The sequence below is a fragment of the Pseudomonas rhizosphaerae genome, from assembly GCF_000761155.1.
GTDB lineage: Bacteria > Pseudomonadota > Gammaproteobacteria > Pseudomonadales > Pseudomonadaceae > Aquipseudomonas > Aquipseudomonas rhizosphaerae.
Map to the genome: position 1 here is coordinate 4,484,768 of NZ_CP009533.1, position 200,233 is coordinate 4,685,000.

Sequence of the window (200,233 nt, forward strand, 5' to 3'; positions counted from 1 at the left end):
TCGGCCATCTTCGTCTTGTCTTCGGTGTATTCCATGTCCGCGAAGGCGTGGTGGGCCTTGAGCAGTTCATAGCGCTTCTTGAGGAAGGCCACGCCCTTGTCACCTTCGACATAGCTCAGGTGCGGCACCGGGCTGATGAACGAGCGCGCCGAGCCGAAACTGCTCTTCTTGCTCAGGTAGGCCCAGAACTGTTTGGACACCTCGAACTGGGTGTTGATCTGCACGGCTTTCTTGATGTCGATGGAGCCATCGGCGGCTTGCGGCGTGTAATTGAGCTCACACAGGCCGGCATGGCCGGTCCCGGCGTTGTTCCACGGGTTGGAGCTTTCCGCGGCACCGGAGTCCATGAGCTCGACGACTTCCAGCTTCAATGCCGGGTCGAGTTCCTTGAGCAGTACGGCCAGGGTGGCACTCATGATGCCAGCCCCTACCAATACCACGTCGACTGCTTCGTTTTGCGCCATTTAACGCGTCTCCAAAATCTTCAGCACCCATTGACAGCATGTGACCCTGGTACATCTATGCAGGCCTGGGTCGCCATGTCCGAATCTTCGCAATTGCATCGCTGAAATGGCCTGTGCCGACAAGCTCGCGGGCAGTGCCCATGAACTCACGTTCGGCCCGCCAACGCCATAGGACCAAGGTTGATGGAAACCGGGTCGATACGGACGCTCAGCGACCGGAACCCTTCATGCGAAGCGTTCGATCCTTCCTCGTTGGGCTGTTCGGGACGCAGATAGTGCTGGTACAGATCCAAGACTTTTCATTTGCTCGCCACACTCTTGTGAAGTTGTGAAACCCGTTTATTTTACGCTCTTTTGGAGTCGTGAACCTCAAGAAGGCTGCTAGGACAATCGGCAGCGGCAGGGGGCGCGAGCAAATGGAAACGCCAGCGCGTGACCTGCGTGGGCGGCTCTCTGTGGGCGGTGCGGAGGCCAAGACGAGTGCGTTGGCGGTGCTGCGAGGCCCGATCAGGAGACGTCCTTATAATCGGGGGAAGATTATAGCGATGAAACGCGGCGAGTTGATCGTTATTTACAGGCTTTTGGTGACCGGGCAGTCAGGCATGCACGACCCGAATCCCGCCAGCCCCCGTGGTACGGGAGCTGACACGGGCATGGGCGGGCAATGGCTGGCCCAACCATTGTGGGCGAATATCGCCAACCTCGACCCAACCCTCACCCACGGGCGCCTGCTGGCATTGCTTGAAGGCACGGCACAGGCCTTGCCCGTCGAGCGCGACGTAGCAGCGGTAGGGCTGGCTAGCCCGGAACAGAGACTTGAGAAAACCCATGAGCGTTTCTCCGTGCGGTGGACTGTGAAGGCAATACTGCCCAGCGACGGTGACAAGCTGATGACACGGACCGCGCCGCCGTCACTCGCGGCTGTTTCATGGCTGGTCCATTGCCCGCAGGCCCCGCTATACTCCCGACTTATCCACTGCCCGTTGCCGGAGAGATGCGCATGTTGCACCGCCTGTTGTTCGCTATGATCGCTGTGACCAGTCTGACGTTGGTCGGTTGTGCCAACAGCCCGCAACAACTCAGCCCGCAGCCGCGCCTGACCTCGCAGTTCGCCGCCGTCGGCCAGGGCCAGGCAGTGGCCGTGCGCGTCGTCGATGGCCGGCCTTCGCCGACCCTGGGCACCCGCGGTGGCCTGTACCCGGAAACCAGTGCGGTCAGCGTCGCCGCCAACGACGTATTGCCCAAGCTGCAGGCCCAGGCCGAAGCAGCCGTGCGCCTGCTGGGCTTCACGCCCACCGGCAACAACGGCAGCGCACCCACGCTGACCATCACCCTGGCCGAACTCAAGTATCAGTCGCCCAAGGACAAGATGTACGTCACCGAGGCCAACATCGGCGCCACCTTCAAGGCCGACGTCACCAACGGTGGTCGTCACTACAGCGGCCGCTATGGCGCCTCGCTGAACCAGCGCTTCGGCATGGCTCCGAACCAGGAAACCAACACCAAGCTGGTCAGCGATGTGTTGAGCGATGCGCTGACCCGTGTGTTCAAGGACGCCACCATCGGCCAGACCCTGTCCCAGCGCAACTTCTGACAGCGTCGGCCAGGCATGAAAAAGCCCGCGTTCATCGCGGGCTTTTTCGTGGGACCAGGTTTCAGGAACTGAAGTCAAGCGGCGCGCATGTGGAAATCGAGCAGGCTGATGCCGGTGCCCAGGTCCAGCTCGGGCCAGTCGCCGTGCTGATGACCGCCCAGCGCGCAATACACCAGCCACTGTCGATCCTGGACATTGAACGCCAGGGCGTCGATCAGGGCTTCCTGCTCGTCGCTGGCGGCAATGTGGTAGAGGCGATCCTGATTCAGGGCGTGCAGCATGACGGCATCCAAAGCGTGTTGAGTAAGGGTGCAACACGATGCCTGGTTTGTGTGAAAGGGGCGTGACGGACGCATGACCGTCGCGTTACGCCCCTGGTGCGGGTTGGCCTAGAGCGACAGCCCCGCCTTGACTCGGTACTGGTTGCGCACCGGAGTGGCATATTGCAGGACCAGGAACGGCCGCTGCTCCACTGGGCATTCACGCAGCCGTCGCAGCCATTCGGCACGGGCTTTTTCCAGCTCGGCGGCAGGAAACACGTCGGCGGCCGCAGGCACCTGCAGCTCGGGATCGGCGTCTGCCCATTGCGCGTAGGCCAGGTAGTGCACCGGAAACAGGCGATAGCCGCCCAGGATCTGCCGGTCGATTTCGATGGCCAGCTGCTTGGTGTCTTCGAACAGCTCGGTGATGGGCGGGGCAAAGTTGATGTGCACGCGGCCCTTGTAGCCGGTGATGCCCTGGGCAATGCTCACGTCGTCTTCGCCGGGCGCCTTGTTGTAGGCACCCTTGGTGGCGCGGATGTACAACTCGCGTGCCTTGGCCTGGTCGCAGGGGTCGTATTCGTAGCTGATCGACACCGGTGTCAGGTTCAGCGCCTTGATCGTTTCACCGAAGGGCTCGTCCTTGCGGCTCATGTGGAACATCTTGAGGATCGCCGAATCGGTACGGTCATCCCCGTCCTTGGCGCGACCTTCGGCCTGGGCAATCCAGATCGAGGCGCAGTCGTGGCGGATCGAGTGGTTGATGTAGGCGGAAAGCAGCTGATAGGACGCCAGCTTTTCGCGGCGCCCAACCAGTGAGCGATGGACGATGAAGCTTTTGTTCAGGCGCATCAGGTCGCTGACGAAAGGTTTCTGCAGCAGGTTGTCGCCAATGGCGATGCGCGGCGTCGGCAGCCCGGCGTGATACACCGCGTAGTTGACGAACGCGGGGTCCATGACGATATCGCGATGGTTGGCCAGGAACAGATACGCGCTGCCGGACTTGAACTGCTCGACGCCGGTGTAGGTCACACCGTCCGTGGCGCGGTCGATGGTGTGGTCGACGTAGAACTCGACCTTGTCCTGCAAGGTCGCCACGTTGGTGACATCCTTGAACTCGCGACGCAGACGCCGCGCGATCAGTGGCTTGAGCAGCCAGCCAAAGGTCTTGGCCTGACGCGGGAAGCGGAAGTGGGTGAGGATATCCAGGAATGCCGGGTCGCTGAGCAACCGTGCCAGAACGGCAGGTACTTCGGCGTCGTCGTACGGTCGGATGGCATCGAATTCGCCCATCATGCTCTCTTGTTGGAAACGGCTAAGGTAAAGGTACAGGCGCAAGGTTGTGGGCAAAGGGTAGGGGCCCATGTAGCCAACGGCCTGCAAACAGAGTGGCGATTATACGCACAAGTGAGCCGTGGAGGCCGTGATGCTGGAAACCCATGAGTACGATTGCCCCTATTGCGGCGAGCCCGTCGAGGCGGTGCTCGACCTGTCCGCTGGCGATCAGGACTATATAGAAGACTGTCCGGTGTGCTGTCGGCCCATCGTGTTCGCCTTGCAAACCGATGGCGAAGACTGGTCGGTGGACGTGCGCAGCGAGAACGAGTGATGCAGCGCATCTACGAACCTGCCAGCCTGCTCGAGGCGCAGATGCTCCTGGGCATGTTGGAGAACGAAGGAGTGGGTGCCCACCTGACGGGCCGGGATCTGGTCGGCGGCATGGGCGACCTGCCCGCCATGGGCCTGCTGGGCCTGTTGGTGGCCGACGAGCAGGCCGATTACGCACGGCAGCTGATCGGTGAGTACAATGCCGCGCTGCCAGTGTCGGGCGACGAGCCCGACAGTTTTCCCGGGGTTCTGCTGTGCTAGGCCCCTCAAGAGTTTTTTCTGATGTGTGGACGTTTTGCCTTGTTTCGCTGGTCGCCCGGTTTCGCTGCGCAGGAGGGCTTTCCCCAGGGTCAGCAGGCGCAGTGGAACATATCGCCGGGTGATTCGGTGCTGATCCAGCGCCGCGAAGGTGAGCGCTCGACCCTGGCCAAGGCACGCTGGGGGCTGACCCCGCCGTGGTTGACCGACCTGTCGCGTACCCCGGCCCACGCGCGTGCCGAGACAGTGGCCGAGCAGCCGATGTTTCGTGAAGCCCTGCGCTTGCGCCGCTGCCTGATTCCGGCCAACGGTTTCTACGAGTGGCGGGGCAATGTGCGCAAGCGGCCGTTCTGGCTGACGCCGGGAGAGGGTTCGTCGCTGTTTTTCGCGGGTATCTGGGAGGCCTATCCGGTGCAGGAGCAGGTGTGGTTGAGCACGGCGGTGGTGACCCAGCCAGCCATGAGCCAGCGTCGGCCGTTGATCCTCGATGCCGCAGGCCAGGCGTCCTGGCTGGACCCGGAAACGCCTATGGCCATCCTGCAGTCGCTGCTGGCCGCGCCCCAGGCCGCGCTGCGCGAACGCCCCCTGGCGAACCTGGTCAACGACCCCAAACTCAATGCCCCGGAGTGCCTCACCCCGGCGTGATGGCCACCCAAAGACCGCGTCGCTCTTTTCGCGGCCACTGACCGCTCCCACGGGGGTGTGTCGTGGTGGATATGCACCGTGTAGGATACCGGCAAGTTTCCCAGGAGAGTCCCAATGGGCAAGTTCTTCATTCCGGCCACCTTGGCCGTCAGCGTCCTGCTGGCCGGTTGTCAGGCCGTCAACACCACTAGCTCCGGCGCCGTGGGTGTCGATCGCAAGCAATACATGTTCAGCATGTTGTCCACCGAAGAGGTGAACAAGATGTACGCACAGTCCTACCAGCAGACCTTGACCGAGGCCAGTGGCAAGGGCGTGCTCGACAAGACCAGCGCCGAGGCCAAGCGCGTGCAGGCGATCGCCGATCGACTGATCGCCCAGGCCCCCAAGCTGCGGCCGGATTCGGCGCAGTGGCAGTGGGAAGTGAACCTGATCAAGAGCGACGAACTCAACGCCAACTGCGGTCCCGGTGGCAAGATCATCGTCTACACCGGCCTGATCGACAAACTGAAGCTGAGCGACGACGAAATCGCCGCCGTGATGGGCCATGAAATTGCCCACGCCCTGCGCGAGCACGGTCGCGAAGCGATGTCCAAGGCCTATGGCATCCAGATGGCGCGCAACGGCGCAGGGGCCTTGCTGGGCCTTGGCGAAGACAGCCTGAAACTGGCCGACACCGTGGTCAATTACAGCCTGACCTTGCCCAACAGCCGCGGCAACGAGAACGAAGCCGACCTGTTCGGGCTGGAGCTGTCGGCGCGCGCGGGATTCGACCCCAACGCCGCCATTACCCTGTGGAACAAGATGACCGCGGCGGCAGGCAGTAACTCGCCACCGGAATTCATGAGCACCCACCCGGCGTCGGCGAGCCGGATATCGTCATTGCAGGCGGCGATCCCGAAAGTCATGCCGTTGTATGAGCAGGCGAAGAAGTCCTGATACACCGCGGCGCCTGATTCGCGGCCGCTGACCGCTCCCACATTGATTGGTCCGTGTGAGGACATCCCTCGTGGGAGCGGTCAGCGGCCGCGAAAGCCGTATCACCGATCTTGACGCCTAAACCCAGCCGCTCACCTTCATCGCCTGATAAACGGCGACGAACGCCAGGATGAAAAACGCCCCCGAGGCCAATCGGCGGATCAGCGTCAAGGGCAGCTTGTCGGCCGCGAAATTACCCGCCAGCACCACCGGCACGTTGGCAATCAGCATGCCCAGCGTGGTGCCGATGATGACCATCAGCAGATGCGGATACTGCGCTGCCAGCATCACCGTCGCGACCTGGGTCTTGTCGCCGATCTCGGCAATGAAGAACGCAATCAGCGTGGTCATGAACGGCCCGTAGCGGCGAGCGGTGTTGGCCTCGTCGTCGTCGATCTTGTCCGGTATCAAGGTCCACAGCGCGGTGGCGGCAAAGCTTGCGGCGAGAATCCAGTGCAATGCGGCGTCCGAGAAGAAGCTGCTGAACCAGGCACCCACTGCGCCGGCTGCCGCATGGTTGGCCAGGGTTGCAGCGACGATGCCTGCGATGATCGGCCAGGGCTTGCGAAAGCGCGCCGCAAGGATCAGCGCGAGCAACTGGGTCTTGTCGCCAATTTCGGCCAAGGCCACCAGCCCGGTAGGGACAAGCAGGGATTCCAACATCAGGAGCGTTCCTATGGGGGCGGGTCGACACGGCTATGACACGAACAGCCTCCCCGCCCCGGGTAAGGTGTGCGTGTCATAGGTCTTGTCAAACCTGGGCCGTCTGTGCGGCCGCTGGGTCGCACGCGCCATGGCCTGAGGGCCAAGTATGTTGACGCGTGCCTTGCGAGCTGGCGCTCGCGGGAGACTACTCCCCTAGGACGGAGCGGATTCTGCCTAGGCGATCACGATAGGGCAAGAAAATATTTCGCTATTTGACGGCTCGATAAATCTTGAAACCGCGGCCTTCGGACAGCGTCTGGCAACGCCCGAAAGCCCCTTCGATCAGCGGCTGGTAGCGTAGGAAGCTGTTGGCAACCAAGCGCAGTTCGCCACCTTTTTTCAGATGTTGGCTGGATTTTTCCAGCAAGTTTTCAGCGGCATGGTAGTTGGTGTGCACGCCTGCGTGGAACGGTGGATTGCTGATGATCGCGTCCAGATGCAGCGGCGCGGCGTCGATACCGTCGCCGGTGATGACGCACGCCTCCAGGCCGTTGGCCGCCAGGGTCAAGCGACTGCTGGCCGTAGCGAAAGCGTCGACATCGAGCATGGTCACCTGGTTGTCCGGGTAGCGGCGCTTGAGACTGGCGCCGACCACGCCGGCACCGCAGCCGAAATCCAGCAGATGGCCGCGGGGCAGGCCGTCGATGTGTTCGAGCAGCAGCTCGGTGCCGCGGTCCAGCCGGCCATGGCTGAACACACCCGGCAGGCTGACCACGGTCAACGGCTCGCCGGCGATCTCGAGCTGATAACGCTGGGCCAGGCTTTCCAGCTCCACGGCCTGTGGCGCCTGTTCGACCGTCACCTGCCACAGCTGACAATGGCGTGCGCTGTCCAGCTTGCGCGGCTTGCCGAAACCATGCAGCAGCTTCGCCGCACCCTCGATGCCGCCACGCTTCTCGCCCACCAGGTATAGCTCGCGGCCTTGCAAGCGAGCGGCCAGGGCATTGAGCAGATAGCTGGTCAGGTCACGGGACTTGGGCAGGAACAGAACCGCGCCCTCGAACAGAGTTTCAGGAACGTTCACCCCGAAATGGCTGCGGCCTTCGAAGCGTGCCTCCAACGCCGCCTGATCGCCTGCGTGCCAGCACCAGCCGGCGGCGTTCGGCAACTGGCCGAAGAGGTCGTCGGCCGGCAGCCCGGCCAGCAACAGCTGGCCTTGAAACAGATTGGCCTGACGAAGCAGCACTTCACTGCGCGGGTCCATGGGAGGGCTCCTGGCAAAAGCGCGGATTCTAACAGACCGCGGCCCTTGTCAGACGCTGCGGATGGGCTGGCCGGCGAAGAAGGCCGTGGCGTTTTCCGCCAGTTGGCCAATGATCCGCTGACGTGCCTCGACACTGCCCCAGGCGCTGTGCGGGGTGATGATCAGGCGCGGGATGTCGTCGGCCAGCAGCGGGTTGCCGTCCACCGGCGGTTCCACGCTGAGCACGTCGGTCGCTGCACCGCCCAGGTGGCCGCGGCGCAGGGCATCGGCCAGCGCTTGTTCGTTGATCATGCCGCCGCGTGCGGTGTTGACCACGAAGGCGCTGGGCTTGAGCAGGGCCAGTTCCGGCGCGCCGATCATGTCCCGCGTGTGCTCGTTGAGCGGGCAGTGCAAGGTCAGGGCATCGACCTGCGGCAGCAGTTCGTGCAGCGGCAAGCGATCGGCACGGTCGGGACGACCGGGAATCTGCCCCAGCAGCACGCGCATGCCGAAAGCTTCGGCAAGCTTGGCGACTGCGCCGCCCAGTTCGCCATGGCCCAGCAGGCCGAGGGTCTTGCCTTCCAGTTCGACGATGGGGAAATCCAGCAGGCAGAACTGCTTGGCCCGCTGCCATTTGCCGGCCGCAATGGCCTGCTGGTAGTCAGGCAGTCGCGTTGCCAGTGCCAGCAACAGCATCAGCGTGTGTTGCGCCACCGAGGGGGTGCCGTAGCCTTGGCAGTTGCACACGGTGATACCCAGCTTGCGCGCGGCCTCGAGGTCGACGTTGTTGGTGCCGGTGGCCGACACCATTACCAGCTTCAGGTCAGGGCAGGCCTGCAGGGTCGCGGCGTCCAGGGCGATCTTGTTGCTGATGACCACGTTCAGGCCGCGCAAACGCTCGGGTAGTTGCTCAGGTGTCGTGCTGGGGTAGAACTGCAGGTCTTCGAAGCACGCCTTGAGCGCGGAGGGGTCCAGGTCACCCAGGTCCAGGGAGCTGTAGTCGAGGAAGGCGGCACGGGTAGCGGGCATGGGTGAACCTCTTGAAGTGGTTATGGATGTTCTACCATAGCTGCTGGATGAAAATCTTGTGGCCCGGGCTGCCCGCGTGCGGTAGCGTCGATGGCCGTTTTGAGCAATCACCGCGTTTGCAACCACCGCGCCTGGAGCCTGCTGTCATGTACTGGACCGAATTTCTCACCGTCGCCTTCATCCATCTGCTGGCAGTGGCCAGCCCCGGTCCGGACTTCGCGGTGGTCGTGCGCGAGAGCGTCAGCCATGGTCGTCAGGCCGGCCTGTGGACCGCGCTGGGTGTGGGCACGGCGATCTTCGTGCACGTGGGCTATTCATTGCTGGGGATCGGCTTGATCGTGTCCCAGTCCATCGTGCTGTTCAACGCCTTGAAATGGGCCGCTGCCGCGTACCTGCTGTACATCGGCTTCAAGGCCCTGCGCGCCAAGCCCGCACCTGTCGGCGAGCCCACCAGCAGCACGGTGCCCGTCCAGCGCACGGCCAAGGGCGCCTACGTAGCCGGGTTCATGACCAATGGCCTGAACCCCAAGGCCACCTTGTTCTTTCTGTCCCTGTTCACCGTGGTGATCAGCCCGCACACGCCACTGCCGGTTCAGGCCGGTTACGGGGTGTACCTGGCGTTGGCCACGGCGCTGTGGTTCTGCCTGGTGGCCATGTTGTTCAGCCAGCGCCGGGTTCGCGAAGGCTTTGCCCGTATGGGGCATTGGTTCGACCGAGCCATGGGGGTGGTCCTGGTGGCGCTGGGGGTGAAGATCGCCCTGAGCGAAATACGCTGAAAGCGGCCGGCCACCCGCGCCGGCTATCGCTGTTGGCCGGTTATAATGACCGCGCAGCGCCTCTTGCCAGCACCCCAATGAACATGGAACAGCGTCGATGAATTCAGTACAGGTGCCCTGTCGCCGGGCCAGATTATCCCTGGCAGTTGGTTTGGCGACGCTTGCCGGCCCGGCGCTTGCCGTCAGTTTCAACATCGGCGAAATCGAAGGGCAGTTCGATTCCTCGTTGTCGGTCGACAGCCGTTGGTCCACCGCCGGCGCGAATCGCCACCTGATCGGCGTCAACAATGGTGGGTCGGGCCTGTCGCAGACCGGCGACGACGGTCGCCTGAATTTCAGCAAAGGTGAAACCTTTTCCAAGGTCTTCACGGGCCTGCACGGCCTGGAACTGAAGTACGGCGACAGTGGCGTGTTCATCCGCGGCAAGTACTGGTACGACTTCGAACTCAAGGACGAAGGCCGCCGCTTCAAGGACATCGATGACAGCCATCGCAAGCAGGCCGCGCAGTCTTCCGGCGGGCAGATTCTCGATGCGTTCGTCTACCACAACTACGCCATTGCCGAGCAGCCGGGCGCCGTTCGCCTGGGCAAGCAAGTGGTCAGTTGGGGCGAGGGCACCTTCATCCAGAACGGTATCAATGCGCTCAATCCGATCGACGTCTCGGCCTTCCGGCGACCTGGTGTGGAGATCAAGGAAGGGCTGGTCCCGGTCAATCTGTTCTACGTCTCCCAGAGCCTGACCGACAATCTTTCGGCCGAGGCCTTCTATCAACTGGAATGGGACCAGACGGTTTCCGACAACTGCGGGACGTTCTTTGCGCAGACCGACATCGCCGCCGACGGCTGCAGCGACAACCTGCGCGTGCTGGGCAAGCGCTCGGGCCTGCCGCCGGCTGCCCTGCCAGCGCTCACCGCGGCCGGTGTGGACGTGAATGAAGAAGGCGTGCTGGTGCGCCGCAGTGGGGACCGCGATGCGCGCGATGGTGGCCAGTTCGGCGTCGCGCTGCACTACAACTACGACCCGTTGGGCACCGAGTTCGGTGCCTACTTCATGAACTACCACAGTCGCTCGCCAGTGTTCAGCGCCAGTGGCGCATCCGCCGCGACCTATGCAGCGGCGGCACGCGCCGGGGCGCTGGGACCTTCGCTGGTGGCTGGCGATTCCAGCTACTTCTATGACTACCCCGAAGACATCCGCCTCTACGGGCTGAGCTTTTCCACCACGCTACCCACCGGCACCGCCTGGAGTGGCGAGGTCAGCTATCGCCCCAACGCACCGGTGCAGCTCAACACCACGGACGTTCTCCTGGCCGGTGTACGTCCGCTGGGTGGCGCCTACGGCAATGCATCGCTGCTCGACGGTACGCCCGGCGAGGACCTGAAAGGCTACCGCCGCAAGGAAATCACCCAGCTGCAGACCACCCTGACGCATTTCTTCGATCAGGTCATGGGCGCGGACCGATTGACGGTGGTGGGCGAGGTCGGGGTTACCCATGTCGGCGGCCTGGAGAGCTCGTCGCGCGCCCGCTACGGGCGCGACGCAGTCTTCGGCCCCGGCGCCTTGCCCGCCACCGGTGGCCTGGACACCTGCGCGGCCATTCTCAACAGCGGCACCCTCGCTGCGGCAGGGCCGGGCACCTCGACCAGCAACCGCTCGCGCAATTGCACCGATGGCGGTTTCACCACCAGCACGTCATGGGGCTATCGCGCTCGCGCCATCTGGGATTACAACAACGTCTTCGCCGGAGTCAACCTGCGGCCCAGTGTGGCCTGGTCGCACGATGTGTCCGGGTATTCGCCCGGCCCCGGCGGCAACTTCGAGGAAGGCCGCAAGGCGGTCAGCCTCGGGATCGATGCCGAGTACCAGAGCACCTACACGGCGAGCCTGTCGTACACCAACTTCTTCGACGGCAAGTACACCACGGTGGATGATCGCGACTTTCTTGCACTCGGCTTTGGCGTGAAGTTCTGAGCCGCTTTTCCCTGTCTGGAGGCTGATCAAACAACCGGACGTGTGCCGTCAACGTGCCTGGCTGGCAGGCTCGTGTCAGAATGGCACACGCGTGTGCAGCGCAAGCCGCCTGCGGCGCAACGGGGAATCTTTCCCGGTTTTGGCCCTCCAAGTGAGTCTGAGGTCCACGACCCGCCGCCGCATTTTCGTCACGCAGATGTCCGTCTCAAATTTCCGCCTTGTAGTAGGAGTTGCCATGTTTACCTCGCGTCGCTTGATCACTGCCGCCGCTGCCATCGCCCTGTTGTCCGGGTGTGCGTCGCAGAATCCGTATGAAAACCAGGGCCAGGCCCAGGGTTCGTCGGGCATCAGCAAAACGGCCAAGTATGGCGGGCTCGGTGCACTGGCCGGTGCCGTGGCCGGCGCTGCCATCGACCACAACAACCGTGGCAAAGGCGCGCTGATCGGCGCTGCCGTGGCCGGTGCCGCTTCGGCCGGCTATGGCTACTATGCCGACCGTCAGGAAGCTGCGCTGCGTGAAAGCATGGCCAACACCGGTGTGGAAGTGCAGCGCCAGGGCGACCAGATCAAGCTGATCATGCCGGGTAACATCACGTTCGCCACCGACTCGTCGAACATTTCCAGCAGCTTCTACAGCCCGCTGAACAACCTGGGCAATTCGTTCAAGCAGTTCAACGAGAACAACATCGAGATCGTCGGCTACACCGACAGCACCGGCAGCCGCCAGCACAACATGGACCTGTCGCTGCAGCGCGCCCAGGCGGTCAGCAATTACCTGACGTCCCAAGGCGTCGACGGCTCGCGCCTGTCGGTACGCGGCGCAGGCCCCGACCAGCCGATCGCCAGCAACGCCGACGCCAATGGCCGTGCCCAGAACCGCCGCGTCGAGGTCAACCTCAAGCCGATTCCAGGCCAGCAGTACTCGCAGCCAGCCCAGCAGTAGCAATCACTGCAAGGGTTGGAAAAATCCCGCTCTGGCAGCGGGATTTTTTGTGGGCGGTCAGTCGGCCTCGAGCCGCGCCAGCGTTGCGTCCTTCTGCGTCCACAAGGTATTCACCCACGTCTGGAACAGCGCACGATAGGCCTCGTCCTGGTCATAGCTGTGGCCGATGAACTGCGCAGGAATCGGCAGTTCCTCGAACAGCACATGAATCTCGCCGACCCGGCCGCACAGCAGGTCCCAGAAACCGGGCGCGCCCTGTGGGTAGAAAATCGTCACATTGACCATCGATTGCAATTGCTCGCCCATGGCGTCGAGGACGAAGGCAATGCCACCGGCCTTGGGCTTGAGCAGATGGCGAAACGGTGATGCCTGGGCGGCGTGCTTGGCTTGGGTGAAGCGAGTGCCTTCGGCGAAATTGAAGATGGCGGTCGGCTTGCCGCGAAACTTGGCGCAGGCACGGCGAGTGGTAAGCAGGTCTTCGCCTTTCTTTTCCGGATGCTTGGCCAGGTAGGCCTTGGAGTAGCGTTTCATGAACGGAAAGCCCAGCGCCCACCAGGCCAGGCCGATGATCGGCACCCAGATGAGCTCGCGCTTGAGGAAAAACTTCAGCGGCCGAATGCGTCGGTTGAGCACGTATTGCAGCACCAGGATATCGACCCAGCTCTGATGGTTGCTGGTCACCAGGTAGGAGTGTTGGTAGTCCAGCCCCTGCAGGCCTTCGACCTTCCAGTGGATGCCGCCGAGCAGGTTCATCCAGGCCTTGTTGTTGCTGATCCAGGCTTCGTGGATATGGCGCATCAGTTCGTCGGTCAGCCGTTGCGCCGCGGCGAACGGCAAGCACAGCTTGATCAGGCTGACGACGAACAGCGGCGTGCAGCAGACGACGGTGTTCAGGGCCAGCAGCAGCGCGGCGCACAGCCCGGTGAGAATTCGCACGATGGTTTTCCTAGAGGTCGATGGCGCGGTTGGCCTGGATGGCGGTCAGGGCAATGGTGTAGACGATGTCGTCGACCTGGGCACCCCGAGGCAGGTCGTTGACCGGTTTGCGCAGCCCTTGCAGCATCGGCCCCAGGCTGACGCAATCGGCGCTGCGCTGGACCGCCTTGTAGGTGGTGTTGCCGGTGTTCAGATCGGGGAACACGAACACCGTCGCACGGCCGGCGACGCGGCTGTCCGGGGCCAGTTGGCGCGCCACGTTTTCGTTGGCAGCCGCGTCGTACTGCAACGGACCGTCGATCAGCAGGTCGCGCTGGATCTCCTGTGCCAGCTGGGTAGCCTCGCGCACTTTCTCGACTTCTTCGCCACTGGCCGAGTTGCCGCTCGAATAACTGATCATCGCCACCCGCGCGGCAATCCCGAAGGCTTCGGCAGAGTCGGCGCTTTGCAGGGCGATTTCCGCCAGTTCGGCGGCACTCGGATGAGGGTTCATCACGCAGTCGCCATACACCAGCACCTGGTCGGGAAACAGCATGAAGAACACCGAGGACACCAGGCTGCAGCCCGGCGCGGTCTTGATCAACTGCAAGGCGGGGCGGATGGTGTTGGCGGTGGAGTGAATGATGCCCGAAACCAGGCCGTCCACTTCATCGAGCGCCAGCATCATGGTGCCGATCACCACGTTGTCTTCCAGCTGCTGTTCGGCCATGGGCGCGTTGAGGCTCTTGCTCTTGCGCAGCGCCACCATCGGCTCCACGTAGCGACCACGAATCAGGTCGGGATCGAGTATCTCCAGCCCCTCGGGCAGCTCGATGCCCTGGGCACTGGCCACCGCCTGCACCTCGGCCGGCTTGGCCAGCAACACGCAGCGGGCAATGCCACGGGTCTGGCAGATGGCCGCTGCCTGGATGGTCAGGGGGTCGTGGCCTTCGGGCAGGACGATGCGCTTGTCGGCCTGCTGGGCGCGCTGAATCAGTTGATAGCGGAACACGGCCGGCGACAGGCGCAACTCGCGCGGCGTGCCGCAGCGCTGGTGCAGCCACTGGGCATCCAGGTGACCGGCGACGAAATCGGTGATGATCTCCGCGCGCTCGCGGTCATCGATGGGGATTTCCTTGTTCAACTGGTTCAGACGCGTGGCGGTGTCGTAGGAACCGGTGCTCACCGACAGCACCGGCAGGCCGGCCTGCAGCGCTCCCCGGCACAGTTCGAGGATGCGCGGGTCGGGCAGGGTGTCGCTGGTCAGCAGCAACCCGGCCAGGGGCATGCCGTTCATGGCGGCCAGGCTCACCGCCAGGATGATGTCGTCACGGTCGCCCGGGGTCACGACCAGAACCCCCGGCTTGAGCAACTGCACGGTATTGAGCACGGTCCGCGCACAGATGATGATCTTGGTCATGCGCCGCTGCTCGTAGTCGCCGGCGTTGATCACTTGGGCACCGAGCAACTCGGCCACATCACGCGTGCGTGGCGCATTCAGGTCGGCCTGGTAGGGGATGCAGCCGAGCAGGCGAAAGTCACCACCGCGCAGCAGGGGCGAGTGCTCCTTGAGGCGCGCGGCGAACACGTCCATGCCTTCATCGGTGCGCACCTTGTTGAGGATCACGCCCAGCACCTTCGGATCGCGCGGGCCACCGAACAGCTGCGCCTGCAACTCGACGCGGCCGGAAAGCTCGGCGAGCACTTCGTTCTCGGCGCTGGAGACCAGTACCACGTCGGCATCCAGGCTTTTCGCCAGGTGCTGATTGACCCTGGCGGCATAACTGGCGTGGCGGGTCGGCACCATGCCTTCGACGATGACCACATCGTTGCCTACGCAGGCTTGCTGGTAGAGCGTGAGGATCTCTTCGAGCAGCTCGTCGAGCTGACCGTCGCCCAGCATGCGTTCCACATGGGCCAGGCCCAAAGGCTTGGGCGGCTGCAGGCCATGGGTGCGGGCAACCAGTTCGGTCGAGCGTTCCGGACCCAGGTCGCCAGGGTGTGGCTGGGCGATGGGCTTGAGAAAGCCGACCTTCAGGCCGGCGCGTTCCAGGGTACGTACCAGCCCCAGACTGATGGAGGTCAGGCCTACGCCGAAATCGGTCGGCGCGATGAAGAAAGTTTGCATGCGAGCTTCTCGGGTGAGCTTTGGGCTGCACGCTACAAGCATCACGCCACACGCCGCAAGTAGAAACGAATCGCGCCAGGGGCAGTCATATCTTTCATGGCACGTGCCACAGTCCCCTACGGGCTTGGACAGTGCAGCGAGTCATCCACTGGCCGAGTGGGTTCGCTTTCGAGCCAACCCTTGGTTACACTTGGTCGTTCTACATTCTTATGCAAAAGGTCTTACCTCATGCTGATCGCCGCCAACAAGGCTGTCTCCATCGAATACACCCTGACCAACGACGCCGGTGAGGTTATCGACAGTTCCGCCGGCGGCGCGCCGCTGGTTTATCTGCAGGGCGCCGGCAACATTATTCCCGGTCTGGAAAAAGCGCTGGACGGTAAGCAGGTCGGCGACGACCTGGACGTGGCCATCGAGCCTGAAGACGCCTACGGCGAATACGCAGCCGAATTGGTCAGCACCTTGTCGCGCAGCATGTTCGAAGGCGTCGACGAACTGGAAGTGGGCATGCAGTTCCACGCTTCCGCGCCCGATGGCCAGATGCAGATCGTGACCATCCGTGATCTGGACGGCGACGACGTCACCGTCGACGGCAACCACCCGCTGGCCGGCCAGCGCCTGCACTTCAAGGTCAAGGTCGTCGACATCCGCGACGCCAGCCAGGAAGAAATCGCGCACGGCCACGTGCACGGTGAAGGTGGTCACCACCATTGATCTGCGCGGCGTGCTTTTCAAAGCCGCCAAGTGGATTGAATGAAAAAAAGGGACTCGTCGCTGACGCGTCCCTTTTTTCATTATGGAGCCCGTATCTGCTGACTGGCTTGGCCTCTGAAGGGGCTGCTCTTGGCCCTTGCAGCATGGACAGCTCACTGCGGCACACTACCGATAGGTCAAGGTGAACGTCGCTGTAGCCTGTGCAGGGCCTCCAGTCACAGTGGCCGCGGTCTTGTAGTAGCGCGCCACCAGGGCCACCTCGTAGGGCCCCGCTGTCGATGACGAGCCGTCCAACAGACGAGAGCCCAATGCCACCGGCACACCTTTGTGCAGCACCTGTACGCCGATACCCGTTGCAGACCCGCTTATGCGATCCAGTGCCAGCACGCCCTGAGCACCGCTAGGCGTGCCATCGATTTGGACATTGACCCTGGCGTTGGCATCGCAGTCGAGCGGGATACTGAAGGGCACGTCGGGCGAGGTCGAGGCCGGGCCGGTGAACCGCTCGATCCTGACATGACCCAGGGACACGGGAATGTTGGGTTGAGTCACGGCACAGGCAATAACGGTGATCGGAAGGGGCGCTCGAATTGCGATCTGGTTCAGCGGAGCATTGACGGCGGTGCTTACCGGGGTCTTGTAGTTGTACAAGAAAGTCCATGCCGGAAACTGGCCTGAAGCGACAGGTCCGGTCTTGATCAGCTGAAACGTATCGTGCAGCTGTACGGTGCCGACTGACGGCACGCCTCGGCCACCGGGCCAGGCATTGAGCGGCTGCCGGGTCCATGTGGCAGTCGTGCCCGTATGGCTAGTGATGTTGACCCACCTGATGCCCAGCCCGGCAACGGGTGTTGCCCTTACTGCGGCTATGGACGTAGGCCCGTAATCGCGGTTCAGCGGTGAGGGAAACACCTGCCAGCTGTGGTCCCTGGGACTCAGCCCTGCCGCGTTGCACGTCACTGAGGTATTCACTATACCGGTGGCCACGACGGCGCCAATCGGCATGTCGCGCTGCATGACGATGGGGCTGGCAAACGTAAGCCGCTGGTCGGACGCGGTGCAATGGGCCAACGCTGCAGGCAGCCAGCCCATCGAGGCGATCAAGGCCGACAGGCAGGCTGCCCAATGGGGATTGGGCATTGGTTGTTCTGGCTTCATGACTGGCATCTCACGATTCTGCATATCAGTTTGCGCAGACGGCACTGAGGGTCTTCACCCAGGCCGCCGATGGGGCATCCACCAGCGATAATCCCGCGCTGCAGGACTGCTTCGCTTCGGTGCCCCACTTCACCTGCACCCGTGCCTTGCGCGGCACGCCGCTCAAGTACAGTTCCCCCCGTGCGCCGACGATGCCGGAGCCGATTGCCTGCCCGTTGTCCGTGCCGTCTTGCTCAGCGAACAACGTCGCCGTAGCGCCGAAGGGTACGAATTCGTTGCCCGTTCGTAACGTCACCAGCACCCGGCTGCCGATGCGCGTCTCGAATTCGGCGAGCACCACGGCGCCTTGAGTAGGCACCACGGTTTTTACCGTGTCGGTGAGGTCCACGTTTTCATCCAGGGTCTCAGGCCAGAGCGCTACCCGGTTTTCACGATAGGTGGTGGCATAGGGCACCACGGCATAACCACGGCGGTCGGTTTCGATACCCGGTTGATTTTGCACACGCACGCCGGCCGCACCGGGTGCCCTGACCAGGGTGACGGTGTGACCCAGAGGTTGGGACAGGGTCACGCCATACCGATGAGCGATCAATCCGCCTCGCAGGCCAGCGCTGTATTGCTGGCTGCTGCCGGTATAGCTGTAGGCGGCCTGCACTTCGCCGTTGGTCCCTTTGTAGGTCGCATGGGTACCGCCTCCGTGACCTTTGCCCTGATCGCCGTAGCTTTGCCGAACGGCGTAGTTCAGGTTGTTGTTTTCCAGGGCCTGACCGTTGACGGCGACGCTTTGCGACGTGCCGTGGCGGCTGCCGGTCTGGGTGCTGGAGGTCAGCCAGCTACTGCCGAGGGTGCTCAAGGGTATCTGGACGCCGAGGGCATATTGTCGATCCGACCCGTGGCCGCCGGGGGTGATGGAGTGGGTGGCGGTGAGTCCCAGGGTGACGCCGTTCTTCAGGCTGACGTTGTAGCTGGCACTGGCGTTGCGCTCGGTGCCTCGCATTCTCCAGTAATCCTGCTGGAAGGCATTGACGTGCAGGCTGCCGTATTCACCCAGCAACTGACTGAGCTGCACCTGCACCCTGCTGCGCTTGTGGTAGCCCCAGCGGCCGAGATCCGTTGCGCCGGGGGCAATCTCGTTGGCTTCGTTGAAGTCGTAGAAGCCAGCGGTGGAATACCGATAGCCGGCCAGGGTGAACGTGGTGCCACTCTGGAACAGGTCCTTGGCGTACTGCACGCGATACGACTGGCCCCGATGCGTGCGTTTGTCCTGCAGGCGCGCAGTGGCCTGGGTCGCGTCGAACGACACCGAGCCCAGGCTTCCCAGGCTTTTTCCCAACCCGGCCAGGCCTGAAGCGTAATCCGCACTGCCGGTGACGCCGCCGTAGACCGTAGTGGCGCTGCTCAAGCCATAGGCCGCACTGGCCTGGCCAAAGCTCGGCTCGTTGGCACCGGCATAGGGAGAGCGATACCGGCCGCCAGTGAATTCGTAGCGCAGGCGAGCCTCGCGTTGCATCAACGGTACCGAGGAGTAAGGCTGGGTATAGGTGCGTGTTTTTCCGTTGTCTTCGCGAACGGTCACTTGCAAGTCGCCCGAGCCGGCCGTCGCATACAAGTCGCGAATCACATAGGGGCCAGGCGCCACGTAGGTCTGGTAGATCATGTAGCCATTCTGGTGCACGGTGATCTGCGCACTGCCGTCGGCAACCCCTCGCACCACAGGGGCAAAGCCGCGCTGGCTGTCGGGCAGCATGCTGTCGTCGGAGGTCAACTGGGCGCCACGGAACTGGATCGCTTCGAATATCGTGCCCGAGGTGCTGCCTTCGCCCAGGCTGAGTCGGGCTCCCAGGCGCTGGATATCGCGTTGGGCGTACGTATTGATGCTTTGCCAACGGCGGTGGCTGCCCTGGCCGAGCGTATCCTCGAGGCGTTCCTCGCTTGCTTGAAAACCAGGCCTGCCTTTGTGCTGGGTATAGGTGTAGGTCGAGTTGTTACGCAAACGCCATGCACCCAGGTTGATTCCGGTACCCAGGTTCAGGAAAGCGTTGTCGGTGACGCCATGGCCGTCTTGGCGATGGCGCGCGCCGGTCAGGTTGTAGTTCAGCACGAAGGCGGACAGGCCAGGATCCCAGCGAGACGGATCGACGGCGTTGCGCGCATCGAAACGCAGTGAGGCCTGCGGCACCCCTATGTCCAGACGCTGTTTTGCGAAATCGAATTGCGTCGTCGCCTCAGGAATGTACTTGCCCGGATGGGTAACGATGGCCTGGGCATCGAGCGTCGTCAGCGATGCGAAGGCTTGCGTATGGATGCCCATGTCGTTCAGCTCTTGCACCGTCAATTGTGGGCGCAGTGTGTTGTCTTCCACGACAAAGGTGACGTTGCGGCTACCGACTCGCTTGTGGTTGAGGTAGATGTCCACCCAATACTCGCCTGGCAATTGTTCGCCCCGTGAAAAGGCATCCAAGTCGGCGGCCACACCGCCACCCCTGGCGTCCAGCGCGTGCGGGTTGAAGTACAGCGAGCCTTCCGCGCGAGCCGGCAGCGGTGAAAGCATCCAATACCCATCTATCAGGCAAGCCCACAGAGCAATCGCCTTCGGCCCTGGCGTCCAGCGGCTGCATAGCCGTGGCGCACTCGCTGCGGATGGCCGAAGGCGGCAGGGCCGGCTCATCATCGGCAGACCTCTTCGGTACGCCCGCCGTAGTCGTTGATTGCACGCCAGCTCACCCGGCCAGGCGAGTTGGGTGGCACCTTCAGCGAAAAGGTGCCGAAGGGAGCAACCATGGCGGGTTCCGCCTGTGCCTGGCCGTCCAGGTACACATCGAAAAAAGAGATGAAGTGCGGGGTCGGGTTGGTGAACGTCAACCGATCACCAGTGCGCGTCACGGTGAGCTGCCTATAGGCCTCTGCTGCACTGGCTCTAAGGGATATAGGGCGATAAATCATCTTGATGCGGGTGCGCACGGATATCTGTAGCTGATTGGGTTGATCATGGGTGGCAGCGATGGACTTGACGTTCAACCAATAAAGGCTTTCTCGGTCTTGCGGTACTTCTCCGGTATTGACGACACGCAGTAGGTTTTCTTGGCCAGGATCAAGTCGAAACAAGGGAGGGGTGACGATAAAAGGTATGGCAGAGCTCGTTTCATCTTCTCCCTGGTCGAGCCAGGACTGAATCAAATAGGCGACGTCTTTTTCCGGGTTCTTCAATGGCAGGCTGCTTTCACGCCGGCCTGCATCATAAATAAGCCGCGTGCCTCCCACTTCAACCCCAGCAAGCACCGGGTCCATGAAAGTGAAGGCAAGCAGCGTGGTGAACAAGGTGCGAATCTTCCACATCGGGGCAGGTCTTCTTCATCGCTATCGAAGGGAGCGGGGTACGCAGAGCGGCAAACCGCTCTGCGGCGCAGACGAGCGCGAACGGCAGGGTTCAGTTGTAGTCCAGGGTGAAGGTGGCCACGGCATTGGCCGGGCCGCCGGTGATAGCGCTCACGTCGGCGGTTGCTACGTATTTGGCCGTGAAGTCCAGGCGGGCGGACGCGCCGCTTGCCGGAGCAGCGATACCCAGCGACTTGGTGCCCAGCGGGACCAGCGTACTGCCGTCGCTCTCGAACAGGCCGATACCTACCCCGGCGGCTGCACCAGTGCTGGCCGTCAAGCCCAGCAGCTGATTGTTGCCTGCCGCAGGACGACCATCGAAACGCAGGGCAACGCGCGTCACCGCAGGATTGCAGGAATTGAAAACAACGGAAAAAGGCGCCGAGGACGCACGGTCGCCAGCATTGACGAAGGCCGCCTTGTTGACGGTACCGAGAGCAACGTTCTGTGTTGCAGAACCTGGCTCCACGGTACAAGCACCCTCAAGGATGGTGCCCGTGAAGTTGATCGTGCCATCAGCACTGTGGGCCATGGGTGCCAGGCATGCAGCGACCATGAAAGTGCTGGAAAACAGGATAGTACGCATTCTGGAAGTCTCCAGTCGTTCAACGATTAAACAGGGAGTAGGAAATATCCCAGGCAGAACGAAAGAGTAAATAAGTTCACGTTTTCATTTGGCCTGGACGTGTTTCATTCGCAGGAATATGCATTGCCGAGAACGAGGCAAATATAGAGGATGTCGTTCGATTATATTTCTTATTGCTGTGTAGGAATGTTCCTTAAAACATGTTGATTATGTATAAGTAACTGGATTGCGCAGTGCCCGTCGAGACAAGTAGCGGGGCCTGTCGAAAGGTTTTTCAGTGGCGAACGATCGCCCGCGGCCTGGCTCATGGTCGGGGTAACACTACCGTTGGCGGCAGTCAGCTGCGGGTGACGGGCGGGGTTGCCTGGGTATGAGCGACATCTGCCGAGGGCCAGGGCTCGCGGGCGCGCGCCAGGTGTTTCTCGAGCTGCTCGACGATCGCCTCCCAACCCTGCAATCGGGCATGCCGACGCGCATTGAGACGGACCCTGCGCAGGTTTTCTTCGTCTTCCAGCAGCCAGCCGGCGGCTTCCAGAAAGGCCGCCTCGTCGCCAGGCATGGCCAAGGCGCCGCTGTGGCCGTGGCGAATGTGCTGAGCCGCGGCGGCCTCATCATAGGCCACCACGGCCAACCCCGAGGCTTGCGCTTCCAGGACCACGTTGCCGAAGGTCTCGGTAAGGCTGGGAAACACGAAGATGTCACCGCTGGCGTAGTGTTCGGCAAGCCGTTCGCCACGCAACGCACCGCAGAACAAAGCCTCAGGAATTTGTCGTTGCAGATCGCTTCGTCGACCGCCATCGCCGATCACGATCAACCGGATCGCTCGCTGTGGGTAATGTGCCTGCAGATAGGCACAGGTACGCGCAAGCAGGTCCAGGTTTTTCTCGTGTGCCAGGCGTCCGACATGCAGAATGGCCAGGTCGCCTTCCGCCAGTCCCCAACTCTGACGCAATGCCGTGCTGCGCCGCGCAGGGTGGAACAGCTGACTGTCGACGCCGCGTGCCAACAGTTGCAAACGCTCGAAACCGCGTCGCTGCAACTCCAGGCGTTGGCTGATGCTGGGCACCAGGGTCAGGGCGGTGCGCCTGTGAAACCCGCGTAGATACTGCGTCAGCAGACGCGCCAGAAGGCCCAGCCCGCCTTGCGCGGCGTATTGCTGGAAGTTGGTGTCAAAGCTGCTGACCACCGGAATGCCCAAACGCCGAGCCGCGCGCACAGCGCTCAGGCCCAAGGGCCCCGGGGTCGCTACATACACCACCTCGGGCCGCGTCGAGCGCCAGCGCCGCAGCAGCCGGCGCATGCACGACGCGCCCCATTGCAACCCCGGATACCCCGGGATCGGCCAGCCCCGACACAGCATTGCATCATCATCGCTTGCCCCGTCCTGGGCTTGCCGCGGCCGCACCACCTCCACCCGATGACCACGACTGCGCAATCCGTCGTGCAAATAGCCAAGCGTGCTGGCAACCCCGTTGATCTCGGGTGGGAAGGTTTCGGTAACCAGGGCAATATGAAGAGGGGGTACTGTCATCAAGACAGTTTCCAAGCATCGCATGACGCTGGAGTGTCGCATTCATGAGGAATTCGTGACGCCGGTACCGGCGGTGCGAGCCGCAGTCGGCCGCACCGCCAGGGCTCATCCGCGCTCACGCACCCAGAACAACGTCGCGCCCGCCACCGCTGCCGGCATCATCAACACGTTCACGCCCGGGATCAGCAAAGCAAGGTAAACGATCCCGCCGAAGCTCAGGCTGCGCCAGCGCTTCTGGCGCAGCCAGGCGAGCATGTCCTGCCAGCTCATCTTGTGGTTGTCGGCAGGGTAGTCGATGTACTGGATCGCCATCATCCAGACGCCGAACAGCAACCACAGGGGGGCGGCAATGATGTTGAGTATCGGGATGAACGACAGGACGAACAGCGCCAGCGCGCGTGGCAGGAAATAGCCCAGCTTGCGCGCTTCACGGGCCAGCGTGCGCGGGATCATTTCCAGCAGTTCGGTCCAGCTAAACGCCGGGAAATCGTCCTTGCCCCGTGCGACGACCTCGACCTTTTCCGAGAGAAACCCATTGAACGGTGCCGCGATGATATTGGCCAGCATGGTGAAACTGAAAAACACCATGAAAGCCACGAGCACGGCGAACAGCGGCCAGAGTATGAAGCTGAGGAAACCCAGCCAGTGTGGCAGGCTCTGGATCAGGTGGTCGACCCACCCACTGAACAAGTGGCCGGCGAAGTAGATCAGACCAATGAACAGCGCCAGGTTGATACCCAATGGCAGCAGCACAAACGCGCGCAGTCCTGGGGACAAGACCATTTTCAGGCCTTCGCGCAGGTATTGCGGGCCGGACAGTGCAGGGACAGGCATGGACAACTCCGAGACAGGGAAAACCTGCTGACAGTACCGGCTTTGCCAACGCTCGGGAACCGCGGCAATGGCCGGTAACAACCTTGCTGGATGTATCCGCACCGGCGGCATTGGCATAGAGGAGCGCTATAGGTGGGATTGCCAAAGGGTATTTCCCTAATGAGGCACACCTCGTTAAGCTTGCTCCCATCAAATTTAAAACCTTCCCATCTTCGCTTCCAAGGAGTTCGCCATGAGCATTCTGGTCAACCGCCAAGCCCCCGACTTCGACGCCGCTGCGGTATTGGGCGATGGTTCGATCGTCGACAGCTTCACGTTGTCTTCCCTGCGGGGCAAGTACGTGGTGTTGTTCTTCTGGCCGCTCGATTTCACCTTCGTGTGCCCATCGGAAATCATTGCCCACAACAACCGCATCGCCAAGTTTCGTGAGCTGGGTGTCGAGGTGGTCGGCGTGTCCATCGATTCGCAGTTCACCCACCATGCCTGGCGCAGCACGCCAGTCGAGAAGGGCGGTATCGGCGAAGTCGAATTCACCATGGTCGCCGACGTCAAGCATGAGATCGTCCGCGCCTACGGCGTCGAGCACGAAGATGGCGTGGCCTTGCGTGCCTCGTTCCTGATCGACCAGCAAGGCGTGGTGCAGCACCAGGTGGTCAACAACCTGCCGCTGGGCCGTGATGTCGACGACATGGTGCGTCTGGTCGAAGCGCTGCAGTTCACCGAACAGCACGGCGAAGTCTGCCCGGCTGGCTGGCGTCCGGGCCAGAAAGGCATGAAGGCCGACGCCCAGGGCGTCGCCGACTACCTGGCGGGCAACGCCAAGAGCCTGTAAGCGGCTAAAGCGCTTTCAGCTCGAGATCAAGTTTACGGGCTGGCGGCATTCAACCTTCCCCAAGGTGTCTTGCCAGTCCTTTTTATTCCAGCCGCACCGGATCGGCGTCAATGTCCGGCAGTCAGGAGTTAGTCATGTCTCAAGTGCGTCATTCCCGCGTGATCATCCTGGGTTCCGGCCCTGCCGGTTACAGCGCGGCGGTCTACGCTGCCCGCGCCAACCTCAAGCCGCTGCTGATCACCGGCATGCAGGCTGGTGGTCAGTTGACCACTACCACCGAGGTCGACAACTGGCCCGGCGACCCCCATGGCCTGACCGGCCCGGCGCTGATGGAGCGCATGCGCGAGCATGCCGAGCGCTTTGAAACCGAGATCGTCTTCGACCACATCAATGCCGTGGACCTGGCCGCCAAGCCGTTGACCCTGACGGGCGACAGCGCGACCTACACCTGTGACGCCCTGATCATCGCCACTGGCGCCAGTGCACGCTACCTGGGTCTGCCCTCGGAAGAAGCCTTCATGGGCAAGGGCGTTTCGGCCTGCGCGACTTGCGATGGCTTCTTCTACCGCAACCGTGAAGTCGCGGTGGTCGGTGGCGGCAACACGGCAGTCGAAGAGGCGCTGTACCTGGCCAACATCGCCAGCAAAGTAACCTTGGTGCACCGTCGCGATACCTTCCGCGCCGAAAAGATTCTGATCGACAAGCTGCATGCGCGGGTAGCCGAAGGCAAGATCGAGCTCAAGCTCAACGCTACCCTGGAAGAAGTCTTGGGCGACAATATGGGCGTGACTGGTGCGCGTCTGCGCAACAATGACGGGATTGCAGAAGAGCTGAAGGTAGACGGTGTGTTCATCGCGATCGGCCACACGCCGAACACTTCGCTGTTCGACGGCCAACTGGCGCTCAAGGATGGCTACATGGTGGTCCAGGGCGGGCGTGAAGGCAACGCCACCGCCACCAGCGTCGACGGTGTGTTCGCGGCCGGTGACGTGGCCGACCATGTGTACCGCCAGGCGATTACCTCGGCCGGTGCTGGCTGCATGGCTGCACTGGATGTCGAGCGCTATCTGGACGGGCTGGCCAACGCTTCGTTCTGAGTCAGGACCGCGGCGCGGCCTTCGCGGGTAGAACCCGCTCCCACAGTCGGATTGTATCGCCTGTGGGAGCGGGTTCTACCCGCGAAGAGGCCCTCCGCCAGGCACAAAAAAACCGACCCCGCGAGGTCGGTTTTTTCATGCCTGTCGATCAGCCCAGGCGAGTCAGTGGCAGCTCGGAGAATTTCACTGCTGCCAGCCCATGTTCCATCAGATTACGGATATTGCCGTGATCACTGCCTTCGGGCGTCGCCACCACCGAGCGGTAGTGTTCGCCGAACGCCAGCAGCGCCTCTTCATCGCTCAGGCGTTCCAGCACTGCCAGACCCAGCGTCTTGCAGGACCCTTCGTTCTGACCGGCGGCGTTGTCCAGCGCACCATTGCGAAACGCCTGCGGCGTATAAGCATAGTGCTCGGCCACGAACGCCAATGTCGTTGCGAACAGGTGTTCGCCGCTGGCCAGGCTGGCGCGCAGCGCCGTCACATCATGCATTGGGCGTCCCCTTGGCAAAGGCCGCCTGCTGTTCGGCGCTGGCCTCCTGCTGATACTGAGCTTTCCACTGTGCGTATGGCATCCCGTAGACGACCTCGCGAGCCTCGTCGAGGCTGACGTCGACCTGCTGCTCGTCGGCTGCTGCCTTGTACCATTTGGACAGGCAATTACGGCAGAACCCGGCCAGGTTCATCAAGTCGATGTTCTGCACGTCCTTGCGCTCGTCCAGGTGCTTGACCAGACGACGGAAGGCGGCAGCTTCTAGTTCCAGGCGTTGTTGTTCGTTCATGTCGCTCTCCAGCGGGGCGGCAACCGGTCAGCGGCTGCCGGCGAGGGTGATCGAAACCGATTCGGCGAAGCGCAGCGCGTGGGGCTTGTCGACTTCCACTTCGGCGTAGCGCACGGCGGTGTTCTGCATGACCAGGTCGAGAATCTCCTGGGTCAGCCGTTCGAGCAGGGCAAAGCGATTGCCCTCCACGTGTTGGATCACGGCCTTGGTGATGGTGCGGTAGTTCAAGGCATGCTCGATATCGTTGTCGCGCACCGCCTCAAGCGCCGGATACAGCACGGTGAGGTTGATCAGCACGTCCTGTTTGTTGACGATTTCGTCTTCGTTGATACCGATGAAGGTGCGCAAGCGCAGGTCCTTGACCCGGATGCGTGCCATTCCTGGCTGCAGTTGTGCCATCGTTGTGTGCTCCGCAGAATGTTCGGGGTCGACGCCGTGCCCGAGCCGACGCAGGCAGACCCTATTTTACGTGTCTGCCGCCGTTGACGGTCAAGGTGGTGCCGGTGACGTAGGGGTTTTCCAGCAGGTAGCGCAGGCTTTGGTAGATGACCTCGGCGCCCGGCTCGATGCCCAATGCCGACTTGGCCAGCGACTTGTAGCGGTAGTCGGCGTCGTCGTCCGGATTGAACAGGATCAGCGCCGGAGCGATGCCATTGACCTTGATTGCCGGTGCGAAGCGTGCAGCGAACGACAGGGTCAGGTTGTCCAGCCCCGCCTTGCTGGCGCAATAGGCCATGTGCTTGGCACTGCCCTTGCGCGTCACGTCGTCGCTGATGTGCACGATATCGGCAGGGCTCGACGCACGCAACAGCTCGGCGCAGTGCAGGTTGATGAGGTAGGGCGCCAGCATGTGCACGTTGACCATCTGCTGGAACGCAGCCGCTTCGTCGCCCGCACTGTCGGCGATCCAGGCCGAGGCGTTGTGGACGATGGCACGCAGCTTCGTGGTCTGCGCTTTCAGCGCAGCGATGAACGCCAGGATGCCAGCTTCGCTGGCGAAGTCCGCCTGGATGGTCACTGCGCCCATCTCGCGCAGATGAGCGACGGTCTCACGCTCCTGGCGGTAGCTGATGATGACCGGCTGGCCTTCGCCCAGCAGGCGTTCGGCGCAGTGCAGCCCTATGCGCTGACTGGCGCCGGTGATGAGGATCGGATGAGGCATGTGGCGAGCTCTTGGTCGGCAGGTTGCTGCGCTGATTTATACCACAACGCGCAGCAGGGCCGGCCGATCAGGCCACCTTGACCTTGGGCAGTGGGGCGCGGGTCGGCGTGGCGTGCAACCAGCCCCGCAGCAGGCGCGTCGACAGGGGAATGAAGAAAAACACCATGATCGGGGTCAGGGCCAGGGTGCTGAGCAAGACTCTGGGCACCAGGCTGATCTCGTTCAGGACGTGACCGAACAGGAAGTTGAAGATCAACGACACCGGGAAAAAAGCCAGCCAGATGGCCACGGCCTGTTTCCACCGAGGTGGACGCTGCAGGCCGCTGTCGCCGAACCAGCCTTCGGTGCCGCTCACCCGGTGCACGTGGGGCTGGGCGAACAGGTCGCTGCCACGGCCCAGCCATGAGCGCCGGGAAGCCGAGTGCTCCCATGCGTGCAGGGTGGTTTCATCGGCGAAGCGGAAGATGATCTGGAATTCGTCATCGCCAGGCGCCGGTGCCAGGACGCCTGAGCCCAGGTAACCCGGAAAATCGGTGGCCAGTTGTTCGCCTTCATGCAACCAGGCGATCAGGTCCTGATATTTGCCATCGGCGACGCGGCGCGCAACCATCAAGGTAACGGGGGAGGTAGACATCGTGTATCTCCAGGCAATCTGGTGCTCCGGGTAGGAGCCTCCATCGAATGCAGCGCCGGGGTGGTGGGCTGCATCTGAAATCAAGCAAGTATTATTCCTGAAAACCACCAATTGCACATCTACCGTCCGTTGGATCATCCATGAACCTCGATGTGCCGGCAGCGGTTACACTGTGGTTTCCTGTTCCTGGCGGCGGTTGACGAGCAATGAGCGAATCCAGCACCCGATTGCCTGGCGTGCAAGACCCTGCGCTGGACGAGCTGTACCCCATTCGCGAGGTGGCCCGACTCACCGGGATCAATCCAGTCACGCTGCGTGCGTGGGAGCGTCGCTATGGCCTGGTACAGCCAACCCGCACCGAAAGTGGGCATCGCTTGTACTCTTTGGCCGATATCGAGGAGGTGCGCAGCATCCTGGGTTGGATCGAACGCGGTGTAGCGGTGAGCAAGGTCGGCAAGATCCTGGCGCGCACCCAGCAGGCCAGAACGGCAGCGCCCAGCCCTGGCGACGAGCACCATGAATGGCAGCGGTGGCAAGAGCGGATTCGCCAGTGTGTACATGAATTTGCCGAAGCTCGCCTTGATCAGGTCTACGGCCAAGTGTTCTCCAGCTACCCGCTGGCCGTGGCCTTCGAACAGGTATTGATGCCCGTCTGGCAGGAACTGCTCGTGCATCAGGGCCACTTTGGCCAGGCCAGCGAGTGGTTGTTTCTCGACACGTTCCTGCGTGCGCGCACTCTGCAAAGGCTGCGCCTGACCTGCGATCAGGGCCAGGACAGCCGGGTGCTGCTGGTCGCCATACCGGATCAGTGCCGCGAACTCGAGCTTCAGGTCAGCGGCCTGCTGTTGGGCGGGCCACAGGTGGACGTGCAGCTGCTGGGTCTCGGTCAGCCGCTGGAAGAGCTCAGCCTGGTCTGCGAGAAGATTGCGCCCCATGCCGTGGTGCTGTTTTCCAACCGCCCCCCGGTGCCGACCCTGCCCAAGCAGTTGGCCAGGTTGAGCAATGCCCTGAATTGTCCGCTGCTATTGGCCGGCGAGCTGTCCGAGATGGTCCATGAAAGCCTGCGCGCCACTGACATCGTGTGTCTGGGCAGTGACGGGCGCTTGATGCAGCGGCGTCTGCAACAGTACCTGGCGGGCCACCTGGACAGCTGACCGAGCGGGCTTCAGGTGTGCGGCTGCGGATGGACCAGGTGATGCTGCTGCAGGATGAACTGACGCAGCGACTCGATCGCCTTGGCGTTGTTCTGGCTGAGCCGGTACGCGAACAACCCCTGTTCGGCCTCGCGAATCATCGAACCGCGCAGAGGTATCGGCGAGCAGCCTTCGGGGGTGAACCACAGCTGGAACTGCGTGGGCGCCTGCGCGCCGTTGCGCGCTTCGAGCAGGGCGCCCTTGAAGGAAATGTCCCGCACCCAGAAGTCGCTGTCGCGCCCTTCGCTGTCGCGCAGGACGATCGGCTGCGCCAGGCTCAGGCGCCAGGGGCGCAGCATCGGCCCGTCTTCGTAGATGCTCGGCGCACCCAGTTCCAGATGGGCCGCCTGGAACTCGTCCTCCACCACCTGCAGGGGGAAACTGATCTGCTGATTTTCCAAGTGCGCCTCGATGGTGACCTGCTCGTGGGAGGCCAGGCGCATGAGCAGTTCGCGTACCTGTGGACCGCCCTTCACCGAAAGGCTGAGCAGGGTGTCCCGCACGTTGAGCTGCGGATTGGCCTGCATGGCCCGCAGGAAATCCAACTCGTCCTGGGTCAGCAACACATCAGGTGGCATGGCGCGCACTCATGGCGAAAGGGATTCAAAGCAACCCTGGGAAATGTCCATGCCCGTCACGCCGGACCCGGGCGCGCAGGGGTGTCCAGTTCAGCAAGTCGCCGTTGCAGGGCCGCGACCTGCTGCTCCAGATCGATGATGCGCTGCTGCGCCTCGACCTCGCGGCTGACATCCTTCTGGATCCCGATGTAGTACATCAATTGGTCGCTTTCGTTGTGTACCGGCGTGATCGACAGCTCATTCCAGAAAAAGCTGCCGTCCTTGCGGTGATTGCGCAGGACCTCGCGGCATGCCACGCCCTGGTCGATCGCCTCGCGTACGCGCCGGCGCGCCGGCTGGTCGCGGTCGTCACCCTGCAACAGGCGGCAATCCTGGTAGAGCATTTCCAGCGAGGTATAACCGGTCATGCGTTCGAACGCCGGATTGACGTAGATGAGGATATTGTCCTCACCTTCCTGTTCGGCGACGACGATGCCGTCGTTGGACGCATCGATCACCAATTGCAGCAGCTTCGCGTTGATCATGTCAGGGTTCCCTAGCGTGCAGGGTAGTCTAATTCATACCGGCCTCGGCAGGGATCCCGGCGCGTCAAATCCTGCCTTTCAATGCGCGAGCGGGCTGTTAAAATCAGGCCCTTCAATGGTTCGAGACAGTCATCATGAAAGTTGCCATCCTCAGCGGTTCGGTCTACGGCGCGGCCGAGGACGTCGCTCGACACGTCGAAAAGCTGCTCAAGCAACAGGATATCCAGGCCTGGCACAACCCGCGCGCCACCTTGCAGGACGTGCTGGCGTTCGCGCCCGAGGCGCTGCTGGGGGTCACCTCGACCACAGGCATGGGTGAACTGCCGGACAACATCATGCCGCTGTACGCTCAACTTCGCGATGAGCTGCCTGCCGCGTTGCGTGGCCTGCCCGGTGGCGTCATCGGCCTGGGCGACTCCAGCTACGACCTTTATTGTGGCGGGGGCGAGCAGTTGCGCGAGCTGTTCGCCGAACTGGGCGTACGCGAAGTGCAGGGCATGCTGCGCCTGGACGCCAGCGAAAGCGTCAACCCGGAAACCGATGCAGAGCCCTGGCTGGCGGAGTTCGTGCGAGCGCTGCGGACCTGACGGTCACGCCTGCTCGGCGGTGTCCGCCGTGGCGGTGAGCAGCTCGTTCAATGCGTCGGGCTGGCTCTTGAACGCCTTGGCGAAGATGTCGCGGTTTTTCGCCATGTAGATACCGGCGTCTTCGACCTGCTTGTCGTCGAGCGACGGCACGGCTTTCTTCAATACGTCTGCCAGCAACTCGGCCAGCTCGAGCATTTTGTCGTGACGATCGGCTTCAGCTTTGTCCATAAACAGGCGCTCCAGATCTCGGCTGCTGCGGTATACCACTTCGACGGCCATTGACCACCTCATATGCCTAGGGGAATTCGTTCAGTACAACTACTGTTCGTTTATACAGTGCCAAGCATAAGGCAAATCGCTCCCCTTGAACAGAGGCGCCGACGAGCTGCCCTGCGACAGTGTGGCTGCTTCTCATCTGTCACAGCTGGCCCTTATGCTGCATGCCTTGAACGAGCATAGGCGATCATTCGCCGCTCTCCATCGGTTTGCAAAAGGAACACAGACAATGAAATGGGCTGAAAAGCTTCGCGGGAGTCTGCATGCTCAGGCCGATTCGCTGGGCAATCTGTGCGTGGAGGCTTTCCACTACCTGGCGCTGTTCGGCATCGGTGCCATCACCGCCTGGGCGGCAGTCAGCGCTTTTCTGGGGATGGTGGAGAAGGGCAGCGTCAGCGTGGATGACATCCTGCTGCTGTTCATCTACCTGGAGCTGGGGGCCATGGTGGGGATCTACTTCAAGACCAACCACATGCCGATCCGCTTCCTGCTGTACGTGGCAATCACTGCCTTGACTCGCCTGCTGATCGGCGATGTATCGCACCACAATGCACCGGATCTGGGCATCATCTACCTGTGCGGCGGCATCCTGCTGCTGGCGTTTGCCATTCTGGTGGTGCGCTACGGTTCGTCGCGCTATCCGTCGGTGAAGGAGAAATCGGACAGCTAAGCCGCGTTGCGGCTCATCACAGGCTGGCGGACACCGGCGTGGTGCGCGCGGCGTTGGCGTGCAGGGCCGGCTTGCCGCCCAGCTTGTCGACGTTGCCGGCATCGGTCATTGCCGCCAGCATCTGCATGGTACTGCCACCTTGCTCGATGGCCATGCCGAACTTGATGCTTTCGATCAGCCGGCGCATGCGCTTGGGGTCGTTGCGCTGTTCGGCGGTGATCATGCGCTTGGCAGCAACGCCGCGCTCGTTCGACAGCGTCAGCATGATGCTGCCGTCCAGGCGCTGGATGCTCAGGTTGACGCGGTATTCAGGTTGGAACGCGTCGGTAAGCGCTTGGAATGGATTATCCATGATGTACTACCTGCAATAGTCGAACTTCGTTAATGGACTAGGCGATTAGTTACTGGTTCCAGACCGCTGGTCGGCGCCGCGTTTCATCTTTTGCTATATGTAACTGCTCCTTGCTTCGCCAGAATTGATTTAGCAATTGCCGTGCCCGGATTTAAAAACTAATTCGACGGCCATAAAAAAGACGAGCCGTAGGGCTCGCCTTTTTTAGGTTGCTAGGCTGTGTGACAGGGCTCAGGACTTGCTGTTGAGCACCTGTTCGTTCTCCAGAAACTCTTCCTCGAGCAGCGCCTCGTTCGGGCCGTCGGGGATGGTCTGTGTATTGGCTGCACGCTTATTGCGCAGTTTGCCGAACAGATGCTCCAACGCGTGGCTGAGCTTCTCGGCAGCGCCGTCGATCGCCAGCTCCAGCGTTTCTGCCTTGTGGGTCACGGAGATGGGCTGATGGCCCTTCGGCCGTGCTTCCATCTGGCAACGCATGTCGTCGGGGCCGGATTTCTGGCCATTCTCGTCGGCCAGATGGACCTCCACGCGGGTGAGGTCTTCCTGGTAGTGCTCGACTGCGCCTTCCACTACGGTGCGTACCCACTCCTGCAGGCGGGCGTCGCCTTGAATATGGTTATCGCTATTGACCTGGATCTGCATAGTTCATCCCTTATTCGGCTTTCTCGCTTGAGATTCGATGACTGATTATCATCGCCTCTTGAAGTACAAGGTCAGGGAGTTGAAGAAACAATTCAACCCCCCGAAGAAGATAAATATTCAGTAACTTTTTCGAACTTTTCCCGAAATAAGTGCGAAGCCTGATAGCCATGGCCATGCGAACACAGGCCGCATCCCGCTGCCATCGAGGGATGCACCTGCAACCGGGACCAGTCGCCAGCCTCAGAAGGCAACCGAGGTCTGCACGTAGATCGTGCGCGGCTCGCCTACGTACTTGCCTTTGTTGTTGTCGTCGAAGGAGCGGGTGTAGTACTGGCGATTGAAGATGTTTTTTACACCGACCGCGACGTTGAGGTCCGACAGCTGCGGTCCGAAATCGTAGCCAGCGCGGCTGCTGAACAGCATGTAGCCAGGGATGCGTCCGGTGCTGCCGTCGGCGCTTTCGGCCTGGGTGTTGGCGTTGTCGGCGAACTGGCTGCTCTGGTAGGTGCTGTCCAGGTCCAGCTTCCAGGGGCCTTGCGTGTAGCCCACGCCCAGGGTGCCTTTGTGTCGTGAGGAAAACGGCACACGGTTGCCTTTGTTCGGGCCGTCTTCGCGGATGGTGGCGTCGACGAATGCGTAGCTGGCATGAACGTCGAAACCGGCCAACGCCGGGCTCAGGCTGTCCAGAGCGTAATTGATGCTGGTTTCGATGCCCTGATGCCGGGTTTCACCGCGCGCGATCACCGTATCGTTGGTCTGGTTGCTGTCGTATTGATTGTCGAAGTTGATCAGGAACGCGCCGATTTCCGCCCGCAGGTTGCCGTTGTCGTAGCGCGTGCCCAGCTCCCAGGTCCGGGCTTTTTCCGGCTTCACTTCACCACCGGTTACGCGGTTGGGCATCTGGCTGTATTGCACACTGCCGAACGAGCCTTCGGTGTTGGCGTACAGGTTCCAGTTTTCATTGACGTGGTAGAGCACGTTCAGCGCCGGCAGGGCAGTGGTGTAGTCGCCCTGGTATTTGACGTTGGTGAGGTTGTTGGTCTGCTGCGAGTCGATCATCTCGTAGCGAATGCCCGGCGTGAACGTCCAGCGGCCGATATCGATGCGGTCGTCGATGTAAAAGGCGTGGGCCTGAGTGCCGCCTCGGGTGTCGCGGTCGTTGCGGCTGTCGGTGCTCGGCAGTTGCTGGTTGGCGCTGATCGGAGTGCGGTAGCGCAGCTCGTGGCCCGCCTCGCTGATGTAGCGGTAGCCCACGCTCATCTCGTGCTGGGTCTGGCCCAGATCGAAGCCCTGGGAGAAACGGGTTTCGACACCGCGTACCCAATATTCGCGCGGCGACAGCGAGAGGAAGTTGCCTTGGTCCAGGTAGCCACTGCGCAGGGTCTTGGTGAAGAAGGTGTTGGCCGTGAATTCGCGGCGATCTTCCTGATAGCGATAGCCGAAATTGACCATGGTGCGGCGGCCCCAGAACTTGTCGTAGCGGCGGGTCGACTGGTAAGGGTCGGCCTTGTAGGCGGCCGAGCTGAGGCCGCCGGGCATGTCGGCCTCACCTTCGTAGTACTGGGCCTGGGCGTTGAGGCTGTTGGCTTCGTCGATCTGGTATTTGCCCTTGAGAATCAGATCGTCGATCTGGGCATCGCTGTGCTCGCGCCAGTCGCTCCCGCGCACGCCGGAGTAGAGCACGGCGCCGCCCAGGCCGTTTTCAGCGGTGCCACCGGCCAGCAGGTTGCCGGTGGTCTTGAAGCCGTCCTGGCTCGAAGAGGGGCTGGCCTGGGTCTGGAAGCCACCTTTCACGGTCGGCTCGTCGGGAATGGCGCGGGTCACGAAGTTGACGATGCCGCCGACGTTCTGCGGGCCATAGCGCACCGCACCGCCACCACGGACCACGTCCACGGCATCCATGTTGCCCATGCTCACCGGAGCGAACGACAGCTGCGGCTGGCCATAGGGCGCGAACGGCACTGGGATGCCGTCCATCAGTACCGTGGAGCGGGTCGCCAGCCGTGGGTTGAGGCCACGGATGCCGAAATTCATCGCCATGTCATGGCTGCCCGTGCCGTTGTTCTGCGGCGCGTTGACCCCTGGAATGCGGTTGAGCACGTCGCGCGCGCTAGTGGCGCCTGTACGCTCGAAGTCTTCGCGGCGCACCACGTCCCGCGCGCCGGGGTGCTCGAATACGTTGATCTGCTCGGCGGCGCCGAGCCAGTCGCCCACTACGCTCGAAGCGCCCAGTTCGACAGTGGCGCCGGTACTGGGATCGGAGCTGGCGGGCTGCGCCAGCGAGGCCTGTTCCAGGCTGTAGGCACCATCGCCCAGGGAACGCGCCTGCAAACCCGTGCCTTCAAGCAACACTGCCAATGCCTGTTCGACGGTGTACGAGCCTTGCAAGCCAGGGCTAGGCTGGTCTGCCACGGTGGTCGATCCGAATGAAATCAGGACACCTGCCTCGCGGCCGAACTGGTTGACCGCACTTTCCACCGAGGCGGGCGCGATGTGGTACTCGCGAGTGGCGCTTTCGGCGGCCACGGCCTGCGGCAGTTGAGCCACGCTCACGGTAGTGCCGAGCAACAGGCAGCGCAGGGTGCGGGCGAGTGGAGTAGGCAGGTTGGGCATTCGGCGTTTCCAGGCAGGATATAGGGAGAGTTACCCTGTCTGTCACGCGAGCAAGGCAAAACGGCTCAACGAAGGTGCAAAAAGATTTCGGCGGCCCTTGGGCCGACTAGACGCGGGCCTGCACCGTGACCCAATAGCGAGTGAAACGCCGGACCTTGACCGGCAGTGCGGCCTCCAGTGAATCGAGGATGCTCTCGGTATTGCCCAGTGGGAAACTGCCCGAGAGCAACAGGTTGGCCACCGAGGCGTCGCAGTCCAGCTGGCCACGGCGATAGCGGCCCACTTCGGCGAGAAAATCGCCCAGACGCATGTGCGCCGCGATCAGCATGCCGTCGACCCAGGCCCCGCTGTTGGCGTCCAGTGGCCGCGCCGGATTGACGCGCTGGCGTTCGAACTCGACTTGCTGGCCGTCAGCCAGGCGCAGTGGAGTTCCCTGCACTGCGGCTGGCTGAATCGCGACGGCGCCGTGCAACGCCTGCACCCAGGTGCTGTTGAGCATCTGGCGAACATTGACCTGTCCGCGTTCGGTGGTAACCAGCCCCTGGTCGGTGCTGATGCGCAAGGGCCGCGCGTCGACCCCTGCAGTGAGCATGATTTCGCCTTCGAGCAGGTGGATCAGGCGCTGGCTCGCATCGAAGCGTACGTCTACGGCGCTGGTAGTATTGAGGTGGATGCGGCTGCCGTCGTCCAGTTGCAGTTGGCGGCGCTGGCCCAGCGGGCTGCGGTAATCGGCCACCAGTGGCGGCAGCCAATGCTGTTGACGCAAGGCCAGCGTCGTTGCGCCAGCCATGCCCAGCAACAGCAGCGCCTTGAGTGCGCGTCGGCGGCCGGGCGAGTGGGGCGCGCCAACGGTGGCCTGGGCCAGGGGACCGGGCAGGCCGGCGAACTGCTGATTGACCTTTTGCATGTGCTCCCAGGCTCGGCGGTGTTCGCCGTCGGCATGCAGCCAGCGCTGCCAGGCCTGTTGCTGGCGCGGGTCGAGCGCTCCGTCCTGAAGTTCGAGCCACCATTGCACGGCCTGTTCGGCCACCTGCGGGGAAAACGTGCGGGCCTCGTTCACAGCGCAAAGTAGCAGCGCATGGCTGCCTTGTGCAGGTAGCGCTTCACCGTGGCCAGGGAAATGCCGAGTTCGTCGGCGATTTCGCGGTAGCCCAGGCCGTCGACCTGAGCCATCAGGAAGGCGCGCTTGACCACGACTGGCAGGCCATTGAGCAGCGCGTCCAGTTCCAGCAGCGTCTGCAGAATGATCGCCCGGTGCTCTTCGCAGGGTGCGAGGGGCTCTGGCATCTGCGCCAGTGCCTCCAGGTAGGCACGTTCCAGGTCCTGGCGGCGGTAGTGGTTGAACAGCACGCGCTTGGCCACCGTGGTGAGAAAGGCGCGTGGCTCGCGGATGGGCTCGTGGATGGGAGTGACTTCACGCGCGGTCAGCAGACGCATGAAGGTGTCCTGGGCGAGGTCGGCGGCATTGTCCGGACAGCCCAGGCGGCTGCGCAGCCATTCGGTCAACCAGCGGCGATGAACGAGGTAGAGGCCCTCGATCGAATGCGAGGCAGGGGAAGTCACAGCGGTCACCGCGAACACTCCGGCGCCATGGTCGTGCGCAGCAGAATAAGAATTGTTCGTATCTTACGGATGTGGCTGGGTTTGGGCAAGCAGGGTTGGCCGCGAGCGCGGCTCGAAAAGCGTCGCATCGCAAGATAAAAGCCGACGGGCTTTGCGCATGAGAATATTTATCATTATTATCAGCGCGATCCAATGATGCATCTGTACGTGCGAAGGTCATCCATGAGAAGCAGAATTGGCGAGGTCTCTACCTCGTATCGTTGGGCGGTGGCCTCCCGCGTCGTGGCGGCCGTGTTTGGCGGCTATGTGCTGGCGGCACTGGCAAGCGTATGCATCGCCTGGCTGTTGCCCATGGCGCGCGGCGAAGCGGTGGTCAGCGCCATGATGCTGTCGTTCCTGGTGTACCTGGTGGCGGTGCTCTGGTGCTTCGCTTCCCACAGTGCAAGCCGGGCTTGGGTGGGCCTGGCCATACCCGGCCTGGTGCTGGCAGCAATAGCGGGCCTTCTGCACTGGCAGCACCTGCCGTGAGGGAGGGCTTTCGCCAGGCCATGGCGTGGTTGCACACCTGGGCGGGCCTGGTGTTCGGCTGGTTGCTGTTCGCCATTTTCCTGACCGGTACCCTGTCTTATTTCAAGGACGAGATCAGCCACTGGGCGCAACCCGAGATACCGGTCCGCGCGGTCAATGCCCAGGCCAGCCTGGCGCAGGCGCAGACGTATCTTGAGGCCAACGCCGGGCATTCACCGCGCTGGTTCATCAGCCTGCCGGATGTGCGCGAGCCGGCGCTGTCGGTGATGTGGCAGGACCCGAACAAGCGCGGGCGTGGTGCCTTCACCCGGCATACCCTGGACCCACAGACCGGTCAGCGGGTCGAGGCGCGCGACAGCCGTGGCGGTGATTTCTTCTACCGTTTCCACTACGAGTTGCAGATGGGCTACCCCTGGGGGCGCTGGCTGAGCAGCCTGGCGGCGTTGGTCATGCTGGTGACGCTGGTGACCGGCATCATCACCCACAAGAAGATCTTCAAGGAATTCTTCACCTTTCGTCCCGGCAAGGGCTCGCGCTCCTGGCTGGACGGGCACAACGCAATCGGTGTGCTGGTGCTGCCATTTCACCTGATGATCACCTACAGCAGCCTGGTGATCTTCATGACCATGCTCATGCCGGCGAGTATCAACAGCCGCTACGACGGCGATACCCAGGCTTTCTTCAGTGAAATCTACCCAGGCAACCAACGCCTGGCCGCCGCCGGGCAGCCTGCGCCGCTAGTGAATCTGGCCGTGCTGTACGAGCGTGCGCTGCAGCAATGGCCCGACGGCAGGATTGGCCGCGTCTCGGTGCAGTTGCCGGGCGATGCCAATGCCCAGGTGCAATTCAGCCGCCACAACGGCGATACCGTGAGCCGCGACCCAGGTGCGGCGATCACCTTCGCCGGCACCACGGGCGCAGTGCTTGAACTGCCACGCGACAGCGCCGCGCCGATGGTCGTGGCGGGCACCTTCTATGGCTTGCACATGGGCTTGTTCGCTGGGCCCGTGCTGCGCTGGCTGTATTTCTTCTGTGGTTTGGGCAGTACCTTGCTGATTGGTACGGGCCTGGTCATGTGGCTGGGCAAGCGCCAGCTCAAGCATGCCCGCAGCGGCGTGCGGCCCTTCGAACTGCGCCTGGTGGAAGTGTTGAACGTCGCCGGCATGGCCGGGCTGGTGCTGGCGATTGCAGGCTTCATGTGGGCCAATCGCCTGTTGCCGGCGACCTATCCGGAGCGCGCTGGCCTGGAAGTCGACAGCTTCTTCCTGGTCTGGCTGCTGAGCATCGTCCATGCCGCCGTGCGCAGCGGCAGCAAGGCCTGGGTCGAGCAATTGAGCCTGGCGGCGATCGCCTTGGCGGGTCTGCCTCTGCTGAGCCTGCTGACCACCGACCATGGCCTGCCGGTGTCCATCGCCGCAGGTGACTGGGTGCTTGCAGGCGTCGATCTCAGTGCCCTGGGGTGTGGCCTGGTGTTGGCCTGGGTGGTCGTGAAAATACGGCGCCGCGCGGCGCTTGCGGCCCTGCCGGCGATGCGCGCGGCGCGTACGGTCATGCCAGACGAGGTGCACTGATGTTGTCTGCAGGATTGCTCAGCTATGCCGGTTTCAGCGCCCTGTGCCTGGCCATGGATCGCCATCATCAGGAAATGCTCGGGCGCCGACCGAGCCCTTCACGCAAGGTGCAGTTGCGGGTCGCGGGCTGGGCATTGTTGGGCCTGTCGCTGTGGATCTCAGTGATCAGCGCCGGTTGGGCCATGGGCCTGGTGCGCTGGACGGCCGTGCTAATGAGCAGCGCGGTGTTTCTGGTGTGGTTGCTGCCGTACCGGCCACGCTGGGCGCTGGTGTTGGCGGCGGTGGGGGTACTGCTGGGGCTGCTGGCGGCCGTGGCGCGCTGGTAGCGTCGGCGGCTCGACACTGCGCGTTCGCGCCGTCGTCATTTAAAGGCCAGGCGGTATTCGCCTGGGGCGACCCCACCAGCCTGGCGGAAGCGATTGCTGAAATGGCTGGCGCTGGCGAAGCCGCAGGCCAGGCCGACCTCACCCAACGGCAGGTGCGTCTGACGCAGCAGCGAACGCGCCCGAGCGATGCGGCGAGCCAGCACATACTGATGCGGCGGCAAGCCGAAGCTGGTGCGAAACATCCGCGCGAAGTGGTACTCGGACAGGCTGCACAGGGCCGCCAGTTGGCCCAGGCTCAAGGGTTCGGCCAGTTGCGCTTCGATGAAGTCGCGCAGCAGGTGCCGCTGATGAGGTGCCAGTCCACCCTTGAGCCGCAGTTGCGGACGCGCGGACACCTGGCTGAGCAGCGCATGGGCAAGCATTTCGTGAGCCAGGCTGCTGGTCAGCACGCGCTCGCCCGGTTCGGTCCAGTTCAATGCGATCAACCGCGCAAAGCGTTGGGCCTGTGCCGGGTCTTCGAGAAAGGTATTTTCGCGTAGCTGCATTTCCCGAGGTTCGCGGTCCAGCAAGGTGACGCAGCCGAGCGCGAACTGCTCTGCACTGAAATACAGGTGAGCCAGGCGGATATCGCCGTTGATGACCCAGGCCGATTCATGCCCGGCGGGCAGGATGCATTGCTTGCCGGGCGCGCCTTTCTCCCACGGTCGATCGCGGCGAAAAGTGCCCGTGCCGCCGCCGATGTAGCAGGACAGCGTGTGATGGGTCGGCGCCTGATACTCCTGGGCGTCGTGATGGTTGCGCCACAACGCGGCCACCATCGAATCGCCCAGCTCGGCGCTGTGCTCGAGGCGCGCGTGGCGCGAGTTGTGCAGCGCTTGAAACACTTGCAGGTTGAGCAAAGCCGTCATGATCGATACCCCCGCGCCCATGTTACTGCGTCGCGCAGGGGGCGCCAGTGGGGTGGCGGAATAAGCGCAAGTTTGTGCAAGCCGTCAGTGGCCACCGCTTGGACAATGCGCCTCTGACCCAGGAGGGCATTGTCATGAATCTATCGCTGTATCTGCTGACCGTCTTGATCTGGGGAACGACCTGGATCGCGCTCAAGCTGCAACTGGGTGTGGTCGAGATCCCCGTGTCCATTGTCTACCGGTTCGGCCTGGCTGCGCTGATACTGTTCGCGATACTGCTGGCCACGCGGCGATTGCAGGCCATGGGGCGGCGTGGCCACTTCATTTGCCTGGCTCAGGGGCTCTGCCTGTTCTGCGTGAACTTCATGTGTTTCCTCACGGCCAGCCAATGGGTGCCGACTGGCTTGATCGCGGTGGTGTTCTCCACGGCCACCTTGTGGAATGCGCTTAACGCGCGGATCTTTTTCAGCCAGCGGATCACGGCCAATGTCATCGGCGCAGGTGCGTTGGGCTTGCTCGGTCTGGGCCTGTTGTTCTGGCCCGAGCTGTCGGCTCACGACGCCAGTCCGCAAACCTTGCTCGGCCTGGGCCTGGCGCTGTTGGGTACCTTGTGTTTCTCGGCGGGCAACATGCTTTCCAGCGTGCAGCAGAAGGCTGGGCTGCGACCCTTGACCACCAACGCCTGGGGCATGCTCTACGGCGCCTTGTTGCTCACCGGCTATTGTCTGCTGCGGGGCACGCCCTTCGGCATGGAGTGGAGCCTGCGCTACGTCGGCTCGCTGATGTACCTGGTGATACCCGGTTCGGTGATTGGTTTTACGGCCTACCTGACGCTGGTGGGACGCATGGGCGCCGATCGAGCGGCCTATTGCACGGTGCTGTTCCCCGTGGTGGCGTTGAATGTTTCGGCGTATGCAGAGGGGTATCAATGGACCGCGCCTGCGCTGGGCGGGCTGGTCTTGGTGATGCTGGGCAACGTGCTGATGTTCCGCAAGGGCAGCAAACCCGGGGTGCCCCCGTCGAATGCATCGCAGGGGGCACAGGTTCGCGGCGCCAAGGTGCCGGCTTGAACTAGCCCTTGAACGTCTGTGGATTGACCAGGTCCTGGGGGCGCTTGCCGAGCAAGGCGGCGGTCAGGTTGTCGATGGCACGATACGCCATGGCGTCGCGCGTCTGCGCCGTGGCCGAGCCGATGTGCGGCAGCGTCACGACGTTGCCGAGCTGGAACAGCGGCGATTCGGCCAGCGGTTCTTTCTCATACACATCCAGGCCGGCGCCGCGCAGGGTGCCTTCGCGCAGGGCCTGCACCAGCGCCGCTTCATCGACCACCGGTCCGCGGGAGATGTTGACCAGGATGGCGCTCTTCTTCATCTGCGCCAGCTCAGCCGCGCCGATCATGTGCCGGGTCTTGTCGCTGAGCGGCACCACCAGGCAAACGAAATCGGCCTCGGCCAGCAGTTGCTCGAGGCTGCGAAACTGCGCGCCCAGTGCTTGCTCGAGTTCAGGCTTGCGGCTGTTGCCGCTGTACAGGATGGGCATGTCGAAGCCGAGGTGGCCACGGCGCGCCACCGCGGCGCCGATATTACCCAGGCCGACGATGCCCAGGGTCTTGCCGTACACGTCGGTGCCGAACTGGTCGGCACCGACACTGGCTTTCCAGTTGCCGGCCTTGGTCCAGGCATCCAGTTCGGCCACGCGTCGAGCGCTGCTCATGATCAGCGCGAAGGCCAGGTCGGCGGTGCTCTGGGTCAGCACGTCGGGCGTATTGGTGAGCATGATGCCGCGTTCGGTGAGGTAGCCGACGTCGTAGTTGTCGTAGCCCACTGAAACGCTGGAGACCACTTCCAGATTGCTTGCATCGGCCAGTTGTTTGCGACCCAGTGGCCGACCCGCGCCAATCAGGCCATGGGCCTTGGGCAGGGCTTCGTTAAACTGCGCCGCGATGTCCCCGGCCTTGGGGTTGGGCACGATGACATCAAAATGCGCTTCGAGCCGCTCGACCATGGCGGGGGTGATACGGCTGAACGCGAGAACGGTTTTTTTCATTGGGGGTGTGCTCGTCGGGAGGGCAATGTGAGCACGCTAACATTGCCGAACGAGCAGAAACAATCCCGCCTCAGTTGGCGATTTGCAGGTCGAAGGTCTGCAGGTCGGCGTCGTGGGCCGCGAGGATGTCGGGCAGCGAACCGCGCAGGTATTCAACCCAGGTCTTGATCTTGGCATCCAGGTACTGTCGAGATGGGTAGATGGCGTACAGGTTGAGTTCCTGCAGGCGGTACTCGGGCAGCATGCGCACCAGGGTGCCGTTGCGCAGGCCGTCGATGGCCGCGTAGATGGGCAGCACGCCCACACCCATGCCACTGCTGATGGCGGTTTTCATGGCGTCGGCCGAATTGACTTGGAATGGCGCGTTGTTGATGTTGACCATTTCCTGGCCATCGGGACCTTGGAACAGCCACTTTTCCAGTTGCACCACCGGGCTGACCAGGCGCAGGCAGGCGTGTTCACGCAGATCGCCCGGCGTACGGGCCGAGCCGTGGGCCTTCACGTATTCGGGGGAGGCGCAGACGATGCTGTAGGTGATGCCCAGGCGTTGCGACACGAAGCCGGAATCAGGCAGCTCGCTGGCCAGGACGATGGACACGTCATAGCCTTCGTCGAGCAGGTCGGGTACGCGGTTGGCCAAGGTCAGGTCGAAGGTCACGTCCGGGTGGGTGCGACGGTAGCGCGCAATTGCGTCGATCACGAAGTGCTGGCCGATGCCGGTCATGGTGTGCACCTTCAACTGCCCCGAAGGCCGCGCGTGGGCGTCGCTGGCCTCGGCCTCGGCTTCGGCGACATAGGTCAGGATCTGCTCGCAGCGCACCAGATAGCGCTTGCCTGCTTCGGTCAACGCGATGCGGCGGGTCGTGCGGTTGAGCAAGCGTGTCTGCAGGTGCGCTTCGAGGTTGGACACCGCGCGCGATACGTTGGCGGTGGTGGTGTCCAGTTGTGCGGCGGCGGCGGTGAAACTGCCCGCTTCGGCCACGCAGGTGAACGCACGCATGTTTTGCAAGGTGTCCATGATTCGGTCTCTGGTTCGACGGACAAATTGTCGCATGAAGCCACAATTATACAGAAGGATTATCACCGGTTCGGTAATAAAGAATCACAGGAAATCCAGCTTATCGGCGTCCCCAAGCGGCCCTAGAATGCCGGTCCAGACCCCTCCGCAGTTCTACCTCCCCGGAAATCGCCGCTGTGCCGCGCCGCCTCATCGATGTGCTGAAAATATTCAGTGTCTGGACATTTACCCTGGCCTTGACCGGTTGCATCGGCACTGCTGGCATCGCCCCCCAAGGCGAGGCGTTATCAGCCGATGCGCTGGCCACCGATGCCGCCATTCAAACCGCCGCCCAGGACGCGCAATGGCCCCAGAGCCAATGGTGGCAGGCGTACGGCGACCGGCAACTCGATGCCTGGGTCAGCCTGGCTCTACTCGGCAGTCCAAGCATGGCCATGGCCGCTGCCCGGGTGCGCCAGGCCAAAGCCCTGGCAGGCGTGGCGGAGTCTGCCGAGTCGCTGCACATCGACGCCAGCGCCGCGCTGAAACGCCACAACTGGCCGGCTGATCCTTTCTACGGGCCAGGCGACCTCTCCGGGCAGACCACCTGGGACAACAATGCCGGCGTGGGCTTCACCTATGCACTGGACCTGTGGGGGCGCGAACGCAGCGCCAGCGAGCAGGCCCTCGACCTGGCTCACATGAGCGCCGCCCAGGCGCGCCAGGCCCAGTTGGAGTTGGTCAACAACGTGGTGCAGGTGTACATCCAGCTGTCGTTGCACTACGCCCAACGCGACATCGTGCAGCGCACGCTGGCGCAGCAGGAGCAGATCATGGAACTGGCGCAGCGGCGCTTGCGCGGTGGCATCGGCACTCACCTGGAAGTCAGCCAGGCCGAGGCCCTGTTGCCCGAGACGCACCGGCAGGTCGATGCCCTGGACGAGCAGATTGCCCTCGCGCAAAACCAACTGGCGGCCCTGGCTGGCAAAGGGCCGGGGCAGGGCAGCCAACTCCAGCGCCCGAGCTTGTCCCTGCAGGCCCCGCTCGGCCTGCCGTCTACGCTGCCGGCGCAATTGCTCGGCCAGCGGCCGGACGTGGTCGCCAGCCGCTGGGCGGTGGCCGCGAACGCTCGGGGCATCGAAGTCGCTCATGCCGGCTTCTATCCCAACGTGGACCTGGTGGGCAGCCTGAGCTACCTGGCCACCGGCGGCGGCATGCTCGAATTTCTCGCTGGGCGCAAGCTGGCCTACAACGTCGGGCCCGCCTTGAGCCTGCCGATCTTCGATGGCGGCCGATTGCGGGCGCAACTGAGCGACGCCTCGGCCGGCTACGACCTGGCCGTGGCGCAGTACAATCAGACCCTGGTGCAGGCGCTCAGGCAGATCTCCGATCAACTGATTCGTCGGGCCTCGATGGACAAGCAACAGGCGTTCGCCGACGAATCGGTGGCCGCAGCGCAGCACAGCTACGATATTGCCCTGGTCGCTTACCAGCGGGGTCTGACCGGCTATCTGGAGGTGCTCAACGCCCAGACCCTGCTGCTGCACCAGCAACAGGTCGAGCAGCAGGTGCAGGCTGCGCGGCTGGCGGTTCATGCGCAGTTGGTCACGGCGCTGGGCGGCGACCTCGGGGCAGGGGGCGACACCCCGGCCGCAGATCGTCTGCAAGTGCCCAAGCCACTGGCGGTGATCGATCGATGATCACCTGGCTGGGCCGCCTGCAATGGCGCCGCGGTTTCTTCGAGTGGGCACGCAGTGATGGCGTTACCTGGATTTACATCTTTAAGGTCTTGTTGGCTGCGTTCACCACGTTGTGGCTGGCCATGCGCCTGGAGCTGCCGCAGCCGCGCACGGCGATGATCACCGTGTTCATCGTCATGCAGCTGCAAAGCGGGCATGTCTTCGCAAAAAGCTTCTACCGCCTGCTGGGCACACTGGCGGGCTCGGCGGTCACGGTGGTGTTGATCGCGCTGTTCGCGCAGAACACCGAACTGTTCCTGCCCAGTCTGGCGCTGTGGGTGGGCCTGTGCTCGACCGGCGCCATGCGTTGCCGCAACTTCCGCGCCTACGGCTTCGTCCTCGCCGGTTACACGGCGGCCATGGTCGGTCTGCCGGCGCTGGCCCACCCGGACAATGCCTTCATGGCAGCCGTGTGGCGGGTGCTGGAGATTGCCCTGGGCATTCTCGTCTCGACGGCGGTCAGTGCGGCGATTCTTCCGCAGTCGGCCAGCGCCTCGATGCGCAATGCCTTGTACCAGCGCTTTGCCGTCTTCGCCCGATTCGTCACCGATGGCCTGCGCGGGCGCAGCGCTCGCGAGCAGTTCGAAGCCGGCAACGTACGCTTCATCGCCGAGGCGGTGGGCTTGGAGAGCCTGCGCAGCGTGACCGGCTTCGAGGACCCGCACATGCGTCGGCGCAACGGTCGGGTCAGCCGTCTGAACAGTGAATTCATGGCGGTGACCACCCGTTTCAATGCACTGCACCAGTTGCTCGAACGCATCCGCGCGCGCGGCCATGGCGACGTGGTGTCGGCCATCGAGCCTGCGCTGCGTACATTGGCGAAGATACTGGACGATTTTGCCGAACAAGCCCTGACCGACGCCGATGCCGCGCGCTTGGCCGAACGCATGGCGCTGTACCAGGACGCGCTGCCGGCCCAGGTGCGCAGCTTGCGCGAGGTGTTCGAACAAAAGGGCCCGGACGATGACGACCTGCTGGATTTCCATACCGCCTCCGAGTTGCTCTACCGCTTTGTCGAAGACCTGCACAGCTATGCCCAGACCCACGCCTCGCTGGCTGAGCATCGACATGCTCGCGAGCGCTGGGACGAGCCGTATCGTTCGCAGACCAACTGGCTGGCCAGTGCCGCCGCCGGCATTCGCGCTGCGGTGGTGTTGCTGCTGTTGGGCAGCTATTGGATCGCCACGGCCTGGCCCAGCGGGGCGACCATGACCCTGGTCGCTGCCGCCACCGTCGGCTTGTCGGCCGCCTCACCGAACCCGCGGCGGATGTCGTTTCAGATGGCTTGCGGCACCTTGCTCGGGGCACTGGTCGGCTTTTACACAACCTTCTTCGTGCTGCCCTGGATCGACGGTTTCGCACTGCTGTGCCTGACGCTTGCGCCGGTGCTGACGCTGGGCGCCTTTCTGGCTTCGCGACCGCGCTTCGTTGGCTACGGCCTGGGCCTGCTGATCTTCTTCTCCATGGGCTCGGTGCCCGGCAACCTCACCCAGTACGATCCGTATGGGTTCATCAACGACTACATCGGCATGGTCGTGGGCATGCTGTTTTGCGCGGCTGCCGGGGCGATCATCCTGCCGCCCAACAGTCGCTGGATGTGGCAGCGCCTGGAGCAGGACCTGCGTTCCCTGGTGGTGTTCGCCATCAGCGGCAAGCTGCGCGGCCTGGGTTCGGCCTTCGAGAGTCGCACCCGCGACCTGTTGCACCAGGCCTACGGCCTGGCAGCCGGACAGCCGAAGGTGCAGCGCAACCTGTTGCGCTGGATGTTCGTGGTGATGGAGGTGGGGCACGCGATCATCGAGCTGCGCCGCGAGCAGGAGCGCTTGCCGGTGCACCCTGCCTATGCCCCCTGGCAGCCCTGGCGCCAGTCGATCCGGGTCATGGGTCGCGCGCTGATGCGCCTGTTCATCCAGCCCCAGGAAGGCAACCTGCAACGGGCCATGGCGGCCGTCGAACAGGCCATTCACCTGGTCAGGAACACCGATGAACCCTTCGCCCGACATTTCGACACCTCGGCACTGCGCCGGGTCCAGAGCTACCTGCACTTCATCCGCAGTTCGCTGCTGGACCCGCAATCGCCACTCGCTGAATTGCCCGCGCAAGGAGCTGAGCATGCCCCGTGAAATCGCTTTCCATGGCCTGTACATGCCGACCATGACCCTGTTGTTCGTGGTTGCCGCCGGTATCGCCTGGGCCTTCGATCGGCTGTTCGCCAGCCTGGATCTGTACCGTTTCTTCTGGCACCCGGCGCTGCTGCGCCTGAGCCTGTTCGTCTGTCTGTTCGGCGCCATGGCGCTGAGCATCTACCGTTGAGAGCTGCGCAATGAAAAAGTTTTACAGCCTGTTGGCGACCCTGTTGGTGCTGGCGCTGGCGATTTTCATCGGTCGGCAGCTATGGGTGCACTACATGCAGACGCCCTGGACCCGTGACGGGCGCGTGCGCGCGGACATCATCAACGTCGCCGCCGATGTGTCGGGCTACGTCACGGCGGTGCCGGTGCGCGACAACCAGCGCGTGCGCAAGGGCGACGTGCTGCTGCAGATCGATCCGGCCCACTACCGCCTGGCAGTCAAGCAGGCCCAGGCGCTGGTGGCCTCGCGCAAGGCTGCCTGGGAAATGCGCAAGGTCAACGCCAGTCGCCGTGCCGACCTGGATGAACTGGTGATCTCCAAGGAGAGCCGTGAGGACGCCAGCAACGTTGCGGCCTCGGCCCTGGCCGACTATCAACAGGCCGAGGCGCGCCTGGAGGCGGCGCAGCTGAACCTGGACCGCACCCGCGTGCTCGCGACCGTGGATGGCTACGTCACCAACCTCAACGTCCATGTGGGCGACTATGCACGCGTGGGCGAGGCCAAGCTGGCCGTGGTCGACGAGCATTCGTTCTGGGTCTACGGCTTCTTCGAGGAAACCAAGCTGCCCCACGTGCACGTGGGCGACGCAGCGCAGTTGCAGATGATGAGCGGTGAAACCCTCAGCGGCCATGTGGAAAGCATCTCGCGCGGCATCTATGACCGCGATAACCCGCAGAGCCGCGAATTGATCGCCGACGTCAACCCGACCTTCAACTGGGTGCGCCTGGCTCAGCGAGTGCCGGTGCGCATCCAACTGGATGCGGTGCCCGACGGCATGCTGCTGGCGGCCGGTACGACATGCACGGTGATCGTCACGCCCGCCGTGCCCTGATTATTTAGAGAAGCTGCCCTGCAGGCGTTCGGCGCGGAATTCCAGGGTCTGCGGACGGTAGCCGGGACGCAGCGGTGGCAGCGGCAGGCAGTCCTGCCAATCGGCACCGGCCTGCAGCTCGCCGGGGCCACGGTAGCGCGGCGCGGTGTAGAGGTTCTCCGCCAGGTTGACGGTTTGCCCAGGCGCGTAGGCCGCGATCTGCCACTGCAGTTCGAGCATCGGCACGCTGTTGCCGTTATTGAGGTTCAGGCGCAGCGGACGGTCGCCCGGACAGCCTTGCGGATCGTAGGCAATGCGCATTTCCAGACGCGCCAGGCGATGGGCTTCGCGCGTGTCGCTCATGATGACCCACAGCGAAAGCAATGCCAGGGCGAACAGTGCGGCCCCGGAGATCGGCAGCGCCTTGGACGGGTAGCGCACCAGCAGGACGATCCAGGAAATGATCAGGAAGATGCCGATTAACATGACTGCCAGCCTTGGTGAGAGAGTGGGGCGTATCCTACAGAACGTTTGCATGTCGGTGAAAACTGCGCCCACACAGGGTCAGTCGTCCGGCTGATCGCGCAGGAACACCAAGTGGTCGGGCCGTGACTCGTCGGCACTGTAGCGATAGCCCTGGCGATCGAAACCCTTGAGCTGCGCCGGGTCGTGGATTTTTTCGTCGATCACGAAGCGAGCCATCATGCCGCGGGCTTTTTTGGCGTAGAAACTGATGATCTTGTACTGGCCATTCTTCAGGTCCTTGAAGTCGGCAGTGATCAGCCGCGCGTGCAAGGCCTTGCGTTTGACGGCGGAGAAGTACTCGTTCGACGCCAGGTTGAACAGCACGTCGTCGCCTTGTTCGGCCAAGGCCTGGTTGAGCCATTCGCTGATGCGCTCGCCCCAGAACGCGTAGAGGTCCTTGCCGCGGGCATTGGCCAGCTTGGTGCCCATTTCCAGGCGGTAGGGTTGCATCAGGTCCAGGGGGCGCAGCAGGCCGTAGAGGCCGGACAGCACGCGCAGGTGTTTCTGCGCGTAGTCGAAACCGGCTTTGTCCAGCGTCGTGGCCTCCAGTCCGGTGTAGACGTCGCCCTTGAAGGCGAGCAACGCCTGCTTGGCGTTGTCGGGCGTGAAGTCGGGAGTCCAGCTGCCGAAGCGGGCAGCGTTGAGTCCGGCCAGCTTGTCGGAAAGGTGCATGAGCTCGGCGATCTGCGCCGGGCTGAGCTCGCGCAGCTGTTCGATCAGCACCTGGGAGTGGTCGAGAAACTCAGGCTGGGTGTAATGCGGGATGACCGGGGGCGTATCGAAATCGAGGGTCTTGGCGGGGGATATCACCATCAGCATGCAAAGGTTCTCCTGTGAGCGTGGATAAATTCTGGAGCAGCGCCGGGAGCGCGTCCACCATTAAGCGCGGGGGGATCCAAATGGATCGCAGCGACCCCGGACGCGGCTCGCGCCGCTGCTACAGGGGGCGTGTCGTTCGCCGATGATGCCATTCGCGGGGTACCGCATCCGCGTCCGGCCACACCGCGCCTGTAGCAGCGGCGCAAGCCGCGTCCGGCCACACCGCCAACCCTCTGGCACATCACCCACCCACGCACCGTATTGACGCCACCGATCCCGCTCCTCCACAGTGCCCGGAAAAAGGAAACCCGCGCATGGACTACGCACTCATCGACTGGAGCATCATGCTTCTGGCCATCGCTGCCGCCTACATCGTCTTCGGCATTGCCGGCTTCGGCACGGCCCTGGTGGCAGGCCCAATACTTATCCACTTCATGCCGCTGGCCACGCTCATACCCTTGCTCGTCGTGCTCGATTTCATCGCCGCTTTCGGCAACCTGATACCCGCCCGACAATCGGTGGTGGGGGTGGAGCTCAAGCGGCTGCTACCGTTCATGGCATTGGGCTGCACCTTGGGCGTGGTGTTTCTGCTCAACCTGAAATCCGACCTGCTGTTGCTGTTGATGGGCCTGTTCATCACCGGCTACGCCCTGTACATGCTGCTCACCACGGCACGACCCGCGCGGTTGTCGCCCTGGTGGTCCGTGCCGATGGGCACCGTCGGTGGGCTGTTCGGTGCACTATTCGGCAGCGGAGGCTTTCTCTATGCGATCTACCTGAGCGCGCGGCTGGATGACAAACAGCAGGTGCGAGCCACGCAGAGCGCGCTGATCAGTTGCAGCACGATCGTGCGCCTGACGCTATTCATCATTGCCGGCGTATACGCCAATACCCAGCTGCTGCTGACCGCCGCCTGTCTGCTCCCGGCCATGGCGGCAGGCCTGTGGATCGGGCGTCGACTGACCCTGCGCATGTCCCGCGAGGCCTTCGTGCGGCTGGTGACTTGGCTGGTGCTGGCCAGCGGACTGGCGCTGCTGTACCGCTATTTCAATCCTTGACCTGCGCGGGCAGGGGACTATCCTGCCGGTTTTGCGCACCGTCGAGCCCCTGCATGAACACCCAGAACATACTCGTTCCGCGCCTTTCCACCTTGCCGGTACACGAACCCCGTGCGCGGGCGATCCTGCGCTGGCTGGTGCGCAAGGACATCGTCGAAGAACAGCTGAGCACCTGCGGTCGCAGCGGCAATCGCATGGCCTACGCCATCGGTGCGGGTGCCCGGCACGTCGTCGAACAGCCAGAGCTGCTGCCCTATGGACAGCCCGTCAACGGTTTGGAAGTGGTCACCGACCGCTGCATCTTCACCCCCGTCGACGGCTTCCTGCACGAGGCCGGCTGCCCGGAATGCCGCCAGGAAGTCGGCGAGGCCCTGTTCGACAGCCTTGAAGAGTGGATGCCCGGCCTCACCGACAACTTCACCTGCCCCCTGTGTGGCCATGAGGACGACATCAACGGCTTCCTGTTCCTGCAACCCTGCGCGTTCTCCAACCTGGGGTTCATCTTCAACAACTGGGGGCAGACGTCCTTCAAGCCGGCGTTCATCGCCGAATTCGCCGACTGGCTCGACCAGCCGATCGCCCAGGTGCTGGTGAAGTTCCAGGACAATTGACCGCCAGGCCATCTTTGCCTTTCTTGTGGGGGCATGTGTGGGTATAATGGCGCGCTTCCATTTTCCCGCTCGGGAGCCCCCGCATGCTGCGTATCAGCCAAGAAGCCCTGACCTTCGACGACATTCTTCTAGTGCCCGGTTATTCCGAAGTACTGCCCAATGAAGTCAGCCTCAAGACCCGTTTGACCCGCGGCATCGAGTTGAACATCCCGCTGATTTCCGCGGCGATGGACACCGTGACCGAAGCCCGCCTCGCCATTGCCATGGCTCAGGAAGGCGGCATCGGGATCATCCACAAGAACATGACCATCGAGCAGCAGGCTGCCGAAGTGCGCAAGGTCAAGAAGTTCGAGGCCGGCGTGGTCAAGGACCCGATCACCATCGAGGCTGATGCCACCGTTCGCGACCTGTTCGAACTGACCTCCCTGCACAACATCTCCGGCGTGCCGGTGCTGCACGACGGCGACCTGGTCGGCATCGTCACTTCGCGTGACGTGCGCTTCGAAAATCGCCTGGAAATCCCCGTTCGCGAAGTGATGACGCCCAAAGAACGCCTGGTCACCGTCCGCGAAGGGGCCGACAAGGACCTGGTCCGCGACCTGCTGCACAAGCACCGCATCGAGAAAGTGCTGATCGTCGACGGCGAGTTCCACCTCAAGGGCATGATGACCGTCAAGGACATCGAGAAGGCCAAGGCCTACCCACTGGCGAGCAAGGATGACCAAGGTCGTCTGCGCGTCGGCGCAGCCGTCGGTACCGGCAAGGACACCGGCGAGCGCGTCAGCGCCCTGGTCGCAGCCGGCGTCGACGTGGTCGTGGTCGACACCGCCCACGGTCACTCCAAAGGCGTGATCGACCGCGTGCGCTGGGTCAAGCAGAACTTCCCCGACGTCCAGGTCATCGGTGGCAACATCGCCACCGGCGAGGCTGCCAAGGCCCTGGCCGAAGCGGGCGCCGATGCGGTCAAGGTCGGTATCGGCCCAGGCTCCATCTGCACCACCCGTATCGTCGCCGGTGTCGGCGTGCCGCAGATCAGCGCCATCGCCAACGTCGCCGCTGCCCTCGAAGGCACCGGTGTGCCGTTGATCGCCGACGGAGGCATCCGCTTCTCCGGTGACCTGTCCAAGGCCATCGTCGCCGGTGCCTACTGCGTGATGATGGGCTCGATGTTCGCCGGTACCGAAGAAGCGCCGGGCGAGATCGAACTGTTCCAGGGCCGTTCCTACAAGGCTTACCGCGGCATGGGCTCGCTGGGCGCCATGTCCCAGGCCCAGGGCTCGTCGGACCGCTATTTCCAGGACTCCTCGGCCGGTGCCGAGAAACTCGTGCCCGAGGGCATCGAAGGCCGTGTCGCCTACAAGGGCGGCCTGTCGGCGATCATCCATCAGTTGATGGGTGGCCTGCGTTCTTCCATGGGTTACACCGGCAGCGCCGACATCCAGGAAATGCGCACCAAGCCCGAGTTCGTCCGCATCACCGGCGCCGGCATGGCTGAATCCCACGTCCACGACGTGCAGATCACCAAGGAAGCGCCCAACTACCGCGTGGGCTGACCCCCGGTAGTTTGCCTTGCGCCCGGTTGAAGCCGGGCGGCAGGCAGACATTCAATCTAGCGGGGCTGTTCACTACAGCCCCGTGTTGTTTCCGAATACATCTGACGAGAATGAGTCATGGCCCTCGACATTCACGCCCACCGTATCCTGATCCTCGATTTCGGCTCCCAGTACACCCAGCTGATTGCCCGCCGCGTGCGCGAAATCGGCGTGTACTGCGAACTGCACCCGTTCGACATGGACGATGAAGCGATTCGCCAATTCGCCCCGCGCGGCGTCATCCTCGCCGGCGGCCCCGAGTCGGTCCACGAAGCCGACAGCCCGCGCTGCCCGCAGGCGGTGTTCGACCTGGGCGTGCCGGTCTTCGGTATCTGCTACGGCATGCAGACCATGGCCGAGCAATTGGGCGGCAAGGTCGCCGGTTCGGAAATGCGCGAATTCGGCTACGCGCGCGTCGACGTGGTCGGCAAGAGCCGCATCCTCGAAGGCATCGAAGACCACATCGACGCCGATGGCGTGTTCGGCCTGGATGTGTGGATGAGCCACGGCGACAAGGTCACCGAGATCCCCCAGGGTTTCCATGTGCTGGCCAGCACCCCGAGCTGCCCGATCGCGGGCATGTTCGACGACGACCGCAATTACTACGGCGTGCAGTTCCACCCCGAAGTGACCCACACCAAGCAGGGTGAACGCATCCTGTCGCGCTTCATCATCGACATCTGCGGCTGCGAAGCGCTGTGGACCCCGTCGAAGATCGCCGAAGACGCCATCGCCCATGTCCGCGCTCAGGTCGGTACCGACAACGTCCTGCTGGGCCTGTCCGGCGGCGTCGACTCCTCGGTGGTCGCAGCGCTGTTGCACAAGGCCATCGGCGACCAGCTGACCTGCGTCTTCGTCGACAACGGCCTGCTGCGCCTGCACGAAGGCGAGCAGGTCATGGCCATGTTCGCCGAGAACATGGGCGTCAAGGTCATCCGCGCCAACGCCGAGGCTCAGTTCCTCGACAACCTGGCCGGCGAAGCCGACCCGGAGAAGAAGCGCAAGATCATCGGCCGCACCTTCATCGACGTGTTCGATGCCGAGTCCACCAAACTGGACAACATCAAGTACTTGGCCCAAGGCACCATCTACCCCGACGTGATCGAGTCGGCCGGCGCCAAGAGCGGCAAGGCCCACGTGATCAAGTCGCACCACAACGTCGGCGGCCTGCCCGAGGAAATGAACCTCAAGCTGGTCGAGCCACTGCGTGAGCTGTTCAAGGACGAAGTCCGCCGTCTGGGCCTGGAACTGGGCCTGCCGTACGACATGGTCTACCGCCACCCATTCCCCGGCCCAGGCCTGGGCGTACGCATCCTGGGTGAAGTGAAGAAGGAATACGCCGATCTGCTGCGTCGCGCCGACCACATCTTCATCGAAGAGCTGCGCAAGGCCGACTGGTACCACAAGGTCAGCCAGGCTTTCGTCGTGTTCCAGCCGGTCAAATCGGTCGGCGTCGTCGGCGACGGCCGCCGCTACGCCTGGGTCGTCGCCCTGCGCGCCGTGGAAACCATCGACTTCATGACCGCCCGCTGGGCGCACCTGCCCTACGAGCTGCTGGAAACGGTGAGCGGCCGCATCATCAACGAGATCGAAGGGATCTCGCGGGTGACCTACGACGTGTCGAGCAAGCCGCCGGCTACGATTGAGTGGGAATGATGGGGTGGCCGGTATTGCCCGGCACGATCTAGCAAGAAACACTCTGGAGCCCGCGTAATTGCGGGCTTTTGGCTTTTTGGGTCTGGCAAATTCTGGCACCTTTGTGCATCGCCAAGCACCGTGTTTGTGAGGCATGGTACTGGGCATTAACTGAGCCAAATGCCATGCTCGGTTTTCGATACCATGCCGTCTCTGTAGAGGAGCGCATGGTATCAAATCTCACCATTTGCCCGATTTCATGGGGCTTTAGCGTAATTTTTGGTGCGTTTCTGAGCATGGTATTTTCTGAACGGAGTCCGCGAGTCCCATGCTGACCGATACCAAGCTGCGTAATCTCAAATCGAAAGAAAAACTCTACAAGGTGAATGACCGAGACGGGCTTTACGTGGCCGTCACGGCGGCGGGGTCGATCTCCTTTCGCTACAACTACTCCATCAACGGCCGACAAGAGACGATCACTTTTGGTCGCTATGGCATAGGCGGTATCACGCTTGCGGAAGCACGTGAGCTGCTTGGTGAGGCGAAAAAGATGGTTGCGGCAGGCAGGTCGCCTGCCAAGGAGAAAGCCCGTGACAAGGCTCGTAGCAAGGGAGCAGAGACGTTTGATGCTTGGGCAGAGAAATGGCTGCGCGGGTATCAAATGGCCGACTCGACCCGTGACATGCGCCGCTATGTTTACGAGCGTGAGCTAAAGCCGAAGTTTGGCAACCAAAAGCTGGTTGAGATTAACCACGAGGACCTGCGGGCACTGACCGATGCAATCGTGGAACGTGGTGCACCGGCAACTGCGGTGCACTCCCGTGAAATTGTGATGCAGGTCTTCCGATGGGCAATTGAGCGTGGCCAGAAGGTCGAGAACCCCGCCGACCTTGTACGTCCCACAAGCATCGCTAAATTCGAGCCGCGTGATCGTGCCTTAGGCCCTGACGAAATCGCGCTGATGTACCAACACTTGGATCGTATTGGCACCGCCTCATCCGTAAGAGCTGCGGCTAAGCTGCTGTTGCTCACTATGGTGCGCAAAAGTGAACTAACCAACGCCACCTGGGACGAGATCAATTTCAGCGACGCCGTATGGACCATTCCAAAAGAACGGATGAAGCGGCGCAACCCCCATTTAGTGTTCTTATCCAGACAGGCGCTGGATTTTTTTATTGCGTTGAAGACCTTCGCTGGTGGTTCGGATTATGTCCTTCCACCTCGGTACGATTCTGACTTGCCAATGAGCACAGCCACGATCAATCAGGTGCTGACACTGACGTATCGGCTCGCGGAAAATGAAGGGAAGCCACTAAGCAAGTTCGGGCCGCATGATTTGAGGCGGACAGCGAGCATGCTCCTGCACGAAGCGGGGTACAACTCAGATTGGATTGAGAAGTGCCTTGCGCATGAGCAGAAGGGCGTACGGGCCGTTTACAACAAGGCAGAATATCGCGATCAGCGCCGGGCGATGTTGCAGGATTGGGCCGATATGATCGACGGCTGGACGCTTAAAAAAGCGGCCCGTAACGACTGATGCTACACCCCGCATCAAGTGCAGCGGGTCGCGTCAGCTTCGTGAATTACAGTCCACGGCCCACCTCCGGTGGGTTTTTTTCGTCCGTTAAACCTCGGTTTGGCGGACGCACTATTTGTCGAAATCCCCTTTTGGGAAAATCCCATAAAAACAGAGCATGGTCTCTATTTTTCTGTCCTGGAACTTAGCGTTTAACGGACTGTAAGCTTATGATATTTATGAGGAAAATCTATTTTTTATGCTGGAAAGCACCGGCAATGTGGGGCAATAATCAAACCTCGATGCAAAGCATATAGAGGTATTTGGTGTGGCTAAGGAATCAGGAAATAACAGCAAAGTCCTCATCAGCAAGAAGCAATTGCTGGCGATCATCCCGCTATGCGAACGTACGATTTATAACTTTGAGAGAGACGGAAAGTTTCCTCGCCGGATCGCGATCAGCAGTCGTAAAGTTGTATGGGATTTGTCCGAGGTTGAAGCATGGATTGATGCATGTAGGGAGTCCGGCTCCGCACACCGTCCTGGGATGGGGGCATGAGCGATGGCAATTGATCTGCTTGCGGCGTTTGCGAATGAACCGACAGCGCTTGATTTCATTTGGCCTGGATTCTTGGCGGGGACTGTCGGAGCACTCGTAGCTCCCGGCGCTACCGGGAAAAGCTTTTGGGCGTTGGAGGCTGCAATGTCTGTCGCTTGCGGCGCAGCTATCGAGAGCAGAGCGTCAGGCAGTGACCTGATAGCGCTCAGCCCGGCGAAAGCCGGTCGTGTGATCTATCTGGCCGGGGAAGATCCCGAACCAGCATTGGTTAATCGCATTCATGCAGTAGGCAAATATTTAGGGCAAGAAGCGCGCGATACCATTGAAAACAAGCTGAATAGTTGCCAACAGCCAGAATAGGTTAATCGCATAGCTATACAATCGGTGTGACCATTGAGCTGACTGGCTCAGTATTAGGTCTAGAAGTCCATCAACTGAAGTGTCTGGTTGTGCAAGGTTTGTATCGGCCACCGCATTACCAGCAGCGAGCATTCCTCTTAATGCAAGAAGCCAAAAGGGGCTACGGGTCATAGTTAATACCCCTTGGAACCACCACGGATGGTAGGCTGATTTTTAAAAACTAAGTCTGAGTTTTTTTGATTGATGTTTGAATTGCATTCCCGGCTGCTCACGAACACGGTCGTCGTCACTGACGCGGCAACAACCAGGCCAGCACATACCAGAACTATGAGCCACTTTGAAATAGCCATTATTAGTACCCCTTTGAACCGCCACGGATATTAGGTTGCTCCTTGAATTTCTGTTCAGTTGCCTCGCTCATGGCCTTCCGGTCGCCTTGCTGTGCCATATAGTTACTTTGCATATTTATCTGGGTGGCCAAAAGGTCACGCAGTTTTTGAAGTTGCTGAACATTCTGCGAGGCAATTTCGTTGCCCGCCTGTATCGCTTGCATACGACCAGTCGCTGACTGAGAGCGAGCTACCATGGTATCGAGTTTGTTACCTTCAGACTCAAATGTGCTCGTGTTCAGATCTGCCGCTTCAAGCGCTGTTCTGACGTTGTCACGACCTTGCTTTGAGCAGTTCTTATAAACTTCCCGGGTGTGAGGTTTGCTGAGTTCGCCGCACCATTCAGGTAAGACTGAAAGCCGGGAAATTGGTTGTTGAACTGCGAATCCATGTTATCGATCTGGCGGCCAAGAGACTGCGACTTGTTATAGATGCCAACCACATCTCTCAAGTCGGCAGCGATACGGCTAAACACGGAGTTTGGCAAGCCTGCGCCCTGGTCAACCATATTTTGATACTGCTGTACCTGTATTTGTAGTTGTTTGGCAGTGTTTAGAGCTGTGTTGACTTGCTCGGCATATTGGAACATTTGCTGATAAAAAGTTGAGCAGTTTGAACAGTGTATGGCAAAAGCATTTTGCCCCATGAAAGTAAAAATAAGAGCTGTTATAGATAATTTCCTGGCATTTGTCATTTTTGTGTCCTGTGAAATCCTGTCACGATATATGAGCGAGATTGCTTGCAGTAACGAGAAACGTATCGTGTGAACTGCACATATCCAAAGCTAAAACCATCCACATATTCGGTATAAAGCCACGTAAGGGTATGGACGAGTAGTATCTTCGTTTCTAACTCTTTCCTGATCTTGAAGAACTCGGCGCGGCCAGTTCTTCTCTTGACAGGCTTTTGACTATCACTGCGCATCGGGTTTCCTCCTTTCGCTATTGGTTTTAGCACGGACTAAAGCATGAGGGAACACGAAATCACTGGGCATTGAAAATTAATGAAACTTAACGCAATTCTATGCAACTTAGGGAAATTTAAGGCAATCAAGGCAACTCAATGCGAGTGTATGCGAGTGTATGCGAGTGTATGCGAGTGTATGCGAGTGTATGCGAGTGTATGCGAGTGTATGCGAGTGTATGCGAGTGTGCGCGATTTAACGAAATTTAATGCATTTGGTAGATTTTCGGTTTTGGGTCGCATTTAATCGCCTACATTGAGAAGGCAAGATGTGTGTTGTACGGGTACGGGCAAGCCCGGCCCTGCCAATACCTTCCCTTATTCACCTCCGGCTCAACGTATTTGGCTCTGCGAGGCTTACCATCTCTGCCGCTATTTAAAGCATGAAGGACAACGCGGGTAAACAGAGCAAAATTTGACTCTGTCGAGAGCTTGCACGTATATGAGGTTGGGGTGTCTGCCGAAAAACGAGCTGCTATCCATAAGTGCACATATCCGTTGAGATTCACTCTATGCGTGTATGCCTGAGTTTGGATGAATTGCGTTTCAGGTTCGTGGCAGATCTTCGCTGTTGCTGACTCAGCCAATATAATTTGTGACATCGAATAAAGCGCCGCATTTTAAAGTTCTGGTTAGTCGAGGTCATGGGCAAGCAGATAACTAATGGGCATGAGCAATGATGACAAGCTTTCGAGGTTTGCGAGCGAGGTTTTTGGATTTCGTCAGTCGGATTGTTCACAAGCGCAATAACTACAGCTCAGTTCGGCTGTTGTGGACTCTTTTAGTGGCTTATTCAAAAGTTGCGTCTTGGGCTAATACTAGGTAGCTAGCCTTTCAGTTCAATATGGCTTGGCGTGCTACGATTATGCTTGTCTATTATGAGTGATTTAGGCTAGGCTTTCATCTATCCAATGGTTAAACCCATCAATACCGAGTAAAAATAATGGAGTATGATTTTTCGAGACTGTCAACACGTTCCTTTGAGCAATTAATCCAAGCGATCGCATTGGAATCAATTGGCCCCGGGGTGAGCATATTTGGAGATGGACCTGATGGCGCGCGCGAAGCTACTTTCGAAGGTACAGTTTCGTTTCCGAGCCTATCGGAACCTTGGGGCGGTTACGGTGTGGTACAGGCGAAATTTCGACAAAAACCCGGTATAAGAGATTCTGAATGGGCACTAACGGAACTGAAAGCGGACCTTGATAAATTCTTGGACGTAAACCGAAATTTAAGAAAGCCTGAATATTACATTTTTGCGACTAACGTAATTTTAACGCCAGTCGCTGAGATCGGTGGAAAAGATAAGGTTAACGCTCTTCTGAGCTCTTATAAAAAGAAAATAGGTATTAAAGATTTTCGCATTTGGGATCGGGATCAATTAAATGCGTATCTTGATTTATATGAAAATATTCGAACTTCGTATGCCGCTTGGGTCACGTCAGGTGATGTGCTTACGGCAGTCCTGAAGAATATGGGTGCAGTTCGTCCGGACTTTAGAAGTGTCATGATGAACTTTGTGCGCAAAGAGCTAACCTCTGAGCAGTACGTGAATTTAGGCCAAGCAGGTAGTAGTACCGATGATAAAATTCCATTGGCTTGTGTTTTTGTGGATGTTCCAATAAGCGGTAATTGGGTTCCTTCGCCGAGCGAAAGGATAACGTTTAGTAATCAAGTGGGTGAACGATATACTGCTGAAGAAGAACAAGAAGAGCACGAAAATTACGAAGATTACGAACACCGAGAAGAAAATGACTTCAGCGCTGTGAAGAATTTATTGCATATATCAAGCCAGCGTCTTGATTCGGCTTCACAGATGTCACGTGAGATTAAAGACGAAACATATATTTCGCAAATACCTGGTAGAGTAGTTTTCATAGGAGGGCCAGGGCAGGGAAAAAGTACATTGACACAGTTCTTCTGTCAAATGCATCGTGCTTCGCTATTGTTTCAGGACAATGCGAATATCATTACCCCTGAGGTCACTACTGCTTACGAGTTGATTCTTGAGCAGTGTGGTGTGGAGGGAATAAGTCCTCCGAAAATCCCAAGATTTCCCGTGAAAATCGAACTGAATCGATTCGCTTCTGCTTTAGCCAAAGGGCAGACAACTTCGCTACTAAGTTATATTTTAGCGATGATTAAGCGCCGGTGTGATAGAGAAATCGCTGCTGATGACTTAAGAGCCTGGTTGAGAGCTTACCCATGGTTGTTAGCGCTTGACGGACTCGATGAAGTCCCTGCTTCTTCAAATAGGGCTGAGGTTCTCCAAAAAGTCGATGATTTTCTGATCGATGCGCAAGAGTGTAATGCAGACTTAATGATTGTGGCCACGAGTCGCCCTCAAGGATATAATGACGATTTTGCTGAAAAGTATTACTGTCATCTTACTTTATCCCCTTTGACATCGATGAATGCGTTGCATTACGCGGAACGCTTAATTACACGTCGATGGGGTGCAGATCACGACAAAGTCACATTGTTTTTGCAGCGCATTGGGCGAGCTAGTGAAGAAGACTCGACCGTCAGACTGATGCGAAGTCCTCTGCAAGTAACAATAATGACGTTGCTTGTCGAAAGCTTGGGGGAACCTCCAAAAGAACGCTGGAGGCTGTTTAATGAGTATTATCAAGTAATTAATCGCAGAGAAAAAGAGCGCGATATACCCGCAGCAAAATTGCTTAACACATATCAGGCTGATATAGATGTAATTCACCAGGAGGTAGGAAAGGTATTACAAATAAAGTCGGAAGTTAGTGGTAGTACTGATGCTCTTCTTACAACTGATCAATTTTCTCTAATAATAGATTCAAGGCTTGAGTCAGAAGGTCACTCAGATACAGAGCGCTACAGATTAAGGCAGGAAATTCTTAGTGCTGCGCTGGAGCGGCTTGTTTTCTTAGTAGCGCCGCAGGAGGGGCGAGTGGGATTCGAGATTCGATCATTGCAAGAATTCATGGCTGCACAAGCGTTGATGAATGGTCGAGACGAAGACGTTGTTTCCAGGCTCAAGTCTATTGCGCATGCGTCACATTGGCGAAATGTTTTTCTATTCGCGGCTGGTCGATGCTTCTATGAAAGACAACATCTTAGGGATAGGATCCTCAGTTTATGCATGGATCTGAATGAAGATATAGGATCGCCAGAGAGAAGCAGATTGCCGAGCACGGTCTTGGCAGGAAGTCAATTAGCTATAGATATCCTTGAAGACGGCGCTATTTCAAATCAACCTGCTCAAAGAAGATTTTTTCTTCGGCTGGCTATGAGGGTGCTTGAGCTACCACCCAGTGAAAGTCACATGCGGTTGGCTGCACTTTACGACCCCGCTGTTCTGGATGTATATAAAGAGCATCTTCTTCATCTACTACACGATTCGTCGTTGTTGAGGTTTTACGGTGCTTGGCACGTTATTTTGATCTTAGTCGCTAAGAAAGTGTCTTGGGCTTGTGCTGCCGCAGATCAGCATTGGCCTTGGGACTCTGAAACTGCGATGAGCATAATTCGCTCCTCGCGCAAGCTGCCAAGTAGCGAGTTCTTACTCGAAAAAGCATGTCAGGCTTTTGTGCAAAGCCCCCCAGTTAAAGCTAGTAAAGCAGATATCATATCTATTCGGCGAATTGCAAGTAAGTCTGATGTTAAAGTATTGGGCTGGATGTCTTATTTAATTGATGTTGGCGAGCATAGAGCAGATAGGCCGGAGATTTTAATCGAGGGTGTTTCAAAAAGTTTTCGATTAAATTTGGACAGAGGAAGGCTTGAAAAGCCAGTGATGCCAGATGTTGATGGGATTCACCCGTTGTGGGAGTGGCTATTCAAAGCTTTTAATTTGGGGGAAGGGGCGACGGGTGGTGATCTATCTAAGCTATTCGATGATTTGAGTTCGATTAGCAACTGCTTCACTCCAGATATTCTTGGAGATTGGGCGTGGCATTTACCTTGGCCCGTTATGACGTGTATCAGGCAACTGACCAATGATAGGGATTTGGCGTTCTACGCGAGGCAGGCAGAAATTGGTGCTTTGGGCTCTGATGCACTGTGGGAAAGTGCTAGAGAACGTTGGTTCGAAGTAGGGGTGACCTTAGCTGATCTGAATTACATTCCTGGCAATGATCTACCCTTCGATGCAAATATTAATGTAATCGGTTTCCCTTTGAGGTGTGCTGGGGCCTCTATTTTTAGTTCAAAAGATAGAGTTAATTCTGGTCTTTTTGAATTAATTGGTAAGATTGAAAGGTCTTCTGTTAGGTCGGAATTGGCTGGAAAATATCTATTTTCGTTAAGTTGTGCTGGTGCTTCTAGGTTAGAGTTCGGGTCTCGCGAGTTAGAGGAACTTCCAAATATCTTGTCGTTAGTTCAGGATAATTGGGTTCATATCTCGTTCTTGAAAGCCCTGCCGTCCGAGTATTGGGAATTCCCACAGTTCCAGTCGGTAATCAACTTTATGAAAGGTAAACGGTACTTTTCTGCGGATGAGGTTGATGATGAATTTGGTATTAAAGTAGAGCGGCTCTTATATTCGAATAAGTCTAGTGCGGAACTTTTGAAGTTGTTGTATGTTTGTTGTGAAAGGGGGTTTAATCCTACCTCAATGTCTGAGTGGGTTGCGCCGGAAAAATTTGAGTCATTGGCCTGTAAAGGTCACGCTGCTTTGATATGCTTATCCAGAGGGCGTGTGAGTGCGGCAATGGTTGGAGAAACCGCTATGAACATATTAAACGGTGATAATCACCTTTCGCCGCAATACAAGAAGAGCTTGGTCCAGTCGGCACTGAAGTTTATTGCTCCGGCAAGTTTAAGTGATGAGGTAGGCGCGGCTTTATTGATTAACCTTCAAGATGGCTTGGACATACATCACCTGTCATTAAAGTCGATGGTTTTTGACTCGATGCAAGAACTACAAAGAAGTCATCTAAGTACGCCATTTTTGTGCTGATAAAACTGACACTTTTAGATTTTAATGTCAAGCCGCGTTTACACCGAGGGGCGCGGTTTTCCCTTAACGAGTGTTTGATCATTTGTCATTACGGCATACTGATTGTTTCTGAGTCTTTAGTTTTAGGTGATGTGCACGGGGCTGTAAGGTTTTCAGATGAGTTAATTGCCACGTTTATTTTGTGTCGTGGGTAGGTAAGCAGGCAAGGAATAATTCGATTCAAGTCAATGACTGTACGCTGTGTTGCTTATTTTCTCATCGTCTAACCAGTGATTGATCGTCACAAATAAAAGTGATCGTTTTGTACCAATAAAAGATCGTTCAAGTCCGTACAACTCATCAGCTATTATTCATTCGGTGGCGGATAACGAAAATAGAAAGTAAACCGAAGTTGCGGTGTTCTTGGACGTGTAGCGCGGACTTGTAGCTTCGACTAAAGGAACGGGAGTGGCACCAGATGAAAAGACCGTCCGCACAGCGAGGCATTAGGTTAGCAGTTTCATGCCTATCAGAGCGGATGGATTTGTATCGACCTAAGTAGGCTATCCTTGAGGCTGAGGGCATCTGCAACTAGGAGTGAGTGATGAAAGACCGTAGTCATAGTGAGGTAATGGCAGAGCTTTTTCGGGCCGATCCGTCCTATGCGGCGAAGCTGCAGGCCGAGGTTGCTCGTGATGGTAATGCGGATGAGATGGCTACCCTAAATAGGCAGCTATTGGCAGCAATTTCCACGAGAGAGACTAATCTGACTTCTCAATGATTTTACCGCTCATGGCATTTTTCATGGTTTTTAGATCAAGAGAATCTATAAGATACTGTTTTTTGAAGGTTTATTTTATAAATTGATGATGGAGTGGGATGATGGGGTGGCCGGTATTATCCGGTAGCCGCCAGCGACACCTGCCCTGAAGCCCGCTTAATTACGGGCTTATGGCTTTTTGGGTCTGGCATTTTCTCGGCACTCCCACACGGTTCTTCTTGCGCTGCAGTCACCGCCGCCGAGGTTGTCAGAAAAAAGAAATGCCATCAGTTGTCGCATTGCTTGCAAATTGCTAATGTGCAAGCAAGCGCAGCAACCAAGGAGTATGCAAGATGCCATCCGTTACCGTTCGAAATGTTTCTGATGAGGTACATCGTGCTATCCGTGTGCGGGCCGCTCAACATGGCCGCAGCATCGAAGCCGAGATGCGTGAAATTCTCGAGTCTGCCGTAAAGCCGGAACGTCGGATTAAGCTCGGCTCGCTGCTGGCCCAGACCGGCCGCAAGGTCAAGTTGACGGATGAAGAGTTTGCTAGCTTCGAAAGCGCACGCGATAAAGCCCCCGCCCGCGCGGTGAGCTTTGAATGATCCTGCTCGATACGAATGTGATTTCCGAGCCTCTACGTCATTCGCCTGAGGCGTGCGTCATTCGGTGGATCGATGAGCAGGCATTGGAAACCCTTTACCTGTCCGCCATGACCGTGGCTGAGCTACGTGCAGGTATAGCGTTGATGCCGGTTGGGCGACGTCGTTCGACGCTGCACGAAAGTCTAGAAAAGCAGGTGCTGCCCATGTTCGTCGGACGCGTTCTAGCTTTTGATCTGGCCTGTACACAGGCTTACGCCGAAGTGCTGAGCAAGGCGCGCAAATCCGGTAGTGGGATTGAGGCTGCCGATGCGTGCATCGCTGCGGTCGCCCTTGCCAATGGATTCATCGTCGCCACGCGCGATACACACCCGTTCCGGGCCGCCGGCCTGACGGTCATCGATCCTTGGGAGCTGTAGACCGAGTCCTGCTCTGATGCCACGAAATGACCGGTAAAGCTTGCGGGCCAATGTCGATAACAACGCGCTTCACTTCAACACATGCCCCGCAATCAACCGCGAAATTTCCACCATCGCGGTCCTCCCCGTGAACTCGAAACGCACCTTCCCCAGCGCCGAAAAGTACACTTCCAACTCTGAATCCAGATCGAACGTGCCCGAGGTTTCGATCGAGTACGCGACGATATTCTTGTAGGGCAGGGAGGTGAAATCCTTCTTGCTGCCGGTTAGGCCCTGCACGTTCACTGCAATGATGCGCTTGTTGGTGAACACTACGCCGTCGCGCATCGACTTGTAGGAATCGACCACGTGCTCGTCATCGAGCAGCAGGGCCGTGACGCGCTCGCTGTATTCGGTGTTTTGCTTGAGCTTGAAGAAGCCTTTGTTGTTGAAGTCGATCATTGCTTGAGGTCCTGCGAGAGTAAGGGTCGGATCGGGGGAGTCTACCTCGACAGCAGGGCAAGCAAGCATGCCGAAGGCAGGTTCGGGCGCGTTGTATATAAAGCCAAATATGTAGCCCGATGGCGGCTGGGGCGATGGCCATACTCAAAGGCCTTTATGAACCGACGTCTTTGACATGACCCCAGCAAATTCTGACATGCAGCTGCGAGACACCCTCGCAGGCTTCGCACGACAACTCTCCCATCAGTTACCCGACCTCCACCAAATGGCCGTCGAGGCCGCGACCCAACTGCTCACCCCAATGGGCATCACCGCCCACCCCGACACCTTCTACTGGCATCGCTTCGACAACGCTCAATCCAGCCACCGCTCGTTCAGTGGCTACGCGCACATGGGGCCGCCGAGCGAGTCGCTGACCTTCACGGAGCTGGTGATGCGGCGGTTTCGCGCAGGCGATCAGGACAATGCCGACCTGTTGCATGTCATGGGCGGGTTCTACACGGGCGATGCGAAGACCCTGTGGTTCGATGAGCGCAACGAGGTGCGGCTGGAGCCGGACAAGGTGTTGAACGCGCTGTGGAAAATCAATTTTGCCGCGTCTTACCACAAGGTGCTGACGCAATTCTGGGCCGACAATGAGCAAGGCGTGCCGACGCTGATACGGATCAATTGTTTGAGCGCCGCCATCGAAGCATGCCAGGCCGGTCGCATGACCCGTCCGCAGGCGCAGTCGGTGTTCGATGGCCTGGGGTGTGCCAATGCCATGGCACCCACGCTGGCCGATCTGGACGGTGTTCGTTCGCCGCTCAACGGCGTGACGGTCAGTGCGCTGCTGATTGCCGGTCATGCCTTCCCCAGCGTGTTGTGTTTCAACACGCAAGCGGGCGAGCGGTTGCTGTATCTGGCGGGCCGCGATACCGCGTTTCAGGTGTGTGCCGATCAGAAGGCGATGCATGCATGGTTGTATCAACAGGTGCAGGCGGTGCGGAGCCGCGAGCGTCTGCTTGATCACGGCATGCTGTTGGAGCCTGCGGCCGTGTTGTCGCGCGCAGGCAGTTTCGCGCTGCTGGCGAAGAAGCCGCTGGCGCTGTTCGCGGCGAAGGTGTCCTCGCCGCCCATCGCGATCGATGCCGCGCACTGGCTGCAAGCGCAAACCCGTACGCAGATGGAGGCCGAGGCCCGCTTGCAGCTGCACAGCAACAGCGAGCTGCGCAAACAACTGTGGATCGGTTATCTCGGCGCCGGCGCGCACCTGTTCGGCCCGGCGGCCATGGTCAATTGGCCCATCGCATTGATCGTGGTCCTGGCCAGCGCCGGCCGGTTTGCGCTGAACGTGGAGCGTGCGGTAAACGCCGCAGAAGCCGCCGACCGGCGCTCTGCACTGTACGCATCGATCGCCAGCGGCATCGAGCTGCTGTTGAACATGACATTGCTGATTCCCCAGCAGGTACCGGAAATCGGCGACCTGCAGCCGTTGCAAGCGCCTGCACACCTTTCCGAGCAAACTGCGCTGCTGCCCGATACTCAAGGATTGCTGGACGTGGCAGGCCAGCCGACGATCCGTTTGCGGGGCAAGCTGTATCGCGTGCGTTACGACACCAACCTGCGCTGCTGGTTGATCGTCGATCCACAACGTCCCTTTGCCTTCACGGGCAATTACCCGGTGCGTTTCAACGAGCAGTTGGAATGGGAGCTGGTGTCGCCCGCTTGTCTACGTGGCGGCGGTGGCTGTCTGAGCGTATCGCGCGAAGTGGAGCTCGAGCCGCCACCGGTGAGTTACGTGCAGTTCGAACGCTCGGCGAGCCGCTACGAGGTACCGCTGGTGGCCCGTGCTGCCACGCGCGAGCTGTTGAGCGACCAGTTCCGCAGGATGCTTTCAGGTGACTATTACGACCCCTATACACCGCTCAATCCGGTGCTCGACAGCCTCAACACCTTGCGTGCGCAACTGATCGAAGATGCCAATGCGTTCATCGCCCAATGGCGCTCGCCTGGCAGATCGCCGTTGCGCGTGCCCGATCCAGGGTTGCCGCCCTATCTTGCCGTGCGCCGCTTGCTGGATGAGTCCAGGGCGCTGGTTATCGGTGAGTCCCATCAGGCCATCGCCAGCAAGCGCTTTCTGATCGAGAACATGCCGGCGCTGGCCAGGGATGGCGTCGAGACCCTGTACATGGAGCACTTGATGACCGACCTGCATCAGGCCGAGCTGGATCAGATCGCCAGCGATGGCCGCCTGCCCAGCCAGTTGCAGGATTACCTGCGCGACCAGGACCTGGGTCATCACACCGATCCTGCCCGCCGCTACAACTACACCACCTTGGTGCAGGCGGCGCGCCGTGAGGGCATCCAGGTGCGGGCCTTGGACTGCGCGGCCAGCTATCGACTCGACGGCATGGACGACCTCTACAACGTCGGGGAGACCTTGCGCCACAGGGTGTTCAGCTACCACGCCAGCCGTGTGATCGCGGCGCGTGGTGTGTTGCCAGGCAGTGGCAAATGGATCGCGCTGGTGGGTGATACCCATGCTTCCAGCTACAAAGGCGTGCCCGGCCTTGCACAATTGCAGGATGTCACGGCGCTGCGCATCGTCGATGCCGGGGCCGGCCAGCAAACCAATATCACCCTGGACCCCGGCGAGTATTACCTGCCATCCATGGGGCATCCCGACGGCGTGGTCAAAGCTGATTGGCGCCTGGCATTGAAAGTGCGCGAGGCGCCGTTCAAGTATCTGGACCCGTCGCTGGCGCCCCCGGGAGTCACAAGGCCCTGACGCGCCAGAACGCGGTTTGTCGGGCACTACGCGGTGAGGCCGGACGCGGCTCGCGCCGCTGCTACAGATCGTGGCGCAGGCGGTTTGTCTGGTGTTGCGCGATGAAGCTGGAGGCATACCGCGGCCCTGTAGCAGCGGCGCAAGCCGCGTCGGCGGTGCATGCGGTGTGCCTGGCACTACGCGGTGAGGCCCAACGCGGATCGCGGTGCCAGCCGCATTCGGGGTTGCAGGAACCCAACCGCACGGCAGTTCAAGTCTTAATCTTTCTCAATTGCAGGTGTATCGTGTCGGCCTTTCGCGTTCATTGAACAGGTGCCGTCTTCATGTCTTTCTCTCGTCGACGATTCCTCGGTGGCCTGGCGGGCGTGGTGGCGGTCGGTGTGGGCGCTGGCGGCGCTGCGCGCTACTGGTTAGGAACGCCGGTCGACCAGGCCGGTGTCGACTACCAACTGATTGCAGCACCACTCGACGTCGAGTTGGTGGCTGGCCATCAGACACCTGCCTGGGCCTTCGGTGGCTCGGCGCCTGGCCAGGAACTGCGTGTGCGCCAGGGCGAATGGCTGCGTGTGCGCTTCATCAACCAGTTGCCGGTAGAGACGACCATTCACTGGCACGGCATCCGCCTGCCGCTGGACATGGACGGCGTGCCCTACGTGTCACAGTTGCCGGTCAAGCCCGGTGAATACTTCGATTACCGCTTTCGCGTGCCCGACGCCGGCAGCTACTGGTACCACCCCCATGTCGCCAGCAGCGAGGAACTGGGCCGTGGCCTGGTCGGCCCGTTGATCGTCGAGGAGCGCGAGCCGACCGGTTTCGCTCATGAAGCAGTGCTCAACCTGAAGAACTGGCACGTGGACGAGGAGGGCGCGTTCCTACCTTTCAGCATCCCGCGCGAAGCCGCGCGCAACGGCACACTGGGGCGGCTCTCGACGATCAACGGTGTGCATCGAGCGACCATCAACCTGCCGGCCGGGCAGATCGTCCGCGTGCGTATCCTGAACCTGGACAACACCGCCACCTACCGCCTGAATTTCCGTGGCGATGCCGAGATGCGCCTGTATGCGCTGGACGGCAACCCGATCGAGCCGCGTGCGTTCGGCAAGGATTACTGGATGGGCCCCGGCATGCGCGTCTGCCTTGCAGTGAAGATGCCGCCAGCCGGTGAAGAGATCGCCATCCGCGACGGCCCGGTGCGCCTGGGCACGCTGCGCTCGGTGCCCGCCGAGGCGGCAGCGACCGATTGGCCGCCGGCGTTGCCTGCCAACCCGATTGCCGAGCCGGACTTGGCCAATGCCGAGAAGCTTAATTTCAACTTCGAGTGGGTGGGCGAGGTCTCCGACACCACCGAGGGCAAGCCACCCAGTCTGTGGCAAATCAACGGCATTGCCTGGGACATCACCGACAAAACCTGCGCCGACCGGCCCATCGCCAAGCTGCAACTCGGAAAAAGCTACGTACTGGAGCTCAAGAACATGACTCAGTACCAGCACCCGATTCACCTGCACGGCATGAGTTTCAAGGTAATCGCTTCCAATCGGCGCAAGATCGTTCCCTATTTCACCGACACGTTCCTGTTGGGCAAGAACGAACGTGCCCAGGTGGCGCTGGTCGCGGATAATCCGGGTATCTGGATGTTCCATTGCCATGTGATCGACCACATGGAAACCGGACTCATGGCCGCGATAGAGGTTGCTTGAACAGTGAAGTACGCACAGATCATCGATCGCAGCCGCGATGAGTTTTTCATGAACGAAGCCTTGGCTTTGGCGGCTCAGGGCGCGGCGCTGGGCGAAGTGCCGGTGGGCGCGGTGCTGGTGCAGCAGGGTGAGATCGTCGGGCGCGGATTCAATCGCCCGATCAGCGGCCATGACCCCAGCGCCCATGCCGAAATGGTGGCGATCCGCAATGCGGCGCAGGCGGTGCAGAACTATCGGCTGCCAGGCAGCACCCTTTACGTCACCCTGGAGCCTTGCAGCATGTGTGCAGGGCTTATCGTGCATTCGCGCATCGGGCGGGTGGTGTTCGGTGCGTTGGAACCCAAGGCGGGCGTCGTGCAGAGCCAGGGACAGTTCTTCAGTCAGGGCTTTCTGAACCACCGGCTGGTGGTGGAGGGGGGCGTGTTGGCCGAAGAGTGCGGGGCTATCCTGAGCGAGTTTTTCAAGGCGCGCCGGGCGAAGGGTTGAGGTTGAAGGAAGGGGAGTGCTGCCGAGGGCCTTTTCGCGGGCAGAGCCCGCTCCCACAAGAGCACGCGCGTGTGCTTTTAGAGGGGCGGCGTCTGCTGTGTGGGCTTTGACTGGTCGACGCCGGGCACGTGCAGATTGCCATCAGCGACCTGGCTGCCTTCGAGCTGCGGCTGAGTCACCCAGGTGAGAATGTCGTAGTAGCGGCGGATGTTGGCCACGAAGTGCACCGGCTCGCCACCGCGGGCATAGCCGTAGCGGGTCTTGCTGTACCACTTCTTCTGCGCCAGGCGCGGCAGCATCTTCTTCACGTCCAGCCACTTGTTCGGGTTCAGCCCTTCGTTTTCGGCCAGCTTGCGCGCATCGTCCAGGTGGCCACTGCCCACGTTGTAGGCAGCCAATGCGAACCAGGTCCGGTCAGGCTCCTCGATGCTGGCGTCGAGCTGATCCTTGACGTAGGCGAAGTATTTGGCACCGCCGTTGATGCTCTGCTTGGGGTCCAGGCGATTGCTTACGCCCATGGCCTGGGCAGTGTTCTGGGTCAGCATCATCAGGCCACGCACCCCGGTCTTGGAGGTCACGCTGGCCTGCCACATGGACTCCTGATAGCCGATCGCTGCCAGCAGCCGCCAATCGACCTTTTCCTGCTTGGCGGAAGCCTGGAAGGTTTTCTCGAACTTGGGCAGACGCTGTTGCAAGTGCTGGGCGAAGGTGTAGGCGCCCACATAGCCGAGAACATCGACATGACCGTAGTAGCGATCCTTGAGCCGCTGCAGGGTGCCGTTGGCCTTGACCTTGTCGATGAAGCCGTTGACCTCGTCGAGCAGGCTGTTGTCTTCGCCGGCGGCCACGGCCCAGCGCTGATCGCGGCCATCGCCCAGGTCGAAGGCGACCCGCACGTTAGGGAAGTACACCTGGTTCATGGCCACTTCGTTGGAGTCGACCAGGGTCAGGTCGATCTGCCCTTCGTCGACCATGCGCAGCAGGTCCACGACCTCCACCGCATCGGACTCCTCGTACTCGATCGCCGGGTACTGCAGCTTCAGCTTGGCCAGTTGCTCGGCATGGCTGCTGCCCTTGAGCACCATGATCTTCTTGCCCACCAGCTCGGCGGCATCGGTGGGGCGGTTTTGGCCATTGCGATAGATGACCTGCGGCGTGACTTCCAGGTAGGGGTGGGAAAAGCGCGCCTGTTTTTCCCGCACTTCGCTGGTGACCAGGCCGGCAGCCGCCAGGACAGGCCCCTTGGGCTGACTCAGACCGGCGAAGATATCGTCGAGGTTGTCGGCGGTTTCGATTTTCAGCTCGACGCCCAGGTCGTCCGCGAAACGCTTGACCAACTCGTATTCGAAGCCGGTTTCGCCGTTGCGATCCTGGAAGTAGGTGGCCGGGCTGTTGCGGGTTATGACGCGCAGCACGCCGTCCTCCTTGACTCGCTCGAGCGTGCTGGGTTTATCAACACAGCCACTGAGCAGCAGGAGAAGTCCGGTTGCGAAGAGCCATTTGGCGCAGCGCGAGCGTAAGACGGTCTGGGTGAGCATGGGTGCAGTATACGCAAACGGCCGCTTGAGCCATATCTCGACAGTATGTAAGGGAGTCTGCTAGCGCTGTCAGGCCGGCTGCAGTGCCCGGCGTGCGGGATCTGACGAACGAATGCGGTGATTTCCATCCGTCGGGTGCCGAGCGCAACGGTTTAGGCTAGAATGCACGGCCTCCAAGCACACCCCCTTTCGAGGCTGTCCCGACGATGTTGATCCTGCGCGGCGCTCCTGCCCTTTCTGCCTTTCGCCACGGTAAATTACTCGAGCAACTGAGCCAGAAGGTCCCCGCTGTTACTGGCCTGTATGCTGAATTCGCCCACTTCGCCGAAGTCGACGGTGAACTGGCCAGCGACGACCAGCAAGTCCTTGCCCGTCTGCTCAAATACGGCCCCAGCGTTCCGGTTCAGGAGCCCACCGGGCGGCTGTTCCTGGTGCTGCCGCGTTTCGGCACCATCTCGCCATGGTCGAGCAAGGCCAGCGATATCGCCCACAACTGCGGCCTGACCCAGGTTCAGCGTCTGGAACGCGGGATTGCCTTTTATGTGTCTGGTGATTTCAGCGAGGCTGACGCCGAGCTGATCGGCGCCGTCCTGCACGACCGCATGACCCAGGTCGTGCTGGCCCGTCTGGAAGATGCCAGCGGCCTGTTCCGCCACGCCGAACCCAAGCCACTCACCGCGGTGGACATTCTGGGCGGCGGTCGTGCTGCCCTGGAAAAAGCCAACGTCGACCTGGGCCTGGCTTTGGCCGAAGACGAGATCGACTACCTGGTCAGCAGCTTCCAGGGGCTTGGACGCAACCCGCACGACATCGAACTGATGATGTTCGCCCAGGCCAACTCCGAGCACTGCCGCCACAAGATCTTCAACGCCAGTTGGGACATCGACGGTCAGAGCCAGGAAAAAAGCCTGTTCGGCATGATCAAGAACACCTACCAGATGCACAGCGAAGGCGTGCTCTCGGCGTACAAGGACAACGCCTCGGTCATCGTCGGCAGCGTGGCCGGGCGTTTCTTCCCGAACCCTGAAACCCGCCAGTACGGCGCGGTGCAGGAGCCAGTGCACATCCTGATGAAGGTGGAAACCCACAACCACCCTACGGCGATCGCGCCGTTTCCAGGCGCCTCTACCGGCTCCGGTGGCGAGATCCGCGACGAAGGTGCAACCGGCCGCGGCGCCAAGCCCAAGGCGGGCCTGACCGGTTTCACCGTGTCCAACCTGAACATTCCGGGCTTCGAGCAGCCGTGGGAAAAACCCTACGGCAAGCCCGAGCGCATCGTCACTGCGCTGGACATCATGATCGACGGTCCCCTGGGCGGCGCGGCGTTCAACAACGAGTTCGGTCGCCCGGCCCTGACCGGCTACTTCCGCACTTTCGAACAAAGCATCAACACGCCGCACGGTGAAGAAGTGCGCGGCTACCACAAGCCGATCATGCTCGCCGGCGGCATGGGCAACATCCGCGAAGAACACGTGCAGAAAGGCGAGATCACCGTCGGCTCCAAGCTGATCGTTCTTGGTGGCCCGGCCATGCTCATCGGCCTGGGCGGCGGCGCCGCATCCTCCATGGCCACCGGCACCAGCTCGGCCGACCTGGACTTCGCGTCGGTACAGCGCGAAAACCCGGAAATGGAGCGTCGCTGCCAGGAAGTCATCGACCGTTGCTGGCAGTTGGGTGACAAGAACCCCATCAGCTTCATCCACGACGTGGGTGCGGGCGGCTTGTCCAACGCCTTCCCCGAACTGGTCAACGACGGTGGCCGTGGCGGCCGCTTCGAGCTGCGCAACGTGCCCAATGACGAGCCGGGCATGGCCCCGCTGGAAATCTGGAGCAACGAGTCCCAGGAACGCTACGTGCTGGCCGTCGACGCTGCAGACTTCGAGCGTTTCCAGGCCATCTGCGAACGCGAGCGCTGCCCGTTCGCCGTGGTTGGCGAGGCCACCGCCGAGCCGCAATTGACCGTCACCGACAGCCACTTCGGCAACAACCCGGTCGACATGCCACTCGAGGTGCTGCTGGGCAAGGCCCCGCGCATGCACCGCAGTGCCGTGCGCGAGCAGGAGCTGGGCGACGACTTCGATCCGGCCCAGCTGGACCTGGCCGATTCCATCGAGCGCGTGCTGCATCACCCGGCCGTGGCCAGCAAGAGCTTCCTGATCACCATTGGCGACCGCACCATCACCGGCCTGGTGGCACGCGACCAGATGGTCGGCCCCTGGCAGGTGCCGGTGGCCGACGTCGCCGTCACCGCCACCAGCTTCGACGTCTACAGCGGCGAAGCCATGGCCATGGGCGAGCGCACGCCGCTGGCGTTGCTCGACGCCCCGGCCTCGGCACGCATGGCGGTCGGCGAAACCCTGACCAACATCGCCGCGTCGAGCATCGCGAAAATCTCCGACATCAAGCTGTCGGCCAACTGGATGTCCGCGGCTGGCCATCCAGGTGAAGACGCGCGTCTGTACGATGCCGTGCAAGCGGTCGGCATGCAGCTGTGTCCGGCGCTGGGCATCACCATTCCGGTCGGCAAGGACTCCATGTCCATGAAGACCAAGTGGAGCGAGGAGGGCACCGACAAGAGCGTGACCTCGCCGATGTCGCTGATCATCACCGGCTTCGCCCCCGTGGTCGACATTCGCAAGACCCTGACCCCGCAGCTGCGCATGGACAAGGGCGAAACCGACCTGATCCTCATCGACCTGGGCCGTGGCCAGAACCGCATGGGCGCTTCGATCCTGGCTCAGGCACACGGCAAGTTGGCCAACCGCGCGCCGGACGTCGACGACGCCGAGGACCTCAAGGCGTTCTTCGCCGTGATCCAGGGCCTCAACGCCGACGGTCACCTGCTGGCCTACCATGACCGTTCCGACGGCGGCTTGCTGACCAGCGTGGTGGAAATGGCCTTTGCCGGTCATTGCGGGCTCAACCTGCAACTGGCCACCGTTGCGCATAACCGCGAGGAAGTAGGCGCGGTCCTGTTCAATGAAGAGCTGGGCGCCGTGATTCAGGTCCGTCAGGACGCCACGCCGATGATCCTGGCGCAGTTCAGCGCCGCGGGCCTGGGCAACGACTGCGTGGCAGTGATCGGCCAGCCGATCAACAACGGTGCGGTGAACATCCGCTACCACGACGACGTCTTGTTCAGCGGCGAGCGCCGTCTGCTGCAACGCCAGTGGGCCGAGACCAGCTATCAGATCCAGCGCCTGCGCGACAACGCCGTCGGCGCCGATCAGGAATTCGACGCGCTGCTCGAAGAAGACAACCCAGGCCTGAGCTTCAACCTCAGCTTCGACGTCAACGAAGACATCGCCGCGCCGTACATCAAGAAGAACGTCCGTCCACAGGTGGCCGTGCTGCGCGAGCAGGGTGTCAACGGTCAGGTCGAGATGGCCGCGGCCTTCGACCGCGCCGGCTTCAACGCCATCGACGTGCACATGAGCGATATCCTCGCCGGACGTGTCGACCTCAACGAGTTCAAGGGCCTGGTCGCCTGCGGCGGCTTCTCCTACGGTGACGTGCTGGGTGCAGGCGAGGGCTGGGCCAAGTCGGCTCTGTTCAACGCTCGCGCCCGCGATGCGTTCCAGCAGTACTTCGAGCGCAGCGATAGCTTCACCCTTGGCGTGTGCAACGGTTGCCAGATGATGTCCAACCTGCACGAGCTGATTCCGGGCAGCGAGTTCTGGCCGCACTTCGTGCGCAACCGTTCCGAGCAGTTCGAGGCACGGGTTGCCATGGTCCAGGTGCAGGAATCCAATTCGATCTTCCTGCAGGGCATGGCCGGTTCGCGTATGCCGATCGCCATCGCCCACGGTGAAGGTCATGCCGAGTTCGCTAGCGCCGATGCGCTGGTCGAAGCCGATGTGTCGGGCTGCGTGGCCCTGCGCTTCGTCGACAACCATGGCAAGGTCACCGAGCAGTATCCGGCCAACCCGAACGGCTCGCCGCGCGGGATCACCGGATTGACCAGCCGCGATGGCCGCGTGACGATCATGATGCCGCACCCGGAGCGGGTGTTCCGCGCCGTGCAGAACTCCTGGAAACCCGAGGAATGGAATGAGGACGGCGCCTGGATGCGCATGTTCCGCAACGCCCGCGTCTGGGTGAACTAAGCGGTGTTCAAACTGGCCTTCTTCGTGCCTGACAGCCACGTCGAAGTCGTCAAGGGCGCTGTATTCGCCGCCGGTGGCGGTCGCATCGGCGCCTATGACAACTGCTCGTGGCAGGTAAAGGGGCAGGGTCAGTTCCGGCCCAGGGAGGGCAGCCAGCCATTCCTCGGTCAAACCGATGTTTTGGAAAAGGTCGAGGAGTGGAAGGTCGAGCTGGTAGTGGCCGATTCACTCATCGCAGAGGTGGTGCAGGCACTCAAGCTTGCCCACCCCTACGAGACACCGGCCTATGAAGTGTGGCGGCTCCACGAGCTATAGGCCGCCACTGCCTTTCAGCGCAAACGCATCTGGCCGTACACCCGCTTGGCGATGTCGAGGTTGCCCTCGCGCACCTTCACCAGGCTGTGGGTCTGCAGTTCGTTCACGCCCTGGGCTTCCTGCGCCTGATCGATCACACCCGATACCTTCAGATTCACGCCTTCGACAGCCGACATACCGGAAAGCTGGGCAATGCCTTGGCGGTCGGTACGTTTGAATTCGAAACTGCCTTGTTCGATCAAGCTGCCAGTACCGGCCGAACCGTAGGCTTTCAAGGCGTCGGTTGCCGGTGTGTTCCATTTGCCCGCCAACAGTGCAGCCTCGCCGGGCAGGGCGTTGGGTGAGACCTTTCCACCCAGCTGGGCTTGTCCGTCCACGTTCAGCACTTTCACGTCGTCACTGCGGCTGGCTATCACCAGGTTGGCGCCGACGTTGCCGGTGATCGCCCGTGCCTCGACCTCGGCGCCGTTGAGTCGCAGCTGGCCTCGGGTGTCGATCTTGATGGCATCGGCGATCAGCTTGGCGTTGTTGTAGGTTTTGCTGTCTTCCTTGTAATGAGTGATCTTGAACGACGAGTCGGCCGCCGGCGCGCCGATGTCGAACGTCTTGACGTCGGCCTGGGTGCGCTGGGTTGCCGCTTCGAGTTGAACGCCGCCGTTGGTCGCTTCCAGTTGAATCCGAGTGGCATCGAGCTGGGTGCCTTGCAAGGTGATCGCCTGATTGTGCCGCGCCAGTGCACTGAGGTTGGCATCGTTGGCTACGTGCCACTGCGAATGCACCTGCCGGTAGCTGTCCTGCTCTGTCTGGCTCATCTGCAAGCCTTGCTCGCCGGTGGAAAGCTGATGCCCGGTGGCGGTTACCTTGTCGATTGCCGCCAGGTTGAGCAACGTGCCGCCGGCTGAAATGTTCAGGGTGTCTACCTTTTGCTCCTGCGAACCGATCTGCACGCCCGTCAGCAGCGTGTCACGTCCCGAGGCAAGCGTGACCACGCCAGGCGTGTCCAGGCGAGCCACGATGGCCTGGCGCTTGTTGACGGTGCCTCGGTCATCCACGGACTGCTTGTGGTCGCTGGCCTGGTTCAACGACAGTGCGCCACCGGCGTTGAGGGTAATAGGCCCCTTGAGTGCTGCTGAAGGACGTGCCTTCGTAGTGGCCATCGTTCTTGAGCTGGATGTCGATACCGCCAGCACCGGCAATGGCCCCGACCGTCGCCAGGCTCGTACCTTCGACGGACTTGTCTGCAGCGGCCTTGAGGTCGTGGTTCTGCGCGCGAATGCGCGTCATGCCGGTGGTGCTGACATAGGCCGTTCCGACATCGTTGATGTTGCCATCGACCGATACAGTCACTTCCTGGCCTCGGTAGCGGCTGACCGCCCCTTGGTCCGCGCCGTTTTTCACCGAGCTTGCGTTGATGCGCAGGGCGCCTTCGGCAACCGCATTCACGCCTTCGGTGCGCAGGGTTTGAGCCCTCAGGGCGATATCACCCTGGCTGCGCAGATGCGTGTCGGCCAGGTTGAGCAGTTGGGTGCTGTCGATCTTCAGTTCGCCACTGCCGGCGTCGATCCTTGCCTGCACAGTGGGAGCATCGGCGGTGGATTTGCCTTGCAGATTGATGTCACCGGCTGCCGAAAGGCTGATGCCTTTGTTTGCGGTCAGTTGGATACCCGGCATCTTGATACCCGCCCCCTCATGGGTGCTGAGGATGCGAATGCGACCGGCGCTGTCCATGGCGCCGAGCAGGTTGGCATCGATGCGCTTGGGCATGCGGGTGTTGCTGGCCACGCTGTGGTCGGCATAGTCGACGACATTGCTGCCCAGCACCAGGTCGATATCACCGCCCGCACGGATAGATCCGTTGCTGCCGATGCTCGGTGCTATCAGCGCAAGGCTGCCGCCCGGATTGCTCACGCCGTTGTTCTCTACGCGCAGCACGCCTTTGGCGGCTTGCGTGTCCAGCTGGCTCAGCTGTCCATCGAGCAGGCTGGGCGAACCGACCACGAATGTGGCACGCGGTACATTGGCCAGGCTGGCGCCGTTGAGCATGATGCCGTTGGGGTTGGCCAGGACATAGTCGGCCGCTGCGCCGAAGACCACTTGCGGGCCGTTGATGTTGGAACGGTTGTGGCCGACCACCTCGTTGAGGATGGTGCTGGCGGCCGTACCGTCCAGGTGTGGGTTGGCCTGCAGAGCTCCAGCCAGCTCGCTGTGTCCGTCCGCCAGGCTGTTGTTGAGCACCACGCCCTGAGCGCCGACGTTGTATTCGCTGTAGAAGTTGTGCGAGAGCCCGGATGCATTGGGCGCCACGATGTCGATCACCGGAACGTTCTGCTCGGTGTGAATGTTCGGCTTCACCGCGATTGCATCCAGCACTTGCAGGCCATCGGCCCAGGCGGACGAGCAGGGCGCCAGCAGCGCGGCGGCGATGGCCAGAGGCAGCGCGCGAGGGGTCAAATGACGGAGTTGTTCCAGGGTATGGGGCATCGAGATCTTTCCTTAGGTCCATGATTGGGCTGTGCATCGACCAATGGCCGATGCACAGCGACCTACCTTAGAAAGGACACGCTCGATACGATAGCGGCACTGGGCGCGCCGCTTCGTAGGATGCGGCCCAGAGAACTGTCGGGCCGCGGAGGGATGTATCGCCCCGGATGAACCGGGTCGTGGCTGAGGCTCAGAGCGAGAGTTTTTCCACCCCGCCGGTCAGGTGTTGGGTCCGGTTGTGGCCGCCTGCGCGGAACAGCCCGGTGTCGATCACGGCTTCTTCAGGCTTGTCCTTCTGCAACTGGCCGTACAGATCCTTGATAGCACCCAGCGAAGGTGTCAGCGCCAGCGACGAGATCGTCATCAGTCGGTCGCGCGAGGAGAGGTCGCTGGTCGACAGATCCGGGTTCGGCGCCGGGAGGGTACCGCTGGTCTGCAACTGTGCGCCGGTCAGTTGGGTTGTCCCCAGTACCTCGAGGCCCAGGCTGTCGCGGCCATTGAGCACGGTGCTCTGCGCCACGGTGTCGCGTACTTCGCGACGCATGTCGAAACCGAACTTGGCTCCGATATCGGTCGAGTAGGTGCTGTTCAACTGCTCCAGACGTTGCTTGTTCTTGGTGCCCCATTCGCCCGCCAGGTTTGCCAGGCTACCGATCGCTCCCCAAGGGTCGCCGCCCTTGCCGACGTTGACTTCGACATTGACCTGGGTTGCATCCACATCGTCCTGGAGGCTGATCGCCTGCAGGCTTCCCACCGATCCACCGACCTGGTCGGCATGCACCTGGGCTCCGGCCAATTTCAGTTCGCCCAGGCTGTTGAAGTCGACCGTGCCTGCTGCAAGGTTCGCATTGACATAGGTCGTGCTCTGGAGCTTGTCGTAGGCCAGCTTGAACTGTGTGTCGAACTCATTGAGCGAATAGGACTGCTGGGCACGACCTGATTGGCCACCCAAGCTGAAGGAAGCTGAAATCAACTTGTTGTCATGCTCCCTGTCCGACTGCGCCGCGTTCACCCGGATACCACCGTTGCGGGCGTCCAGTTGAATCCGGTCGGCGGTCGCATTGAGTCCTTCCAGCAATATTGCTGCTCTGTGGTCGCTGCCTGCGGTGAGTGCCACATCTTCTTTCACGTGCCACTGTGCACCGCGGCGCAGTATAGAATCTTCCTGGGTCTGGCCAAATTCGAAACCTGCGCCCGCCCCCAGTGGCCGACCTCCGGTCTGAGGCCGCGCGCCGACCTTGAGCGAGCCGTGGCCCCCGTAGACATTGCCTCGGGCCTTGTTGGTGTCGACGCCGGCCAGTACCACTACGCTCTCGCCCGCGTCGATCGCCAGGCTGCCCACGGGCGCGGCCTGCGTACCGATATCGGTGCCGAGCATGATCACGTTGCCTTTCGCACTCAGCGATACGGCACCGGGGGTGTCGAGCCGGGCGCCGACGGCGATGGTCTGGGTGCTGGTCAATTCGGTGTATTGGCCGCTGCCGCTGATGGCTCCACCCTGCACCACGGGTGCCGGGGCAAGGGTGCCATTGATCTGCGCGGATCCTCGTCCACGTGTCCCGTCGTCATGTTTGACGATACTGTTCATGGCCTGAAGCAGTTGCAGGTCGCCGCCACTGTCGACACGGATCGGTCCCTCGGCGCTGCTGAACCGGGTGCCTTCGTACACCCCATTGGTGCCCAGCTGGATGCCGATACCCTTTTTGGCCATCAAGCTGCCGACCACGGCGGTTTCGACGGTCTTGTGTTGCGCACTGCTGTAGCCACGAGCGGCAGCGCCCAGCGCCCAGTCGGTGGCGGTGGAGGTTTCCAGCCGGGCAATGGCGTCCACGCCAAGTGAGTCGATCGAGGTGCGCACGCTGTTCCGGGCGGCGTCCATGGCATGGCTGTCCGCAGTCAGGCCGATCGTGCCCAGCGTGCTTTCGTACTGGGTACCGATGTCGTGCACCTTGCCGGTCACCGCAATGTCGATATCGCCGCCCGTGAACTGCGACACACGAGCGATATGGGTCAGCGACTGGGTATTGCGATCCACATAGTCAGCCTTGAGATTGACGCCTACGCTCCACGGCAGCAGGCCATCTTCCAGTCCGGTGGCATACAGGCTGGTCTGGTCGACGCCGGTCCACAGCTTCTGTACTTGACGGGTAATGGCGCCGTAATCCAGCGAGCTGCCCGCACTCAGCTTGATCTTGTTGTAGTCCAGGGCGGTCTTGGTGGTGTCGATGACAGCCTGGTTGTGGACGTCGTCGGCCCGTACTTTCAGCAACTGGCCCGCTTCTACCAGTGCGGCTTGGGTGGTGAGTTTTTCCGTTGTCAGGTGTACGTCGTTGCCGCCCTTGACGGTGCTGCGGGTGTGCACGTTTTCACTGCGTCCGTCGGTGTCGGTCTGCAAGGCGAAAGCGTATCCGGTGCCCACGCGATCGATGCCGGCGGTGATCTCGTAACCTACCGTTCTGCCGGTCTCCTTGTTGCGGAAGCTGCGCTGCGCTTCGGTCGCCAGGATCTGCATGTCTTTGGCATCGAGTGTCACGTCCTGCTCGGCTTCCACCGATGAGCCAACGATGGCCAAGGTCTGCCCTGCGTCCAAGGCGACATTCCCGCCCTTGAGCGTGCTACCTCGATGGGTGTTCAACTGGGCAGTGTCCAGTTTCCATTGCTGGGAAAGCCCGGCGCCTGCGTTCCATTGTCCGGAGGAACCCTGTGCCTGGTCCGGCACGCCCGAGCCGGGCCCTGCGGCTTCGACGAACACGGTCAGCTTCCAGTCATCGCCCTTGAGCGTGGACTCACTGCTCTGCTCGCCGGCACCGACTGTCAGGTTCTGGCCAGCTTTGACCTTGAGGTCGCCTGCTGCCCCCACGCCCGAACCGATGATGCGGACATCCTTGCCGCCTTCCAGAAGCACGGAGCCACTGGCATTGAGCGAGCTGCCTTGATACGTGGTTTGCTTGCGGTCGTACTGACGATCGGATGAGCTGAACAATGCGGTGTTCAGGCGCCCGTTTTCGATGCGCTTGTGTGCTTGTACACCTTCCACCACAAGGTTTTCGGACAGGCTTTGCAGCGCGATATCCCGGGCCTCCAGTTGCGCGGCGACAAGATCCATGCGATTGGCCTGGGCGGCTATCTTGCCGTTACTGGCGGTCAGTCGACTGCCGCGATGATCCAGCGTCTGCTCACGGTCGTGCAGTTCGGTTGCAGAGCGGCGCACGATCACGTGCCCTTCACGGCTGTCCTGCTCAACGGAACCTTGGAGGGCGACGGTGCCGATTTCCAGGGCATCGGTGGCCGACAGGTTCAGGTCTGTACGGCTTTTCAAATCGCTGCCGATGACTTTTATCGCGCGCCCTGCCAGGTTGATCGACTCGCCTTCAAGAACGGTGGACACGGCACTCTGGGTTGTCTGGGTAGCCTTGCTGTCCAGCCGTTGGGCGCCCTGGCGTCGGTTGCTGACGGTGACACCGTCCAGCCTACGGTCGACGTTGGCGGTCAATTCCAGCGTATTGCCCGCGGTGATCGCTATGTCTCCAGCGCTCGTGACATGAGTGGCGGCCAGCCTGGCATCGTTGCCTGCGCTCAGGGTCACGCTCCCAGTGGCGCTCAGGGTGTTCGCCAAATGCTCGGTATACGTCTTGTCGACGGTGGTCGTCGTCGCGCCCGCCGGCAGGAAGAACCAGTCGTTCTCGACACCATTTCTGCGGCTGGACTGGACGGTACGCGTCAGGGTATCCAGGTTCAGGTTCGCACCGGCATCGGCAGCGATCGATGCGCCACTGATGGCCACTGACTTGATGTTCAGGTCAGCCGCCGAACTCAGGCGGACATCGCCATTGCCGGCGTTCAGCACGCCTTGGGTCGCCAGGCCATCCTGCTTGGCAGTGGCAGTGCTCGCCAGGGTCAGGTCGCCTTGGGACGCGATATCGATCCCCTGGCGAGCTTTGATCTGACTGACGCCCATGTTGATTCCCGCACCTTCGCGAGTGCTCAGAATGTTGATTCGGTTGGCGTGCATCGCACCGACCAGTCGGGCATCGGTCTTGAACGCATTCTGTTGGACGTCGCTGATCGCCAAGGTGCTGGCGTCGACCTTTTGTGAACCCAGCAAAATGTCGAGTTTGTTCGCAACGCTGATTGATCCGCGCTGGTCGATCGTGGGCGTTATCAAGGCCAGTGAGCCGCCGTTGACCGTTACGCCGTCAGCATCGATCCTGATGCCGGCACGTGGATCGGTATCACCACCGGTGTTGAGCCCGACGATTCTACCGTCCTCGATCTCTGGGCGACCGACCAGGAAGGTAGCCTGCTTGTTCAAGCCCAGATTGAGCCGCGCGCCATTGAGCGAAATGCCGTTGGGGTTGCTCAGGACATAGTCGGCCGGCTGGCCGAAAATCAGTTGTTCGCCGTTGATATCGGAGCGGCCGCGACCGATGACTTCGTTGAGGATGGTGCTGGCCGCCTGTCCCTTGAACTGGGCGTTGGCCTGGACATCCTGGAACTCGCCGCCCACATGGGCACGACCGGCCTGCAAGCTGTTGTTCAACACCACACCGGGCACACCGACATTGTATTGCTCGTAGCGGTTGTGCGAGAGCCCGGCGGCATTGGGCGCCACGATGTCGATGACCGGGGCTCGGTCCGGATTTTTCATGATGATGGGTTTGTCACCCGGTTCGAAGGCCGGCTGGATAACGTCGGCGCTGGCCACGTAGGGGGCGAGCACGATTGTGGCGATGGCCAGGCGCAAAGCGTCGCGCTGAACACAACGTAGTGGTTTTTTCATGGGGGTTTACCTGTTTTTCAGAAGAATTGCGAGAGCCCGAAGGTCCAGAAACCGGGTTCCGGGGCAGTGCTGCCGCGCCGATGCAGGCCGCGTTGATAGTCCAGAGTGAGCTGGCCATCGGTCCAACTCAGGATTGCACCGGCGCTCAGGCCGATGGCGTGCTGGGTGTCGACCTTGTTGTAGGTGCGCTGACCCCAGCCCGAGTCCAGCCCGACCCGGGGGGTGAGGTAAAGGCCATGGCCGAGCACTTGTGAGGTGCTCAAGGTGTTGCGCAGCGTGGCGCCGACGGAAACCGGTTGGCTGTCCAGACGGTAGCCGCGCACGCTGCCGCTGCTGGTCAGGCGCAACTGCTCCAGGCTGGGCAGAGGGTCCGGGCTGTATTGCATGTCCAGTTCGGTCTGCCACGCCCATCGCCGTTCCAGCGAGTCGAACAGCGAGCGGCGGCTGACGGTGCCCCGGTACTTTTCGAAGCGCGGCTGGGGCGCTTCATGGCGCAGAGGCGTGCTGTCTCCTCCCAGCCAGCCCTGCCCGCGGGAGTAGCCCAGGTAGCCCGTCCACACCGAGTCGCCCAGGTGAGTCAGGTTCAGCCCGGCGCTGGCAACGCTGAGCGTCGTGCGGCCGTTGCGCACGGTGGTACCGTCCAACAGCAGGTCGGCACGTGTTTGATCCAGGCGCAGGTGCGCATTGAGCAGTGTCGTCTGGTTGCGCCATAGGCTGCGGTCCAGCTTGAGGCCGTAGCTGTCCAGGCTCTGCATCACGTCATGGCGATTGGACAGCGGCGCCCGGGAGTCGAAACGGCTCGCCGAAGCGTTCAGCGTCCAGCGCCCGTACGGTATCTCGTAGAACAACCCACCTTGGCGGCTGTAGCCCGATCCGCCGTCCAGGCTGTGGGCATAGCTGGCAGCCAGCGAATCATTGAGGCGAAACGGGTTGTCCAGGCTCAGGCTCAATTGTCCCTGGTGACGCCCGGAAGCATCGCTGCCCCGGTTGTTCAGCCCGGTACCAAGCGTCCAGGATTTGCGCGTGCCTTGGGGGCGCAGAATGATCCGCGTACCACCCACCTGCTCGCCGGGTGCGATGTCCAGCGTCAGGTCGATCGAGCGCAGGCGGTTGAGTTGGTCCAGACCGCTTTCCACGTCGGTGAGTTTGAGCGGGCGGCCGATCATCCCGGGGAAGGCGCTGCCCAGTGACAGATCGGTACTGCCGTCGGCCATTTCGATCGATTCGATGAAGCCTTCGAGCATGGCGATGACCAGCTCTTCGCCAGCGTCGGGCAATCGCAGAACATAGGGCCGCGCCGCGACGTAGCCGGCCTGCACGTAGGCGCCGGTCAGCGCGAGCAGCATCTGGTTGATATCGTTGACACCAATGCACGGCGATACCCAAGGCTGCACCACACCTTGCAGCGTATCGGTATCGAGTAGGTGGTTGTCCTGCACACGCACGGCAGACACCGCGCGACACTCGGCATCCGGCTGCTCGACCTGCTGTGGAGCGGGCGTTGCCTGCGCCGCTGTGTCCTCGTGCAAGGTTTCCAGGCGCTGCGCCTGTTCGGCCGCTGCGCGTTCATGGCGCTGGGTGTCGAACTGACGCAGGATCTGGTCATCCAGCGGCTGACCGCTTGTTTCGGCCAGCGCGATGGCCGGTCCCAATAGCAGTATGGATAACAGACGGTCTTTGCGGAATATCGTCATTGCAGCCCAGCCCCGGTGGTCGACCAATCAATAGGCGGCCACTTTAAGAGGTAGGACTTCCCAGGATATGGGCAGGGGAGAGAGGGGTGTGGTAGGAAGACTCTGACAGACAGCAGGAAAGCGTAGAGCGGGAAAAGGAACTACGTGTAGGACGGCGTCTAACGTGCACGAAGGATTATTACGGTCCCATCAATACAGAAAGCGCTCGGCTCAAGGCCGGATCTCGATCATCGTACCGTCCTTGACCAGGCTCCACACCTCGCGCATGTCGTCGTTCTTCATGGCGATACAGCCATCGGTCCAATCCAGGGTAGCGAAGTACCATTCCGGGTACTCCTCGTTGATCGGGGTACCGTGGATCATGATCATGCTGCCCGGCGCAACGCCTTCGCGGCGGGCGCGGGCCGAGTCGCTGATGTTGGGATAGGACACGTGCATGCCGAGGTTGAAGCGATCGCTGACCTTGCGCCAATCGAGCCAATAGAAGCCTTCGGGTGTGCGTTTGTCGCCCTCGCGCTCCTTGGGCCCGTTGGGTTGCTTGCCCAGTGAGATGCGATAACTCTTGAGTGGCTCGCCGCCGCTGATCAATTGCAGTTGGCGCTGGGACTTGAGCACCAGCACCTTGTCGATCGGGTCCACGCCCAAGCGCTTGTTCGGTGGCGCCGCAACGCCGATCTGGTCAACCGGCTTGCGTTCCACGGTAACGGTGAAGGCTGCCTGGGCGCTCATGGCGAAACACAGGCAGAACAAAGCGATCAGGCCACGCATCGATGGGGTATTCCTGCAATGAAAACGCACCGCTTGTGCCGGTGCGATGGGTCAGGTCCGAGGTGACCGCGCAAGCAGCGGCCCCACACACTCGTTGCGGACCGGGTAGCGGTGCTCCAGCCGGTCGGCGAAAAAGTATTCTAGGGTACGCCCGACGGTGGGGAAAGCCAGCTCCGCCCAAGGGATCTGATTTTGCGAGAACAATCCCACTTCCAGGCTTTCCTCGCCCACGGCGAACACCGGCGCTGCCATTTCGGCGCGGTAGAACACCTGCACCTGGCTGATGTGCGGCAGGTCGAACACCGTATACAGATGCAGGTCGGTCACCTGGGCGCAGGCTTCCTCGAGGGTTTCGCGACTGGCGGCCTGGGGCAGGGTTTCACCGTTTTCCATGAAGCCGGCCGGCAGGGTCCAGAAACCGCTGCGCGGCTCGATGGCCCTTCGGCAAAGCAACACCTGGTCCTGCCACACGGCGATGCAGCCCGCGACCACTTTGGGGTTCTGGTAATGCACCCTGTGGCAATGCCCGCAGACGAATCGGGGGCGTGTGTCACCGGCGGGAATGCTCAGGGTCACCGGGTTGCCGCAATGGCTGCAGAAATTCATGCTGAGATCCTTGATGGCTGCCGCTATCTTGGCCGTCCTGCCCAAGGGCCGCAAGCCCGGGGCGAGGCAAATCGAGCTTGGGCTGCCGGCGGCTTTTGGTGCATCATGCCAGCAGGCCACGGATCGAGAAACGCCATGCTGGACGAGCTACTGCGCCGAGTGAGTAACCATACGCCACGCACATTGGAAACCGACAGTCGTTTTCCCGAAGCGGCGGTGTTGCTGCCCATTACCCGCAGCGACGAGCCTGAGCTGGTGCTCACGCTGCGTGCCTCGGGGCTCTCGACCCATGGCGGCGAAGTGGCCTTTCCCGGCGGCCGGCGCGATCCACAAGACCCGGACCTGGTGTTCACCGCCCTGCGCGAAGCCGAGGAAGAAATCGGCCTGCCGCCGGGGTTGGTGGAAATAGTCGGTCCGCTCAGCCCGCTGGTGTCCAAGCACGGGCTCAAGGTCACGCCCTTTGTCGGGATCATTCCCGACTATGTCGAATACCGGCCCAACGATGCCGAAATCGCCGCGGTGTTTTCCGTGCCGCTGGAGTTCTTTCGGCAGGATCCGCGCGAGCACACCCACCGCATCGACTACCAGGGTCGCAGTTGGTATGTGCCCAGCTATCGCTTCGGTGAATACAAGATCTGGGGCTTGTCGGCGATCATGATCGTCGAGCTGGTCAACCTGATGTATGACGCCCGGATCAGCCTGCGCCGGCCCCCCGAGCATTACACTGCCATCTGAGCATCGTTGGGCCGCGCCCTGTCGGCCGCTGCCGCATCGAGGAGATCACATGAAATACCGTCTGGGCGACTCCCGTGTGGAAACCCATCCCGACAGCTGGATCGCACCCAATGCCACCCTGATCGGCAAAGTGCGCCTGCAGGCCGGGGCCAGCGTGTGGTTCGGCGCCGTGCTGCGTGGCGACAATGAACTGATCGACATCGGCGAGCACAGCAATGTCCAGGACGGCACCGTGATGCATACCGACGCCGGCGTGCCGTTGACCATTGGCCGCGGTGTCACCATTGGCCACAATGCCATGCTGCATGGTTGCACTGTCGACGATTTCAGCCTGATCGGCATCAACGCGGTGATTCTCAACGGCGCCAAAATCGGCAAGCACTGCATCATCGGCGCCAACTCGCTGATCGCAGAGGGCAAGGAAATTCCCGATGGGTCGCTGGTCATGGGGTCGCCGGGCAAAGTCGTGCGCGAGCTCAGCGAAGCCCAGAAACGCATGCTCGAAGCCAGCGCCGCGCACTACGTGCACAATGCCCAGCGCTACGCCCGCGAACTGGTCGAGCAGGATTCATGAATCCGTTACTCAAGCCGGTCAAATCCCCCTGCATCAGCGTTTGCGCACTGGATGATCAGGACGTGTGCACGGGCTGCCAGCGTACTGCGGTGGAAATCACCCAATGGGGCCGCATGAGCGATGATGAGCGCCGTGCCGTGCTGCGCCTGACCCATCAGCGTGCACTGGCCCAGGGCCTGGTATTTCCCGGCAGTTGATCCAGCCGCTGTGCCCCGGGCGAGACTGGCGCACTTGGCGTCAGGTTGAGGTAAAATGCCCGCCCCTGTCGGGTCGGCCTGCGTGCTGCCCCTCGATCCAGACGCTTCCCTGAGGACCTGAAATGACCCGTATCGGAACCCCCCTGTCGCCGACTGCGACCCGCGTACTGCTGTGTGGCTGTGGCGAGCTGGGCAAGGAAGTGGTGATCGAGCTGCAGCGCCTGGGTGTCGAAGTGATTGCCGTCGACCGCTACGCCGATGCGCCCGCCATGCAGGTTGCCCATCGTAGCCATGTCATCAACATGCTCGACGGTGCCGCCTTGCGCTCGGTCATCGAAGCGGAAAAGCCGCATTACATCGTGCCCGAGATCGAGGCCATCGCTACGGCCACCCTGGTGGAGCTGGAGTCCGAAGGTTTCACCGTGGTCCCGACCGCGCGGGCAGCGCAGCTGACCATGAACCGCGAGGGTATCCGTCGTCTGGCCGCCGAAGAGCTGGACCTGCCAACCTCGCCGTACCATTTTGCCGACACCTTCGAGGACTACGACCGGGCCGTGCAGGACCTGGGCTTCCCCTGTGTGGTCAAGCCGGTCATGAGTTCCTCGGGCAAGGGCCAGAGCCTGTTGCGCACCCAGGCCGACGTGCAGGCGGCTTGGGACTATGCCCAGGAAGGCGGACGCGCCGGCAAGGGCAGGGTGATCGTCGAAGGCTTCATCGACTTCGACTACGAGATCACTCTGCTGACCGTCCGCCATGTGGGCGGAACGACGTTCTGTGCACCGGTCGGGCACCGTCAGGAGAAAGGCGATTACCAGGAGTCTTGGCAGCCCCAGGCGATGAGCCCGGTTGCCCTGGCCGAATCCGAGCGGGTCGCTCGCGCAGTGACCGAAGCGCTGGGTGGGCGTGGCCTGTTCGGTGTCGAACTATTCATCAAGGGCGACCAGGTGTGGTTCAGCGAAGTCTCGCCACGTCCGCACGATACCGGCCTGGTCACGCTGATTTCCCAGGACCTTTCCCAGTTCGCCCTGCATGCCCGTGCCATTCTCGGCCTGCCAATCCCGCTGGTTCGTCAGTTCGGGCCGGCGGCCTCGGCCGTGATTCTGGTCGAGGGCAGTTCCCGCCAGACCGCGTTCGACAACCTCGGTGCGGCACTGGCTGAGCCGGACACCGCCTTGCGCCTGTTCGGCAAGCCAGAGGTCAACGGCCAGCGGCGCATGGGCGTGGCCCTGGCTCGTGACGAATCGATCGAGGCGGCCCGGGCCAAGGCCACGCGTGCCTCGCAGGCGGTCAAGGTCGAGCTGTAGGGCGTAGATCGACCGGCGTCAGCCCGATGGCGGCGCCGGTCAGGACCAGGTGCGATGCCTGTGTCATGCCGCTGGCAGGCTGCTTGCGTGCCAGATCAGCACCCGCGACGCGCGGTTTTCCTCGGTTTCGAGAATCTCCATCCGATAACGCCCGATCTTCAGGCACACCGCGCTGGCCGGAATGCTCTCCAGCGCCTCGGTCACCAACCCGTTCAGGGTCTTGGGGCCGTCGCTGGGCAGGTGCCAGCCCAGGCTCTTGTTGATGTCGCGGATGGAAGCCTGGCCCTCGACCACGAAGCGGCCGTCCAGCTGCGGGTGGATGTGCGGATTGGCCAGGGCGTCGTCATCTTCGAACTCGCCGACGATCTCCTCCAGAATGTCTTCCAGGGTGACGATGCCTTGCACCTCGCCGTATTCGTCGACCACGATGCCCAGCCGGCGCTGCTGTTTGTGGAAGTTCAGCAGCTGCATTTGCAGGGGTGTGCTTTCCGGGACGAAGTAGGCTTCGTAGCAGGCCGCCAGCAGGGCCTCGATGGTGAGCTCGCGCTGCGGCAGCAAATGGCTGATCTGGCGCGTGTTGAGCACGCGTTCGACGTGATTGATGTCGTTGTGGAAGACCGGCAGGCGGGTGTGGCGGCTGATCATCAGCTGATCGATGATCTCGTCCAGGGAATCTTCCAGGTTGATGCCGTCGATCTCGTTGCGCGGGACCAGGATGTCGTTGACCGTGATCTTGTCCAAAGCATGAATGCTGTTGGCCAGGTGCGGCTTGTTGCTGCGCGCCTCGGCAGCCAATTCATCGAGCACGCTACGGGGCTGGGCAGGTTCCTGCTGGGGGCCCTGACTCGGGTCCTTGCGGGCGAAGGGTACGACCAGCAGGCGCGCAGCGCCGTCCAGCAACCACGCCAGTGGCCAGACCAGTTTCAAGGGCGCAGCCAGCAGCGCATTGGCCATGCCGATGAATGGCCGTGGGTAGCGCTGGGCCAGGCGGTGCGGCAAGTAGTCGGACAGCACCAGCAGGACAATCGCCGTGCCCAGGCCGCCGAGCCACGCGCCATGGGCACCGTGCAGATAGATGCCCAGGGTGACTCCCAGCGTGACGGCCAGGGCCCGGGCCAGGGTGTTGAGCAATACCAGGCTGGGCAGTGGCGCCTGCAGCGCCGGTCGATCGCCGTTGCGCCCGGTGGGGCGCTGGGCGGCCAGCGTGTGCAGCGCAGCTTGCACTGCACTCAGCAACGCGGCGAGGAGAATGGCCAGCGCCAGCGCGCCGAGCATCGGCCCTAGGGGCAGAGTGTCCATGGGTGACCTGTCAGATGTGCAGAATGTATTCGCGAACCAGCTTGCTGCCGAAATAGGCCAGCATCAACAGGCAGAAACCGGCCAGCGTCCAGCGAATGGCCTTGTGCCCGCGCCAGCCCAGGCGATTGCGTCCCCACAGCAGTACGCTGAAGACGATCCAGGCCAGACAGGCGAGCAGGGTCTTGTGCACCAGGTGCTGCGCGAACAGGTTCTCGACGAACACCCAGCCCGAAATCAGCGACAGCGACAACAGTGCCCAGCCGGCCCAGATGAAGCCGAACAGCAGGCTTTCCATGGTCTGCAGCGGCGGGAAGTTCTTGATCAGGCCGGTGGGATGCTTGTGCTTGAGCTGGTGGTTCTGCAGCAACAGCAGCAGCGACTGGAACACGGCGATGGTGAACATGCCGTAGGCCAGGATGGACAACAGGATGTGTGTGAGGATGCCGGGCTCTTCGTGGATCAGCGGCGCGGTCCCGCCGGGCACGAACTGGGCGATCAGGATGGTCGCCAGGCCCAGGGGAAACAGCAGCACCAGCAGGTTTTCCACTGGAATCTGACTGGTGGCCAACAGGGTCAGGGCGATCACCGCCACGGCGATCAGGCTGGCTGCGGTGAAAAAGTCCAGGCTCAGCCCCAGTGGCGTCAGCAATTGCGAGAACAGCGCGCAGCCATGGGCGATGACGGCCAGGAAGCCGAACAGGTAGAGCAGGCGTTTGTCAGCCTTGCTGCCTTGGCCAATACGGGTTGCCTGATAGGCAGTCGCAGCGGCGTACAGGCAGGCGGCGGCGAGAGTGGGTAGTAGACTGGGTGACAAGGGGAGCATAGGTCCTGTGGAGCACACGCCGGAAAGTGCCTGAGTTTGGCATCAAATGCCTGCCGACGAAAGACTGCATACCGCGCAGTGTCCGTGGCACCCACTCTTGGTTATAATCGCCGGCCTGCTCTTGCCGCCACAACCTCGGCTCAACCAGAGCCAGAAAGGATCGCGACATGTTTGAAAACCTTACAGACCGCCTCTCGCAGACGCTGCGCCACGTTACCGGCAAAGCCAAGCTGACCGAGGACAATATCAAAGACACCCTGCGCGAAGTGCGCATGGCGTTGCTCGAAGCCGACGTCGCCTTGCCGGTGGTGAAGGACTTCGTCAACAAGGTCAAGGAGCGTGCGGTCGGCACTGAGGTTTCGCGCAGCCTGACCCCGGGCCAGGCGTTCGTGAAGATCGTCCAGGCCGAGCTCGTCGAGATGATGGGCGCCGCCAACGAGGAACTGAGCCTGGCGGTGACCCCGCCCGCAGTCATCCTCATGGCTGGTCTGCAGGGCGCGGGCAAGACGACCACCGCCGGCAAGCTGGCGCGCTTCCTTAAAGAGCGCAAGAAGAAGACCGTGATGGTGGTGTCGGCCGACGTCTACCGCCCGGCGGCCATCAAGCAGCTGGAAACCCTGGCCAGCGATATCGGCGTGACCTTCTTCCCGTCCGACATCAGCCAGAAGCCGGTGGACATCGCTCACGCGGCGATCCGCGAGGCCAAGCTCAAGTTCATCGACGTGGTCATTCTCGACACCGCCGGGCGCCTGCACATCGACGCCGAGATGATGGGCGAGATCCAGCAGTTGCACGCCGCGGTCAAGCCGGCCGAAACCCTGTTCGTGGTCGACGCCATGACCGGTCAGGACGCGGCCAACACGGCCAAGGCCTTCGGTGATGCACTGCCGCTGACCGGCGTGATCCTGACCAAGGTCGACGGCGACGCCCGTGGCGGTGCTGCGCTGTCGGTGCGCGCCATCACCGGCAAGCCGATCAAGTTCATCGGCATGGGCGAGAAAAGCGAAGCACTCGAGCCGTTCCACCCCGACCGGATTGCCTCGCGGATCCTGGGCATGGGCGACGTGCTCAGCCTGATCGAGCAGGCCGAGCAGACGCTGGACAAGGACAAGGCCGACAAGCTCGCCAAGAAACTGAAGAAGGGCAAGGGCTTCGACCTCGAAGACTTCCGTGACCAGCTCGTGCAGATGAAGACCATGGGCGGCCTCGGTGGCCTGATGGACAAGCTGCCCAGCATCGGCGGCGTGAACCTCTCGCAGATGGGCAACGCCCAGAACGTTGCCGAGAAGCAGTTCAAGCAGATGGAAGCCATCATCAACTCCATGACCCCGGCCGAGCGCCGCGACCCGGACGTGATCAGCGGTTCGCGCAAGCGTCGCATCGCCATGGGCTCCGGCACCCAGGTGCAGGACATCGGTCGCTTGATCAAGCAGCACAAGCAGATGCAGAAGATGATGAAGAAGTTTTCCACCAAGGGTGGCATGGCCAAGATGATGCGCGGCATGGGCGGCATGCTGCCCGGCGGCGGTGGCGGCATGCCCAAGATGTAACGCATTGCGTCGGTACGAAAGCCCTGTGGGAGCCTGCTCCCACACGTCTACTTCCCGTGCCGACGAATACCCTGGCCATGTGGCCAAACTCCGTTGCTTGCAACGGCTTATAGGCAAATCTGCGCTGCAAGCCCCGACCTATCGGAAAAAGGCATTTGCAAATGTCCGTGTATTCCCTGAGAATATGCGGCCTTTCGGGCACCCGTGTGCCCGCTGTGCATTATGATTTGCAGCACCGACTACAGGAACGATGTTCAATGCTAACCATCCGTCTTGCCCGTGGCGGCTCCAAAAAGCGCCCGTTTTACCAACTGACCGTAACCGATTCGCGCAACCCGCGTGACGGTTCCCACAAAGAGCACGTGGGTTTCTTCAACCCTGTTGCCCGTGGTCAGGAAATCCGTCTGTCCGTGAACCAAGAGCGCGTCAACCACTGGTTGAGCGTTGGTGCACAGCCTTCTGAGCGCGTTGCTCAGTTGCTGAAGGAAAATGCCAAGGCCGCGGCCTGAGCAATATGAACGCGACGCCAGATTCCGCTGATGACTTGATCGTCGTCGGCAAGATTTTCTCGGTACACGGCGTTCGCGGCGAGGTGAAGGTCTTTTCCTTTACCGATCCGATAGAAAACCTGCTCGATTACAAGACCTGGACGCTCAAGCGCGAAGGGGTTGTCGTCAAACAGGTAGAGCTGGTCAGCGGCCGATCCACACAAAAGGATCTGGTTGCCAAGTTGAAAGGCCTGGATGATCGCGACGAAGCCCGTCTTCTGTCCGGTTACGAGATTTGCATCTCGCGCAGCCTTTTGCCCGACCTGGCCGAAGATGATTACTACTGGTATCAGCTTCAAGGCTTGAAAGTCATCGATCTGCAGGAGCAATTGCTCGGCACGGTCGATCACCTGTTGGAGACCGGCGCCAACGATGTAATGGTGGTGAAGCCCTGCGCGGGCAGCCTGGATGATCGTGAACGCCTGTTGCCCTATACGGCGCAATGCGTGTTGAAGGTCGACCTGGCCGCTGGCGAGATGAGGGTGGATTGGGACGCGGACTTCTAGGCGATGGCAACCCTTCGCGTTGAAGTGATCACCCTGTTCCCCGAGATGTTCTCGGCCATCAGCGAGTACGGCATTACCAGCCGCGCGGTGAAACAGGGGTTGTTGCAACTGACCTGCTGGAACCCGCGGGACTACACCATGGACCGTCACCACACAGTGGATGACCGGCCCTTTGGCGGTGGTCCGGGAATGGTGATGAAGATCAAGCCCCTGGAAGATGCCCTGGTTCAGGCCAAGGCTGCGGCAGGGGAAGCGGCGAAGGTGATCTACCTCTCGCCCCAGGGCCGGCCGCTGGTACAGGGTGCGGTGAAACAACTGGCGACTTCCGAATCCTTGATTCTGATCGCCGGGCGATACGAAGGCATCGACGAGCGTTTCATTGAAGCTCATGTCGATGAAGAGTGGTCTGTTGGCGACTATGTGCTGTCGGGCGGTGAATTGCCTGCCATGGTCCTGATCGATGCGGTTACACGGCTGCTGCCCGGAGCTTTGGGGCATGCGGACTCCGCGGAGGAAGACTCCTTCACGGACGGTCTGCTGGATTGCCCGCACTACACCCGACCGGAGGTGTATGCGGATCAGCGTGTTCCCGACATATTGCTTAGCGGCAATCATGCACACATCCGGCGCTGGCGTTTGCAGCAGTCCCTTGGGCGGACCTACGAACGACGTGCCGATCTTCTGGAAAGACGCTCGCTTTCTGGAGAAGAGAACAAGCTGCTGGCGGAGTATCTCCGCGAGCGGAACGATAGTTAACGTATCGATGGTAAGTCAGACGATTTACCTTAGGAGCACAGCATGACCAACAAAATCATCCTTGCACTCGAAGCAGAGCAGATGACCAAAGAAATCCCTCCCTTTGCCCCGGGCGACACCATCGTCGTTCAGGTGAAAGTGAAGGAAGGCGATCGTTCCCGTCTGCAGGCGTTCGAAGGCGTTGTCATCGCCAAGCGCAACCGCGGCGTGAACAGTGCTTTCACCGTACGTAAAATCTCCAACGGTGTTGGCGTAGAGCGTACTTTCCAGACCTACAGCCCGCAGATCGACAGCATGGCCGTGAAACGTCGTGGTGACGTGCGTAAAGCCAAGCTGTACTACCTGCGCGACCTGTCTGGTAAAGCAGCACGTATCAAGGAAAAACTGTCCTGAGTACAGTTTGTTTCTGATGCAGAAAAAGGCAGCCTTCGGGCTGCCTTTTTTGTGGGCGAGTGTTGGCAGATGAGTGTTCAATGACGATGTTCATGTGGGAGCGGGGCGGGCGGCGAGCCCTCTGCCCGCGAAGGCGTCGCCCTGACTCTGTGCCCTGTTATCATTCCCGGACCCCCACAACCCTGCGACCTCAATGCCAGCCCTAGACCACCCCCTGATCGATCAATTTCTTGATGCCCTGTGGCTGGAAAAAGGCCTCTCGCAGAACAGTCGTGACGCCTACCGCAGCGATCTGGCGTTGTTCAACGGCTGGCTGCAGGAGCGTGGCATCGCGCTGGATGCGGCCGGTCGCGAGGTGCTGCTCGATCACCTGGCCTGGCGAGTCGAGCAGGGCTACAAGGCGCGCTCCACGGCGCGGTTGCTGTCCGGTGCGCGAGGTTTCTATCGTTATTTGCTGCGCGAGAAGCTGATCGACAGCGACCCGACCTTGCAGATCGACATGCCGCAACTGGGCAAGCCGTTGCCCAAGTCGTTATCCGAAGCCGACGTCGAGGCGCTGCTCCAGGCACCCGACCTGGGCGAGCCCATCGGCCAGCGTGACCGCGCCATGCTCGAGGTGCTGTATGCCTGCGGCCTGCGGGTGACCGAATTGATCAGCCTGACCCTGGATCAGGTCAATCTGCGCCAGGGCGTGTTGCGCGTGGTGGGCAAGGGCAACAAGGAGCGGCTTGTGCCGATGGGGGAGGAAGCGGTGGTCTGGGTGGAGCGCTACCTGCGCGACGGGCGCCATGAACTGCTCGGCGGCAGGCCCAGCGACGTCGTCTTTCCCAGCCAGCGTGGCGAGCAGATGACCCGGCAGACGTTCTGGCATCGCATCAAGCACCAGGCTCAGGTCGCCGGCATCGCCAAGTCGTTGTCGCCGCACACGCTGCGCCATGCGTTCGCTACCCATCTGCTCAACCATGGTGCGGACCTGCGCGTGGTGCAGATGCTGCTCGGCCACAGCGATCTGTCGACCACGCAGATCTACACCCACGTGGCGCGTGCGCGTCTGCAGGACCTGCATGCCAAACACCATCCGCGGGGATGAAATCGGACGATTCGGCTCTGTGTCGAACGTTGTCCGCAGTCGGTCTTGACCAATGAATGTGGTAGGCTTGCCCGGTTTATGCAGCGGGCCGTGACGAGTTGATCCTCCATCGCCCCTCAAGTCCGTCGCTCCAGGAGTTCCCATGCGCGTGACCCGTCTTTTCGCCGCCGCAGCCCTTGCGTTGGCCAGCACCTTTGCCGTCGCCGATCCGGCTGCGGAGCAAGCGATTCGCAAGACCCTGCAGACCCTGCAACTGGAAGTGCCTATCGAAAGCGTGGGCGCCAGCCCGCTCAATGGCCTGTACGAGGTCAAGCTCAAGGGCGGTCGCGTACTGTATGCCAGCGCCGACGGTCAGTTCGTCATGCAGGGCTACCTGTTCCAGATCCAGAATGGCAAGCCGGTCAACCTGACCGAGAAGACCGAGCGGCTGGCCATCGCCAAGACCATCAATGCCATTCCGGTCGCCGATACCGTGGTCTACCCGGCGGTGGGCGAGACCAAGTCGCACATCACCGTGTTCACCGACACCACCTGCCCGTACTGCCACAAGCTGCATGCCGAAGTCCCCGAGCTCAACCGCATGGGGGTCGAGGTCCGCTACGTGGCGTTCCCGCGCCAGGGTCTGAAATCGGCCGGTGACGAACAGTTGCAGGCGGTATGGTGCTCCAAGGATCGCAAGGCGGCCATGGACAAGATGGTCTCCGGCGATACCATCAAGGCGCCTTCGTGCGTCAACCCGGTCGCCAAGCAGTTCGAGCTGGGCCAGTCGATCGGTGTCAGCGGCACGCCCGCCATCGTGCTGGAGAACGGGCAGGTCATCCCTGGCTACCAGCCGGCGGCGAACGTGGCCAAGCTGGCCCTCGACGCGAAAGGCTGAGCGGCACTCGCACGTCATCAATAGCCGCAGGTTGAAGGCCTGCGGTCAGTATCACGACCGTCATCTGGGCGGTCGCTTCATGGGGAGTTCAGAGTGAAACCGGTCAAAGTAGGCATCTGTGGGTTAGGTACCGTCGGTGGCGGCACCTTCAACGTACTTCAGCGCAACGCCGAGGAGATTGCCCGCCGTGCCGGGCGCGGTATTGAAGTGGCGCAGATTGCGATGCGCTCGCCGAACCCCAACTGCCAGATTACCGGTACCCCCATTACCAACGATGTCTTCGCAGTGGCCGGCAACCCGGAGATCGATATCGTCATCGAGCTGATCGGTGGCTACACCGTCGCGCGCGAACTGGTGCTCAAGGCCATCGAGAACGGCAAGCACGTGGTCACCGCCAACAAGGCGCTGATTGCCGTGCACGGCAACGAGATCTTCGCCAAGGCGCGGGAGAAGGGCGTGATCGTCGCGTTCGAAGCCGCCGTTGCCGGTGGCATCCCGGTGATCAAGGCGATCCGTGAAGGCCTGTCGGCCAACCGTATCAACTGGGTCGCGGGCATCATCAACGGCACGGGCAATTTCATCCTCACGGAAATGCGCGAGAAGGGCCGTACCTTCGAAGACGTCCTGGCCGAAGCGCAGACACTGGGCTATGCCGAAGCCGATCCGACCTTCGACGTGGAAGGCATCGATGCGGCGCACAAACTGACGATTCTGGCGTCCATCGCCTTCGGCATCCCGTTGCAGTTCGACAAGGCCTACACCGAAGGCATCACCCGCCTGACCACGGCCGACGTCAACTATGCCGAAGCCCTGGGCTACCGCATCAAGCACCTGGGCGTGGCGCGCAGCACCGAGCGCGGCATCGAGCTGCGGGTCCACCCGACGTTGATCCCGGCCGACCGCCTGATCGCCAACGTCAACGGCGTGATGAATGCGGTGATGGTCAACGGCGATGCGGCCGGTTCCACCCTGTTCTACGGTGCCGGTGCTGGCATGGAGCCCACCGCCTCGAGCGTGGTCGCCGACCTGGTCGACGTGGTTCGCGCCATGACCTCGGACCCGGAGAACCGTGTGCCGCACCTGGCCTTTCAGCCAGACTCGCTGTCTGCCCACCCGATCCTGCCGATCGAAGCGTGCGAAAGTGCCTATTACCTGCGCATCCAGGCCAAGGATCATCCGGGCGTGCTGGCACAGGTAGCAAGCATCCTGTCCGAGCGCGGTATCAACATCGAGTCGATCATGCAGAAAGAGGTCGAGGAGCACGACGGCCTGGTGCCGATGATCCTGCTGACCCACCGTGTCGTCGAACGGCACATCAATGATGCCATCAAGGCGCTGGAAGCCTTGCAGGGCGTGGTCGGGCCGGTTGTGCGCATCCGTGTCGAGCATTTGAACTAAGCGGCAGCTGCCAGAGGAATTCGCAATGCGTTATATCAGTACGCGCGGTCAGGCCCCGGCCCTGAACTTCGAAGAGGTCCTGCTCGCTGGCCTGGCCAGCGACGGTGGCCTGTATGTGCCAGAAAATCTGCCGCGTTTCACCCAGGAAGAAATCGCTTCCTGGGCAGGCCTGCCTTACCACGAGCTGGCGTTCCGGGTAATGCGCCCGTTCGTCACCGGCAGCATCCCGGACGCCGACTTCAAGAAGATTCTCGAGGACACCTACGCAGTCTTCGCCCACGCTTCGATCGCCCCTTTGCGCCAATTGGGTGGCAATGAGTGGGTGATGGAGCTGTTCCACGGACCGACCCTGGCGTTCAAGGACTTTGCCTTGCAGTTGCTGGGCCGTCTGCTCGACTATGTCCTGGCCAAGCGTGGCCAGCGCGTGGTCATCATCGGCGCCACCAGTGGCGACACTGGGTCGGCGGCGATCGAAGGCTGCAAGCACTGCGAGAACGTCGACATCTTCATCCTGCATCCGCACGAGCGCGTCTCGGCGGTGCAGCGTCGGCAGATGACCACGATCGCCGGCGACAACGTGCACAACATCGCCATCGAAGGCAACTTCGACGACTGCCAGGAAATGGTCAAGAACAGTTTCGCCGACCAGAGCTTCCTCAAGGGCACGCCGCTGGTGGCGGTGAACTCGATCAACTGGGCGCGGATCATGGCCCAGATCGTCTACTACTTCCATGCTGCGCTGCAGTTGGGCGGGCCAGCGCGTTCGGTCGCCTTCTCGGTGCCAACCGGCAACTTCGGCGATATCTTCGCCGGTTACCTGGCACGCAACATGGGCCTGCCGATCAACCAGTTGGTGGTGGCCACCAACCGCAACGACATCCTGCACCGCTTCATGAGCGGCAACCAGTACGTCAAGGAAACCCTGCACGCGACGTTGTCGCCGTCGATGGACATCATGGTATCGTCTAACTTCGAGCGCCTGCTGTTCGACCTGCATGGCCGCAACGGTGCGGCCATCGCCGGCCTGATGGACAACTTCCGCCAAGGCGGCGGTTTCAGCGTCGAGCAGGAGCGCTGGACCGAGGCCCGCAAGCTGTTCGACTCGCTGGCGGTCAGCGACGAGCAGACCTGCGAGACCATCGCCCAGGTGTTCGCCGATTGCGGCGAAGTCCTCGACCCGCATACGGCCATCGGCGTGCGCGCGGCCCGCGAGTGCCGTCGAAGCCTGGACACGCCCATGGTCGTGCTGGGTACCGCGCATCCGGTCAAGTTCCCCGAAGCGGTGCAGAAGGCCGGTGTGGGCAAGGCGCTGGAGCTGCCCCCGCACCTGGTCGATCTGTTCGAGCGCGAAGAGAAATGCACCGTGCTGCCCAACGATCTTTCGGCCGTACAAGCCTTCGTCAGCCAGCACGGTAACCGTGGCAAGCCGCTGTGACGGCAGGCGGCATCGCGGCTGACGCGATCTGAAACACATAAAGCCCGCGCGATGCGGGCTTTATGCTTTTTACAGTGCCAAGCTTATGCAACTTTTTCCCAGGCCCTTTTGGCCCGCAGGCAAGGATGCACGGCATGAAACCCATACGGACCTCGTTTTTCACGCTCGCGGGGGTAACGGCGTGGATGGCGGGGCCTTTCATGGGAGTGTTCATGGGGCTCACAGTGGGCGTTTCCAGCGTATTGCCCGGTTCGGCAATGGCTACCCAGAGCCTGCCCTTCGCGCTTGTCGCACCTTTCGCACAGCTTTCCCCTCTGCCGCTCTCGAGCAGCGAACGGCAATGGCTGAAGCGCCACGGCACGCTCAGGGTCGGTGTTTCGCTGGCCGATCACGAACCCATCGACATCACCAGCGATCGCAACCGCTATCAAGGCGTGAGCGCCGACTACTTGAGCCTGATCGGCAGCCGCCTGGGGGTCGAGCTTCGCGTGTTGGGCTTCGCCCAGCGCAGCGAGGCGGTGCAGGCGCTCAAGGATGGCGAAATCGACCTGCTGACCAGCGCCAATGCGTTCGAGCAGGCCATCGACGGCCTGGCGTTTTCCAAGGAATACATGCCCGACCGCGGCGTCATCGTGCGCCGCGCGGGCGGCCGGCAGGAAGGCGGCCTGGCCGGTGAGAAGGTCGCTCTGGTAGAAGGCTATGCGGACGATGCCACGGTGCAGCGGGTCTATCCCGAAAGCCGCATCGTCATGGCACCCAGCCTTAGCAGTGGCCTGCAGGCGCTGCATCAGGGGGATGTCGATGCCATGATCAGCAACGAGGTGATCGTGCGTGCCTACAACGCCCTGCGTCCCTACCTGGCGCTGGACATCGTCGGCCCGAGCGGTCTGCCACCGGTGGGCTACACCATCGCCAGCCGCCAGGCCGATCCGGTGCTGGGACAGATGGTCGAACGGGCGTTGGCCAGCATCGACGAGAGCTTGCGTCGCGAGATCCTTACTCGCTGGACCACTGGCCTTGGGTCGGAAATTGGCCACCATCGGGTCCCGCTGGAGCCCGCCGAGCAAGCCTGGATCGCCCGACATCGCCAGGTGCGTGTGGTCGCGACGCAATATCCGCCCTATCTGTACCGTGACCGGCAAGGCAACTGGGTAGGGCTGAACAGCGAAGTGCTGGCAACACTGTCACACATGACCGGATTGCAGTTCGTCTACCTGCCTTCCAATTCCATGGCCCAGAGCCTGGACATGCTCAAGCATGGCCAGGCCGACATGAACACCACGCTTTCGGAAACGCCGGAGCGCAAGGCGTTCCTGAGTTTCAGCCATTCCTTCGGTGGCCAGGGCTGGGTCTTCATCGTTCGTGCCGAGGATCTGCCCATCGGGCATCTGGACGAACTGGCCGGCAAGGTCCTGGCCATTCCAGCCGAGCACGCATTGGAAAGCGCGATCCGCAGCCAGTACCCGCACATCAAGCTGCGCCTGGTCAGCACCTACGACAAGGCCCGCGAACTGGTGGCCAGCGGTGAGGCGGATGCGACCATCGACAGTGAAGTGGGTGCCTATCGCGCGGTAGGCCGTTATCCGCCCGGCGTGCTCAAAGTGGGCCGCAACGTCGACGGCGAATGGTCACCCGACCGCTTCGCCATTCGTGCCTCCGAACCCGAACTCACAGCCATCATCAACAAAGCCCTGGAGGCGTACCCGGTAGCGGAGCTGCGCGCAGCGCGGCTGAAGTGGCTGGGTGCGGTGGTGCCGCCGGAGCCCATGTGGCAACGCATTGCCACCTGGGTCTATTGGCTGCTGGCAGCAGCCCTTGTGCTGGGCGCCGTGTCACTGTTGTGGAGTGGCCGACTCAAGGTGCAGATCCGTCAACGGCTCAAGGCCGAGCAGGCGCTCAACGACCAGTTGGCGTTCCAGCACGCCTTGCTCGATGGCATTCCCAGTCCCATCTACGTTCGCGACCTGCAGGCGCGGCTGTTGTCCTGCAACAAGAGTTACGAGCAGAGCTTTGCCACGTCCCTGCGGGACATCCAGGGGCGCACGTTGCAGGAACTCGCCGTGGTCAATGCGGACGAGGCCGAGCAGATGCATCGCGACTATCTCAAGCTGCTGGACGATCAGCAGCCGGTCTCGGCCGACCGGCAGATCCAGATGCATGGCCGCAAGGTCCACGCCTGGCAATGGATCGTGCCGTTCTACAATGCCGAGGGGCAGTTGCAAGGACTGCTGGGCGGATGGATCGATATCTCCGAGCGCAAGCGCCTGGAAGATCAACTGGTCGAAGCCCGGCACATTGCCGAACAGGCCAACCAGGCCAAGAGCGTTTTTCTGGCGACCATGAGCCATGAGATTCGCACGCCCATGGCGGCAATCATCGGCCTGCTCGAACTGGAGCGTGAACGGCGCAAGCGTGACGACCAACCGGTTTCCGACGCCCTTGAAGTGGCCTGGCAGTCGGCGCAGGAACTCATCGCTTTGATCGGCGACAGCCTGGACCTGGCGAAGATCGAGTCGGGCAGCATGCAGCTGGCCGAACAGGTGACCGAGGTGAAGCCGTTCTTCGAAGGCATGCTTCGCCTGTTCTCGGCCCAGGCGCAGCGCAAGGGCGTCGCGCTGAACCTCGACATCGCGCCCGCCGTGGCCAGCGCATTGTGGTTCGACCCGTTGCGGTTGCGGCAGGTGGTTCACAATCTGCTTGGCAATGCGCTGAAGTTCACCCGCCGCGGCAGCGTGAGCCTGGCGGTCGACGCGCAGCCGCTCGACCCAGGCCAGTGGCGGCTGAGCGTTGTCGTCAGTGACACCGGTGCGGGCATGACCTCCACTCAACGGGCCAGGCTGTTCAAGCCGTTCGTCCAGGGTGGCGTGGACCTGCAGCAGGAATCCGTCGGAACCGGCCTGGGGTTGACCATCTGCAAGCAGATGGTCCAGTTGATGGGCGGCACGATCGACCTGCAAAGCACTGAAGGCGTCGGTACGCGGGTCGAAGTGCAGATCGATGTTCGGCACGCGCTTGGGCACGAGGCCGCTGAGCCGATCGTGCAGGCAAGGCCCGCCAGTGCCGGGCTGGACATACTGGTGGTGGACGATCTGTCGGCCAATCGGATGGTGCTGACCCAGCAGTTGCAGTTCCTCGGGCATCGGGTACAGGACGCCAGCGACGGCGTGGCGGCACTGGCTGCGTGGCAGGCCAGGCATTTCGACCTGGTGCTCACCGACTGCAACATGCCGGGCATGAACGGCCATGTCTTGTGCCGAGCCATTCGCCAGGACGAAGCGGAATCCGATGCGCCTCCGGTCAGGATTATCGGCTGCACCGCCAATGCGATGCAGGACGAGCGCCTGCGCTGTATCGAGGCGGGTATGGATGAACTGCTGGTCAAACCGATAGCGCTGGACAAGCTGGCGCAGATCATTGCCGACATCTCGGCCCAGGCGCGTGGGGCAAGATCATCAGGTCGGCGGCCGAAATAGCCTGCTACTCGGAAAATTCCCCGGAAATTTAGGACTTGTCCTATCCCAGGCGTCCCGTTAGCCCTTTAAAGTGCCGGTCAATGCGCAGCCCGATGCGCTCACTCGAGGGTTTCATTCATGCGTTCGCTCAAAGTCCTGGTACTGGAAGACATTCCGTACCAGTTGATCGTCATGCATCAGGTGCTCAATGCGTGTGGCGTATTCGATGTCCTGACCGCCCAGAGCTTCAATGCGGCGTGCCTCTCGCTGGAAAAGCGCCAGGGCGTCGACATCGTCATTTGCGACATGACCGTGGCCGGCCTGGACATGGGTGAGCTGGTCGGGCACCTGGCGGCGACCGGGTTGGCACGGGCGCTGGTCATCTACAGCAACGGGTCGCGGCCGGTCGAACCGTTGACGGCACTGGCCCGGCAGCATCGCTTGCCCCTGCTGGGCGTGCTGCATACGCCGGTATCGGCCGCTGCGGTCCATGGGTTGTTGCAGGACTATCAGCACAGAAAGAACGTACAGGCCTTGCTTCCTTTGCCTGAGGTGCATGAGATCAGTTATTTCGAAGGCACCTGGCCAGTGGCTTTGCGCCCCTAACGGCTGCAGCCGACGTTTTCAGGCCCACTGCGCCATGTTCATTTCAGCCCGTGGGCCTGCAGGTAGATGTACAGCGCGGCATCGTTGCCGATGCCCAGCTTGCGCATGGCGCTGACCTTCTGCGCGCTGATCGTCTGCTTGCTGCGGTTGAGCTGGGCCGCGATGTCGTTGACCGAGAGGCCTTGAGCAAGCAGTCGGGTTATTTCAAGCTCGCGCGGCGACAGGTCGGCATGACCGGTGGTCTGCCTGGCATGGGGATCACCCGGCAGCGCCAGGATGCTCTTCACCGATTGCGCCACGAAGGGCTTGTTGCGCTTGAGGCTGGCGATCGCGGTCGGCAGTTCGTTGACCAGGCTGGCCTTGCCCAACAGGCCCGCCACCCCCAGGTTCAGAATCGAGCGCAGCAGGCCGGGGTTGGTCAGCATGGTCACTACCAGCACGGGCAGCTTTGGCCAATGCCGACGCACATAAGCGATCAGCCGCAGGCCATCACCCTGTTCCCTGGAAGGCATCATGAAATCGGTGATCAACAAGCCGCATTCGGTTTCGCCGAGGCAGCGCGTCAGTTCCTGCGGCGAGGAGGCTTCGGCCACCACTCGCAAGCCAGGGTCTCGTTCCAGTACGGCGCGTAGACCAATGCGAAAGATCGGGTGGTCATCGGCCAGCACGATCCGCAGGGGGGCGATCAGTGGGTCGGTCAAGGCGGGCTCCGGTGACGGGCGAATCAGGCGATGAATTCTGGCACAGCTGTGGTCTGTTCCTGATCTGTTTTGTAGTCCATTTCTGGCCATGCAGCCACTAAACCGCACAATCAGAAAAGTCCCACATTCGTGATGTCATATTTCGCAGGCACCTTCGGAAATAGTCTGACATGGCTTGCCCAGAACTTTTGTCGCAGGGGAGGGGTCAGTGTCATGCACCTTAAGAATTCGAACAGAAGAGTGGTGATGCGATGAAGAATATCAGCCTGTTGCTCAATGAAGCCCTGACACCGTATCGCGTGACTCTTGAAGGCCAGGATAGCCTTGGCAATTGCCAAGTAGTGGTCATGAACGCTGCCGGAAGTGTGGTGACCAAGCGTTCGGTCAACCGCAATCAATTCGAAGATTTGCGCTCCTTTACCGATGTGGTCGATGGCCTGCATCGTGATCTGCTGGTTGCCGAGGGGCGATTGGAACCGTCGATGATCGCTGCGTTGCGCAACGTTTCGCAAAGCGCCGGATTCAGCCACGCGTTGGTCTGAGTCGCACGTCCACGAGCTTGACTCCGCAGTGACCCGTCGTGAGCTTCCTGCTCTTGAAAGGCTCACTGCGGTGTAACCGCCTTGCATCTCACTGAAGGCTGTTCAGCGTCTCGTCGCGACGAGCATTGAACAATGCCTTGGTCTCACGCAAATACTCCAGACGTTGATGGGGCGCCAGCCATTGCGCATAAAACTGTGCCAGTCGAGTTTTTCTGACGTCCAAAAGCACCGGGTTCAGTGCTTGCAGTACGCGACGGCTCGCGGGGCTGTCCGAGCAGCCCACGTGGACGAGTTGTGAGCGTGATGCGCTCTTGATCGGTATCTGCACCAGCTCTTGCGGGTCCAGGCCTTCCTGACGTGCCTGGTAGCGAGCTTCCTGCCAGTAGCCAAGCACGGCCTGAATCCGCCCCAGCCTTTCCATGCGCAGCAGGCTGCCCATGGCATCGTTGCCGTGATGGGCGAGCACCTGGCTACCGTCGGCTTCGTCGAGGATTCGGTCGACGGCGCTGCCGTAGCTGCGCTCGGCGATGACGCCCAAGGTCATGGTCTTGCTGTGCAGCAGGGCGCCCAGATCGACCTTGCCGTCTTGCATGAAATCGGCAATCAGCGGTAGGTCGTCGCGCTGCATGATCAGTGCATTGCTGAGCACGTTCATGCTCGGCACGGAATACAGAATGGTTTGTGCCCGCCGTGCGGTCCAGAGCAAGGCCGGGTCGCAGCTGAGCCCGGACTCGCCGAGCATCTGCGAGGCGCGCGCGCGATTGACCCTGAGCACACTGTGATCGTAGTCGGGCAGGGCCGCGCGTAACAGCGGCAAGGCTTGGTCGACGGCGCCCTGGTTGCGGTCGGGACCACTGGCAATGGTCAGCGGCGCCAGATCGCGCAGCAGCCATGTGATGGTTTCCCGGCCATGGGCGTGGGGCGAGGTCAGCAGGCAGGAGCACAGCACCAGGGATAAAAGAAAGCTGCCGGCCGGCAGCATTCTGGAACACAAGTCCATGGCATTCCTTGCGCAGGGAGTGGGGTGAAAGTGTCCGTTTTTGAAACACTGCGCCATCTTTACCATACCCCGGGCCATGATCAAAACGCGCCACGCGTCGCATCGCCGCGTGGTGGTCGTTGATCGAGGCCGCATCGGGTAGACTACCGGCCTTTTCCCGTTCCCAAGAAGCCTGCCCAATGGCCCAGCCGTCGACCACCTACAAATTCGAACTGAACCTCACCGATCTTGATCGCAGCGTTTACCAAACCGTCAAGCAGACCATCGCGCGGCACCCTTCCGAAACCGAAGAACGGATGGCTGTGCGCTTGCTGGCCTACGCCTTGTGGTACAACGAGCAGCTGTCTTTCGGCCGTGGTCTGTCGGATGTCGATGAAGCTGCGCTGTGGGAAAAGAGCCTGGACGGCCGGATCCTGCACTGGATCGAAGTTGGCCTGCCCGATGCCGATCGTCTTACCTGGTGTTCACGGCGCACCGAGCGTACCAGTTTGCTGGCCTATGGCAGCCTGCGCGTGTGGCAGACCAAGGTGGTCGACGCGGTCAAGAACCTGAAGAACGTCAACATCGCCGCCGTGCCTCAGGATGTGCTCGAGACCTTGGCCAAGGACATGCCGCGGGTCATCAAGTGGGACGTCATGATCAGCGAAGGCACGGTCTTCGTCACCGACGACCGTGGTCAGCACGAAGTCCAGCTCGAGTGGTTGTTGGGCGAGCGCTAGGCCGCCCGGGTTTTATCTTTCCTTTTTGTCTTGCAGTGAGAACCGCCCCAGGCCCCATGCGCATCGAACCCCGTCAGCTGCCCCAGACCCTGCCTTTTCTCGGTGATATGCCGCCCTTGCTCAACCGCCTGTATGCCGCACGTGGCGTATCGAGCGCCCAGGAGCTGGACAAGAGCCTGGCGCGGCTGATTCCCTTCCAGCGGCTCAAGGGCATCGAGGCCGCGGTCGAGCTGCTGGTGACGGCCATCGACCAGCGCCAGCGCATCCTCATCGTCGGCGACTTCGATGCCGACGGCGCGACGGCCAGCGCGGTGGGGGTGCTGGGTCTGCGCCTGTTGGGCGCTGCGCATGTCGATTACCTGGTGCCCAATCGTTTCGAGTACGGCTACGGCCTGACCCCCGAGATCGTCGAAGTGGCCTTGCAGCGTGAGCCGCAGTTGCTGGTGACGGTCGACAACGGCATTTCCAGCGTCGAGGGCGTGGCTGCGGCCAAGGCCGCCGGGCTGCAGGTGCTGGTGACCGATCACCACTTGCCGGGGCATGAGTTGCCGGCCGCGGATGCCATCGTCAACCCCAACCAGCCGGGCTGCGAGTTCCCGAGCAAGAACCTGGCCGGGGTCGGGGTGATTTTCTATGTGCTGATGGCACTGCGGGCGCGGCTGCGCGAACTGGGCCGCTATGCTCAGGTGGCGCAGCCGAACATCGGCGAACTGCTCGACCTGGTGGCTCTGGGCAGCGTGGCGGACGTCGTGCCGCTGGACGCCAACAACCGCATCCTGGTGCACCAGGGGCTGGAACGAATTCGTGCGGGTCGAGCGCGGCCAGGGATCACGGCGATCCTGGAAGTGGCACGCCGCGAGCATGCGCGCATCACGTCGACCGACCTGGGGTTCATCCTTGGGCCGCGCCTCAATGCCGCCGGGCGTCTGGACGACATGAGCCTGGGCATCGAGTGCCTGCTGAGCAGCGACCTGCCCAGCGCCCAGGCCATAGCGTCGCAGCTCGATGGGCTGAACCAGGACCGCAAGTCGATCGAGCAAGGCATGCAGCGCGAAGCCTTGGCTCAGCTCAAGGATCTGGCGGTCGAATCGATGCCGTTCGGCCTGTGCCTGTTCGATGCGCAGTGGCACCAAGGCGTGATCGGCATCCTGGCGTCGCGGCTCAAGGAGCGCTACCACCGGCCTACCATCGCGTTCGCCGATGCGGGCGACGGTCTGCTCAAGGGCTCGGCGCGTTCGGTCCAGGGCTTCCACATCCGCGATGCTCTGGATGCAGTGGCCGCGACTCATCCGCACCTGATCAGCAAGTTCGGCGGACATGCCATGGCGGCCGGGCTGACCTTGCCGCAGGAGAACTTCCCAGCGTTCTGCGAGGCGTTCGACGCGCAGGTGCGCAGCCAGCTGTGCGAGGAAGACCTGACCGGACGCCTGCTGTCCGACGGCACCTTGGGTGTCGAGGAGTTTCACCTGGAGCTGGCGCGCGCCCTGCGCAATGCCGGGCCCTGGGGGCAGCATTTTCCCGAGCCGATGTTCCACGGCGTGTTTCAACTGGTGGAACAGCGCGTGGTCGGCGAGCGTCACCTCAAGGTGATGCTCAAGACCGAGTGCGGCAGCGTCAGCCTGGACGGTATCGCTTTCGGCATCGACCGCGAAGTGTGGCCCGATCCGTCGGTACGTTGGGTGCAGCTGGCCTACAAACTGGACCTCAACGAGTTTCGCGGGCGTGAGACGGTGCAGTTGCTGATTACCCACATCGAGCCGCGCTGACCGGAACCACGGTTGCAGCCTGGTTGTCGACTAGTCTTCGAGAACGAGACAGGTACGTCCGTCCAGACGCCTTGCCAGCGTGTGCATACGCACCGTTGGCCGGCGTGGTTGGCCGGAGGCGTCTCGTCCCATCTGAAACTGTCAACCGAGGTGCCCGATGAGCATGCTGCTCGAACCCTATACCCTCCGTCAGCTGACCTTGCGCAACCGCATCGCGGTGTCGCCGATGTGCCAGTACTCCAGCGTCGACGGCTTGGCCAACGACTGGCATCTGGTGCACCTGGGCAGCCGTGCCAGCGGCGGCGCTGGCCTGGTGTTTACCGAAGCCACCGCAGTGACCGCCGACGGCCGCATCACGCCCGAAGACCTTGGCCTGTGGAACGACGAGCAGATCGAACCCTTGCAGCGCATCACGCGCTTCATCACTTCGCAAGGCGCAGTACCGGCGATTCAGCTGGCCCACGCCGGGCGCAAGGCCAGCACCTGGCGACCCTGGTTGGGCAAGCATGGCAGCGTGCCTGTCAGTGAGGGGGGCTGGGTGCCGGTCGGGCCTTCACGGATTGCCTTCGACCCACAGCACACCGCACCGACCGCACTGGATGAAGCGGCCATCAAGGACATCGTCCAGGCGTTCGTCGACGCCACCCGGCGCGCGTTGACCGCCAATTTCAAGGTGGTCGAGGTACACGCCGCCCACGGTTACCTGCTGCATCAGTTCCTATCGCCGCTCAGCAACCAGCGTCAGGACCACTACGGTGGCAGTTTCGAAAATCGTATTCGTCTTACCCTGGAAGTCACCCAGGCGATTCGCGATGTGTGGCCGGCGGAGCTGCCCGTGTTCGTGCGCGTGTCGGCGACCGACTGGGTCGAAGACGGCTGGAACCCGGACGAGACCGTCGAGCTGGCCACGCGTTTGAAAGCGCTGGGCGTAGACTTGATCGATGTATCGTCTGGTGGGACTTCGGCCAATGCCGAGATTCCAACCGGGCCTGGCTATCAGACACGCTTCGCCGAGCGCGTGCGCAAGGAAGCGGATCTTGCCACCGGTACCGTGGGCATGATCACCGACCCTGCACAGGCCGAGCATATTCTGCGCACCGGCCAGGCTGACATCATCCTGCTGGCGCGTGAATTGTTGCGCGATCCGTACTGGCCCCTGCACGCCGACGAAGACCTGGGTGGTCGCCTGGCCACGTGGCCGGCTCAGTACCAGCGCGCGACCCACCGCGATCAGCCGATCCTGGAATCGGACCTGCGCGACTGAACGTGGCCAGGGGTTTAAACGATGTCGTCTTCGCCCACCGTAGATTCGGTGGGCGAAGAGCTCGGGGGCTGTCGGCCCGTCAGACGTACTTGCGCTTTTCCGGCGCCGGCGGGAAGTACTGATAGAGCCAGGTTTCACTGAGGGTGCGCCCCTGGGTCTTGATGAACAGGCGCATGTCCACCGGATCGACGCTGTCGCTGGTGGGGTACCAGTCGAACAGCACGCGGAAGCCCTTGATGTCGGGCAGCTCCAGTACCTGAATGTCCTGCACCTTGCCGCCCGAAGCGGTAAGGATGGGTTCGATCGGCGTTCTCAACGAATCCAGTCCGCCACCGGTGAAGTCCACGGCAAAGCGCCGCGCCCAGACGTTCGGGTAATGTTCGCCCGGCGCCCAACCTTCGACGAAGCCGCCCATCCCCGAACGCGTGGCCGCGACCCGGGCCAGTGGCGTGCCGGTGGGCGCCAGGGCACTCCAGTACAGCTTGTAGCCGAAGTTAAGGGCGTCGCCTGCCTTGACTGGCGTTTTCGGTGTCCAGAAGGCAACGATGTTGTCCATGGTTTCACCGGTGGTCGGCAGCTCGATCAGATCAATCGCGCCTTCGCCCCATGCGGTAGTGGGCTCGACCCACAGGCTGGGTCGCTTGTGGTACCAGTCGACCGTGTCCTGGTAGTTGCTGAAGTCGTGGTCGGTCTGGATCAGGCCGAAGCCTTTCGGGTCGACGTCGGCGAAGGCGTTGAAGCGCACGCGGTCGGGGTTGTTCAGCGGTCGGCAGATCCATTCGCCATTGCCGCGCCACATGGCCAGGCGATCCGAATCGTGAATCTGCGGATGGATGGTGTCGCACATGCGCCGTTCGTGGTTGCCGCAGCTGAACATGCTGGTCATCGGCGCCACGCCCAGTTGCTCGATGTCCTGCCGCGCGTTGATGTGCGCGTCGATATCCATCACCACGCGCTCGGCCTGGCAATCGATGTCGAAGCGGTACGCACCGGTGGCGCTGGGCGAGTCGAGCAGGGCGTAGACCACGAAGCGGGTGCTGTCCTTGCTCGGCGTCTCGAACCAGAACTTGGTGAAGTCGGGAAACTCTTCCTGCTTCTTGGCATAGGTGTCGATCGCCAGGCCGCGAGCCGACAGGCCGTACTGACCGGTGGCGTCGACGGCGCGGAAATAGCTGGCGCCAAGGAAGGACACCACGTCGTGGCGGTTCAGCTTGGGCGCCTTGAACAGTTTGAAGCCGGCGAAGCCCAGGTCGCCCTTGAGCTGCGAGGTGTCTACCGTGGTGTTTTTATAGTCGAACAGCGGCGGATGGAAATGCACTTCGCGCGCCTGCTTGCGGCCGGCATCGACGCTGTACATGCGCACCGGGGTGCGGAAGCCCATGCCCACGTGGAAGAACTGCACGTCCAGTTGGCCTTTGAGATCGTTCCACAGCGAATGGTTGGCGTCGTAGCCGATCGCGTTGAATTGCTGGGGCGTCATGTTGGCCAGGGTCGGGGGCAGGGTCTGCTTGTTGCTGACATAGGCCTGGGCGGCCAGGCTCTTGGCCTGGGCCTTGAGCATGTCGAACGTGAATGGCTCGGCCTCGCCATCGGCAGTGGCAGCCAGGGCCTGGGCGGCGAACAGCCCGGTGCCTGACAGTCCGGTATAGGCCGCGAGGGCCATCGACGCTTTCAGAAGGTGCCTGCGGTGCATAGATAACCTGTTCTGAATCAACCTCGGTCGCTCCAAGCAACCTGCGAGGCTCAAATGGGAAGGTTTGGGCCTGCCTTGTCCAAACGCAGCGAACTGTACACAGATACCGTAATGTCCGATGTGTTCGCAAACTCCTGTAAAAAAGTTTTCCGAATATGTCCCCGTTGCCACTCGGATTGACCGAGGCGCTCGATCATTTACGCAACATCCCGAAGCAAATCACCATTCGAACCGCGCAACGGAATGCCCTTACTCTCGTCAAACGTTTCTCCCATTGACGAGACCGAAAAAATGAACACGCGTGGCTTGCTCGACCAGTTGTTCAAATCCGGCCAGGAACTGCTCAAGAACAAAAGCGCTGGCAGCTCGCCCCTGGGCGGCGGCGCTGGCAACGGCGGCGTGGCCGGCGCACTGGGCGGCCTGCTCTCGGGCAAGGGCGGCGCGGGCGGTGCTTTGGGCGGCCTGTTGTCGGGCGGCAAGGGCGCGCTGACCGGTGGGGCCATGGGCCTGCTGCTGGGCAACAAGAGTGCGCGCAAGTACGGCGGCAAGGCGCTGGCCTACGGCGGTCTCGCGGCGTTGGGCGTGATTGCCTACAAAGCCTATGGCAATTGGCAGGCCCAGCAACAGAGCGCCCCGCGGGGTGAGCCGCAGACGGTTGACCGCGTGCCGCCCCAGCAAGTCGAGGAGCACAGCCAGGCCATTCTCAAGGCGCTGGTGGCGGCCGCCAAGTCCGATGGTCATGTGGACGAACGCGAGCGGGAACTGATCGAAGGCGAGTTCACCCGTCTGGATTCGGACAACGAGCTGCAGCAGTGGCTTCATACCGAGTTGAACAAGCCACTGGACCCGGCAGACGTGGCGCGCGCGGCCAAGACCCCGGAAATCGCCGCCGAAATGTACATCGCCAGTGTCATGATGGTGGATCAGGAACACTTCATGGAACGTGCCTACCTGGACGAGCTGGCGAAGCAGTTGTCCCTGGATCCGGCGCTCAAAGCGGAGCTGGAAAAGCAGGTCCGTCAGGCTGAAGTCGAAGTCGGCTGAGGTCCGAACCCGAATTGAGCGAAGCAGGTCGCCGCCCGTCTGCCGATAGCGACGTCGGTCGGCAATAGTGGCGCATTGCTCTGGCCAATACCCTCGTTGATGAACGAAAGTGACACAGCAGCGCGAAATCGCCTGAGGTAGGACTATACTCAGGCGATTTTTCGTTTGTAGCTGTAGGAATTTTCGAGGGTTGACTGTGAAGAACTGGTCCTTGCGCCACCGCATCCTGGCGAGTTTCGCCGTTGTCATTGCAATCATGCTGTTGATGGTCGTGGTTTCCTATTCACGTCTGCAAACCATCGAGACGAACGAATCCAAGGTCCGCACCGACAGCGTGCCGGGCGTCGTATTCAGTTCCATGATCCGCAGTGCCTGGGTCGACAGCTACGTGTACACCCAGCAGCTGGTAGGCCTGAGTTATCAGCGCGAGTTGATCACGGCCGACGAGGACCAGTACAAGAGCTTCGCCGAGCGCCTGACCCAGCAGATGGCCAATTACCGTGGCACGGTGCAGGACAGTGATGACAGGGCCGCCTTCGAGGAATTCGCGCGGATGCGCGTGACCTATGAGAAAGCATTGGCCGATGTGCTGGAGGCCTATCGCCTGCGCAAGTTCAGCGAAGCCCAGCAGATGGCTATCGACGACCTGACACCGGCCTGGGCTGCCGGTCGCAAGCAGCTCAACTTCTTGATCGATCGCAACCGCGAAGCCGCCGAAAAGGCCACCAATGCCATCGACACCTCGGTGGCCGCAGCCAAAGTCAGCCTGGTGATTTCGCTGTTGGTGGCGATCATCGTTGCCGGCGTCTGCGGCCTGTGGTTGTTGCGCACCATCATGGCACCCATGCAGAAGATCGTGCGGATTCTGGAAGTGATGCGCAACGGTGACTTGAGCACGCGCCTGAGCCTGGCGCGCAAGGACGAGTTCAACGAGGTCGAACTGGGCTTCAACGACATGATGACCGAGCTCACCGCTCTGGTTGCCCAGGCCCAGCGATCCTCGGTGCAGGTCACCACCTCGGTGACCGAAATCGCCGCCACGTCCAAACAGCAACAGGCCACGGCGACCGAGACCGCTGCGACCACGACCGAAATTGGCGCGACCTCCCGAGAAATCGCGGCCACTTCCCGCGATCTTGTGCGCACCATGGGCGAGGTTACCTCAGCGGCCGACCAGGCGTCCTCCCTGGCCGGCTCCGGCCAGCAGGGGCTGGCGCGCATGGAAGAAACCATGCACCAGGTGATGGGTGCCGCCGAGTTGGTCAACGCCAAGCTGGCGATCCTCAACGAGAAGGCCGGCAACATCAATCAGGTCGTGGTCACCATCGTCAAGGTGGCGGACCAGACCAACCTGCTGTCGCTCAACGCTGCCATCGAGGCCGAGAAGGCCGGCGAATACGGGCGTGGTTTCGCCGTGGTTGCCACCGAAGTGCGCCGCCTTGCGGACCAGACCGCTGTGGCCACTTACGATATCGAGCAAATGGTCCGCGAGATCCAGTCGGCGGTGTCGGCCGGGGTCATGGGCATGGACAAGTTTTCCGAAGAAGTGCGCCGCGGCATGTTCGAGGTGCAGCAGGTGGGCGATCAGCTGTCGCAGATCATCGGCCAGGTGCAGGCCTTGGCCCCGCGCGTGCTCATGGTCAACGAGGGTATGCAGGCACAGGCCACCGGTGCCGAACAGATCAACCATGCCTTGGCGCAGCTGGGCGATGCCAGCAGCCAGACAGTGGAATCACTGCGCCAGGCCAGCTTTGCCATCGACGAGTTGAGCCAGGTCGCCACCGGACTGCGCGGCGGCGTCTCGCGCTTCAAAGTCTGATGGGCGCATTGCCGATAGCCTCGTGCAGCAAGCTGTTCCTGCTGTTTCGCATTGCCCAGGAACGCTTCGCCCTGGATGCGCTGGAAGTTGCCGAGGTCCTGCCGTTGCTGCCGCTCAAGCCAGTCGCACAGGCGCCGGCCTGGGTCGCCGGGGTGTTCGCCCATCGTGGCCGGGTAGTGCCGGTGCTGGATGTCAGTGCGCTGAGCTTCGGCGTCGCTGCCGTGCGGCGCACCAGCACCCGGCTGGTGCTGGTGCACTACCCGCACGACCAGGCCGGCCCCGAGGCGCGCCTGGGGCTGATCGTCGAATACGCCAGCGAGACGTTGCGCTGCGACCCGCGCGACTTCAAGCCCACCGGCGTGCGTAACCGCGCCACGCCTTATTTGGGCCCGGTGCTTGAAGACAGCCAGGGGCTGTTGCAATGGTTGCGGGTGCAGGATCTGCTCGAGCCTCAGGTGCGCGATCTGCTCTTTGCGCCGCAGTTGGCGGCCTCGGTATCGAGTGGGGCATCGTGATGGGTGATGACCAGCGCTTCGTGCGTTTTCTGCGTGACCGCATCGGTCTCGACGTGGCGTCGGTAGGTCCGGCGCTGATCGAGCGTGCCGTGGCTCAGCGCAGCCAGGCCACGCATGCGCGCAACCTGGATGCCTACTGGACGCTGCTGCAAGGCTCGGCCGCCGAACAGCAGGCATTGATCGAGGCCGTCATCGTTCCGGAAACCTGGTTCATGCGTTACCCCGAATCCTTCGCTGCGCTGTGCAAGGTCGCCAAGGCACGGCTCGCCGAACGACCTGGCGTGGCGCTGCGTATCCTCAGCCTGCCCTGTTCGACAGGCGAGGAACCCTATTCGATCGCCATGGCCTTGCTCGACGCCGGGCTGGCACCGCAGCAGTTCAGCGTGGACGGTGTAGACATCAGCCCGATTTCGATAGGCCGGGCGACCCGGGCGATCTATGGCCGCAATTCGTTTCGCGGGGCACCGCTGACGTTTCGCGACCGCCATTTCGCGGCCACCGATGATGGCTACCTGCTCGACCCCCAGGTGCGTGCTCAGGTACGCCTGCAGGTGGGCAACATTCTCGATCCGCTGTTGCTGACCGGCGAACTCGCGTATGACTTCGTGTTCTGTCGCAATCTGCTGATCTACTTCGACCTGCCGACCCAACAGCAGGTGTTCGAAGTGTTGAAGAAACATACCCGCGAAGACGGTGCACTGTTCATCGGCCCGGCTGAAGGCAGCCTGTTGGCACGGTTGGGCATGCGCCCGATCGGCATTGCGCAGTCGTTCGCCTTCGTCCGCGATCGCCAGGCCACGCCTGCGCCCACGCCTGTGACCCCTGCGCCGGCGCGGCTGCAGATGCCGATCAAATTGCTGCCCGAGCCGGGTCGGCAGCCCCTGCGCAGTCGGACGCGTGCGCCGACCCAGCCGGTAGCCAATACCGACGAGGCGGTGGCGAGCGACGGCGCAGGCTTGCTCGCGCAGATCGCCCGGCTGGCCAACGAAGGTAAAAGCGCCGACGCCCAGGCGGCCTGCGATGCGTTCCTGCGCAGCCATGGGCCCGACCCACAGGTGTTCTATTGGCTGGGCCTGCTCAGTGACGTCGGCGGCCAGGTCTTGCAGGCGCAAGGGTACTACCGCAAATCGTTGTACCTCGACCCGCAGCACGCCGAGGCGCTCGCGCACCTGGCCATGCTGCTCACGGCCCAAGGCGACATCGCCGGTGCACGGCGCCTGCAGGAACGAGCCGCGCGCAGTGACCGGCCGCAGGTTCAGGAGCATAAGCGATGAGCGCCCCGGACCTGATCGACATCGACGCCCAGCAGATCGATGACTGCTGGAACCGCATCGGCATTCATGGCGACAAATCCTGCCCACTGTTGGCGGACCACATCCATTGCCGCAACTGTGCGGTGTACGCCTCGGCGGCCGTGCGCCTGCTGGACCGCTACGCCCTGGATCGCCAGCACGCACCCATGCACTACAGCGAAGCGGTGGGGCGTGTCGAAAGCCGGTCGCTGGTCCTGTTTCGCCTGGCCGATGAGTGGCTTGCGCTGGCCACTCGCTGTCTGGTCGAGGTGGCGCCGGTGCAGGCGGTCCATTCCCTGCCGCACCAACGCTCACGCGCCTTGCGCGGGGTGGCCAACGTGCGGGGCGCGCTGGTGCCCTGCCTGGCCCTGGAGGAGCTGCTGGGCATTGATGGCCAACACACTCAGCCGGCGACTTCCACGCGAGTCATGCCACGCATGTTGATCATTGCCATAGACGGCGGCTCGGTAGTGGTGCCGGTGGAGGAGGTGGATGGTATTCATCGCATTGACCTGGTCGAGCTCGAACAGGCCTCCACCGCCACGACTCAGGCCGGCGCCCGCTTCACCCAGGGCGTTCTGCCGTTTCGCGGGCGCAGCGTGCGCCTGCTCGACGACACGGCGCTGCTGCTTGCCATGAACCGGAGCCTGACATGACCCCGGAGCAGATGCGCGACGCCTCGTTGCTGGAGCTGTTCAGCCTGGAAGCCGAGGCCCAGACCCAAGTGCTCAACGCCGGGCTGTTGGCCCTGGAGCGCAACCCGACCCAGGCCGACCAATTGGAAGCGTGCATGCGCGCGGCCCACTCGCTCAAGGGTGCCGCGCGTATCGTCGGCCTGGACGCCGGGGTGCGCGTGGCCCACGTGATGGAAGATTGCCTGGTGGCGGCGCAGGAAAGGCGCGTCTACCTGATGGCCGAACACATCGATGCGCTGCTGCTGGGCACCGACCTGCTCATGCGCATCGGCACGCCCGGTTCCGGCGCGCCGGGTACGCGGGATATAGATGCCTATGAGGCGCAGATGGCGGCGGTCATGGACCCGTCGGCCGCTGCCCCCGTGCAAGTCACGCCACCCCCCGCGTCGCCCGAGCCCATGGACGTTGCGCCCGAGGTACAGCAAGACCCCGACCTGGCGGACGCGACAGTGGGCCAGGACGATCCGGTCGCCGAACTGCCCGCCAATCGCGCGCGCCGGGTCAGCGACACCGGCGAGCGGGTGCTGCGGGTCACGGCGGAGCGCTTGAACAGCCTGCTGGACCTGTCGAGCAAGTCGCTGGTGGAAACCCAGCGGCTCAAGCCCTATCTGCTGACCCTGCAGCGGCTCAAGCGCATGCAGGCGCAAAGCATCCGGGCCCTGGGCGGCCTTGCCGAACAGTTGCAGCTCGAAGGCCAGAGCGCCGAGGTGCGCGATGCCCTGACGCAGGCTCGGTCGCTGCTGGATCAGACCCAGCAGATGCTGCTGCAGCAGACCGCCGAACTGGATGACTTCGGTTGGCAGGCCAGCCAGCGTGCGCAATTGTTGTACGACACGGCCCTGGCCTGCCGCATGCGACCGTTCGCCGACATGCTCGGTGGCCAGGAACGCATGGTCCGCGACTTGGGCCGCTCGCTGGGCAAGCAGGTGCGCCTGGACATCGAAGGCGAGAAGACCCAGGTCGACCGCGACGTTCTGGAGAAACTCGAAGCGCCTTTGACCCACCTGCTGCGCAACGCCGTCGATCACGGTATCGAAACCCCCGAGCACCGCCTGCTGGCCGGCAAGCCTGCCGAAGGCCGGGTAGTGCTGCGCGCCGCTCACCAGGCGGGCTTGCTGGTGCTGGACCTGAGCGACGACGGCGGCGGCGTCGATCTTGCGGCGCTGCGCCGCAGCATCGTCCAGCGCGGCTTGTCGACCGCCGACACGGTGGAGCAACTCAGCGAAGAGGAATTGCTCAGTTTCCTGTTCCTGCCCGGTTTCAGCATGCGCGATACGGTCACCGAGGTTTCCGGACGGGGCGTCGGTCTGGACGCGGTATTGCACCTGATTCGCCAGTTGCGCGGCTCGGTGGAACTGATCCAGGTGGCGGGGCAGGGCAGTCGCTTTCACATCGAAGTGCCACTGACCTTGTCGGTGGTGCGCAGCCTGGCGGTCGAAGTAGGCGGCGAGGCCTACGCGTTTCCGTTGGCCCACATCGAACACACCATGGACCTGCCGGCCGACGACATCATCCAGCTCGAGGGGCGCCAGCACTTCTGGTTCCAGGACCGTCATGTCGGCCTGGTAGCGGCCAGCCAGCTGTTGCAGCGGCCATCGGGCCAAGGCGACGAAGCGACCCTCAAGGTGGTGGTGATCCGCGACCGCGAGGCGATCTATGGCGTGGCCGTGGATCGCTTCATCGGCGAGCGCACGCTGGTCGTGCTGCCACTGGACGCCCGCCTGGGCAAGGTCCAGGACATTTCCGCCGGTGCCTTGCTCGACAACGGCGCGGTGGTGCTGATCATCGACGTCGAAGACATGTTCCGCTCGGTGGAAAAGCTGCTCAATACCGGCCGCCTGGAGCGCATCGACAAGCGCAGCCAGCAAGCCGAATCGGTACGCAAGCGTGTGCTGGTGGTGGATGATTCGCTGACCGTTCGCGAGCTGCAACGCAAGCTGCTCAGCCATCGCGGCTACGATGTGGCCGTGGCCGTCGACGGCATGGATGGCTGGAACGCGCTGCGTAGCGAAAACTTCGACCTGCTGATCACCGACATCGACATGCCGCGCATGGATGGCATCGAATTGGTGACCCTATTGCGTCGCGACAGCCGCCTGCAGTCGCTGCCGGTCATGGTCGTGTCCTACAAGGACCGCGAAGAGGACCGCCGCCGCGGTCTCGATGCCGGGGCCGATTATTACCTGGCCAAGGCCAGTTTCCATGATGATGCCTTGCTCGATGCGGTGGTTGAGTTGATCGGAGGAGCGCGGGGATGAGGATCGCCATCGTCAATGACATGCCCATGGCCGTGGAAGCGTTGCGTCGAGCGATCGCGTTCGAGCCGGCCCATGAGGTGGTGTGGGTGGCGGCCAACGGTCGCGAGGCGGTCGAGCGCTGCCAGACCGTGACCCCGGACCTGATCCTGATGGACCTGATCATGCCGGTCATGGATGGGGTGGAAGCCACCCGGCAGATCATGGCCAATACACCGTGCGCCATCGTCATCGTCACCGTCGACCGCCAGCAGAACGTTCACCGCGTATTCGAGGCCATGGGCCATGGTGCCTTGGATGTGGTCGACACGCCGACCCTGGGCGTCGGCGATGCGCGCGAAGCTGCGGCGCCACTGCTGCGCAAGATCTTCAACATCGGCTGGTTGGTGGGGCAGCGCAGCCCGATGGTGCGCAGCGAGCTGCCTTTGCCGCGCTCGGGCGGGGTGCGGCAGAAGCTGGTGGCCATTGGCTCGTCGGCGGGCGGCCCGGCTGCGCTGGAAATCCTGCTCAAAGGGCTACCGCGCGATTACCCCGCGGCCATCGTCCTGGTACAGCACGTAGACCAGGTATTCGCCGCCGGAATGGCCGATTGGCTGAGCAGCGCCTCGGGCCTTCCGGTACGCCTGGCGCGGGACGGTGAGACGCCGTTGGCTGGCACTGTGCTACTGGCCGGCACCAATCATCATATTCGTCTGCTGAAAAATGGTACCTTAACCTACACGGCAGAACCGGTGGACGAGATCTACCGGCCCTCCATAGATGTGTTTTTCCGAAGCGTGGCGCAATTCTGGAACGGCGACGCCGTGGGCGTATTGCTCACCGGCATGGGCCGCGACGGCGCGCAGGGCTTGAAGTCGATGCGTCAGCGCGGCTACCTGACCATCGCCCAGGACCAGCTCAGCAGCGCTGTGTATGGAATGCCCAAAGCGGCGGCGGCCATTGACGCAGCTGTTGAAATTCGTCCGCTGGAGCGGATCGCACCCCGACTGATGGACGTATTTTCACGATGAACTCGAGCCAGCGCGTAGGCAGTATCCAGGTGACAACGCATGATTGATCTACAGATCGAAGCCTTCAGGTCCAACGACAACAACAAGTCGATGGTACTTCTGGTGGACGACCAGGCCATGATTGGCGAAGCCATCCGTCGCAGCCTCAGCGACGAGGCTAACATCGACTTCCATTTCTGTGCCGACCCGCAGCAGGCCATCAACCAGGCCATGCGGATCAAGCCGACGGTGATCCTTCAGGATCTGATCATGCCGGGCCTCGATGGCCTGTCGCTGGTGCGCGACTATCGCAATCATCCGGCCACCCAGGACATTCCGATCATCGTCCTGTCGACCAAGGAAGACCCGCTGATCAAGAGCGCCGCTTTCGCCGCAGGCGCCAACGACTACCTGGTCAAGCTGCCCGACACCATCGAGCTGGTGGCGCGCATCCGCTACCACTCCAAGTCGTACCTGACCCTGCTGCAGCGCGACGAGGCCTACCGTGCGCTGCGCGTGAGCCAGCAACAGCTGCTGGACACCAACCTGGTGCTGCAGCGGCTGATGAATTCCGACGGCCTGACCGCGTTGTCCAACCGGCGTCACTTCGACGAGTACCTGGAACTGGAATGGCGTCGCGCCATGCGCGACAAGACCCAGCTGTCACTGCTGATGATCGACGTCGACTACTTCAAGTCCTACAACGACAACTTTGGCCACCTGGCCGGCGACGAAGCCCTGCGCCGCGTGGCCGACGCCATCCGCCACTCCAGCAACCGCTCGAGCGATCTGCCGGCGCGCTATGGCGGCGAAGAGTTCGCCTTGGTCCTGCCCGGCACCTCGCCCGGCGGCGCCCGGCTGGTCGCCGAAAAGCTGCGCCAGACCATCGCCGCCCTGAACATCCCGCACATCGCACCCCAGGCCGATGCCTGCCTGACGGTCAGCATCGGTCTGTCGACCATGACCCCGCAGCAGTCCAGCCACTGCCGCGAACTGATACTGGCCGCCGACAAGGGCCTGTACACGGCCAAGCACAATGGGCGCAATCAGGTGGTAGTGGGCGAGCAGGAGTAGGGCTTCACCAAAAAAACGCGCATCCCCAGCTCGACGGGCTGCTGTGCAGGGTCGGCTGCGGTATACTCTCCGGCTTTTCACACGTTACGCACGAGAGCTGCCCGCCATGGAAATCAACCCGATCCTTAACAGCATCAAGGACCTGTCCGAGCGCTCCGAAACCATTCGGGGGTATCTTTGACTACGATCAAAAGCATGAGCGTCTGACCGAAGTCAATCGCGAGCTTGAAGATCCTGCTGTCTGGAACAACCCTGCCTACGCCCAGGAACTGGGTCGCGAGCGTTCGCTGCTGGCGCAGATCGTCGACACCCTCGACGAAATGAACGCCGGCCTGAGCGACGCCAAAGACCTGCTGCAAATGGCTGCCGAAGAAGAAGACCAGGGCGCCGTCGACGACGTGTCCGCCGAGGTCGAGCGTCTGCGCGCCCAGCTCGAGAAGCTGGAATTCCGCCGCATGTTCAGCGGTGAAATGGACGCCAACAACGCCTACCTGGACATCCAGGCCGGCTCCGGCGGCACCGAAGCCCAGGACTGGGCCAACATCCTGTTGCGCATGTACCTGCGCTGGGCCGACAAACGCGGCTTCGACACCACCATCATGGAGCTGTCGGCTGGCGAAGTCGCCGGTATCAAGGGCGCCACCCTGCACATCAAGGGCGAGTACGCCTTTGGCTGGTTGCGCACCGAGATCGGTGTCCACCGTTTGGTGCGCAAGAGCCCGTTCGACTCCGGCAACCGTCGCCATACCTCGTTTTCGGCGGTGTTCGTATCTCCGGAAATCGATGACAACATCGAGATCGACATCAACCCGGCCGATCTGCGCATCGACACCTACCGCTCCTCCGGTGCCGGTGGCCAGCACGTCAACACCACCGACTCGGCGGTGCGTATCACCCACGTGCCGACCAACACCGTGGTCAGCTGCCAGAACGAACGTTCGCAGCATGCCAACAAGGACACGGCGATGAAGATGTTGCGTGCGCGCTTGTACGAGCAGGAAGTGCAGAAGCGCAACGCCGCCTCGCAGGCCATGGAAGACAGCAAGTCGGACATCGGCTGGGGTCACCAGATCCGCTCCTACGTGCTCGACGCTTCGCGGATCAAGGATCTGCGCACCAACATCGAACGCAGCGACTGCGACAAGGTGCTCGACGGCGACATCGACGAATACCTCGAAGCCAGCTTGAAACAAGGGCTGTAACACCGCCGGGCAGGTCGACGCGCCCAACGCGTCGGCCTGCCACGGCTGGCCTGCCCGCGATCCCGGCGCCGTAGTCGGGAGCAACGAACCCGTGATGGAAAATCTGAAGACATGAGCGACCAACAACTCGACCCGCAAGACCTGCAACAGGAAGAAAACAACCTGATCGCCCTGCGCAAGGAAAAGCTTGCTGCCGTGCGTGCCCAAGGCCAGGCCTTCCCCAACGACTTCCGTCGCGACAACTATGCAGGCGACTTGCAGAAGCAGTACGTCGACAAGACCAAGGAAGAGTTGGCCGAGGCAGCGATTCCGGTCAAGGTCGCCGGTCGCATCATGCTCAACCGTGGCTCGTTCATGGTGATCCAGGACATGACCGGGCGCATTCAGGTCTACGTCAACCGCAAGACCCTGCCCGAAGAAACCCTGGCTCAGGTGAAAACCTGGGACATGGGCGACATCATCGCCGCCGAAGGTACCCTGGCCCGTTCCGGCAAGGGCGACCTGTACGTCGAGATGACCAGTGTGCGCCTGCTGACCAAGTCGCTGCGCCCGTTGCCCGACAAGCACCACGGCTTGACCGATACCGAGCAGCGCTACCGCCAGCGCTACGTCGACCTGATCGTCAACGAAGACGTGCGCGATACCTTCCGCGTGCGCTCCCAGGTCATCGCCCATATCCGCAGCTTCCTGGCCAAGCGTGACTTCCTCGAAGTCGAGACGCCGATGCTGCAGACCATTCCCGGCGGCGCCGCGGCCAAGCCGTTCGAAACCCACCACAATGCCCTGGACATGGAAATGTTCCTGCGCATCGCCCCGGAGCTGTACCTCAAGCGCCTGGTGGTCGGTGGCTTCGAGAAGGTGTTCGAGATCAACCGCAACTTCCGCAACGAAGGCGTCTCGACTCGGCACAACCCCGAGTTCACCATGCTCGAGTTCTACCAGGCGTATGCCGACTACGAAGACAACATGGACCTCACCGAAGAGCTGTTCCGTGAGTTGGCGCAGCTGGTACTGGGCAGCACCGACGTGCCCTACGGCGACAAGGTGTTCCATTTCGGCGAGCCGTTCGTGCGCCTGTCGGTGTTCGATTCGATCCTCAAGTACAACCCCGAGCTGACCGCCGATGACTTGAACGACATCGACAAGGCCCGCGCCATTGCCAAGAAGGCTGGCGCCAAGGTGCTGGGCTTCGAAGGTCTGGGCAAACTACAGGTGATGATTTTCGAAGAGCTGGTCGAGCACAAGCTGGAGCAGCCGCACTTCATTACCCAGTACCCGTTCGAGGTGTCGCCACTGGCCCGTCGCAACGACGATAATCCCAACGTCACCGACCGCTTCGAGCTGTTCATCGGCGGCCGCGAGATCGCCAACGCCTACTCCGAGCTCAACGACGCGGAAGATCAGGCCGCGCGCTTCATGGCCCAGGTGGCCGACAAGGACGCCGGCGACGACGAGGCCATGCATTACGACGCCGATTTCGTTCGCGCGCTGGAGTACGGCATGCCGCCGACGGCTGGCGAAGGGATCGGGATCGATCGCCTGGTCATGCTGCTGACCGATTCGCCTTCGATCCGCGATGTCATCCTGTTCCCGCACATGCGGCCCCAAGCCTGACAATGATTGACCAGCCGCCCCATGGGGCGGCTTTTTTATGCGTGCCCTCCCACTTACTCAAAGGACAAGAGCAGTGATCCCAGCAGCACCCAGACAAGGAGCCGCCAGCGTCGCCTCGACGCTCGCCCGCAACGTTCAATACCAGGGACGCAAGGCCAGCCGCCAGGGCAGCGAACTGCGCCGGCAGGCCATTCTCGACGCGGCCATGCGCATTGTCGTGCGTGACGGCGTGCGCGGCGTGCGCCACCGCGCCGTGGCTGCCGAAGCCGGGGTGCCGCTGTCGGCCACCACCTATTATTTCAAGGACATCGATGACCTGCTCAACGATGCCTTCGCCCAGTACGTCGAGCGCAGCGCCGTGTTCATGGCCAAGCTGTGGAGCAACACCGAAGACTTGCTGCGTGCACTGATTGCCCGTGGCGACGGCAGCCCACAGGCTCGCGCCCAGCTGGCCGATGAAATCGCCCGGCTCACCGCCGACTACGTCATGCACCAGTTGCAGACCCGTCGCGACCAATTGATCGCCGAGCAAGCCTTTCGCCAGGAGGCCCTGCTCAACCCGCGGCTGGCCTCGCTGGTGCTGGCCCATCAGGACATTCTTCTGCAAGGCGGCCGGCAGATGCTCGAGGTGCTGGGTTCGCGCGATCCGGTGCAGGATGCACAGGTGTTGACGGCGATTATCGGGCGGATGGAATATCAGGGGCTGCTGGCCGGTACCCAGGCTGACGCCGACCGTGAGATGCTCGGCATTCTTACCCGTTTCATGCAGTGGGTACTGGGCTGAGCCCATGCAGTGAACGGTCCGCTGCCGGCGGACCCAGCCAGAACGAGGAGCAGTAGGGTGGACGAGTATCAGCAGACGATTCGAGGCCTGTCCGACCGGATCGTGCAGGCACAGACGCCGATTCGCGTGCTCGATGCGGTGAAATGGGACGACTCCATTCGGCACGGCTTCCTGCAGGCGGGCGGCAAGCAGATGCCGGCGGTGGATCGCGACTACTACCAGAATCGCGCGCTGGGCTTCGACTCCAGTGCGGTCAAGCTGGAATTCCAGAACATCGAACGCGATATCACTCGCCAGCTCGGGCAGTTCAATCCGGTCGGGCAGATCATGCGCCGCATGTGCAAGGAGTACCGCATGGTGGTGCGCATGCTCGAGGCTCGCGGCACCGAGGACTTCGGTCTGATCTCCCAGGAACTGTACGGTGCCGCCTCCGACGCCTTCCACGCCGGCGATCCGACCCTGGCCGATCTGGGCCTGATGCTTTCGGATTACCTGAACAACATCGCCGGCCGTGGCGACCTCAAGGACGAAGCCAAGACCCTGACCGCCAAAGATGCGGTGAACCTGTTGCAAGGGCGCCTGAACCGGGTATTCGGTGAAACCGAGGGCACCATTCGCGTGTTCGAGTCCGATGGCATCGTCGCCGACGCCGCCGCTGGCGCGGACTACATCAAGATTCGCAGCGACGCCATGTTCAACGAACGCGACGTGCGCGCTTTGGAGGTACACGAGGGCCTGGTGCACGTCGCCACCACGCTCAACGGCCAGAACCAGCCGATCTGCACGTTTTTGTCCAAGGGACCGCCGTCCTCCACGGTGACCCAGGAAGGCTTGGCCATCCTGATGGAAGTGATCGCGTTCGCGTCCTATCCCAGTCGGCTGCGCAAACTGACCAACCGCACCCGCGCGATCCACATGGTCGAAGAGGGCGCCGACTTTCTGCAGGTGTTCGACTTCTTCCGCGAGGAGGGCTTCGAAATGCCCGAAGCCTACGGCAACGCGAGCCGGGTGTTCCGCGGCTCGACCCCGACCGGTCTGCCCTTCACCAAGGACCTGTCGTACCTGAAGGGCTTCATCATGGTCTACAACTACATCCAGCTGGCCGTGCGCAAGGGCAAGCTGGAACAGGTGCCGCTGCTGTTCTGCGGCAAGACCACCCTGGAAGACATGCGCACGCTGCGCCAGCTGGTCGACGAAGGGCTGGTGACGCCGCCCAAGTACCTGCCCGAACAGTTTCGCGACATGAATGCGTTGTCCGCCTGGATGTGCTTCTCGAACTTCCTCAACCATCTGAGCCTGGACCGAATTGAAGCCGACTACTCGAACATCCTCTGAGCGGCCGCCGCAGCGCCGCTGGCGTACCGCGCTGGCGCTGGCCCTGACGGTCAGCCTGTCCGGCTGCAGTTCGCTGCTGTTCTACCCGGAGCCTGGTTTGCCGTTCACGCCCGCCAAGGCGGGCCTGGCCTATGAGGACGTTACGCTGACGGCCGCCGATGGTACGCGCCTGCATGGCTGGTGGTTGCCTGCAAAACCCGGGGTCGAAGTCAAAGGCACCGTGCTGCACCTGCATGGCAACGGTGGCAACCTGGCCTGGCACCTGGGCGGCAGCTGGTGGCTGCCCGAGCAGGGTTATCAGGTGCTGATGCTCGACTACCGTGGCTATGGATTGTCCGAAGGCTCACCGCAGCTGCCGCAGATCTATCAGGACATCGACAGCGCTTTCGCCTGGCTGCAGACCCGCGCCGAGGTCCGCGACAAACCCTTGGTGTTGCTAGGCCAAAGCCTGGGTGGGGCGATGGCCGTGCATTACCTGGCCGAGCATCCGCAGCAGCGTCAGCGCATCGAGGCGCTGGTCCTTGATGGTGTGCCGGCCAGCTACAGGGCTGTGGGTCGTCATGCCTTGAGCACATCCTGGGTCACCTGGCCCTTGCAGGTGCCGTTGTCCTGGTGGGTGCCCGACGCCGACAGTGCCATAGGCTCCATCGAGCGCCTGCAAGGCACGCCCATGCTGATCTTCCAGAGCATCGACGATCCGATCGTGCCACTGGACAATGCGCTGCAACTGTATCGCCAGGCGCCGTTGCCACGGGTGTTGCAACTGACCCGTGGCGGCCATGTGCAAACCTTCGCCGACCCCACCTGGCGTCAGGTCATGCTGCGCTACCTGGACGACCCACGGCATTTCAACGGCATCCGTCGGCTGGGCGAGATACCCAACTATCCCACGCCTGCCGAATCGGTGCCCGCAGCTCACAAATGAAAACGCCCCGGTGATCACTCACCGGGGCGTTCGTTTACAGTGGGTGGATCAACGCATGGACGAGCGTGGGGCCACTGGCTGGTTGTCGTTGGAAATGGTCACTTCCACACGACGGTTCTGGGCACGGCCCGAGTTGCTGGTGTTGTCGGCAACTGGGTATTCCTTGCCCAGGCCCTGGGCAACGATACGCGAAGGCTCGACGCCTGCACGAACCAGTGCGGCCATTACGGAGTTGGCGCGGCGCTCGGACAGGCTCTGGTTGTAGGCAGCCGAACCGGTGCTGTCGGTGTAGCCTTCGACGATGACCTTGCGATCAGGGTTTTCCTGAAGGAACTGGGCCAGCTTGGCAACGTTGACGAATGCGGACGACTTCAGCTCAGCCTTGTTCAGGTCGAACAGCACGTCACCGAAGGTCACCAGGGTACCGCGGTCAGTCTGCTTGGCGTTCAGGCTGTCCTGAAGCTTCTTGATCTGAGCGTCGCGGGCATCCAGACGAGCCTGGGCGCGTTGAGCTGCAGCACCTTTGAGGGTTTCCTCGGCGCTGCGCAGGGCGATGGTCTGCTTGGCCACTTCAACGCGCTGGTTGGTCAGGTAGGCCAGCTGGTCGACTTTCTTGGCATCGGCGTCGTCGCGGAAAGCCTTGTCAGCCTTGTCCAGCCATTCCGACGCATCCTTGGTTTCCAGGGCCGCCAGTTGTACCGACTTGGGGTTGGTCTGCAAGGAAGAGAAATTGGTCCGCGCCTGTTCCAGGTTGGGGTTCGGCGGGGTAGAGCAAGCTGCCAGGCCAACGCTGAGGGCCAACAGGGCAGGAACCATCAATTGTTTACGCATAATCTTCATCCTTTATTCGAGTTCAAGTCGCGATGGGCAGCTTACTGAGCGCTGCGCAGGCCTTCTTCACGCAGGTCCTGGACACCTTGCTTGGCGTCCTGCACGGCCTTGGCGGCTTTGCCAGCCTGCGCCTTGCGCTCGGCCAGACGTGCGTCCCACTCGGCCTGTTCGGCAAGAACCTTGGCCTTCTCGTAGTTCTTGTCGTGCATGGCAATTTCAGCCTGCTTGAACTTGTCCTGCGCAGCCTTCATTTCCACGGCGGCGTATTCGGTACCGCCAGCGCTCACGGCGCTGTTCACGGCCGACTCGGTCACGGCGTACTGTTCAGTCGGGGGCTTGCCAGCGCAGCCAGCCAGAACGAAGGTGGTGCCCAGTGCGAGAGCAGCCAGTTTCAGCCCGCGCAGCGGGTTGGACGAGGTTTTGGCAGTACGGGTATTCATGGCTTTCAACTCCATTGGATAGCTCCTGAAAAACATCAAAATCCATGACAGTCGAACGTTTCACGCGCCTGGGTAAGCCCGGCGACTAGCACACGCCGCTGGCTGTAATGGTTAAACGTTGGGACACAAGGCAATTTTGAATAGTTCAGAAATTTGTCCGAATGGGCGAGTTTTGTCTGGCGCCGTTGGTTTGTCATACGACTGACAACTTGGTCGGGGTTTGCGACATCCATGGGCCATCGGCAGGCGATGGCTTGTGGGTCAGGCGTCGGTGGCGAGCTGTGTGGTGAAGCTCTCCACCGCACCAAGCACACGTTTCGCGCCGTCCTGAATCTCGGTGATGACGGTGCCCGCCTGGTTGGCCAGGTGCAGGCCAGATTCGGCTTTGTGCTTGCCAGCGCCGATGGTGGCTACCGCATCGGTGGCCAGCTTTTGATTGCGCTGCACCACGCTCTCGATCTCCGAGGTGGCTTGGGTCGTACGTGAAGCCAACTGGCGAACTTCATCGGCGACCACGGCGAAACCGCGACCCTGCTCACCCGCGCGTGCCGCTTCGATGGCCGCATTCAGCGCCAGCAGGTTGGTTTGCGCGGCGATGCCGCTGATGGTCTTGATGATGTTGGAGATCACCTGGCTCTGCTCGTCCAGCGCCTCGATGCCTTCCGCAGCGCTTTGCATGTGGTGCGCCAGGTCCTTCATGACGTTGACCGTCTCGCGCACGACCTCGGCCCCGCGCAAGGCCGTTTCATCGGTGCGTACCGACGTGTCGTACGCCACCGTGGCCGCTTCGGCAATGGCGATCTCCCGTTCCACCATCTCGGTGATGACGGTCGCAACCTTCACGACTTTGTACACGTTGGCGTTGCCATCGCGGACCGGGTTGTAGGAAGCCTCGAGCCATACCGTACGACCGCGGCTATCCACACGCTCGAAGCGCTCGGCGACGAACTCCCCGCGACGCAGCCGTTCCCAGAACGCCTGGTAATCGCTGGAGTTGGCGATTTCACTGCTGCAGAACATTCGGTGATGCTTGCCCTTGACCTGCTCCAGGCCGTAGCCCATCGCTTGCAGAAACAGGTCATTGGCGGTCAGCACATTGCCGCTCAGGTGGAACTCGATGACTGCCGTGGAGCGCAACAGCGCCTGGATGAAGTTCTCGTGGGCGCGCGATGTCTCGATGGTGTTGGTCAGGTCGCTGGCATAGCAGGAGAACTTGACCAGCTTGCCGTCCGTGGAGCGCACGGGGTGCATGATGACCCGCAGCCAGGTTTCATGGCCGTCCTTGCGCACCAGTCGCCAGGCGCCACAGAAATGCTCCCCCTGCCGTATGGCGGTGCGCACGCGTGCGTAGTGCTGGTCGTTTTGCGCATTCTGGGCAACGAGGCTTTCCAATGGCTTGCCCACGAGCTCGTCGTTACGGTATTGCAGCACGTTTTCGAAATTGGCATTCACGCCCAGGATGCACCCCTGAGGGTCGAGCCGCAGATGGATGGTTTCTTCGTCCAGGCCCTGGCGGATCTGCCGAACGATCGCCACCTCTTCACGCAAGGCGGCCAGTTCATTTTTCATGCGTTTTGAAGCAAACATGGCGCGAGCCTCGGAGAAGGAGATGGCATCCAGCGTATCGACAGCGTGCGCACATACTTAAGCCCCGAACTTAACCCCCGAACGCGCACGCGCACGTGTAAAGCGCCTGGCCATGAAAAACCCGGCACGAAGGCCGGGTTCTTTCAAGCGTTGTAGATCAGTGCATCGAAGCGCGAGACCTGACGGGTTGGTTGTCGTTGGAAATGGTCACCTCGACTCGGCGATTCTGCGCCCGACCCAATGCGTTGCCGTTGCTCGCCACCGGGTAGGACATGCCTAGCCCTTGCGCCACGATGCGCTCGGGGCTCACACCCGCGCGTACCAACTGCACCAGTACGGCATTGGCGCGTCGTTGCGACAGGGTCTGGTTGAAGCCAGCCGAACCGGTGCTGTCGGTATGGCCCTCGACGATTACCTTGCGGTCCAGGTTGTCACGCAGAAAGTCCGCCAAGCGGGCAATGTTGTCGTACGCACTGGTACGCAGTTCGGCCTGCCCGGTTTCGAACAGCACATCGCCAAAAGTGACCAGGCTGCCACGCTCGGTCTGCTGCACGGCCATCGCTTCGGCTGCGGGCTGCTTGGCGTTGAGGCTTTCCTGAAGCTTCTTGATCTGCGCATCGCGCGCTTCCAGGCGGGCCTGGGCGCGCAATGCAGCGACACCTTGGATAGCCTGTTCGGCCGTGCGCAGTTCGATGGTCTGCTTGGCCACCTCGACCCGCTGATTGGTCAGGTAGGCCTGATGGCCCACCTGCTCATCGGCTTCCTTGGCGCGGGCGGCTTTCTCGGCGCGCTCCAGCCAGTCGGCGGCGTCCTTGGTTTCCAGGGCGGCCAATTGCACCGACTTGGGGTTGCCTTGCAGATCGGCGAAATTGGCCTGGGCCTGCACCAATTGCGGGTTGGGGGTCTTGGAGCAGGCAGCCAGCAGTACAACCAGCGCCGACAGGGCGGGGAACTTGAATTTAGTCTTCACGGTAATTTCCTGAATCTTGAAAGAAGAACGCGGGAGCCCGGCTCAGGAAGCAGCGCGCAGGCCTTCCTCGCGCAGGTCCTGGACGCCCTGGCGGCCGTCTTCGACGGCGCGGCGGGCCTTGGCGGCCTGAGCCTTGCGCTCGGCAACGCGAGCGTCCCACTCGGCTTGTTCGGCCAGGCGGCGGGCTGCCTCGTAGTGCTTGCCGTGCAGGGCGATTTCGGCGTCCTTGAGCTTGTCCTGGGCGGACTTCATTTCGACAGCGGCGAACTCGGTGCCGCCAGCGCTCACCGCCGCATTGACTGCCGAGCGGCTGACCGCATATTGCTCGACCGGCGCCATGCCGGCGCAGCCCGTCAGGACGACACCGGCAGCGAGGCACACGAGGGATGTTTTCAAAGGGCCGAAAGACGACCGTACGCTGGATGTATTCACGCGATAGTGCTCCATTGAACAGCGATTGATTGCTTCGTCCGCCAGCTGCGGCACGCCGACCCAGGCCTGCTGCCGCGATGCACTACGGACAGATGGGTGGCCATTTCCTGGCTCTTTTTTTCCCGAGTCTACAATCGCTTTTGAACACTATCCTATTGATTTGTATGAGTTTTAGGCTCAGGTTTGGAATTTTTTTATGACTATTTGACCCAGCCGTTCCTGTGCGTAGGAAGCTTCTGAAGCTTCCTGGTCCAAGCTCATTTCGCAGTGTCGTCCGTGGTGTTTTTCAGGCGCTCCAGGTGCTCTCGCGACAGCGCCAGGAAACGAGGCGTCGCGCCAATATCCTCATACAGAGGGTCGCCTTCCTCGTCGGTGGCAATGACCTTGGTCCCCTTGACGTAGGGAAAGCTGCCTTCGAGCTCTTCAAGTGCCGCACCGATCAGCTCGCCGAGCAGTTCCTGAGCATGATGCTTGGGGTACATCTGGGTCAGGGCGGCCAGGCGCGCCGCCGATTCCATGTCCAGGCGGATATTGATACCGGTGTCGGTCAGGCGACCCTTGGCGTTCTGTTCCCAATGCTCGGCCAGTTCGTGAATCTTCATAAACACCTCATGTGCCGGTTATTCACGCCCCTGTCTGTCGCGCTTGTCAGCCTCGTCCAGGCTGGGGCACTCTTTGCGGTATAGATCATTCGTTGCATAGACCAGTTGTAGAGCCATTTTTCCCGTGCTTGTTCAGTGGCCCAGGCGATCCCATCACACGCCGCGCCGGGCTGGCTGGACGGGCAAACCGTTTCCAAGCCACGGAGAATGCCGATGTCCGATATCGATCTGCGCCTGCGCGAAGACGTGCACCTGCTCGGTGAGTTGCTGGGCAATACCATTCGCGAGCAGTACGGCGATGCCTTTCTGGAAAAGATCGAGCGCATTCGCCGCGGCGCCAAGGCCGACCGTCGACGGGATCCGACCGGTGATGCGGTCAGCGCCGAGCTGAGGTCCAGTCTGGACGACCTCGGTGAGGAAGAACTGCTGCCCGTGGCCCGAGCGTTCAACCAATTCCTCAACCTGGCCAATATCTGCGAGCAGTACCAACTGATCCGCCGTCGCGACGAGGGCCAGCCTGAACCCTTCGAAAACCTTGCCCTGGGCGAGTTGCTGGGGCGGCTGACGGCCGCCGGGCATAGCCCCGACGCGTTGGCGCGACAACTGGTGGCGCTGGATATCGAGTTGGTGTTGACCGCCCACCCTACCGAAGTCGCGCGCCGCACCCTGATCCAGAAATACGACGCGATCGCCGCTCAGCTGGCCTTGCACGACCATCGCGACCTTACCAGCGCCGAACGCAATGCCGTGCGTGAGCGCCTGCAGCGCCTGATCGCCGAGGCCTGGCACACCGAAGAGATCCGCCGCACCCGGCCGACGCCGGTGGACGAGGCCAAATGGGGCTTCGCGGTCATCGAGAATTCACTGTGGCAGGCGGTGCCCAACCATCTGCGCCGGGTCGACGCCGCTTTGCAGGCCGCCACCGGGCAACGCTTGCCCCTGGGCGCCGCGCCGATCCGCTTCGCTTCGTGGATGGGCGGCGACCGCGATGGCAACCCGAATGTCACGGCCAAGGTCACCCGTGAAGTGCTGTTGCTGGCTCGCTGGATGGCAGCCGATCTGTTTCTGCGCGATGTCGATCAACTGGCCGCCGATCTGTCGATGCAGCAGGCCAGTGCGCCGCTCCTGGCCCATGCACCTGACAGCAGCGAGCCCTACCGCACGGTGCTCAAGCAGTTACGCGAGCGCCTGCGGGCCACGCGCAACTGGGCCCATGCGTCGCTGCCGGGCGACCAGCCGGCCGATGCTCAGGTGCTGCAGGACAATCGCGAGCTGATCGAGCCGCTGCAGCTGTGCTTCGACTCGCTGCACGCCTGTGGCATGGGCGTGATCGCCGACGGACCGCTGCTGGACTGCCTGCGCCGCGCCGTGACCTTCGGCCTGTTCCTGGTGCGCCTCGACGTGCGTCAGGACTCGACCCGACATCGCGGGGCGCTGAGCGAGATCACCGAATACCTGGGGCTGGGTCGCTTCGATGACTGGGACGAGGCAGCACGAATCGACTTTCTGGTGCGTGAGCTGGCCAATCGCCGGCCGCTGCTGCCGACCTGTTTCGAGCCCAGTGAGGACACCGCCGAAGTGCTCGCCACGTGCCGCGAAGTGGCGGCGGCGCCGGCTGCGTCGTTGGGCTCCTACGTGATCTCCATGGCCGGCGCTGCCTCCGACGTGCTGGCAGTGCAGCTGCTGCTCAAGGAGTCCGGCCTGCGCCGCTCGATGCGCGTGGTGCCGTTGTTCGAAACCCTGGCCGACCTCGATAACGCCGGTCCCGTGCTGGAGCGCCTGCTGCAACTGCCCGACTACCGCGGCACGCTGCAAGGTCCGCAGGAAATCATGATCGGCTATTCCGATTCGGCCAAGGATGCCGGGACCACGGCAGCCGCGTGGGCGCAGTATCGGGCGCAGGAAACCCTGGTGAACATCTGCCAGGCGCACGGCGTCGAGCTGTTGCTGTTCCATGGTCGCGGCGGCACGGTGGGCCGTGGTGGCGGCCCGGCCCATGCGGCCATCCTCTCGCAACCGCCAGGTTCGGTAGCGGGCCGCTTCCGCACTACCGAGCAGGGGGAAATGATTCGTTTCAAATTCGGCCTGCCGGATATCGCCGAGCAGAACCTGAACCTGTATGTGGCGGCCGTGCTGGAAGCCACCGTGCTGCCGCCGCCATTGCCCGAGCCCGCCTGGCGCACGGTCATGGACGAGCTGGCGGGGCAGGGCGTCAAGGCGTACCGGCAGGTGGTGCGTGAGCATCCGCACTTCGTCGAGTACTTTCGCCAGGCCACGCCGGAACAGGAGCTTGGCCGACTGCCATTGGGCAGTCGGCCGGCCAAGCGTCGGCAGGGAGGTATCGAGAGCCTGCGAGCCATCCCGTGGATCTTCGGCTGGACCCAGACCCGGCTGATGCTGCCCGCCTGGCTGGGATGGGAAGCAGCCCTGGGTGCAGCGCTGGCCCGTGGCGAAGGGGATCGACTGGCTTCGATGCGCGCGCAGTGGCCATTTTTCCGCACGCGCATCGACATGCTCGAAATGGTACTGGCCAAGGCCGACGCCGAGATTGCGGCCTTGTACGACCTGCGTCTGGTCGAGCCTGACTTGCAACCGCTGGGCGCGCAGCTGCGCGACCTATTGTCGCAGTGCTGCACGGCCGTGCTGGGGCTGACCGGGCAGACACACCTGCTCGCACACAGCCCGACGACCCTGGAGTTCTTCAGCCTGCGCAATACGTATCTGGATCCGTTGCACCTGCTGCAGGCCGAACTGCTGGCACGCTCGCGGGCGCGCGAAGCGGCGCTGGACAGCCCTCTGGAACAGGCATTGCTGGTCACCGTGGCCGGTATAGCCGCCGGGCTGCGCAATACCGGTTGAGTCATGTGGTCGATGGGCGCGGCGCGAAAGCGCCGCCGTAGCCACAACCCAGGTGCAACCGATCGGCGGTGACACCTGGTACAACCCCTGCCGGACGCCTTGCCGGGGCGCGGGTGCCTGCGACTTTCGGTGGCTTGTGTGCCCCGTGCACGCTGTGTATCTTGATCAGCCTTTGGCCGTTTTGCGGCCATCATTTTTTTTGGGAAGGGCTTCTGCCGTCAGCGCGGCGGGAGCAGATCTGACGACTATCTATAAGAAATCGAGAGGAGCACATCGATGCGCGTGATTCTGCTGGGAGCTCCCGGGGCCGGTAAAGGTACTCAGGCTAAATTCATCACCGAAAAATTCGGTATCCCGCAAATTTCCACTGGCGACATGCTCCGCGCTGCGGTCAAGGCCGGTACCGAATTGGGCGTTCTGGCCAAGAGCGTCATGGACAGCGGCGGCCTGGTGTCCGACGACCTGATCATTGCCCTGGTGAAGGAGCGCATTGCCCAGTCCGATTGCGCCAATGGCTTCCTGTTCGATGGTTTCCCGCGCACTATTCCTCAGGCCGAAGCCCTGGTCACCAACGGCGTTGTGCTCGATCACGTCCTGGAAATCGCGGTCGACGACGAAGAGATCGTCCAGCGTATCGCCGGCCGTCGTGTCCACGAGGCCTCGGGTCGCGTCTACCACACCGTCTACAATCCGCCGCGCGAAGAAGGCAAGGATGACGTGACCGGTGACGCGCTGGTACAGCGCAAGGACGACACCGAGGAAACCGTGCGTCATCGCCTCTCGGTCTACCACTCGCAGACCAAGCCGCTGGTGGCCTTTTACCGCGACTTGTCGGCCGCGCAGGGCAAGCCCAAGTGCAGCCATGTCGAAGGCGTCGGCTCGGTGAACGACATCACTGCCAAGGTGCTTGCCGCACTGAGCTGAGGAGTGGGCATCGGCACCTGTCGTGTCGGCCACCGCCTTGTCATGAACGGCCCGCTTGCGGGCCGTAGTTGTCTATAATCGCCACTTTCCCACATTGCCTGGACCCTTTCGATGACCACCCTGCTGGCCCTGGACACTGCCACTGAAGCCTGCTCCGTCGCTTTGCTGCACGATGGCAAAGTGTCGAGCCACTATGAAGTGATCCCGCGCCTGCACGCGCAGAAGTTGCTGCCCATGATCAAGACCCTGCTGGCAGAGGCGGGCGTGGCGCTTTCGGCCGTCGATGCGATCGCTTTCGGGCGTGGGCCGGGCGCGTTCACTGGGGTACGTATCGCGGTGGGCGTGGTCCAGGGCCTGGCGTTCGGCCTGGATCGTCCGGTGCTGCCAGTGTCCAACCTGGCCCTGCTGGCGCAACGGGCCTGGCGCGAGCACGGCGTCAGCCAGGTCGCGGCCGCCATCGACGCGCGCATGGACGAAGTGTATTGGGGTTGCTATCAGGAACACGCCGGGGAAATGCGTTTGCAGGGTGAGGAAGGGGTGTTCGCACCCGAACGCGCCCAGTTGCCGCCCCAGGCCACCGGTAGTTGGTTTGGTGCAGGCACTGGCTGGACCTATGCCGAGCATATTGCCATCGCAACCGTGGGGCGCGACGCCGAATTGCTGCCCCATGCCCAGGACCTGCTGGAACTGGCGCGTTTCGCCTGGGCTCGAGGCGAAGGACTGCCTGCCGATGGCGCCCAGCCGGTTTACCTGCGGGACAACGTCGCCACGCCGAAAAAGTCGCTTTTGTAATACACTTCGTCGGCGTTCACGCCCGTAGTGCGCATTTCATCGGCAGAATCTGCCCTGGCGATAAAACTTTGCTGCAATTTGTGGTCTAGTGATCACTTGGGTCGCTGCACGACGGTGTGGCGGCTTATTTCGACGATCGAGTGAACCTCATGCGTATCGATGGCATTTCCTCCCAGGCTTATCCAATCAAGCGCAAGCCGCTTGCGGAAAAGGCGCGGGTGCAGGAATCCGTCGATGACATCGAAGGCGAGTTCGAAACCCCCGCGCAACCCACGGCCCAGCGCTCCCGCGCACGCGGCGCCAGTGTCCCGGCGCGCCAGCAGGACATGATCTTCCCCCGCTCGATGAGCCGCCGCGCCGCCGACGCTCTGGGCATGTACCTGAGCACCCAGGGTTTCGTCGAATGGGACAATGAAGTCCTGGGTCTGGATGTGCATATCTGACTGTGCCCAGCCTGCCTTATTTCATCGGTTGTCCTTCGTGGAGTGAAAACGCCTGGCGCGATTACTTCTATCCACGTGATGCGCGCCCCCCTGATTTCCTCGCACTCTACGGCCAAGTGTTCAACGCCGTGGAGGGCAACACCACGTTCTACGCACGGCCCGCGCCCAGTACGGTGGAACGCTGGGCCACGAGCATGCCGCCTGAGTTCCGCTTCACGGCAAAGCTGCCGCGCGACATCAGCCACGGTGGTGATCTGCGCGAGCAATTGGGCGCGGCGGAGGATTTCTGCCGACTACTCGCGCCCCTGGGCGACCGGGTAGCACCTCTGTGGCTGCAGTTGCCGGCGTCGTTCGCACCGTGGCGACTGGCGGAGTTGATCGGCTTCATCGACATCCTGCAGCGGCCTCTTGCCGTGGAAGTCCGTCATGGTGCGTTTTTCGCCCGTGGTGACGAAGAGCGCCTGCTCAACAACTTGCTGCGCGAGCGCAATGTCGAGCGTATCTGCCTGGACCCCCGGGCCTTGTTCAGCTGTACTTCGGATGCACCCGCCGTGCTCCATGCCCAGGCCAAGAAACCTCGTGTGCCGCCGCGTCCGGCGGCGTTCAGCAACAGCCCGCAAGTACGTTTCATCGGCCACCCGCAGTTGGAGGCGAACGAGCCTTTCCTGACGCCTTGGGTGGAGAAGATCGCTGGCTGGATCGAAGAAGGGCGCACGCCCTACATCTTTCTGCACACGGCCGACAACCTGCTGGCGCCGGCCTTGGCCCGGCGCTTCCACGCGCGCCTGATGGAACGTTTGCCCGGTCTGCCAGCCTTAATGGAACTGCCTCGGGAGCCGCAGACGGCGCAGCTTGGCCTGCTCTGACCCTCTACCCGCGGCGGTTTTCTTCAGCTATGCCGAGCAGAGGTCGATGTGCTGCGATTGCTGATCATCCTGCTGGTGCTGGCCGCCGGCCCCGTTGCTGTATGGCGGGGCTGGATCGAGGTGCCCGATCGGTGGAACCCGTGGGCGCCGCTGGACATTGCCGAGCCGGTGAATTTCCTGACGCGCTACAAGCTTGGGCGCTTGCAGAGTGATCCACAGCTGTGCGTACAAGCGCTGGCGACGTCAAGCGTGCGCTACAGCGTACAGGCCGACAGCCCGGCCGATGCCAAGTGCCCGTTGGTCAATGTGTTGCGCGTGCAGGGCAGTGACGTCAGATTGAGCAGCAGCTTCCTGGCGACCTGTCCGGTGGTGGTGGCGTTCGCCATGTTCGAGCGCCAGGCGCTGCAACCGGCGGCACAGGCCGTGTTTGGCCAGGCGGTGACGCAGGTCGATCATCTGGGCAGCTTTGCCTGCCGCAATATCTATGGCCGCAGCGAAGGGCGCCTGAGCCAGCATGCGACCGCCAATGCCCTGGACATCGCCGGGTTTCGCCTGGCCGATGGGCGCCGCATCAACGTGCTCAAGGATTGGCCTGGCGACGACGCCAATGCGCGCTTCCTGCGCCAGGTTCGCGATGGCGCCTGCAAACATTTCAACACCGTCCTGGGCCCCGAATACAACGCTGCCCATCGCAACCATTTCCACCTCGACATGGGCGGCTGGAGCGTCTGCCGCTGATCCGTGTTCATTCCAGGTCACCGCGCCGCGCCCGGACGCGGCTCGCGCCGCTGCTACAGGGGATCGGGTGCGTCTGGAAAACATGGCCCGTGTAGCAACGGCGCAAGCCGCGTCGGCGGTGCATGCGGACTTTCTGGATGACGCGCCGGTCAGGCGGCTTGGCGGATGTTGTTCAATACGGCGGGGCGCATCCAGCTCAGGTCCAGTTCCAGCGCGTGGCATTGCTCGTCGATGGTTTCCTGTGCGAGCGGCATAGAAGCTTGCGCCAACTGCCAGTCCAGCTCGGCAATCGGCAAGTGCAGCGCACGAGGCATCGGTGCCGGGCCCGGTTGCGACACCTGGCCCCCGTGGTTCAGCACCAGCGGACGAACCCAGCGGCTGTCGAACGCCAAGTGAGCCTGTTGGGCCAGCACGTCCTGTTCAGGCAACGGCTTGGCGGGCTTGTCCAGCAGCGCCAACTCCAACTCGGCCTTTGGCAGAAACATGGGCTCGGGCGGCTTGACCTCGGTGTCGCGCACATCACACAAACGCTGCAGCAGAATATGCGCAAGGATCTCGCTGCCGGCACTGGGCTCTGTCGCCGATTCGCTGGCAGCCGCTGCAGGCGCCTGACCCTGCGCTCGCCCTTCGCAATGCTCAGTCAATGCCTGGGCGAAGAAGTCCTGCCACAGCGCGCTCGCCGCACCCAGGGTCTGGATGTTGTGCTGGCTGAAGTCGCCAATGGGCGAAATGTAACCTGGCGCTGTGGAATTGATGGCGGACATGGCACTCGACACGCTTGGGCTCTGGCAAAATGCCTGGCAAAGTTCTTATCGGCGGCAGGCGCCGATCTTTTAGCCTTTCGATACAGGAATCTTCAGTGGAGCAGCAAGCAGGTGGTCGCATCCAGGTCCAGGCGCAGAACGACGCCTGGGAACCGCAAGCCGAACAGTGGTCGCAACGGCTGGACCTGCCTCGACATCTGCCCGATGCCGATTTCACTTTGCAGGTAAGCGAAAACGGCCTGCAACTGCAACAACTGGGCGCAGACGCACCCGGGCCCGTACGTGTGGACTTCGTCGAAGGCGCAGTGGCCCATCGCCGGCTATACGGCGGCGGCAGTGGCCAGATGATCGCCAAGGCCGTTGGCGTACAGCCCGGTGTTCGACCGCAGGTACTGGATGCCACGGCGGGCCTGGGCAAGGACGCATTCGTGCTGGCCAGCCTGGGCTGCGACATGAGCCTGATAGAGCGCCAGCCGATCATTGCTGCGCTGCTCGAGGATGGGCTGGCCCGTGCCCAGGGTGATCCGGAAGTCGGCGCCATCGTTGCGCGCATGCGGCTGCTCAAGGGCAACTCGATCCAGGTCATGCAGCAGTGGCAGGGCGAAGCGCCTCAGGTGATCTACCTGGACCCGATGTTCCCCCATCGGGAGAAAAGCGCGCTGGTGAAAAAGGAAATGCGCCTGTTCCGCCCGTTGGTCGGCGATGACATGGATGCCCCCGCTCTGTTGGCCGCTGCGTTGGCTCTGGCCAGCCATCGGGTGGTGGTCAAGCGACCGCGCAAGGCGCCGTGCATCGAAGGCATCAAACCCAGCCATGCACTGGAAGGTAAGTCCAGTCGTTACGATATCTACCCGAAGAAAGCACTCAAGCCGGCATGAGAAGGTGCACTGGGTTGTAGGCACAGGCGACCTTTCATGCCCGCGGCGGCGTAGGATCAGTCCTGATTTTTCCCGTCACGGTTTTAGCTCGGTAGCCTCAAATAGAATCAAGTCTCATTTGTAGTGAGGCTGTATACATGTACCGTTCTACAGGAGTTTGCACGTTGCCCCGCCGGTCGGCGCTGGGCCTGGCGTTGATCGGTTGCGCCGCGGGCGCCCATGCCCATGAGGGGCATGAATCGCTGGTGCTGGACAAGCTGAGCGTTACCGGCAAGCAGGCTGCGCCGCCTTATCAGGTCCAGCGCTCGGCTTCGGCCAAATACGCGGTACCGCTGTTGGACGTGCCGCAAACGGTCACCGTGGTCCCACGCCAGGTCATCCGCGAACAGAACGCCCTGGGTTTGCGTCGAGCGCTGTCCAACGTTTCCGGAATCTCTTTCAACGCAGGCGAGGGCGGGGGCGGCTCGGGTGACAGCATCAACATCCGTGGCTTCAGCGCCAACGCCAACCTCCAGATCGATGGCCTGCGCGACTCTGCACAGACCAGCCGCAGCGACCTGTTCAACCTGGAGCAGCTCGAGGTCATGAAGGGCCCTGGCTCGGTGTTCGGCGGCGCCGGCACCACCGGCGGGGCCATCAACCTGATCACCAAGCTGCCGGTCGCCGACAGTTTCACCGAGCTGGGCGCCGGTGTCGGCACCGATCGCTATCGTCGCCTGACCCTCGACACCAACCAGCAACTGCACGACCTGGGCGACGGCACCCTGTTTCGTCTCAACCTGATGGCCCACGAGAACCACGTGCCGGGTCGCGACCGCATCGAACAGCAACGCTGGGGGCTGGCGCCTTCCCTGACCTTCGGGCACGGCAGCGACACGCGCCTGACGCTCAGCTATTTCCACCAAAGCGATGACAACCTGCCCGACTACGGCGTGCCCGCCCGCGATGGCAAGCGCCTGCCGGGGGTCAAGACCAGCCACTACTACGGCTGGCGCAACCTGGACCAGGAACGTGCCGACACCGACAGCCTGACGGTCAGGTACGAGCACGACCTGAACCCTGACTGGAGCGTGCAAAATCTTTCGCGCATCAGCCAGGTCGACCGCGATGCCACGGTGTCCGCTTCCCACGTCAAGCTGGCCAAGCTTCCGGCGTTGCGTTACCTGCCGGCAGGGCCGCAGGCTTATCGACGCGACGTGCAGACCCGCCTGGCCATGAACCAGACCAGCCTCACCGGCCACTTCGATACCTTCGGCCTGGGCAACACGCTGGTAGTGGGTGCCGAGCTGTCCCGCGAAACCTACGACCGCAGGGCTTCGGGCTATGCCGTGGAGTCGTTCTACCCGGCCAACGGCTACGATCTGGCTAATCCACCGGGCCACTGGAGCGGGCCGAAGGTCAAGTCGCCGACCAGCGTGGCGCACAACAGCATGGTCGATCAGGCGCTGTACGTGTTCGACACCCTGGCCCTGAACGAGCAGTGGGATGTCAGCCTCGGCCTGCGCTACGACCACATGCGCGCCCGAGCCAACAGCCGCTCCAGCAGCGGGGCTCGGAGCCAGGCCGGCTCCACCGAAGGTGTGTTCAGCCAACGTGCGGGGCTGGTCTATAAACCCACCGAGAACGGCCGCTTCTATGTGGCTTACGGCACCTCGTTCAACCCCTCGGCCGAAAACCTGCTGACCTATGGCGGTGGCCTGTCCGAAAGCACCCAGAGCCTGGAACCGGAGAAGGGAAAAACCTGGGAGCTGGGCAGCAAATGGCAATTGCTCGATGAGCGCCTGCAACTGGAAGCCGCGCTATTCCGAGTGGTCAAGGACAACGTTCGCGAGCGCCTCAGCGACGGCACCAACCTGCTCGCGGGCAAGCAGCGCGTGCAAGGGCTGGAACTGGCCGCCACAGGCGAGTTGACCGAGCAGTGGCACGTGTTCGCCAACTACACGCTGCAGGACAGCGAGACGCTCGAATCGGTGGCAACGCCCAAGCGGGTAGGTCAGGCACTGAAGAACACCGCGCCGCGCTCCTTCAACCTGTGGACTGCCTACCAGCTTCCGAGCGACATCACCCTGGCCTACGGTGTGCGCCACGTCGGCAAGCGCAACCTCACCTCTGAGGATCAGGCCAAGCTCGACGCCTACTGGGTACACGATGCGATGCTTGGCTATAGGGCTTCGGACAATCTCGAACTGCAACTGAACCTGAGCAACCTGACCGACAAGAAATACGTCGAGCGGGTGCGTACCGTCATAGGCAGCGACACTCGCTCCTCGGCCGTGGAGTACGGCGACGGTCGCGCGGCGGTGCTCAGCAGCGTCTATCGATTCTGAACACCGGCGCCGTCGTCATTACCGTGAAGCGGCATCCATGCGGATGCGCAATGGCTGCTCATCCTTGCCATCCAGCGTCACGCCGTGATGCTGGGTGCTGATGAACAACAGGTGCCCGTCGGCTTCAACGCGGGCACTCACTGAATAGCGATGCCCCGGCTTGACCTGGGCCGGGTCGTATTCCAATTTGAACGGCAGCGGCACCTGGCCGGTGATGGGGCCGCTTTGCCGGGCCAGGGCGACGGCAGGTGCGTCTGCCAGCGACACGTCCTGCAGGCTCACGGTCAAGACCGCCGAAGGCGGCAGGGCGATGCGCTGCAGATAGAACGCTTCCCCTTCGAGCGTGGCTTTGGGTGCAGGCTGCAAGCTGCTGCAGGCACCGATGAGGGCGCTGAGTACGATCAGTGAAAGGCGTTTCATGGCTATCTCCGTTTTACAATATCAGCCGTCGGGCAAAAGCATAGGCAAACACCCTCGTCGGTTACAACCCATCGGCGGATTCTTCACTGCGGTGCAGCGCTACCTGGCGGATCGACAGGCGAATTTCCGCCGGCAAGACCCGTTTGGCGGCCCCTTCGGCCAGCTCGTCGAGCATCGGGTGGTGGCTTAACTTGCCGTTGGCATCGCGGCGCAGCACCCCTTGATCAAGCAAGGTCTGGATGAAGTGGCGGAACAGGCTCTTGTCGAAGAACTCCGGCGCATTCAGGCCATGCAGGATCGACAGGCGCTGGGCCATGGTGGTGCACAGGTCTTCCAGCTCCTCGGCACTCAGGGCGTTCTGGCCGGCATTGAGCAGCAGGGCGATCGCCATGTAGAAGCGCTGCAGGGTCTGCGCGATGGCGCGCGACAACAGGGTCAGCAGCACGAACTGCCGCGAACTGGGCGCGGGACGCAGGTACACGCCGTTTTCGAGGCGCAACAGGCCTTGTTCGACCAGCGCCTGCAGCCACTGGTCGATCACACCATCGAGTTCCTCGGCGGTCCAGCGGATGAACAGCTCGGCTTGCAGATAGGGGTACAAGGCGTGGGCATAGCGCAGGATCTGCTCGCGGGTCATGCGCGAGGTGCTCTGGAAGAAACTGGCCAACAACGCGGGCAGGGCGAAGATATGCAGCACGTTGTTACGGTAGTAGGTCATCAGCACGGCGTGCTGTTCGTCCAGGTACAGGATCCTGCCCAGGGCATCACTCTGTTCGGACAGCAGCTGCATGCCCTGGACATGGGCGATCAGGCTGCGGGCGTCGCCGTCGGGCACCGTGGTGTGGGGCGAGTAGGGCACCTGGCGCAGCAAGGTCAGGTACAGGTCGAGTACCCGCTCCATGGCCCCTTCGTCCAGGGCCAGCTTGCTGGTCGACAGCAGTGCCAGCGCCACCAGGTTGACCGGGTTGATCGCTGCGGCTTCGTTCATGTGACGCGCCACCCGAATGCCCAGGCGGTGAGTGGTCTCGTTCAGCCAGTCGGGCTTGAACTCGGGCGCCAAGTCCTGCTGGCGCCAGCCAGGCTGCTGCTCATCGAGAAATGCCTGCAGCTTGATCGGCTCGCCAAAATTGACCGCCACCTGGCCAAACCGCTGCTTGAGCGCGCCGATGACCTTGAACACGTCCAGGATCGACTCTTTCTTCTTGGTCGCGCCGCGCAGCTCGCCCAGGTAGGTACGGCCTTCCAGCACGCGCTCGTAGCCGATGTACACCGGCACGAAGACGATGGGGGTACGCGAGGAACGCAGGTAACTGCGCAGGGTAATGGCCAGCATGCCGGTCTTGGGTTGCAGCATGCGTCCGGTGCGTGAGCGCCCGCCTTCGACGAAGTACTCCACCGGGAAACCCTTGGTGAACAGGGTGTGCAGGTATTCATTGAACACGGCGCTGTACAGCGGGTTGCCCTTGAAGGTGCGGCGCATGAAAAACGCGCCGCCGCGCCTCAGCAGGCTGCCGATCACCGGCATGTTGAGGTTGATGCCGGCGGCGACATGGGGCGGTGTCAGGCCGTTCTTGAACAGCAGGTAGGACAGCAGCAGGTAGTCGATGTGGCTGCGGTGGCACGGCACGTAGATGATCTCGTTGCCACGGGCAACGTCCTTCACGCCATCGATATTGTTGACCTTGATGCCGTCGTAGATCTTGTTCCAGAACCAGCTGAGCACCACCTCCAGAAAACGAATGGCGGTGTAGGTGTAGTCCGAGGCGATTTCATTGCCGTAGTGCAGGGCACGGGCCTCGGCCTTTTCCAGGCTGATGTGCTCGCGTTCGGCTTCTTCGGCGATGGCCTGACGTACCAGTGGATCGCGAACAAGGCCTTTGACCAGATGACGCCGGTGGGAAATGTCGGGGCCGATGACGGCCGTCTTCAGGTTGCGGAAATGCACCCGCAAGATGCGCTGGGCCATGCGTACCGTGCGCTCGTGGCCCTTGTTCTGTTGCACCAGTTCGGCCAGGTGAATGGGCTCGGAAAACTGCACGCGTGTCTTGCGGCCCAGAATCAGGATGCTGACCAGCTTGCGCAGACGCCCGGTCACCGCCCAGCTGTCGGCGAACAGCAGTTTCCAGGGGCTGGATTCGCTCGCCGGCGATTGCCCCCAGAACACGCTGACTGGAATGATCTGCGCATCTTCGCCAGCGTTCTGTGCCAGCGCCGTGACCAGCCGGGCCAGGGTAGGCGGCGCGCCGCGCTTGTCCTGACGGCCGAGCCAGTCCGGGTCCGGGGTGAGGTAGAAAACTGCCGTGGGTTCCATGAGGTCGCCGATGGCCACGGGCAGCACCGGACGGGGCAGGCCGGCCTTGGTGCATTCGCGGTCGACCACGGCGAGGTCGGCCAGCGAAGGCGACTGCAAGGCGTACAGCACGGGCCTGCTGCGATCCAGATTCAGGGTGAACGATGACTGGTTGATGGTTTCGGAACGAACCCACAGGTACAGCAAGCGGCGCAAGGTGCCGAACACTAGGCGGTGCAGAGGTGAGCGGGTCATAGGCCAGGGCTTGGGGGGAAAAGGCTACTTTACCGGGTTTTCCGGGCCGAAGGCATTGAGGTGTATCAGCCGGTACGCCAGGTAATTTCTTCTTCACCGTCTTCGCTGATACGAATCCAGCGGTCGGCGTTTTCTTCGCCTTCCTCTTCCACCCAGCTGCCCGGTGCGCAGCGCACCTCGACACCGAGTGCCTTGAAGGCTGCACGGGCGCAGGCGACATCGTCGTCCCAAGGGGTGGCATCGCTTTCCAGGTACAGGCTGTTCCACTTGCCCACGGCCTTGGGCAGCCAGGTTACTGGCACGTTGCCGGCCTGGCATTTCCAGGTCTGGCCCTTCTGCTGCCAGTCGCTGCAGGGCCCCAGGGCCTGGCCGAGCCAGGCGGCGATGGCCTTGTGGTCGACGTCGGCGTCCTTGAGGTAAATCTCGATATCGGGTTGGCGCATGGGTAGGCTCGCTCAGTCTTGACGCACAAAATAATCGTAGCGCATGGATACCGTGACCACGAGTGGCTGCGGCTGTTCGATCACCGCGGCGCGTCGCTCGGCGCTAGCGCGCCAGCCGTGGGGCGTCATCGCCAGCAGGTTGGCGCGCGATTGCGCGTCGATCAGCTTGAGCTTGAAGGTCAGCGTTTCATGGTGCGCGTGCTGCATGCCTTCGGGTACTTGCAACAGGTGTTTGTCGTCGACGTAGTCGCGTACCTCGTCGTACAGGCGCTCGCGCAGTTCCATCAGGTGGCCACGGGTGGGGCCCACCCGCATCAGGCCGCCACCGGGCGCCAACAGGCGTTTGGCCTCGGCCCAGTCGAGCGGGCTGAACACGCTGGTCAGGAACTGGCAGCTGGCGTCGGCGAGCGGCACGCGCGCCATGCTGGCGACCAGCCAATGCACGGACGGCGCACGCTTGCAGGCGCGCTTGACCGCCTCGCGGGAGATGTCCAGCGCATAGCCATCGGCGCGGGGTAGCGCCTGGGCGATCTGCTCGGTGTAGTAGCCTTCGCCGCAGCCGATGTCCAGCCAGCGGCGTGGCCAGCGTTCGGCCGCAAGCTCGGCCAGGCGCTGCGCCACGGGCGCATAGTGCCCTTCGTTGAGGAAGTCGCGGCGGGCTTCGACCATGGCTTGGTTGTCACCCGGCTCGCGACTGTTCTTGTGCTGCACCGGCAGCAAGTTCAGGTAACCCTGACGCGCGCGATCGAAGCGATGGCCGCTGGGGCAGACCATGCCATTGTCGGCGTTGGCCAGCATGGCGGTGCAGAGAGGGCAAGTGAGCATCAGGCGAGCAACTCGACGAGGGTCTGGTAGTAGATCTCGGTCAGCACATCGAGGTCGCTGGCCAGGATACGTTCGTTGACCTGGTGGATCGTGGCATTCACCGGGCCCAACTCGACTACCTGGGTGCCGAGGGTGGCAATGAAGCGCCCGTCGGAGGTGCCGCCGCTGGTCGAGGCCTGGGTCTCGCGGCCGGTGACGTCCTTGATGCTGGCCGCTACCGCATCGAGCAGGGCACCCGGCTCGGTCAGGAACGGCAGGCCGGACAGCGCCCAGTCGATGTGCCAGTCCAGGCCATGCTTGTCGAGAATCGTGGCCACACGTTGCTGCAGGCCTTCGACCGTGGACTGGGTGGAGAAACGGAAGTTGAACACCGCCGTCAGCTCGCCCGGAATCACGTTGGTGGCGCCGGTGCCGCTGTTGAGATTGGACACCTGGAAACTGGTCGGCGGGAAGAACGCATTGCCGTCATCCCAATGCTCGGCGGCCAGCTCGGCCAGGGCCGGGGCCGCCAGGTGGATCGGGTTGCGCGCCAGGTGCGGATACGCCACATGGCCCTGCACGCCGCGCACGGTCAAGGTGGCGCCAAGCGAGCCGCGCCGGCCGTTCTTCACCACATCACCGACCAGGGTGGTGCTCGAAGGCTCGCCGACGATGCACCAGTCCAGCCGCTCCTTGCGCGCAGCCAGGCGCTCGACCACTGCCTTGGTGCCGTGGTGGGCCGGGCCTTCTTCGTCGCTGGTGATCAGGAAGGCGACCGAACCACGGTGGTTGGGGTGATCGGCGACGAAGCGCTCAGCGGCCACCAGCATCGCCGCCAGGCTGCCCTTCATGTCGGCGGCGCCACGGCCATGCAACATGCCGTGCTCGTCGATGACGGCCTCGAACGGAGCGATCTGCCAAGCCTGGGTGGGGCCGGTGGGGACCACGTCGGTGTGGCCGGCGAAGCACAGCACCGGGCCGTCCTGGGTGCCATGGGTGGCCCAGAAGTTGTCCACCTCCTCGATGCGCATCGGCTCCAGCTTGAAACCGGCCTGCCCCAGGCGCTGCATCATCAGTTTCTGGCAATCGGCGTCCACGGGTGTGACCGAAGGGCGGCGGATCAGGTCGCAGGCAAGCTGCAGCGTGGGCGAGAGGTCGGCGGCGGCCGTCATGGAAACTCCGGAAGCAGGGGCGGGCAAAGGGGCGATATGGTAAAGCAAAAACGCATGGGCCAACACCGCGGGGCCGTTGGCGGCACTTTCGCTGCATATTCCTACATCGCCGCCGGCTTATTCGCCGGGTAGGGCAATCGATCTCTCATGTTTTGCGCCGCACTCGGCCATCACCATCCCGCAGGCGTTCCGCGCCTCCTGCGATCGCACCGACCGAGAGAACGACATGACCCCCGTTACACGCATTGCCCTCTTCACCGCACTCCTTGCACCCATTGCCATGGCAGTCGCCGGCCCGTCCGTGGACGTCACGATCACCGGCTCGATCATGCCCGGTGGCTGCACACCGACCCTGAGCAACGCGCAGCTGGATCACGGCCGTTTGTACAGCCGCGACCTGCGCACCACGGGCCCGACCGTGCTGGACGACCGCACTCGCACCACCACCTTGACCATAAGCTGCGAAGCGGCGACTGCTTATGGCCTTCGTGCCGTCGACAATCGCGTCGAATCGGTGCTGGAAAACGCCGACGCCACCCGTTTCGGGCTGGGCCTGACCAGCAAGGACGAGAAAATCGGCTCGTTCAGGCTGCGTATCGCCCCCGAAGGCTCGACCATGGATGGCAAGCCTGTCTTGCTGACCGTCGGCAGCGCTACGGGCAAGGTCTGGTCCGCCGCCGAGCGACGTACGCGCAGCTTGCGCAACGACGGTCAGCTCGTGGGCCTGGTCGACAAGGAGGGCGTGGAAAGCGGGCCGACGGCGACCAAGGACGCCGTATTGACGCTGGTTTCATACCTGACCATCGCGCCGACTGCGAACCTGACCCTGGATGGCGAAGTACCCCTGGCCGGTGCCGCGACCCTGGAGCTGTTCTATCTGTAAGCGCTCAAACATTCATGACCGGGCTCGCCGGACAACGCTCCGAGGTCTTGAGTAAGCGTCACAGATAGATGATTTCCAGTGTCACCGAGCCATCGATCGGTGTTTCCTGGCGCAGGTCCAGCTCGCGGGCAGGCGCCAGGTGCAGGTCGATGGTCAAGGGCAGCGACAGCCCTGACCAGGCACTCGGTGCGCTACCCGGCGCCAACACTCCCTGCAGCGCCGTGAGTTGACCATCGCTGCGCAGGAACCCGTCGCGATCCACTCGCCAGGTCTGTCCCGAAGTGTCTCCGAGCAGGGCGACCGAGGGCGTGCCATCGCGACCTGTCGCTGCACCCAAACGCACGCTATAGCCACCCAACGCCTGGCCGGCGGCAGTGCGACCAATGCCGAACAGTGTGGGCTTGGCCAGACCGAGTCGATCGCTCACCGATCCGGTACGGTTGTCGACGGCGCGAATGGCGAAACGGGTCGGTGCGTCACAGTCCACGTCCAGTATCGTGGGTTGGCTGAACGAGGTGACCGACGCGTGCTGCAGTTGGCTCATGGCAATGCGGCCAAAGTCCACCTGCGCATTGCCGGCCAGCGTCGGCCGACACGCGGCGGGTGCAAAGCCGGTACGCACCTGCAACGTCGTCAGTTGGCCGGCGACGGCGAAAGTACCGCTGGCGGAAAGGGTATGCGCATCAGGGGCCGTCAGCACGGACGGTGCGAGCGCGGCCTGCAGTTCGATCTGTGCCTGCAGCCGCCTGCCCCGTATGACCTTGCCAGCGCGCAATGGCTGCAGGCCTTGGTCATCTTCCAATGCAGCGGCTTCGGATACCCTGGAAGCCCTGGGTGCAGAAGCAGGTACCGGGCTCCACTGCACGCGCTGATCGTCGACGGCTGCCTGCAAGACGCTCAGACGGTAGGTGCCCTGCGGGCCTAGGGCAAAGCCTTTGGTCGAAGGTTCGGCTGCTCGGTACGCCAGCACCAGATCCTGCTCCGTGTCACACACCAGGTTCAGGCTGAACCTGCGCGGTGGCAGGGGCACTTCATCGCCCGACAGCTGCACAGTCGTGCGGTTGAACTGGCCAAGGTCGATGTCAGCCGGACTCAACGCCAGGTTGCACCCCTGCGCCAAAGCCACGGCAGGTGCCAGCAGCCCTGCCAGCAGCGCGACCAGCGTGTATCTGCAACCGTTCATGACTGGCCTTCGTCGACACGGCACTGCGCCGTGGCTTTTTCGTAATAAGCCTGGGGGTCGGCTGCGCTCGACAGCTCGACGTGCAACCTGCACGGCTGATCATCCAGCGTGCGGCTCCACAGCTCTGGGCTGGCATGGAAATCAGGTACGAAAATCACACCGTTTTCCTGTACCAACGTTATCAACCGGCCGTGTTCATCGCTGACATTGGCGCCTCGCTCGAGGCGTCGGCCGTTGTCGTCGAGCACTTGCAGGAGCAACCGCCGCGTCACCGAAACGGGAAACTTGACCCGTGGCACTGCCCCACGGGCGGCCTGGATCATTGCCGCGCCCTGCTGTATGTCGACGTTTCGCGGTAACGACGCCGTGGCCACCTGCACGTTGCTGCGCCCGAAGGGTGCCAGTTGTGGCAGGACGGCGCGGCCCTGGCGGTCGGTCCAGACGCTGCCGCCCGGCGTATCGATCCGAACGCCAGCGATGTTTTCCAGGGTGAGCAGGCCAAAAGTGTCCTGAAGCGGGTAGGGCGACAGGGTGAAACCATCTTCATGGAGCACCACGGCACCGCGCGCGGCGGCGCTGTAGCCTTGGCGGCCAGGGCCGTGGTGGGCATAGCCGAGGTCCAGCTGGCTGGCCTGGGTCAGCCGTGAAACGCCGCCATTGTAGCTGACGGTGCCCTCGCGACCGGCGCGCTCGACGGCAACGCGGTACTGCGTCCGCTCGTCCCAGCGGCCTTGTACACCGCTGCCCAGGCGCACGCCCGTGGTGTCGTGGCGGACGGTCGAACGCAAGGTGAAGCCGGCGCTCAAGGGCAGGCTGGTACTGACATGGAAGGCGTTGCCCAAACCTTTCCTGCCGGCTGCCTGCCACTGCCCGGAGGCTGTCAGCGCCACCGGGCCGAGCCGTCGGCCCCAGTTGATCTGGGCGCGGCTGGAGCGGCGCCCGTCGAAGGCCGTGGCAGTGGACCAAGTGCTGCTCAAGCTGCCTGTCCAGGGATGGGTCCAACCCAGGCCCACGGCGTACTGGTCGCGCTGGCGACTGTTCCGGGCGGGGTCCTGGCTCCAGGCGCCGTCGATCAAGTCTCGATAGCCAAGCGACTGTCGACCAGCGCTGAACAGTGCCGACCACCGCGCCCCCAACTGCTGATTGAGGGTGATGCTGCCCTGCAGGCCATAGGTGGCTGGTTCGCTGGCATGGGCGGCCTGTATCAAGCCCTGCGCGCGCGAGCCCGACCAGGGTTCCAGGCTCAACCCGGCGCCCGCGGCGTGATAGCCCTGAGCGATCAATGCGCCGCCACTGAGGCTCGCGCCGGGAGCCAGCGGGTAGCTGCTGCCGGCGCTCATGACCCAGGGCTGATAGCCTTTGCGATCGGCGTCGCGCAGTTGCCCGATGCCCAAAGCGAAACCCCGTGAGGGCAAGTCCAGGCCAAGCGTCGCAGCCAGGACAGTAAAGACGCGGCGCTCGCCATCGGCCTCGGTCACCGTAACCTCCAGGTCCCGACGCCGATCCAGTTGCGGGACGTCATTCAATTCGAACGGGCCGGCCGGCACGACGGTGGAGTAGAGGGGCACGCCGCCCTGGCGAATATCCACGCGCGCCTGAGTGGCGGCAATGCCCTGCACTCGGGCGCCGTTGCCGCCGGTACGCAGCGCCGGCTCGCTCATCCACTGCGCACCGGTGACCCTCGCCCCGGAGAGCACCGGATTGCTCAGGTTGATCTGACCCAGTTGCAACATTGCCTGCTGGCTGCTGAAGGTGCGTTGCGCGTAGGCTTCCCTGTGCTGAAACGTCCCTTTGCCCTGTACCGAGCTATGGAACTGGCGGCTGCGCAGCACCCAGTCGCCCGCATTGACCCCGGCCTCGGTGTTGACCGAGAGGAACCGGTTGCGCTGAGCACCGAACTGGTTGTAGAGGCCCTGAACATCGTAATTGAGCAAGCCGGCGACACCGCCACGGGTGAACCCCGACAGGTCTGCCGCCGCGATTCGCACGGCGGAGTCGGGCACCAGCAGTTTGACCTCGCCGGTCTGCGGCAGCGGTTCGATGCGGGTTTCGGGGAAGTGGTCGACGAAGGCGTTGCAGCCCGCGCCGGCGTCGATCAGCTCGCCGGCGTTGCGTACGGCCTGATCGATACACAGGGTGCCGTCGGCGTTGAAGCGGGCCTGGACGATGCCCTTGGGCTGGCCGTTGACCGACAGCCGCACGGCATGCAGGCCAGCGGTGAACCGTGCGCCCTGGCTCAGGTAGGCCGCCAGGACGGGGTCTATGCCACGCAGGCGCAGGGTCTGGCTGTCGAACGTCATCGCGTTCGCCCATCGCGTGCACAACATCAGCGCCAACACGGTCAGGACGCTTGCGCGTGCTGCCGTCATCAAGGCTCGTCCTGTTCCAGGGCAGCCTCGTGAGCGTCCACCGCAAAGCCGTACACCGTGGCGGGGGTGAAACGGATCTGTCCATCGCCAGCGGCCAACGTGTTGCTCGCCAAGGTCAGCTCGTCGCCGGGCAGCACGTAGCTGCGCGGCAGTTGCCATGTCGTTCGGCTGGGCAGGCTGTGCAGTTCCTGCGCCAGACGTACGACATAGGGAGTGGGATTGCTGACCTTCAAGCGCCCCTCGCGCAACGACCAGCGCAGGCCTTTCCAGGGTTCGGTGTTTCGCGCCAGGCCTTTGGGATGCACGATGACCGGCAAATTCTGGCGCACATTGACTGTTACCTTGGCCTCGCCGCGCTGGCCTGGCTGGCTGGTTTGCGCCAAGCCTTCGAAAACCACCCGCTTGAGCCGCTGTGCGGTCAGCGGTTCGGAGGTGGCCAGAATGAACCGCACCAGTTGTGATTCTCCGGCCTCGACCCGGGCGATGGGCGGCGTCACGAGCAGCAACGTAGCGGTGTCCTCGGGGATATGTTCCAGGGTGACATGCAGCAGGGCAGGGTTGCGGTCGCTGTTGGTGACCTTGATGGCGGCTTCGGCCTCGCCTTCGTGAACGATCACCACCGAAGTTTCCGGGACCATGCCGTCGGCGTGAAGGCCTGGGCTGCAGGCCAGCGCAGCGGTCAGGCATAGCCCTGTGAATGAGGGATGAATCGAACGGTGAACCATCGGGCGCTCCAGGCAGATACAAAGATGTCGGATACGGCCACGCCTTGCTTGGCACCTGAGTGCCGGGAGGATTTTGAGGGGGGTGAAGGGGCTGCAACGTGGCAGCGATACTCTAAAAGCAATCCGTTCCGTGTACGGCTCGGACCCTTCCGCAAATGACGGGCGAAAGGGTTGCAGGCGTTGTCGGAGCGATGCTTAGGGTTCCGTAGGAGTGGCCGCTACCGGTGCTCCGGGGGGATGCGGTGCGGGCTTTGCGGCCTCGGAACGCTCCCACGGATGGGGAGGGGTCAGACTTTCTGCGCGATCCAGATAGTGTGCCGGGTGCCCTTGTTGCCGTGGGCGAACACTTGCACCTCCTCGGCCTTGAAGCCGGCCTTGCGCAGCTTGTCGCTGAACTGCCGGTCGGCGCTGGCCGACCAGACGGCCAGCACACCCTTGGCTCTCAGCGCCTTGGCGCATGCCGCCAACCCGCCGCTCGAATACAGCCAGCTGTTGGCCTTCTGGGTCAGGCCCTCGGGGCCGTTGTCCACATCCAGCATGATGGCGTCGAAGCCGGCCGGCTCGGCCTGCAGCACTTTGGCCACATCTTCCAGGCGGATGACGGTGCGCGGATCGGCGAGCGGGTTGCCGGCTTTTTCACCCAGCGGACCGCGGTTCCATTCCACCACGCCCGGAACCAGTTCGGCGACCACCACTTCGGCGGTCTTGCCCAGGTGCTTGAGCGCCGAAGCCAGGGTGAAGCCCATGCCCAACCCGCCGATCAGCACCCGCGAGTTCGGTCGCCCGGCCACCTTGCGGCAGGGGATTTCGGCCAGGGCGTCCTCGGAACCGTGCATGCGCGTGTTCATCAATTGGCCGCCGTCACCGCCCTGGATCTTGATGACGAAGTCTTCGCCGTACTCGAACAGGCAGAGCGCGCCGCCGTTTTCGGGGATCGGCGTGGTATCGAGCAATACAAAACGTTTCATCGGAGGGTCTCGGAAGGGGACAAGGTCGTGCCCATGGTAGTAGCCTGTACCTTCGGAACAAGCCGTGTGGCGTGGGGTATTCAATGAAGTTGCGCAGTGTATCGGTCTTTGCATGTGTTGCCCTGTGTACTGCAGGGGTATGGGCCTCGTCGCTGCCGCCGGGCTCACCGGGCACCCCCACGCCAACGCCCTATCCGCAGGTTACCGTGCCGCCCGTGCATGGCGGCGAAGGCATGAACGGCACGCCGCCATTGCTGCCGCCCATCCCATTGCCGGCGCCACCCAAGGCCGACAACGTCCCCGAACCCGAACGCCAGGACACCCCGCCAACCCCGGTCAAGCCCAAATCCCCCGGTGGTTGATCGCGCATCGTCAGGTCCGACACGCCGCGATCCCGTGTAGCAGCGGCGCAAGCCGCGTCCCGGAGCCGCCGCGTTTTCCCCGTATACCGTATGCACCGCCGACGCGGCTCGCGCCGCTGCTACAGGGGCGTGTGCGAGCCGCGTCCGGGCTCCCCGCGTTTCCTCAGGCACACCGCATCAAGATTGCTTGGGTGTCCCCAGAGCCTTGAGGACGAACGCATATTCCAGCGCTACATCGCGCAGGCCCTGGTAGCGGCCACTCATGCCGCCATGCCCGGCGCCCAGTTCGGTCTTGAGCAGCAGCAGGTTGTCGTCGGTCTTGCTCGCGCGCAGGCGCGCCACCCACTTCGCGGCTTCCCAGTACTGCACGCGGCTGTCGTTGTAGCCGGCAATCACCAGCAGGTGCGGATAGGCCTGCGCCGCGACGTTCTCATACGGCGCATACGCCTTGATCCGCGCATGCACTTCCGGCTCCTGCGGGTTGCCCCACTCGTCGTACTCGGTCACGGTCAGCGGCAGGTCGGGGTCGAGCATGGTGTTGAGCACGTCAACGAACGGCACCTCCGCCACTGCCGCCTGGAACAGCTCCGGACGCTGGTTCAAAACGGCGCCGATCAACAGGCCACCCGCGCTGCCGCCGCTGATCACCAACTGCTCGGCGCGGGTCAGACCCTGCTCGATCAGGTGTTCGGCGCAGGCGATGAAATCGCTGAACGTATTGCCCTTGTGTTCCTGCTTGCCGGCGCGATACCACGCCTCACCCAGCTCGCCGCCGCCACGCACGTGGGCGATGGCGAAGGCGATGCCACGGTCCAGCAAGCTCAAGCGCGCATGGGAAAACCACGGGTCCAGGCTCTCGCCATAGGCGCCGTAGCCGTACAGGTACAGGGGAGTGGCCTGCCCGGCGAAAGTTTTTTTAACCACCAGACTGATCGGTACCTGAGTGCCATCCGCAGCCGTGGCCCAGAGGCGTTGGCTGACATAATCGTCAGCGTCGAACGGCCCCAGCACCGGGGTCTGCTTGAGCACCACCTGGGCACCGTCACGCAGGCTCAACTGGCGCACCTGCCCAGGCCGATTGAGCGCCTCGTAGCGCAGGCGAATCTGCTCGCTGGGAAACTCGAGGCTGTCGGAGACATACAGGCTGTAGGCCGCATCCGGCAGCTGCACCGGATACGGCGCCAGCCCCTGGGCATGCACTTCGATGATCGGCAGGCCGCGCGCCCGCAGGCTCAGGATGAAGGCAGAGGCATTGAGCGTCACGCCTTCGAGCATGACCTCGTCACGGTGCGCGATCAGCGTTTGCCATTGCTCGCGGGTTGGCGCCACGCCGGTGTCGGTTGCCTGGTATAAGGCAAAATTGATACCCGCCTGGTTGCTGCGGATGAACCAGGTCCAGGCTCCGTCGAGCTGACCATGATCGGGGTAGTACTCGTGGTGCTCGACCCGCGGCGCCAGGCAGGCAAAATCGCCCGCGGGCTGATCGGCATCCAGCACCCACGCTTCGCTGGTGGTCTTGCTGTTGAGCAGCAAGATCAACTGGCGCTCGGAACTGGAACGGTAGCAGTGCAGGAAAAAGCGCCCGTCGCGCTCTTCGAACACCTGTTCTGCGCCGTCGCGGCCCAAGGTGTGGCGGTGCAGTCGATGAGGGCGGTGGGTCTCGTCCAGTTCGCCGAAGAACAGGGTCTGGCTGTCGTTGGCCCAGGTCATGCTGCCGTCGCAATCGTCGAAGGGCAGTTCGACCACTGCATCGGTGGCCAGCTCCTTGACGAACAGTCGGTAGATCTCGTCGCCACTGGTGTCCAGGCTGTAGGCCAGGCGCTGGTGGTCGGGGCTGACGTTGAAAGCACCCATGGACAGGAAGCCGCCGCCTGCCAGCACGTTGGGATCCAGCAACAACTGCTCCGACTGCTCGTCGACCTGGCTCGAGCCGTCGGCCGGACGTGCGCAACGATAGTGGCGCGGGTACTCGTCCCCGGCGGTGGTGCGGGTGTAGTACAACCATGGCCCCCAGGGCGAGGCGAGGGACAGGTCGGTTTCGCGGATGCGCCCCTTGATTTCCTCGAACAGTTCCTCTCGCAGCTCGGCCTGATCGGCCAGTTGCGCTTCCTGCCAGGCGTTCTCGGCCTTGAGGTGGTCGAGCACGTCGGCATGGTCGCGCGTTTGCAGCCAGGCGTACGGGTCGGCGCCGGGGGCGACATGGGCGATAGGGGCGGCGATGGGCTGGGACATGAGCGGCTCTCTTGGCGCGTGCGCTGGCGGCGCGTGCCGGTGGGGCACGACAACAGGAGCGCCGGGCAGGCGAAAAGCCGTTATCATAAGCGCCTATTTGCCTGCCATGCCACGGACACCATGACCGAGAACGACTATTTCCTCGCCTGGGGTATCTACGCCTTCGCCGCCCTGGGCTGCATTCTGGTGTGGTTTCGCATCACCCGCTGGATGTGGCGCTACCTGCGCGAACCGTTGCGCGTGCTGGGCGTCGTGCTGCTGCTCACGCCCACGGTGGTCGACCCGGCCCGCGACCTGCTGGCCCCGGCCGTGGCGATCAGTGCCCTCGAGCTGCTGTTCAAGATGGGTGGCAGCGCCTGGGGTGCGATTTCTGACCTGACCATGGCCGCAGTCATCGCCCTTGGCGTGTACATCGTCTTTGCCCTGGTCCGCCTGCCGTTCCTGCGCAAGGCCCAGGCTCGGCGCGCGGCGCAGGCCGAAACGGACGCCGCTGCGGCAGCCGCCCAGCGCGATGGCAACGACGAAACGTCTGTGCATCGCGCCGAAGAACGCGAAGAGCGTCGCGTGACCGCACCGCCGCGCGACAACCTGCGGGTCGAACCGCGCATCTGACCCTGTCCATCGTCTCGAGTACCGTGCATGTGTGAACTTCTGGGCATGAGTGCCAACGTACCGACCGATATCGTTTTCAGCTTTACCGGCTTGATGCAGCGCGGCGGCCGTACCGGGCCGCATCGCGACGGCTGGGGCATTGCCTTCTATGAAGGCCGTGGCCTGCGCCTGTTCCAGGACCCGACCGCCAGCAGCGAATCGGAAGTGGCGCAGCTGGTGCAGCGCTATCCGATCAAGAGCGAAGTGGTCATCGGCCATATTCGCCAGGCCAACGTCGGCAAGGTCTGCCTGGCCAATACTCACCCCTTCGTGCGTGAGCTGTGGGGGCGCAACTGGTGCTTCGCCCACAACGGCCAACTGGCCGGTTTCGACCCGCGTGCCGATTTCTACCGCCCGGTGGGCGACACCGACAGCGAGGCGGCCTTCTGCGACCTGCTCAACCGCGTTCGCGAGTCCTTCCCCGAGCCCGTCGAATTCGAGCGCCTGCTACCGATCCTCGTCCAGGCCTGCGAGCAGTACCGCGGCCAGGGCGTGTTCAATTGCCTGCTCAGCGACGGCGACTGGCTGTTCTGCTTCTGTTCGACCAAACTGGTGCACATTACCCGGCGGGCACCTTTCGGCCCGGCACGGCTCAAAGACGTGGACGTGATCGTGGATTTCCACGCCGAAACCACGCCTGACGATGTGGTGACGGTAATCGCCACCGAGCCGCTCACCGAGAACGAAACCTGGAACCGTTACGAGCCGGGCAATTGGGGCCTGTGGCGCCAGGGCGAGTGTGTCGCCACAGGCCTTGTGCAGCCTGCCTAGCGCAGTGTGGCGCCGTAAGCTTTGACAAAGAGAACGACTGAGAGAACCTGCATGCTGCGAAGTTACCTGCGACTTGTGCTGTTTGCCATCGGCCTGCTGGTGGGCGTGCAAGTGCCTGGCGTGATCAACGACTACAGCCAGCGGGTCGAAGCCCACCGGCTCGAGGCGCAGCAGAGCCTGCGCGGTTTCAGCGAGACGGCCCAGCGTTTCTTCAATGGCGACCTGCAGGCACTGGTGGCGCACTACCGCGCCAGCGAAGACCCGGTGTTCCGCAGCGACGCTGCCAGCATCGGCGCGTTGCTGGCGCGCAACCAGTTGCTGGAGCGCGAGTGGCTGGCGCTACAGGGGCCCTGGTATGCGAAGGCGTGGCATGTGGTGGCCAAGGCCGATCCGCAACTGCGCCAGGAAACCTTGAACGGCTACAGCTATCAGGTGCTGCTCGCACCCGAGGCGATCGCTTGGGGTATCGCTTGTGCGCTGCTGCTGGCCTGGGTCGTGGAGTGCATCGTGCTGTTCATCGGCTGGACCCTGTGGTTCGGCCGTCGCCGCGCTAAACCGGTGGCCGAACCTCTGGTACGCCGCGAGCGTTGATCGCTCCCCACCCGTCCTGTGGGAGCGGTCAGCGGCCGCGAAGAAAGCTTCGCGCAATCCACAGAACAGCGATCACTTGGCCAGATAGCGCATCCCGTCTTCCAACCCGCTCAAGGTCAGCGGGTACATGCGCTCCTCCACCAGCTCCCGAATCAGGTGGGTGGAGGCCGTGTAGCCCCAGGTATTCTCCGGGTAAGGGTTGATCCAGATGAGCTTCTTGTAGGTCTGCACGAAACGCTGCAACCACACCAGCCCCGGTTCCTCGTTCCAGTGCTCGACACTGCCACCCGGATGAGTGATCTCATAGGGCGCCATGGCCGCATCGCCGATGAACACCACCTTGTAGTCGGCGCCGTACTTGTGCAGCAGGTCGTGGGTGCTGATGCGCTCGGCGTTGCGCCGGTGGTTGTCCTTCCAGACCGTTTCGTACACACAGTTGTGAAAGTAGAAATACTCCAGGTGCTTGAACTCGGTGCGACAGGCCGAGAACAACTCCTCGCAGACCTTCACATGGGCGTCCATCGAACCGCCGATGTCGAACAGCAGCAACAGCTTGACGTTGTTGCGCCGCTCGGGGCGCAGCTGGATGTTGAGCAAGCCGCCATCACGTGCGGTGTGGTCGATGGTGCCGTCGATGTCCAGCTCGTCTGCCGCACCCTGCCGAGCGAACTGGCGCAGTCGGCGCAGCGCTACCTTGATGTTGCGCGTGCCCAGTTCAACGCCGTCGTCCAGATTGCGGTACTCACGCTGGTCCCACACTTTGACCGCCTTGCCCTGACGTTCGCCGGCATCGCCCACGCGGATGCCTTCAGGGTGGTAGCCACCCGAACCGAACGGGCTGGTGCCACCGGTGCCGATCCACTTGCTGCCACCGGCGTGCCGGCCTTTCTGCTCTTCCAGGCGCTGCTTGAAGGCTTCGATCAGCTTGTCCAGCCCGCCCAGAGACTGAATCTGCGCGCGCTCCTCGGCGCTCAGCGAACGCTCGAACTCCTTGCGCAGCCATTCTTCCGGGATCAGCGCTTCAAGATGCTGATCGAGGTTCTGCAGGCCATTGAAGTAGGCCGAAAACGCCCGGTCGAATTTGTCGAAGTGGCGTTCATCCTTGACCAGAATCGCCCGCGCCAGGAAGTAGAACTCGTCCATGTCGGCGAACGTCACCCGTTGCTCCAGGGCGTTGATCAGGTCAAGCAACTCGCGCACCGACACCGGCACCTTGGCCGCGCGCATTTCATTGAACAGGTTGAGCAGCATGGCGGACGCCCTCGCAGTCGGAAAGAGGGAATCAGCGGTTGCCGCGCCGACTCATGAAGGCCAGGCGTTCGAGAAGCTGCACGTCCTGTTCGTTCTTGACCAGGGCACCGGCCAGCGGTGGAATGGCCTTGGTCGGATCGCGTTCGCGCAGCACCGCTTCGCCAATGTTGTCGGCCATCAACAGCTTGAGCCAGTCGACCAGCTCGGAGGTGGAGGGCTTCTTCTTCAGGCCCGGCACCTTGCGTACATCGAAGAAGACGTCCAGCGCTTCGGCCACCAGGGTTTTCTTGATGTCGGGGTAGTGCACGTCGACGATGCGTTGCAGCGTCGCGCGGTCGGGAAAGGCGATGTAGTGGAAGAAGCAGCGACGCAGGAACGCATCGGGCAGCTCTTTCTCGTTGTTGGAGGTAATGATGATGATCGGGCGATGGCGGGCCTTGATGGTTTCGTCGGTCTCGTAGACGTAGAACTCCATCTTGTCGAGTTCCTGCAGCAGGTCGTTGGGGAACTCGATATCGGCCTTGTCGATTTCGTCGATGAGCAGGATGACCCGCTCGTCTGCCTCGAAGGCTTCCCACAGCTTGCCTTTTTTCAGGTAGTTGCGCACGTCGTGGACCTTGTCTACGCCCAGCTGGGAATCGCGCAGGCGGCTGACCGCGTCGTACTCGTACAGGCCCTGGTGGGCTTTGGTGGTGGACTTGATATGCCAGGTGATCAGCCGCGCACCGAAGGACTCGGCCAGTTGCTCGGCGAGCATGGTCTTGCCGGTGCCCGGCTCGCCCTTGACCAGCAGGGGCCGCTGCAGGGTGATCGCGGCATTGACCGCCAGCTTCAGGTCGTCGGTGGCAACGTAGGCGGGGGTGCCTTCGAACTTCATGGGGCTGTCCTCGGTGATCAAGAGTGGGGGTCGACTATATAGCGCGGTGAGCTGTTTGTGGTGGGTCAGACAGGGCCCCTTCGCGGGCAGAGGGCTCGGCCGCCCGCCCCGCTCCCACAGGGGGCGGTGCAAACTCTGTGGGAGCGGGTCTCTGCCCGCGAAGAGGCCGGTCCTGCCACCCACCTCATTCCTGTTTGGGCGGCGCCTGTTCATAGCGGGCATTGAAGGCGCGCACGAACCCATTGCGCAGGATCTGCCAGAAGGCCTGCAATGGGCTGATGTCCTGGCGATGCACATTGCCGCTGAGTTCGACCCGGGTCGCGAACTGGTTCTGCGACTGATTCTTCAGCACCGTCTCGGTCCCACCCACCACGGCTTCCCAGATCGAACGGAAGAAACCCTTGTCCTTGTTTTCCACGTCCTGCTGCCAATTGAACACGTCGACGTTGTGCAACAGCGGTTTGATGTAGCCACTCAGACGGGCATTGTCGGCATCCGCCTCGATCACGATATCGCCAGTGCCGGCGTTGAAATCGAACTTGCCGTAGGCACTGGAGAAATCGTTCAGCCGGCGCAGCTCGACGCCCGTCGCTCGCAGGCGGAACTCGAAATCTTCGAAGTTGCTGAATGGATCGAACGTGGCGGTGCTTTCCACCGGCGCCTGGCCGAACAGCTTGGCCTGGCCCTCGAAACGCGCATCGCGCTTGCCTTCCAGGTCTTCCACATTGGTCAGGTTGTACAGGCTGGCATTGACCTGGTTGGCGCTGATGTTGACCTGTGGTTTGGACGAGAAATTGCGGAAGCTGATCTTGCCGTCGTTCACCCGCACCTCGTTCAAGGTGATCGGCAGCAGCTTGTTCATCTGGTCGCGCCAGTCGGTGCCGGCACCGGTCTGGGTGGCCTGTTTGTTGGCGCCACCGTCGACGAAGTTCAGCTCCGGGCGCAGGAATTCCACCCGTGCCACCACCGCGTGGTCGTACCACAGGGCGTGCCAGCTCACCGCGATGTCGATCACCGGCGCGTCGAGCAGCGGTACCGGCACCTTGCCGCTGGTCTTGATGATCTGCAGGCCATTGACCTGATAGGCGCCGCGCCACCAGGCCAAGTCGACGTCGCTGACGCGGCCCTTGTAGTCGCCCATGTCGGCCAGCTTGTCGTTCAGGTAGTCGCGCACGAGGTAGGGCAGGGCGATGTGTAGGGCGAGCACCAATACGACCAGGCCGGTCAGGGTCCAGAGCGGCCAGCTGTAGCGACGTTTCATGGCAGAATCTCCCGAACGATAGTTAGCCATTGACTGTCCACAGTCTCATCCGTTCGCTGGACGCGCCCCCATCGCGGGCTTAACCTTGGATTTTTCCTGCTGCAGCACAAGGACCTTTTCGCCATGAGCCGCATTTACGCCGACAACGCCCACTCCATCGGCAACACGCCGCTGGTGCAGATCAACCGCATCGGCCCGCGTGGGGTGACCCTGCTGGCCAAGATCGAGGGGCGCAACCCCGGCTACTCGGTCAAGTGCCGCATCGGCGCGAACATGATCTGGGATGCGGAAAGCTCGGGCAAGCTCAAGCCGGGCATGACCATCGTCGAGCCGACCTCGGGCAATACCGGCATCGGCCTGGCCTTCGTGGCCGCCGCGCGCGGTTACAAGCTGATGTTGACCATGCCCGCCTCCATGAGCCTGGAGCGGCGCAAGGTGCTCAAGGCACTGGGTGCCGAACTGGTCCTGACCGAGCCGGCCAAGGGCATGAAAGGTGCCATCGAAAAGGCCGGCGAGATCGTCGCCAGCGACCCCGAGCTGTATTTCATGCCGCAGCAGTTCGACAACCCGGCCAACCCGGCCATCCATGAGAAGACCACCGGCCCGGAGATCTGGAACGACACCGACGGTGCCGTCGATGTGTTGGTGGCGGGCGTGGGCACTGGCGGTACCATCACGGGTATCTCGCGGTACATCAAGCAGGTCCAGGGCAAGCCGATCCTCAGCGTTGCGGTCGAGCCATTGGGTTCGCCGATCATCACCCAGGCCATGGCCGGGCAGGACATCACCCCTGCACCGCACAAGATCCAGGGCATCGGCGCCGGTTTCATTCCCAAGAACCTCGACTTGTCGCTGGTGGACCGTGTGGAGCTGGTCAGCGACGACGAAGCCAAGGCCATGGCGCTGCGCCTGATGCAGGAAGAGGGCATTCTGTGCGGCATTTCCTGTGGCGCCGCCATGGCAGCGGCGGCCAGGCTGGCGGAGAAGCCGGAAATGCAGGGCAAGACCATCGTGGTGATCCTGCCCGATTCGGGCGAGCGCTACCTGTCGAGCATGCTCTTCAGCGACCTGTTCACCGAGACCGAACTGCAAGCCTGATGGCTGTGCTGTAGAGGCGGGCAGTGGCTGCGACGCCGCTGTGCCGACCGCTGCCCCGCGCCTTTCATTTCCAGCCGGGCCCCCAGGGTTTATCATGGCGCACTGCCCATTCGAGGATCCGCTCCATGACCCTTTCCTTCGCCGCCAAGGCCGCCGTGCTGTTGCTGTTCATCGGCAGCACGCTCTACGTGCACTTGCGTGGCAAGGCGCGTCTGCCGGTGTTGCGCCAGTTCGTCAACCATTCCGCCTTGTTCGCGCCCTACAACGCTTTGATGTACCTGTTCTCCAGCGTGCCGTCCAAACCCTATCTGGACCGCAGCAAGTTCCCTGAACTGGATGTGCTCAAGGACAACTGGCAGGTCATCCGCGACGAAGCCATGCACCTGTTCGACGAGGGCTATATCCGCGCTGCCGAGAAGAACAACGACGCCGGCTTCGGTTCGTTCTTCAAGAAAGGCTGGAAGCGTTTCTACCTCAAGTGGTACGACAAATCCCTGCCATCGGCCAACGCGCTATGCCCACGCACCGTGGAGTTGGTCAACAGCATTCCCAACGTCAAAGGCGCCATGTTCGCGCTGTTGCCGGGCGGCAGCCACCTGAACCCGCACCGCGACCCGTTCGCCGGGTCGCTGCGCTACCACCTGGGCCTGTCGACGCCCAACTCCGACGCCTGCCGCATTTTCGTCGACGGCCAGGAGTACGCCTGGCGTGATGGCGACGATGTGATGTTCGACGAGACCTATGTGCACTGGGTCAAGAACGAGACCGAGCACACCCGGGTCATCCTCTTCTGTGATATCGAGCGGCCGTTGAACAATCGCTTCATGGCGGGCCTGAACAAGCGCGTCAGCGCCTTTCTGGGCCGCGCCACCGCACCGCAGAACCTGGACGACGAGCGCGTCGGCGGCATCAACCAGGCCTACGCCTGGAGCAAGACCTTCAGCGATCGCTTCAGCGGCAAGGTCAAACAGTTCAAGCGCGCCAACCCCAAAGCCTACCGCGTCCTGCGCCCGGTGCTGGCGGTGGTGGTGCTGACTGCATTGGGGTATTGGCTGTTTGGTTAATCATTAAGGCCCTTTCACCGCCTTCGCCGCCCTACGCGCAAGCCCGCTCCCACGAGGGTTTTTCGAGTTGCGAGAATCGTGTGGGAGCGGGCTCTGCCCGCGAAGGCGTCAGTACAGGCAATACACCTCCCTCCCTTGTCACACCTTGTCCAACCTCCCCACCTGAGGATGCATACGATTCGCTTTTACAACTGAATCGTAAGGAAGTTCCATGCATCCTCCACTGTCTTTGCGGCCCTTGGCCGTAATGATCGCCCTGACCATTGCCGGGGTGACTCAAGCCGAGCCGATCGAATTGACTGCTCCGACCATTCTCGACGAAGTCGTGGTCACGGCATCCGGCTTCGAGCAAAGCGTGGAGGATGCGCCGGCCTCCGTCACCATCATCACCGGCGATGAACTGCGCAAGAAATCCTACAATGACCTCGGCGACGCCGTACGCAACATCGAAGGCGTCATCGTCAACGGCAGCGCCAACGAAACCGACATTTCCATCCGTGGCATGCCACCGGACTACACCCTGATCCTGGTCGATGGCAAACGCCAGAGCAGCCGTGAAACCCGGGTCAACGGCAACCGCGGCTACGAGCAGAGCTTCGTACCACCGGCCGAAGCCATCGAGCGCATCGAAGTGGTCCGCGGCCCGATGTCGTCGCTGTACGGCTCGGACGCCATTGGCGGTGTGATCAACATCATCACTCGCAAGGTGTCACCCCAGTGGGGCGGTTCGGTGTCCTACGACTACGCCGCGCGCCAGCACAGCGATCAGGGCAACGCTCGTCAGACCCAGTTCTACCTCAACGGTCCGCTAGTGGAAAAGTACCTGGGCGTGCAGGTCTGGGGGCGCTACCTGGACCGCCAGGCCGACGATGACGTGGAGGTCACCAATGGCTTCACCAAGGCCGACCACAAGGACCTCACCGCGCGCCTGGCCTTCACCCCCAATGAGAACCACGACATCCTCCTTGAAGCCGGTGCCACACGCCTGAAGAACGGCGACGGCACCAGCGTCAACTGGGCCACCCGCGAACAGGAAAACAACCGCGACCACTACTCGCTCTCGCACCAGGGACGCTGGGGCTGGGCAACGTCCGACGTGTCCCTGGCCTATGAAAAAGCCAGCCGCGAGGGCAAGGCTGCGGCCAATCAGCCGGAAATTCTGGGGCGCAAACCGGTGGTGGAGAACACCGTATTCGATGCCAAGCTGGTCATCCCCACGGCCTACAACATCACCACCACCGGCCTGCAATGGAACCGGGCGCAGCTGAGCGATTGGAACCAGGGCCTGATGGACCGCCGCAACTACCAGTTCTCGGTGACCCAGAAAGCCCTGTTCGCCGAAAACGAATGGTCGGTAACCGACGATTTCGCCCTGACCACCGGCGCCCGCGTCGACGAGCACGAGCAATACGGCACCCACGTCAGCCCGCGTATCTATGGCGTCTGGCGTGCCACTCCGGACTGGACCTTCAAGGGTGGCGTGGCACGGGGCTTCAAGGCGCCGGAAATCCGTGCGGTGGTGCCCGGTTACGCCACCATCCGTCGCAACACCTACGTGAACCTGGGCAACCCGGACCTGAAACCGGAAACCAGCACCAACTACGAACTGTCGGCGCTGTGGTCCAACCGCAATAACCTGTCGGCCGGCGCCACCGTGTTTCACAACGTGTTCAAGGACAAACTGTCCACGGAAAACACCGCGCGCCGCTGGAACGGCTACATCGTCCAGGACCGCATCAACGTCGATGAAGCGACGATCACCGGTGCCGAAGTCAACGGCCGCTGGGACATCACCCGTGCCTTTGCCGTGAAGGGCAACTACACCTACACCGATTCGGAGCAGAAAAGCGGCAGCAACGCGGGCGCACCGCTGTCGCTGACACCCGAGCACAAGGCGAACGTCAGTGCCGACTGGACAGTGTCCGAGCGCGCCCAGGCGTGGGCCTCGGTCAATTACTATGGCCAGGAATACGGCACCACCCTGAGTGGCGAACCGGCGCCGGCCTACACTACGGCCGACATCGGCGGCTCCTACGAGCTGACCCGCGACATCACCCTCAAGGCGGCGGTGTACAACCTGGCCGACAAGCGTCTGGACGACGATACCTACGGCACGGTCAATTACAGTCGCACGTTCTGGATGGGCACCACGCTGCGCTTCTGACACGCCAACGGTCCACCGGAAGGATCAGCCCGGCAGCCGCACCAGCGCGGCCAACCCCGGTGTCCGGTTTTCCAGCACCAGCTCGCCGCCATGGGCCTGTACGCAGGCGCGGGCGATCGCCAGCCCCATGCCCAGGCCACCACCGTGGCTGGGGTCGGCGCCGCCCTTGCCCAACTGCACGAAGGGCTCGAACACCTGTTGCAGCCAAGCGGCGTCGATCCCCGGTCCGTGATCACGAATCTCGATGCACAGCCCGCCCGTTTCTTCCCTATGCAGGCGCACCTGCGCATCACCGCCATGGCGCAAGGCATTGTCGATCAGGTTGGTCAGCGCCCGCTTGAGGGCCAGAGGGCGACAGCGGCAGGCCACCGGCGCTGAGCCTTGCCAGTCGATAGGTGTGCCCAAGGTCTGGTAGCGCCGGGCCAGGTCGCTGAGCACCTCACTCAGCGACACCTCGACGGTGGCCTCCTGCACCGCATCGCCGCGCACGAAGTCCAGGGTTTCGCTGACCATGGCGCGCAATTCGTCGAGGCTGTCGAGCATGTCCTGGCGCAGCTCGGGGTCTTCAAGCAACTCCACCTGCAACCGCAGCTCGGTGATGGGCGTATTGAGGTCGTGGCTCAGCGCGGCCAGCATGCGCGTGCGGCCCTCGACATGGCGGGCGATACGCTCCTGCATCACATTGAACGCCAGGGTCAGTTCCTGTGCCTCGCGCGGGCCCGACAACGGCAGCGGCGTAATCCATTCGCCGCGGCTGACGCGCTCCGTGGCCAGGGCCAGGCGCTTGACCGGCGCGACGACGCGGCGCATGAAGAAAATCACGATCAGCAGCACCGGGATGGTACTGACCGGCACGCTGTAGGCCAGCAGCCGGCCCCATTCATAGGCACCGGCAGGTGCCTGCTCGGCGTTGAGCTGGGTGCCATCGGGCAAGCTCATCGAGCTGCGCAGGCGCAGGGCCTGCCAACCGGCGCGCTTGAACAGATGCTCGCGGGCCGGACCGCCACTGCTGCGTTCCAGTTGCAGGACGATCGTCACGTCAGCGGGCAACCCCAGTCGCTGGCGCACGGCGGTAGCCAGCCTGCGTTCTTCGGTGTGCATGGCGAAGGGCTGGACCTGAGCCGTAGAAGCGACCCAGAAGCGCGTGTCGGCAGTGGCCATGGCATCCAGCAGGCGGTTCGTATCGGCCGACGGCAGATCCCGTGCCGCTTGATAGGCCGTGGCCAGACGCTCGACCACCAAGGTGCGTGACAGCGGGTGTACCAGCGATCCGGTGCGTTGCAGCAACAGCATCGCGATGAGGTTGGACGCCAGCAGCGCCAGCAGCAACAGCACACCCAGTTGCCGAGTCATGGTCCGTGGCCAGGCCCGGCGCAGTCCTTTCATGCCGGGTACTGCACCACGTTCGCCGCCAGGCGGTAGCCGCCACCCCACACGGTCTGCAACAGGGTCGGCTGCAAGGCGCTGTCGGCCAGCTTGCGGCGCAGACGGCTGATCTGCCGATCGATGGCCCGATCGAACAGATCGCTGCCCGGCCGCGAGGTCAGCTCGATCAAGCGCTCGCGACCCAGCACGGTATTGGGGTGCTCGAGAAACACTTCCAGCAAGCGGCCTTCCACGGTGCTCAAACGCACCTGGCTCTGGTCCCTGCGGGTCAAGGTGTTACAGCCGCTGCGAAAGCTCAGGTCGGCGAACTCGAAGCGGCGCAAGGGGGCGGGCATGGCTGGCGGCGCGTCGCTCGAGGTGCCGCGTCGACGCAGTACGCTGTGGATGCGCGCCACCAGTTCACGTGGTTCGAACGGTTTGACCACGTAGTCGTCGGCGCCGGCGTCCAGCCCCTGAACGCGGTCCGCGCAGGCATCGCGTGCGGTCAGCAGAATCACCGCGGCGGCGGACTTGTGCGCCAGCGCCCGACACAGCTCGAATCCATCACCGTCGGGCAACATGACATCGAGAATCAGCACGTCGAACGAATCCTGCTTGAGCAAGGCCCACATGCCGGCCGCGTCTTCGGTGGTACGCACGTCAAAGCCGAAACGACGCAGGTAGATGGCCAGCGGCTCGCGGATCTTGCGGTGGTCATCGACCACCAGCAAGCGAGGAGAGGAAGGATTCATGATGGGGTGCGTTCGCGGATGATTCTCATTCGGAGCGCGATATTACAGCAAGCCAGATACCCGTGCAGCAGCACCGAAAGGGGTCAGCAGGTGCCAACCCCTTCGGCCGGGGTCACACCTGGGCGTTCTTGAACGCCAGGCGGAACCGGTGCAGCAATGGCTCGGTGTAGCCGCTGGGCTGCTCGCAGCCTTGGAACACTAGCGCGCTGGCAGCGGTGAACGCCACCGATGCCTGGAAGTCCGCCGCCATTGGGCGGTACGACGGATCCCCGGCATTCTGCTGGTCGACCACCCGGGCCATGCGCTCCAGGGTCTCGACGATCTGTTCGCGACTGACCACGCCGTGGGTCAGCCAGTTGGCCAGATGCTGGCTGGAGATGCGCAAGGTGGCGCGATCTTCCATCAGCCCGACGTCATGGATGTCCGGCACCTTGGAACAACCGATGCCCTGTTCGACCCAGCGCACCACGTAGCCCAGCAAGCCCTGGGCATTATTGTCCAGTTCCTGACGGATCTCCTCGGCACTCCATTGCGCGTTCGCCACCACCGGAATGGTCAACAGGTTGTCCAGCAGCGCATCGTGCTCGGCCTTGGCGTCGATCTGCTCCAAAGTCTGCTGCACCTCGCTGACGTTGACCTGATGGTAATGCAGCGCATGCAGCGTGGCCGCAGTAGGCGAGGGCACCCAGGCCGTATTGGCGCCGGCCTTGGGATGGCCGATCTTCTGCACCAGCATGTCGGCCATCAGGTCGGGCATGGCCCACATGCCCTTGCCGATCTGCGCCTTGCCACGCAGGCCACAGGCCAGGCCAGTAAGCATGTTGTTGCGCTCGTAGGCGGCAATCCAGGCACTGCCCTTCATGTCGCCCTTGCGCATCATCGGCCCAGCCTGCATGGCGCTGTGGATCTCGTCGCCGGTGCGATCCAAAAAGCCGGTGTTGATGAACGCCACGCGGGTCGATGCCGCCGCGATACAGGCCTTGAGGTTGACCGACGTGCGGCGCTCCTCGTCCATGATGCCGATCTTCAGGGTGTTGTGGGAAAGGTTGAGCAAGTCCTCGATGGCGGCGAACAAGCGGTCGGCGAAGGCCACCTCGGCCGGCCCGTGCATCTTCGGCTTGACGATGTACAGGCTGCCGGTGCGCGAGTTGCCCCGGCGCTCCAGGTCGTACAACCCGATCAGGCTGGTGACGACGCCGTCCAGAATGCCCTCGGGAATCTCCCGACCTTCATCGTCGAGGATCGCCGGATTGGTCATCAGGTGGCCGACGTTGCGGATCAACAACAGTGAACGGCCATGCAGGGTCAGCTCGCCGCCCGCTGGCGTGTGGTACTGGCGGTCCGGATTGAGCCGGCGGGTGATGCGCTGGCCGCCTTTCTCCAGCTCTTCGGTCAGATCGCCGCGCATCAGGCCCAACCAGTTGCGGTAGATCGCCACCTTGTCGCTGGCATCCACGGCTGCGACCGAGTCTTCGCAATCGATGATGGTCGACAGGGCAGCTTCGAGCAGCAGGTCCTTTACCCCGGCGGCGTCGGTACGGCCGATGGGCGAAGTCGGGTCGATCTGGATCTCGATGTGCAGGCCATGGTGCTTGAGCAGCACGGCAACCGGCTGCTGCGCGTCGCCCTGGAAGCCGACGAACTGGCTCGGATCGGCCAGCGCGCTGACGCTGCCATCGGCCAGGCTCACCTGCAATTGGCCGCCCTCGATGCGATAGCCGTTGGCATCGCGGTGCGAGCCGTTGGCCAGTGGCGTGCTCTGGTCGAGCAGGTCGCGGGCGAAGGCAATCACTCGGTCGCCGCGAACCTGGTTGTAGCCTTGGCCCTTGGCCGCACCGTCGCTTTCAGGAATCGCGTCGGTGCCGTACAGCGCATCGTACAGGGAGCCCCAGCGGGCGTTGGCGGCGTTCAGGGCGTAGCGGGCATTGGTCGATGGCACCACCAGCTGCGGGCCGGCCACCAAGGCGATCTCGTCATCGACGTCGCTGGTGCTGATCTGCACGCGGTCGGGCTGGGGCAGCAGGTAGCCGATCGACTGCAGGAAGCTGCGGTAGGCGGCCGGGTCTTTAATCGGGCCAGGGTGAGCACGGTGCCAAGTGTCCAGCTCGGTCTGCAAGCGGTCGCGCTCGGCCAGCAACAGGCGGTTCTGCGGTGCGAATTCATGGACCAGGGCGTCGAAACCGGTCCAGAACGCTTCGGATTCCAGCCCGCTGCCAGGCAGCACTTCGTTCTCGATGAAATCGTACAGGGTGGCGTCGACCTGCAGACGCTGGGCTCTCATGCGGTGCTTCATTGCAGTCTCCTCGAATACGGGGGGCGGGATTCAGGCCAGGGCGGCAGCGCCGGCCTTGGCGACCTGGGCGTCTTCAGCGGGCTTGACCCCGGAGACGCCGACCGCGCCGATGACCTGGCCTTCGTGGATCAGCGGCACGGCGCCTTCCAGGCACGTCATCAGATTACCCGACAGGAACGCGGTCCGTCCGTTGTTGACCATCTCTTCGAACACCACCGATTCCTTGCGCCCCAGGGCGGAGGTGCGCGCCTTGCCCGGTGCGATGTAGGCCGTGCTGGCAGCGGCGCCGTCCAGGCGTTCGAAAGCCAGCAGGTGCCCGCCGTCGTCGACCACGGCAATGCCCACTGCCCAGTTGTTCTTTTGCGCCTCGGCGCGGGCGGCAGCGAGGATGCGGGTGACGTCTTCCTGGCCAAGAATCGCTTTGCTTTGCATGTGCTTCTCCAGTTCGGTTGTCGAGCGGTTCAGGTTGCAGTGTTTCGATAGGGTGAAGGGTCAGTCGGTCATGGCCTGTTCGACCAGTTCGATCCAGTGCCGCACGGGCGTGCGCGCTGCACCGTCCAGGTGATTCTGGCAGCCGATGTTGGCCGTGGCGATCACCTCTGGCGCGCCGCTCTCCAGCGCCGCGAGGCGGTTGTCGCGCAGCTGTCGCGACAGCACCGGCTGGGTCACCGAATAGGTGCCGGCCGAACCGCAGCACAGATGCCCGTCCGGTACATCGGTCAGATGAAAGCCCAGGCGCCGCAGCAAGTGTTCGGTTACACCCCCCAGTTTCTGTGCGTGCTGCAAGGTACAAGGGCAGTGAAACGCCAGGCGCAGGTCGGTGTGCACGGCCAGTTGCTCCACCGGCTCGTCGCGCAGCACTTCGACCAGGTCCTTGGCCAGGCGGCTGACCGTCTGCGCCTTGGCCGCGTAGGCCGGATCCTGCTCCAGCAGGTGACCGTAGTCCTTGATGAAGGCGCCGCAACCGCTGGCAGTCTGCACGATGGCTTCGGCGCCCGCTTCGATGGCCGGCCACCAGGCATCGATGTTGTGTCGGGCCCGCTGCAGGCCACGGGCCTGGTCATCCAGGTGATAGTCCACCGCGCCACAGCAAGCGGCCTGGCGAACCGCCGTGACGGTGATACCCAGGCGGTCCAATACCCGCGCGGCGGCGGCATTGGTGTTGGGCGACAGTCCGGGTTGCACGCAGCCTTCGAGCATCAGCACGCGACGTGTGTGCTGCGCGGTAGGCCGCGGCACGGCAGGGTGAACCTGACGCGGCAGCTTGTCCTTGAGGCGTTGCGGCAGCAGCGGGCGAAAGGTCTGGCCCAGCTGGATCAACGCCTTGAAGGCGGTCGGATGAGGTGCCAGCGCGCGCAGACCGCCGCGTAGCCAGCGCTGCTCGACCGGTCGCGGCACTGCCTGGTCCACCACTGCCCGGCCGATGTCCAGCAGGTTGTGATAGTCCACCCCCGAAGGGCAGGTGGTCTCGCAGTTGCGGCAGCTCAGGCAGCGATCCAGGTGCTGCTGCGTGTGTGCTGTCACCTCATGGCCTTCGAGCACTTGCTTGATCAGGTAGATGCGTCCACGGGGGCCGTCCAGCTCGTCACCCAGCAGTTGATAGGTCGGGCAGGTGGCATTGCAGAAACCGCAATGCACGCAGCTGCGCAAAATGCGTTCGGCTTCCTCGGCGCGTGGCAGCAAGCGGGCCTGATCACTCAATTGGGTCTGCATGGTTCAGGGCTCCTGTCTTACAGCTGCGCGTAGAGGCGGCCGGGGTTGAAGATGCCTTGCGGGTCCAGCTGCGTCTTGAGCTGGCGGTGATAGCGCAGCAACAAGTCGGGCAGAGGCTGGAACGGCTCGGAGGTGATCCCTGCGGTGTAGCAGGTGACATGCCCGCCGACCGCCTCGACCACCTGACGGATCGACGCGGCGCTGGCACTGGATTTCAGCCAGCGCTGGGCGCCACCCCAGTCGATCAATTGCTCGCCGGGCAGGTCGAGGATGCCGGTGTTGTTGGGCAGCGACAGGCGCCAGAGCGGTTCTGGCTGCGCGAAGAAGGGCAGGCGATGTTCGTTCAAGTCATCCCAGAACGCCGAGTCGATGGGCTCGCCACCGATCCGCTCATGGGCGGCAGCCACTGATCCCTCGCCGCTTTCCAAGCGCAGGTAGAGAAAGTCTGCGCTGTGGCAGGCGGCACTGATGGGCATCGGCTGTTGGCCCCATTCGGCCAGCTTGAGCAAAGCGCGCTCGGCGTCGCAGCTCAGCTTGATGCTGAAACAGGCGCGCGGCTTGGGCAGCACTTTGAGCGACACCTCGGTGAGCACGCCCAGGGCGCCAAAACTGCCGGTCAGCAAACGCGACAGGTCGTAGCCGGCGACGTTCTTCATCACCTCGCCGCCAAAGCGCAGATGCTTGCCCAGCCCGGTGATGACCCGCGTACCCAGCACATAGTCGCGGGCAGAACCGGCCCATGGGCGGCGCGGGCCTGATAATCCAGCCGCAATCGTGCCCCCCAGGGTTGCCTGCTCGCCATAAGCCGGTGGCTCGAAAGGCAGCATCTGCCCCGCCTCCTCGACGGCGGCCCGCAAGGTCTGCAAGGGTGTACCGGCGCGCGCGGTGATCACCAACTCCGTGGGGTCGTAGCTGACGATGCCGCAATGCGCGCGGGTGTCGAGTCGTTCACCGGCACTGGGGCGGCCAAGGAACGCCTTGCTGGCACTGCCCTGGATACACAGTGGACGGTCGTCCACCAGTGCCTGCCGCACTTGATCGAGCAACTGCTCGCTGGCGTCGAAATCGCGCTCGGCCATCAGAAGCGCTCCAGTTCGGGAAAGGGCAGTTGTCCGTGATGGATATGCATGGCGCCGAATTCGGCACAGCGCTGCAGGGTCGGAATGTTTTTGCCGGGATTGAGCAGGCGGTCGGGGTCGAACGCCGCTTTCACGGCGTGGAACAGGGTCAGCTCGTCGCTGTTGAACTGCGCGCACATCTGGTTGATCTTCTCCCGGCCCACGCCATGCTCACCGGTGATGCTGCCGCCCACTGCCACGCACAGTTCCAGGATCTGCCCGCCTAACGCCTCGGCGCGCTCAAGCTCGCCTGACTGATTGGCATCGAACAGGATCAGCGGGTGCATGTTGCCGTCCCCGGCATGAAACACGTTGGCCACGCGCAGCCCATATTGCTCCGACAACTCGGCGATGCCCTTGAGCACGCCTGGCAGTGCGCGGCGCGGAATGGTGCCGTCCATGCAGTAGTAGTCGGGCGACAGACGCCCGACGGCAGGAAAGGCGTTCTTGCGTCCTGCCCAGAAACGCAAGCGTTCGGCCTCGTCCCGGGCCTGGCGGACCTCGGTCGCGCCAGCTTCGGTCAACACCTGATACACCCGCTGGCAATCGTCGTGCACATCAGACTCCACGCCATCGAGCTCGCACAGCAGGATCGCCTCGGCGTCCACCGGATAGCCGGCATGGATGAAGTCCTCGGCAGCGCGAATGGCCAGGTTGTCCATCATTTCCAGGCCGCCGGGGATGATCCCCGCAGCGATGATCTGGGCCACGGCCGCACCCGCCTTTTCCACCGAGTCGAAGCTGGCCAGCAACACCTTGGCCACCTGCGGCTTGGGCAACAGCTTGACGGTCACCTCGGTGATGATGCCCAGCATGCCTTCGGAACCGGTGAACAGGGCCAGCAGGTCGAAGCCGGGCGAGTCCAGCGCATCGCTGCCCAGGGTCAGGCGCTCACCTTCGATGGTGAGCATCTGCACCTTGAGCAGGTTGTGCACGGTCAAACCGTATTTCAGGCAATGCACACCGCCCGCATTTTCCGCAACGTTGCCGCCGATCGAGCAGGCAATCTGTGATGATGGATCGGGAGCGTAGTACAGACCGTAGGGTGCCGCCGCCTGCGAGATCGCCAGGTTGCGCACGCCCGGCTGTACCCGCGCCCAGCGCCCGGCGGGGTCGATCTCGAGAATCTGCTTGAACCGAGCCATGACCAACAGCACACCCTGTTCGAGTGGCAGGGCGCCACCGGACAGCCCGGTCCCGGCGCCACGGGCAACCACCGGCACTTGGCGTTCATTGCACAGCTTGAGCAACACCTCGACCTGCTCGATACGCTCGGGCAATACCACCAGCAGCGGTACGGTGCGATAGGCACTCAGCCCGTCGCACTCGTAGGGGCGCAAGTCTTCGGCGCGATGCAGCACGGTCAGGTCGGGAACACGAGCGTCCAGGGCCTGCACCAGCGCGGCTTTGTCCACCTTGGGCAGAGCACCGTCGATGCGTTCGTCGTAGAGGATGTTCATGGGCGCAGGTCACCGGCTTGTCGTTCTTATGCGCTCAACAGTGGTCGTAATCGCCCAGTCTGTCTACGGTCCGAACCACTGGTAGGACCAGTTCTTTTTGCGCTAGGGCTTCTATCGCCGCCTCTACTGGCTTATTTTCAGCTGGTCGCCAAGCGCCTGGGATAAATTTCGGGCGATGGTCCTACCAGCAGGCATGACATGCACACTAAACCTCAGATCGCCGATATCGTGTGCGAGCGCATCGAGCGGCTCATCGTCGATGGCGTTCTCAAGACCGGGCAGCCGTTGCCGTCGGAGCGACGCCTGGTGGAAAAGCTCGGAGTATCGCGCAATGCACTGCGTGAAGGCCTCAAGCTGTTGCGTGCTCGCGGCATCATTGCCACCGAGCAGGGGCGCGGTTCGTTCGTGGCGTCGCTGTCACCGGCCAACGACGCCACGCCCCTGATGCACCTGTTCAGTTCCCAGCCGCGAACCCTCTATGATTTGTTCGAAGTGCGTTCGCTGCTCGAAGGCGAATCGGCGCGGCTGGCCGCGCTGCGCGGCACCCAGGCCGATTTCGTCCTGATCGAACGCAGCTATCAAGCCTTGCTGGCGGCCCATGACCAGCCACTGGACGCCACTCGGCACGCACACTTGGACCATGCCTTCCACCTGGCCATCTGCGACGCCTCGCACAATCCGGTGCTGGTGCAGACCCTGCGCTCGCTGACTGATCTGTTGCTCAACTCGGTGTTTGCCTGCGTGAACAACCTGTACCACCGCCATCCGCAGAAACAGCAGATCGACAAGCAACACGCCAAGCTCTACACCGCCGTGATCAACCGCCAGCCCGAGCAGGCACGCAGGGCTGCCGTTGCCCACATCGAAAGCATCTGTGCCAACCTGCGCGAGATCGAAGGGGAAGAGCAGCGTCTGGTCAGGGCGACGATGCGCCTTGAAGGCTGGGCCTGAAGCGCCGCGCTAAGCGTTTTTCAGGCACTTGAGGTTGGCGAAGTCGTTACGCAGCTCACCCAACTTGCGCTCGATACGCACACGCTGCTCGGGCGTGCTATCCGCGGCAAGCCCCGTCATCAGGTCAATGGCGGCTTGCTCGGTGCGGGCGTAGGCCACCTTGTATTGCGGCGTCCATACCGCTTCGCGCTGTTGCAGCAACTGCGCGATCCGTGTCGGAAACTCGGCAGACTGGCGCTGCTGCAATGCCGCCAGCAGCTGGTTTTGCCAATGCTCGCGGTTGTCGATCCACTCGCGGTTCTGCGCCCCCAGGTTTTGCGACCAGTCCTGCACCCGTTGCTGCTGCGCATCGGTCAGCTTGCCGAACCACGGGGTGAGGCGTTTGCTCATGCGCTTGGCGCGTTCGTCGATCTGCGCCTGCAATGGCGGTTCGACGTATTCCTTGCGGCGCTTGATCAGGTCTTCGCTGAACGCCTGCTGCAGCGCGCGCACCTGGTTGTCATCCAGGCCCTGCAGCAGCTCCACCGCGGAGGGCGTCACTTGCACCGCAATGGCCGAAATCGCCTGTTTGGCCTCGGCTGTCCGCTCGCGCAGCGCTGGCGCGGTTACCTGCTGCTCGGCCACCATTCGCTGGACCTTGTCCAGCCATTGCAGGCTGTCTGCCAACTGCGTGGTGCAATGCCAGCGCAGATGCTCCTTGAGACGCTCGTCGAACCAGTTTTTCTGCTCGCGATTCATGTCCAGGTAGTCGTTCATCGACCAGGGAATGATCACGTCCAGATTGCGATAGGCCAGGTCCACCCGGGTGCAGCCACCGAACATCAGGCACAGGCCCATGAGCATCAAGCAGTGGAGCAGGCGACGAGACAGAGAGTTCATGGCGGCAGTCCGTGCGATGGCGTTGTTGTGGTTATAGAGCCATGCCGGGGCGTGCGGTTCAGCACGATGTGGGAAAAACGCGGTGTCAGAAAAACGTGTGTTGGGCCTTGAGCATGAACATGCTGTCGCACTGACCATTCTGCCCTGAGTAAGCGGCGCAGTTGGCCCCGCTCAGGTCCGAGCCACTGTAGATGAAGTTCAGGTCGAAACTACCGACGGGTCGTGACATCTGCAACGACCAGTCGTTGAAAGCCCGTACTTCCTGCCCCTCGCCGATGGTGAACGGGGTGGAAAGCTGATGGTTGCTGACTTTCATGGTGAAGCCGACATCCAGCAACGGCAGGCCGCCAAGGTCGGCGAACAGCGTACTGTTCTGGCCATCGGGGGTGTTGTTGAAGGCAGCACCGAAGCGCCGGTCCAGCACCCGCAGGCCGGCGTAGAACGCGTGGGTCGCGGGGGCGTCCAGTTCCGGGTAACTGTACTGGATCACGCCCACTTCATAGCCCAGGGAGTTGTCGAACGGGTGCTTGTAGCCCAGGTAGGAATCCACCTCGAGGTTGCTGGAAGAGGTCAGGCCCATGTTGGGTGACCACTGGCCGAAATACAGGCCGCTGTCATGGGTCAGGTCCAACCCACCGTGGAACGAACTGCCCGTACTTGGCTGCACCAGGCCCACGGCCATGCTGCGCGACGGGGTGGTGCCGAGCTTGAGGTTGAAATCGCCAATGTCACGTTGAATGACCTGGGCGTAGAGAGAAGGGGGGACCGCGAGTCCGGCTATCAATAACCAGCTGGGTCTGAGCATGCCTACCTCCAGTAAGCCTGGACGGCCCGATCTAGAAGGGTGCAAGCATACCGCTCATGGGCGGTGCAGGGCTGCCATTCGTCGATTCGAGGGGATGAAGGTGATGCGAGGAGTAACGCGAAGCGGAAGTTTTGCCCGGCGCGGTGGCCGGGCCGCAAACTTACTTCTTGCCCAGGCTGATGTGCTTGGACGGGGTGAAGGTCTGGCCGCTGACGCCCTTGGCAATCTGCTGGATTTCACCACCGGACTTCAGAAACGCGGCGATCTGTTCGTTGATCGACTCGCTGGTTTCAACGGCGGGAGCGGGCTTGACTTTGCTGTTGGATGCTTTAACGCGCATGGCTGCCATTAACCTGTCAAAAATTAATATGGCCAGGCATTGTACATGATTTATCCACTCCCGGCTGAGCCAGATAGACCAGCGGTGCTGGCGCAGCAGCGTCGCAGCGTAAGGAATCGGCGTACCAACCACGGGCGCAGGACGCGTTGCGCAGCCAGCGCAAGGGTTCTCGGGTAGAATGCCGAGCCAGGTGACGAGGAATATTCGAAATGGCTTTAGTCGGGCGCTACAACGCATTGCAAGTGGTAAAACATACGGACTTCGGGCTGTACCTGGACGGCGGCGCGGACGGTGAGATCCTGCTGCCCAACCGCTACATCCCCAAGGACATTCCCAGCGAAGACGAAGACTGGCTGAACGTCTTCGTGTATCTGGACAGCGAAGACAAGCTGCTGGCCACCACTGAAAAACCCAAGGTTCAGGTGGGCGAGTTCGCCAGCCTCAAGGTCGTCGAGATCAACAGCATCGGTGTTTTCCTCGACTGGGGCTTGCCCAAGGACCTGCTGCTGCCGTATTCCGAAGAAAAGCGCCAGATGAAGGCGGGCGAATACTGCGTGGTGCATGTCTATCTGGACAAGCGTACCCGCCGCATCACCGCCACTGCACGCCTGGACCGCTACCTGGACAAACTGCCGCCGGCCTACCAGGTGGGTCAGGAGGTCGATCTGCTGGTCGTCGAAGAAACCGACATGGGCTTCAAGGCCATCATCGACAACGCCCACTGGGGCCTGATCCACAAGAACGAAGTGTTCAAGTTCCTGCGTTCCGGCAAGCAGGAGAAGGGCTACATCAAGGAGCTGCGCAGCGACGGCAAGATCGCCCTGAGCCTGCAGCCGGTTGGCGCCCAGCTGGCCAGCAGCCTCAACGCACAGATCCTCGAAAAGCTGCGCGCCAATCAGGGCACGCTGCCGGTCAGCGACAAGAGCGATCCGAAGGTCATCAGCGACCTGTTCGGTGTCAGCAAGGGCAACTTCAAGAAGGCCATCGGCGCCCTCTACAAGGACGGCCAGATCGTCATTCACGCCGACCGCATCGAACTGGCCTGAGGCCTGCCGCGCAGCCCGGTGTCAGGGCTGCAGGACTGTCAGGGCTGCAGGAACGACGCGAAGCTGACGCCGCTGCCGGTGGGGCGCACGTCCTTGAGAAAAGAATCCTTGTCGGCGCTCAGCTCCAGGCTGACCGTCGACTTGCGCTTGCCGGCGTTACGCACCACCAAGCCCTCGATGTGCTCGCGCAGGAACGCGGTGGTCACCTTCAGGTGCAGTAGCTGATCGCTGGAAGGGGTGTGCAGCAGCAAGTGAATCCATTCGTACTGGCCGATCTGCAGGCGAGCTACGGGGATGTCGAACCACCAGATATTGCGCTTGGGGTCCAGCAGGGTGAAGTGGCAGTTGTTGACGCCGAGCACCGCGCCGCCCAGTTCCTTGTTGCGACGGGCGATGGCTTGGGGTTTGTCGAGTTTCATGGAAATTCCTACAGGTATGACGCTTCGGCGCACTGGCCGAATCCGACCGGCATTCTGCGGGCAAATCACCGGAACATAAAGCGCTGGCAAGCCATACGTGCATGGCCCATGAACGCGGCGTCTTCTGTTGCGCAAAATAATTTGAAACTCTGGCGGTCCGACGCTGGTCAATTCCTGTGTCGAGACAAGACATTCCTAAATGACCAGGAGACTTACCATGAGCGGCACTACAGACAAGATCAAGGGCATGGCCAACGAAGCGGTCGGTAACGTCAAGCAGGGTGTAGGCAAGGCCACCGGCAACGAAGAACTGCAAGTCAAAGGCGCAGTTCAAGAGAAGAAAGGCGAAGCACAGCAAGTCGAAGGCGACGTGAAGAATGCCGTCAAAGACACTGTGAAAAAACCCTGAGGTAGAGTGTTCTCTGCCTGAATGAGGTTTCCCAACGGTCATCAGTCGATGGCCGTTGTGCTATTGGGCAGACATGGACGTACATACTCTGACTGTCGTTTTTCCTGCGGCTTTGCGGTAAAAAGCCGGCGTTGAACAGCCGGACCGCGACAAGTCCTGCCGCAGCTGCCTGATTCACCCCTATCCTGCATTCACCAGGCAGCGTATTCGAAGGTTGAGTGGCGCAAGGAGACGCTATGCTATTTCCCCACATGAACAACCTGCCTTTTATGAAGGTCATGGTTCGCACGGTCAAGGAATTCGTCGACGACGAGATGCCCACCTATGCGTCGGCGTTGGCCTACCAGATGCTGTTTTCGCTGTTCCCCTTCCTGCTGTTCCTGATCGCCCTGATCGGCTTTCTGCATCTGCCTGATTTCTTTTCCTGGATGCGCCTGCAGGCCGATCTGGTTCTGCCGCCACAGGCGCTGGAACAGGTCAACCCCGTGATCGACCAGTTGCAACAGTCCAAAGGCGGATTGCTGTCCATTGGTATCGTCGTTGCCTTGTGGACGGCCTCGGCCGGTGTACGCCTGACCATGAGCGCCATGAACGCCGCCTATGATGTGGTCGAGGAACGCCCGGCCTGGAAGCGCATTCCCTTGTCGATCTTCTACACCATTGGCTTGGCCGGCATGCTGCTGTGTGTGGCGGCCCTGATGGTCACCGGCCCGCAAGTCATGCAATGGCTGGCCGGGCAGATTGGCATGGAAGACTTCATCGTCACCCTGTGGACCATCCTGCGCTGGCCGCTGATCGTCATCCTGCTGATGATCGCCGTGGCAGTGATCTACTACGTGATGCCGGACGTGAAGCAGGAATTTCGCTTCATCACGCCAGGTTCGATGCTGGCCGTGGTGGTCTGGATCGTCGCCTCGCTGGGCTTTGCCTACTACGTGAAGACGTTCGCCGACTACAACGCCATGTACGGCAGTATTGGCGCGATCATCGTGTTGCTGCTGTATTTCTACATCTCTTCGGCCGTGCTGTTGCTGGGCGCCGAGATGAATGCCGTGATCGAGCACATGTCGGCCGAGGGCAAGGACAAGGGCGCCAAGGATCCGGAAGAACAGGCCCCGGCCGTGGATCACACCGATACCGAGCCTGCTGGCGAAAAAGACCTGCGTACAGATCAGCCCGCGCCGTCGACGAGTACTGCTCGCCCGTTGTCCTGAACGCGGTCTATCAAGACGCGCCGACCTTCAGGCGCACCAGGGCCAGCAGGTGCTTGCTGGCCCGGTAGCGTTCCAGGCGCTGGGCCAGTTCCATAGGCAGCGAGGTGGCATCCTCAAAGCCTGAGCGTTTATAGAAGTCGTGTAGCTCAGGTGCGCAGAACAACCACACTGGTCCACCCAGCGCCTCTTGGGCCTTGCTGATCAGGCTACTACCGCAGCCTTCGTTTCGCCGTTCGACTGCTACGTGCAACCCCGTCAGCCAATGTCCTCCGGCTATGGGCATGAAGTTCGCCGCCGCAACGATGTCGCCTTCGCGTGCCACCCACCAGCGTGCATTGCCAGCACTGCGCATAGGGCTGCGTTGCGACTTGTAGAACTTGTCCAAAAGGGGCCGTGCACAGCTCGGCAGCTCACTGAATTCCACGTATATGTGTCCTGTTATTGCCAAAGCGCCAGGTTTGCCCCATGGCGGGAAAAATTGCTTCGTGGCGACACTGGCCCTGTAGTAAGGTCCGGGCCTCTTTTTATGACGGAGATGTGCTGTGCAGCAGCCGATTCGCAATCCACTCTACCTGGCTGGTGTGATCAGCCCGCTCTGGCTGGCCGCCGCATTGATCGTAGCCGGCAGCCTCTATCCTGGGTACAGCCACATCAATCAGGCGATGGGCTTGTTGGGCGCCATCGACGCGCCCACCCATACCCTGTGGCCTTGGCTCAGCCACTTTCCGTTGGGCCTGTTGCTGATCGCGTTCGGTATTGGCCTGTACGCACACCACGCCCATCTGCGATTGGCACGGTTGAGCGCATCGCTGGTCATCGTGCACGGCCTGGCAAGCCTGGTCGCCGGCTATTTTTCCTGCGACAACGGCTGTTCGCTGCAGTACCCCTCGACCCAGCAGAACCTGCACACGATTGCCAGCGTGATCATGTCCGCGAGCCTGTTGCTCGCCAGCGCGTTATGGATTTTCGTGGCGCGCCGCGAAGGCCGCAAGGGGCTTATCTGGTTGTCGTTGGTCTGCAGCCTGTTTGCACTGGGCTGCCTGCCGTGGATGGCGGCCGCCATGGACGTGGGCCGCGGCTTCGGTCTGTTCCAGCGGGTCAATTACTTCGCCTCGCTGCTGTGGGTCGCTGGGCTTGCCTGGGCACTGCTCAAGGATGATCGCAGCGGCCAGATCTGAACGGATCAAGCCATCAGGGTAATCCAGATGGCTGCCCCCCCGATCAAGGTGACCATGCTGCCCAAGCCAAGCACCCCCGTCACATCGGCGGGGAACCGCGCACGGTTGATACCTTCGACCCGGCAGCGGTAGCGGCGGCGCTGGCTCAGCCAGATCAGCAATGCCCCCAGCAGGGTCAAGGTGATCAGGCCAGCGGCGAAACGCCCGTGGTGTGGCATCCAGCGTAGAAAAAACAAGCTCGCCACGAGCATTGCCAACAACGTGCGTCCCCAGGCCAGCAAGGTGCGTTCGGGCTGCAGCCCTTCGTCCTGATGACCCGCCTGCGGCAAGCTCATCGCAATACGACGAAAGCAATCAGCGCCGCGGTAACCAAGGCACCGCCGATGGACAGCAATGGCACCAGCAGCGGGATGGGCAAGGGCTGCTTGTGCCGCATCGCCCGCTCCACGTTCAGCCAGCGCAGGCTTGCGCTGGCACTGAGCAGCATGCCCAGCAGCAGCAGGATGACCGCCAGGCTTTTGCGAAACTCGGGCGCGAACACGTCCGCAGTGAACGCTTCGACCGCGATGCCGCCGGCCATCAAGGCCAGTGCCGTACGGATCCAGGCCAGGAACGTGCGTTCGTTGGCCAGAGTGAAGCGCGGGTCCGGCTCGCTGCCGCCCTTGAGCAGCCGCAACTGCCGTGCACTGCGCTCGCCGTGGTGGGGGGGGATCCCGGGGTCAGGTCTCGCCATGTGTGTGCCAAACAGGGTGTGGAAGTAGGGCGATGCTACCACCGTCGACGGTCGCGCCGTCCATTTTCAACGACCCGCTCAGCCGACGGCGGGGGCTACGGGCAGGTGAAAGACGAACTGCGTGCCGTCTTCGTCGGTCGAGCTGACCTCCAGTCGTCCATCGTGGGCCAACGCAATCTGGTAGGCGATGTACAGGCCCAGGCCCAGTCCGCCACGCGGGCTGCGTACGCTGGGTCGGGCAAAAGGCTTGAACAACTGGGCACGTACGTTTTCGGCAATCGCCGGCCCCTGGTTATGCACCGAAAGTGTGAACGCCTGATTGGAAAGCCGCCCGCTGACGTGGACATCGCTGTCCGGCGCACCATGGATAAGGGCATTGGACACCAGGTTCGATAGCAGCTGGCCGATGCGCTCCTTGTCGCACAGCACGCCCCGCAGGTCATCCACATCCATCGATATGACCCGGTCGGGATGGATGCGCTGCAGTTCCGAAACCACGTGCTCCAGGCTTCGCGTCAGGTCGGCATCGGGTTGCAGATCGACCACGATGCCGGCCCCCAGTCGCCCGCGAGCGAAATCCAGAACGTCCTCGATCAACTGCGAGGCGCGGCGTGCGCTGGTCTGGATGTGCTTGACGATCCCTGCGCTGCGCTCATCGGCGACCCGGCGTTGCAGCAGCTCGGCACCGGCGTTGATGGCGAACAGCGGGTTGCGCAGGTCATGGCCCAGGACTGCGATGAACTGATCTCGCAGGTCGGCCATTTCCCGTTCCTCCAGCAACGCCGTGGCCGTGCGCTGGTGCTGCTCCTCGTTTTCCATCTGCAACGACAGCAGCCGCGCGAACGAGTCCATCATCGGTTCGATGGTGGTGCCTTTCAGGCAGGTCGGCCGAGGATCGAGCGCGCAGATCGTGCCGAAGAAGCTGCCGTCGGCGCGGAATATGGGCGTGGATATATAGCTCTCGAAACGGTAGATGCGCGGCGTGTGGTGATTGCAATACACCTCGTCTTCGCTGACTTTGTCGATGATTATGGTCTGGTGACTGGTGCGTATCTCATGGCACAGGGTGGTGGTGATATCCAGTTCCTCGCCGACCTTCAGGCCGAAACCCAGGGTGTCGAGCACCGCGCAGGTAGTCCATGAAGTGTCGGTGACCCGGGCGACGGCGGCGAAACGCATTCCGGTGGTTTCGCAGATCACCTGCAAGATTGCCGGGACTGCGTCGATACGTGCGATGGTGGCTATGTCGGCTGCTGCAGTCGTGCCCATGAGATGTCCACTGTGGTTGCGCATGCCGGAGTCATTGAGAGGTCGTGTCCGGACGGTGCACCGATTCTAACGATGCCGCCTCGGACTGTAAAAAAATGTTGAACAGGTTATCGATCAATGGGCGTGCAGGCCTGCTGGCGATGCCACATGCGACCTGCGCGTAGACGCCTGCTGCTTGAGCACCGACTCGAGCGCTGACTGATCCAGCGGCTTGCTCAGCTGTGCACCTTGGACTTGCGCGCAGCGATCACGCCGCAACTCGAGCAACTGCTGCTCGGTGTCGACGCCGGCGCCGATCACCGTGACGCCCATGGCCTGGCCCAAATCGATAATGCCTCGCACCAGTCCGCGATCCTGTGGGTTGCCGTTCATGCCGGCCACGAAGCGCGGGTCGATCTTCACGGCATCGAACGGGTAGATCCGCAGGTACCCCAGTGAACAGTAGCCGCTGCCGAATTCGTCGAGAATCAAGCCCGCGCCCAGCTCCTTCAGCGCCGTCAGCGCACCCACCGCGCCGTCGGCACAGCCCAGCATGACCTGCTCGGCGACCTGCACCTGCAGGCGGCTGGCAGGCAGGCGGCTGTCGGTCAGCGCATCGCGCACATCGCGGGGAACATCGCCACGGCTGAAATGCGCCGGCGCCAGACTCACCGACAAGGCTATCGACTGCGGCCAATGGCGCGCCATCCGGCAGGCCTCGCGCAGAGTCCAGCGATCGATGGCAATGATCAGGTCGCTGCGCTCGGCCAGAGGCAGGAAGACATCGGGGGTGAGCAAGCCTTCGACAGGGTGCTGCCAACGCAGAAGTGCTTCCGCGGCAACCACGCGAGCACCGTCGGCGCTGTACCTGGGCTGGAAGTGAAGCAGCAGTTGCTCATGGCGAAGGGCGGACTGCAGATCGGTTTCCAGCTGCCACAGCGAGTTCTGTCGCTCCAGCGCGGGTGCGAAGTGCTGCCACTGCCCCCGGCCTCGGGTCTGCGCCTGACGCAGGGCAATGCCGGCGCAATGCATCCATTGCTTGGCATCGCCACCCGCAGGATGGTCGTGGACCACGCCGATGTTCACTCCGACCTGCATATGCTTGATGCCATGCACGACGGGCCGTTGGACATTGTCGATCAGACGCTCGCAGAAATGCTCGATCTCGATCATTTCATCGATACTGGCAAGCACGATCATGAACTGCCCCGCGCGCAGGCGCGTCACCAGATCGTTGCTGCGGGTACTGTCACGCAGGCGGCTGGCGACTGTGCGCAATATGCACTCACGGGCGGATTGCCCCAACGCCTCATCCGGATCGTCGAACCCTTCGAGATCCAGCAACAGCAGCGTCAGTGGCAAGGGGCGAAGACGATCGGCCAGCGTCTGGTCGAGAAAGCGTGTCAGGGCCTGCTCATTCCCCAGACCGGTGACCGCATCGTGGGTCGAGCGATGGGCAAGCTGGGCCTGGGCGCTGACCTGGTCAGTGATGTCGACCACTGTGCCGCGATAGCCTGCAAGCTGTGCGTCACGCACGATGCGGCACGCAACGATGCGACAGTGACGGACCTGCCCGGCACTGTCGCGGTAGGTGCAGCGCAACTGGCCAGTACCCGGCGAGCTGTTATCCAATTGTTGCAGCCATTGACCTGGGGGCAAGGTTTCGCACTGCATCAACAGCTCGATGGGCTGGCCCAGCCAAGCATCGCAAGCCAAGCCAGTGGATGCAGTGAATCGGGTGGACAGATAGCTGACCCGCAAAAATTCGTCGGTCTCCCATATCCAATCGGAACTGGCGCTGGTCAGGTCATGCAGACGTTCTTCACGCTCGCGCAGGGCCCGATGTTCATCCTGCAATCGCGCATGGTCCTGGTCGATGTCGCGCAAGCTGCGCAACGTCCTGCGCAAGAGCCCGGCGGACGCGATCAGCACTGCCAGTAGCAGCAGCGCGACGGTCATCGGCAGCGACATGGACCATAGGGGTTCGCCGCCCGGTGGCGGGGTCTGTACCGGCAAGCCAGCGCCCGCATCATTCAGCGAGATCAGCGGCCGACCACTGTTTTCGCCCAGATCGCGCTCCGCGTCGGCCACGTTCGACGTGACCGTTTCGGTCGATGGAACGCCGACTTGTTCCGGCGCGGCAGTAAAGCCAAGCATGGCGCCGCCGGCAATCAGCACACTGGCAAGGATAGGTAACAGGAAGGCCAACACCAGAAGCCGGGCATGGCGTGAGTGGCGGGAGGCATTGGCGGCATCAACAGCATTCATGAGCAGCGGTCCTTGCGAACAGACGTGTCCTGGTGCCATCTGGACGTTTGCCCTCGGTACATGGTTCCCTGCACTCGACCAAGCGCCGAATACGGGTGTCCAGCTTGTCAAGCCGGCCGGAACTCTCACTTTTCACGCCAGCCCGAAAGCGTATGCTGTAGCTCGCATCTTTCAGCCAGAGGGCTGCATGAATATTCCACTGCTTTTCGGAGTGCTCGCGCTTATGACGTCGTTTTCGCCAAACGCCGAAGAACTGCCTGCCTCGTTGCGCGAGGACGGCCAGTATCGTAATCAGGTGGTCCTGCCTAAGGACGGCTTCATGAAGAAGCTGCGCATCGGCATCAAGTACCTGCTGCTCAGCAAGCCACCCGGAACCCGCCCACAAGCGGCACTGCCGGTCGAGCAGATTTCCCGCCAGCAACTGCTGGCCGCGCCGGACTACAGCCTCTGGCGGTTGGGGCACTCGACGGTGCTGCTGAAAATGGGTGGCGAATTCCTCATCACCGACCCGGTATTCTCCGAGCGCGCCTCGCCCGTCCAGTGGGCAGGTCCCTTGCGCTTCCACCAGCCGCCGATCAGCATTGCCGAATTGCCGCCGATCAAAGCGGTCATCCTGTCCCACGACCACTACGACCATCTGGACGAGCACGCGATCAAAGCGCTGGCCGGCAAGAGCGAGTATTTCCTGACCACACTCGGGGTGGGCGACCGGTTGATCGAATGGGGGGTACCTGCCAGCAAGGTTCGTCAGCTGGACTGGTGGCAAGAAACCCAGGTGGGTGGGTTGCGCCTGGTCGCCACACCGTCGCAGCACTTCTCCGGGCGTAGCCTGTTCGACAGCAACAGCACGCTCTGGGCATCGTGGGTGGTCATCGACCAGGACTTTCGCCTGTTCTTCAGCGGCGATACCGGCTACTTCCCAGGCTTCAAACAGATCGGCGAGCGTTTCGGACCTTTCGACCTGACCCTGATGGAGACCGGGGCCTACAACGTCGCCTGGCCCAACGTGCACATGCAGCCTGAAGAAACGCTGCAGGCCCATCTGGACCTGCGCGGCAAAACGCTACTGCCCATTCACAACGGCACTTTCGACCTGTCGATCCACGACTGGCATGAACCTTTCGATCGCATCAGCGCGCTGGCGCAGGCCAAGGGCGTTCCGTTGAGCACGCCACGCATGGGTCAGCGGATCGACCTGCGCCAGCCCCAGGCCAGCGAGCATTGGTGGGAACAGGTCGACTCACCTGCGCCCGTCGCCACACCGTGATCCAATGATGGCTCAGGCATCGGCGTTGGGTTCCTTGCGCGATTTGCCCTGGCCATCGTCCTTGGGCGGCAGGCCGCTTTCGCTACGGATCTGCGCATGGCTGATCAAGGCGAAGATGAAGCTGCCGCCAATGATGTTGCCCGCCAGCGTCGGTGCAGCGAAGTCGAGCCAAAAGGCTTTCCAGCCCAGCTCGCCGGCCCACACCAGGTAGGACACTTCCGCCGAGCCGACGACGATGTGGGTGAAATCCCCCAGCGCCATCAGGTAGGTGACCAGGATGATGATCCACATCTTGGCGCTTTCCTGCGAAGCGATCATCCAGACCATGGTAGCGATCATCCAACCGGAGATGATGCCTTTGGAAAACATCTCCGACAGATTGTTTTCCATCACCTTGCGACCAATTTCAAGAAAGGCCACGTCGGTCTTGGCGTCGAAGATCGGCAAGTGCAGCATGACGTAGGACACCAGCAGTGTGCCTACCAGGTTACCGGCCAGCACCACGCCCCAGAGCTTGAACAGCCGGCCCAGATTGCCCAGGTTCGGTTTGCTCATGATCGGCAGGACGGCGGTCAGGGTGTTCTCGGTGAACAGTTGCTGGCGCGCCAGGATCACGGCAAGAAAACCGGCCGAGTAGCCCAGGCTGGCGATGACCTTGCTGGTTTCGCCGTCGGGTAGGCGCGAGTTGAACAGTCCCATGGCCATCAGCGACAGACCCATGGTCAGGCCGGCAGCCAAGGCCGACCACCACAAAGCGGCGACCGTGCGCTCGAGTTCGTGGTCGCCCTGTATGCGAATGGTTTCATGCAGCACCGCCGCGCGGGGCGGTTGGTTCTCATGGACTTCTTCTTTTTCGTCGGACGACAGGCCAGGCGTCTTGCCTTCTTCTTCGGGGGCATCAAGGCGGGGTTCGTGCTTTTCCATGGAGGTTCCTGCAAATGCGGTGGCGCGCGTGCCGGGTGCACGGCTGCCTCAGCACAGACCTTCAGGGCCCCGAATAAGTTGCGTCAGTGCGCACCGAGCGTCGGTTACAGGCCGAATACCTCGCGCAGCGCCTCGGCATAGGCCTGGCTACCCAGGGTCATGCTGTTGTTGTGGGTACCGCCGGGCACCAGCAGTAACCGCTTGGGTTCGGCAGCGGCATCGAACAGTTCCTGGCTGAAACGCGACGGCACGTAGCGGTCGTCCAGGCCATGGACGATCAACACCGGAATCTTGATGTCGCCGATCTTGTCGATGGAATCGAATTTCTCCGACATGATCCAGCGCACCGGCAGGGACGTATTGGCGACCGCTGCGGCGGCGGCGGCCAGGTCGGTGAAAGTCGACTCCACGATCAGCCCGGCAGCTTTCGGCTCATCGCCCCCGGCTAGGTGCTCTGCCAGATCCACCGCGATCGCGCCCCCCAGCGAATGACCATAGATGAAGCGTCGCTCGGCTTTGGGCTGCAACTGCACCAGGCGCTCCCAGGCAGCCTGGGCGTCCTGGTACACCGTGCGCTCGGACGGCAGGTCGCCTGGGCTCTCGCCGAAGCCGCGGTAATCGATGGCCAGCACCGAAAATCCAAGTTCGCGCAGCTGGCTGATGCGCCGCACCTGCGCGGTGAGGTTCCAGCGCGTGCCATGCAGGTAGAGCACCGCCGGTGCATCGGCGCGCGGCGCCGGCCACCACCAGGCATGCAAGTATTGGGTGCTGCTCAGGGCCTTCTCCACTGGAATCTGCAGTTCGGTAACGCCCGAAGGCAATCCTGCATACCAACTGGCCGTGCCAGGCTCGATGTTGAACAGCAACTGCCGCTCTTTATACGCCAGCTGCGAGCATCCATACGGCAAGCCAACGCCGATCGCCAACGCCAGCAGTAGAAAGGGGAGCCAGCGCCGACGACGTGGCGCGGTGGTAGGTGATGCCATGCACGCAAACTCCAACTGGGTCTCTGTACTGGACCTGAGCAGGTCAGGCGCTGTTCCATGGCTATTTGGTTTCAAGCGGTGTCAGCGCCTGCCCAACCAGCAGCAGAATGCCCGTTGCTGACGCCTTGTTGCCATCGTTCCACCGATATTCTAATGTCGTCTGACGACTGATGATTGCGCTGCCATCGCTGCAGCGTGGCAACCAATAAAAAGGACAACACATGAAAATCGTGATGGTGGGAGAAGCTGCGACGCACCGTGAGGCACTTTCCACTGCCCTGGACTTCCCCGTTCAATTCGTCGAGCTGCCCCGCGACGCCCACGAATCGGATGCCTGGGACGACCAGATCGAAGGCGCCGACGTACTGGTCTCGATGCGTTTCCAGCGGCGTGGTCCCGCACCGGCCTTCCGCTTGCTGCATGTGCCCGGCGCCGGGCTGGATGGCATCGATTTCGCCGCGCTGCCTACCGGCGCCACGGTCTGCAATGTCTTCGAACACGAAATTCCAATGGCCGAATACGCCCTGGCCTGCATGCTCGAACACCAGGTCGAGCTGGCAGCCCTGAAGGCGCGTTTCAGTACCGAGCAGTGGACCGACGCCTACCTGAAGCGCCAACCGCGTGGCGAGCTGTTCGGCAACACCGTGGTCATTGTCGGGTTCGGTCGTATCGGCCAGGCCGTTGCCAGCCGAGCACAGGCCTTTGGCCTGCACGTCATTGCCATATCCGCTCGCGCCCGAGACGGACGCGTTGCCGGGCCAATGGACGAAGCGTACACACCTGCCGAGCTCGACCCGGCGCTCGCCCGTGCCGATTTCGTCGTGTTGACCTGCCCCCTGGACGAGCGCACCCGCGGCTCGTTCGCCGCCGCCCAGTTCGCCGCGATGCGTGCCGATGCCGTGTTGATCAACATTGCCCGCGCCGCAGTGGTTGACCAAAGTGCCCTGTACCACGCCCTGCGCGACAACCTCATCGCCAAGGCCTACCTGGACGTCTGGTACAGCTACCCCAGCGGCGAATCCGACGCTGTCGCACCGGCGCAATATCGTTTCGAAGACCTCCCCAACGCCTACTGCACCCCCCACGCCTCCGGCTGGACCCAGGGCCTTTTCGAACGCCGCTACGCCTTCATAGCCGCCAACATCACCCGCCTGCACCAAGGCCAGCCCCTCCAGAACGTCGTTACAATCCCCCGTCCTGTCTAACACCCGGCGCGGCGACACACCCGGCCCCTGTAGCAGCGGCGCAAGCCGCGTCCGGCCACACCTCAATCCTTTTGACACACCGCACCTGCCTCCCACGCATACGCCAAACCCTTCCTACATCCCAGCCCCCCAATTCCTCTGCCTGGACTCACCCAGGCTTCGCACACTGACGCCTCTTCAATCCGACCGACAAGGACCGTCGTTTATGACCATTGGCTCATCCCACAACCATCCCGCCGACATCGCCGCTGCCTTGCAAAACCCCGCCAGCCCGCCTTGGGCGGCTCGCTTTCCCAATCCTCCGGACCTGTGTTTCGACTATCGCCGCCTGCTCGAACAAACCGCAGGCATCGCTCACGGGGGCAACCCACAACACCGCATCTGCATCATCGGCGCGGGCGTCGCAGGCCTGGTCGCGGCCCGCGAACTGCTGCGCTGTGGCTTCGAACAGATCACCCTGATCGAGCAGTCGCGCCGCTTGGGTGGACGTCACCTCACCGTGCACGTAGATGGGCCGCAAGCCACAGCCTCCGTCACACCGTTCGAAATGGGCGCTATGCGCATGCCCTTTTTCAATCGCACGGGCGAGGCACCCGCGCAAGGCCGCTCACTGATGGCCTACTACGCTGGCCTGTACGACCTTAAAACCTCGGACTTCCCGAATCCCGGCACGCCCTTCGTGCGCTCCACCGGTATTTATCTGCGCGGGGAGGACGATGCAACCAAGCTTGCGGCATTCAGCGATGCCGAACTGGTCGATAAATGTGTGCGCGAGCTGGACCGCATCCTGCTGCGGTGCAGCAACGTCGGTTCGCGCATTTCCCCGTTCATCTACACCACCAACGCGCGCGTACAGCGCTGGGTGACAGACCGCAACGCTCTGGGCTGCGCCAAGCTCTACCGCGCCGGCGCCTACCAGGATGCGGTCGGCCTGATGAGCTACAACCGCGACTACAGCGCTCGATCCGGACTGTACTTCGCCGGTGAGTCCTTTTCGGTCGATGCCGGCTGGACTGAACCGGCCATGCGCGGCGCCGTCGATGCGGTGATCAACCTCTGCGCCAACCAAGGTGCAGCTTTCAACGGTGGATTCGACCTGGCCCGTTACCCTCGGTATGGCGTCGAGCCCTGAATTCGACTGAGGTCGTAGGCGTATTGAACGGTTTTGTACGGTCAGCCGGATTACTCCTACACCAGCTTGGGAATCATCCGGTTTTTTAATCCAAACGAATGCGTTTCTATGCGGAGGCAATCCAAAAACAACAAAAAGGTGCCTCCATGTCCTCTGCTTCTGCCATCAGTCCCGTGCGCGTCGCTGTCGTCCAGTTCGATCCGCAATGCGGCCTCGAACACCGCTCGTTCAACCTGTCTCACAGCCTTCATCTGGCCCGGCGCGCCGTAGCCGGAGGCGCCCAGCTGATCGTACTGCCGGAACTGGCCAACACCGGCTACGCCTACCGCAACCGCGAGGAAGCCTTTGCGTTGGCCGAGGCCGTACCCGAAGGCCCCAGCGCCCAGGCCTGGATCGAGTTCGCCCGCGAACACCAGGTCTACCTTGCTGCCGGTCTGGCAGAACGTGATGGCCACAAACTCTACGACTGCGCGGTGCTGGTCGGCCCCGAGGGTTTCATCGGCAAATACCGCAAGGCCCATCTGTGGAATCTGGAAAAACTCTGGTTCAGCCCCGGCGACCTCGGTTTCCCAGTATTCGAGACGCCCATCGGGCGCATCGGCCTGATGATCTGCTGGGATGTCTGGTTCCCCGAAGTGCCACGTCTGCTCAGCCTGCAAGGGGCGGACATCATCTGCAGCCTGAACAATTGGGTCTGGACACCACCGCCGCTGTTCGACGAAACCGGCAAATGCATGGCCTCTTACCTGACCATCACTGCGGCCCACGTCAACAACACCTTCATCGCCGCCGCCAACCGCATCGGCACCGACCGCGGCGATCGCTTCCTCGGCTGCTCGTTGATAGCCGGCACCAACGGTTGGCCGCTCAGCGAAGTGGCCGGTGCCGAAGAGGAAACCATCCTCTTCGCCGACATCGATCTGGTTTCGGCGCGCAGCGCACCGATCTGGAACAGCCTCAATGATCTTCCACGCGACCGCCGGGTCGACCTGTACGGCTCGATGCTGGGCTATGACCGCCATGCCGCGCTGCCGCGCTGAGGAGGGATGCCCATGGATACCTCTCTGCACGACACACCAACGCGCGCATCCACCGGGACCCTGACAGGTTTGCTGGTGCTGTCTCTGGCAATCACGCTGACAGTGATCAGCGGCAAGCTGCTGGCGGTCGATGCGCTGTGGCCCGGCTATGGCGACATGATGGCTAACTTGCACCATCCGGCGGCCTGGTGGCGCTGGATAGTCGGCGATATCAGCGAAGTGGCGTTCTACAAGCACGAGTTCGCCTCCATCGGTCTGCTCGCCGGCGCCGGATTGGGCTGGTGGGCCAATCGCACCGGCAAGCGCTGGCAGGGTTTCGCAATCTGCTACGGCACCGGCCTGTGGCCATGGGTGGTGACCAGTTCACTGCTGGGTCTGGGCCTGGGCAACCTGCTCTGGGGCTGGACGCTGTCGGCCGATACCTGGCAGCCGACCTTCGTCGCCTTCGTTTCCATGCCCGCGGCCACCGTGCTGCTGTTCGGCCGTGGCTGGCGTGTAGCGCTGACCGGGGCCATCATGGGCGCCGTGCTGGTCACACCAGCCTGCCTGTTGATCGTTCAGTACGTGTGCGTCCCGCTGGCCCTGCCGGTGGTGATTGGCAATGTCACCGGCATGGCCGTGGGCAGCGTGATCGGCTTCCTGCTGTGCAAACGCTTCCCGGCTCTGGTGAAGCCCGATGCGGCGCCCTCGACAGCGCCACCGGTGGTGGCATCGACCCCGGACTACGGGATGCGCTGGACCTTGCGCCGTATCCTCGCCGACTTCTCCGAAGCGCCGTTCTTCGGCAACGAGTGGGCCAGCCTGGGGTTGGTGCTGGGCGCGCTGCTGGCGCTGATGCTCAATCCGGCCAGCCCGTTCTACGGTTCCGGCTGGCTGCTGCAATTGCTGGCGGCGCAAACCCTGGCTTCGGCCCTGGGCGTGCTCATCTGGCGTCATCAATGGATAGCCCGCGGCTGGTATCCGACCTACATCCCCGTGGTCTCGGTAGCCCCCGCCGCGATTCTGGTCCATGGTGGCAGCCTGCCGGTGATCATTCTCAGTGCCGCACTGGGCGCACTGCTGGCGCCGCCACTGGCCGTAGCCATCAGCCAGCGGTTACCGTCCTACATGCATGGCTACATCGGCAACGTGCTGTCCATGGCCATCAGTACCTTGCTCATCCTGCCGTTGATCGGCCTGATCATCGGCAGTCCCAACCTTTGACGGAGAACCGCCCGTGGCTCTACCCAAACTGTCCGTAGGTGCCTTGGGCGGCACCATCAGCATGCAGGCCCAACCCACTGGGGCGGGCGTTCAGCCCAGCCTGAGCGGGCAGGGCATGGTCGATCTGCTGCCGGAACTGACTTCGCTGGCCGACGTTCAGGTGCAAACGCTGAACCTCTTGCCCAGTGCCTCCCTGAGTTTCCAGGCGCTGCTCGAAGTCCTGGATTGGGCCCGCGAATGCGTCACTGCCGGCTCTGTAGGTGTGGTCATCAGCCAGGGCACCGACACCTTGGAAGAGGCCGCGTTCTTTCTCGACCTGCTCTGGGACCTGGACGAGCCTCTGGTCCTGACCGGTGCCATGCGCGCGGCATCGCACTGCGGTGCAGACGGCCCGGCCAACCTGCTGGCTGCAGCGCAGGTCGCGTTGGCCGAACGGAGCTGCGGCCGTGGCGTACTGGTAGTGATGAACGACCAGGTGCATGCCGCATCCAGGGTGCGCAAGGTGGCGGCCTTGGCCATGGACGCCTTTGCCTCATCGCCCTATGGCCCGGTTGGCCTGATGATCGAGAACCAGGTTCACTACGGCGCCGCGCCGCCAGCTCGACAATGTGTGCCGCGCCCCACTAGAACCAATCACAGTGTGCTGCTGTTGGAGGCGGCACTGGATGCCGATACCTTGTTGCTCGACAAGGTCGTCGACGCCGGCTATCAGGGCCTGGTCATCGCCGGTTTCGGCGCTGGCCACGTCTCACAGCGTTGGGCCGCCAGCCTGCGGGCCATTGCCCAGGACCTGCCGGTGATAGTAGCCACGCGCACCGGCCAAGGGCCTACCGCCAAGGCCAGTTACGGCTTCGTCGGCGGCGAAATCGATCTGCAAGCCAATGGGGCGGTGATGGGTGGTTTTCTCTGCCCGCGCAAATGCCGGATCCTGCTCTGGGTCCTGATCGGTAGCGCTCGGGAGCGCGCGTTGCAGGACTACCTGGGTCGATTGGGAGGCTGATCCACGGCAGACCCAAGGACACCGTCCACGCGGGCAGCTACAATGCGGGCATTATTTTTGATGACCCGATCGAGCAGACCATGGCCTACAACATCAGCAACGACGCGCTGACCGACGAACAACTGGATTACGTGGAGGAAATACTGGGGCAATACGCCAGTGAGACCTCAATCGGCAGTATTTCCGAGCTCGATGGCTTCTTCGCGGCCATCGTTTCGGGCCCCCAGGCCATCGCCTTCGACGACTGGTACGCAGCGCTGTGGGGTGGTCCCGATCAACTGCCAGTGTTCAAGGACGACAAACAGTTCCAGAAATTCTTCGACCTGCTCATCCAACACATGAACCAACTGGCAATGCTGCTGGAGGAAGACTTCGAAAACTTCGCGCCGATCTTCAATCTGTTCGACGACGAAGAAGTCGTCAGCGTCGAGGACTGGTGCTACGGTTACGAGCGCGGCGTCGTGGTCGGCGGCAGCTGGCTCGACATGCCTGACCAGGAACAAGACCTGCTCGCACTGATTACCCTGCATACCCAAGGCGTCGACCTGCTCAAGCGCGACGGTTCAGGCGAAGAGCTGGATGCCGAAGAAGCCATGGAAATGATCCAGATGGCCGCGATCCGTCTGCACCAGTATTGGTTCGAACGCCGTCCCAGCAACACTCCGGCCATCGCCGAAACCAAGACCGGGCGCAACGATCCCTGCCCCTGCGGGAGCGGCAAGAAGTTCAAGCAGTGCTGCCTGCATTGATGGCTGAAACCCAGCTGTGCATTGCAAGTGAGTGATTTTTTTACCCTTGGTGGAAATTTGCCGTTGACAGTGGCGTGCCAATCCGTAGAATTGCGCGCCACAGCAGGCACGTAGCTCAGTTGGTTAGAGCACCACCTTGACATGGTGGGGGTCGTTGGTTCGAGTCCAATCGCGCCTACCAAACAAAATCCGCTCTGCTGGGCGGTGCAAAAGGGCGATCCGAAAGGGTCGCCCTTTTTCGTTCGTGCGCAATAGGCTTGCACGCACTTGCCCCCTCGGCTCGCTGCGCGCATTATTCCGATCATTCCATCAACCTGGCCCATTGCATGTCTCACAGCGCGGCTCCATCGCCTATCGACGAGTCCGAACGCCTGGCTGCGCTCGAGCACCTCAGTGTTCTTGACAGTCCTCCAGAGCCTGGTTTCGACGATATCGTTCAACTGGCCACTCAGCTCTGCGCGACACCCATCGGCCTTGTGTCCCTGGTGGACCGCGAACGGCAGTGGTTCAAGGCCTGTATAGGGCTGGATGTTCCCCAGACCCACCGCGATCTGGCGTTCTGCGCCCATGCCATTCTGGCGCCTGAAACCGTGATGATAGTGCCGGACACCCATCTCGACCCGCGCTTCATGAACAGTCCGCTCGTATTGGGCCCGCCCTACATCCGTTTCTATGCCGGCGCACCGATCATCACGCGCCAAGGCTCGGCGCTGGGCACGGTCTGCGTCATCGACACTGTGCCGCGCACCCTGGAAGCAGCGCAGTGCAAGGCCCTGCAGGCCCTCGCCCGGCAAACGGCTGCACAGCTGGAGCTGCGTCTGCTCAATGACCAGCGCGAGCAGCAGACCCTCTCCTTGTCCCAGCAACTGGACAATGTGCTGAGCGAGCACCAGCAAACCCTGCAAACCCTGCGACACGCCCAGCGCATATCATCGCTGGGTCAGCTCACCGCAGGCATCGCCCACGACTTCAACAACCTGCTGCAAGCGGTCAGTGCCAGTCTGCAGATGACTCGCCTCAAGGCCCGCAAACCCCTGGAGGTCGAGCGCCTGACCGAGATCGGTCTGCAGGCGGTGCGCCAAGGCGCCCAACTGATCCATCATCTGCTCGCTTTCGCCCGTCGCGAAGAACCCAGCGTGCAGGCCGTAAAGCTAGACGAGCGAATCGAGCACAACAGTGATCTGTTCGGCCGCGCACTGGGCGCCACTACCAAGGTCCTGCTGGACCTGCAGGCGCCCGCTCAGGCGGTGATGTGCGACGCCCATCAACTGGACGCCGCCTTGCTCAACCTGCTGGTGAACGCCCGCGATGCCTTGCGCGGTGCCGGGCAGATTCGGGTAGCGACCTGCCAGCGCGTGGTCTGCGGCGACGCCCAGCTGGCCGACGGTGACTATCTCTGTCTGAGCGTAGCGGACGACGGGCCGGGTATTCCGGAAGACGTGCTGGCCCAGGTCTTCGAACCGTTCTATACCACCAAGGCTTCGGGCCAGGGCACAGGTTTGGGGCTGTCCCAGGTATACGGCTTTGCCCTGAGCGCCGAAGGCATTGCCCGCATCGACAGCCGAGCAGGCGAGGGCACCACGGTAACCCTTTGGCTACGCCGTGCGGCAGCGGTATAGCCAATCGCTTACAAGCCGTGACTCCAATCGCCTCTATTGCTCTCATTCGTGCGGCAGTATTCTAGCCTCACTAACTGAGACGAAGGATACGACTCAGGGTCAGGGACGACCGGCCATTGCAAGGAAGCTGCTGACAGGATGTTGGAATGGCTAGACAAAAAACCCGCTTCGGCGGGTTTTTTGTTGGCTTCCATTTTGTTCGCCCATTGCAGGGCGATGCTCTCCCGCAACGGAACGAATTCCGCTATTGGCCAGCCACGATGCGTTTGACCATGGCTGCATGCCCGGTCGGATCACTGGCCCGGGAAATCACTTGGACAACCGACATGCTCTGGCCAGATCCGGCCACGAACGTCGTGGTCATGGTCGCACCGCCGCCCATGGTCGCGGTGCTGTCTATCTGTTCCACGCCCAGTTTTCGCAAGGTCATGCGCTTTTCGGCAGTCTTCTTGAAGTCGGGCAATGCGGTGGCTTGCTGCTTGATGAAACCGGCTGTGGCGCCGGTCAGGAACTCATCATCGTTGTCGGCAGCGTGTCCGCCTTTGGGGATCGGCAGTTCGGTGGTCACCACCACACGTCTTTCTTTTTCGTTCATGTACATCATGCCCTTGGCACCGGCCGCATCGCTTTTCGGATCGGCAGGTGGCAGCGGGTTGACGGTATAGCCAGCAGGCAGGGTGAACATGAATTTGCCGTCGAGTGTCTTGACGGTCTGCGTCTTCGGCGCGCTCGGTGCCGGCTTGGCGGCCCAGGCCGCATTGGCCAGGCCCAGCGTTAAAGCGAGAAACAGGCAGGTGCGGCGCATTGACGAAACTCCAATAGGGTCAGGAGTGGGATCCTACTCCAGACCTATTGGCTTGAGAACGCGCGCGAACCTTACTTATCCAGTGCCTGCACCAGCTGGTGGGCGAACCTGACCCGCGCTTCGTTCGGGTAATTCTTGTTAGCCAGCACGACCACCCCGATCCCCTTCGACGGTACGAACGCAACGTATCCACCGAAACCATTGGTCGACCCCGTCTTGTTGATCCATACCTGGTCCAAGGGCTGCAGCGGACTTGTAGGTTGCGTCGTCAAAGCCACCGCATTGGAATTGCCTTGAACTAGGGTATCGAGTGCGACCGGATAGCCGTATAGCTCCCAGATCAATCCCTGCGTCATGCCGCCTACCCGGAAGTAGCCCTGCTGCGTGGCCTTCAGCGCTTCGCGAAGTTTCGCTGGTACCGCCACCGTATCCATCTGCGCCTGCAGGTAGTGGAGCATGTCCCATGCACTGGACTTGAACCCATAGGCTTCATCGGCCAGTACCGCAGGATTCAACCTCACTGGCTGATCTTTCTTGTCGTAACCCTGCGCATACAGCGGCAACTGGGCAGCCGGTACATCCAGATAGGTGTGGGCCAGGCCCAATCCCGGAAGCAGCGTGTCGTGCATGGCCTGAGTGAAAGAAACATTCATGCTTTTGGCTGCGATCAGTCCGAGCAGGCCAATGCTTGGGTTTGCATAGCTGCGCTGGGTACCTGGCGCATAGCTGGGTCGCCAGTCGCGCAAGTACGCCATCAGTTGCGCATCGTTCTGGATGTCATCCGGCAGTTGCAACGGAAACCCGCCGGCGCTATGAGTGCCCAGGTCGGCCAGAGACACCTGATCCAACGGTGTGCCGCGCAAGGCCGGGAGGTACTGGCCAGGATGATCGGTCAATGACAGCTTGCCATTGGCCTGTGCATAGGCGGCCAAGGCGGCAGTGAAGGTCTTGCTGATCGAACCCAGCTCGAAGAGGGTGTCCTCGGTAACAGGGGTTCGAGTCTCGCGTGAAGCCAGCCCATAGTTGAAGAACATCTGTTGACGCCCGTCGATGATCGCGATTGCCATCCCGGCAATGTCGTACTGGCTCATCAGGGATTCGGCCCGAGCCTTCACCAGCGGTTCGATTGATGGCACCCCAGCCTGGACGCTTGTACTCGTCCAGGCTGTGGTGCAGGCCAACAGACATCCAATGACCATTGCTGTGCGAGGTCTGC

The 200,233-nt window shown here is 62.3% G+C and carries 186 protein-coding genes, 1 tRNA gene, 1 pseudogene and 1 riboswitch (2 of these 189 cut by a window edge); of the genes and pseudogenes, 100 read left to right on the plus strand and 88 right to left on the minus strand.

Features of this window, described 5'->3' with window-relative positions:
- Both mqo and LT40_RS19925 read right to left on the minus strand, forming a co-directional pair.
- A protein-coding gene (gene mqo / locus LT40_RS19920) for a malate dehydrogenase (quinone) (RefSeq protein ID WP_043192940.1) crosses the window boundary here: on the minus strand, positions 1-464 show its beginning. Its footprint begins 1,048 nt before the window's first position; 464 of the gene's 1,512 nt are visible here — the first part of the coding sequence; the start codon lies at positions 462-464; its stop codon lies off the left edge, out of view.
- A 596-nt stretch (positions 465-1,060) separates the two neighbouring features.
- Positions 1,061-1,294: a hypothetical protein gene (locus tag LT40_RS19925; RefSeq protein WP_043192941.1), complete on the minus strand. Its 234-nt coding sequence runs from the start codon at positions 1,292-1,294 to the stop codon at positions 1,061-1,063.
- A gap of 170 nt (positions 1,295-1,464) precedes the next feature.
- Between LT40_RS19925 and LT40_RS19930 the strand changes: the two genes are divergently transcribed.
- Positions 1,465-2,058: a YajG family lipoprotein gene (locus tag LT40_RS19930; RefSeq protein ID WP_043192942.1), complete on the plus strand. Its 594-nt coding sequence runs from the start codon at positions 1,465-1,467 to the stop codon at positions 2,056-2,058.
- Positions 2,059-2,132: 74 nt separating this feature from the next.
- On the opposite strand, the gene LT40_RS19935 is transcribed toward LT40_RS19930, so the two are convergent.
- Both LT40_RS19935 and LT40_RS19940 read right to left on the minus strand, forming a co-directional pair.
- The gene (locus LT40_RS19935) at positions 2,133-2,339 is read right to left on the minus strand and encodes a hypothetical protein (RefSeq protein ID WP_043192943.1); all 207 of its coding nucleotides are present in this window, start codon (positions 2,337-2,339) and stop codon (positions 2,133-2,135) included.
- Positions 2,340-2,447: 108 nt separating this feature from the next.
- Entirely contained in the window at positions 2,448-3,614 is a 1,167-nt protein-coding gene (locus LT40_RS19940; protein WP_043192944.1) for a 1-acyl-sn-glycerol-3-phosphate acyltransferase, read from the minus strand.
- A 130-nt stretch (positions 3,615-3,744) separates the two neighbouring features.
- On the opposite strand from LT40_RS19940, the gene LT40_RS19945 reads away from it, so the two are divergent.
- The 4 genes from LT40_RS19945 to LT40_RS19960 all read left to right on the plus strand — a co-directional run bounded on the left by LT40_RS19945 (position 3,745) and on the right by LT40_RS19960 (position 5,765).
- Positions 3,745-3,927, plus strand: a complete 183-nt coding sequence (locus LT40_RS19945; protein ID WP_043192945.1) for a CPXCG motif-containing cysteine-rich protein — start codon at positions 3,745-3,747, stop codon at positions 3,925-3,927.
- On the plus strand, positions 3,927-4,187 hold the full coding sequence (locus LT40_RS19950) for a putative signal transducing protein (protein ID WP_043192946.1): 261 nt from the start codon (positions 3,927-3,929) through the stop codon (positions 4,185-4,187). Before LT40_RS19945 ends, LT40_RS19950 begins: the two co-directional genes overlap by 1 nt.
- A 21-nt stretch (positions 4,188-4,208) precedes the next feature.
- Complete coding sequence (locus LT40_RS19955) at positions 4,209-4,829, plus strand: SOS response-associated peptidase (protein ID WP_043192947.1); 621 nt, start codon at positions 4,209-4,211, stop codon at positions 4,827-4,829.
- Positions 4,830-4,943: 114 nt separating this feature from the next.
- Entirely contained in the window at positions 4,944-5,765 is an 822-nt protein-coding gene (locus tag LT40_RS19960) for a M48 family metallopeptidase (protein ID WP_043192949.1), read from the plus strand.
- A gap of 117 nt (positions 5,766-5,882) precedes the next feature.
- Here the strand turns inward: LT40_RS19960 and LT40_RS19965 are convergent, their stop codons facing one another.
- The 3 genes from LT40_RS19965 to LT40_RS19975 form a co-directional block, all read right to left on the minus strand.
- Complete coding sequence (locus LT40_RS19965; RefSeq protein WP_043192950.1) at positions 5,883-6,467, minus strand: TMEM165/GDT1 family protein; 585 nt, start codon at positions 6,465-6,467, stop codon at positions 5,883-5,885.
- Positions 6,468-6,489: 22 nt separating this feature from the next.
- Positions 6,490-6,675: riboswitch (yybP-ykoY riboswitch) on the minus strand.
- A 42-nt stretch (positions 6,676-6,717) separates the two neighbouring features.
- Positions 6,718-7,713 carry a class I SAM-dependent methyltransferase gene (locus LT40_RS19970; protein WP_043192951.1) on the minus strand — a complete coding sequence of 332 codons (996 nt, stop codon included), beginning with the start codon at positions 7,711-7,713 and terminating at the stop codon, positions 6,718-6,720.
- Positions 7,714-7,761: 48 nt separating this feature from the next.
- Positions 7,762-8,721 carry a 2-hydroxyacid dehydrogenase gene (locus LT40_RS19975; RefSeq protein ID WP_043192952.1) on the minus strand — a complete coding sequence of 320 codons (960 nt, stop codon included), beginning with the start codon at positions 8,719-8,721 and terminating at the stop codon, positions 7,762-7,764.
- A gap of 146 nt (positions 8,722-8,867) precedes the next feature.
- On the opposite strand from LT40_RS19975, the gene LT40_RS19980 reads away from it, so the two are divergent.
- The 3 genes from LT40_RS19980 (at position 8,868) to LT40_RS19990 (ending at position 12,412) form a co-directional block, all read left to right on the plus strand.
- A complete protein-coding gene (locus tag LT40_RS19980; RefSeq protein ID WP_043192953.1) occupies positions 8,868-9,497 on the plus strand; it encodes a LysE family translocator in 630 nt (209 codons plus the stop codon).
- Positions 9,498-9,594: 97 nt separating this feature from the next.
- Positions 9,595-11,469 (plus strand): DUF1302 domain-containing protein, encoded by a 1,875-nt coding sequence (locus tag LT40_RS19985; protein ID WP_043192954.1) that lies wholly within the window; start codon positions 9,595-9,597, stop codon positions 11,467-11,469.
- Positions 11,470-11,704: 235 nt separating this feature from the next.
- On the plus strand, positions 11,705-12,412 hold the full coding sequence (locus LT40_RS19990; RefSeq protein WP_043192955.1) for a YiaD family glycine zipper/OmpA-like lipoprotein: 708 nt from the start codon (positions 11,705-11,707) through the stop codon (positions 12,410-12,412).
- A gap of 57 nt (positions 12,413-12,469) precedes the next feature.
- On the opposite strand, the gene LT40_RS19995 is transcribed toward LT40_RS19990, so the two are convergent.
- Complete coding sequence (locus LT40_RS19995; protein WP_043192956.1) at positions 12,470-13,351, minus strand: acyltransferase; 882 nt, start codon at positions 13,349-13,351, stop codon at positions 12,470-12,472.
- Positions 13,352-13,358: 7 nt separating this feature from the next.
- Positions 13,359-15,455, minus strand: coding sequence for a phosphate acetyltransferase (gene pta / locus LT40_RS20000; RefSeq protein WP_043192957.1), 2,097 nt, complete (start codon positions 15,453-15,455; stop codon positions 13,359-13,361).
- A 228-nt stretch (positions 15,456-15,683) separates the two neighbouring features.
- Between pta and LT40_RS20005 the strand changes: the two genes are divergently transcribed.
- Complete coding sequence (locus LT40_RS20005; protein WP_043192958.1) at positions 15,684-16,169, plus strand: FKBP-type peptidyl-prolyl cis-trans isomerase; 486 nt, start codon at positions 15,684-15,686, stop codon at positions 16,167-16,169.
- Positions 16,170-16,334: 165 nt separating this feature from the next.
- Here the strand turns inward: LT40_RS20005 and LT40_RS21005 are convergent, their stop codons facing one another.
- The 6 genes from LT40_RS21005 to cysZ all read right to left on the minus strand — a co-directional run bounded on the left by LT40_RS21005 (position 16,335) and on the right by cysZ (position 23,653).
- Positions 16,335-17,327, minus strand: coding sequence for a fimbrial protein (locus tag LT40_RS21005; protein WP_158497454.1), 993 nt, complete (start codon positions 17,325-17,327; stop codon positions 16,335-16,337).
- Between the two features lie 25 nt (positions 17,328-17,352).
- Positions 17,353-19,878, minus strand: a complete 2,526-nt coding sequence (locus LT40_RS20015) for a fimbria/pilus outer membrane usher protein (protein ID WP_043192959.1) — start codon at positions 19,876-19,878, stop codon at positions 17,353-17,355.
- Between the two features lie 116 nt (positions 19,879-19,994).
- Entirely contained in the window at positions 19,995-20,663 is a 669-nt protein-coding gene (locus LT40_RS20020; protein WP_148308591.1) for a fimbrial biogenesis chaperone, read from the minus strand.
- 91 nt (positions 20,664-20,754) lie between these two features.
- Complete coding sequence (locus LT40_RS20025) at positions 20,755-21,288, minus strand: fimbrial protein (RefSeq protein WP_052393487.1); 534 nt, start codon at positions 21,286-21,288, stop codon at positions 20,755-20,757.
- 337 nt (positions 21,289-21,625) lie between these two features.
- Entirely contained in the window at positions 21,626-22,819 is a 1,194-nt protein-coding gene (locus LT40_RS20030; protein WP_052393488.1) for a glycosyltransferase family 4 protein, read from the minus strand.
- Between the two features lie 105 nt (positions 22,820-22,924).
- Positions 22,925-23,653, minus strand: coding sequence for a sulfate transporter CysZ (cysZ, locus tag LT40_RS20035; protein WP_043192960.1), 729 nt, complete (start codon positions 23,651-23,653; stop codon positions 22,925-22,927).
- 232 nt (positions 23,654-23,885) lie between these two features.
- On the opposite strand from cysZ, the gene LT40_RS20040 reads away from it, so the two are divergent.
- Positions 23,886-24,485 (plus strand): peroxiredoxin, encoded by a 600-nt coding sequence (locus LT40_RS20040; protein ID WP_043192961.1) that lies wholly within the window; start codon positions 23,886-23,888, stop codon positions 24,483-24,485.
- A 134-nt stretch (positions 24,486-24,619) separates the two neighbouring features.
- Positions 24,620-25,582, plus strand: a complete 963-nt coding sequence (gene trxB, locus LT40_RS20045; protein ID WP_043192962.1) for a thioredoxin-disulfide reductase — start codon at positions 24,620-24,622, stop codon at positions 25,580-25,582.
- Positions 25,583-25,730: 148 nt separating this feature from the next.
- Here trxB and LT40_RS20050 read toward each other — a convergent pair whose 3' ends face one another.
- The 5 genes from LT40_RS20050 to LT40_RS20070 form a co-directional block, all read right to left on the minus strand.
- The gene (locus tag LT40_RS20050) at positions 25,731-26,072 is read right to left on the minus strand and encodes a HopJ type III effector protein (protein WP_043192963.1); all 342 of its coding nucleotides are present in this window, start codon (positions 26,070-26,072) and stop codon (positions 25,731-25,733) included.
- Positions 26,065-26,361, minus strand: coding sequence for a DUF1244 domain-containing protein (locus tag LT40_RS20055; protein WP_043192964.1), 297 nt, complete (start codon positions 26,359-26,361; stop codon positions 26,065-26,067). The genes LT40_RS20050 and LT40_RS20055 overlap by 8 nt, the downstream gene beginning before the upstream one ends.
- 27 nt (positions 26,362-26,388) lie before the next feature.
- The gene (gene folX, locus LT40_RS20060; protein WP_043192965.1) at positions 26,389-26,760 is read right to left on the minus strand and encodes a dihydroneopterin triphosphate 2'-epimerase; all 372 of its coding nucleotides are present in this window, start codon (positions 26,758-26,760) and stop codon (positions 26,389-26,391) included.
- Between the two features lie 61 nt (positions 26,761-26,821).
- On the minus strand, positions 26,822-27,523 hold the full coding sequence (gene folM, locus LT40_RS20065) for a dihydromonapterin reductase (RefSeq protein ID WP_043192966.1): 702 nt from the start codon (positions 27,521-27,523) through the stop codon (positions 26,822-26,824).
- Between the two features lie 67 nt (positions 27,524-27,590).
- Complete coding sequence (locus LT40_RS20070) at positions 27,591-28,157, minus strand: putative antibiotic biosynthesis monooxygenase (RefSeq protein WP_043192967.1); 567 nt, start codon at positions 28,155-28,157, stop codon at positions 27,591-27,593.
- A gap of 206 nt (positions 28,158-28,363) precedes the next feature.
- Here LT40_RS20070 and LT40_RS20075 point away from each other — a divergent pair, with 206 nt between their 5' ends.
- Complete coding sequence (locus LT40_RS20075) at positions 28,364-29,311, plus strand: MerR family transcriptional regulator (protein WP_043192968.1); 948 nt, start codon at positions 28,364-28,366, stop codon at positions 29,309-29,311.
- Positions 29,312-29,322: 11 nt separating this feature from the next.
- On the opposite strand, the gene LT40_RS20080 is transcribed toward LT40_RS20075, so the two are convergent.
- Positions 29,323-29,928, minus strand: a complete 606-nt coding sequence (locus LT40_RS20080) for a hypothetical protein (protein WP_043192969.1) — start codon at positions 29,926-29,928, stop codon at positions 29,323-29,325.
- A gap of 56 nt (positions 29,929-29,984) precedes the next feature.
- Positions 29,985-30,452: a PAS domain-containing protein gene (locus LT40_RS20085; RefSeq protein ID WP_043192970.1), complete on the minus strand. Its 468-nt coding sequence runs from the start codon at positions 30,450-30,452 to the stop codon at positions 29,985-29,987.
- Positions 30,453-30,586: 134 nt separating this feature from the next.
- Between LT40_RS20085 and LT40_RS20090 the strand changes: the two genes are divergently transcribed.
- Complete coding sequence (locus LT40_RS20090; RefSeq protein WP_043192971.1) at positions 30,587-31,039, plus strand: flavodoxin; 453 nt, start codon at positions 30,587-30,589, stop codon at positions 31,037-31,039.
- A gap of 3 nt (positions 31,040-31,042) precedes the next feature.
- Here LT40_RS20090 and LT40_RS20095 read toward each other — a convergent pair whose 3' ends face one another.
- A complete protein-coding gene (locus LT40_RS20095; RefSeq protein WP_043192973.1) occupies positions 31,043-31,318 on the minus strand; it encodes a YebG family protein in 276 nt (91 codons plus the stop codon).
- Positions 31,319-31,544: 226 nt separating this feature from the next.
- Here LT40_RS20095 and LT40_RS20100 point away from each other — a divergent pair, with 226 nt between their 5' ends.
- On the plus strand, positions 31,545-31,985 hold the full coding sequence (locus tag LT40_RS20100; RefSeq protein WP_043192974.1) for a phosphate-starvation-inducible protein PsiE: 441 nt from the start codon (positions 31,545-31,547) through the stop codon (positions 31,983-31,985).
- A gap of 16 nt (positions 31,986-32,001) precedes the next feature.
- On the opposite strand, the gene LT40_RS20105 is transcribed toward LT40_RS20100, so the two are convergent.
- The 5 genes from LT40_RS20105 to LT40_RS20125 all read right to left on the minus strand — a co-directional run bounded on the left by LT40_RS20105 (position 32,002) and on the right by LT40_RS20125 (position 37,155).
- On the minus strand, positions 32,002-32,337 hold the full coding sequence (locus LT40_RS20105) for a DUF3509 domain-containing protein (RefSeq protein ID WP_043192975.1): 336 nt from the start codon (positions 32,335-32,337) through the stop codon (positions 32,002-32,004).
- 231 nt (positions 32,338-32,568) lie between these two features.
- Entirely contained in the window at positions 32,569-32,979 is a 411-nt protein-coding gene (locus LT40_RS20110) for an HPF/RaiA family ribosome-associated protein (RefSeq protein WP_043192976.1), read from the minus strand.
- A gap of 240 nt (positions 32,980-33,219) precedes the next feature.
- Positions 33,220-35,592: a TonB-dependent Fe(3+) dicitrate receptor FecA gene (gene fecA / locus LT40_RS20115; protein ID WP_043192977.1), complete on the minus strand. Its 2,373-nt coding sequence runs from the start codon at positions 35,590-35,592 to the stop codon at positions 33,220-33,222.
- 106 nt (positions 35,593-35,698) lie between these two features.
- Positions 35,699-36,652 carry a FecR domain-containing protein gene (locus LT40_RS20120; RefSeq protein ID WP_043192978.1) on the minus strand — a complete coding sequence of 318 codons (954 nt, stop codon included), beginning with the start codon at positions 36,650-36,652 and terminating at the stop codon, positions 35,699-35,701.
- A complete protein-coding gene (locus LT40_RS20125; RefSeq protein ID WP_043193867.1) occupies positions 36,649-37,155 on the minus strand; it encodes a sigma-70 family RNA polymerase sigma factor in 507 nt (168 codons plus the stop codon). The genes LT40_RS20120 and LT40_RS20125 overlap by 4 nt, the downstream gene beginning before the upstream one ends.
- Positions 37,156-37,377: 222 nt before the next feature.
- Between LT40_RS20125 and LT40_RS20130 the strand changes: the two genes are divergently transcribed.
- From LT40_RS20130 to LT40_RS20140, 3 genes are read left to right on the plus strand one after another with little or no spacing between them, the layout of a single operon-like run.
- The gene (locus tag LT40_RS20130; protein ID WP_043192979.1) at positions 37,378-37,683 is read left to right on the plus strand and encodes a DUF3649 domain-containing protein; all 306 of its coding nucleotides are present in this window, start codon (positions 37,378-37,380) and stop codon (positions 37,681-37,683) included.
- Positions 37,680-39,254 (plus strand): PepSY-associated TM helix domain-containing protein, encoded by a 1,575-nt coding sequence (locus tag LT40_RS20135; protein ID WP_043192980.1) that lies wholly within the window; start codon positions 37,680-37,682, stop codon positions 39,252-39,254. The genes LT40_RS20130 and LT40_RS20135 overlap by 4 nt, the downstream gene beginning before the upstream one ends.
- Entirely contained in the window at positions 39,254-39,580 is a 327-nt protein-coding gene (locus tag LT40_RS20140) for a DUF3325 domain-containing protein (RefSeq protein ID WP_043192981.1), read from the plus strand. The genes LT40_RS20135 and LT40_RS20140 overlap by 1 nt, the downstream gene beginning before the upstream one ends.
- Before the next feature lie 35 nt (positions 39,581-39,615).
- On the opposite strand, the gene LT40_RS20145 is transcribed toward LT40_RS20140, so the two are convergent.
- Positions 39,616-40,488, minus strand: a complete 873-nt coding sequence (locus LT40_RS20145) for a helix-turn-helix domain-containing protein (protein ID WP_043193868.1) — start codon at positions 40,486-40,488, stop codon at positions 39,616-39,618.
- A gap of 134 nt (positions 40,489-40,622) precedes the next feature.
- On the opposite strand from LT40_RS20145, the gene LT40_RS20150 reads away from it, so the two are divergent.
- Positions 40,623-41,558 (plus strand): DMT family transporter, encoded by a 936-nt coding sequence (locus LT40_RS20150; RefSeq protein ID WP_043192982.1) that lies wholly within the window; start codon positions 40,623-40,625, stop codon positions 41,556-41,558.
- Position 41,559: 1 nt separating this feature from the next.
- Here LT40_RS20150 and LT40_RS20155 read toward each other — a convergent pair whose 3' ends face one another.
- A complete protein-coding gene (locus LT40_RS20155; RefSeq protein ID WP_043192983.1) occupies positions 41,560-42,534 on the minus strand; it encodes a 2-hydroxyacid dehydrogenase in 975 nt (324 codons plus the stop codon).
- A gap of 70 nt (positions 42,535-42,604) precedes the next feature.
- Complete coding sequence (locus tag LT40_RS20160; RefSeq protein WP_043192984.1) at positions 42,605-43,552, minus strand: LysR family transcriptional regulator; 948 nt, start codon at positions 43,550-43,552, stop codon at positions 42,605-42,607.
- 176 nt (positions 43,553-43,728) lie between these two features.
- On the opposite strand from LT40_RS20160, the gene LT40_RS20165 reads away from it, so the two are divergent.
- The 4 genes from LT40_RS20165 to LT40_RS20180 are packed head-to-tail and all read left to right on the plus strand — an operon-like array spanning position 43,729 to position 48,454.
- Positions 43,729-45,231 (plus strand): efflux transporter outer membrane subunit, encoded by a 1,503-nt coding sequence (locus LT40_RS20165; RefSeq protein ID WP_043192985.1) that lies wholly within the window; start codon positions 43,729-43,731, stop codon positions 45,229-45,231.
- A complete protein-coding gene (locus LT40_RS20170; protein WP_043192986.1) occupies positions 45,228-47,393 on the plus strand; it encodes an FUSC family protein in 2,166 nt (721 codons plus the stop codon). Before LT40_RS20165 ends, LT40_RS20170 begins: the two co-directional genes overlap by 4 nt.
- Positions 47,383-47,583, plus strand: coding sequence for a DUF1656 domain-containing protein (locus LT40_RS20175; protein WP_043192987.1), 201 nt, complete (start codon positions 47,383-47,385; stop codon positions 47,581-47,583). Before LT40_RS20170 ends, LT40_RS20175 begins: the two co-directional genes overlap by 11 nt.
- Before the next feature lie 10 nt (positions 47,584-47,593).
- Complete coding sequence (locus LT40_RS20180; protein WP_043192988.1) at positions 47,594-48,454, plus strand: efflux RND transporter periplasmic adaptor subunit; 861 nt, start codon at positions 47,594-47,596, stop codon at positions 48,452-48,454.
- Here LT40_RS20180 and LT40_RS20185 read toward each other — a convergent pair whose 3' ends face one another.
- Positions 48,455-48,919, minus strand: coding sequence for a hypothetical protein (locus tag LT40_RS20185; RefSeq protein WP_043192989.1), 465 nt, complete (start codon positions 48,917-48,919; stop codon positions 48,455-48,457).
- Positions 48,920-48,997: 78 nt separating this feature from the next.
- The gene (gene yaaA / locus LT40_RS20190) at positions 48,998-49,777 is read right to left on the minus strand and encodes a peroxide stress protein YaaA (protein ID WP_043192990.1); all 780 of its coding nucleotides are present in this window, start codon (positions 49,775-49,777) and stop codon (positions 48,998-49,000) included.
- Positions 49,778-50,091: 314 nt separating this feature from the next.
- On the opposite strand from yaaA, the gene LT40_RS20195 reads away from it, so the two are divergent.
- The 7 genes from LT40_RS20195 to LT40_RS20225 all read left to right on the plus strand — a co-directional run bounded on the left by LT40_RS20195 (position 50,092) and on the right by LT40_RS20225 (position 57,108).
- Positions 50,092-50,835, plus strand: coding sequence for a sulfite exporter TauE/SafE family protein (locus LT40_RS20195; protein ID WP_043192991.1), 744 nt, complete (start codon positions 50,092-50,094; stop codon positions 50,833-50,835).
- Positions 50,836-50,888: 53 nt separating this feature from the next.
- Complete coding sequence (locus LT40_RS20200; RefSeq protein ID WP_043192992.1) at positions 50,889-51,446, plus strand: hypothetical protein; 558 nt, start codon at positions 50,889-50,891, stop codon at positions 51,444-51,446.
- An 83-nt stretch (positions 51,447-51,529) separates the two neighbouring features.
- The gene (gene guaB, locus LT40_RS20205) at positions 51,530-52,999 is read left to right on the plus strand and encodes an IMP dehydrogenase (protein WP_043192993.1); all 1,470 of its coding nucleotides are present in this window, start codon (positions 51,530-51,532) and stop codon (positions 52,997-52,999) included.
- Positions 53,000-53,116: 117 nt separating this feature from the next.
- Positions 53,117-54,694, plus strand: a complete 1,578-nt coding sequence (gene guaA / locus LT40_RS20210; RefSeq protein ID WP_043192994.1) for a glutamine-hydrolyzing GMP synthase — start codon at positions 53,117-53,119, stop codon at positions 54,692-54,694.
- Positions 54,695-55,001: 307 nt separating this feature from the next.
- Positions 55,002-56,210: a tyrosine-type recombinase/integrase gene (locus LT40_RS20215; protein ID WP_043192996.1), complete on the plus strand. Its 1,209-nt coding sequence runs from the start codon at positions 55,002-55,004 to the stop codon at positions 56,208-56,210.
- Positions 56,211-56,517: 307 nt separating this feature from the next.
- On the plus strand, positions 56,518-56,748 hold the full coding sequence (locus LT40_RS21475; protein ID WP_043192998.1) for a helix-turn-helix transcriptional regulator: 231 nt from the start codon (positions 56,518-56,520) through the stop codon (positions 56,746-56,748).
- A 3-nt stretch (positions 56,749-56,751) separates the two neighbouring features.
- Positions 56,752-57,108, plus strand: a complete 357-nt coding sequence (locus LT40_RS20225) for an AAA family ATPase (protein WP_475276222.1) — start codon at positions 56,752-56,754, stop codon at positions 57,106-57,108.
- A 352-nt stretch (positions 57,109-57,460) separates the two neighbouring features.
- Here LT40_RS20225 and LT40_RS22170 read toward each other — a convergent pair whose 3' ends face one another.
- Both LT40_RS22170 and trbJ read right to left on the minus strand, forming a co-directional pair.
- On the minus strand, positions 57,461-57,739 hold the full coding sequence (locus tag LT40_RS22170; protein ID WP_475276230.1) for a hypothetical protein: 279 nt from the start codon (positions 57,737-57,739) through the stop codon (positions 57,461-57,463).
- Positions 57,736-58,191, minus strand: a complete 456-nt coding sequence (trbJ, locus tag LT40_RS22175; protein ID WP_475276223.1) for a P-type conjugative transfer protein TrbJ — start codon at positions 58,189-58,191, stop codon at positions 57,736-57,738. Before trbJ ends, LT40_RS22170 begins: the two co-directional genes overlap by 4 nt.
- Before the next feature lie 1,212 nt (positions 58,192-59,403).
- Between trbJ and LT40_RS21655 the strand changes: the two genes are divergently transcribed.
- From LT40_RS21655 to LT40_RS20240, 4 genes are all read left to right on the plus strand, one after another.
- Complete coding sequence (locus tag LT40_RS21655) at positions 59,404-63,393, plus strand: NACHT domain-containing protein (protein ID WP_148308592.1); 3,990 nt, start codon at positions 59,404-59,406, stop codon at positions 63,391-63,393.
- A gap of 583 nt (positions 63,394-63,976) precedes the next feature.
- Complete coding sequence (locus tag LT40_RS21770) at positions 63,977-64,153, plus strand: hypothetical protein (protein ID WP_167335529.1); 177 nt, start codon at positions 63,977-63,979, stop codon at positions 64,151-64,153.
- Positions 64,154-64,485: 332 nt separating this feature from the next.
- Positions 64,486-64,740 carry a FitA-like ribbon-helix-helix domain-containing protein gene (locus tag LT40_RS20235; RefSeq protein ID WP_043193000.1) on the plus strand — a complete coding sequence of 85 codons (255 nt, stop codon included), beginning with the start codon at positions 64,486-64,488 and terminating at the stop codon, positions 64,738-64,740.
- Entirely contained in the window at positions 64,737-65,156 is a 420-nt protein-coding gene (locus LT40_RS20240; RefSeq protein ID WP_043193001.1) for a type II toxin-antitoxin system VapC family toxin, read from the plus strand. The genes LT40_RS20235 and LT40_RS20240 overlap by 4 nt, the downstream gene beginning before the upstream one ends.
- Before the next feature lie 69 nt (positions 65,157-65,225).
- Here the strand turns inward: LT40_RS20240 and LT40_RS20245 are convergent, their stop codons facing one another.
- Positions 65,226-65,597, minus strand: coding sequence for a PH domain-containing protein (locus tag LT40_RS20245; RefSeq protein ID WP_043193003.1), 372 nt, complete (start codon positions 65,595-65,597; stop codon positions 65,226-65,228).
- A gap of 196 nt (positions 65,598-65,793) precedes the next feature.
- On the opposite strand from LT40_RS20245, the gene LT40_RS20250 reads away from it, so the two are divergent.
- The 3 genes from LT40_RS20250 (at position 65,794) to tadA (ending at position 70,550) form a co-directional block, all read left to right on the plus strand.
- A complete protein-coding gene (locus LT40_RS20250) occupies positions 65,794-68,367 on the plus strand; it encodes a membrane-targeted effector domain-containing toxin (protein WP_337587995.1) in 2,574 nt (857 codons plus the stop codon).
- A 323-nt stretch (positions 68,368-68,690) separates the two neighbouring features.
- Positions 68,691-70,064, plus strand: a complete 1,374-nt coding sequence (locus tag LT40_RS20255) for a multicopper oxidase family protein (RefSeq protein WP_043193006.1) — start codon at positions 68,691-68,693, stop codon at positions 70,062-70,064.
- A gap of 3 nt (positions 70,065-70,067) precedes the next feature.
- Positions 70,068-70,550: a tRNA adenosine(34) deaminase TadA gene (tadA, locus tag LT40_RS20260; protein ID WP_043193008.1), complete on the plus strand. Its 483-nt coding sequence runs from the start codon at positions 70,068-70,070 to the stop codon at positions 70,548-70,550.
- A 77-nt stretch (positions 70,551-70,627) separates the two neighbouring features.
- On the opposite strand, the gene mltF is transcribed toward tadA, so the two are convergent.
- Positions 70,628-72,088, minus strand: coding sequence for a membrane-bound lytic murein transglycosylase MltF (mltF, locus tag LT40_RS20265; RefSeq protein WP_043193009.1), 1,461 nt, complete (start codon positions 72,086-72,088; stop codon positions 70,628-70,630).
- A 206-nt stretch (positions 72,089-72,294) separates the two neighbouring features.
- Between mltF and purL the strand changes: the two genes are divergently transcribed.
- Positions 72,295-76,194, plus strand: coding sequence for a phosphoribosylformylglycinamidine synthase (gene purL / locus LT40_RS20270; RefSeq protein ID WP_043193011.1), 3,900 nt, complete (start codon positions 72,295-72,297; stop codon positions 76,192-76,194).
- Between the two features lie 3 nt (positions 76,195-76,197).
- A complete protein-coding gene (locus LT40_RS20275; RefSeq protein ID WP_043193013.1) occupies positions 76,198-76,509 on the plus strand; it encodes a YqfO family protein in 312 nt (103 codons plus the stop codon).
- A gap of 14 nt (positions 76,510-76,523) precedes the next feature.
- On the opposite strand, the gene LT40_RS20280 is transcribed toward LT40_RS20275, so the two are convergent.
- The 6 genes from LT40_RS20280 to LT40_RS20305 form a co-directional block, all read right to left on the minus strand.
- Positions 76,524-77,591 (minus strand): hemagglutinin repeat-containing protein, encoded by a 1,068-nt coding sequence (locus LT40_RS20280; RefSeq protein ID WP_043193015.1) that lies wholly within the window; start codon positions 77,589-77,591, stop codon positions 76,524-76,526.
- Positions 77,554-78,990, minus strand: coding sequence for a filamentous hemagglutinin N-terminal domain-containing protein (locus LT40_RS20285; protein WP_043193016.1), 1,437 nt, complete (start codon positions 78,988-78,990; stop codon positions 77,554-77,556). The genes LT40_RS20280 and LT40_RS20285 overlap by 38 nt, the downstream gene beginning before the upstream one ends.
- Before the next feature lie 190 nt (positions 78,991-79,180).
- A complete protein-coding gene (locus LT40_RS20290; protein WP_084139855.1) occupies positions 79,181-83,770 on the minus strand; it encodes a hemagglutinin repeat-containing protein in 4,590 nt (1,529 codons plus the stop codon).
- A 17-nt stretch (positions 83,771-83,787) separates the two neighbouring features.
- The gene (locus LT40_RS20295) at positions 83,788-85,464 is read right to left on the minus strand and encodes a ShlB/FhaC/HecB family hemolysin secretion/activation protein (protein WP_084139856.1); all 1,677 of its coding nucleotides are present in this window, start codon (positions 85,462-85,464) and stop codon (positions 83,788-83,790) included.
- Between the two features lie 210 nt (positions 85,465-85,674).
- A complete protein-coding gene (locus LT40_RS20300; RefSeq protein ID WP_043193019.1) occupies positions 85,675-86,232 on the minus strand; it encodes a L,D-transpeptidase family protein in 558 nt (185 codons plus the stop codon).
- 51 nt (positions 86,233-86,283) lie between these two features.
- On the minus strand, positions 86,284-86,838 hold the full coding sequence (locus LT40_RS20305; RefSeq protein ID WP_043193021.1) for an NUDIX hydrolase: 555 nt from the start codon (positions 86,836-86,838) through the stop codon (positions 86,284-86,286).
- A gap of 135 nt (positions 86,839-86,973) precedes the next feature.
- On the opposite strand from LT40_RS20305, the gene LT40_RS20310 reads away from it, so the two are divergent.
- The 4 genes from LT40_RS20310 to purT all read left to right on the plus strand — a co-directional run bounded on the left by LT40_RS20310 (position 86,974) and on the right by purT (position 89,648).
- Positions 86,974-87,573, plus strand: a complete 600-nt coding sequence (locus LT40_RS20310) for a CoA pyrophosphatase (RefSeq protein ID WP_043193022.1) — start codon at positions 86,974-86,976, stop codon at positions 87,571-87,573.
- A 49-nt stretch (positions 87,574-87,622) separates the two neighbouring features.
- Positions 87,623-88,147 (plus strand): gamma carbonic anhydrase family protein, encoded by a 525-nt coding sequence (locus tag LT40_RS20315; protein WP_043193024.1) that lies wholly within the window; start codon positions 87,623-87,625, stop codon positions 88,145-88,147.
- On the plus strand, positions 88,144-88,344 hold the full coding sequence (locus LT40_RS20320; RefSeq protein ID WP_043193025.1) for a DUF1289 domain-containing protein: 201 nt from the start codon (positions 88,144-88,146) through the stop codon (positions 88,342-88,344). The genes LT40_RS20315 and LT40_RS20320 overlap by 4 nt, the downstream gene beginning before the upstream one ends.
- Positions 88,345-88,466: 122 nt before the next feature.
- On the plus strand, positions 88,467-89,648 hold the full coding sequence (gene purT, locus LT40_RS20325; protein WP_043193027.1) for a formate-dependent phosphoribosylglycinamide formyltransferase: 1,182 nt from the start codon (positions 88,467-88,469) through the stop codon (positions 89,646-89,648).
- A 63-nt stretch (positions 89,649-89,711) separates the two neighbouring features.
- Here purT and LT40_RS20330 read toward each other — a convergent pair whose 3' ends face one another.
- Positions 89,712-90,947 (minus strand): transporter associated domain-containing protein, encoded by a 1,236-nt coding sequence (locus LT40_RS20330; RefSeq protein ID WP_084139857.1) that lies wholly within the window; start codon positions 90,945-90,947, stop codon positions 89,712-89,714.
- 10 nt (positions 90,948-90,957) lie between these two features.
- Complete coding sequence (locus LT40_RS20335; protein WP_043193030.1) at positions 90,958-91,770, minus strand: cytochrome C assembly family protein; 813 nt, start codon at positions 91,768-91,770, stop codon at positions 90,958-90,960.
- 167 nt (positions 91,771-91,937) lie between these two features.
- Here LT40_RS20335 and ffh point away from each other — a divergent pair, with 167 nt between their 5' ends.
- The 11 genes from ffh to LT40_RS20390 all read left to right on the plus strand — a co-directional run bounded on the left by ffh (position 91,938) and on the right by LT40_RS20390 (position 104,381).
- The gene (ffh, locus tag LT40_RS20340; RefSeq protein ID WP_043193032.1) at positions 91,938-93,320 is read left to right on the plus strand and encodes a signal recognition particle protein; all 1,383 of its coding nucleotides are present in this window, start codon (positions 91,938-91,940) and stop codon (positions 93,318-93,320) included.
- A 257-nt stretch (positions 93,321-93,577) separates the two neighbouring features.
- On the plus strand, positions 93,578-93,829 hold the full coding sequence (gene rpsP, locus LT40_RS20345) for a 30S ribosomal protein S16 (RefSeq protein WP_043193034.1): 252 nt from the start codon (positions 93,578-93,580) through the stop codon (positions 93,827-93,829).
- A 5-nt stretch (positions 93,830-93,834) separates the two neighbouring features.
- Entirely contained in the window at positions 93,835-94,374 is a 540-nt protein-coding gene (gene rimM / locus LT40_RS20350) for a ribosome maturation factor RimM (RefSeq protein ID WP_043193036.1), read from the plus strand.
- A gap of 3 nt (positions 94,375-94,377) precedes the next feature.
- Entirely contained in the window at positions 94,378-95,130 is a 753-nt protein-coding gene (gene trmD, locus LT40_RS20355; RefSeq protein ID WP_043193037.1) for a tRNA (guanosine(37)-N1)-methyltransferase TrmD, read from the plus strand.
- A gap of 42 nt (positions 95,131-95,172) precedes the next feature.
- Positions 95,173-95,523: a 50S ribosomal protein L19 gene (gene rplS / locus LT40_RS20360; protein ID WP_043193039.1), complete on the plus strand. Its 351-nt coding sequence runs from the start codon at positions 95,173-95,175 to the stop codon at positions 95,521-95,523.
- Between the two features lie 193 nt (positions 95,524-95,716).
- Positions 95,717-96,613, plus strand: coding sequence for a site-specific tyrosine recombinase XerD (xerD, locus tag LT40_RS20365; protein WP_043193040.1), 897 nt, complete (start codon positions 95,717-95,719; stop codon positions 96,611-96,613).
- A gap of 142 nt (positions 96,614-96,755) precedes the next feature.
- Positions 96,756-97,490, plus strand: a complete 735-nt coding sequence (locus LT40_RS20370; protein ID WP_043193042.1) for a DsbC family protein — start codon at positions 96,756-96,758, stop codon at positions 97,488-97,490.
- 93 nt (positions 97,491-97,583) lie between these two features.
- On the plus strand, positions 97,584-98,888 hold the full coding sequence (locus LT40_RS20375; protein WP_043193044.1) for a homoserine dehydrogenase: 1,305 nt from the start codon (positions 97,584-97,586) through the stop codon (positions 98,886-98,888).
- 25 nt (positions 98,889-98,913) lie between these two features.
- Positions 98,914-100,323 (plus strand): threonine synthase, encoded by a 1,410-nt coding sequence (gene thrC / locus LT40_RS20380; RefSeq protein ID WP_043193045.1) that lies wholly within the window; start codon positions 98,914-98,916, stop codon positions 100,321-100,323.
- A 134-nt stretch (positions 100,324-100,457) separates the two neighbouring features.
- Positions 100,458-103,796 (plus strand): transporter substrate-binding domain-containing protein, encoded by a 3,339-nt coding sequence (locus tag LT40_RS20385; RefSeq protein ID WP_237749273.1) that lies wholly within the window; start codon positions 100,458-100,460, stop codon positions 103,794-103,796.
- 117 nt (positions 103,797-103,913) lie between these two features.
- A complete protein-coding gene (locus LT40_RS20390; RefSeq protein ID WP_193385565.1) occupies positions 103,914-104,381 on the plus strand; it encodes a response regulator in 468 nt (155 codons plus the stop codon).
- Between the two features lie 38 nt (positions 104,382-104,419).
- Here the strand turns inward: LT40_RS20390 and LT40_RS20395 are convergent, their stop codons facing one another.
- Positions 104,420-105,082: a response regulator gene (locus LT40_RS20395; RefSeq protein ID WP_043193047.1), complete on the minus strand. Its 663-nt coding sequence runs from the start codon at positions 105,080-105,082 to the stop codon at positions 104,420-104,422.
- A gap of 251 nt (positions 105,083-105,333) precedes the next feature.
- Between LT40_RS20395 and LT40_RS20400 the strand changes: the two genes are divergently transcribed.
- Complete coding sequence (locus LT40_RS20400; RefSeq protein ID WP_043193049.1) at positions 105,334-105,624, plus strand: DUF3509 domain-containing protein; 291 nt, start codon at positions 105,334-105,336, stop codon at positions 105,622-105,624.
- 88 nt (positions 105,625-105,712) lie between these two features.
- Here the strand turns inward: LT40_RS20400 and LT40_RS20405 are convergent, their stop codons facing one another.
- A complete protein-coding gene (locus tag LT40_RS20405) occupies positions 105,713-106,624 on the minus strand; it encodes a TIGR02285 family protein (RefSeq protein ID WP_237749274.1) in 912 nt (303 codons plus the stop codon).
- Between the two features lie 179 nt (positions 106,625-106,803).
- Between LT40_RS20405 and LT40_RS20410 the strand changes: the two genes are divergently transcribed.
- The 3 genes from LT40_RS20410 (at position 106,804) to LT40_RS20420 (ending at position 110,373) form a co-directional block, all read left to right on the plus strand.
- Entirely contained in the window at positions 106,804-107,343 is a 540-nt protein-coding gene (locus tag LT40_RS20410) for a YaeQ family protein (protein ID WP_043193053.1), read from the plus strand.
- A 56-nt stretch (positions 107,344-107,399) separates the two neighbouring features.
- On the plus strand, positions 107,400-109,109 hold the full coding sequence (recJ, locus tag LT40_RS20415; RefSeq protein WP_043193055.1) for a single-stranded-DNA-specific exonuclease RecJ: 1,710 nt from the start codon (positions 107,400-107,402) through the stop codon (positions 109,107-109,109).
- 157 nt (positions 109,110-109,266) lie between these two features.
- Positions 109,267-110,373, plus strand: a complete 1,107-nt coding sequence (locus tag LT40_RS20420) for an NADH:flavin oxidoreductase/NADH oxidase (protein WP_043193057.1) — start codon at positions 109,267-109,269, stop codon at positions 110,371-110,373.
- Positions 110,374-110,452: 79 nt separating this feature from the next.
- On the opposite strand, the gene LT40_RS20425 is transcribed toward LT40_RS20420, so the two are convergent.
- A complete protein-coding gene (locus LT40_RS20425; RefSeq protein ID WP_043193060.1) occupies positions 110,453-112,066 on the minus strand; it encodes a glucan biosynthesis protein D in 1,614 nt (537 codons plus the stop codon).
- 291 nt (positions 112,067-112,357) lie between these two features.
- Between LT40_RS20425 and LT40_RS20430 the strand changes: the two genes are divergently transcribed.
- From LT40_RS20430 to LT40_RS20495, 13 genes are all read left to right on the plus strand, one after another.
- Positions 112,358-113,110, plus strand: coding sequence for a tellurite resistance TerB family protein (locus tag LT40_RS20430; protein WP_043193062.1), 753 nt, complete (start codon positions 112,358-112,360; stop codon positions 113,108-113,110).
- A gap of 196 nt (positions 113,111-113,306) precedes the next feature.
- Positions 113,307-114,929 carry a methyl-accepting chemotaxis protein gene (locus LT40_RS20435; RefSeq protein ID WP_043193878.1) on the plus strand — a complete coding sequence of 541 codons (1,623 nt, stop codon included), beginning with the start codon at positions 113,307-113,309 and terminating at the stop codon, positions 114,927-114,929.
- A complete protein-coding gene (locus LT40_RS20440) occupies positions 114,929-115,444 on the plus strand; it encodes a chemotaxis protein CheW (protein ID WP_043193064.1) in 516 nt (171 codons plus the stop codon). Before LT40_RS20435 ends, LT40_RS20440 begins: the two co-directional genes overlap by 1 nt.
- Positions 115,444-116,718 carry a CheR family methyltransferase gene (locus LT40_RS20445; RefSeq protein ID WP_043193066.1) on the plus strand — a complete coding sequence of 425 codons (1,275 nt, stop codon included), beginning with the start codon at positions 115,444-115,446 and terminating at the stop codon, positions 116,716-116,718. The genes LT40_RS20440 and LT40_RS20445 overlap by 1 nt, the downstream gene beginning before the upstream one ends.
- Positions 116,715-117,392, plus strand: a complete 678-nt coding sequence (locus LT40_RS20450; RefSeq protein ID WP_043193068.1) for a chemotaxis protein CheW — start codon at positions 116,715-116,717, stop codon at positions 117,390-117,392. Before LT40_RS20445 ends, LT40_RS20450 begins: the two co-directional genes overlap by 4 nt.
- Positions 117,389-119,689, plus strand: coding sequence for a hybrid sensor histidine kinase/response regulator (locus LT40_RS20455; protein ID WP_043193070.1), 2,301 nt, complete (start codon positions 117,389-117,391; stop codon positions 119,687-119,689). Before LT40_RS20450 ends, LT40_RS20455 begins: the two co-directional genes overlap by 4 nt.
- Positions 119,686-120,696, plus strand: a complete 1,011-nt coding sequence (cheB, locus tag LT40_RS20460) for a chemotaxis response regulator protein-glutamate methylesterase (protein ID WP_043193072.1) — start codon at positions 119,686-119,688, stop codon at positions 120,694-120,696. Before LT40_RS20455 ends, cheB begins: the two co-directional genes overlap by 4 nt.
- Before the next feature lie 39 nt (positions 120,697-120,735).
- On the plus strand, positions 120,736-121,749 hold the full coding sequence (locus LT40_RS20465; protein WP_043193074.1) for a diguanylate cyclase: 1,014 nt from the start codon (positions 120,736-120,738) through the stop codon (positions 121,747-121,749).
- 106 nt (positions 121,750-121,855) lie between these two features.
- A protein-coding gene (prfB, locus tag LT40_RS20475) for a peptide chain release factor 2 (protein WP_122742474.1) occupies positions 121,856-122,951 on the plus strand; the annotation gives its coding sequence in 2 pieces (ribosomal slippage) (positions 121,856-121,927 and positions 121,929-122,951; 1,095 coding nt in all).
- A 111-nt stretch (positions 122,952-123,062) separates the two neighbouring features.
- Positions 123,063-124,565: a lysine--tRNA ligase gene (gene lysS, locus LT40_RS20480; protein ID WP_043193079.1), complete on the plus strand. Its 1,503-nt coding sequence runs from the start codon at positions 123,063-123,065 to the stop codon at positions 124,563-124,565.
- Positions 124,566-124,602: 37 nt separating this feature from the next.
- Positions 124,603-125,349 (plus strand): TetR/AcrR family transcriptional regulator, encoded by a 747-nt coding sequence (locus tag LT40_RS20485; protein WP_052393491.1) that lies wholly within the window; start codon positions 124,603-124,605, stop codon positions 125,347-125,349.
- A gap of 57 nt (positions 125,350-125,406) precedes the next feature.
- The gene (locus LT40_RS20490; RefSeq protein ID WP_043193084.1) at positions 125,407-126,684 is read left to right on the plus strand and encodes a flavohemoglobin expression-modulating QEGLA motif protein; all 1,278 of its coding nucleotides are present in this window, start codon (positions 125,407-125,409) and stop codon (positions 126,682-126,684) included.
- Positions 126,656-127,609, plus strand: a complete 954-nt coding sequence (locus LT40_RS20495) for an alpha/beta hydrolase (RefSeq protein WP_084139859.1) — start codon at positions 126,656-126,658, stop codon at positions 127,607-127,609. The genes LT40_RS20490 and LT40_RS20495 overlap by 29 nt, the downstream gene beginning before the upstream one ends.
- A gap of 48 nt (positions 127,610-127,657) precedes the next feature.
- Here the strand turns inward: LT40_RS20495 and lptF are convergent, their stop codons facing one another.
- From lptF to LT40_RS20525, 6 genes are all read right to left on the minus strand, one after another.
- Positions 127,658-128,440, minus strand: coding sequence for a lipotoxin F family OmpA-related lipoprotein LptF (gene lptF, locus LT40_RS20500; protein ID WP_043193086.1), 783 nt, complete (start codon positions 128,438-128,440; stop codon positions 127,658-127,660).
- Between the two features lie 41 nt (positions 128,441-128,481).
- The gene (locus tag LT40_RS20505; protein WP_043193089.1) at positions 128,482-128,895 is read right to left on the minus strand and encodes a DUF4398 domain-containing protein; all 414 of its coding nucleotides are present in this window, start codon (positions 128,893-128,895) and stop codon (positions 128,482-128,484) included.
- 246 nt (positions 128,896-129,141) lie between these two features.
- Complete coding sequence (locus LT40_RS20510; RefSeq protein WP_043193091.1) at positions 129,142-130,467, minus strand: methyl-accepting chemotaxis protein; 1,326 nt, start codon at positions 130,465-130,467, stop codon at positions 129,142-129,144.
- 157 nt (positions 130,468-130,624) lie between these two features.
- Positions 130,625-131,437, minus strand: a complete 813-nt coding sequence (locus LT40_RS20515) for an OmpA family protein (RefSeq protein WP_043193093.1) — start codon at positions 131,435-131,437, stop codon at positions 130,625-130,627.
- 42 nt (positions 131,438-131,479) lie between these two features.
- Entirely contained in the window at positions 131,480-131,884 is a 405-nt protein-coding gene (locus LT40_RS20520) for a DUF4398 domain-containing protein (RefSeq protein WP_043193095.1), read from the minus strand.
- A gap of 242 nt (positions 131,885-132,126) precedes the next feature.
- Positions 132,127-132,471 carry a hypothetical protein gene (locus LT40_RS20525; protein WP_043193097.1) on the minus strand — a complete coding sequence of 115 codons (345 nt, stop codon included), beginning with the start codon at positions 132,469-132,471 and terminating at the stop codon, positions 132,127-132,129.
- Between the two features lie 213 nt (positions 132,472-132,684).
- Between LT40_RS20525 and ppc the strand changes: the two genes are divergently transcribed.
- The 6 genes from ppc (at position 132,685) to LT40_RS20555 (ending at position 139,093) form a co-directional block, all read left to right on the plus strand.
- Entirely contained in the window at positions 132,685-135,330 is a 2,646-nt protein-coding gene (gene ppc / locus LT40_RS20530; protein WP_043193100.1) for a phosphoenolpyruvate carboxylase, read from the plus strand.
- 276 nt (positions 135,331-135,606) lie between these two features.
- Positions 135,607-136,254 carry an adenylate kinase gene (gene adk, locus LT40_RS20535; RefSeq protein WP_043193102.1) on the plus strand — a complete coding sequence of 216 codons (648 nt, stop codon included), beginning with the start codon at positions 135,607-135,609 and terminating at the stop codon, positions 136,252-136,254.
- A gap of 111 nt (positions 136,255-136,365) precedes the next feature.
- Positions 136,366-137,046: a tRNA (adenosine(37)-N6)-threonylcarbamoyltransferase complex dimerization subunit type 1 TsaB gene (tsaB, locus tag LT40_RS20540; RefSeq protein ID WP_043193104.1), complete on the plus strand. Its 681-nt coding sequence runs from the start codon at positions 136,366-136,368 to the stop codon at positions 137,044-137,046.
- Between the two features lie 149 nt (positions 137,047-137,195).
- Entirely contained in the window at positions 137,196-137,489 is a 294-nt protein-coding gene (locus LT40_RS20545) for a hypothetical protein (RefSeq protein ID WP_043193106.1), read from the plus strand.
- Positions 137,486-138,355, plus strand: a complete 870-nt coding sequence (locus LT40_RS20550; protein WP_043193108.1) for a DUF72 domain-containing protein — start codon at positions 137,486-137,488, stop codon at positions 138,353-138,355. Before LT40_RS20545 ends, LT40_RS20550 begins: the two co-directional genes overlap by 4 nt.
- Positions 138,356-138,403: 48 nt before the next feature.
- Complete coding sequence (locus LT40_RS20555) at positions 138,404-139,093, plus strand: extensin-like domain-containing protein (protein WP_167335530.1); 690 nt, start codon at positions 138,404-138,406, stop codon at positions 139,091-139,093.
- Positions 139,094-139,242: 149 nt separating this feature from the next.
- Here the strand turns inward: LT40_RS20555 and LT40_RS20560 are convergent, their stop codons facing one another.
- Positions 139,243-139,857: a hypothetical protein gene (locus LT40_RS20560; RefSeq protein ID WP_043193110.1), complete on the minus strand. Its 615-nt coding sequence runs from the start codon at positions 139,855-139,857 to the stop codon at positions 139,243-139,245.
- Positions 139,858-139,952: 95 nt separating this feature from the next.
- Here LT40_RS20560 and LT40_RS20565 point away from each other — a divergent pair, with 95 nt between their 5' ends.
- Together LT40_RS20565 and LT40_RS20570 are read left to right on the plus strand one after the other, a co-directional pair.
- The gene (locus LT40_RS20565) at positions 139,953-140,735 is read left to right on the plus strand and encodes a class I SAM-dependent methyltransferase (RefSeq protein ID WP_043193113.1); all 783 of its coding nucleotides are present in this window, start codon (positions 139,953-139,955) and stop codon (positions 140,733-140,735) included.
- Positions 140,736-140,872: 137 nt separating this feature from the next.
- Entirely contained in the window at positions 140,873-143,062 is a 2,190-nt protein-coding gene (locus LT40_RS20570; protein WP_043193115.1) for a TonB-dependent receptor, read from the plus strand.
- A gap of 18 nt (positions 143,063-143,080) precedes the next feature.
- On the opposite strand, the gene LT40_RS20575 is transcribed toward LT40_RS20570, so the two are convergent.
- The 5 genes from LT40_RS20575 to dapE form a co-directional block, all read right to left on the minus strand.
- Positions 143,081-143,482 (minus strand): YbaY family lipoprotein, encoded by a 402-nt coding sequence (locus tag LT40_RS20575; protein WP_043193117.1) that lies wholly within the window; start codon positions 143,480-143,482, stop codon positions 143,081-143,083.
- A 61-nt stretch (positions 143,483-143,543) separates the two neighbouring features.
- The gene (gene plsB, locus LT40_RS20580) at positions 143,544-146,027 is read right to left on the minus strand and encodes a glycerol-3-phosphate 1-O-acyltransferase PlsB (protein ID WP_043193120.1); all 2,484 of its coding nucleotides are present in this window, start codon (positions 146,025-146,027) and stop codon (positions 143,544-143,546) included.
- Between the two features lie 65 nt (positions 146,028-146,092).
- Positions 146,093-146,470: a hypothetical protein gene (locus LT40_RS20585; protein WP_043193121.1), complete on the minus strand. Its 378-nt coding sequence runs from the start codon at positions 146,468-146,470 to the stop codon at positions 146,093-146,095.
- 12 nt (positions 146,471-146,482) lie between these two features.
- A complete protein-coding gene (locus LT40_RS20590) occupies positions 146,483-147,295 on the minus strand; it encodes a putative RNA methyltransferase (RefSeq protein WP_043193122.1) in 813 nt (270 codons plus the stop codon).
- Entirely contained in the window at positions 147,295-148,446 is a 1,152-nt protein-coding gene (dapE, locus tag LT40_RS20595; protein ID WP_043193123.1) for a succinyl-diaminopimelate desuccinylase, read from the minus strand. The genes LT40_RS20590 and dapE overlap by 1 nt, the downstream gene beginning before the upstream one ends.
- Before the next feature lie 226 nt (positions 148,447-148,672).
- Between dapE and LT40_RS20600 the strand changes: the two genes are divergently transcribed.
- Positions 148,673-149,329: a DUF1120 domain-containing protein gene (locus tag LT40_RS20600; protein ID WP_043193124.1), complete on the plus strand. Its 657-nt coding sequence runs from the start codon at positions 148,673-148,675 to the stop codon at positions 149,327-149,329.
- A 58-nt stretch (positions 149,330-149,387) separates the two neighbouring features.
- Here the strand turns inward: LT40_RS20600 and LT40_RS20605 are convergent, their stop codons facing one another.
- From LT40_RS20605 to LT40_RS20620, 4 genes are all read right to left on the minus strand, one after another.
- On the minus strand, positions 149,388-150,512 hold the full coding sequence (locus LT40_RS20605; RefSeq protein ID WP_043193125.1) for a DUF1120 domain-containing protein: 1,125 nt from the start codon (positions 150,510-150,512) through the stop codon (positions 149,388-149,390).
- Positions 150,509-152,881 (minus strand): fimbria/pilus outer membrane usher protein, encoded by a 2,373-nt coding sequence (locus LT40_RS20610; RefSeq protein WP_043193126.1) that lies wholly within the window; start codon positions 152,879-152,881, stop codon positions 150,509-150,511. Before LT40_RS20610 ends, LT40_RS20605 begins: the two co-directional genes overlap by 4 nt.
- On the minus strand, positions 152,881-153,606 hold the full coding sequence (locus LT40_RS20615; RefSeq protein WP_043193127.1) for a fimbria/pilus chaperone family protein: 726 nt from the start codon (positions 153,604-153,606) through the stop codon (positions 152,881-152,883). Before LT40_RS20615 ends, LT40_RS20610 begins: the two co-directional genes overlap by 1 nt.
- A gap of 287 nt (positions 153,607-153,893) precedes the next feature.
- Positions 153,894-154,574 (minus strand): spermidine synthase, encoded by a 681-nt coding sequence (locus tag LT40_RS20620; protein ID WP_043193128.1) that lies wholly within the window; start codon positions 154,572-154,574, stop codon positions 153,894-153,896.
- An 83-nt stretch (positions 154,575-154,657) separates the two neighbouring features.
- On the opposite strand from LT40_RS20620, the gene LT40_RS21480 reads away from it, so the two are divergent.
- Complete coding sequence (locus LT40_RS21480) at positions 154,658-154,936, plus strand: hypothetical protein (protein WP_084139861.1); 279 nt, start codon at positions 154,658-154,660, stop codon at positions 154,934-154,936.
- Positions 154,937-155,113: 177 nt separating this feature from the next.
- On the opposite strand, the pseudogene LT40_RS20630 reads toward LT40_RS21480, so the two are convergent.
- A pseudogene (locus LT40_RS20630) lies at positions 155,114-157,221 on the minus strand (S9 family peptidase).
- A gap of 67 nt (positions 157,222-157,288) precedes the next feature.
- Here LT40_RS20630 and LT40_RS20635 point away from each other — a divergent pair.
- From LT40_RS20635 to LT40_RS20645, 3 genes are read left to right on the plus strand one after another with little or no spacing between them, the layout of a single operon-like run.
- Positions 157,289-157,780 (plus strand): MFS transporter, encoded by a 492-nt coding sequence (locus tag LT40_RS20635; protein WP_193385566.1) that lies wholly within the window; start codon positions 157,289-157,291, stop codon positions 157,778-157,780.
- Between the two features lie 27 nt (positions 157,781-157,807).
- Positions 157,808-158,590, plus strand: a complete 783-nt coding sequence (locus tag LT40_RS20640; RefSeq protein WP_043193130.1) for a class II glutamine amidotransferase — start codon at positions 157,808-157,810, stop codon at positions 158,588-158,590.
- Between the two features lie 51 nt (positions 158,591-158,641).
- A complete protein-coding gene (locus LT40_RS20645; RefSeq protein ID WP_043193131.1) occupies positions 158,642-159,181 on the plus strand; it encodes a DUF2937 family protein in 540 nt (179 codons plus the stop codon).
- Between the two features lie 72 nt (positions 159,182-159,253).
- Here LT40_RS20645 and LT40_RS20650 read toward each other — a convergent pair whose 3' ends face one another.
- The 3 genes from LT40_RS20650 to LT40_RS20660 form a co-directional block, all read right to left on the minus strand.
- Entirely contained in the window at positions 159,254-160,432 is a 1,179-nt protein-coding gene (locus tag LT40_RS20650; RefSeq protein WP_043193132.1) for a vWA domain-containing protein, read from the minus strand.
- A 31-nt stretch (positions 160,433-160,463) separates the two neighbouring features.
- Positions 160,464-161,309: an AAA family ATPase gene (locus LT40_RS20655; RefSeq protein ID WP_043193133.1), complete on the minus strand. Its 846-nt coding sequence runs from the start codon at positions 161,307-161,309 to the stop codon at positions 160,464-160,466.
- 184 nt (positions 161,310-161,493) lie between these two features.
- Positions 161,494-162,570: an AsmA family protein gene (locus tag LT40_RS20660; protein WP_043193134.1), complete on the minus strand. Its 1,077-nt coding sequence runs from the start codon at positions 162,568-162,570 to the stop codon at positions 161,494-161,496.
- Between the two features lie 123 nt (positions 162,571-162,693).
- On the opposite strand from LT40_RS20660, the gene cysK reads away from it, so the two are divergent.
- The 3 genes from cysK to LT40_RS20675 all read left to right on the plus strand — a co-directional run bounded on the left by cysK (position 162,694) and on the right by LT40_RS20675 (position 166,896).
- Positions 162,694-163,668: a cysteine synthase A gene (gene cysK / locus LT40_RS20665; RefSeq protein ID WP_043193136.1), complete on the plus strand. Its 975-nt coding sequence runs from the start codon at positions 162,694-162,696 to the stop codon at positions 163,666-163,668.
- 125 nt (positions 163,669-163,793) lie between these two features.
- On the plus strand, positions 163,794-164,732 hold the full coding sequence (locus LT40_RS20670) for an aspartyl/asparaginyl beta-hydroxylase domain-containing protein (RefSeq protein WP_043193137.1): 939 nt from the start codon (positions 163,794-163,796) through the stop codon (positions 164,730-164,732).
- A gap of 211 nt (positions 164,733-164,943) precedes the next feature.
- Positions 164,944-166,896, plus strand: coding sequence for a TonB-dependent receptor domain-containing protein (locus LT40_RS20675; protein WP_043193138.1), 1,953 nt, complete (start codon positions 164,944-164,946; stop codon positions 166,894-166,896).
- Positions 166,897-166,920: 24 nt separating this feature from the next.
- Here LT40_RS20675 and LT40_RS20680 read toward each other — a convergent pair whose 3' ends face one another.
- From LT40_RS20680 to glcD, 7 genes are all read right to left on the minus strand, one after another.
- Entirely contained in the window at positions 166,921-168,249 is a 1,329-nt protein-coding gene (locus LT40_RS20680) for an ATP-binding protein (RefSeq protein ID WP_043193140.1), read from the minus strand.
- A 29-nt stretch (positions 168,250-168,278) separates the two neighbouring features.
- Positions 168,279-169,013, minus strand: coding sequence for a response regulator transcription factor (locus LT40_RS20685; RefSeq protein ID WP_043193141.1), 735 nt, complete (start codon positions 169,011-169,013; stop codon positions 168,279-168,281).
- A gap of 112 nt (positions 169,014-169,125) precedes the next feature.
- On the minus strand, positions 169,126-171,306 hold the full coding sequence (locus LT40_RS20690; RefSeq protein ID WP_043193143.1) for a malate synthase G: 2,181 nt from the start codon (positions 171,304-171,306) through the stop codon (positions 169,126-169,128).
- A gap of 30 nt (positions 171,307-171,336) precedes the next feature.
- A complete protein-coding gene (locus tag LT40_RS20695; RefSeq protein ID WP_043193145.1) occupies positions 171,337-171,738 on the minus strand; it encodes a heme-binding protein in 402 nt (133 codons plus the stop codon).
- Between the two features lie 60 nt (positions 171,739-171,798).
- Positions 171,799-173,019 (minus strand): glycolate oxidase subunit GlcF, encoded by a 1,221-nt coding sequence (glcF, locus tag LT40_RS20700; protein ID WP_043193147.1) that lies wholly within the window; start codon positions 173,017-173,019, stop codon positions 171,799-171,801.
- A 17-nt stretch (positions 173,020-173,036) separates the two neighbouring features.
- Positions 173,037-174,098: a glycolate oxidase subunit GlcE gene (gene glcE / locus LT40_RS20705; protein ID WP_043193148.1), complete on the minus strand. Its 1,062-nt coding sequence runs from the start codon at positions 174,096-174,098 to the stop codon at positions 173,037-173,039.
- The gene (gene glcD / locus LT40_RS20710) at positions 174,098-175,597 is read right to left on the minus strand and encodes a glycolate oxidase subunit GlcD (protein WP_043193149.1); all 1,500 of its coding nucleotides are present in this window, start codon (positions 175,595-175,597) and stop codon (positions 174,098-174,100) included. The genes glcE and glcD overlap by 1 nt, the downstream gene beginning before the upstream one ends.
- 198 nt (positions 175,598-175,795) lie before the next feature.
- On the opposite strand from glcD, the gene glcC reads away from it, so the two are divergent.
- Positions 175,796-176,548 (plus strand): transcriptional regulator GlcC, encoded by a 753-nt coding sequence (glcC, locus tag LT40_RS20715; protein WP_043193150.1) that lies wholly within the window; start codon positions 175,796-175,798, stop codon positions 176,546-176,548.
- Positions 176,549-176,557: 9 nt separating this feature from the next.
- Here the strand turns inward: glcC and LT40_RS20720 are convergent, their stop codons facing one another.
- The 3 genes from LT40_RS20720 to LT40_RS20730 form a co-directional block, all read right to left on the minus strand.
- On the minus strand, positions 176,558-177,418 hold the full coding sequence (locus LT40_RS20720) for a DUF6279 family lipoprotein (protein WP_043193890.1): 861 nt from the start codon (positions 177,416-177,418) through the stop codon (positions 176,558-176,560).
- A gap of 94 nt (positions 177,419-177,512) precedes the next feature.
- On the minus strand, positions 177,513-178,232 hold the full coding sequence (locus LT40_RS20725) for a TorF family putative porin (RefSeq protein WP_043193152.1): 720 nt from the start codon (positions 178,230-178,232) through the stop codon (positions 177,513-177,515).
- Positions 178,233-178,392: 160 nt separating this feature from the next.
- Complete coding sequence (locus tag LT40_RS20730) at positions 178,393-178,581, minus strand: hypothetical protein (RefSeq protein WP_177327984.1); 189 nt, start codon at positions 178,579-178,581, stop codon at positions 178,393-178,395.
- A gap of 200 nt (positions 178,582-178,781) precedes the next feature.
- On the opposite strand from LT40_RS20730, the gene LT40_RS20735 reads away from it, so the two are divergent.
- Positions 178,782-179,618: a CvfB family protein gene (locus LT40_RS20735; protein ID WP_043193154.1), complete on the plus strand. Its 837-nt coding sequence runs from the start codon at positions 178,782-178,784 to the stop codon at positions 179,616-179,618.
- 38 nt (positions 179,619-179,656) lie between these two features.
- On the opposite strand, the gene LT40_RS20740 is transcribed toward LT40_RS20735, so the two are convergent.
- Positions 179,657-180,037 (minus strand): hypothetical protein, encoded by a 381-nt coding sequence (locus LT40_RS20740; protein ID WP_043193155.1) that lies wholly within the window; start codon positions 180,035-180,037, stop codon positions 179,657-179,659.
- 217 nt (positions 180,038-180,254) lie between these two features.
- Between LT40_RS20740 and LT40_RS20745 the strand changes: the two genes are divergently transcribed.
- Complete coding sequence (locus tag LT40_RS20745; RefSeq protein ID WP_043193156.1) at positions 180,255-180,446, plus strand: CsbD family protein; 192 nt, start codon at positions 180,255-180,257, stop codon at positions 180,444-180,446.
- 236 nt (positions 180,447-180,682) lie between these two features.
- Positions 180,683-181,660 (plus strand): YihY/virulence factor BrkB family protein, encoded by a 978-nt coding sequence (locus LT40_RS20750; RefSeq protein WP_084139862.1) that lies wholly within the window; start codon positions 180,683-180,685, stop codon positions 181,658-181,660.
- Between the two features lie 10 nt (positions 181,661-181,670).
- Here the strand turns inward: LT40_RS20750 and LT40_RS20755 are convergent, their stop codons facing one another.
- A complete protein-coding gene (locus LT40_RS20755; RefSeq protein WP_043193157.1) occupies positions 181,671-182,084 on the minus strand; it encodes a GNAT family N-acetyltransferase in 414 nt (137 codons plus the stop codon).
- Between the two features lie 118 nt (positions 182,085-182,202).
- Here LT40_RS20755 and LT40_RS20760 point away from each other — a divergent pair, with 118 nt between their 5' ends.
- A complete protein-coding gene (locus tag LT40_RS20760) occupies positions 182,203-182,838 on the plus strand; it encodes a DUF998 domain-containing protein (RefSeq protein ID WP_052393492.1) in 636 nt (211 codons plus the stop codon).
- A gap of 5 nt (positions 182,839-182,843) precedes the next feature.
- On the opposite strand, the gene LT40_RS20765 is transcribed toward LT40_RS20760, so the two are convergent.
- The 4 genes from LT40_RS20765 to LT40_RS20780 form a co-directional block, all read right to left on the minus strand.
- On the minus strand, positions 182,844-183,173 hold the full coding sequence (locus tag LT40_RS20765) for a DUF202 domain-containing protein (protein ID WP_043193158.1): 330 nt from the start codon (positions 183,171-183,173) through the stop codon (positions 182,844-182,846).
- Positions 183,170-183,571: a YidH family protein gene (locus LT40_RS20770; protein WP_043193159.1), complete on the minus strand. Its 402-nt coding sequence runs from the start codon at positions 183,569-183,571 to the stop codon at positions 183,170-183,172. The genes LT40_RS20765 and LT40_RS20770 overlap by 4 nt, the downstream gene beginning before the upstream one ends.
- Positions 183,572-183,649: 78 nt before the next feature.
- The gene (locus LT40_RS20775) at positions 183,650-184,840 is read right to left on the minus strand and encodes a GAF domain-containing sensor histidine kinase (protein ID WP_043193900.1); all 1,191 of its coding nucleotides are present in this window, start codon (positions 184,838-184,840) and stop codon (positions 183,650-183,652) included.
- 114 nt (positions 184,841-184,954) lie between these two features.
- Positions 184,955-187,087, minus strand: a complete 2,133-nt coding sequence (locus LT40_RS20780; protein WP_052393493.1) for a putative bifunctional diguanylate cyclase/phosphodiesterase — start codon at positions 187,085-187,087, stop codon at positions 184,955-184,957.
- Between the two features lie 187 nt (positions 187,088-187,274).
- Between LT40_RS20780 and LT40_RS20785 the strand changes: the two genes are divergently transcribed.
- On the plus strand, positions 187,275-188,354 hold the full coding sequence (locus LT40_RS20785) for an MBL fold metallo-hydrolase (protein ID WP_043193161.1): 1,080 nt from the start codon (positions 187,275-187,277) through the stop codon (positions 188,352-188,354).
- A 12-nt stretch (positions 188,355-188,366) separates the two neighbouring features.
- Here the strand turns inward: LT40_RS20785 and LT40_RS20790 are convergent, their stop codons facing one another.
- Together LT40_RS20790 and LT40_RS20795 are read right to left on the minus strand one after the other, a co-directional pair.
- Positions 188,367-189,278, minus strand: coding sequence for a formate/nitrite transporter family protein (locus LT40_RS20790; protein WP_043193162.1), 912 nt, complete (start codon positions 189,276-189,278; stop codon positions 188,367-188,369).
- 104 nt (positions 189,279-189,382) lie between these two features.
- On the minus strand, positions 189,383-190,264 hold the full coding sequence (locus tag LT40_RS20795; protein WP_043193163.1) for an alpha/beta hydrolase: 882 nt from the start codon (positions 190,262-190,264) through the stop codon (positions 189,383-189,385).
- 221 nt (positions 190,265-190,485) lie between these two features.
- On the opposite strand from LT40_RS20795, the gene LT40_RS20800 reads away from it, so the two are divergent.
- The 8 genes from LT40_RS20800 (at position 190,486) to LT40_RS20835 (ending at position 198,212) form a co-directional block, all read left to right on the plus strand.
- A complete protein-coding gene (locus LT40_RS20800) occupies positions 190,486-191,469 on the plus strand; it encodes a 2-hydroxyacid dehydrogenase (RefSeq protein ID WP_043193164.1) in 984 nt (327 codons plus the stop codon).
- Between the two features lie 205 nt (positions 191,470-191,674).
- Positions 191,675-192,601, plus strand: a complete 927-nt coding sequence (locus tag LT40_RS21485) for an FAD-dependent oxidoreductase (RefSeq protein WP_084139864.1) — start codon at positions 191,675-191,677, stop codon at positions 192,599-192,601.
- Positions 192,602-192,747: 146 nt separating this feature from the next.
- The gene (locus LT40_RS20810; protein WP_043193165.1) at positions 192,748-193,641 is read left to right on the plus strand and encodes a nitrilase family protein; all 894 of its coding nucleotides are present in this window, start codon (positions 192,748-192,750) and stop codon (positions 193,639-193,641) included.
- Between the two features lie 12 nt (positions 193,642-193,653).
- Complete coding sequence (locus LT40_RS20815) at positions 193,654-194,844, plus strand: hypothetical protein (protein ID WP_043193166.1); 1,191 nt, start codon at positions 193,654-193,656, stop codon at positions 194,842-194,844.
- A 13-nt stretch (positions 194,845-194,857) separates the two neighbouring features.
- Entirely contained in the window at positions 194,858-195,844 is a 987-nt protein-coding gene (locus tag LT40_RS20820; protein WP_043193168.1) for an asparaginase, read from the plus strand.
- Between the two features lie 80 nt (positions 195,845-195,924).
- On the plus strand, positions 195,925-196,593 hold the full coding sequence (locus tag LT40_RS20825; protein ID WP_043193169.1) for a UPF0149 family protein: 669 nt from the start codon (positions 195,925-195,927) through the stop codon (positions 196,591-196,593).
- A gap of 104 nt (positions 196,594-196,697) precedes the next feature.
- Positions 196,698-196,774, plus strand: a tRNA-Val gene (locus LT40_RS20830).
- A 145-nt stretch (positions 196,775-196,919) separates the two neighbouring features.
- Positions 196,920-198,212: a sensor histidine kinase gene (locus LT40_RS20835; protein WP_043193170.1), complete on the plus strand. Its 1,293-nt coding sequence runs from the start codon at positions 196,920-196,922 to the stop codon at positions 198,210-198,212.
- 244 nt (positions 198,213-198,456) lie between these two features.
- Here LT40_RS20835 and LT40_RS20840 read toward each other — a convergent pair whose 3' ends face one another.
- Together LT40_RS20840 and ampC are read right to left on the minus strand one after the other, a co-directional pair.
- The gene (locus LT40_RS20840) at positions 198,457-199,017 is read right to left on the minus strand and encodes a hypothetical protein (RefSeq protein WP_043193171.1); all 561 of its coding nucleotides are present in this window, start codon (positions 199,015-199,017) and stop codon (positions 198,457-198,459) included.
- A 71-nt stretch (positions 199,018-199,088) separates the two neighbouring features.
- Positions 199,089-200,233: the 3' portion of a class C beta-lactamase gene (ampC, locus tag LT40_RS20845; protein ID WP_084139865.1), read on the minus strand. 4 nt of this gene lie beyond the right edge of the window; the window shows 1,145 of its 1,149 coding nt (coding positions 5-1,149); its start codon lies beyond the right edge, outside the window; its stop codon occupies positions 199,089-199,091.

Coding starts and splice junctions, on each gene's coding strand:
- LT40_RS20695 (WP_043193145.1), bottom strand. CDS start 171,738: ATGCAAAGCAAAGCGATTCTTGGCCAGGAAGACGTCACCCGCATCCTC.
- LT40_RS21485 (WP_084139864.1), top strand. CDS start 191,675: ATGACCATTGGCTCATCCCACAACCATCCCGCCGACATCGCCGCTGCC.
- LT40_RS20240 (WP_043193001.1), top strand. CDS start 64,737: ATGATCCTGCTCGATACGAATGTGATTTCCGAGCCTCTACGTCATTCG.
- LT40_RS19990 (WP_043192955.1), top strand. CDS start 11,705: ATGTTTACCTCGCGTCGCTTGATCACTGCCGCCGCTGCCATCGCCCTG.
- LT40_RS21770 (WP_167335529.1), top strand. CDS start 63,977: ATGAAAGACCGTAGTCATAGTGAGGTAATGGCAGAGCTTTTTCGGGCC.
- lysS (WP_043193079.1), top strand. CDS start 123,063: ATGAGCGACCAACAACTCGACCCGCAAGACCTGCAACAGGAAGAAAAC.
- LT40_RS20250 (WP_337587995.1), top strand. CDS start 65,794: ATGCAGCTGCGAGACACCCTCGCAGGCTTCGCACGACAACTCTCCCAT.
- LT40_RS20005 (WP_043192958.1), top strand. CDS start 15,684: ATGCTGATCGCCGCCAACAAGGCTGTCTCCATCGAATACACCCTGACC.
- LT40_RS20675 (WP_043193138.1), top strand. CDS start 164,944: ATGCATCCTCCACTGTCTTTGCGGCCCTTGGCCGTAATGATCGCCCTG.
- mltF (WP_043193009.1), bottom strand. CDS start 72,088: ATGCTCACCCAGACCGTCTTACGCTCGCGCTGCGCCAAATGGCTCTTC.
- LT40_RS20670 (WP_043193137.1), top strand. CDS start 163,794: ATGACCCTTTCCTTCGCCGCCAAGGCCGCCGTGCTGTTGCTGTTCATC.
- glcD (WP_043193149.1), bottom strand. CDS start 175,597: ATGAACATCCTCTACGACGAACGCATCGACGGTGCTCTGCCCAAGGTG.
- LT40_RS20245 (WP_043193003.1), bottom strand. CDS start 65,597: ATGATCGACTTCAACAACAAAGGCTTCTTCAAGCTCAAGCAAAACACC.
- LT40_RS20840 (WP_043193171.1), bottom strand. CDS start 199,017: ATGCGCCGCACCTGCCTGTTTCTCGCTTTAACGCTGGGCCTGGCCAAT.
- LT40_RS20610 (WP_043193126.1), bottom strand. CDS start 152,881: ATGACGGCAGCACGCGCAAGCGTCCTGACCGTGTTGGCGCTGATGTTG.
- LT40_RS20170 (WP_043192986.1), top strand. CDS start 45,228: ATGATCACCTGGCTGGGCCGCCTGCAATGGCGCCGCGGTTTCTTCGAG.
- LT40_RS20740 (WP_043193155.1), bottom strand. CDS start 180,037: ATGAAACTCGACAAACCCCAAGCCATCGCCCGTCGCAACAAGGAACTG.
- cysK (WP_043193136.1), top strand. CDS start 162,694: ATGAGCCGCATTTACGCCGACAACGCCCACTCCATCGGCAACACGCCG.
- LT40_RS20485 (WP_052393491.1), top strand. CDS start 124,603: ATGCGTGCCCTCCCACTTACTCAAAGGACAAGAGCAGTGATCCCAGCA.
- LT40_RS20835 (WP_043193170.1), top strand. CDS start 196,920: ATGTCTCACAGCGCGGCTCCATCGCCTATCGACGAGTCCGAACGCCTG.
- LT40_RS20300 (WP_043193019.1), bottom strand. CDS start 86,232: ATGCGTGGCCTGATCGCTTTGTTCTGCCTGTGTTTCGCCATGAGCGCC.
- guaB (WP_043192993.1), top strand. CDS start 51,530: ATGCTGCGTATCAGCCAAGAAGCCCTGACCTTCGACGACATTCTTCTA.
- adk (WP_043193102.1), top strand. CDS start 135,607: ATGCGCGTGATTCTGCTGGGAGCTCCCGGGGCCGGTAAAGGTACTCAG.
- xerD (WP_043193040.1), top strand. CDS start 95,717: ATGCCAGCCCTAGACCACCCCCTGATCGATCAATTTCTTGATGCCCTG.
- LT40_RS19965 (WP_043192950.1), bottom strand. CDS start 6,467: ATGTTGGAATCCCTGCTTGTCCCTACCGGGCTGGTGGCCTTGGCCGAA.
- LT40_RS19970 (WP_043192951.1), bottom strand. CDS start 7,713: ATGGACCCGCGCAGTGAAGTGCTGCTTCGTCAGGCCAATCTGTTTCAA.
- LT40_RS20765 (WP_043193158.1), bottom strand. CDS start 183,173: ATGAGCTTGCCGCAGGCGGGTCATCAGGACGAAGGGCTGCAGCCCGAA.
- LT40_RS21655 (WP_148308592.1), top strand. CDS start 59,404: ATGGAGTATGATTTTTCGAGACTGTCAACACGTTCCTTTGAGCAATTA.
- LT40_RS20780 (WP_052393493.1), bottom strand. CDS start 187,087: ATGAATGCTGTTGATGCCGCCAATGCCTCCCGCCACTCACGCCATGCC.
- LT40_RS20560 (WP_043193110.1), bottom strand. CDS start 139,857: ATGTCCGCCATCAATTCCACAGCGCCAGGTTACATTTCGCCCATTGGC.
- LT40_RS20310 (WP_043193022.1), top strand. CDS start 86,974: ATGCTGGACGAGCTACTGCGCCGAGTGAGTAACCATACGCCACGCACA.
- dapE (WP_043193123.1), bottom strand. CDS start 148,446: ATGACGGCCGCCGCCGACCTCTCGCCCACGCTGCAGCTTGCCTGCGAC.
- LT40_RS19945 (WP_043192945.1), top strand. CDS start 3,745: ATGCTGGAAACCCATGAGTACGATTGCCCCTATTGCGGCGAGCCCGTC.
- LT40_RS20155 (WP_043192983.1), bottom strand. CDS start 42,534: ATGAAAAAAACCGTTCTCGCGTTCAGCCGTATCACCCCCGCCATGGTC.
- LT40_RS20020 (WP_148308591.1), bottom strand. CDS start 20,663: ATGTGGAAGATTCGCACCTTGTTCACCACGCTGCTTGCCTTCACTTTC.
- LT40_RS19980 (WP_043192953.1), top strand. CDS start 8,868: ATGTACTGGACCGAATTTCTCACCGTCGCCTTCATCCATCTGCTGGCA.
- LT40_RS20225 (WP_475276222.1), top strand. CDS start 56,752: ATGGCAATTGATCTGCTTGCGGCGTTTGCGAATGAACCGACAGCGCTT.
- fecA (WP_043192977.1), bottom strand. CDS start 35,592: ATGCCCAACCTGCCTACTCCACTCGCCCGCACCCTGCGCTGCCTGTTG.
- LT40_RS20600 (WP_043193124.1), top strand. CDS start 148,673: ATGACCCCCGTTACACGCATTGCCCTCTTCACCGCACTCCTTGCACCC.
- LT40_RS20195 (WP_043192991.1), top strand. CDS start 50,092: ATGGACTACGCACTCATCGACTGGAGCATCATGCTTCTGGCCATCGCT.
- glcC (WP_043193150.1), top strand. CDS start 175,796: ATGCACACTAAACCTCAGATCGCCGATATCGTGTGCGAGCGCATCGAG.
- LT40_RS20075 (WP_043192968.1), top strand. CDS start 28,364: ATGAGCGAATCCAGCACCCGATTGCCTGGCGTGCAAGACCCTGCGCTG.
- LT40_RS20175 (WP_043192987.1), top strand. CDS start 47,383: ATGCCCCGTGAAATCGCTTTCCATGGCCTGTACATGCCGACCATGACC.
- LT40_RS20450 (WP_043193068.1), top strand. CDS start 116,715: ATGAGCGCCCCGGACCTGATCGACATCGACGCCCAGCAGATCGATGAC.
- LT40_RS20285 (WP_043193016.1), bottom strand. CDS start 78,990: ATGCCCCATACCCTGGAACAACTCCGTCATTTGACCCCTCGCGCGCTG.
- LT40_RS20735 (WP_043193154.1), top strand. CDS start 178,782: ATGGCTTTAGTCGGGCGCTACAACGCATTGCAAGTGGTAAAACATACG.
- LT40_RS20385 (WP_237749273.1), top strand. CDS start 100,458: ATGAAACCCATACGGACCTCGTTTTTCACGCTCGCGGGGGTAACGGCG.
- lptF (WP_043193086.1), bottom strand. CDS start 128,440: ATGCGTAAACAATTGATGGTTCCTGCCCTGTTGGCCCTCAGCGTTGGC.
- LT40_RS20405 (WP_237749274.1), bottom strand. CDS start 106,624: ATGGACTTGTGTTCCAGAATGCTGCCGGCCGGCAGCTTTCTTTTATCC.
- LT40_RS20185 (WP_043192989.1), bottom strand. CDS start 48,919: ATGTTAATCGGCATCTTCCTGATCATTTCCTGGATCGTCCTGCTGGTG.
- LT40_RS19940 (WP_043192944.1), bottom strand. CDS start 3,614: ATGATGGGCGAATTCGATGCCATCCGACCGTACGACGACGCCGAAGTA.
- LT40_RS20040 (WP_043192961.1), top strand. CDS start 23,886: ATGAGCATTCTGGTCAACCGCCAAGCCCCCGACTTCGACGCCGCTGCG.
- LT40_RS20440 (WP_043193064.1), top strand. CDS start 114,929: ATGGGCGCATTGCCGATAGCCTCGTGCAGCAAGCTGTTCCTGCTGTTT.
- LT40_RS20200 (WP_043192992.1), top strand. CDS start 50,889: ATGAACACCCAGAACATACTCGTTCCGCGCCTTTCCACCTTGCCGGTA.
- trmD (WP_043193037.1), top strand. CDS start 94,378: ATGGCAACCCTTCGCGTTGAAGTGATCACCCTGTTCCCCGAGATGTTC.
- LT40_RS20640 (WP_043193130.1), top strand. CDS start 157,808: ATGTGTGAACTTCTGGGCATGAGTGCCAACGTACCGACCGATATCGTT.
- purL (WP_043193011.1), top strand. CDS start 72,295: ATGTTGATCCTGCGCGGCGCTCCTGCCCTTTCTGCCTTTCGCCACGGT.
- cheB (WP_043193072.1), top strand. CDS start 119,686: ATGAGGATCGCCATCGTCAATGACATGCCCATGGCCGTGGAAGCGTTG.
- LT40_RS20750 (WP_084139862.1), top strand. CDS start 180,683: ATGCTATTTCCCCACATGAACAACCTGCCTTTTATGAAGGTCATGGTT.
- LT40_RS20525 (WP_043193097.1), bottom strand. CDS start 132,471: ATGAAGATTCACGAACTGGCCGAGCATTGGGAACAGAACGCCAAGGGT.
- LT40_RS19955 (WP_043192947.1), top strand. CDS start 4,209: ATGTGTGGACGTTTTGCCTTGTTTCGCTGGTCGCCCGGTTTCGCTGCG.
- LT40_RS20510 (WP_043193091.1), bottom strand. CDS start 130,467: ATGTTTGCTTCAAAACGCATGAAAAATGAACTGGCCGCCTTGCGTGAA.
- LT40_RS20620 (WP_043193128.1), bottom strand. CDS start 154,574: ATGAAACGTTTTGTATTGCTCGATACCACGCCGATCCCCGAAAACGGC.
- LT40_RS20090 (WP_043192971.1), top strand. CDS start 30,587: ATGAAAGTTGCCATCCTCAGCGGTTCGGTCTACGGCGCGGCCGAGGAC.
- LT40_RS20505 (WP_043193089.1), bottom strand. CDS start 128,895: ATGGAGTTGAAAGCCATGAATACCCGTACTGCCAAAACCTCGTCCAAC.
- LT40_RS20685 (WP_043193141.1), bottom strand. CDS start 169,013: ATGAATCCTTCCTCTCCTCGCTTGCTGGTGGTCGATGACCACCGCAAG.
- LT40_RS20655 (WP_043193133.1), bottom strand. CDS start 161,309: ATGAAGTTCGAAGGCACCCCCGCCTACGTTGCCACCGACGACCTGAAG.
- LT40_RS20110 (WP_043192976.1), bottom strand. CDS start 32,979: ATGCAGATCCAGGTCAATAGCGATAACCATATTCAAGGCGACGCCCGC.
- cysZ (WP_043192960.1), bottom strand. CDS start 23,653: ATGCCTGTCCCTGCACTGTCCGGCCCGCAATACCTGCGCGAAGGCCTG.
- LT40_RS20305 (WP_043193021.1), bottom strand. CDS start 86,838: ATGAATTTCTGCAGCCATTGCGGCAACCCGGTGACCCTGAGCATTCCC.
- LT40_RS20615 (WP_043193127.1), bottom strand. CDS start 153,606: ATGGTTCACCGTTCGATTCATCCCTCATTCACAGGGCTATGCCTGACC.
- LT40_RS20690 (WP_043193143.1), bottom strand. CDS start 171,306: ATGAAGCACCGCATGAGAGCCCAGCGTCTGCAGGTCGACGCCACCCTG.
- LT40_RS20790 (WP_043193162.1), bottom strand. CDS start 189,278: ATGGAAAAGCACGAACCCCGCCTTGATGCCCCCGAAGAAGAAGGCAAG.
- LT40_RS20775 (WP_043193900.1), bottom strand. CDS start 184,840: ATGGGCACGACTGCAGCAGCCGACATAGCCACCATCGCACGTATCGAC.
- LT40_RS20605 (WP_043193125.1), bottom strand. CDS start 150,512: ATGAACGGTTGCAGATACACGCTGGTCGCGCTGCTGGCAGGGCTGCTG.
- LT40_RS20570 (WP_043193115.1), top strand. CDS start 140,873: ATGTACCGTTCTACAGGAGTTTGCACGTTGCCCCGCCGGTCGGCGCTG.
- LT40_RS20295 (WP_084139856.1), bottom strand. CDS start 85,464: ATGACGATATTCCGCAAAGACCGTCTGTTATCCATACTGCTATTGGGA.
- rpsP (WP_043193034.1), top strand. CDS start 93,578: ATGCTAACCATCCGTCTTGCCCGTGGCGGCTCCAAAAAGCGCCCGTTT.
- rimM (WP_043193036.1), top strand. CDS start 93,835: ATGAACGCGACGCCAGATTCCGCTGATGACTTGATCGTCGTCGGCAAG.
- LT40_RS20105 (WP_043192975.1), bottom strand. CDS start 32,337: ATGGATAATCCATTCCAAGCGCTTACCGACGCGTTCCAACCTGAATAC.
- ffh (WP_043193032.1), top strand. CDS start 91,938: ATGTTTGAAAACCTTACAGACCGCCTCTCGCAGACGCTGCGCCACGTT.
- LT40_RS20150 (WP_043192982.1), top strand. CDS start 40,623: ATGAATCTATCGCTGTATCTGCTGACCGTCTTGATCTGGGGAACGACC.
- yaaA (WP_043192990.1), bottom strand. CDS start 49,777: ATGCTGATGGTGATATCCCCCGCCAAGACCCTCGATTTCGATACGCCC.
- LT40_RS20025 (WP_052393487.1), bottom strand. CDS start 21,288: ATGCGTACTATCCTGTTTTCCAGCACTTTCATGGTCGCTGCATGCCTG.
- glcE (WP_043193148.1), bottom strand. CDS start 174,098: ATGGCCGAGCGCGATTTCGACGCCAGCGAGCAGTTGCTCGATCAAGTG.
- LT40_RS20545 (WP_043193106.1), top strand. CDS start 137,196: ATGCGTATCGATGGCATTTCCTCCCAGGCTTATCCAATCAAGCGCAAG.
- LT40_RS20455 (WP_043193070.1), top strand. CDS start 117,389: ATGACCCCGGAGCAGATGCGCGACGCCTCGTTGCTGGAGCTGTTCAGC.
- LT40_RS20590 (WP_043193122.1), bottom strand. CDS start 147,295: ATGCTCACTTGCCCTCTCTGCACCGCCATGCTGGCCAACGCCGACAAT.
- LT40_RS20770 (WP_043193159.1), bottom strand. CDS start 183,571: ATGGCGAGACCTGACCCCGGGATCCCCCCCCACCACGGCGAGCGCAGT.
- LT40_RS20465 (WP_043193074.1), top strand. CDS start 120,736: ATGATTGATCTACAGATCGAAGCCTTCAGGTCCAACGACAACAACAAG.
- LT40_RS20520 (WP_043193095.1), bottom strand. CDS start 131,884: ATGGAGCACTATCGCGTGAATACATCCAGCGTACGGTCGTCTTTCGGC.
- LT40_RS20825 (WP_043193169.1), top strand. CDS start 195,925: ATGGCCTACAACATCAGCAACGACGCGCTGACCGACGAACAACTGGAT.
- LT40_RS20410 (WP_043193053.1), top strand. CDS start 106,804: ATGGCCCAGCCGTCGACCACCTACAAATTCGAACTGAACCTCACCGAT.
- LT40_RS20030 (WP_052393488.1), bottom strand. CDS start 22,819: ATGACAGTACCCCCTCTTCATATTGCCCTGGTTACCGAAACCTTCCCA.
- LT40_RS19985 (WP_043192954.1), top strand. CDS start 9,595: ATGAATTCAGTACAGGTGCCCTGTCGCCGGGCCAGATTATCCCTGGCA.
- rplS (WP_043193039.1), top strand. CDS start 95,173: ATGACCAACAAAATCATCCTTGCACTCGAAGCAGAGCAGATGACCAAA.
- LT40_RS20650 (WP_043193132.1), bottom strand. CDS start 160,432: ATGCTGCTCAACCTGTTCAATGAAATGCGCGCGGCCAAGGTGCCGGTG.
- LT40_RS21005 (WP_158497454.1), bottom strand. CDS start 17,327: ATGAAGCCAGAACAACCAATGCCCAATCCCCATTGGGCAGCCTGCCTG.
- LT40_RS20725 (WP_043193152.1), bottom strand. CDS start 178,232: ATGCTCAGACCCAGCTGGTTATTGATAGCCGGACTCGCGGTCCCCCCT.
- LT40_RS20160 (WP_043192984.1), bottom strand. CDS start 43,552: ATGGACACCTTGCAAAACATGCGTGCGTTCACCTGCGTGGCCGAAGCG.
- LT40_RS20575 (WP_043193117.1), bottom strand. CDS start 143,482: ATGAAACGCCTTTCACTGATCGTACTCAGCGCCCTCATCGGTGCCTGC.
- LT40_RS20810 (WP_043193165.1), top strand. CDS start 192,748: ATGTCCTCTGCTTCTGCCATCAGTCCCGTGCGCGTCGCTGTCGTCCAG.
- trbJ (WP_475276223.1), bottom strand. CDS start 58,191: ATGACAAATGCCAGGAAATTATCTATAACAGCTCTTATTTTTACTTTC.
- LT40_RS20320 (WP_043193025.1), top strand. CDS start 88,144: ATGAATCCGTTACTCAAGCCGGTCAAATCCCCCTGCATCAGCGTTTGC.
- LT40_RS20055 (WP_043192964.1), bottom strand. CDS start 26,361: ATGAACGAACAACAACGCCTGGAACTAGAAGCTGCCGCCTTCCGTCGT.
- glcF (WP_043193147.1), bottom strand. CDS start 173,019: ATGCAGACCCAATTGAGTGATCAGGCCCGCTTGCTGCCACGCGCCGAG.
- ppc (WP_043193100.1), top strand. CDS start 132,685: ATGTCCGATATCGATCTGCGCCTGCGCGAAGACGTGCACCTGCTCGGT.
- tsaB (WP_043193104.1), top strand. CDS start 136,366: ATGACCACCCTGCTGGCCCTGGACACTGCCACTGAAGCCTGCTCCGTC.
- LT40_RS20745 (WP_043193156.1), top strand. CDS start 180,255: ATGAGCGGCACTACAGACAAGATCAAGGGCATGGCCAACGAAGCGGTC.
- LT40_RS19975 (WP_043192952.1), bottom strand. CDS start 8,721: ATGCCCGCTACCCGTGCCGCCTTCCTCGACTACAGCTCCCTGGACCTG.
- LT40_RS20445 (WP_043193066.1), top strand. CDS start 115,444: ATGGGTGATGACCAGCGCTTCGTGCGTTTTCTGCGTGACCGCATCGGT.
- LT40_RS20730 (WP_177327984.1), bottom strand. CDS start 178,581: ATGGCAGCCATGCGCGTTAAAGCATCCAACAGCAAAGTCAAGCCCGCT.
- LT40_RS20215 (WP_043192996.1), top strand. CDS start 55,002: ATGCTGACCGATACCAAGCTGCGTAATCTCAAATCGAAAGAAAAACTC.
- LT40_RS20635 (WP_193385566.1), top strand. CDS start 157,289: ATGACCGAGAACGACTATTTCCTCGCCTGGGGTATCTACGCCTTCGCC.
- LT40_RS20430 (WP_043193062.1), top strand. CDS start 112,358: ATGAACACGCGTGGCTTGCTCGACCAGTTGTTCAAATCCGGCCAGGAA.
- trxB (WP_043192962.1), top strand. CDS start 24,620: ATGTCTCAAGTGCGTCATTCCCGCGTGATCATCCTGGGTTCCGGCCCT.
- LT40_RS20660 (WP_043193134.1), bottom strand. CDS start 162,570: ATGAAACGTCGCTACAGCTGGCCGCTCTGGACCCTGACCGGCCTGGTC.
- LT40_RS20425 (WP_043193060.1), bottom strand. CDS start 112,066: ATGCACCGCAGGCACCTTCTGAAAGCGTCGATGGCCCTCGCGGCCTAT.
- thrC (WP_043193045.1), top strand. CDS start 98,914: ATGCGTTATATCAGTACGCGCGGTCAGGCCCCGGCCCTGAACTTCGAA.
- LT40_RS20130 (WP_043192979.1), top strand. CDS start 37,378: ATGAGAAGCAGAATTGGCGAGGTCTCTACCTCGTATCGTTGGGCGGTG.
- LT40_RS20390 (WP_193385565.1), top strand. CDS start 103,914: ATGCGTTCGCTCAAAGTCCTGGTACTGGAAGACATTCCGTACCAGTTG.
- folX (WP_043192965.1), bottom strand. CDS start 26,760: ATGGCACAACTGCAGCCAGGAATGGCACGCATCCGGGTCAAGGACCTG.
- LT40_RS20085 (WP_043192970.1), bottom strand. CDS start 30,452: ATGATCAACGCGAAGCTGCTGCAATTGGTGATCGATGCGTCCAACGAC.
- LT40_RS20290 (WP_084139855.1), bottom strand. CDS start 83,770: ATGAAAAAACCACTACGTTGTGTTCAGCGCGACGCTTTGCGCCTGGCC.
- LT40_RS19950 (WP_043192946.1), top strand. CDS start 3,927: ATGCAGCGCATCTACGAACCTGCCAGCCTGCTCGAGGCGCAGATGCTC.
- LT40_RS20335 (WP_043193030.1), bottom strand. CDS start 91,770: ATGCTCCCCTTGTCACCCAGTCTACTACCCACTCTCGCCGCCGCCTGC.
- guaA (WP_043192994.1), top strand. CDS start 53,117: ATGGCCCTCGACATTCACGCCCACCGTATCCTGATCCTCGATTTCGGC.
- purT (WP_043193027.1), top strand. CDS start 88,467: ATGACCCGTATCGGAACCCCCCTGTCGCCGACTGCGACCCGCGTACTG.
- LT40_RS20800 (WP_043193164.1), top strand. CDS start 190,486: ATGAAAATCGTGATGGTGGGAGAAGCTGCGACGCACCGTGAGGCACTT.
- LT40_RS19935 (WP_043192943.1), bottom strand. CDS start 2,339: ATGCTGCACGCCCTGAATCAGGATCGCCTCTACCACATTGCCGCCAGC.
- plsB (WP_043193120.1), bottom strand. CDS start 146,027: ATGACCCGCTCACCTCTGCACCGCCTAGTGTTCGGCACCTTGCGCCGC.
- LT40_RS21480 (WP_084139861.1), top strand. CDS start 154,658: ATGAAGTTGCGCAGTGTATCGGTCTTTGCATGTGTTGCCCTGTGTACT.
- LT40_RS20080 (WP_043192969.1), bottom strand. CDS start 29,928: ATGCCACCTGATGTGTTGCTGACCCAGGACGAGTTGGATTTCCTGCGG.
- folM (WP_043192966.1), bottom strand. CDS start 27,523: ATGCCTCATCCGATCCTCATCACCGGCGCCAGTCAGCGCATAGGGCTG.
- LT40_RS19960 (WP_043192949.1), top strand. CDS start 4,944: ATGGGCAAGTTCTTCATTCCGGCCACCTTGGCCGTCAGCGTCCTGCTG.
- LT40_RS20645 (WP_043193131.1), top strand. CDS start 158,642: ATGCTGCGAAGTTACCTGCGACTTGTGCTGTTTGCCATCGGCCTGCTG.
- recJ (WP_043193055.1), top strand. CDS start 107,400: ATGCGCATCGAACCCCGTCAGCTGCCCCAGACCCTGCCTTTTCTCGGT.
- LT40_RS20235 (WP_043193000.1), top strand. CDS start 64,486: ATGCCATCCGTTACCGTTCGAAATGTTTCTGATGAGGTACATCGTGCT.
- LT40_RS20100 (WP_043192974.1), top strand. CDS start 31,545: ATGAAATGGGCTGAAAAGCTTCGCGGGAGTCTGCATGCTCAGGCCGAT.
- LT40_RS20785 (WP_043193161.1), top strand. CDS start 187,275: ATGAATATTCCACTGCTTTTCGGAGTGCTCGCGCTTATGACGTCGTTT.
- LT40_RS20315 (WP_043193024.1), top strand. CDS start 87,623: ATGAAATACCGTCTGGGCGACTCCCGTGTGGAAACCCATCCCGACAGC.
- LT40_RS20370 (WP_043193042.1), top strand. CDS start 96,756: ATGCGCGTGACCCGTCTTTTCGCCGCCGCAGCCCTTGCGTTGGCCAGC.
- LT40_RS20050 (WP_043192963.1), bottom strand. CDS start 26,072: ATGCATGATGTGACGGCGCTGCGCGCCAGCCTGGCCAGCGGCGAACAC.
- LT40_RS20140 (WP_043192981.1), top strand. CDS start 39,254: ATGTTGTCTGCAGGATTGCTCAGCTATGCCGGTTTCAGCGCCCTGTGC.
- LT40_RS20095 (WP_043192973.1), bottom strand. CDS start 31,318: ATGGCCGTCGAAGTGGTATACCGCAGCAGCCGAGATCTGGAGCGCCTG.
- LT40_RS20400 (WP_043193049.1), top strand. CDS start 105,334: ATGAAGAATATCAGCCTGTTGCTCAATGAAGCCCTGACACCGTATCGC.
- LT40_RS20015 (WP_043192959.1), bottom strand. CDS start 19,878: ATGCTTTCACCGCTGCCGGCTCGCGCGGAAGGCTCGCTGTACTTCAAC.
- LT40_RS20255 (WP_043193006.1), top strand. CDS start 68,691: ATGTCTTTCTCTCGTCGACGATTCCTCGGTGGCCTGGCGGGCGTGGTG.
- LT40_RS20585 (WP_043193121.1), bottom strand. CDS start 146,470: ATGCGCCAACCCGATATCGAGATTTACCTCAAGGACGCCGACGTCGAC.
- LT40_RS20330 (WP_084139857.1), bottom strand. CDS start 90,947: ATGGACACTCTGCCCCTAGGGCCGATGCTCGGCGCGCTGGCGCTGGCC.
- LT40_RS19925 (WP_043192941.1), bottom strand. CDS start 1,294: ATGGGTTTTCTCAAGTCTCTGTTCCGGGCTAGCCAGCCCTACCGCTGC.
- pta (WP_043192957.1), bottom strand. CDS start 15,455: ATGCAAACTTTCTTCATCGCGCCGACCGATTTCGGCGTAGGCCTGACC.
- LT40_RS19930 (WP_043192942.1), top strand. CDS start 1,465: ATGTTGCACCGCCTGTTGTTCGCTATGATCGCTGTGACCAGTCTGACG.
- LT40_RS20420 (WP_043193057.1), top strand. CDS start 109,267: ATGAGCATGCTGCTCGAACCCTATACCCTCCGTCAGCTGACCTTGCGC.
- LT40_RS20795 (WP_043193163.1), bottom strand. CDS start 190,264: ATGGCATCACCTACCACCGCGCCACGTCGTCGGCGCTGGCTCCCCTTT.
- LT40_RS20680 (WP_043193140.1), bottom strand. CDS start 168,249: ATGACTCGGCAACTGGGTGTGCTGTTGCTGCTGGCGCTGCTGGCGTCC.
- LT40_RS20070 (WP_043192967.1), bottom strand. CDS start 28,157: ATGTCTACCTCCCCCGTTACCTTGATGGTTGCGCGCCGCGTCGCCGAT.
- LT40_RS20180 (WP_043192988.1), top strand. CDS start 47,594: ATGAAAAAGTTTTACAGCCTGTTGGCGACCCTGTTGGTGCTGGCGCTG.
- LT40_RS20145 (WP_043193868.1), bottom strand. CDS start 40,488: ATGACGGCTTTGCTCAACCTGCAAGTGTTTCAAGCGCTGCACAACTCG.
- LT40_RS20815 (WP_043193166.1), top strand. CDS start 193,654: ATGGATACCTCTCTGCACGACACACCAACGCGCGCATCCACCGGGACC.